This window comes from Rhodococcus sp. NCIMB 12038 (assembly GCF_002165735.1).
GTDB lineage: Bacteria > Actinomycetota > Actinomycetes > Mycobacteriales > Mycobacteriaceae > Rhodococcus_F.
The window spans coordinates 171,567-402,252 of sequence record NZ_NHML01000005.1; the positions used below are offsets into that span (position 1 = coordinate 171,567).

General features: G+C 68.3%; 217 protein-coding genes, 4 tRNA genes and 1 other RNA gene (2 of these 222 only partly in view). 71 read left to right on the forward strand and 151 right to left on the reverse strand.

Annotated elements, in window-relative coordinates:
• The 5 genes from CA951_RS09105 to CA951_RS09125 all read right to left on the reverse strand — a co-directional run.
• Window positions 1–83 carry the beginning of a ribonuclease HII gene (locus tag CA951_RS09105; RefSeq protein WP_087556536.1) on the reverse strand. The gene continues 598 nt to the left of window position 1, outside the view, so 83 of the gene's 681 nt are visible here — the first part of the coding sequence; the start codon lies at window positions 81–83; its stop codon lies off the left edge, out of view.
• Entirely contained in the window at window positions 80–862 is a 783-nt protein-coding gene (lepB, locus tag CA951_RS09110) for a signal peptidase I (protein WP_087556537.1), read from the reverse strand. The genes CA951_RS09105 and lepB overlap by 4 nt, the downstream gene beginning before the upstream one ends.
• Window positions 863–943: 81 nt before the next feature.
• Window positions 944–1,285 carry a 50S ribosomal protein L19 gene (gene rplS / locus CA951_RS09115; protein WP_005240490.1) on the reverse strand — a complete coding sequence of 114 codons (342 nt, stop codon included), beginning with the start codon at window positions 1,283–1,285 and terminating at the stop codon, window positions 944–946.
• A 94-nt stretch (window positions 1,286–1,379) separates the two neighbouring features.
• The gene (locus tag CA951_RS09120) at window positions 1,380–2,285 is read right to left on the reverse strand and encodes a hypothetical protein (RefSeq protein ID WP_087556760.1); all 906 of its coding nucleotides are present in this window, start codon (window positions 2,283–2,285) and stop codon (window positions 1,380–1,382) included.
• Window positions 2,286–2,358: 73 nt separating this feature from the next.
• Window positions 2,359–4,698: a Tex family protein gene (locus tag CA951_RS09125; RefSeq protein ID WP_179220156.1), complete on the reverse strand. Its 2,340-nt coding sequence runs from the start codon at window positions 4,696–4,698 to the stop codon at window positions 2,359–2,361.
• 107 nt (window positions 4,699–4,805) lie between these two features.
• Here CA951_RS09125 and CA951_RS09130 point away from each other — a divergent pair, with 107 nt between their 5' ends.
• The gene (locus CA951_RS09130; RefSeq protein ID WP_087556761.1) at window positions 4,806–5,822 is read left to right on the forward strand and encodes a serine hydrolase; all 1,017 of its coding nucleotides are present in this window, start codon (window positions 4,806–4,808) and stop codon (window positions 5,820–5,822) included.
• Window positions 5,823–5,844: 22 nt separating this feature from the next.
• Here the strand turns inward: CA951_RS09130 and trmD are convergent, their stop codons facing one another.
• The 14 genes from trmD to CA951_RS09200 form a co-directional block, all read right to left on the reverse strand.
• Window positions 5,845–6,537, reverse strand: coding sequence for a tRNA (guanosine(37)-N1)-methyltransferase TrmD (gene trmD, locus CA951_RS09135; RefSeq protein ID WP_087556539.1), 693 nt, complete (start codon window positions 6,535–6,537; stop codon window positions 5,845–5,847).
• 10 nt (window positions 6,538–6,547) lie between these two features.
• Window positions 6,548–7,099: a ribosome maturation factor RimM gene (gene rimM / locus CA951_RS09140; protein WP_087556540.1), complete on the reverse strand. Its 552-nt coding sequence runs from the start codon at window positions 7,097–7,099 to the stop codon at window positions 6,548–6,550.
• A 14-nt stretch (window positions 7,100–7,113) separates the two neighbouring features.
• Entirely contained in the window at window positions 7,114–7,356 is a 243-nt protein-coding gene (locus CA951_RS09145; protein ID WP_005240479.1) for an RNA-binding protein, read from the reverse strand.
• Complete coding sequence (rpsP, locus tag CA951_RS09150) at window positions 7,353–7,814, reverse strand: 30S ribosomal protein S16 (protein WP_005240477.1); 462 nt, start codon at window positions 7,812–7,814, stop codon at window positions 7,353–7,355. Before rpsP ends, CA951_RS09145 begins: the two co-directional genes overlap by 4 nt.
• Before the next feature lie 179 nt (window positions 7,815–7,993).
• A complete protein-coding gene (locus CA951_RS09155; protein WP_087556541.1) occupies window positions 7,994–9,079 on the reverse strand; it encodes an amidohydrolase family protein in 1,086 nt (361 codons plus the stop codon).
• A gap of 3 nt (window positions 9,080–9,082) precedes the next feature.
• Window positions 9,083–10,669, reverse strand: coding sequence for a signal recognition particle protein (gene ffh / locus CA951_RS09160; protein WP_087556542.1), 1,587 nt, complete (start codon window positions 10,667–10,669; stop codon window positions 9,083–9,085).
• 76 nt (window positions 10,670–10,745) lie between these two features.
• Window positions 10,746–13,298, reverse strand: a complete 2,553-nt coding sequence (locus tag CA951_RS09165) for a [protein-PII] uridylyltransferase (RefSeq protein WP_087556543.1) — start codon at window positions 13,296–13,298, stop codon at window positions 10,746–10,748.
• On the reverse strand, window positions 13,288–13,626 hold the full coding sequence (locus CA951_RS09170; protein ID WP_005240467.1) for a P-II family nitrogen regulator: 339 nt from the start codon (window positions 13,624–13,626) through the stop codon (window positions 13,288–13,290). The genes CA951_RS09165 and CA951_RS09170 overlap by 11 nt, the downstream gene beginning before the upstream one ends.
• A gap of 4 nt (window positions 13,627–13,630) precedes the next feature.
• On the reverse strand, window positions 13,631–14,998 hold the full coding sequence (locus CA951_RS09175) for an ammonium transporter (protein WP_087556544.1): 1,368 nt from the start codon (window positions 14,996–14,998) through the stop codon (window positions 13,631–13,633).
• A gap of 211 nt (window positions 14,999–15,209) precedes the next feature.
• Window positions 15,210–16,592, reverse strand: a complete 1,383-nt coding sequence (ftsY, locus tag CA951_RS09180; RefSeq protein ID WP_179220157.1) for a signal recognition particle-docking protein FtsY — start codon at window positions 16,590–16,592, stop codon at window positions 15,210–15,212.
• 66 nt (window positions 16,593–16,658) lie between these two features.
• Window positions 16,659–20,264, reverse strand: coding sequence for a chromosome segregation protein SMC (gene smc, locus CA951_RS09185; RefSeq protein WP_087556545.1), 3,606 nt, complete (start codon window positions 20,262–20,264; stop codon window positions 16,659–16,661).
• Window positions 20,265–20,286: 22 nt separating this feature from the next.
• Window positions 20,287–20,556, reverse strand: a complete 270-nt coding sequence (locus CA951_RS09190) for an acylphosphatase (RefSeq protein WP_255314957.1) — start codon at window positions 20,554–20,556, stop codon at window positions 20,287–20,289.
• Between the two features lie 5 nt (window positions 20,557–20,561).
• The gene (locus CA951_RS09195) at window positions 20,562–21,491 is read right to left on the reverse strand and encodes a hypothetical protein (RefSeq protein WP_087556546.1); all 930 of its coding nucleotides are present in this window, start codon (window positions 21,489–21,491) and stop codon (window positions 20,562–20,564) included.
• Entirely contained in the window at window positions 21,491–21,931 is a 441-nt protein-coding gene (locus CA951_RS09200; protein ID WP_087556547.1) for an OsmC family protein, read from the reverse strand. The genes CA951_RS09195 and CA951_RS09200 overlap by 1 nt, the downstream gene beginning before the upstream one ends.
• Window positions 21,932–22,078: 147 nt before the next feature.
• Between CA951_RS09200 and CA951_RS09205 the strand changes: the two genes are divergently transcribed.
• Window positions 22,079–22,783: a pyridoxamine 5'-phosphate oxidase family protein gene (locus CA951_RS09205; RefSeq protein WP_087556548.1), complete on the forward strand. Its 705-nt coding sequence runs from the start codon at window positions 22,079–22,081 to the stop codon at window positions 22,781–22,783.
• On the opposite strand, the gene mutM is transcribed toward CA951_RS09205, so the two are convergent.
• From mutM to CA951_RS09255, 10 genes are all read right to left on the reverse strand, one after another.
• A complete protein-coding gene (gene mutM / locus CA951_RS09210) occupies window positions 22,734–23,603 on the reverse strand; it encodes a bifunctional DNA-formamidopyrimidine glycosylase/DNA-(apurinic or apyrimidinic site) lyase (RefSeq protein WP_087556549.1) in 870 nt (289 codons plus the stop codon). The genes CA951_RS09205 and mutM overlap by 50 nt on opposite strands.
• Window positions 23,596–24,354, reverse strand: coding sequence for a ribonuclease III (gene rnc, locus CA951_RS09215; protein ID WP_072937778.1), 759 nt, complete (start codon window positions 24,352–24,354; stop codon window positions 23,596–23,598). Before rnc ends, mutM begins: the two co-directional genes overlap by 8 nt.
• A 19-nt stretch (window positions 24,355–24,373) precedes the next feature.
• Window positions 24,374–24,556, reverse strand: a complete 183-nt coding sequence (gene rpmF / locus CA951_RS09220) for a 50S ribosomal protein L32 (RefSeq protein WP_005240446.1) — start codon at window positions 24,554–24,556, stop codon at window positions 24,374–24,376.
• Window positions 24,557–24,558: 2 nt separating this feature from the next.
• The gene (locus CA951_RS09225; protein ID WP_087556550.1) at window positions 24,559–25,119 is read right to left on the reverse strand and encodes a DUF177 domain-containing protein; all 561 of its coding nucleotides are present in this window, start codon (window positions 25,117–25,119) and stop codon (window positions 24,559–24,561) included.
• A gap of 149 nt (window positions 25,120–25,268) precedes the next feature.
• Window positions 25,269–26,042 (reverse strand): DivIVA domain-containing protein, encoded by a 774-nt coding sequence (locus CA951_RS09230; RefSeq protein WP_087556551.1) that lies wholly within the window; start codon window positions 26,040–26,042, stop codon window positions 25,269–25,271.
• A 108-nt stretch (window positions 26,043–26,150) separates the two neighbouring features.
• Window positions 26,151–26,645 (reverse strand): pantetheine-phosphate adenylyltransferase, encoded by a 495-nt coding sequence (gene coaD / locus CA951_RS09235; protein WP_015890262.1) that lies wholly within the window; start codon window positions 26,643–26,645, stop codon window positions 26,151–26,153.
• Window positions 26,642–27,208 carry a 16S rRNA (guanine(966)-N(2))-methyltransferase RsmD gene (gene rsmD, locus CA951_RS09240; RefSeq protein ID WP_087556552.1) on the reverse strand — a complete coding sequence of 189 codons (567 nt, stop codon included), beginning with the start codon at window positions 27,206–27,208 and terminating at the stop codon, window positions 26,642–26,644. The genes coaD and rsmD overlap by 4 nt, the downstream gene beginning before the upstream one ends.
• A complete protein-coding gene (locus CA951_RS09245) occupies window positions 27,205–30,609 on the reverse strand; it encodes a pyruvate carboxylase (RefSeq protein ID WP_087556553.1) in 3,405 nt (1,134 codons plus the stop codon). Before CA951_RS09245 ends, rsmD begins: the two co-directional genes overlap by 4 nt.
• A 134-nt stretch (window positions 30,610–30,743) precedes the next feature.
• Entirely contained in the window at window positions 30,744–33,002 is a 2,259-nt protein-coding gene (gene recG, locus CA951_RS09250; protein WP_087556554.1) for an ATP-dependent DNA helicase RecG, read from the reverse strand.
• 8 nt (window positions 33,003–33,010) lie between these two features.
• A complete protein-coding gene (locus tag CA951_RS09255; protein ID WP_087556555.1) occupies window positions 33,011–34,696 on the reverse strand; it encodes a DAK2 domain-containing protein in 1,686 nt (561 codons plus the stop codon).
• 235 nt (window positions 34,697–34,931) lie between these two features.
• Here CA951_RS09255 and rpmB point away from each other — a divergent pair, with 235 nt between their 5' ends.
• Window positions 34,932–35,123: a 50S ribosomal protein L28 gene (gene rpmB / locus CA951_RS09260; RefSeq protein ID WP_005240429.1), complete on the forward strand. Its 192-nt coding sequence runs from the start codon at window positions 34,932–34,934 to the stop codon at window positions 35,121–35,123.
• A 149-nt stretch (window positions 35,124–35,272) separates the two neighbouring features.
• On the forward strand, window positions 35,273–36,061 hold the full coding sequence (locus CA951_RS09265) for an enoyl-CoA hydratase/isomerase family protein (protein ID WP_087556556.1): 789 nt from the start codon (window positions 35,273–35,275) through the stop codon (window positions 36,059–36,061).
• Between the two features lie 109 nt (window positions 36,062–36,170).
• Here the strand turns inward: CA951_RS09265 and CA951_RS09270 are convergent, their stop codons facing one another.
• The 3 genes from CA951_RS09270 to CA951_RS09280 are packed head-to-tail and all read right to left on the reverse strand — an operon-like array spanning window position 36,171 to window position 38,353.
• Window positions 36,171–36,848, reverse strand: coding sequence for a uracil-DNA glycosylase (locus CA951_RS09270; protein ID WP_179220163.1), 678 nt, complete (start codon window positions 36,846–36,848; stop codon window positions 36,171–36,173).
• Entirely contained in the window at window positions 36,845–37,366 is a 522-nt protein-coding gene (locus CA951_RS09275; RefSeq protein ID WP_087556558.1) for a gamma carbonic anhydrase family protein, read from the reverse strand. Before CA951_RS09275 ends, CA951_RS09270 begins: the two co-directional genes overlap by 4 nt.
• Window positions 37,367–37,375: 9 nt before the next feature.
• Window positions 37,376–38,353, reverse strand: a complete 978-nt coding sequence (locus CA951_RS09280) for a thiamine-phosphate kinase (RefSeq protein WP_087556559.1) — start codon at window positions 38,351–38,353, stop codon at window positions 37,376–37,378.
• A gap of 192 nt (window positions 38,354–38,545) precedes the next feature.
• Here CA951_RS09280 and CA951_RS09285 point away from each other — a divergent pair, with 192 nt between their 5' ends.
• Both CA951_RS09285 and CA951_RS09290 read left to right on the forward strand, forming a co-directional pair.
• Window positions 38,546–38,779, forward strand: a complete 234-nt coding sequence (locus CA951_RS09285; protein ID WP_087556560.1) for an Lrp/AsnC ligand binding domain-containing protein — start codon at window positions 38,546–38,548, stop codon at window positions 38,777–38,779.
• Window positions 38,780–38,781: 2 nt separating this feature from the next.
• Complete coding sequence (locus CA951_RS09290; RefSeq protein ID WP_087556561.1) at window positions 38,782–39,378, forward strand: DUF3515 domain-containing protein; 597 nt, start codon at window positions 38,782–38,784, stop codon at window positions 39,376–39,378.
• Between the two features lie 19 nt (window positions 39,379–39,397).
• On the opposite strand, the gene CA951_RS09295 is transcribed toward CA951_RS09290, so the two are convergent.
• The 3 genes from CA951_RS09295 to CA951_RS09305 form a co-directional block, all read right to left on the reverse strand.
• Window positions 39,398–40,507 (reverse strand): D-alanine--D-alanine ligase family protein, encoded by a 1,110-nt coding sequence (locus CA951_RS09295; RefSeq protein WP_087556763.1) that lies wholly within the window; start codon window positions 40,505–40,507, stop codon window positions 39,398–39,400.
• A 94-nt stretch (window positions 40,508–40,601) separates the two neighbouring features.
• The gene (locus CA951_RS09300; RefSeq protein ID WP_087556562.1) at window positions 40,602–41,726 is read right to left on the reverse strand and encodes a cystathionine gamma-lyase; all 1,125 of its coding nucleotides are present in this window, start codon (window positions 41,724–41,726) and stop codon (window positions 40,602–40,604) included.
• A 4-nt stretch (window positions 41,727–41,730) separates the two neighbouring features.
• Window positions 41,731–42,729 carry an NAD(P)H-dependent glycerol-3-phosphate dehydrogenase gene (locus CA951_RS09305; protein ID WP_072937764.1) on the reverse strand — a complete coding sequence of 333 codons (999 nt, stop codon included), beginning with the start codon at window positions 42,727–42,729 and terminating at the stop codon, window positions 41,731–41,733.
• Window positions 42,730–42,900: 171 nt separating this feature from the next.
• On the opposite strand from CA951_RS09305, the gene cofC reads away from it, so the two are divergent.
• From cofC to CA951_RS09320, 3 genes are all read left to right on the forward strand, one after another.
• Window positions 42,901–43,602 (forward strand): 2-phospho-L-lactate guanylyltransferase, encoded by a 702-nt coding sequence (gene cofC / locus CA951_RS09310; protein ID WP_373413655.1) that lies wholly within the window; start codon window positions 42,901–42,903, stop codon window positions 43,600–43,602.
• A gap of 68 nt (window positions 43,603–43,670) precedes the next feature.
• Entirely contained in the window at window positions 43,671–45,875 is a 2,205-nt protein-coding gene (locus CA951_RS09315; RefSeq protein ID WP_087556564.1) for an RNA degradosome polyphosphate kinase, read from the forward strand.
• 35 nt (window positions 45,876–45,910) lie between these two features.
• Complete coding sequence (locus tag CA951_RS09320; protein ID WP_087556565.1) at window positions 45,911–46,846, forward strand: NUDIX hydrolase; 936 nt, start codon at window positions 45,911–45,913, stop codon at window positions 46,844–46,846.
• A gap of 102 nt (window positions 46,847–46,948) precedes the next feature.
• Here the strand turns inward: CA951_RS09320 and CA951_RS09325 are convergent, their stop codons facing one another.
• The 3 genes from CA951_RS09325 to leuC all read right to left on the reverse strand — a co-directional run bounded on the left by CA951_RS09325 (window position 46,949) and on the right by leuC (window position 49,857).
• Window positions 46,949–47,641 carry an HU family DNA-binding protein gene (locus CA951_RS09325; RefSeq protein ID WP_087556566.1) on the reverse strand — a complete coding sequence of 231 codons (693 nt, stop codon included), beginning with the start codon at window positions 47,639–47,641 and terminating at the stop codon, window positions 46,949–46,951.
• Window positions 47,642–47,799: 158 nt separating this feature from the next.
• On the reverse strand, window positions 47,800–48,408 hold the full coding sequence (gene leuD / locus CA951_RS09330) for a 3-isopropylmalate dehydratase small subunit (protein ID WP_087556567.1): 609 nt from the start codon (window positions 48,406–48,408) through the stop codon (window positions 47,800–47,802).
• Window positions 48,409–48,435: 27 nt separating this feature from the next.
• Entirely contained in the window at window positions 48,436–49,857 is a 1,422-nt protein-coding gene (leuC, locus tag CA951_RS09335; protein ID WP_087556568.1) for a 3-isopropylmalate dehydratase large subunit, read from the reverse strand.
• A 136-nt stretch (window positions 49,858–49,993) separates the two neighbouring features.
• On the opposite strand from leuC, the gene CA951_RS09340 reads away from it, so the two are divergent.
• The 3 genes from CA951_RS09340 to CA951_RS43370 all read left to right on the forward strand — a co-directional run bounded on the left by CA951_RS09340 (window position 49,994) and on the right by CA951_RS43370 (window position 51,506).
• Window positions 49,994–50,695 carry an IclR family transcriptional regulator gene (locus tag CA951_RS09340; protein ID WP_087556569.1) on the forward strand — a complete coding sequence of 234 codons (702 nt, stop codon included), beginning with the start codon at window positions 49,994–49,996 and terminating at the stop codon, window positions 50,693–50,695.
• 38 nt (window positions 50,696–50,733) lie between these two features.
• Window positions 50,734–51,252 carry a pyridoxamine 5'-phosphate oxidase family protein gene (locus CA951_RS09345; RefSeq protein WP_087556570.1) on the forward strand — a complete coding sequence of 173 codons (519 nt, stop codon included), beginning with the start codon at window positions 50,734–50,736 and terminating at the stop codon, window positions 51,250–51,252.
• A gap of 86 nt (window positions 51,253–51,338) precedes the next feature.
• Window positions 51,339–51,506 (forward strand): DUF5302 domain-containing protein, encoded by a 168-nt coding sequence (locus CA951_RS43370; protein ID WP_150136595.1) that lies wholly within the window; start codon window positions 51,339–51,341, stop codon window positions 51,504–51,506.
• Between the two features lie 61 nt (window positions 51,507–51,567).
• On the opposite strand, the gene CA951_RS09350 is transcribed toward CA951_RS43370, so the two are convergent.
• The 4 genes from CA951_RS09350 to CA951_RS09365 form a co-directional block, all read right to left on the reverse strand.
• A tRNA-Glu gene (locus tag CA951_RS09350) sits at window positions 51,568–51,640 on the reverse strand.
• Window positions 51,641–51,716: 76 nt separating this feature from the next.
• A tRNA-Gln gene (locus CA951_RS09355) sits at window positions 51,717–51,788 on the reverse strand.
• Window positions 51,789–51,930: 142 nt separating this feature from the next.
• The gene (gene gltX / locus CA951_RS09360) at window positions 51,931–53,406 is read right to left on the reverse strand and encodes a glutamate--tRNA ligase (protein ID WP_087556571.1); all 1,476 of its coding nucleotides are present in this window, start codon (window positions 53,404–53,406) and stop codon (window positions 51,931–51,933) included.
• Between the two features lie 73 nt (window positions 53,407–53,479).
• Entirely contained in the window at window positions 53,480–54,253 is a 774-nt protein-coding gene (locus tag CA951_RS09365) for a fumarylacetoacetate hydrolase family protein (protein ID WP_087556572.1), read from the reverse strand.
• A 115-nt stretch (window positions 54,254–54,368) separates the two neighbouring features.
• Here CA951_RS09365 and CA951_RS09370 point away from each other — a divergent pair, with 115 nt between their 5' ends.
• The gene (locus CA951_RS09370; RefSeq protein ID WP_087556573.1) at window positions 54,369–55,613 is read left to right on the forward strand and encodes an MFS transporter; all 1,245 of its coding nucleotides are present in this window, start codon (window positions 54,369–54,371) and stop codon (window positions 55,611–55,613) included.
• Here CA951_RS09370 and CA951_RS09375 read toward each other — a convergent pair.
• The 5 genes from CA951_RS09375 to CA951_RS09395 form a co-directional block, all read right to left on the reverse strand.
• Window positions 55,610–56,620 carry a 3-isopropylmalate dehydrogenase gene (locus CA951_RS09375; protein WP_087556574.1) on the reverse strand — a complete coding sequence of 337 codons (1,011 nt, stop codon included), beginning with the start codon at window positions 56,618–56,620 and terminating at the stop codon, window positions 55,610–55,612. The two genes, CA951_RS09370 and CA951_RS09375, sit on opposite strands and share 4 nt — an antisense overlap.
• Window positions 56,621–56,687: 67 nt before the next feature.
• Entirely contained in the window at window positions 56,688–58,283 is a 1,596-nt protein-coding gene (serA, locus tag CA951_RS09380) for a phosphoglycerate dehydrogenase (protein ID WP_087556575.1), read from the reverse strand.
• A 224-nt stretch (window positions 58,284–58,507) separates the two neighbouring features.
• Entirely contained in the window at window positions 58,508–59,509 is a 1,002-nt protein-coding gene (gene ilvC / locus CA951_RS09385) for a ketol-acid reductoisomerase (RefSeq protein WP_179220164.1), read from the reverse strand.
• A 49-nt stretch (window positions 59,510–59,558) separates the two neighbouring features.
• Window positions 59,559–60,062, reverse strand: coding sequence for an acetolactate synthase small subunit (ilvN, locus tag CA951_RS09390; protein ID WP_087556577.1), 504 nt, complete (start codon window positions 60,060–60,062; stop codon window positions 59,559–59,561).
• Window positions 60,059–62,002 (reverse strand): acetolactate synthase large subunit, encoded by a 1,944-nt coding sequence (locus tag CA951_RS09395; protein ID WP_087556578.1) that lies wholly within the window; start codon window positions 62,000–62,002, stop codon window positions 60,059–60,061. Before CA951_RS09395 ends, ilvN begins: the two co-directional genes overlap by 4 nt.
• A gap of 267 nt (window positions 62,003–62,269) precedes the next feature.
• On the opposite strand from CA951_RS09395, the gene CA951_RS09400 reads away from it, so the two are divergent.
• The 3 genes from CA951_RS09400 (at window position 62,270) to CA951_RS09410 (ending at window position 66,528) form a co-directional block, all read left to right on the forward strand.
• Window positions 62,270–62,767 carry a PH domain-containing protein gene (locus tag CA951_RS09400; protein WP_087556579.1) on the forward strand — a complete coding sequence of 166 codons (498 nt, stop codon included), beginning with the start codon at window positions 62,270–62,272 and terminating at the stop codon, window positions 62,765–62,767.
• Window positions 62,768–62,819: 52 nt separating this feature from the next.
• Entirely contained in the window at window positions 62,820–64,664 is a 1,845-nt protein-coding gene (ilvD, locus tag CA951_RS09405) for a dihydroxy-acid dehydratase (protein WP_087556580.1), read from the forward strand.
• 322 nt (window positions 64,665–64,986) lie between these two features.
• Window positions 64,987–66,528 (forward strand): amino acid permease, encoded by a 1,542-nt coding sequence (locus CA951_RS09410; RefSeq protein WP_087556581.1) that lies wholly within the window; start codon window positions 64,987–64,989, stop codon window positions 66,526–66,528.
• Window positions 66,529–66,612: 84 nt separating this feature from the next.
• On the opposite strand, the gene CA951_RS09415 is transcribed toward CA951_RS09410, so the two are convergent.
• Window positions 66,613–67,479 (reverse strand): DoxX family protein, encoded by an 867-nt coding sequence (locus tag CA951_RS09415; RefSeq protein WP_087556582.1) that lies wholly within the window; start codon window positions 67,477–67,479, stop codon window positions 66,613–66,615.
• Window positions 67,480–67,577: 98 nt separating this feature from the next.
• On the opposite strand from CA951_RS09415, the gene CA951_RS09420 reads away from it, so the two are divergent.
• On the forward strand, window positions 67,578–68,726 hold the full coding sequence (locus CA951_RS09420; protein ID WP_087556583.1) for a sorbosone dehydrogenase family protein: 1,149 nt from the start codon (window positions 67,578–67,580) through the stop codon (window positions 68,724–68,726).
• Window positions 68,727–68,817: 91 nt separating this feature from the next.
• Here the strand turns inward: CA951_RS09420 and gatB are convergent, their stop codons facing one another.
• The 4 genes from gatB to CA951_RS09440 all read right to left on the reverse strand — a co-directional run bounded on the left by gatB (window position 68,818) and on the right by CA951_RS09440 (window position 73,371).
• A complete protein-coding gene (gene gatB / locus CA951_RS09425) occupies window positions 68,818–70,332 on the reverse strand; it encodes an Asp-tRNA(Asn)/Glu-tRNA(Gln) amidotransferase subunit GatB (RefSeq protein WP_087556584.1) in 1,515 nt (504 codons plus the stop codon).
• Window positions 70,333–70,374: 42 nt separating this feature from the next.
• On the reverse strand, window positions 70,375–71,406 hold the full coding sequence (locus CA951_RS09430; RefSeq protein WP_087556585.1) for an ATP-dependent 6-phosphofructokinase: 1,032 nt from the start codon (window positions 71,404–71,406) through the stop codon (window positions 70,375–70,377).
• Between the two features lie 96 nt (window positions 71,407–71,502).
• On the reverse strand, window positions 71,503–72,165 hold the full coding sequence (locus tag CA951_RS09435) for a response regulator transcription factor (RefSeq protein WP_015890224.1): 663 nt from the start codon (window positions 72,163–72,165) through the stop codon (window positions 71,503–71,505).
• Window positions 72,166–72,174: 9 nt separating this feature from the next.
• Window positions 72,175–73,371, reverse strand: coding sequence for a sensor histidine kinase (locus CA951_RS09440; protein WP_087556586.1), 1,197 nt, complete (start codon window positions 73,369–73,371; stop codon window positions 72,175–72,177).
• A 139-nt stretch (window positions 73,372–73,510) separates the two neighbouring features.
• Here CA951_RS09440 and CA951_RS09445 point away from each other — a divergent pair, with 139 nt between their 5' ends.
• On the forward strand, window positions 73,511–74,152 hold the full coding sequence (locus tag CA951_RS09445) for a hypothetical protein (protein ID WP_087556587.1): 642 nt from the start codon (window positions 73,511–73,513) through the stop codon (window positions 74,150–74,152).
• Window positions 74,149–75,600 (forward strand): alpha/beta-hydrolase family protein, encoded by a 1,452-nt coding sequence (locus CA951_RS09450; RefSeq protein ID WP_087556588.1) that lies wholly within the window; start codon window positions 74,149–74,151, stop codon window positions 75,598–75,600. Before CA951_RS09445 ends, CA951_RS09450 begins: the two co-directional genes overlap by 4 nt.
• Here CA951_RS09450 and gatA read toward each other — a convergent pair.
• From gatA to CA951_RS09465, 3 genes are all read right to left on the reverse strand, one after another.
• The gene (gatA, locus tag CA951_RS09455; RefSeq protein ID WP_087556589.1) at window positions 75,597–77,078 is read right to left on the reverse strand and encodes an Asp-tRNA(Asn)/Glu-tRNA(Gln) amidotransferase subunit GatA; all 1,482 of its coding nucleotides are present in this window, start codon (window positions 77,076–77,078) and stop codon (window positions 75,597–75,599) included. The two genes, CA951_RS09450 and gatA, sit on opposite strands and share 4 nt — an antisense overlap.
• On the reverse strand, window positions 77,075–77,374 hold the full coding sequence (gatC, locus tag CA951_RS09460; protein WP_005240352.1) for an Asp-tRNA(Asn)/Glu-tRNA(Gln) amidotransferase subunit GatC: 300 nt from the start codon (window positions 77,372–77,374) through the stop codon (window positions 77,075–77,077). The genes gatA and gatC overlap by 4 nt, the downstream gene beginning before the upstream one ends.
• Window positions 77,375–77,448: 74 nt before the next feature.
• A complete protein-coding gene (locus CA951_RS09465; RefSeq protein WP_087556590.1) occupies window positions 77,449–78,006 on the reverse strand; it encodes an antibiotic biosynthesis monooxygenase in 558 nt (185 codons plus the stop codon).
• Window positions 78,007–78,210: 204 nt separating this feature from the next.
• Here CA951_RS09465 and CA951_RS09470 point away from each other — a divergent pair, with 204 nt between their 5' ends.
• Window positions 78,211–78,861 carry an amino acid-binding protein gene (locus CA951_RS09470; protein WP_025432327.1) on the forward strand — a complete coding sequence of 217 codons (651 nt, stop codon included), beginning with the start codon at window positions 78,211–78,213 and terminating at the stop codon, window positions 78,859–78,861.
• 69 nt (window positions 78,862–78,930) lie between these two features.
• Here the strand turns inward: CA951_RS09470 and CA951_RS09475 are convergent, their stop codons facing one another.
• The 9 genes from CA951_RS09475 to CA951_RS09515 all read right to left on the reverse strand — a co-directional run bounded on the left by CA951_RS09475 (window position 78,931) and on the right by CA951_RS09515 (window position 88,652).
• Window positions 78,931–79,419, reverse strand: coding sequence for a GNAT family N-acetyltransferase (locus CA951_RS09475; protein WP_087556591.1), 489 nt, complete (start codon window positions 79,417–79,419; stop codon window positions 78,931–78,933).
• 57 nt (window positions 79,420–79,476) lie between these two features.
• Complete coding sequence (gene ligA, locus CA951_RS09480; RefSeq protein ID WP_072937800.1) at window positions 79,477–81,567, reverse strand: NAD-dependent DNA ligase LigA; 2,091 nt, start codon at window positions 81,565–81,567, stop codon at window positions 79,477–79,479.
• Between the two features lie 41 nt (window positions 81,568–81,608).
• Window positions 81,609–82,631, reverse strand: coding sequence for a methionine synthase (locus tag CA951_RS09485; RefSeq protein ID WP_087556592.1), 1,023 nt, complete (start codon window positions 82,629–82,631; stop codon window positions 81,609–81,611).
• A complete protein-coding gene (gene mnmA / locus CA951_RS09490; RefSeq protein WP_087556593.1) occupies window positions 82,628–83,722 on the reverse strand; it encodes a tRNA 2-thiouridine(34) synthase MnmA in 1,095 nt (364 codons plus the stop codon). The genes CA951_RS09485 and mnmA overlap by 4 nt, the downstream gene beginning before the upstream one ends.
• The gene (locus CA951_RS09495; protein ID WP_087556594.1) at window positions 83,722–84,942 is read right to left on the reverse strand and encodes a cysteine desulfurase family protein; all 1,221 of its coding nucleotides are present in this window, start codon (window positions 84,940–84,942) and stop codon (window positions 83,722–83,724) included. Before CA951_RS09495 ends, mnmA begins: the two co-directional genes overlap by 1 nt.
• Window positions 84,943–84,959: 17 nt before the next feature.
• The gene (locus CA951_RS09500; RefSeq protein WP_087556595.1) at window positions 84,960–85,883 is read right to left on the reverse strand and encodes a 1-acyl-sn-glycerol-3-phosphate acyltransferase; all 924 of its coding nucleotides are present in this window, start codon (window positions 85,881–85,883) and stop codon (window positions 84,960–84,962) included.
• Window positions 85,880–86,713 (reverse strand): GNAT family N-acetyltransferase, encoded by an 834-nt coding sequence (locus CA951_RS09505; protein ID WP_087556596.1) that lies wholly within the window; start codon window positions 86,711–86,713, stop codon window positions 85,880–85,882. Before CA951_RS09505 ends, CA951_RS09500 begins: the two co-directional genes overlap by 4 nt.
• Before the next feature lie 135 nt (window positions 86,714–86,848).
• Window positions 86,849–87,805, reverse strand: a complete 957-nt coding sequence (locus CA951_RS09510) for an electron transfer flavoprotein subunit alpha/FixB family protein (RefSeq protein WP_087556597.1) — start codon at window positions 87,803–87,805, stop codon at window positions 86,849–86,851.
• A 46-nt stretch (window positions 87,806–87,851) separates the two neighbouring features.
• Window positions 87,852–88,652 carry an electron transfer flavoprotein subunit beta/FixA family protein gene (locus CA951_RS09515; protein WP_073359191.1) on the reverse strand — a complete coding sequence of 267 codons (801 nt, stop codon included), beginning with the start codon at window positions 88,650–88,652 and terminating at the stop codon, window positions 87,852–87,854.
• 242 nt (window positions 88,653–88,894) lie between these two features.
• On the opposite strand from CA951_RS09515, the gene CA951_RS09520 reads away from it, so the two are divergent.
• Genes CA951_RS09520 through CA951_RS09530 form a run of 3 tightly spaced genes read left to right on the forward strand, consistent with a single transcriptional unit; the run spans window position 88,895 to window position 92,510 of the window.
• A complete protein-coding gene (locus CA951_RS09520) occupies window positions 88,895–89,674 on the forward strand; it encodes a bifunctional 2-polyprenyl-6-hydroxyphenol methylase/3-demethylubiquinol 3-O-methyltransferase UbiG (protein WP_087556598.1) in 780 nt (259 codons plus the stop codon).
• Window positions 89,671–91,269 (forward strand): glycoside hydrolase family 57 protein, encoded by a 1,599-nt coding sequence (locus CA951_RS09525; protein WP_179220158.1) that lies wholly within the window; start codon window positions 89,671–89,673, stop codon window positions 91,267–91,269. The genes CA951_RS09520 and CA951_RS09525 overlap by 4 nt, the downstream gene beginning before the upstream one ends.
• A complete protein-coding gene (locus CA951_RS09530) occupies window positions 91,266–92,510 on the forward strand; it encodes a glycosyltransferase family 4 protein (protein WP_087556599.1) in 1,245 nt (414 codons plus the stop codon). Before CA951_RS09525 ends, CA951_RS09530 begins: the two co-directional genes overlap by 4 nt.
• Window positions 92,511–92,598: 88 nt before the next feature.
• On the opposite strand, the gene CA951_RS09535 is transcribed toward CA951_RS09530, so the two are convergent.
• A complete protein-coding gene (locus CA951_RS09535) occupies window positions 92,599–92,856 on the reverse strand; it encodes a DUF3253 domain-containing protein (protein ID WP_087556600.1) in 258 nt (85 codons plus the stop codon).
• A 25-nt stretch (window positions 92,857–92,881) separates the two neighbouring features.
• Window positions 92,882–93,625 carry an acyltransferase gene (locus tag CA951_RS09540; RefSeq protein ID WP_087556601.1) on the reverse strand — a complete coding sequence of 248 codons (744 nt, stop codon included), beginning with the start codon at window positions 93,623–93,625 and terminating at the stop codon, window positions 92,882–92,884.
• Between the two features lie 163 nt (window positions 93,626–93,788).
• Between CA951_RS09540 and CA951_RS09545 the strand changes: the two genes are divergently transcribed.
• Entirely contained in the window at window positions 93,789–95,096 is a 1,308-nt protein-coding gene (locus CA951_RS09545; RefSeq protein WP_087556602.1) for a PQQ-binding-like beta-propeller repeat protein, read from the forward strand.
• Between the two features lie 39 nt (window positions 95,097–95,135).
• Here the strand turns inward: CA951_RS09545 and CA951_RS09550 are convergent, their stop codons facing one another.
• Genes CA951_RS09550 through CA951_RS09570 form a run of 5 tightly spaced genes read right to left on the reverse strand, consistent with a single transcriptional unit; the run spans window position 95,136 to window position 99,878 of the window.
• Window positions 95,136–96,293, reverse strand: a complete 1,158-nt coding sequence (locus CA951_RS09550) for an SAM-dependent methyltransferase (RefSeq protein ID WP_087556603.1) — start codon at window positions 96,291–96,293, stop codon at window positions 95,136–95,138.
• 1 nt (window position 96,294) lies between these two features.
• Window positions 96,295–97,266, reverse strand: coding sequence for a class I SAM-dependent methyltransferase (locus tag CA951_RS09555; protein WP_087556604.1), 972 nt, complete (start codon window positions 97,264–97,266; stop codon window positions 96,295–96,297).
• A gap of 55 nt (window positions 97,267–97,321) precedes the next feature.
• The gene (locus CA951_RS09560) at window positions 97,322–98,101 is read right to left on the reverse strand and encodes an enoyl-CoA hydratase/isomerase family protein (RefSeq protein WP_087556605.1); all 780 of its coding nucleotides are present in this window, start codon (window positions 98,099–98,101) and stop codon (window positions 97,322–97,324) included.
• 57 nt (window positions 98,102–98,158) lie between these two features.
• A complete protein-coding gene (locus CA951_RS09565) occupies window positions 98,159–99,001 on the reverse strand; it encodes an NUDIX domain-containing protein (RefSeq protein ID WP_087556606.1) in 843 nt (280 codons plus the stop codon).
• Between the two features lie 52 nt (window positions 99,002–99,053).
• Window positions 99,054–99,878 (reverse strand): ABC transporter ATP-binding protein, encoded by an 825-nt coding sequence (locus CA951_RS09570; RefSeq protein ID WP_087556607.1) that lies wholly within the window; start codon window positions 99,876–99,878, stop codon window positions 99,054–99,056.
• Window positions 99,879–99,928: 50 nt separating this feature from the next.
• Between CA951_RS09570 and glgX the strand changes: the two genes are divergently transcribed.
• Entirely contained in the window at window positions 99,929–102,076 is a 2,148-nt protein-coding gene (glgX, locus tag CA951_RS09575) for a glycogen debranching protein GlgX (protein WP_087556608.1), read from the forward strand.
• Window positions 102,077–102,727: 651 nt separating this feature from the next.
• On the opposite strand, the gene CA951_RS09585 is transcribed toward glgX, so the two are convergent.
• The 3 genes from CA951_RS09585 to ctaD all read right to left on the reverse strand — a co-directional run bounded on the left by CA951_RS09585 (window position 102,728) and on the right by ctaD (window position 106,619).
• Window positions 102,728–103,507, reverse strand: a complete 780-nt coding sequence (locus tag CA951_RS09585) for an aminoacyl-tRNA hydrolase (protein ID WP_087556609.1) — start codon at window positions 103,505–103,507, stop codon at window positions 102,728–102,730.
• Window positions 103,504–104,724 carry a phosphoserine phosphatase SerB gene (serB, locus tag CA951_RS09590; protein WP_015890195.1) on the reverse strand — a complete coding sequence of 407 codons (1,221 nt, stop codon included), beginning with the start codon at window positions 104,722–104,724 and terminating at the stop codon, window positions 103,504–103,506. Before serB ends, CA951_RS09585 begins: the two co-directional genes overlap by 4 nt.
• Window positions 104,725–104,828: 104 nt before the next feature.
• Window positions 104,829–106,619 carry a cytochrome c oxidase subunit I gene (gene ctaD, locus CA951_RS09595; protein ID WP_005240299.1) on the reverse strand — a complete coding sequence of 597 codons (1,791 nt, stop codon included), beginning with the start codon at window positions 106,617–106,619 and terminating at the stop codon, window positions 104,829–104,831.
• A gap of 312 nt (window positions 106,620–106,931) precedes the next feature.
• On the opposite strand from ctaD, the gene CA951_RS09600 reads away from it, so the two are divergent.
• Genes CA951_RS09600 through CA951_RS09610 form a run of 3 tightly spaced genes read left to right on the forward strand, consistent with a single transcriptional unit; the run spans window position 106,932 to window position 109,535 of the window.
• Window positions 106,932–107,939, forward strand: coding sequence for an ABC transporter substrate-binding protein (locus tag CA951_RS09600; protein WP_087556610.1), 1,008 nt, complete (start codon window positions 106,932–106,934; stop codon window positions 107,937–107,939).
• Window positions 107,940–107,974: 35 nt separating this feature from the next.
• Window positions 107,975–109,042, forward strand: coding sequence for an iron-siderophore ABC transporter substrate-binding protein (locus CA951_RS09605; RefSeq protein WP_087556611.1), 1,068 nt, complete (start codon window positions 107,975–107,977; stop codon window positions 109,040–109,042).
• Between the two features lie 19 nt (window positions 109,043–109,061).
• Entirely contained in the window at window positions 109,062–109,535 is a 474-nt protein-coding gene (locus tag CA951_RS09610) for an NUDIX domain-containing protein (RefSeq protein ID WP_087556612.1), read from the forward strand.
• A 97-nt stretch (window positions 109,536–109,632) separates the two neighbouring features.
• Here CA951_RS09610 and CA951_RS09615 read toward each other — a convergent pair whose 3' ends face one another.
• The 6 genes from CA951_RS09615 to CA951_RS09640 form a co-directional block, all read right to left on the reverse strand.
• Complete coding sequence (locus CA951_RS09615) at window positions 109,633–110,451, reverse strand: hypothetical protein (protein WP_087556613.1); 819 nt, start codon at window positions 110,449–110,451, stop codon at window positions 109,633–109,635.
• A 307-nt stretch (window positions 110,452–110,758) separates the two neighbouring features.
• A complete protein-coding gene (gene nrdF / locus CA951_RS09620) occupies window positions 110,759–111,733 on the reverse strand; it encodes a class 1b ribonucleoside-diphosphate reductase subunit beta (protein ID WP_087556614.1) in 975 nt (324 codons plus the stop codon).
• Window positions 111,734–111,750: 17 nt separating this feature from the next.
• A complete protein-coding gene (locus CA951_RS09625; protein ID WP_087556615.1) occupies window positions 111,751–112,515 on the reverse strand; it encodes an NUMOD3 domain-containing DNA-binding protein in 765 nt (254 codons plus the stop codon).
• Window positions 112,516–112,552: 37 nt separating this feature from the next.
• Entirely contained in the window at window positions 112,553–114,736 is a 2,184-nt protein-coding gene (nrdE, locus tag CA951_RS09630) for a class 1b ribonucleoside-diphosphate reductase subunit alpha (protein WP_373413628.1), read from the reverse strand.
• Entirely contained in the window at window positions 114,694–115,170 is a 477-nt protein-coding gene (gene nrdI / locus CA951_RS09635; RefSeq protein ID WP_087556616.1) for a class Ib ribonucleoside-diphosphate reductase assembly flavoprotein NrdI, read from the reverse strand. The genes nrdE and nrdI overlap by 43 nt, the downstream gene beginning before the upstream one ends.
• An 88-nt stretch (window positions 115,171–115,258) precedes the next feature.
• A complete protein-coding gene (locus tag CA951_RS09640) occupies window positions 115,259–115,492 on the reverse strand; it encodes a redoxin NrdH (protein WP_005240286.1) in 234 nt (77 codons plus the stop codon).
• Window positions 115,493–116,065: 573 nt separating this feature from the next.
• Between CA951_RS09640 and CA951_RS09645 the strand changes: the two genes are divergently transcribed.
• Window positions 116,066–116,899 (forward strand): siderophore-interacting protein, encoded by an 834-nt coding sequence (locus CA951_RS09645; protein WP_087556617.1) that lies wholly within the window; start codon window positions 116,066–116,068, stop codon window positions 116,897–116,899.
• Window positions 116,900–116,926: 27 nt separating this feature from the next.
• Here the strand turns inward: CA951_RS09645 and CA951_RS09650 are convergent, their stop codons facing one another.
• The gene (locus CA951_RS09650; RefSeq protein WP_072937710.1) at window positions 116,927–117,490 is read right to left on the reverse strand and encodes an NAD(P)H-dependent oxidoreductase; all 564 of its coding nucleotides are present in this window, start codon (window positions 117,488–117,490) and stop codon (window positions 116,927–116,929) included.
• A gap of 101 nt (window positions 117,491–117,591) precedes the next feature.
• Here CA951_RS09650 and CA951_RS09655 point away from each other — a divergent pair, with 101 nt between their 5' ends.
• Together CA951_RS09655 and CA951_RS09660 are read left to right on the forward strand one after the other, a co-directional pair.
• Complete coding sequence (locus CA951_RS09655) at window positions 117,592–118,191, forward strand: TetR/AcrR family transcriptional regulator (RefSeq protein WP_087556618.1); 600 nt, start codon at window positions 117,592–117,594, stop codon at window positions 118,189–118,191.
• Window positions 118,192–118,225: 34 nt separating this feature from the next.
• Window positions 118,226–118,996, forward strand: coding sequence for an META domain-containing protein (locus CA951_RS09660; RefSeq protein WP_087556619.1), 771 nt, complete (start codon window positions 118,226–118,228; stop codon window positions 118,994–118,996).
• On the opposite strand, the gene CA951_RS09665 is transcribed toward CA951_RS09660, so the two are convergent.
• Window positions 118,993–119,544 (reverse strand): nucleosidase, encoded by a 552-nt coding sequence (locus CA951_RS09665; RefSeq protein ID WP_087556620.1) that lies wholly within the window; start codon window positions 119,542–119,544, stop codon window positions 118,993–118,995. The two genes, CA951_RS09660 and CA951_RS09665, sit on opposite strands and share 4 nt — an antisense overlap.
• 50 nt (window positions 119,545–119,594) lie before the next feature.
• On the opposite strand from CA951_RS09665, the gene nadE reads away from it, so the two are divergent.
• Both nadE and CA951_RS09675 read left to right on the forward strand, forming a co-directional pair.
• Window positions 119,595–120,434, forward strand: a complete 840-nt coding sequence (gene nadE / locus CA951_RS09670) for an ammonia-dependent NAD(+) synthetase (RefSeq protein ID WP_087556621.1) — start codon at window positions 119,595–119,597, stop codon at window positions 120,432–120,434.
• 4 nt (window positions 120,435–120,438) lie between these two features.
• On the forward strand, window positions 120,439–121,215 hold the full coding sequence (locus tag CA951_RS09675; protein ID WP_087556622.1) for an SDR family oxidoreductase: 777 nt from the start codon (window positions 120,439–120,441) through the stop codon (window positions 121,213–121,215).
• Window positions 121,216–121,235: 20 nt separating this feature from the next.
• Here CA951_RS09675 and CA951_RS09680 read toward each other — a convergent pair whose 3' ends face one another.
• Both CA951_RS09680 and moaA read right to left on the reverse strand, forming a co-directional pair.
• On the reverse strand, window positions 121,236–121,493 hold the full coding sequence (locus CA951_RS09680; RefSeq protein WP_087556623.1) for a MoaD/ThiS family protein: 258 nt from the start codon (window positions 121,491–121,493) through the stop codon (window positions 121,236–121,238).
• Window positions 121,486–122,541, reverse strand: coding sequence for a GTP 3',8-cyclase MoaA (gene moaA, locus CA951_RS09685; protein ID WP_087556624.1), 1,056 nt, complete (start codon window positions 122,539–122,541; stop codon window positions 121,486–121,488). The genes CA951_RS09680 and moaA overlap by 8 nt, the downstream gene beginning before the upstream one ends.
• Window positions 122,542–122,660: 119 nt before the next feature.
• On the opposite strand from moaA, the gene glp reads away from it, so the two are divergent.
• From glp to CA951_RS09705, 4 genes are all read left to right on the forward strand, one after another.
• Entirely contained in the window at window positions 122,661–123,845 is a 1,185-nt protein-coding gene (gene glp, locus CA951_RS09690) for a gephyrin-like molybdotransferase Glp (RefSeq protein ID WP_087556625.1), read from the forward strand.
• Entirely contained in the window at window positions 123,842–124,816 is a 975-nt protein-coding gene (gene moaCB / locus CA951_RS09695) for a bifunctional molybdenum cofactor biosynthesis protein MoaC/MoaB (protein ID WP_087556626.1), read from the forward strand. The genes glp and moaCB overlap by 4 nt, the downstream gene beginning before the upstream one ends.
• Window positions 124,809–125,222, forward strand: a complete 414-nt coding sequence (locus tag CA951_RS09700) for a molybdenum cofactor biosynthesis protein MoaE (protein ID WP_087556627.1) — start codon at window positions 124,809–124,811, stop codon at window positions 125,220–125,222. Before moaCB ends, CA951_RS09700 begins: the two co-directional genes overlap by 8 nt.
• 252 nt (window positions 125,223–125,474) lie before the next feature.
• A complete protein-coding gene (locus tag CA951_RS09705; RefSeq protein ID WP_179220159.1) occupies window positions 125,475–126,908 on the forward strand; it encodes a DEAD/DEAH box helicase in 1,434 nt (477 codons plus the stop codon).
• On the opposite strand, the gene bluB is transcribed toward CA951_RS09705, so the two are convergent.
• From bluB to CA951_RS09720, 3 genes are all read right to left on the reverse strand, one after another.
• On the reverse strand, window positions 126,905–127,564 hold the full coding sequence (bluB, locus tag CA951_RS09710) for a 5,6-dimethylbenzimidazole synthase (RefSeq protein WP_087556628.1): 660 nt from the start codon (window positions 127,562–127,564) through the stop codon (window positions 126,905–126,907). The genes CA951_RS09705 and bluB overlap by 4 nt on opposite strands.
• Window positions 127,561–128,598, reverse strand: a complete 1,038-nt coding sequence (locus tag CA951_RS09715) for a GTP-binding protein (protein WP_087556629.1) — start codon at window positions 128,596–128,598, stop codon at window positions 127,561–127,563. Before CA951_RS09715 ends, bluB begins: the two co-directional genes overlap by 4 nt.
• A gap of 128 nt (window positions 128,599–128,726) precedes the next feature.
• Window positions 128,727–129,212 (reverse strand): DapH/DapD/GlmU-related protein, encoded by a 486-nt coding sequence (locus CA951_RS09720; protein ID WP_087556630.1) that lies wholly within the window; start codon window positions 129,210–129,212, stop codon window positions 128,727–128,729.
• 127 nt (window positions 129,213–129,339) lie between these two features.
• Between CA951_RS09720 and CA951_RS09725 the strand changes: the two genes are divergently transcribed.
• Entirely contained in the window at window positions 129,340–129,741 is a 402-nt protein-coding gene (locus CA951_RS09725) for a PAS domain S-box protein (RefSeq protein ID WP_225857933.1), read from the forward strand.
• Between the two features lie 268 nt (window positions 129,742–130,009).
• Here the strand turns inward: CA951_RS09725 and CA951_RS09730 are convergent, their stop codons facing one another.
• The 16 genes from CA951_RS09730 to prfB all read right to left on the reverse strand — a co-directional run bounded on the left by CA951_RS09730 (window position 130,010) and on the right by prfB (window position 141,689).
• Entirely contained in the window at window positions 130,010–130,219 is a 210-nt protein-coding gene (locus tag CA951_RS09730) for a hypothetical protein (protein WP_011598322.1), read from the reverse strand.
• An 87-nt stretch (window positions 130,220–130,306) separates the two neighbouring features.
• Window positions 130,307–130,379, reverse strand: a tRNA-Ala gene (locus CA951_RS09735).
• Between the two features lie 162 nt (window positions 130,380–130,541).
• Entirely contained in the window at window positions 130,542–131,273 is a 732-nt protein-coding gene (locus CA951_RS09740) for a DsbA family protein (protein ID WP_087556631.1), read from the reverse strand.
• A gap of 41 nt (window positions 131,274–131,314) precedes the next feature.
• A complete protein-coding gene (locus CA951_RS09745) occupies window positions 131,315–131,803 on the reverse strand; it encodes a MauE/DoxX family redox-associated membrane protein (RefSeq protein WP_087556632.1) in 489 nt (162 codons plus the stop codon).
• A gap of 26 nt (window positions 131,804–131,829) precedes the next feature.
• On the reverse strand, window positions 131,830–133,056 hold the full coding sequence (locus tag CA951_RS09750) for an MFS transporter (RefSeq protein WP_087556633.1): 1,227 nt from the start codon (window positions 133,054–133,056) through the stop codon (window positions 131,830–131,832).
• 58 nt (window positions 133,057–133,114) lie between these two features.
• Window positions 133,115–134,746: a phosphoglucomutase (alpha-D-glucose-1,6-bisphosphate-dependent) gene (pgm, locus tag CA951_RS09755; RefSeq protein WP_087556634.1), complete on the reverse strand. Its 1,632-nt coding sequence runs from the start codon at window positions 134,744–134,746 to the stop codon at window positions 133,115–133,117.
• A gap of 73 nt (window positions 134,747–134,819) precedes the next feature.
• On the reverse strand, window positions 134,820–135,164 hold the full coding sequence (gene crcB / locus CA951_RS09760; protein WP_087556635.1) for a fluoride efflux transporter CrcB: 345 nt from the start codon (window positions 135,162–135,164) through the stop codon (window positions 134,820–134,822).
• Complete coding sequence (locus CA951_RS09765) at window positions 135,161–135,535, reverse strand: CrcB family protein (protein ID WP_087556636.1); 375 nt, start codon at window positions 135,533–135,535, stop codon at window positions 135,161–135,163. Before CA951_RS09765 ends, crcB begins: the two co-directional genes overlap by 4 nt.
• An 89-nt stretch (window positions 135,536–135,624) precedes the next feature.
• Window positions 135,625–135,996, reverse strand: a transfer-messenger RNA (tmRNA) gene (ssrA, locus tag CA951_RS09770).
• A 95-nt stretch (window positions 135,997–136,091) separates the two neighbouring features.
• On the reverse strand, window positions 136,092–136,946 hold the full coding sequence (locus CA951_RS09775; RefSeq protein WP_087556637.1) for a DMT family transporter: 855 nt from the start codon (window positions 136,944–136,946) through the stop codon (window positions 136,092–136,094).
• A gap of 8 nt (window positions 136,947–136,954) precedes the next feature.
• Entirely contained in the window at window positions 136,955–137,428 is a 474-nt protein-coding gene (gene smpB, locus CA951_RS09780; protein ID WP_015890164.1) for an SsrA-binding protein SmpB, read from the reverse strand.
• Window positions 137,429–137,504: 76 nt separating this feature from the next.
• The gene (gene ftsX, locus CA951_RS09785; RefSeq protein WP_087556638.1) at window positions 137,505–138,410 is read right to left on the reverse strand and encodes a permease-like cell division protein FtsX; all 906 of its coding nucleotides are present in this window, start codon (window positions 138,408–138,410) and stop codon (window positions 137,505–137,507) included.
• Window positions 138,411–138,477: 67 nt separating this feature from the next.
• Window positions 138,478–139,167 carry a cell division ATP-binding protein FtsE gene (gene ftsE, locus CA951_RS09790; protein ID WP_005240222.1) on the reverse strand — a complete coding sequence of 230 codons (690 nt, stop codon included), beginning with the start codon at window positions 139,165–139,167 and terminating at the stop codon, window positions 138,478–138,480.
• A 55-nt stretch (window positions 139,168–139,222) separates the two neighbouring features.
• The gene (locus CA951_RS09795; RefSeq protein WP_087556639.1) at window positions 139,223–139,684 is read right to left on the reverse strand and encodes a hypothetical protein; all 462 of its coding nucleotides are present in this window, start codon (window positions 139,682–139,684) and stop codon (window positions 139,223–139,225) included.
• Entirely contained in the window at window positions 139,681–140,577 is an 897-nt protein-coding gene (locus CA951_RS09800) for a mechanosensitive ion channel family protein (protein WP_087556640.1), read from the reverse strand. Before CA951_RS09800 ends, CA951_RS09795 begins: the two co-directional genes overlap by 4 nt.
• 5 nt (window positions 140,578–140,582) lie before the next feature.
• Window positions 140,583–141,689 carry a peptide chain release factor 2 gene (gene prfB / locus CA951_RS09805; RefSeq protein WP_072937793.1) on the reverse strand — a complete coding sequence of 369 codons (1,107 nt, stop codon included), beginning with the start codon at window positions 141,687–141,689 and terminating at the stop codon, window positions 140,583–140,585.
• 166 nt (window positions 141,690–141,855) lie between these two features.
• Here prfB and CA951_RS09810 point away from each other — a divergent pair, with 166 nt between their 5' ends.
• From CA951_RS09810 to CA951_RS09825, 4 genes are all read left to right on the forward strand, one after another.
• Window positions 141,856–142,350: a carbonic anhydrase gene (locus tag CA951_RS09810; protein ID WP_087556641.1), complete on the forward strand. Its 495-nt coding sequence runs from the start codon at window positions 141,856–141,858 to the stop codon at window positions 142,348–142,350.
• Window positions 142,351–142,386: 36 nt separating this feature from the next.
• Window positions 142,387–143,169: a histidinol-phosphatase gene (hisN, locus tag CA951_RS09815; protein WP_087556642.1), complete on the forward strand. Its 783-nt coding sequence runs from the start codon at window positions 142,387–142,389 to the stop codon at window positions 143,167–143,169.
• A gap of 230 nt (window positions 143,170–143,399) precedes the next feature.
• Window positions 143,400–144,812, forward strand: a complete 1,413-nt coding sequence (locus tag CA951_RS09820; protein WP_087556643.1) for an acyl-CoA dehydrogenase family protein — start codon at window positions 143,400–143,402, stop codon at window positions 144,810–144,812.
• A gap of 29 nt (window positions 144,813–144,841) precedes the next feature.
• On the forward strand, window positions 144,842–146,047 hold the full coding sequence (locus CA951_RS09825; protein ID WP_087556644.1) for an acyl-CoA dehydrogenase family protein: 1,206 nt from the start codon (window positions 144,842–144,844) through the stop codon (window positions 146,045–146,047).
• Between the two features lie 36 nt (window positions 146,048–146,083).
• On the opposite strand, the gene CA951_RS09830 is transcribed toward CA951_RS09825, so the two are convergent.
• Window positions 146,084–148,075 carry a phage holin family protein gene (locus tag CA951_RS09830; protein WP_087556645.1) on the reverse strand — a complete coding sequence of 664 codons (1,992 nt, stop codon included), beginning with the start codon at window positions 148,073–148,075 and terminating at the stop codon, window positions 146,084–146,086.
• Window positions 148,076–148,172: 97 nt separating this feature from the next.
• Between CA951_RS09830 and CA951_RS09835 the strand changes: the two genes are divergently transcribed.
• Both CA951_RS09835 and CA951_RS09840 read left to right on the forward strand, forming a co-directional pair.
• Window positions 148,173–148,934: an MBL fold metallo-hydrolase gene (locus CA951_RS09835; RefSeq protein WP_087556646.1), complete on the forward strand. Its 762-nt coding sequence runs from the start codon at window positions 148,173–148,175 to the stop codon at window positions 148,932–148,934.
• An 80-nt stretch (window positions 148,935–149,014) separates the two neighbouring features.
• Complete coding sequence (locus CA951_RS09840) at window positions 149,015–150,649, forward strand: acyl-CoA synthetase (RefSeq protein WP_087556647.1); 1,635 nt, start codon at window positions 149,015–149,017, stop codon at window positions 150,647–150,649.
• Window positions 150,650–150,753: 104 nt separating this feature from the next.
• Here the strand turns inward: CA951_RS09840 and CA951_RS09845 are convergent.
• Window positions 150,754–150,830, reverse strand: a tRNA-Met gene (locus CA951_RS09845).
• 440 nt (window positions 150,831–151,270) lie between these two features.
• Between CA951_RS09845 and CA951_RS09850 the strand changes: the two genes are divergently transcribed.
• Together CA951_RS09850 and CA951_RS09855 are read left to right on the forward strand one after the other, a co-directional pair.
• The gene (locus CA951_RS09850) at window positions 151,271–151,603 is read left to right on the forward strand and encodes a transglycosylase family protein (protein ID WP_087556648.1); all 333 of its coding nucleotides are present in this window, start codon (window positions 151,271–151,273) and stop codon (window positions 151,601–151,603) included.
• Window positions 151,604–152,079: 476 nt separating this feature from the next.
• Window positions 152,080–152,640 carry a transglycosylase family protein gene (locus tag CA951_RS09855; protein WP_087556649.1) on the forward strand — a complete coding sequence of 187 codons (561 nt, stop codon included), beginning with the start codon at window positions 152,080–152,082 and terminating at the stop codon, window positions 152,638–152,640.
• 78 nt (window positions 152,641–152,718) lie between these two features.
• On the opposite strand, the gene CA951_RS09860 is transcribed toward CA951_RS09855, so the two are convergent.
• A complete protein-coding gene (locus CA951_RS09860; RefSeq protein ID WP_179220160.1) occupies window positions 152,719–155,700 on the reverse strand; it encodes a UPF0182 family protein in 2,982 nt (993 codons plus the stop codon).
• 154 nt (window positions 155,701–155,854) lie between these two features.
• On the opposite strand from CA951_RS09860, the gene CA951_RS09865 reads away from it, so the two are divergent.
• The gene (locus CA951_RS09865) at window positions 155,855–156,466 is read left to right on the forward strand and encodes a PPA1309 family protein (RefSeq protein ID WP_087556650.1); all 612 of its coding nucleotides are present in this window, start codon (window positions 155,855–155,857) and stop codon (window positions 156,464–156,466) included.
• 4 nt (window positions 156,467–156,470) lie between these two features.
• Here the strand turns inward: CA951_RS09865 and CA951_RS09870 are convergent, their stop codons facing one another.
• Window positions 156,471–157,493 carry a PDZ domain-containing protein gene (locus CA951_RS09870; protein ID WP_201453034.1) on the reverse strand — a complete coding sequence of 341 codons (1,023 nt, stop codon included), beginning with the start codon at window positions 157,491–157,493 and terminating at the stop codon, window positions 156,471–156,473.
• A 113-nt stretch (window positions 157,494–157,606) separates the two neighbouring features.
• Between CA951_RS09870 and CA951_RS09875 the strand changes: the two genes are divergently transcribed.
• The 3 genes from CA951_RS09875 (at window position 157,607) to CA951_RS09885 (ending at window position 161,378) form a co-directional block, all read left to right on the forward strand.
• A complete protein-coding gene (locus CA951_RS09875; protein ID WP_087556652.1) occupies window positions 157,607–159,031 on the forward strand; it encodes a zinc-dependent metalloprotease in 1,425 nt (474 codons plus the stop codon).
• A 119-nt stretch (window positions 159,032–159,150) separates the two neighbouring features.
• Window positions 159,151–160,041: a hypothetical protein gene (locus tag CA951_RS09880; protein WP_087556653.1), complete on the forward strand. Its 891-nt coding sequence runs from the start codon at window positions 159,151–159,153 to the stop codon at window positions 160,039–160,041.
• Window positions 160,041–161,378 carry an AarF/ABC1/UbiB kinase family protein gene (locus tag CA951_RS09885; RefSeq protein WP_087556654.1) on the forward strand — a complete coding sequence of 446 codons (1,338 nt, stop codon included), beginning with the start codon at window positions 160,041–160,043 and terminating at the stop codon, window positions 161,376–161,378. The genes CA951_RS09880 and CA951_RS09885 overlap by 1 nt, the downstream gene beginning before the upstream one ends.
• A gap of 41 nt (window positions 161,379–161,419) precedes the next feature.
• Here the strand turns inward: CA951_RS09885 and CA951_RS09890 are convergent, their stop codons facing one another.
• Both CA951_RS09890 and CA951_RS09900 read right to left on the reverse strand, forming a co-directional pair.
• Window positions 161,420–161,761 carry a WhiB family transcriptional regulator gene (locus tag CA951_RS09890; protein ID WP_072937673.1) on the reverse strand — a complete coding sequence of 114 codons (342 nt, stop codon included), beginning with the start codon at window positions 161,759–161,761 and terminating at the stop codon, window positions 161,420–161,422.
• 451 nt (window positions 161,762–162,212) lie between these two features.
• Window positions 162,213–164,351: an ATP-dependent DNA helicase UvrD2 gene (locus tag CA951_RS09900; RefSeq protein ID WP_087556656.1), complete on the reverse strand. Its 2,139-nt coding sequence runs from the start codon at window positions 164,349–164,351 to the stop codon at window positions 162,213–162,215.
• Between the two features lie 80 nt (window positions 164,352–164,431).
• Here CA951_RS09900 and CA951_RS09905 point away from each other — a divergent pair, with 80 nt between their 5' ends.
• A complete protein-coding gene (locus CA951_RS09905; protein WP_015890142.1) occupies window positions 164,432–164,686 on the forward strand; it encodes a mycoredoxin in 255 nt (84 codons plus the stop codon).
• Here the strand turns inward: CA951_RS09905 and nudC are convergent.
• Window positions 164,683–165,594 (reverse strand): NAD(+) diphosphatase, encoded by a 912-nt coding sequence (nudC, locus tag CA951_RS09910; RefSeq protein ID WP_087556657.1) that lies wholly within the window; start codon window positions 165,592–165,594, stop codon window positions 164,683–164,685. The genes CA951_RS09905 and nudC overlap by 4 nt on opposite strands.
• 20 nt (window positions 165,595–165,614) lie before the next feature.
• Entirely contained in the window at window positions 165,615–166,682 is a 1,068-nt protein-coding gene (locus CA951_RS09915) for a TrkA family potassium uptake protein (RefSeq protein ID WP_087556658.1), read from the reverse strand.
• Between the two features lie 121 nt (window positions 166,683–166,803).
• Here CA951_RS09915 and CA951_RS09920 point away from each other — a divergent pair, with 121 nt between their 5' ends.
• Window positions 166,804–167,202, forward strand: coding sequence for a MauE/DoxX family redox-associated membrane protein (locus CA951_RS09920; protein WP_087556659.1), 399 nt, complete (start codon window positions 166,804–166,806; stop codon window positions 167,200–167,202).
• Here CA951_RS09920 and CA951_RS09925 read toward each other — a convergent pair.
• Window positions 167,180–170,542, reverse strand: a complete 3,363-nt coding sequence (locus CA951_RS09925; protein ID WP_087556660.1) for an ATP-dependent DNA helicase — start codon at window positions 170,540–170,542, stop codon at window positions 167,180–167,182. The genes CA951_RS09920 and CA951_RS09925 overlap by 23 nt on opposite strands.
• Window positions 170,539–173,835 carry an ATP-dependent DNA helicase gene (locus tag CA951_RS09930; RefSeq protein WP_087556770.1) on the reverse strand — a complete coding sequence of 1,099 codons (3,297 nt, stop codon included), beginning with the start codon at window positions 173,833–173,835 and terminating at the stop codon, window positions 170,539–170,541. Before CA951_RS09930 ends, CA951_RS09925 begins: the two co-directional genes overlap by 4 nt.
• Window positions 173,836–173,891: 56 nt before the next feature.
• Between CA951_RS09930 and CA951_RS09935 the strand changes: the two genes are divergently transcribed.
• The gene (locus tag CA951_RS09935; RefSeq protein ID WP_087556661.1) at window positions 173,892–174,677 is read left to right on the forward strand and encodes an alpha/beta fold hydrolase; all 786 of its coding nucleotides are present in this window, start codon (window positions 173,892–173,894) and stop codon (window positions 174,675–174,677) included.
• Window positions 174,677–174,985: an MGMT family protein gene (locus tag CA951_RS09940; RefSeq protein ID WP_087556662.1), complete on the forward strand. Its 309-nt coding sequence runs from the start codon at window positions 174,677–174,679 to the stop codon at window positions 174,983–174,985. Before CA951_RS09935 ends, CA951_RS09940 begins: the two co-directional genes overlap by 1 nt.
• An 11-nt stretch (window positions 174,986–174,996) precedes the next feature.
• Here CA951_RS09940 and CA951_RS09945 read toward each other — a convergent pair whose 3' ends face one another.
• Window positions 174,997–176,262, reverse strand: a complete 1,266-nt coding sequence (locus tag CA951_RS09945) for a lipase family protein (RefSeq protein WP_087556663.1) — start codon at window positions 176,260–176,262, stop codon at window positions 174,997–174,999.
• Between the two features lie 140 nt (window positions 176,263–176,402).
• Complete coding sequence (locus tag CA951_RS09950; protein WP_087556664.1) at window positions 176,403–177,848, reverse strand: PLP-dependent aminotransferase family protein; 1,446 nt, start codon at window positions 177,846–177,848, stop codon at window positions 176,403–176,405.
• Between the two features lie 61 nt (window positions 177,849–177,909).
• Between CA951_RS09950 and CA951_RS44110 the strand changes: the two genes are divergently transcribed.
• A complete protein-coding gene (locus CA951_RS44110; RefSeq protein WP_256973450.1) occupies window positions 177,910–178,035 on the forward strand; it encodes a hypothetical protein in 126 nt (41 codons plus the stop codon).
• Window positions 178,036–178,057: 22 nt separating this feature from the next.
• Window positions 178,058–179,806, forward strand: coding sequence for an NTP transferase domain-containing protein (locus CA951_RS09955; protein ID WP_087556665.1), 1,749 nt, complete (start codon window positions 178,058–178,060; stop codon window positions 179,804–179,806).
• A 9-nt stretch (window positions 179,807–179,815) separates the two neighbouring features.
• Here the strand turns inward: CA951_RS09955 and CA951_RS09960 are convergent, their stop codons facing one another.
• The 6 genes from CA951_RS09960 to CA951_RS09985 form a co-directional block, all read right to left on the reverse strand.
• On the reverse strand, window positions 179,816–180,520 hold the full coding sequence (locus CA951_RS09960; protein ID WP_087556666.1) for a sirohydrochlorin chelatase: 705 nt from the start codon (window positions 180,518–180,520) through the stop codon (window positions 179,816–179,818).
• The gene (locus CA951_RS09965) at window positions 180,517–181,674 is read right to left on the reverse strand and encodes a uroporphyrinogen-III synthase (protein ID WP_087556667.1); all 1,158 of its coding nucleotides are present in this window, start codon (window positions 181,672–181,674) and stop codon (window positions 180,517–180,519) included. Before CA951_RS09965 ends, CA951_RS09960 begins: the two co-directional genes overlap by 4 nt.
• Window positions 181,671–182,072: a nitrite reductase small subunit NirD gene (gene nirD / locus CA951_RS09970; RefSeq protein WP_087556668.1), complete on the reverse strand. Its 402-nt coding sequence runs from the start codon at window positions 182,070–182,072 to the stop codon at window positions 181,671–181,673. Before nirD ends, CA951_RS09965 begins: the two co-directional genes overlap by 4 nt.
• An 81-nt stretch (window positions 182,073–182,153) precedes the next feature.
• Window positions 182,154–184,664 (reverse strand): nitrite reductase large subunit NirB, encoded by a 2,511-nt coding sequence (gene nirB, locus CA951_RS09975; RefSeq protein WP_087556669.1) that lies wholly within the window; start codon window positions 184,662–184,664, stop codon window positions 182,154–182,156.
• 52 nt (window positions 184,665–184,716) lie between these two features.
• Window positions 184,717–186,129: an MFS transporter gene (locus CA951_RS09980; protein WP_087556670.1), complete on the reverse strand. Its 1,413-nt coding sequence runs from the start codon at window positions 186,127–186,129 to the stop codon at window positions 184,717–184,719.
• Window positions 186,130–186,260: 131 nt separating this feature from the next.
• Window positions 186,261–187,511: an MFS transporter gene (locus CA951_RS09985; RefSeq protein ID WP_087556671.1), complete on the reverse strand. Its 1,251-nt coding sequence runs from the start codon at window positions 187,509–187,511 to the stop codon at window positions 186,261–186,263.
• Window positions 187,512–187,522: 11 nt separating this feature from the next.
• Here CA951_RS09985 and CA951_RS09990 point away from each other — a divergent pair, with 11 nt between their 5' ends.
• Window positions 187,523–188,191, forward strand: coding sequence for a FadR/GntR family transcriptional regulator (locus CA951_RS09990; RefSeq protein WP_087556672.1), 669 nt, complete (start codon window positions 187,523–187,525; stop codon window positions 188,189–188,191).
• On the opposite strand, the gene CA951_RS09995 is transcribed toward CA951_RS09990, so the two are convergent.
• From CA951_RS09995 to CA951_RS10005, 3 genes are all read right to left on the reverse strand, one after another.
• Window positions 188,188–189,042: a TIGR02569 family protein gene (locus CA951_RS09995; protein ID WP_072937656.1), complete on the reverse strand. Its 855-nt coding sequence runs from the start codon at window positions 189,040–189,042 to the stop codon at window positions 188,188–188,190. The genes CA951_RS09990 and CA951_RS09995 overlap by 4 nt on opposite strands.
• 97 nt (window positions 189,043–189,139) lie before the next feature.
• Complete coding sequence (moeZ, locus tag CA951_RS10000; RefSeq protein ID WP_015890122.1) at window positions 189,140–190,324, reverse strand: adenylyltransferase/sulfurtransferase MoeZ; 1,185 nt, start codon at window positions 190,322–190,324, stop codon at window positions 189,140–189,142.
• Between the two features lie 135 nt (window positions 190,325–190,459).
• A complete protein-coding gene (locus tag CA951_RS10005; protein WP_087556673.1) occupies window positions 190,460–191,596 on the reverse strand; it encodes a DUF3152 domain-containing protein in 1,137 nt (378 codons plus the stop codon).
• A gap of 224 nt (window positions 191,597–191,820) precedes the next feature.
• On the opposite strand from CA951_RS10005, the gene CA951_RS10010 reads away from it, so the two are divergent.
• Window positions 191,821–192,492: a TetR/AcrR family transcriptional regulator gene (locus CA951_RS10010; protein ID WP_087556674.1), complete on the forward strand. Its 672-nt coding sequence runs from the start codon at window positions 191,821–191,823 to the stop codon at window positions 192,490–192,492.
• A gap of 85 nt (window positions 192,493–192,577) precedes the next feature.
• Here the strand turns inward: CA951_RS10010 and CA951_RS10015 are convergent, their stop codons facing one another.
• A complete protein-coding gene (locus CA951_RS10015) occupies window positions 192,578–192,808 on the reverse strand; it encodes a DUF3107 domain-containing protein (protein WP_015890119.1) in 231 nt (76 codons plus the stop codon).
• A 145-nt stretch (window positions 192,809–192,953) separates the two neighbouring features.
• Entirely contained in the window at window positions 192,954–193,634 is a 681-nt protein-coding gene (locus tag CA951_RS10020) for a ferritin-like fold-containing protein (RefSeq protein ID WP_087556675.1), read from the reverse strand.
• A 322-nt stretch (window positions 193,635–193,956) separates the two neighbouring features.
• On the opposite strand from CA951_RS10020, the gene CA951_RS10025 reads away from it, so the two are divergent.
• Window positions 193,957–195,570, forward strand: a complete 1,614-nt coding sequence (locus CA951_RS10025; RefSeq protein ID WP_087556676.1) for a DEAD/DEAH box helicase — start codon at window positions 193,957–193,959, stop codon at window positions 195,568–195,570.
• 9 nt (window positions 195,571–195,579) lie between these two features.
• Entirely contained in the window at window positions 195,580–196,794 is a 1,215-nt protein-coding gene (locus tag CA951_RS10030; protein WP_087556677.1) for a hypothetical protein, read from the forward strand.
• Between the two features lie 9 nt (window positions 196,795–196,803).
• Here CA951_RS10030 and CA951_RS10035 read toward each other — a convergent pair whose 3' ends face one another.
• Together CA951_RS10035 and CA951_RS10040 are read right to left on the reverse strand one after the other, a co-directional pair.
• On the reverse strand, window positions 196,804–197,178 hold the full coding sequence (locus tag CA951_RS10035) for a VOC family protein (RefSeq protein ID WP_087556771.1): 375 nt from the start codon (window positions 197,176–197,178) through the stop codon (window positions 196,804–196,806).
• A 95-nt stretch (window positions 197,179–197,273) separates the two neighbouring features.
• Window positions 197,274–198,260 (reverse strand): GlxA family transcriptional regulator, encoded by a 987-nt coding sequence (locus tag CA951_RS10040; protein ID WP_087556678.1) that lies wholly within the window; start codon window positions 198,258–198,260, stop codon window positions 197,274–197,276.
• A 100-nt stretch (window positions 198,261–198,360) separates the two neighbouring features.
• On the opposite strand from CA951_RS10040, the gene CA951_RS10045 reads away from it, so the two are divergent.
• Both CA951_RS10045 and CA951_RS10050 read left to right on the forward strand, forming a co-directional pair.
• On the forward strand, window positions 198,361–199,182 hold the full coding sequence (locus tag CA951_RS10045; RefSeq protein WP_143543034.1) for an NAD(P)H-dependent oxidoreductase: 822 nt from the start codon (window positions 198,361–198,363) through the stop codon (window positions 199,180–199,182).
• Window positions 199,183–199,200: 18 nt separating this feature from the next.
• The gene (locus CA951_RS10050; protein ID WP_087556679.1) at window positions 199,201–200,031 is read left to right on the forward strand and encodes an SDR family oxidoreductase; all 831 of its coding nucleotides are present in this window, start codon (window positions 199,201–199,203) and stop codon (window positions 200,029–200,031) included.
• On the opposite strand, the gene CA951_RS10055 is transcribed toward CA951_RS10050, so the two are convergent.
• Window positions 200,003–200,800 (reverse strand): ParA family protein, encoded by a 798-nt coding sequence (locus tag CA951_RS10055; protein WP_087556680.1) that lies wholly within the window; start codon window positions 200,798–200,800, stop codon window positions 200,003–200,005. The genes CA951_RS10050 and CA951_RS10055 overlap by 29 nt on opposite strands.
• Window positions 200,801–200,869: 69 nt before the next feature.
• Here CA951_RS10055 and CA951_RS10060 point away from each other — a divergent pair, with 69 nt between their 5' ends.
• Both CA951_RS10060 and CA951_RS10065 read left to right on the forward strand, forming a co-directional pair.
• A complete protein-coding gene (locus CA951_RS10060) occupies window positions 200,870–201,481 on the forward strand; it encodes an acid phosphatase (RefSeq protein ID WP_087556681.1) in 612 nt (203 codons plus the stop codon).
• Window positions 201,478–201,957: a GNAT family N-acetyltransferase gene (locus CA951_RS10065; protein ID WP_087556682.1), complete on the forward strand. Its 480-nt coding sequence runs from the start codon at window positions 201,478–201,480 to the stop codon at window positions 201,955–201,957. The genes CA951_RS10060 and CA951_RS10065 overlap by 4 nt, the downstream gene beginning before the upstream one ends.
• A 20-nt stretch (window positions 201,958–201,977) precedes the next feature.
• Here CA951_RS10065 and CA951_RS10070 read toward each other — a convergent pair whose 3' ends face one another.
• On the reverse strand, window positions 201,978–202,415 hold the full coding sequence (locus CA951_RS10070) for a hypothetical protein (RefSeq protein ID WP_087556683.1): 438 nt from the start codon (window positions 202,413–202,415) through the stop codon (window positions 201,978–201,980).
• A 76-nt stretch (window positions 202,416–202,491) separates the two neighbouring features.
• On the opposite strand from CA951_RS10070, the gene CA951_RS10075 reads away from it, so the two are divergent.
• Both CA951_RS10075 and CA951_RS10080 read left to right on the forward strand, forming a co-directional pair.
• Window positions 202,492–203,448, forward strand: coding sequence for a diacylglycerol kinase family protein (locus CA951_RS10075; protein WP_087556684.1), 957 nt, complete (start codon window positions 202,492–202,494; stop codon window positions 203,446–203,448).
• A 239-nt stretch (window positions 203,449–203,687) separates the two neighbouring features.
• Entirely contained in the window at window positions 203,688–203,942 is a 255-nt protein-coding gene (locus CA951_RS10080; RefSeq protein WP_073359278.1) for a WhiB family transcriptional regulator, read from the forward strand.
• A 60-nt stretch (window positions 203,943–204,002) separates the two neighbouring features.
• Here CA951_RS10080 and CA951_RS10085 read toward each other — a convergent pair whose 3' ends face one another.
• The gene (locus CA951_RS10085) at window positions 204,003–205,505 is read right to left on the reverse strand and encodes a sensor histidine kinase (protein ID WP_072937643.1); all 1,503 of its coding nucleotides are present in this window, start codon (window positions 205,503–205,505) and stop codon (window positions 204,003–204,005) included.
• A gap of 20 nt (window positions 205,506–205,525) precedes the next feature.
• Window positions 205,526–205,741 carry a biotin/lipoyl-binding carrier protein gene (locus tag CA951_RS10090; protein ID WP_005240095.1) on the reverse strand — a complete coding sequence of 72 codons (216 nt, stop codon included), beginning with the start codon at window positions 205,739–205,741 and terminating at the stop codon, window positions 205,526–205,528.
• 94 nt (window positions 205,742–205,835) lie between these two features.
• Here CA951_RS10090 and CA951_RS45075 point away from each other — a divergent pair, with 94 nt between their 5' ends.
• A complete protein-coding gene (locus tag CA951_RS45075; RefSeq protein ID WP_022597109.1) occupies window positions 205,836–205,910 on the forward strand; it encodes a 50S ribosomal protein bL37 in 75 nt (24 codons plus the stop codon).
• A gap of 70 nt (window positions 205,911–205,980) precedes the next feature.
• On the opposite strand, the gene rsrA is transcribed toward CA951_RS45075, so the two are convergent.
• Together rsrA and CA951_RS10100 are read right to left on the reverse strand one after the other, a co-directional pair.
• Window positions 205,981–206,262: a mycothiol system anti-sigma-R factor gene (gene rsrA, locus CA951_RS10095; RefSeq protein ID WP_072937642.1), complete on the reverse strand. Its 282-nt coding sequence runs from the start codon at window positions 206,260–206,262 to the stop codon at window positions 205,981–205,983.
• A complete protein-coding gene (locus tag CA951_RS10100) occupies window positions 206,259–206,993 on the reverse strand; it encodes a sigma-70 family RNA polymerase sigma factor (protein ID WP_087556772.1) in 735 nt (244 codons plus the stop codon). Before CA951_RS10100 ends, rsrA begins: the two co-directional genes overlap by 4 nt.
• A 99-nt stretch (window positions 206,994–207,092) precedes the next feature.
• Between CA951_RS10100 and ybaK the strand changes: the two genes are divergently transcribed.
• Complete coding sequence (gene ybaK, locus CA951_RS10105) at window positions 207,093–207,587, forward strand: Cys-tRNA(Pro) deacylase (RefSeq protein ID WP_087556685.1); 495 nt, start codon at window positions 207,093–207,095, stop codon at window positions 207,585–207,587.
• Here the strand turns inward: ybaK and CA951_RS10110 are convergent.
• Window positions 207,574–208,332 carry an SOS response-associated peptidase gene (locus tag CA951_RS10110; RefSeq protein ID WP_087556773.1) on the reverse strand — a complete coding sequence of 253 codons (759 nt, stop codon included), beginning with the start codon at window positions 208,330–208,332 and terminating at the stop codon, window positions 207,574–207,576. The genes ybaK and CA951_RS10110 overlap by 14 nt on opposite strands.
• Before the next feature lie 78 nt (window positions 208,333–208,410).
• Here CA951_RS10110 and aroA point away from each other — a divergent pair, with 78 nt between their 5' ends.
• Together aroA and rsgA are read left to right on the forward strand one after the other, a co-directional pair.
• Complete coding sequence (gene aroA / locus CA951_RS10115) at window positions 208,411–209,727, forward strand: 3-phosphoshikimate 1-carboxyvinyltransferase (protein WP_087556686.1); 1,317 nt, start codon at window positions 208,411–208,413, stop codon at window positions 209,725–209,727.
• Window positions 209,673–210,713 carry a ribosome small subunit-dependent GTPase A gene (gene rsgA / locus CA951_RS10120; protein ID WP_087556687.1) on the forward strand — a complete coding sequence of 347 codons (1,041 nt, stop codon included), beginning with the start codon at window positions 209,673–209,675 and terminating at the stop codon, window positions 210,711–210,713. The genes aroA and rsgA overlap by 55 nt, the downstream gene beginning before the upstream one ends.
• Window positions 210,714–210,754: 41 nt before the next feature.
• On the opposite strand, the gene CA951_RS10125 is transcribed toward rsgA, so the two are convergent.
• The 6 genes from CA951_RS10125 to CA951_RS10150 form a co-directional block, all read right to left on the reverse strand.
• Complete coding sequence (locus tag CA951_RS10125; RefSeq protein WP_087556688.1) at window positions 210,755–211,993, reverse strand: fatty acid desaturase; 1,239 nt, start codon at window positions 211,991–211,993, stop codon at window positions 210,755–210,757.
• A 112-nt stretch (window positions 211,994–212,105) separates the two neighbouring features.
• Window positions 212,106–213,362, reverse strand: coding sequence for an acyl-CoA desaturase (locus tag CA951_RS10130; RefSeq protein WP_087556689.1), 1,257 nt, complete (start codon window positions 213,360–213,362; stop codon window positions 212,106–212,108).
• Window positions 213,363–213,425: 63 nt separating this feature from the next.
• Window positions 213,426–214,541 (reverse strand): ferredoxin reductase, encoded by a 1,116-nt coding sequence (locus CA951_RS10135; protein WP_087556690.1) that lies wholly within the window; start codon window positions 214,539–214,541, stop codon window positions 213,426–213,428.
• 91 nt (window positions 214,542–214,632) lie between these two features.
• Entirely contained in the window at window positions 214,633–215,145 is a 513-nt protein-coding gene (locus tag CA951_RS10140) for a hypothetical protein (protein ID WP_087556691.1), read from the reverse strand.
• Window positions 215,146–215,175: 30 nt separating this feature from the next.
• Window positions 215,176–216,600 (reverse strand): wax ester/triacylglycerol synthase family O-acyltransferase, encoded by a 1,425-nt coding sequence (locus CA951_RS10145; protein WP_087556692.1) that lies wholly within the window; start codon window positions 216,598–216,600, stop codon window positions 215,176–215,178.
• Window positions 216,594–217,031: an HAD-IA family hydrolase gene (locus CA951_RS10150; RefSeq protein WP_087556693.1), complete on the reverse strand. Its 438-nt coding sequence runs from the start codon at window positions 217,029–217,031 to the stop codon at window positions 216,594–216,596. Before CA951_RS10150 ends, CA951_RS10145 begins: the two co-directional genes overlap by 7 nt.
• A 131-nt stretch (window positions 217,032–217,162) precedes the next feature.
• Between CA951_RS10150 and CA951_RS10155 the strand changes: the two genes are divergently transcribed.
• Entirely contained in the window at window positions 217,163–217,684 is a 522-nt protein-coding gene (locus tag CA951_RS10155) for an Rv3235 family protein (RefSeq protein ID WP_087556694.1), read from the forward strand.
• 15 nt (window positions 217,685–217,699) lie between these two features.
• Here CA951_RS10155 and secA read toward each other — a convergent pair whose 3' ends face one another.
• The 10 genes from secA to CA951_RS10205 form a co-directional block, all read right to left on the reverse strand.
• A complete protein-coding gene (gene secA, locus CA951_RS10160; RefSeq protein WP_087556695.1) occupies window positions 217,700–220,567 on the reverse strand; it encodes a preprotein translocase subunit SecA in 2,868 nt (955 codons plus the stop codon).
• Window positions 220,568–220,718: 151 nt separating this feature from the next.
• Window positions 220,719–221,396, reverse strand: a complete 678-nt coding sequence (gene hpf, locus CA951_RS10165; protein WP_087556696.1) for a ribosome hibernation-promoting factor, HPF/YfiA family — start codon at window positions 221,394–221,396, stop codon at window positions 220,719–220,721.
• 171 nt (window positions 221,397–221,567) lie between these two features.
• Window positions 221,568–222,266 (reverse strand): ComF family protein, encoded by a 699-nt coding sequence (locus tag CA951_RS10170; RefSeq protein ID WP_087556697.1) that lies wholly within the window; start codon window positions 222,264–222,266, stop codon window positions 221,568–221,570.
• 31 nt (window positions 222,267–222,297) lie between these two features.
• On the reverse strand, window positions 222,298–224,091 hold the full coding sequence (gene lpqB, locus CA951_RS10175; protein WP_087556698.1) for an MtrAB system accessory lipoprotein LpqB: 1,794 nt from the start codon (window positions 224,089–224,091) through the stop codon (window positions 222,298–222,300).
• Window positions 224,088–225,860 carry an MtrAB system histidine kinase MtrB gene (mtrB, locus tag CA951_RS10180; protein WP_087556699.1) on the reverse strand — a complete coding sequence of 591 codons (1,773 nt, stop codon included), beginning with the start codon at window positions 225,858–225,860 and terminating at the stop codon, window positions 224,088–224,090. The genes lpqB and mtrB overlap by 4 nt, the downstream gene beginning before the upstream one ends.
• Window positions 225,857–226,534: an MtrAB system response regulator MtrA gene (mtrA, locus tag CA951_RS10185; protein ID WP_005240059.1), complete on the reverse strand. Its 678-nt coding sequence runs from the start codon at window positions 226,532–226,534 to the stop codon at window positions 225,857–225,859. Before mtrA ends, mtrB begins: the two co-directional genes overlap by 4 nt.
• Window positions 226,535–226,579: 45 nt before the next feature.
• Entirely contained in the window at window positions 226,580–227,263 is a 684-nt protein-coding gene (locus CA951_RS10190; RefSeq protein WP_087556700.1) for a dTMP kinase, read from the reverse strand.
• A 56-nt stretch (window positions 227,264–227,319) separates the two neighbouring features.
• Complete coding sequence (ahcY, locus tag CA951_RS10195; protein WP_087556701.1) at window positions 227,320–228,804, reverse strand: adenosylhomocysteinase; 1,485 nt, start codon at window positions 228,802–228,804, stop codon at window positions 227,320–227,322.
• Between the two features lie 90 nt (window positions 228,805–228,894).
• A complete protein-coding gene (locus CA951_RS10200) occupies window positions 228,895–229,515 on the reverse strand; it encodes a TetR/AcrR family transcriptional regulator (protein ID WP_087556702.1) in 621 nt (206 codons plus the stop codon).
• Between the two features lie 175 nt (window positions 229,516–229,690).
• Window positions 229,691–230,686, reverse strand: partial view of an amino acid permease gene (locus CA951_RS10205; RefSeq protein WP_087556703.1) — the 3' portion only. Its footprint extends 513 nt past the window's final position; the window shows 996 of its 1,509 coding nt (coding positions 514–1,509); its start codon lies beyond the right edge, outside the window; the stop codon is at window positions 229,691–229,693.

Consider the following 230,686-nt stretch of genomic DNA (forward strand, 5'->3'; position numbering starts at 1 on the left):
AGTCCGCTGCGGACCAGGGCCGACTCCATCGTCCGCAGACCGGACGACCTGCGAATGACGATGCGCGGAGGCCAGGAAGTCACTTGCCCTGGATATCGGGTGAACTGATCGTGCCCATCCGCGACGGCGGCAACGCGATGAAGACCGCTTTTCCGATCACGTTGTCGAGCGGGATGGTGCCTTGCATGTCGTCGCCGACGTGGTACCGCGAGTCCGCGGAGTTGCTGCGGTTGTCGCCCATCATCCACAGGTGGCCCTCGGGGACGGTGACGGGACCGAAGCAGCGTGCCGACTTCAGCGCGGTGTCGCAGGTCTGGGAGCCCGGGACGAACGGGAAGTCCATGACGACGTAGGGCTCGTCGAGTGGTTTACCGTCCACCAGGATGCGCCCCTGGTCGTCGCAGCATTCGACGGTCTGACCGCCGGTGGCGATCACACGCTTGACGAGGTCGTTCTCGTCCGGCGGGACGAGTCCGACGAGGGAACCGACTTCCTGCGCACCGCGGATCACCACGTTCGAGGAACGGGTGGAGACGAAATCCTGTGACCACGAATCGGGGCCGCGGAACACGATGACGTCACCCGGTTTCGGATCACCGAAGCGGTAACCGATCTTCTCGACCACGATGCGGTCGCCGGTGCAGCCCGTGCACCCGTGCAGTGTCGGTTCCATCGATTCCGACGGAATGAGATAGACCCGTGCGACGAACGTCTGCAGCAGGAAGCTCAGGACGAGCGCGACCAGAATCAGGATCGGCAACTCGCGGAAGAAGGAGCGGGGCTTCTTCTCGGGCTCCGCCGCACCGCCGTTCGCTGCGGAGGTGGCGGCCGAATCGCCGGTGGTCTCGGATTCCGACGACAATGCCCGCTCCTTCGAAGAATCTGTCACGAAATCAGATTAGCCCGGCACTGCGCGTACGCAGTGCCGGGCTCATCGGAAAGGTCAGCGCTTTTCCTTGATCTTGGCGGCCTTGCCACGCAGATCGCGGAGGTAGTACAGCTTGGCGCGACGGACGTCACCGCGGGTGACGACCTCGATCTGCGCCAGGTTGGGGCTGTGAACCGGGAAGGTGCGCTCGACGCCGACGCCGAAGGAGACCTTGCGGACGGTGAAGGTCTCGCGGACGCCGCCGCCCTGACGGCGGATCACGACGCCCTTGAAGACCTGCACGCGCTCCTTGGAGCCTTCGATGACCTTGACGTGCACGTTGAGGGTGTCGCCGGGACGGAACTCGGGAATGTCGTCGCGGAGGGACTTCTTGTCCAGGAAATCGAGAGTGTTCATCGGTGTTCCATCCTTGCGTTTTCGCAGGAGCAGAGGAACCGAGCGGCACGCGGACGTTCGAAGAACACCGATGCTCGTCTGGTTCGTGCCCAGATCAAGTACTGCTGCCTGGTCCAGGCAACCCGTCCATTGTGCCAGACGCCACCGGGTGAAGCGAAATCGGTGGTGGCGCCGCATGCACCACGTGGTCGAGTTCCACCTCGGCCGCCACCTTGGCATGTTCCGCGGCTTCCTTCACGTGCACCGCGCTGGGCGTGCCCGCGATGAAGTCCTGCACGAAGATCTTGGCCCGGATGACGGGCCGCCGCCACTTCCGCTCCCGTTCGAGCGCCCGCAGCATCCGCTTCGGCTTCGACGTATAGCGCCACCGCGCCCACGGCGCGCTCGGCCTGCTCAGCCGGAGCGCCCCGATCAGCAGGATCGGGAACACGAACAGCCCGAGCAGTCCGGTCCAGATCTTCCCCTTGAGCAGCACCACCGCCGCGATGAGCAGGTTGATCACCGAGGACAGCGCGATCGCCACCCGCACCCAGGGATCCGGGGAATCCCGGAAGTCGGTGACGTTGATCAGTTCGAGTGGACGCAGACCGAGGAGCAGCAGACCGGTGACGCCGATCGCGACGAACACGGCATCGACCGACGTCCGGCCCTCGTCCGCCCAGTACACGTCCTGCAGGTAGAAGATCAGCGCGAACTCGTCCAGCACCAGAGCGGCGCCGATCCCGAAGAACGTGGCGAGGACGGCACCGGTGGTCTGGGTGCCGTCCTCGTACACGGCGATGAGGGCGACACCGGACATGAGCATCGTCACGACGCCGAACACCACGTGGTGAACGTGGTGCCCGCCGGGTTTCACGTTGCCCGGCCACCACGAGATTTCGGCGCGGATCATCCGCACGCTCAACCGGATGAACAGGAATGCCGCGAGAAACCCGAGCAGGAAAAAGAGCAGAGGCAGGCGCCCGTGCCCGACGATTTCCCTATCCAGCCATTCGTACATCGGCATCCACTATCCCAGTAAAGAACTGGTCACTCCACGGGAAAGTGGAGGCTCGTGTCGGGATGGTGACCTCTTACTTGCCGAACCCCGCCTTTCGCAGCGCGTCGGCCATCGACCCGCCAGGCGCCGGGCGGTTGTCCCGCCCGCGGTCGCGTCCACCCTGCTGCTGCGGTTTGCCCCCGCCGCGCCGGTCCTGCGGCTGCCCGCCGCCCCGCCGATCCTGCCGCTGCCCGCCGCCGCGGGGCCCGTCGTTCTTGCGGCCGCCTGCCCCGACCTCGTCGTCGAGTCGCAGCGTCAACCCGATGCGCTGACGGGCCTCGTCGACCTCGAGGACCTTCACCGTCACCACGTCGCCCGACTTCACGACGTCGCGTGGGTCCTTGACGAAGTTGTGGGACATCGCCGACACGTGGACGAGGCCGTCCTGGTGGACACCGATGTCGACGAACGCGCCGAACGCCGCCACGTTGGTGACGACGCCCTCGAGGGTCATCCCGGGCTTCAGGTGCGACACCTTCTCGATGCCCGCCGCGAATGTGGCCGTCTTGAATTCCGGGCGGGGGTCACGGCCGGGCTTCTCGAGCTCACCGATGATGTCGGTGACAGTCGGGAGTCCGAACCGGTCGTCGACGAAGTCGGCCGGGTTCAGGCTGCGCAGCGCGGATGTGTTGCCGATGATCTCGCGCACGCCGGTGCCGCTGGTCTGGACGATCTTGCGCACCACCGGGTAGGCCTCGGGGTGGACGCTGGACGCGTCGAGCGGGTCGTCGCCGTTGGGGATGCGCAGGAAGCCGGCGCACTGCTCGAACGCCTTCGGCCCGAGCCGCGCGACGTCCTTGAGACCCTTGCGGCTGCGGAACGGGCCGTTCTGGTCGCGGTGCGCGACGATGCTCTCGGCGAGGGACCCGGCGATACCGGACACGCGGGACAGCAGCGGCACGGACGCGGTATTGACGTCGACGCCCACGGCGTTCACCGCGTCCTCGACGACGGCGCCGAGAGACCGCGCGAGGAGGGTCTCCGACACGTCGTGCTGGTACTGGCCGACGCCGATCGACTTCGGGTCGATCTTCACCAGTTCGGCGAGGGGATCCTGCAGGCGCCGGGCGATGGAGACGGCGCCGCGGATCGACACGTCGAGGTCGGGCAGTTCCGCCGAGGCGTACGCGGACGCCGAATACACGGACGCGCCGGCCTCGGACACGACGATCTTCGTGAGGTTGGTGGCGCCGGACTTGGCGATCAGCTCGCTCGCGAGCGCGTCCGTTTCACGGGAGGCGGTGCCGTTTCCGATGGCGATCAGCTCCACGCCGTGCTTGGCGACGAGACCGGCGAGTGTGGCGAGGGAGGCGTCCCACTTGTTCTGGGGCTGGTGCGGGTAGATCGTCTCGTGTGCGACGACCTTGCCGGTGGCGTCCACCACCGCGACCTTGGTGCCGGTCCGGAAGCCGGGGTCCAGGCCCATCGTGGCGCGGGTGCCTGCCGGCGCCGCCAGAAGCAGGTCTTTCAGGTTGGTGGCGAACACGTCGACGGCGTCCTTCTCCGCCGACTGCCGCAGCCGCATCCGCGTGTCGATGCCCAGGGTGACGATCATCTTGGTGCGCCACGCCCACCGCACGGTGTCGAGGAGCCACCGGTCGGCCGGCCTGCCGCGGTCGGCGATGCCGAACCGTCCGGCGATCCGGCCCTCGTAGACCGTGGGTTCGCCCGGGACGGCTTCTTCCGTGTCGGGTGCCAGGGTGAGCGAGAGAACCTCTTCCTTCTCGCCGCGCAGCACCGCCAGGATCCGGTGTGAGGGGAGCTTGCCGAACGGTTCGGAGAACTCGAAGTAGTCGGCGAACTTCGCACCCTCGGTTTCCTTGCCCTTGCGGACCGCGGACACCAGTTGCCCGCGGGTCCACATCAGCTCACGGAGCTCACCGACCAGGTCGGCGTCCTCGGCGAAGCGTTCGACGAGGATTGCGCGCGCACCCTCGAGTTGCTCGGCCGTGTACGACGCCGGATCGGTCGAGGGATCGGTGATCAGCGCGTCGGCCACGGGCTCGTGACCGGCTTCGCGCGCGATCTGCGCCTTGGTGCGACGCTTCGGCTTGAACGGCAGGTAGATGTCCTCGAGACGCGCCTTCGTCTCGGCGGTCATGATCTGCCCGCGCAGCTGATCGTCGAGCTTGCCCTGCGAGTCGATCGACTCGAGCACGGCGTCCCGGCGCTCGTCCAGTTCCCGCAGGTACCGCAGGCGTTCCTCGAGCTGGCGGAGCTGAGCGTCGTCGAGCGTTCCGGTGACTTCCTTGCGGTACCGGGCGATGAAGGGCACGGTGGCTCCGCCGTCGAGAAGGTCCACGGCGGCCGCGACCTGCCCCTCCCGGACGTCGAGCTCCTCGGCAATGCGCTGGTTCACGGTCTTGAGACTCACGGAAATGGACCCTACCGCTACTCTGAGACAATATCGTCGGCGGTGAGGCCGTCACGAAGATCTCTCGGGAGAATTTCATGTCCAGGCTGATCCGCTGCCTGACGGTCATGGTCTTCCTGCTGGGTGCGACGCAGGCCTGCACCATCCCGACCGAGACGAACTCCGTGGTCGACATCCCGGCGACCTCACCGGCGGTCGCGACCCCCGACCTTCTCCCTTCCGAGGAACCCGCCAAGGAACCTGCCGGTGACGGCGTGACCGTGAGCCCGGAGCCGTTCCCCTCCGAGCGGGTCCCCGTCTCCGCACCCCTCGCCGACCGCATCTCGACGGCGGTCGCGACGGCGGCGGCCGAGCGCGGCGCCGACATGTCGATCGCCGTCCTGGACCGGGCCACCGGCAGCTATCTGGAGGACGCCGCAACCGAACCGGTCGAAACGGCGTCGCTGGCCAAGCTCTTCATCGCCGCCCAGATGTACCACCTCGACGCGCTCGGTGAGCGGCCGCTGTCCGACTTCGACCGTCTCCTGCTGGAACGGATGCTCGAATCCTCCGACGACGACGCGGCCAACACGCTCTGGGACGATCTCGGCGGTTCGGACCTGGTCGTCGACGTCGCCCGGCGATACGGGCTCGCCGCCACCACACCGCCCTGGGACGGATTGTGGTGGAACACCGAGACGACCGCCGCCGATCTCGTGACGTTCTACACCGGGCTTCTCGACGACCGCGACGGCCTCGGCCCGGCGCGCATCGCCGAGTTCGTCGGCTACCTGCGCGCGACGACACCCGAGGGCATCGACGGCTACGACCAGCGGTTCGGCATCCCCGACGGGTTGCCGGGCGAGACCGTCGTCGGGGTGAAGCAGGGCTGGATGTGCTGTGTGGGTGATCGGTGGATCCACGTGTCGACCGGGGTGATCGGGGAGGACAACCGCTACATCGTGGCCGTCGCGTCTCGGGAGGACATCCGGTACGAGGACGACGAGGAGTCGTATCCGGACACCGCGATCACGGATGTCACCGAGGATTCGAGTGCGCAGCATGCACGGGACACGATGACCGGGTTCGTGAAGTCCGTGTTCCCCACCGGGGTCGTCGACGACTGGGCGCGGCCCCAGGGTTAGCACCCTGGCCTCGGAAATCGTTTCAGGGCAACAGGTCCGGGCGACGTTCGGCGGTGCGCTGCAGCGACTGCTCGCGTCGCCACGCCGCCACCTTCGCGTGGTCGCCCGACAGGAGGACGGGCGGGACGTCGAGTCCGCGCCATGTGGCGGGCCGGGTGTAGCTGGGACCTTCGAGGAGGCCGTCGGAGAACGAATCCTCTTGGTGCGATTGCTGATTGCCGAGAACGCCGGGAATCAGGCGCACGAACGCCTCCGTCATCACCAGCACCGCCGCTTCCCCGCCGATGAGGACGTAGTCGCCGATGCTCACCTCTTCGACGCGAACGCGTCGGGCGGCGTCGTCGAATACCCGCTGATCGATGCCTTCGTAACGCCCGCAGGCGAAGACGATGTGCTTCTCCCCCGCCCAGCGCTCGGCGGTGGCCTGCGTGAACGGAACGCCGGCGGGTGTGGGGACGACGAGCAGCGTGTCGGCGTCGTCGTCACCGGCGGCGAGGACGTCGTCCAGCGCGGGCCCCCACACGGTGGGCTTCATGACCATCCCCGGCCCGCCGCCGTACGGCGAATCGTCGACCGCCTTGTGGACGTCGTGCGTCCAATCCCGCAGATCGTGCACCTCGACGGAAATGAGGCCCTTGTCGATGGCCTTGCCGAGCAACGCTGCGCGAAGCGGTTCGAGGTATTCGGGAAAGATGGTGACCACGTCGAGGCGCATGCCTGCCGACTCACTTCCCGTCGGTGGATTCACCGAAGTCGGGATCGAGCAGCCCTTCCGGCGGATCGATCAGGACGACACCGTCGGCCACGGACACCGACGTGACGATCGCGGCCACGAACGGGACCAGCAGTTCGCCGGACTGTTCACCGGCCCGACGGACGGAGAGCAATTCGCCTGCCGCGGAATGCAATACCTCGATGACGGTACCCACCTCGGTGCCGTCCGCGAGGCGCACCGACAGTCCCTCGAGTTCGTGATCGTAGAACTCGTCGGGGTCGTCGGAGGGCACCAGTTCTGCGGTGTCGATGACGAACAGCGTGCCCCGCAGGGCATCCGCGGCAGTGCGATCCGGGACGCCCTCGAGGCGCAGCAGAAGCCGCCCGGAATGCTCCCGGGCGGCTTCCACCGTGTACGTACTCACAGTCTGCTCGCGCGGCTTGTGTCCCCGCAGCACGGCACCCACGGCGAATCGATCCCCGGGTTCGTCGGTGCGAACCTCGACCACGATCTCACCCTTGATGCCGTGCGACTTGGCGACACGGCCGACCACGAGCTCCACTGTTGTAAGGCCCTCTACTGATCGGTGTCGACGACGTCGACGCGGATCCCGCGGCCACCGATACCGGAGACCAGCGTGCGCAGAGCGGTCGCGGTGCGACCACCGCGACCGATGACCTTGCCGAGATCGTCAGGGTTGACGTGCACCTCGACAGTGCGCCCCCGACGCCCGGTGATCAGCTCGACACGAACGTCGTCGGGGTTGGCGACGATGCCACGAACGAGGTGCTCCACGGCATCGGCGACGACGGCACTCACTTGTCAGCAGCCTCGGACTCTGCAGCAGCCTCGGCGGGAGCGTCGGCAGCAGCCTCGGCGTCCTCGGCCTTCGCCTTCTTCTTCTTGGGCGTGATGGCCTCGCCGACGGGCTCGTTCTCGGCCTGCGCGAGCGCAGCCTGGAACAGCTCCAGCTTGGACGGCTTGGCTTCCTTGACCCGGAGGGTGCCCTCGGCGCCCGGCAGGCCCTTGAACTTCTGCCAGTCACCGGTGATCTTGAGGATGGCCTCGACGGGCTCGGTGGGCTGGGCGCCGACGCCGAGCCAGTACTGAGCGCGCTCGGAATCGACCTCGATCAGCGAGGGCTCTTCCTTGGGGTGGTACTTGCCGATGGTCTCGATCGCACGGCCGTTGCGGCGGGTGCGGGAGTCGGCGACGACGATGCGGTACTGCGGGTTCCGGATCTTGCCGAGCCGGGTGAGCTTGATCTTGACAGCCACTGCTGTACTTCTCCTTCAGTGCGCACACGAATGTGCCCACATGTCACGTGCAATTCGGCGACGCGCAGGAATAGCGCGCCCGGTTTTGCCTCTAATCTGTGACCGCCGCGCGGTGCGTAACCGGATGCGACGAACAGCGGTTCATTCTGCCAGACGAACCCCGGCAGGGGGAAACCAGGTCATCGGGTCTTGACGACGACGCCCCGCAACACCACGACGTCGGGTGCGGCGAGGGTGTCGCTGCTCGCGCGCGGGTCGTTCCGGAAGACCAGCAGATCGGCGGGCGCACCCGCTTCGACACCCGGATGTCCGAGCCACGCGCGCGCATCCCAGCACGCGGCGCCGAGCGCCTCGGACGGGGTGAGGCCGACCGCCTTCAGTTCCTCGACCTCGTCGGCGATGCGTCCGTGGACGATCGATCCGCCCGCGTCGGTGCCGGCGTAGATCGGGATCCCCGCGTCGTGGGCGGCACCGATCGTGTCCTTTACCCGCGAGTGCAGGTCGCGCATGTGTGCGGCGTAGACCGGGAACCGTGAGGCGGACTCGGCGATCTCCGGGAACGTCGCGATGTTGATCAGCGTCGGGACGAGCGCCGTCCCGTTCGACACCATCAGCTCGATCGTCTCGTCAGTGAGTCCGGTGCCGTGCTCGATGCAGTCGATTCCGGCGTTGATCAGGCCCGGAAGCGCATCCTCCGCGAAGACGTGCGCGGTGACACGCGCCCCTTCGCGGTGCGCCGCAGCGATCGCCTCGACCAGAATGTCGTCGCTCCACAGCGGCGCCAGGTCGCCCGTGGAGCGGTCGATCCAGTCGCCGACCAGCTTGACCCACCCGTCACCGGCCCGGGCCTGACGCACCACCTCGTCCGGCAACTGCGACTCGTCCTCGAGATCGACGGGCAGTCCGCGTATGTACCGCTTGGGGGCGGCGATGTGCTGTCCGGCGCGGACAATTTTCGGCAGGTCGGGGCGGTCGTCGACGAATCGGGTGTCGACCGGCGAACCGGCGTCGCGAATCAGCAGGACCCCACAGTCGCGCTCGGTCTCCGCCTGCGCGATCAACCCTTCGACGCTCTCGCCACCGCCACCGCCGAACTTGATGCCGACGTGGCAGTGGGCGTCGACGAGACCGGGAACGATCCACCCCGACTCGCAGACGGTCTCGGCGCCGGGAATCGGTTCCGTCGAGATCACACCGCCGTCGACCCAGAACTCGACCGGCTGTTCGTCGGGCAGACCGGTTCCCCGGAAGTGCAGTGCAGCCATCGGCTACTTCTTCGGCAGCTTCAGCTGGGACAGGTCGATGCCCTCGAGTCCGGGCGGCAATTCGTCGAGGCCCTTCGGCATGTTCGACAGGTCGGGCATCCCCGCGGGTAGACCTCCGGGCGGCATACCCGGGAACCCGCCGGGCAGGCCGCCGGGGAATCCTCCGCGCACCTTCGGCGGGGTCGGTCCCTTGCCACCCTTCTTGCCCTTCTTGCCCTTCTTGCTGCGCTGCGGCTTGCGGGCACCGGGCATGCCCATGCGCCCGGCCATCGCGGCCATCATCTTGCGGGCTTCGAAGAAGCGGTCCACGAGCTGGTTGACGTCGGAGACCTTCACGCCGGAACCGTTGGCGATCCGCAGCCTGCGGGAGGCGTTGATGATCTTCGGGTCGTCACGCTCGGCGGGGGTCATACCCCGGATGATCGCCTGCACCCGGTCGAGCTGCTTCTCGTCGACGTTCGCGAGAGCGTCCTTCATCTGCCCCGCACCCGGGAGCATGCCCAGGAGGTTGCCGATGGGGCCCATCTTGCGGACGGCCATCATCTGCTCGAGGAAGTCTTCGAGGGTCAGCTGGCCGGAGCCGATCTTCTGCGCGGTGGCCTCGGCCTGCTTCTGGTCGAAGACCTGCTCCGCCTGCTCGATGAGGCTGAGCACGTCACCCATGCCGAGGATGCGGCTGGCCATGCGGTCGGGGTGGAAGACGTCGAAGTCTTCGAGCTTCTCACCCGTGGACGCGAACAGGATCGGCTGCCCGGTGACCTCGCGGACGCTGAGCGCGGCGCCACCACGGGCGTCGCCGTCGAGCTTCGTGAGCACGACACCGGTGAATCCGACACCCTCGCGGAACGCCTCGGCGGTGCTGACCGCGTCCTGACCGATCATCGCGTCGAGGACGAAGATCGTCTCGTCGGGGTTCACGGCGTCGCGGATGCCCGCGGCCTGCGCCATCAGGTCGGCGTCGATACCCAGGCGACCCGCGGTGTCGACGATGACCACGTCGAACTGCTTGTTGCGGGCTTCCTCGACACCGGCCCTGGCCACCTCGACCGGGTCGGCCGCGGTGATGCCCAGTTCGTTGTCGCCGCCGCCGATGGACGTGCCGGGGTGCGGCGCGAACACCGTGGCTCCGGCGCGCTCACCGACGATCTGCAGCTGGGTGACGGCGCCGGGACGCTGCAGGTCGCAGGCGACGAGCAGCGGGGTGTGCCCCTGGTCGCGCAGCCACTTCGCGAGCTTGCCCGCGAGGGTGGTCTTACCGGAACCCTGCAGACCGGCGAGCATGATGACCGTCGGCGGCGTCTTGGCGAACACCAGCCGGCGGGTCTCGCCACCGAGGATCCCGACGAGTTCCTCGTTGACGATCTTGACGACCTGCTGCGCCGGGTTCAGCGCCGCCGAGACCTCGACGCCCTTGGCGCGTTCCTTGATCTTGGCGATGAACGAGCGGACGACGGGCAGCGCGACGTCTGCCTCGAGCAAGGCCAACCGGATCTCACGGCAGGTGGCATCGATGTCGGCTCCGGAAAGGCGACCCTTGCCACGCAGATCCTTGAGGGCTCCGGTCAACCTGTCGGAAAGGGATTCGAACACCGAGTGCGCTCCTGAAGTCATACGAGTGTGCGGTGGATATTCTCGGGCACCAGCCTAGCCGCTCACGTCCGGTCGTTCATTCTCCCCCGCTGCCCTCCTGCTTCTTCGGCTTCGTGAGCGGGACGACACCGAGGATCGCGCTCTCGACCTGTTCCCGGCTCGCCCTCGTGTCCCCGCCGCCCACATCGAGGCAGAACGAGTCGATCACCGACGAACCCAGCGTGGTCACCCGCGCCCACCGGACGTCCGCTCCGCACGTGTCGAACGCGTCGGCCAGCCTGCACAGCAGCCCCAGCCGGTCCTCGGCCCTGAGCTCGAGGATGACCTCTCCGGGCGACGCCGTGTCGAACCAGATGACCCGCGGCGGCGCCTGCGCGTACTGCACCGGAACCGCGGCCTCGCCGCGTTCCTCGACGGCAGCCACACGCTGGCTCTCGCGGGCCTCCTCCTCCTTGGCCGTGAGCATCTCCAGCAGGTTCAGCTCCCCCGCCAGCGCGCGGATCAGCTCCTGGCGCAGCAGTCCGGCCTGCGGCGGCGCCCCGAACCTCGGGGACACGACGAACGAGTTGACAGCCGAACCCTCGGCACCGCCCAGCGAGGCGGAGAAGACCCGCAGGGAGTGCAGCGCGAGCACGCCCGCCGCCTTCGACAGCAGACCCCGCTGGTCGGGGGCGATGACCGTCACCACATACGTGTGCGGACTGTCGGCGGGGACCAGTGCGACGTGCACGCCGCCCGTCGCCGCCAGCGCGACGTGCTCCGGATCGAGCGGATCCGGTGCGGGCAGCACCTCCCCCGCCATGACCAGACGGCAGCGGCGCACGAGTTCCCCGATGAGCGAGGACTTCCAGTCGCCCCACACCCCGGGACCGGTCGCCAGTGAATCCGCCTCCGCCAGCGCGTGCAGCAATTCCAGCAGGACGCCGTCACCGCCGAGCGCCTCGACCACCCTCTCGACCGTCGCGGGATCGTCGAGGTCCCGCCGCGTCGCGGTGTGCGGCAGCAGAAGATGGTGGCGCACGATCGCCGTCAGCAGCGCGACGTCGGACGGCCACAATCCGAGCCGCTTGCCGATCTGGGTGGCCAGTTCCGCGCCGACCACACTGTGGTCGCCGCCGCGGCCCTTGCCGATGTCGTGCAGCAGCGCGCCGAGCATCAGCAGATCCGGGCGGGCGACGCGGGTGGTGAACCCACTGGCGTAGGCGGCGGTCTCGACGAGGTGGCGATCCACCGTCCACGTGTGCACCGCATCCCGCGGCGGCAGGTCCCGGACGGCACCCCACTCGGGAAGCAGCCTGCCCCACAGTCCGGTGCGGTCGAGGGCCTCGATCGCGGCGACGGCCCGGCTACCGGTGCCGAGCATCACCAGCAGATCGTTCAGCGCCTCCTTGGGCCACGGCTCCCGCAACTCGGGGGCGTTGTCGGCCAGGCGATTCAGAGTGGACGCCGACATCGGCATCCCCGTCGTCGCCGACGCGGACGCGACCCGCAGCACGAGGCCGGGGTCCTTCGCGGGCCGGGCGTCGCGGGCCAGCACCACTTCACCGGCGTGCTCGACGACTCCCTCGTCGAGGGGCCGCCGCACCGGTGGACGGCGCAACCGCGCCAGACCACGCCGCGGCAGGGCGTGGCCTGCCGTCCGCACACCGACGTCGACGGAGTAGCTGATGGTGCGCGCGGCATCGCTGAGCATGCGCGCGAGGTCGAACCGATCACCGATCCGGAGTGCGGCGCCGATCTCGTCGGCGTCCTGCGCCCGCAACTGGTCGCGCGAGCGGCCCGCCACCCGGTGCAGTTCGGTGCGGACGTCGAGGAGCCGCCGGTGCGCGAGCGCCAATCCCCCGCCGGGCGACTCCGGGCCGAGTCCGGGCATGCCGTCGGTGAGCTGCGCAATGGACAGCGCGTTGAGCAACTGCACGTCCCGCAGTCCACCGCGACCGCTCTTGAGGTCGGGCTCGGCGCGGTGGGCGATCTGGCCGCTCCGTTCCCAGCGGGCCTGGGTCTGCTCGATGAGGCCGTCGAAGCGGTTGCGGATGTCGGTGCGCCACTGCCGGCGCACCCCGCTGATGAGCAGATTGGTGAGCTCGACGTCGCCGACGATGTGGCGTGCCTCGAGCATCCCCAGGGCCGCGGTGATGTCCGTGTCCGCCACCTGCAGTGCCTGAGGGATGGTGCGGACACTGTGGTCGAGCTTGATGTGCGCGTCCCACAACGGATACCAGAGCTGGTCCGCCACCTGCGCGACCACCGCCGGATCCATGTCGTCGTGGAGCAGGAGGAGGTCGAGATCCGAGTACGGCAGCATCTCCCGCCGACCGAGCCCCCCGACCGCGACGAGCGCGAAGCCGCTGTCCGGCTTGATGCCGAGTTCGGCACCCTTTGTGGTCAACCAGAACTCGTGCAGGTCGACGAGCGCGTGACGCAGCGCAGCCGCGTCGAGCCGCCGACCGTGACCTGCCGGATTCCTTGCGCCGGGGCCGGTCTCGGAGCCGCCGGTGAGCAGTTGCCTGCGTGCGCGGGCCAGGTCCGCCGCTTCGTCCGATCCGCCTGACGCAACCGGCCCTGGTTCCGTCGCCTTGGCGACGGGACCAGGGCCGGTCTTACCGGACCCGTTGGGGTCAGAGCGCATCCGCGCCGCGTTCCCCGGTGCGTACCCGGATGACCGACTCGACCGGGGAGACCCACACCTTGCCGTCACCGATCTTGCCGGTGCGTGCGGCCTCGACGATCACCTCGACGACCTTGTCCACAGCAGCGTCGTCCACGACGACCTCGACCCGGACCTTCGGTACGAAATCGACCGAGTACTCGGCGCCTCGGTAGACCTCGGTGTGGCCCTTCTGCCGGCCGTACCCCTGAACCTCACTGACGGTCATGCCCAGGACGCCCGCCTGCTCGAGTCCCGTCTTGACGTCCTCCAGAGTGAACGGCTTGACAATTGCTGTGATCAGCTTCATTTCCTCATCCCTCCTTGCCGGATACACGAGCGGCTGCCGAGTTTCCGCCGAGAGCGGCGAAATCGTAGGCGGTTTCTGCGTGTTCCGACTCGTCCACTCCAAGTGATTCACCCTCGTCGCTGAGCCGCAGCCCGATCGTGAACTTCACGATCAACGCGACGACGGCCGTACCGACGAGCGAGTAAAGCAGTACTGCTCCGGCGCCCACTGCCTGACGCCAGAGTTGGTCGAGGCCTCCACCATAGAACAGTCCGACCACACCCGCGGGCGCCTCAGACGTTGCGACCAGGCCGACCATCAGCGTTCCGACGATGCCACCGACCAGGTGAACACCGACGACGTCGAGCGAGTCGTCGAACCCGAAGCGGAACTTGAGACCGACGGCGAGCGCGCAGAGCGCTCCGGCCACGACGCCGATCGCAAGTGCGCCGACGACGTTCACCGAGGAGCAGGAAGGCGTGATGGCGACCAGGCCGGCCACGATTCCGGAAGCCGCGCCGAGCGTGGTGGCGTGACCGTCCCGAATGCGCTCGACCAGGAGCCAGGCGAGCATCGCCGCGCACGTTGCGATGACCGTCGTGATGAAGGTTGCGCCGGCGATTCCGTTGGACCCGACGGCCGAACCGGCGTTGAAGCCGAACCAGCCGAACCAGAGCAGGCCTGCACCGAGCATCACGAAGGGCAGATTGTGCGGACGGAACGGGGTTCCCGGCCATCCCTTGCGCTTGCCGAGGATGATCGCGAGTACGAGGCCGGCGGCGCCGGCATTGATGTGGACCGCGGTACCACCCGCGAAGTCGACCGCGGCGAGTTTGTTGGCGATCCAGCCGCCGGTCCCTGCGGTGACTCCGTCGAAGGCGAAGACCCAGTGCGCCACGGGGAAGTACACGACCGTCGCCCAGAGGCCGGCGAACAGCAGCCAGGGACCGAAGCGCAGGCGATCGGCGACGGCACCCGAGATGAGGGCGACCGTGATGATCGCGAACATGGCCTGGAACGCGACGAACACCGTCGCAGGGATGGTGCCGACGAGCGGGATCGCGGAATCGGCGATGACCGAACCGGCGTCGTCGGTCTCGGCGAGGTAGGAGCCGCCGAACAGTCCCTTGAGCCCGAAGTACTGGAACGGATCACCGACAAGGTTCCCCTTGTCCTCACCGAAAGCCATGGAGTAGCCGTAGAGAACCCACAGGATGCCGACGACACCCATCGCACTGATGCTCATCATGAGCATGTTCAGCACGCTCTTGGCCCGCACCATGCCGCCGTAGAAGAACGCAAGACCCGGAGTCATGAGCAACACGAGCGCGGCGCTGGTCAGCATCCACGCTGTATCCCCGGTGTCCGGTGCACCGATAGTGGGGAAATCCACCTTGAGCCTCCTCCTTCTCTGCCCAGCCGGTTGCGGCTGACGACCTGAGAAGAAGGGTGCTCAGTCGGTGTTTCGGCTGTGCCACTGCACTGTTTCGCGCACGTGAACGCATCGACCTATTGTGTTGCGTACACGTTTCGCCAGGCGATTTGCAGTCGGTTTCAGGTCCCCGGAGCCGTCCGGGACCCCGAGACGACCGCCGGATCCCCCTCTAACCGAGCAACGCGTCGACGAACGCGCCCGGCTCGAACGGCGCCAGATCGTCGGCACCCTCACCGAGTCCGACGAGCTTCACGGGGACCCCGAGTTCGTGCTGAACCTGGAACACGATGCCGCCCTTGGCGGTGCCGTCGAGCTTGGTGAGCACCACACCGGTGATGTCGACGACCTCGGCGAACACCCGCGCCTGCGCCAGGCCGTTCTGCCCGATGGTCGCGTCGAGGACCAGGAGGACGTCGTCGACCGACGCCTTCTTCTCGATGACCCGCTTGACCTTGCCGAGTTCGTCCATCAGGCCCGTCTTGGTGTGCAGCCTGCCCGCGGTGTCGATCAGCACGACGTCGACGCCGTTGTCGATCCCCTTGGCCACGGCGTCGAACGCGACGGCCGCCGGATCCGCGGCTTCCTTTCCGCGCACGACTTCGGCGCCGACCCGTTCGGCCCACGTCTGCAACTGGTCCGCGGCGGCCGCACGGAATGTGTCGGCGGCGCCCAGCAGGACGCGCCTGCCGTCGGCCACGAGAACACGCGCGAGCTTGCCCGTGGTGGTGGTCTTGCCGGTGCCGTTCACCCCGACGACGAGCAGGACCGCCGGGTGGTCGTCGTGCGGAAGGGCGCGGATGGAGCGGTCGAGTTCCGGACGGAGTTCGGCGACCAGGACCTCGCGCAGCAGTGCGCGGGCGTCGGCCTCGGTACGGACGCTGCGCGACGCCATCTGCTCGCGCAGCGACGTGACGATCTTCGTGGTGGTCGCCGAACCCAGGTCGGCGATGAGGAGCGTGTCCTCCACCTCTTCCCAGGAGTCCTCGTCGAGGTCGCCGCCGCCGAGCAGTCCCAGCAGGCTCTTGCCCACCGCCGACTGGGAGCGGGACAGACGCCCACGCAGACGGTCGAGCCGACCTTCGGTGGGGGCGATGACGTCGAGCGCGGGTGCCGCGGGAGCCGGTTCGGGCTCGGGAGTCGGCGCGACCTCGGGTTCCGGTTCGACCTCCGGGGCGACCACCGGTTCGTAGGTGACCGGCTCCGGCGGTGCCGCAGGCTTCTCCGGTGCCTTCTCCGGCGCGGGGGCCTTCTCCGGCTCCGGAGGCGCCACGACCTCCGGTTCGGGGGCGATCGTGGGTTCGGGCACCGGTGTGGGGAGTACGGGCTCCCGGGGCGGCGCCGTCGCCGTCGACCCCTGGCTGAAGTTGAAGCCGCCGTCGGCGCGATAACTGCCCGAACGGTCCTTCTCCGCCGTGGTGACCTGCGGGGTGTCCGGCGCCTTCAGGGAGATCCGGCGACGCCGATACAGCAGGGACCCGACGACGAGAACGACGAGAAGTACGGCCAGTGCGGCCGCGATGGCAATCCAAGCTCCGGTAGTCACGCCGCCCATTGTTTCAGGCTCCGGATTCCGTCGCGCACTGCCTCGCCGGGCGAACGGTCCCCGCCGGTGCCGGAATCAGGCGTCCGCGGCCGCCATGTCCTGGCCACGGAGCCGCTGGGAGATGACGGTGGTGATGCCGTCGCCGCGCATGCTGACGCCGTAGAGCGCGTCGGCCACCTCCATCGTCGGCTTCTGGTGGGTGATGACGATCAGCTGGGACTTCTCCCGCAGCTGCTCGAACAACCCGATGAGGCGACGCAGGTTGGTGTCGTCCAGCGCGGCCTCCACCTCGTCCATCACGTAGAAGGGGGACGGCCTGGCCCGGAAGATCGCCACGAGCATTGCCACGGCCGTGAGCGATTTCTCACCACCGGAGAGCAACGACAGCCGCTTGACCTTCTTGCCGGGGGGCCGGGCCTCCACCTCGATGCCGGTCGTCAGCATGTCGGACGGGTCGGTGAGCACCAGCCTGCCCTCGCCGCCGGGGAACAGTTTCGCGAAGACCTGCACGAATTCGCGTTCGACGTCCGCGTAGGCCTCGGTGAACACCTGCAGGATGCGGGCGTCGACGTCGGCGACGACACCGAGAAGGTCCTTGCGGGCGGTCTTCACGTCCTCGAGTTGTGTCGAGAGGAAGTTGTAACGCTCCTCGAGTGCGGCGAACTCCTCGAGCGCCAGCGGGTTGACCTTGCCGAGCGTCGCCAGGTCCTTCTCGGCACGTTTCGCGCGACGTTCCTGCGTGGTGCGGTCGTACGGAATCGGCGCGGGCATCGTGACCTGTTCGCCGCGCTCCTTCGCCTGCTCGTACTCCTCCATCTCGAGCGCGGACGGTGGGAGCGCCACGTCGGGACCGTATTCGGCGATCAGATCGTCCAGGCCGATCCCGTGCTGGTCGAGGATCGCCTCCTCGAGTTGTTCGATGCGCAGTGCGGCCTGCGCGCGGGCCACCTCGTCGCGATGCACGGCGTCGGTGAGCGACGCCAGCTGTCCGGTCAGCTGACGCACCCTCTCCTTCACCTGTTCGAGTTGGGTCGTCCGCTCGGTGCGGGCCCGGGCGAGATCGTCCCGGTGCGCCATCGCGGCGTCGACGACCTCACCGAGGTGCTCGGCGACCCGCTGTCCGGACTCGGCGACCGCCGCCGCGACGGCGGCCGCGTTCTGCCGGGCCTTCATCGCGCGTTCGGCCCGGGCACGCGCGTCGCGTTCCACCTGGGCGGCGCGGCGCAGCGAATCGGCCTTGCCGCGCACCGACTCGGCCCGTTCCTCGGCCGTCCGCACGGACAGCCGGGCCTCGACCTCCACGGCCCGCACTTCCGCCAGGGCCGCGGCCGCCATCTCCCGATCTATGCTCGTCGAATCGGAACCACCCGTGTCGGCGCCGGCGGGCGAGGCGTCCTGTTCCGCCATCCGCAGCCGTTCCTCGAGTTCTGCCAGCCCGGCCAGCGTGTCCTCGCGACCGCTCTCGGCCTTGTCTCGCTGCGCCATGAGCCGATCGGATTCGGCATGCGCGGCCCGGGCGGCCTGGCCGAGGCGGCCGAGGCGTTCGTAGATGGCCGACATCGCGGCGTCGGACTCGTTCAGCGCGGCCAGTGCCTGCTCGGCGTTCTCCTGGCGGTCGGCCTGTTCCGCGACGGCGCCGGACAGTGCCGCGGACAATTCCTCGGCGCGACGTTCGGCGCGAGCGAGGTCCTGCACCGAGTTGTCGATGGCGGCCTGGACCTCGAGGGTGCTCGGCTGGCGGTCGGAGCCGCCGCTCATCCAGCCCGCCCCGAGGAGATCTCCGTCGCGGGTGACGGCGCGCACGTCGGGTCTGCGCCGGACGTGTTCGACGGCGTCGTCGAGGCAGTCGACCACGACCACTCCGCCCAGGAGTGCCGCGAGCCCGGTCCGCAATTCGGCGGGGCAGTCGATGACGTCGACGGCCCACCGGGCGCCGGAATCCAGGTGCCCACCGTTCGGCACGGCTTGATCGGTGCCGATGACCAGGGACGCCCGGCCGCTGTCCGTCTCCTTCAGCGCACCGACCGCGCCGCGGGCGGCGTCGAGGGATTCGGCGACGACGGCGTCCGCGGCGGGACCCATCGCTGCCGCGACCGCACCTTCGTACCCCTTTTCGACGGTGATGAGGCCCCCGATCGGTCCCCGGATACCGTGCTCGCCCCGGTTCTCGACGAGCCAGCCTGCGCCGTCCTTGCGTTCGAGGCCCATCGACAGCGCGTCGATCCGGGCGCGCAGCGACGCCACTTCCTGCCCGGCGGCGCGTTCTTCGGCCTGGAGTTCGGTGACGCGTTCGGTGATCAGGCGCAGCGCCTCGACGGCACGCTCGTGGTGGGAGTCGAGCCCGAGTTCACCGGCGTCGAGGTCGCCGATCTCGTCCTGGACGACCTCGAACTCGGACTGCGCCGCGTCGCCGCGCCGTCGGGCCTCGTCGATCGCGACGGTCAGCCGCGACACTTCGGCGTCGACGGAGTCGGCGCGGGTGCGCAGGGTGTCGACCTGCCCGGACAGCCGGGCCAGGCCTTCACGGCGGTCGGCGATCGCGCGCACCGCCGCCATGTGGGCCCGTTCCGCGGCGGCGGCGGTCTCCTCCCCCAGCGCCAGTTGCTCCTTGGCCGCGTCCAGCGCCGCGCGGGCCATTTCGACGGCTTCGACGAGTTCCATTTCCTCCGCCGCGATCCGGTCGGCGCGGGCCTCCATCTCGTCCGGATCCTGACCGCGGTTCGCGGACGGCTCGGAGTCGAGGTGGCGCGCCCGCTCGCGGGCGATGCGGATGGTCGCGTTGACGCGCTCCGCGAGCGCCGACAGCTGGAACCACGTCTGCGCGGCCGCTTCCGCACCCGGTGTGAGCCTCGACAGTTCCTGCTCGTGCCGTCCCAGCTCGAGATTGGCCTCGTCGAGCGCCTCGGTGACCTGGTCGTGCTGTTCGCGGGCAACCTTCTCGTCCTGCGCCTGGTCGGCGAGCTCCTCACGCCGCGTCACCAAGTCGTCGGCGGCGAGCCGCAGCTTCGCGTCGCGGAGGTCGGCCTGCACGGTCTGCGCACGGCGGGCCACCTCGGCCTGCCGCCCGAGCGGTTTGAGCTGTCGGCGCAGTTCCGCCGTGAGGTCGTTCAGGCGCGCCAGGTTGGCCTGCATCGCGTCGAGTTTGCGGACCGCTTTTTCCTTGCGTTTGCGGTGCTTGAGCACCCCGGCGGCCTCTTCGATGAACGCGCGCCGGTCCTCCGGACGCGATTCGAGGATGGCGGCGAGGCGGCCCTGCCCGACGATCACGTGCATCTCCCGGCCGATACCGGAGTCGCTGAGCAGTTCCTGCACATCCATCAGCCGGCACGAGCTGCCGTTGATCTCGTATTCGCCGGCGCCGTCGCGGAACATGCGCCGGGTGATCGACACCTCGGAGTAGTCGATCGGCAAGGCGCCGTCGGAGTTGTCGATGGTCAGCGTCACCTCGGCACGCCCGAGGGGCGCCCGCCCGGCGGTGCCGGCGAAGATCACGTCTTCCATCTTGCCGCCGCGCAGCGCCTTCGCCCCCTGCTCACCCATCACCCAGGTGAGGGCGTCGACGACGTTGGACTTACCCGACCCGTTGGGCCCCACGACACAGGTGATTCCCGGCTCGAATCGCAGAGTCGTTGCGGACGCAAAGGATTTGAATCCCTTCAGCGTCAGACTCTTCAGATGCATGACGGAGAACTTTACCTTCGGTTCACCGTTCGACGAACCCGGTGAGGTCGCCGCGGGGGGAATCCCATTGCTCCACGACGAGATCCACCGCGCCCGGTGTGTCTCCCGACCGCAGCAGTGTCAGCAGGGTGTCCAGCTTGTCCCGGGGTCCCTCGGCGATGACGAGTACCCGGCCGTCCTTCTGGTTGGCCGCGTAACCGACGAGGCCGAGTTCGAGTGCGCGGGCGCGGGTCCACCACCGGAATCCGACACCCTGCACGTACCCGTGCACCCATGCGGTCATTCGCTCCATGTCCGTCACGACCGTTCGAGCTTGTAGATCTTCCCGGTGAAGCTGGTGGCGTAGAGCGCGTCCGGGTCCCAGCCCGGTCCGGCACCGAAGCGCACCGACGACACGAGGGGCAGCCCGGACGCCAGGGCGCAGCTCTCCCCCGTCGCCGGATCGACCCGGACCACCTTGCCGCCGCCGTTGTACGCGACGTACACGATGCCGTCCGGTCCGACGGTGAGGTCGTCGGCGGCGTTGAGCGGCCCGGAGCCGGGCAACTCCACGGACACGACAGGACCGCGGAGGTCGTCTTCGCGGAGGATGCGCAGCGTCGTGGTGGTGTCGAACGTCGTGACCGTGTAGACGTTGCCGTCGTGCACGGCGAGTCCGTCGACCGTTCCCAGATCGGTGCGCACGACCTCCGGTGTGTGGGGGTCCTCGGCCGGGACGCGGGTCAGTCCGGCCCCGGAGCCGAGATTCCGCGCGGTGAGGATGTCGCCGTTGCTCAGCCGGACGAGCCCGTTCGGCATCACCAGCCCCTCGGCCACGGTGCTCGTGTCACCGGTGTCGAGATTCACGACGTCGACGGTGCCGCTCGTCGAGCCCGTGACCCCGGAGGCGAAGGAGTTCCCCGTGGCGAAGTACGCGTCGGCGCCGTCCACGGCGATCCCGCCCGGCGACTCGACCTCCGGCACGATCGGGGTGACGGTGCCGTCGGGGCTGACCCCGTCCAGGGCTCCGCCGCCCACCAGACCCGTCCGCGACACCAGCATTGTGCCCGCGCCATCGAAGGCCAGGTTCTCGAGCACGCCCGCGCCGGACGTCACCTCCGACACGGACCACGGGGTGCAGGCGCCGCCGGGGGGCGAGAACGCGGGCCCGGCCGCAGCAGGCGCGACCACGAGCAGGCCCGCGCAGAGCACCGACCCGCCCGCGAGTGCGGCGAGCTCGCGACGCATCACTGTTCCTTCTCGACGGACAACGTCACTTTCGTCCCGGCCTTCAGCGTCCGCCCGACCGTGCACACCTTGTCGACCGACCGTTCCACGAGCGTGACCAGACGCGCCTGCGCGTCGGCGTCGAGTTCGCTGAGATCGAGCTCGAGCACCTCGTCGAGCTGCGGGTACACCTCGTTCTCCCGGTCGGCGGCGCCGGACACCCGGATGGTGGCCTCGTAGTTGTCGCCCAGGCGCCGCGACAGCGGGAAGTCCGAGCTCATTCCGCTGCACGCGGCGAGTGCGATCTTCAGAAGTTCCCCGGGGGTGAACACGCCCTCCACGCCCTCGGAGCCGATCAGGACCTCGGCGCCGCGGGAGCTGCGGCCGGTGTACAGCCGGGTGCCCGTTCGCTCGACCCACAGTGAAGTGGGCGCCGTCGTGTCGGAAGTCTGTTCTGCCATGCGCTCAATCCTGCCACCGATGGGCGCAACGCCAGGTAGGCGGGTGGGCGGCACCGGTTTCCACCGATTTGTGAACACCGATTCTCAGCAGCGGGAACCGGTGGGCCGTAGGGTGAACCGACCAACGACGCCGAGACGTAGCGGGGAATGCAGATGGGCCAGATCGGGAGTGCGGGAGAACGCCGACTTCAATCCGAGTTCGGCACCGGGGATCGTGCCGCCAAGTTCTACTCGGATCAGATGCTGGACCATCTCAATCCGACGATGATCGAGTTCGTCGGACGCCAGGAGATCGCGTTCATCGCCACCGCCGACGCGTCCGGCGAGTGCGACAACAGTCTGCGCGCCGGGACACCGGGATTCATGCACGTCATCGACTCGAAGACCCTCGCGTACCCGGAGTACCGCGGCAACGGTGTCATGGCGAGTCTCGGCAACATCCTGGAAAACCCGCACGTCGGAATCATTCTCGTGGACTTCGTGCAGGACCTCATCGGGCTGCACGTGAACGGTTCGGCCCGGATCGTCGACGACGAGGTCCTCCGCTCCGAGATCGCGGATCTGCCGGTGGACCACTCCGGCGGGCGGATCCCCGAACGCTGGGTGGTCGTGGACGTGGAGGAGGCATACATCCACTGCCGCAAACATATTCCGAGGATGGCACCGGTTCCCCGCCACCGTGAGTGGGGAACCGACGACGTGAAACGCAAGGGCGGCGACTACTTCGACGCCAAGGCGACGCCACGCCACGACGCCGACGGACAGGTCGCCGAAGAGCCCGTGCCCGCCGGGCTCACCCACGTCATCTCACCGGGCTTCTCCGTGGCGCCGGCTGGCACTTCGGGCAACTGAACGACGAGCGGTTCATGAACTTCTCCCGCCGGATCGCAGTGCCGCACCGCGGGCACGGCCGATCCTCCTGACCGTAGGCGGACAGAGAGCGGTCGAAGTAGCCCGACTCGCCGTTGACGTTCACGTACAGCGCGTCGAACGACGTGCCGCCCTGGGTGAGTGCCTCACGCATCACCTGTTGGGCGGCGGTGAGCACATCACGAATCCGGGGACCGGTCAGCCTGTCGGTGAGCCGATTTCCGTGGATCTGCGCGCGCCACAACGCCTCGTCCGCATAGATGTTGCCGATGCCGGAGACGACGGTCTGGTCCAGCAGCACACGTTTGATCTCGGTGTGCTTGCCGCGCACCACCTTCACGGTGGCCGCGAGATCGAAACGTGGATCCAGTGGGTCGCGGGCGATGTGCGCCACCGAGTCCGGCACGAGCGAACCGTCGACGTCGACGAGAGGCGCGAGTGCCCAGCCCCCGAACGTCCGCTGATCCACGAACCGGAGGTCGAGACCGGAATCGAGCCGGGCCCGGATACGCAGATGCTTCTCGGTCGGCAATTCCGGTGGCTGCACGAGCATTTGACCACTCATCCCGAGATGCACCACGAGAGCGACCGTGCTGGGTTCGAGGACCAGCCACAAATACTTTCCGCGGCGGTCGGCGCCCGCGATCCGTTCGCCGGTGAGCTGTCCGGCGAGGTCCGCGGCACCAGGCAGGTGACGCCGGATCGCCCGCGGGTGCAGGATGTCCACCGAATCGATGGACGCCCCCACGATGTGGCGTTCGAGTCCGCGCCGGACTACCTCGACTTCGGGTAGTTCAGGCACTGACGTCGTCGGTCGCTACGTCGGGTCCTGCGTCGGACAACGCATTCCACGCCGTGCTCGCAGCCTTCTGCTCGGCCTCTTTCTTGGAGCGGCCGATACCGACGCCGAGGGGCTTGCCGCCGACGATCACGGTGGCGGTGAACTCCTTGTCGTGATCCGGACCGGTCGCGGTGATCTCGTACGCCGGAACTCCGACGCCACGCTCCGCGGTCAGCTCCTGCAGGCTCGTCTTCCAGTCCAGGCCCGCGCCGAGGCGGGGAGCTCGCTGAAGGAGGTCGCTGAAGAGATCGAGCACGACGCGTCGCGCCGTCTCGATTCCGTGCTCGAGATGGATGGCGCCGAGAATCGACTCCATGCCGTCGGCCAGGATGCTCGGCTTGTCGCGGCCGCCGGTCATCTCCTCGCCCTTACCGAGCAGAAGATGGGCACCGAGACCGCCCTCACCGAGACTGCGCGCCACTTCCGCGAGCGCGTGCATGTTCACGATGCTCGCCCGAATCTTCGCGAGGTCGCCCTCGGATTTGTCGGGGTGCGCGAGGTAGAGCTTCTCCGTGACGGTGACTCCGAGTACGGAGTCACCGAGAAACTCGAGACGCTCGTTGGTGGGCAGGCCACCGTTCTCGTACGCATACGAGCGGTGCGTCAACGCCAGGGTGAGCAGTGAAGGCTCGATTTCTACGCCGAGGGCGGCGAGGAGGGAAGCATGATCCTCCTCGCCGCCGGCGGGTGTATTACTGATGTCGCTCGTCACAACGCCTCTCCGTGGAGAACTAGACGGCGGCAGTGACCTGGCGGCCCTTGTATGTGCCACACGACGGGCACGCGACGTGGGGCAGCGTCTTCTCGCCGCAGCCACGGTTGGGGCAGGTGACGAGGGTAGGCACAGTGGTCTTCCACTGGCTGCGACGCGACCTCGTGTTGGATCGCGACATTCTGCGCTTGGGGACAGCCACTTCTACTTCTCCTCGGCTTCGTTGTTCACAAGATTCTTGCTGGGTTCCGAATCCACGCCAAATTTGGCTGCAAGACCAGCCCAGCGAGGATCAAGTATGTCATGCCCGTGGCCAGATTCGGCAATCGCCAGGCGAACGCCACATTCTGGGCACAATCCTTGGCAGTCGTCACTGCAGAGCGGCTGCAACGGCAGTGCGAGGCCGACGGCGTCGATCACGACGGGTTCGAGGTCGATCTCGTCGTCGACGACGTGATAGACCTCCCCCTCCTCCGTGGTCTCTTCCGTGGCGCTGTCCGGGTACGCGAACAGTTCCGTGAGAGTCAGGTCCACCGCGTCGGAGAACGGCTCGAGACATCTCGAGCACTCCCCGACGGTGTCGGCTCGCAACGAACCGGTGACCAGGACCCCCTCGGATACGGCCTCCAACCGGAGATCCAGATCGATCTCCGATCCTTCCTCGATGGCGATCAGGTCGAGACCGATACGCCGTGGCGCCGTCACCACCCGTTCCACGGTGCGCATCGAACCGGGACGCCGGCCGAGTTTGACCGTGTCCAGCACGAAGTCCGCGTCCCGGCGGGAACGCGATGAGCTGTGGCGATGGGATGACAACAAACTTCACTTTCGAGAAAAGGGAAACGACAAAGGGCAACCACTCCACGATACGCAATGAGCGCGGCGGAGCCAAATTCGATCGGGAGTTCGGACGCTCAGCGGCGACGCTCGGCGCGGCGGTCGTCGACGTCGTAGTCGGAGGCGTAGTCGGGAACACCCGAACCCGTCCGCAACTGCTGACGACCCCGCCCCACGGACCGGACGGTGCCGTTGAGGAAGTCCTCGAACTCCGCGAGCTTCGTGTCGACGTACAGGTCGCAGTCCGAGCGGAGACGATCCGATTCGGCGTGCGCGGAGTCGATCACCCGCGCCGACTCGGCGTGCGCCGCCTGGACGACCTCCGTCTGCGAGACGAGCCGCGCCTGCTCGGCCGTGCCCTCCGCGACGGACCTCTCGTAGGACGCCTTGCCCGACTCGATCATGCGATCGGCCTCGGACCGCGCCCGACCAGTGAGTGCGTCGTACTCACGCCGGCCTTCGGCGACGGAGGACTCGGCCTCGGCGCGCGCGTCCGCGACCAACTGCTCGGCGTGCGCGCGGGCCTCGGCCACCATCCGGTCGGCCTGCGCCTTCGCGTCCGCCAGGATGCGGTCGGCGTCGTCGCGGGCGTTCTCGATGGTGGAGTTCGCTTCGGCGTTGGCGCTGGAGACGGTCTTCTCCGCATTGGCGCGGGCGTCCCCCACCAGCTTGTCCTTGTGGTCCAGGACGTCCTGGGCGTCGTCGAGTTCACCGGGAATCGCATCGCGCACGTCGTCCAGCAGTTCGAGGACGTCGCCGCGGGGAACCACGCAGCCGGCGGTCATCGGTACGCCGCGCGCCTCTTCGACAATCGCGACAAGTTCGTCGAGCGCCTCGAAAACCCGGTACACAAGCAACCCCAATCGTCCGTGACCCTCAGCAGGTCGGCGCAGCCTTCCTCGTGCAAGTCTGCACGACAGGACGCCGCGGGTGGGTCCTGGCAGCCGGTGTGTCGGGTATCAGCTGCTCTCGGCGGCGCGCTCGGCGATCCTCGTGAGAAGGCGGGCGTGCACCTTCTCGGGGAGCATGTCGGAGACGTCGCCACCGAAGGTGGCCACTTCCTTCACGAGCGAACTCGACAGGTAGCTGTAGGTGGGGTTGGTCGGGATGAAGAGGGTGTCGACACCACTGAGCTTCTGGTTCATCTGCGCCATCTGCAGCTCGTAGTCGAAGTCGTTGGCACCGCGAAGGCCCTTCACGATCGCCGTGATCCCTTGCTGCTTGGCGTAATCCACCAGCAGGCCGTGCCAGGAGGAGACCCGCACGTTGGGCAGATCAGCGGTCGAGTCTTCGAGCATCTCGATGCGTTCCTCGACGGTGAAGAGGCCACGCTTGTTCTTGTTGACCATGACCGTCACGATGACCTCGTCGAACTGCGCGGCAGCTCTGCCGATCACGTCAAGGTGGCCATTGGTCACAGGGTCGAAGGATCCGGGGCAGACAGCGCCAGTCATGAGTCCAGACCGTAGCAGGTTGCCAACTCGATTCTCGCCTCGCCGTACTTCTTCGCCTTGACGGGCGCGAAGCCGTCGGGCCAGGCCGTCTCGGGCGACCTCGACGACCGCTCGAGCACCACGATCGAGCCGTCACCGACCCAGCCGTTGACCCGCAGGTGACCGAGGACCGTCTGCACCGCCGCATCGTCGACGGCGTACGGCGGATCCGCCATCACCAGGTCATACGGCCGGTCGGCGGTGCCCGCGAGCACCGCAGCCACCGGGGCGCCGCGGACTTCCGCGCCGGGCAGACCGACCGTCGCCACGTTGTGCTTGATGACGCCCGCCGCCTTCGAGTCGGCTTCGACGAGGACGACGCGATCCGCACCCCGGGACAGCGCCTCGAGGCCGAGCGCCCCCGAGCCCGCGTAGAGATCGAGGACGGACGCGCCCTCGAGGTCCATCCTGCTGTGCAGCGCGCTGAACAATGCCTCGCGGACCCGGTCCGAGGTGGGCCGGGTCCCGCTCGGCGGGACCCGCAGGCGTCGACCGCCTGCGAGTCCCGCGATGATCCGAGTCACTCGCTCGCGGACTCCCCCGTCGCCACGACGGCGAGGAGGTCGCCGCCCTCCACCTGCTGGACCGATCCGATGGCCAGCCGGGTGACGGTGCCACCGCGGGGTGCGGTGATGGCCGCTTCCATCTTCATGGCCTCGATGGTGGCGATCGTGTCCCCTGCGGCGACGTGCTGGCCCTCGCTGACCGCGAGGGTCACCACACCGGCGAACGGCGCCGCCACGTGGCCGGGGTTGTTCTTGTCGGCCTTCTCCGCGGCGGGGATCTCACTCGAGATCGACCGGTCACGCACCGACACCGGACGCAACTGCCCGTTGAGGATGGCCATGACGGTGCGGTAGCCCCGCTCGTCGGGTTCGGAGATGGCCTCGAGCCCGATGAGCAGCTCGACACCCTGCGCGAGACGGACCCGGTGCTCGTCGCCGCGGCGCAAACCGTAGAAGAACTGGTTCGCCGACAGCTGCGAGGTGTCGCCGTACTTTTCCCGGTGCTCGAGGAATTCCTTCGTCGGGCCGGGGAACAGCAGCCGGTTCAGCGTCGCGCGGCGTTCCGCGGACGTGCCGGCGAGGGCCTTCTCGTCCTCCGCGGACAGCGGTACCTCGGGCTTGGCGTCACCGCGGCCCTCGAGCGCCCGGGTGCGGAACGGCTCCGGCCAGCCACCGGGCGGGGTGCCCAGTTCGCCGCGCAGGAACCCGACCACCGAGTCGGGGAGGTCGAACTTCGCGGGGTTCTCCTTGAACTCCTCGGTGGAGGCACCGGAGCCGACGAGGTGCAGGGCGAGGTCGCCGACCACCTTCGACGACGGCGTGACCTTCACAAGGCGGCCGAGCATCCGGTCGGCGGCCGCGTACTTGGCCTCGACCTCCTCGAACTTGTCGCCGAGCCCGAGGGCCACGGCCTGCGTGCGCAGGTTCGACAGCTGACCGCCCGGGATCTCGTGCGTGTAGACGCGCCCGGTGGGGGCGGGCAGCCCGGACTCGAACGGGGCGTAGACCTTGCGGAGCGCCTCCCAGTACGGCTCGAGGTCGCACACCGCCTGCAGATCCAGGCCGGTGTCGTGCTCCGAGTGCGCCGCCGCAGCCACGATCGCCGACAACGCCGGCTGGCTGGTGGTGCCGGCCAGGGCGGCCGAGGCGCCGTCGACGGCGTCCGCGCCGGCCTGCCATGCGGCCAGGTACGTCGCGAGCTGTCCGCCCGGGGTGTCGTGGGTGTGCACGTGCACGGGCAGGTCGAAGTTCTTGCGCAGCGCGGTCACCAGGGTGGTGGCGGCCGGGGCGCGGAGCAGTCCGGCCATGTCCTTGATCGCGATGATGTGCGCACCGGCCTCGACGATCTCCTCCGCCAGGCGCAGGTAGTAGTCGAGGGTGTACAGCTTCTCGTTCGGGTTCGACAAGTCGCCGGTGTATGACAGGGCCACCTCGGCGACCGAGGTGCCGGTCTCGCGGACCGCGTCGATGGCCGGCCGCATCTGGTCGACGTTGTTGAGGGCGTCGAAGATGCGGAAGATATCGATGCCGCTGTTGGTGGCCTCCTCGACGAACGCCCGCGTCACCTTCTCCGGGTACGGGGTGTACCCGACGGTGTTCCGGCCGCGCAGCAGCATCTGCAGGCAGATGTTGGGCACGGCCTCACGCAGCGCCGACAACCGGTACCAGGGGTCCTCGTGCAGGAACCGCAACGCCACGTCGTAGGTGGCACCGCCCCACGCCTCGATCGAGAGCAGTTCCGGCGTCATCCGGGCGACATGCCCGGCGACGTCGAGCAGACCGCTGGTGCGCACGCGGGTCGCGAGCAGCGACTGGTGGGCGTCGCGGAACGTGGTCTCGGTGACCGCGAGCGCCTTCTGCTCCCGCAGTGCCTTGGCGAATCCCTCCGGCCCGAGGGCGAGGAGCTTCTGGCGGCTGCCGTCCTGCGGCGGGGCGGACAGATCGATCTGGGGCAGCTTGTCGCGCGGGTACACCGACGACGGCCGCTCGCCGTGCGGCTTGTTGACCGTCACGTCGGCGAGGTAGGACAGGATCTTCGTGCCACGGTCGGCGGAGCTGCGCAGCGTGAGCAGCTCGGGGCGCTCCTCGATGAACGAGGTGGTGACCCGTCCCGCCTTGAAATCGGGGTCGTCGAGCACGGCCTGCAGGAACGGGATGTTCGTCGACACGCCGCGGATGCGGAACTCGGTGACCGCGCGGCGGGCCCGGGCCACGGCGGTTTCGAGGTCGCGGCCGCGGCAGGTGAGCTTGACGAGCATCGAATCGAAGTACGCGCCCACCTCGGCGCCGAGGGTGGCACCGCCGTCGAGACGGATGCCCGCACCGCCCGGTGTGCGGTACGCGGTGATCCGGCCGGTGTCCGGACGGAACCCGTTGGCCGGGTCCTCGGTGGTGATGCGGCACTGCAACGCCGCACCGCGGAGCTTGATCTTGTCCTGGCTCAGGCCCAGATCGGCGAGGGTCTCCCCCGACGCGATCCGCAGCTGCGACTGCACGAGGTCGACGTCGGTGACCTCTTCGGTGACGGTGTGCTCGACCTGGATGCGCGGGTTCATCTCGATGAACACGTGGTTGCCGCGGGTGTCGAGGAGGAACTCGACGGTGCCCGCACAGGAGTAGTTGATCTCCTTCGCGAACGCGACGGCGTCTGCGCAGATCTTCGCCCGCAGCTCTTCCGGAAGGTTCGGGGCCGGTGCTAGTTCGATGACCTTCTGGTGGCGACGCTGCAGCGAGCAGTCCCGCTCGAACAGGTGGATGACGTTGCCCTGACCGTCGGCCAGGATCTGGACCTCGATGTGCCGCGGGTCGACGACGGCCTGCTCGAGGAACACCGTCGGATCACCGAACGCCGATTCGGCCTCGCGGGCAGCGGCCTCGATGGACTCCTTCAGCTGCGCGCGCTCGGCGACCCGGCGCATGCCGCGGCCACCGCCGCCGGCGACGGCCTTCACGAACAGCGGGAACTGCATGGTCTCGGCCGCGGCCAGCAACTCGTCCACATCGGCGGACGGCTGCGACGACGCCAGCACCGGCAGACCGGCAGCCTTCGCCGCGGCGATCGCGCGTGCCTTGTTGCCGGTGAGCTCGAGCACCTCGGCGGAGGGACCGACGAACGTGATGCCCGCCTCGGCGCACGCGGCGGCGAGATCCGGGTTCTCGGAAAGGAAGCCGTAGCCGGGGTAGATGGCGTCGGCGCCTGCCTGCTTGGCCGCGGAGACGATCTCATCGACGGAGAGGTACGCCCGAACCGGGTGTCCCTCCTCGCCGATCTGATAACTCTCATCGGCCTTCAGACGGTGGATCGAGTTCCGATCCTCGTACGGGAACACCGCAACCGTTCCAGCACCTAGTTCGTAGGCGGCACGGAAAGCGCGGATCGCAATTTCGCCACGGTTGGCGACCAGGACTTTGGAGAACATTGGAGCAAACTACCCCGCCGAAGACGGCCGTGGAGAACAGGCATCCCACATTGCAAGATTCTCCACAAACTTCACAAAGACGCCCCTGACGTGTGCGAATTCTGCAACAGACCCGAAACAGACGTGCGAAGTTCTCACGTTTTCTCCAAATATTCGATGCGGTCGGCGTCGAGCGCCGACGTCACCATCGCCGACAGCCCCGGGTGATTTTCGAGCCGCGGATCGTCGGCGATCACCGACCGCGCGAACTCGGACGCCGCCGCGATGACGTCCTCGTGGCCGAGCAGCGACAACAGCCGCAGCGTGGACGTCGTGCCCGACTGCGCCGCACCGAGGATGTCGCCCTCGCGGCGGGTGGCGAGGTCGAGTTGCGCGAGTTCGAAGCCGTCGTTGGTCGACGCCACGTTCGACAGTCGCTCGTAGGCGGGGCCGCCCGGGTTCATTTCGGTGACGAGAATGCAGAGCCCCTGGTGTTTGCCGCGGCCGACGCGGCCGCGCAGCTGGTGCAGCTGACTGACACCGAACCGGTCCGCGTCGACGATCACCATGATCGTCGCGTTGGGGACGTCGACGCCGACCTCCACCACCGTGGTGCACACGAGGACGTCGATGTCTCCGGCCGTGAAGTCGCGCATCACCGCGTCCTTCTCGTCCGCGGGCAGCCTGCCGTGCAGCAGTCCCACCCGCAGGTCGGCCATGATGTCGCCGCTCAGTTCCTCGAACACGTCGACGGCGGACTTCGTCTCGGGCGCCTTCTCGTCGAACGTGTCCTCACCGTCGCCCTTCTCGCCGTCGCCGATCCGTGAGCACACCACGTACGCCTGCCGCCCGTCGGCCACGTCCTCGCGGATCCGTTCCCACGCCCGCGCGACCCACTGCGGCTTCTGGGACGCGGGTACCACACTGCTCTTGATCGGGGAACGCCCCTTCGGCAGCTGGCGCAGCGTCGACACCTCCAGATCGCCGAGCACCGTCATCGCGATGGTGCGGGGAATCGGCGTCGCCGTCATCACCAGCAGGTGCGGGCTCAGGCCCTCCCGCGCCCTCGACCGCAGCCGGTCACGCTGCTCGACACCGAACCGGTGCTGCTCGTCGACGACCACCATCCCGAGGTTGAAGAATTCGACGTTGTCCTGAATGAGGGCGTGCGTCCCGATGACGATTCCGGCGTCGCCGGTGATCGCCTCGTTCATGGCCGTCCGTTTGGCGGCAACGCCCATCGACCCCGTCAGCAGCGCCACCCGCGTCGCCTTCTCGTGCGCGCCGAGTTCACCGGCGGTCGCGAGGGAGCCGAGCATCGCCCGCAGCGACCGGGCGTGCTGCGTGGCGAGTATCTCGGTGGGTGCGAGCAGCGCGCACTGGTAGCCGGCGTCGACCACCTGCAGCATGGCGCGCAGGGCCACGATCGTCTTGCCCGAACCGACCTCACCCTGCAGCAGCCTGCTCATCGGGTGCGGTTGCGCCAGATCGGCGGAGATCTCGTCGGCGACCGAGTGCTGACCGTCGGTGAGCTGGAACGGGAGCATGCTCTCGAACACGTCCGCGATCCCACCGGGCACGGGCGGGCACGCCGGTGCGACCCGCTCGGCGTTGTCGTGGCGGCGACGGGCGAGCACCAGTTGCAGCGCGGTCGCCTCGTCGAACCGCAGTCGGTCGTGGGCGTTCTCGACGTCCTCGCGGGTGTCGGGCAGATGGACCGACCGCAGGGCTTCGTCGAGTCCGATCAGGTCCCGTTCGGCCCTGATGTTCTCCGGTAGCGGGTCGTCGACGCGGTCGAGCTGGTCCAGGATCTGGCGGACGCATTTCATGATCGTCCAGCTCTCCACATCCCGGGTGGCGGGGTAGAGCGGGATCAGCGCGCGGTCGAACACCGACATGTCGACCCCGGCTCCGGCTTCCTGTGACGCCCGGGCGATGCCCGCGAGGTCCCCGGCGCCGCGGATCCGGCCGACGTTCACGACGGGGTCCTCGCTGCCCGCGCGCGGTTCGGGAAGGACGAGGTAGCTGGGGTGGGTGAGGCTCCATTTGCTGCGGAAGTACTTCACCGTTCCCGAGAACATCGCGCGCACGCCGGGCTTGATCACGTGCTTGACCTTCTGCGGGCTGAAGAAGGTGACGTCCACGTTCTGGGTGTCGGTCGACAGGACCACCTTGAGCATGCTGCCCGGCCGGTTCTTCATCTTCACGACGGCCGCGGACGTGACCCGGGCGATGATCGTGATGTGCTCGCCCTCCGGCGGGTCCTTCTCGGCGAGTTCCCGGCCCTGGGAGGCGTACCGGTGCGGGTAGTGCCGCAGCAGGTCCTCGACCGTGCGGATGTCGAACGCCTCCTCGAGCGCATCGGCTGTCTTCTTCCCCAGCAGATGATCGAGCCGGTCGGACAATGTGGCCATCGAATTCCTCATTCCACCCCGAGTTGCAACAGATCTCCAGGTTGTCCTCCGTGGTAGATCATCACCTCGACGCCGGGGTGCCGCTGCGAGATGTGATCGGCCAGTTCGGTGTCGAGCCCCTCGGGCGCTTCCGAGCCCATCAGGAGTGTCACCAGTTCTCCACCCGCCCCGAGGACGAGGTCGACGAGCCGTCGCCCGGCGGCGACCGCGTCCGGTTCGATGACGATCACCTCGTGACCCATCAGTCCGATGCCGTCGCCCGGTTCGCAGGTGCCCACGTAGGTGAGGGCACGTTCGCGGGCGATCCGCAGCGACCCCCAGCGGGTGGCGGCGGCGGCCTCGGACATCGCGAAGGCGTCGTCCACCGCCTCGCGCCCGGGATCGTGCACCGCCAGGGAGGCGAGTCCCTGCACCATCGCGGACGTCGCGAGCAGCAGGACCTCGTGCCGGGCGTCGCGCGCCGCGGCGCTGACCGCGACGAGTTCCTGCGCCGTCAGCGCGCCGTTGGGGAGGACGAGCACCTCGGTGCGTCCCATCTGCCGGATGACGCCGAGGAGCTGGGCGCGGGTGACGGGGGCGTCGTCGCAGCGCAGGATAGTCGCGCCCTCGCTCGCGAACAGTTCGGCGGCGCCGTCCCCGGCCACGACGGCGACGATTCCCCGCTCGCCCTGATCGGGCCGGGTGCGGACCGGCGGAAAGAGCAGCCCCTGGTCCCGCGCGTCCACGAGGAAACTGCTGACCCGGATTCCGTGGATGCGACCCGCCGCGAGTCCGGCTTCCACGGCCGCGCCCGCGTCCGTGCAGTGCACGTGCACCGACCAGCCGCCACCGCCGTCGCCGACGATCACGATCGAGTCCCCGAGGTCGTTCAGCGCGCTGCGCAGCCCCGCCATCCGGGCCTCGTCGGACTCCGCGACCAGGTACATCACCTCGAAGTCCTGGTCCGCGCCCTCGTCGCAGTCGGGTCCGGGTCCCGGGTGCGCGTGCGCTGCCTGCGGCGCGGCGACGGACACGGGTTCGGCGCGCCGCGCAGACGGGGTGCGCCGCGGAACGTGGAGTGCAATCGGCGGACGATCCGGCGGCGCACCCGTCACGGCGGTGACGAGCGCGTCGAGGATCACCACGAGTCCGAGCCCGCCCGCATCGACGACGCCTGCAGTGCCCAGCACCTCGAGTTGCGACGGTGTCCTGGTGAGCGCGGCGGCCGCCGCGTCGGCTGCCGCCCGCGCGGTGTCCGCGATCGGCGCCTCGTCCGGGAACTCCGCCGCCGCGTCGGCGGCGCAGCGCAGCACGGTGACGATGGTCCCCTCCACCAGGTAGCTCACCGCGTCCGTCACCAGGTTGGTGGCCATCAGCAGTCCGGTCCGGACCGTCCGGGTGTCCACGGCCGAGGCGACAGCCGCTTCCGCGACCCCCCGCAGCACCTGGGACAGGATCACCCCGGAGTTCCCGCGCGCGCCGGCGACCGCACCCCGCGCCAGGGCGATCGCCACCTGCCGGACGTCCTTGGTGCCACCGTCGGCGCCCGCGTACTCGTCGATCGCACCCAGCGCCGCACGCATCGTGAACAGCAGGTTGGTGCCCGTGTCCGAGTCCGGGATCGGAAAGACGTTGAGGCTGTTGATCTCCTCGCACCGCCGTTCCAGTCCGGCGACGGCGGTCCGCGCCCACGACTCGAGGACTCGACCGTCCATCGGGAGCTCAGGGGCCACTGTCGTCCTCTCCGGCCGGGGAATGGGAAGGTGCCGCCAGACTAGTCGGGGGACGGTGATCGGGCCCGCGGTCCGAGCCGTTCGGGACCGGGTTTGGCCATTCCCCACTCGAGCGGCTACTCTTGCACGGTTGCCTCGTTACGGGCGCACTTGCTGTGCCCTGTTTCCACGAGGCCAGCAAATTTCACAGTTCACTATCTTGAAGGAGTTCGCGACTATGGCTGCCGTCTGCGACGTATGCGCCAAGGGGCCCGGCTTCGGTAAGTCGGTCTCGCACTCGCACCGGCGTACCAACCGTCGCTGGAACCCGAACATTCAGACTGTTCGTGCCGAGGTTGCCCCCGGAAACACCCGGAAGGTCAACGTCTGCACGTCCTGCCTGAAGGCTGGAAAGGTTGCTCGGGGCTGACCCGACGCTGCGTGCGATGTCACTGCGCCCCCGACACTTCGGTGTCGGGGGCGCAGTTCTTTTCTGTCGCGACTGACGGCCCGATTCGGCATCGTCGCAGCGCATCGGGGCACGTCGAGCACCGGCAGGGGCCCACGTAAGGTGCAACGGTGACTTCTCTCGATGGATTCAGCAAAGTACAGCTCGAAGACGGCGTCCTGCGCGTCACGATTGCGACGGCGGAGAACGGCACCTCGCTGGACGGCGAGGGTCTGGTGCAGGGTGCTCGCGCACTCGAAGCGGTCGGTGACCGGATCGGCAGCGTCCTCCTCGTCGGTGAGGGCCCGAACTTCTGCGCGGGCGGCAATGTCCGCGCCTTCGCGTCCGCACCGGTGCGCAGCGAGTGCGTCGCCGAGGTGGCGGGCGTCTTCCACGCCTTCGTCCGGGCGCTCGACGCCGTGACCGTTCCGGTGATCGCCGGTGTCCACGGCTGGGCGGCGGGCGCAGGCATGAGCCTCGTCTGCCTCACGGACGTCGCGATCGGCGGCCCCGGCACCAAGCTGCGCCCCGCCTACCCGTCGATCGGCTACACGCCGGACGGCGGCATGTCCTGGACGCTCCCACGCATCGTCGGCGACGCCCGTGCGCGGGAGATCCTGATCACCGACGCCGTTCTCAGTGGTGACGAGGCCGTCCGCCTCGGCATCCTCAGCCGCCTCGTCGGCGACGACGTCGTCCAGGACGAGGCGCTCCGGCTCGCCCGCACCCTCGCGGCAGGCCCGACGTCGTCGTACTCGGGGATCAAGACACTCGTGCGCGATTCGCGGTCTCGCACACTCGCCGAGCAACTCGACGCGGAGGCCGAGTCGATCGCCGCCGCGGCCGACAGCCCGGTGGGACGCGAGGGCGTCGACGCGTTCATCGAGAAGAGGCGTGCCGATTTCGCGTCGGTGAAGTGAAGAGACGTGCAGATGTCGCGTCGGTGAAGTGAAGAGACGTGCGGATGTCGCTTCGGTGAAGGAAGCGCAGGACTGACGAAGTCGTACGAGTCGTCCCGCGGGCGGCCGCTTACGGCAGTTGCCAGTTCACCGGTTCCGCGCCCAGGCCGTCGAGGAGTTCGTTCGCGCGGCTGAACGGCCGCGAACCGAAGAATCCGCGCGACGCCGACAACGGTGAGGGGTGCGCCGACTCGATGGTCGGCACGTCGCCGAGCATCGGTTTCAGGGTGGACGCGTCCCGGCCCCACAGAATCGCGACGAGGGGTTCGGGGCGCGCCACGAGGGCGCGAATGGCCTGTTCGGTGACCGCCTCCCAGCCCTTCTTGCGGTGCGAGGCCGGGAGTCCCGGCTGCACGGTGAGAACCCTGTTCAGCAGGAGCACGCCCTGACGGGACCACGGGGTGAGGTCGCCGGTGGTCGGCGTCTGGTAGCCGAGGTCCTTGCTGTACTCGGTGAAGATGTTGCCGAGGCTGCGCGGAACCGGCCTCACCTCCGAAGCCACCGAGAAGCTGAGTCCGACGGCGTGACCGGGTGTGGGGTACGGGTCCTGGCCGACGATCAGGACCTTCACCTCGGAGAACGGGTGGGTGAAGGCCCTCAGGACGTTCTCGCCGGCGGGGAGGTACTCACGACCGTCGGCGATTTCCGCGCGCAGGAAGTCGCCCATCTCCGTGATCCGTCCGGACACCGGCTCGAGTGCCTCGGCCCATCCGGCCTCGACGAGGTCCGACAGCGGCGCCGCCATCAGTCGAGCCTGCGCAGCGACTCGCGGTAGTAGGCCGCGTTGGCGGCATACATCTTCACGTTCCTGTCGAGGTGCCCCTCGGGGACCTCGTAGTTCTGCCGGATCTTCGCGGGGACGCCGAGCGCCATGCTCCTCGGCGGAACCTCGAACTTGAACGGGACGACGGCGCCTGCCCCGACGATCGACCCTTCGCCGATGACCGAACCGTTGAGCACGATCGAACCGGACGCGATCAGGCAGTGGTCGCCGATCGTCGATCCCTCGATGTGCGCCGCGTGGCCGACGACGCATCCCGAGCCGATGACGGTGGGATCGAACACCGTGCAGTGGATCACGGTGCCGTCCTGGATGTTGGTGTCGGCGCCGACGGTGATGATGCCGTAGTCGGCGCGGAGCACGGCCTGCGGCCACACCGAGGTTCCCGCCGCCAGGGTCACGTTTCCGATCACCACGGCGTCGGGGTGGACGTAGGCGTCCGGATGGATGTCGGGTTCGCGGTCCCCGAGCGCGTAGATAGCCATGCGTGCAACCTATACCGCGAAACTCTGCCAGCCGCCGGCCCCCGGCCAGGTCTCGCCGTCGACCGAGATGCCGGACCCGTCGTGGACGACGCCGATCCGGGTCCACCCCGCCGGGAGCGGGACGTCGGCGGGGAAGGTGGCGGTGAAGCCGTGGTCCTCTCCCCCGGTGAGCACCCATTCCCAGTGGTCGGCGCCGAGACTCCTCGCCGCGGACACCAGTTCGGGTGACACGGTCATGTCGGATCGGGTGAGCGACATCCCGACTCCGGACGCGTCGCAGATGTGGCCGAGATCGGCGAGGAGCCCGTCGGAGATGTCGGTCATCGCGTGAACACCGCCGTCTGCGGCGGCCCATGCCGCGGCATACGGCGGGGTGGGGACGCGGTGCGCGGCGAGAAGGTCGGGGAAGTCCGTGGATCCGCCGAGCAGCAGCGCGAGACCGGCGGCCGATCGGCCGAGTTCCCCGGCCACCGCGACCACGTCACCCGGCCGCGCGCCCGACCGCCGGATCGGACTCCTGCCACCGAGATCACCGAGGACGGTGACGGAAATCACGACCTGCCCGGCCTGCACCAGATCCCCGCCCACGACACCGGCTCCGAGTTCCTCGGCGCCCTCCCCGATCGCCGCGGAGATGCCGTCCGCCACGTCGATCGGCGTGTCCGGCGGCAGGCCGAGGGACACCAGGAAGGCAGTCGGTCGCGCACCCATCGCCGCGACGTCGGCGGCGTTCTGGGCCACCGCCTTGCGACCGATGTCTCGCGGCGAAGACCAGTCGAGTCGAAAATGCCTGTCCTGCACCAGCATGTCGGCGGACACCGCCACCCGGCCGTCGACCGCGCGGACGAGGGCGGCGTCGTCTCCGGGTCCGATCAGGGTGGTCCGGGGCTGCACCCGACCCTCCACCGCTCGTCCGATGACGGCGAATTCGCCGACGTCGGCGACGGTGCGGGGCGGAGTCTGGTCCGGGGAATCCGTCGGTGTGATGGTGTGCCTCCAGGCGCGCCGTAGTGTCGGGTGACCCGCGCGACGGCCGTGGGTCCGGTCGACGGAATGTGCGCCTGCGGTACCTTTTAGCTGTTGCCGGGACTACTCGGCACGTGACCGATCAGCGCGCCGAAGCACCCTCGACTCTACCGAGACACCTGCGGGGCGGAACAGGGAAGGGCCGGAGCGAGAGTGCAAGCGTTCATCCTGATCCAAACCGAGGTCGGCAAGGCTGCGGCGATCGCGACCGAGATCGCGAAGATCACCGGAGTGCGGACGGCCGAGGACGTGGTCGGACCGTACGATGTCATCGTGCGGGTATCCGCGGACGACGTCGCTCCCGTCGTCAAGGAGATCCGTGAGGTCGCCGGCATCACCCGCACCCTCACCTGCGACGTCCCCGAAAAGTCTGCGAACAAGAACTGAGCATGTCCGATCCTGAACCCGAACAGAACACGTCCGACGGCACTTCCGGCCCGGCTCCCGCGGAGCGACGGAATCCGGCGCTCATCGCGACGGCCGTGGCACTGCCCGTTGCCCTGATCATCGGCATCGTCGTCGCCGCGGTCTTCGCCGGACGGAACCCGGCCAAGGAACCCGTGTCGCTGGGGCCCGTGCCGGCGCCGGCGTCCGGTTCCGCGGAGTGCGCCGCCCTGATGGCGGGCCTCCCCGACGCGCTGGGCGACTACACCCGGGCGGAACTCACCGAACCCGCACCCGAGGCGACCGCCGCGTGGCAGCCTGCCGAGGGCGAACCCCTCGTGCTGCGGTGCGGCCTGGACCGTCCCGCGGAGTTCGATCAGGCGTCACCGCTGCAGGTGATCGACGGGGTGCAGTGGTTCGAGATCTCCGGTGCGAGCGCCGGAATCGACGCGAGCAGCTATTTCGCCGTCGACCGCGGCGTGTACGTCGGACTCACCGTTCCCACCGGGGTCGGCCCGACGCCGCTCCAGGACATCTCCGGCGCGGTGTCGCAGGCGCTGCCGCAGAAGCCGCTCGATCCGGCGCCGGTCGCGAATCCCTGAGCGCCGGACCGCCGTTTCGCTACCGCAGGCCGGTGCCGCGCGCGAGGGCGGTGTCGACGAGGGTCGAGACGAGGGTCCCGTAGTCGACGCCCACCGCGTCCCACATGCGCGGGTACATCGAGATCGACGTGAATCCCGGCATCGTGTTGATCTCGTTGATCACCGGGCCGTCTTCCGTGACGAAGAAGTCGACGCGTGCGAGTCCCTGGCAGTCGAGCGCGGAGAATGCGCGCACCGCGAGTTCGCGGATCTCGTCGCTGACCGAGTCCTCGAGTTTCGCGGGCACGTCGAACTCGCACACGTCGTCGAGGTATTTGCTGTCGAAGTCGTAGAACGCCTCGTCGTCTTCGTCGGTGCCTTCCGGCATCCGGATCTCGGCGATGACGCTGGCCCGCACTTCGCCGTCCGGGAACTCGAGGACTCCGCACTCGACCTCGCGGCCGTGGATCCCCGATTCGATGATCACCTTGGGGTCGTGCCTGCGGGCATGGGTGATGGCGTCGTCGAGTGCGGCCCAGTTGGCCACCCGGGTGATGCCGATGGACGACCCGCCGCGGGCAGGTTTCACGAACACCGGGAGGTGGAGGCGGGACTTCTGTTCGTCGGTCAGTGTGGCGGTGCCGGGACGCAGGACGACCTGGAACCCGATCGGCAGGCCTTCTGCGGCGAGCAGCTTCTTCGTGAATTCCTTGTCCATGCCTGCCGCGCTCGCGAGCACGCCGGGACCGACGTACGGGACACCGGCGAGTTCGAGCAGGCCCTGGATGGTGCCGTCCTCGCCGTAGGCGCCGTGCAGGACCGGGAAGACGACATCGACGGACGCCAGGATCTTGCCCGCTTCGCCGTCGTCGAGGGCGACGAGGTCGCCGGACCGCGTCGGATCGGCGGTGAGCGCCAGCGCGGACCCGTCGGCATCGACGCTGGGCAGCGCCCGGCCGCGGATGGACAGCGTCTCGGGGTCGGTGGAGCCGAGAACCCACGAACCCTCGGTGGTGATGCCGATCGGCACCACCTCGTACCGTTCCGGGTCGAGGTTCCTCAGGACGCTTCCGGCCGACACACAGGACACGGAATGCTCGTTGCTGCGGCCACCGAAAATGACGGCTACCCGGGTACGCGGTTTACTCACGACACAAACCGTACCGTCGCCGTGACCCACTCACCGCACCCACCTCTCCTCAATTTTCTTGGCCAACCTCAGGACACGACGGGCGGCACGCACGTCACAATGCGGACAATGCGCTCTCGAGATCGGCGACGAGGTCGTCGGTGTCCTCGATTCCACAGGAGAGCCGCACGAACCCGTCGGGCACGGGGTCACCCCATCGGGCCCGGCGGTCGGCGGTCGTGTGGATACCGCCGAAACTCGTCGCCGGTACGAGGAGGTCGCTGCCGGCCACGAGCCGGTGGAACTGTTCGGCGGAGTCCACCTCGAACGTCACCAGCCCGCCGAAGCGGCTCATCTGCCCGGCGGCGACGGCATGCGCGGGATCACCGGGCAGCCCCGGGTACCGGACGCGGTGGGCCGCCGGGTGCGTCTCCAGCACGGCCGCGAGCGCCAGGGCGTTGGCGCATTGCCGCTCGAATCGCAGCCCTGCCGTTCCGAGGCTCCGGTGGGCGAGCCACGTCTCGAACGGGCCCAGCACCGTGCCCGACAGCGCCCTCTCGCGTTCCATGCCGGCCAGGAAGTCGGCGTCCGACGCGGCGATGTACCCCATGAGCAGATCGCTGTGTCCGCTCAAAGTCTTTGTACCGCTGGCGACTACCACGTCTGCACCCAGCTCGAGCGGTTGCTGGCCGAGCGGGGTGGCGGTCGTGTTGTCCACCACGAGAACGGCGCCCGCGTTCGCGCACTGCTCGGACACGATCCGCAGATCCACCACGTCCAGGGACGGGTTGGCCGGCGTCTCGGCCACCACGACCGTCGTCCCCTCGGCGGAGGCCAGCAGTGCGTCGGCCGCCTCGCCGGCCATGTCGACGGTCCGCAGTTCGTGCACGGTGATGCCCATCGGCTCCAGACGCTCCCGCGCGTACGCGCGCACCTGGTAGTAGCCGTCGGACGGCGCGACGACGGTGTCGCCTGCGGTGAGCAGACTCCGCAGCACGACGGTGATCGCCGACATCCCGGAGCCGACGACGAGCGCGCCTGCGGCGCCCTCGAGCGTCGCCAGTGCCGATTCGAGGTCGCGCCAGCCCGGGTTGGAGGCGCGCGCATAGGTATCGGATTCACTCCCCTCGTCCGCGCTCAGCTGGTAGGGCGCCGCGAAGACCGGACCCCTCTGCATTGGCGAACCGGGAATCTTTTCTGCTGCAACAGCTTTGACGCATCGGGTCGAATCACCACTCACGGCTTCACTCCGGCTTCGTGCGGCGGCCGAGCAACTGACCGATCGCGTCCTGCACCACGAGACCCTCGTGGCACACCCGGTGCACCGCATCGGTCAGCGGCATCTCGACGTCGTAACTGGCGGCCAGGGCACGCACCGACGAGCACGATTTGACACCCTCGGCGACCTGACCGTGGGTGGCCGCCTGGGCGCTCTCGATCGATCCGCCCTGACCGAGACGCTCGCCGAACGACCGATTCCGGGACAGGGGCGACGTGCACGTGGCGACCAGATCGCCCACCCCGGCGAGACCCGCGAGAGTGGCGGGTTTCGCACCGAGCGCAACGCCGAGCCGGATGATCTCGGCGAGACCGCGAGTGATGATGCTCGCAATCGTGTTCTCGCCCAAACCGATCCCCGATGCCATACCGCAAGCGAGGGCGATGACGTTCTTGCAGGCGCCGCCGATCTCGCACCCGATGACATCCGAATTCGTGTACGGCCGGAAGTATCCGGTGGCCGAGGCCTTCTGCAGTTCCAGCGCCCGCGTCGAATCCGTGCACGCGACGACCGTGGCGGCCGGCTGACCGATCGCGATCTCCCGTGCCAGATTGGGCCCGGACAGCACGGCGACGCGCCCCGGATCTGCGCCGGTGACCTGAATGATCACCTGACTCATCCGCATGAGGGTGCCGGTCTCGATGCCCTTCGCGAGACTCAGCATCGTCGCGTTCGCGGGGATCATCGGACTCCAGACCTGCAAGTTGTCGCGCAGCGACTGCGACGGCACCGCGAGGACGACGATGTCGGCGCCGTCGAGCGCGGCCCGCGCGTCGTCCGTTGCGGTCAACGACGGAGGCAGGGCGATGCCCGGCAGGTAGTCCTCGTTCTCGTGCCGCGACACGATCGACTCGGCGACCTCGGCGCGTCGCGCCCACATGGTGACATCGGTCCCGGCGTCGGCCAGAACCTTCGCAAATGCAGTCCCCCATGAACCCGCTCCCAGTACCGCAGCCTTGCTCACACAGCCCCCTCGTCGTTCGTTACCCGATGCGTCGCCCACAGTATTGCCGATGCCGAGGTCGAGCGCCGCTCCGCTACCGAACTCGTCCGCTGCTCAGCCGCGATCCGGGCGTCCGGCGCACCACCCCGCGCGGGCTGGCAAGATATCCGCATGAGCACAGCGACCCGATCCGTGGCGCCGCGCGCGCACGTACTCGTCGCGGTGAAGGAACTCCACGCGGCCAAGACGCGGCTGTCGGGCGTCTTCGACACGAACGACCGCACCGGACTGGTGCTGTCGATGTTGCGCGACACCCTGTCCGTCGTCAGCGACGTCGCGACAGTCGTCGGTGTCACCGTGGTCACGCCGGATCCCGCGGTGGCCCGGCTCGCACGCAGCGTCGGCGCGAACGTCTACGCCGACCCCGCCCCCGTCGCCGCCGAAAGCCGGCCGGACGAGGGCGGCACCGAGCACGGTCTCAACGCGGCCCTGGCCGCGGCGGCCGAGCACGTCCGCCGCAACGAGAGCGGAGTCGACGTCGTCGCACTGCAGGCTGACCTTCCGTCACTGCGCGGCGGCGAATTCGGCGAAGCACTCGCCGCGGCGAGAACCGGCGGCAGGTCGGTGGTCGTCGATCATCACGGCACCGGAACGGCCGCGCTCTTCTCCTGCGACCCGGCGATTCCCCTCGATCCCCGGTTCGGACCGGGATCGGCGAAACGGCATCTCGACTCCGGGGCGCGTCCTCTCGACGGCCACTGGCCGGGGCTGCGGACCGACGTCGACACCGCCGACGATCTCGATGCCGCGCAGGCTCTCGGCGTCGGACCTGCGACGCGAGCAGCACTCGACGCGCTCGAACACACCGCGCCCTCGCGCTGCGGAAACGAGTAGCCCGCGCACGCCGTGTGAATTTGCCCCATCGATTGTCCGCGGCCGAATTCTCGAGGGATGATCGTGGGGTGAGCAACCGAGAAGCACTCGATCACCCGGCCGACGTCGACGGAAAGAACGGAACCGGCGACGGCATCGTCACTGCCAACCCCACGAACGTTCCGATGGCTCCTCCCGCTGCGACGAGTGCCCTCACGAGCGCGTTGACGGACGGGCTCCCCGAAGATCGTTACCTCAACCGTGAACTCAGTTGGCTCGATTTCAACGCCCGGGTGCTCGCCCTCGCCGAGGACACGTCGCTGCCGCTGCTCGAGCGCGCCAAGTTCCTCGCCATCTTCGCGTCCAATCTGGACGAGTTCTTCATGGTCCGGGTCGCGGGACTCAAGCGCCGCGACGAGACCGGCCTGTCCGTGCGATCCGCCGACGGCCTCTCCCCTCGCGAGCAACTCTCGCTGATCGCGACCCGCACCCAGGAGATCTCGGAGAAGGCCGCACGGGTGTTCCTCGACTCCGTTCGTCCTGCGCTTGCCGCCGAAGGGATCTCCATCATCGGATGGGACGAACTCACCGACGACGACCGCGAGCGACTGTCGGTGCATTTCCAGGACCAGATCTTCCCCGTGCTCACCCCGCTCGCCGTCGATCATGCCCACCCGTTCCCCTACATCAGCGGCCTGAGTCTCAACCTCGCCGTGACGGTGAAGGATGCGCTCACCGGTGGCGAACACTTTGCGAGGGTCAAGGTTCCGGACAACGTGGGAAGGTTCGTCCGCGTCCGCCGCGACGAGACACCGTCCTCCATCGACGCGTTCCTGCCCCTGGAAGATCTGATCTCCGCTCACCTCGACATGCTGTTCCCGGGCATGGAGATCGTCGAGCACCATGCCTTCCGCATCACGCGCAACGCCGATTTCGAGGTCGAGGAAGACCGCGACGAGGACCTCCTGCAGGCCCTCGAGCGTGAGTTGGCGCGCCGCCGCTTCGGTTCCCCCGTGCGACTCGAGGTCGCGGACGACATGACCGAGCACATGCTCGAACTTCTCCTGCGCGAACTCGACGTCGATCCCGGCGACGTCATCCAGGTGCCCGGACTGCTGGATCTGTCGTGCCTCTGGCAGGTATACGCGGTCGACCGGCCCGCCCTCAAGGACGCGCCGTTCGTGCCCGCAACGCATCCGGCGTTCGGCGAGCGGGAAACACCCAAGAGCGTCTTCTCGACTCTCCGCGACGGCGACGTCCTGGTCCACCACCCGTACGACTCGTTCTCCACGAGCGTGCAGCGCTTCATCGAGCAGGCAGCCGCCGACCCGCAGGTGCTCGCGATCAAGCAGACCCTCTACCGCACGTCCGGCGACTCCCCCATCGTCGACGCATTGATCACCGCCGCCGAGGCGGGCAAACAGGTTGTGGCACTGGTCGAGATCAAGGCGCGGTTCGACGAGCAGGCGAACATCAAGTGGGCCCGCAAGCTCGAACACGCGGGTGTGCACGTGGTGTACGGGCTGGTCGGGCTCAAGACCCACTGCAAGACGTGCCTCGTGGTCCGCCGCGAAGGGTCCACCATCAGGCGTTACTGCCACATCGGCACCGGCAACTACAACCCGAAGACGGCCCGGCTGTACGAAGACATCGGTCTGCTCACCGCGGCACCGGAGATCGGCGCCGACCTCACCGACCTGTTCAATTCGCTCACCGGCTACTCACGGAAGACGCAGTATCGCAACCTTCTCGTCGCGCCGTACGGTGTGCGCCGGGGAATCATCGAGCGGATCGACGGTGAGATTGCGCGCAAGCTTCGCGGCGAAGACGCCGGAATCCTCCTGAAGGCCAACGCCTTGGTCGACGAACAGGTGATCGACGCGCTCTATCGCGCGTCCAAGGCCGGTGTGCCCGTCGAGATCGTCGTGCGTGGCATCTGCGCCCTCAAGCCCGGAGTTCCCGGACTGAGCGAGAACATCCACGTCCGGTCGATCCTCGGCCGTTTCCTCGAGCATTCGCGAGTCTTTCATTTCCGCGGCGCCGACGAATACTGGATCGGCAGCGCAGACATGATGCACCGCAACCTCGACCGACGCGTCGAGGTCATGGCGCAGGTGAAGGATCCTCGCCTCACCGCTCAGATCGGCGAGATCGTCGATTCGGCGCTCGATCCCGTCACCCGGTGCTGGGTGCTCGGACCCGACGGCCGGTGGGTTCCGTCGCCGGCGCACGGCGAGGAGGTTCGCGACCACCAGGAGGCCATGATGCGTAAAAGAATGGGCACCGGATCCTGATCGCGGCGTACCCGCGGCAGTAGGGAAGGAACTCGGTGAGCAGCACACCCGGCAAACCGGTCAAAGCCAATATCTTCGCGGCGGGAGCAGTGCTGTGGCGAAAGTCTCCCGAAAACCCCGACGAAATCGAGATCGCGGTCATTCACCGGCCCAAATATGAGGACTGGTCTTTTCCCAAGGGAAAACTCGACCCCGGCGAAACCGCGGTGGTGGCAGCACTGCGCGAGGTGGAAGAAGAGACAGGTATTCGCGGGCGCCTCGGCAGGCATCTCGGCGCGTTGACCTATCCGATTCCCGGGCACCGCCGGTTGAAACGAGTCGAATACTGGGCGGCCGAGGCCCGCGCGGGCGAATTCGTCCCCAACAGCGAAGTGGACGTCATGCGGTGGCTTCCGGTACCGGAGGTGGCCGATCAGCTGTCGTATCCCATGGATCGCAAGATGCTCCGCCGGTTCACCGCTCAACCGCCCGACACCGCGACCGTCCTCCTGGTCCGGCATGCCAAGGCGGGAAGCCGGAAACGGTACAAGGGCGACGACGCGACCCGGCCCCTGGATGCGAACGGCGTACTGCAGGCCGACGCCCTCGTAGCCCAGCTCGAGGCGTTCGGGGCCACCGACATCACGTCGGCCGATCGGACGCGCTGCACCCAGACCGTCGAGCCGCTGGCTCGCGCGTTGGACACGACCGTCCGGTTGGATCCGCTGCTGTCCGAGGAGAGTTACACCGCCGACCGGGCGGCCACCCGTACCCGGGTCCGCAAGATCGCCGCGCTCGGCGGGGTTCAGGTGATCTGCAGTCAGGGTGGCGTCATTCCCGATCTGCTCGACTGGTGGGCGGACATCGACGGCGTCACACTCCCCCCGGCACGGAACAGAAAGGCGAGCACCTGGGTGCTCTCCCTGTCCGGGGGCAAACTCATCGCCGCCGACCACATCGACAGTCCGCTGCCTCCCACACGGAAGGACTGAGCGCACCGACCGGATCTCATCCGGGAACGACGACGACACAGACAGGCGCCAACCCCCAGGGTCGGCGCCTGTCTGTGTTCGGGAAGACCCGTGTGCGCTGTCTTACTTGGCGCGCTTCGCGGGAGCCTTCTTCGCTGCCGTCTTCTTTGCTGCCGTCTTGGCCGGAGCCTTCTTGGCTGCAGTCTTCTTCGCAGCCACCGTCTTGGCCGGTGCAGCCTTCTTCGCCACGGTCTTCTTTGCTGCCGTCTTGGCCGGAGCCTTCTTGGCTGCAGTCTTCTTCGCAGCCGCCGTCTTGGCCGGTGCAGCCTTCTTCGCGACCGTCTTCTTCGCTGCCGCCGTCTTGGCCGGAGCCTTCTTGGCTGCAGTCTTCTTCGCAGCCACCGTCTTGGCCGGTGCAGCCTTCTTGGCGGCGGTCTTCTTCGCTGCCGTCTTCTTGGCAGCAGCCTTCTTGGCGGCGGCCTTGGTGGCGGGCGCCGCTGCGCCGCGCTTGACTGCCGGACCGGTGGCCGGAAGCTTCTGGCCGCCAGCGATAACCGCCTTGAACTGAGCGCCCGGACGGAACGCCGGCACCGACGTCGGCTTGACCTTGACGGTCTCACCCGTGCGCGGGTTACGTGCGACACGTGCCGCGCGACGCCGCTGCTCGAAGACGCCGAAACCGGTGATGGTCACGCTGTCGCCGCGGTGCACTGCCCGGACGATCGTGTCCACGACATGCTCGACAGCTTCCGTTGCCGTGCGCCTGTCCGTGCCCAGTTTCTCGGTCAGAACATCGATGAGCTCTGCCTTATTCATTGAAATTCCTCCGCGAACTAATGGTCCATCATCGGACCGACTACGAACTACGGTAAACCTGAATACCGCAGGAGTCTATGTGCCACGCCAATTCTCAAACAACGCGGCACCATTCTCAGGAACTTATTATCTGGGAGACAGGGCTCCGATTCCAACTTTCAGTCGGCCGAAGTGGGCTCCGGAAGAGTCACAGGTTTCCAAGAAGGCCTTGCCTTTTCAAACTCGGAAATGGCTTCTACCTGCCGTAATGTCAATCCGATGTCGTCCAGACCCTCGAGCAGACGCCACCGTGTGTAGTCATCAATCGCAAAGGGCACCACGGTGGTTCCGGCGGTCACGGTCTTGTTCTCGAGGTCGACGATCAATTCGAGACCGGGCTGTTCGTCGAGCAACTTCCAGAGCAGTTCGACGTCCGACTGGGACACCTGGGCGGCCAGCAGACCGGCCTTGCCGGCGTTGCCCCGGAAGATGTCCGCGAACCGAGACGCGATCACGACCCGAAATCCGAAGTCGGATAGCGCCCACACGGCGTGCTCCCGGGAGGAGCCGGTGCCGAAGTCCGGTCCCGCGACCAGAACGCTGCCCTTGTCGTATGGGGCGACGTTGAGGACGAAGTCCGGATCGTTCCGCCACGCGGCGAACAGACCGTCCTCGAAACCGGTGCGGGTCACTCGTTTCAGGTAGACCGCCGGGATGATCTGGTCCGTGTCCACGTTCGATCTCCGCAGCGGGACGCCGATACCTTTGTGTGTGCTAAAGGATTCCATCGAAAAATCTCCTAAATTCCTTGGGTCCTAGGCCAGATCTGTCGGCGCGGACAGGGTTCCCCGGACTGCGGTCGCGGCGGCGACCAGCGGCGAAACCAGGTGAGTCCGCCCGCCCTTGCCTTGACGGCCTTCGAAATTGCGGTTGGACGTGGAGGCCGAACGCTCGCCGGGCGCGAGCTGATCCGGGTTCATGCCGAGGCACATGGAGCACCCCGCCTGACGCCATTCGGCGCCGGCGGCGGTGAAGATCTCGCCGAGACCCTCCTTTTCGGCCTGGGCGCGGACGCGCATAGAACCCGGCACGATCAGCATCCGGACCCCGTCGGCGACGTGCCGCCCGCGCAACACGTCGGCCACGGCCCGCAGATCCTCGATCCGGCCGTTGGTGCACGAACCCACGAAAACTGTGTCGATCGCCACGTCACGCAACGGAGTTCCGGCTTCGAGACCCATGTAGGTCAACGCCTTCTCCGCGGCGTGACGTTCGCTCTCGTCCACGATCTGCTCCGGATCCGGCACCGTCTCGCCGAGCGGCAGACCCTGGCCCGGGTTGGTGCCCCAAGTCACGAACGGCGTCAGCGTGCTCGCGTCGATGTGGACCTCGTTGTCGAAAACCGCACCCTCGTCGGTCTTCAACTGCTCCCATGCGGCCACCGCGGCGTCCCAGTCGGCGCCCTGCGGCGCGTGGGGGCGTCCCTTGATGAATTCGTAGGTGATCTCGTCGGGGGCGATCATGCCTGCCCGCGCACCGGCCTCGATGGACATGTTGCAGATGGTCATCCGCGCTTCCATCGACATCTTCCGGATCGCTTCGCCGCGGTATTCCAGGACGTAGCCCTGGCCTCCGCCGGTGCCGATCTTCGCGATGACGGCCAGAATGAGATCTTTACTCGTCACGCCTTCGGGCAATTCGCCGTCGACGGTGATCGCCATCGTCCGGAACGGACGCAGAGACAACGTCTGCGTCGCCATGACGTGTTCGACCTCACTGGTGCCGATACCCATCGCGATCGCGCCGAAGGCGCCGTGGGTGGACGTGTGGCTGTCGCCGCACACCACGGTCATACCGGGCTGGGTGAGACCGAGTTGCGGGCCGACGACGTGGACGATGCCCTGGTCGATGTTTCCCATCGGGTGCAGCCGGACGCCGAATTCCTCACAGTTGCGCCGGAGCGTGTCCACCTGAGTCTTGGAGACGGGGTCGGCGATCGGCTTGTCGATGTCGACGGTGGGGACGTTGTGGTCCTCGGTGGCGATCGTCAGGTCGGGCCTGCGGAGCGGACGCCCCGCCAGCCGAAGTCCGTCGAATGCCTGCGGACTCGTCACTTCGTGAACGAGATGCAGATCGATGTAGATGAGGTCGGGGTTGTCTCCCTCGCCCCGGACCACGACGTGGTCGTCCCACACCTTCTCTGCCAGGGTGCGTGCTTTGTCGGCCATCTTCTCCACCTCTGTGTGTCTCTCGCACCGCGGGCTTCGGGCTGGTCCGCCGTGCGCTTGTTGTCGTTACTGTCTTCCCGACACGCACTCGACGTGAGACGAAGGTGCGCTATGATCCCAATATGCGAGAAAGTGGTATCGACCTATGAGACAGCATAGCGGCATCGGGGTCCTTGACAAAGCGGTGGGCGTGCTTCATGCCGTGGCCGAGAAGCCCTGCAGCCTCACCGAACTGTGCTCGCGCACCGGACTCCCCCGCGCCACCGCCCACCGGCTGGCCGTCGGGCTCGAGGTTCACCGCCTCCTGACGCGTGATTCCGACGGGCTGTGGTGCCCCGGTCCCGGCCTCGCCGAACTCGCTGCAACGGCTAACGATCCGCTCGTCTCGGCGGCGGCTCTCGTCCTTCCCCGACTGCGCGAGATCACGGGCGAGAGCGTGCAGCTGTACCGCAGGGAAGGCACGCAACGCATCTGCATCGCGGCGATGGAGCCGCCCACCGGCCTCCGCGACACGGTTCTCGTCGGGGCACGCCTCCCGATGAGCGCCGGTTCGGGCGCCAAGGTCCTCCTCGCCTGGGCCGACCCGCAGACCCAGCGCACGGTTCTCCCCGACGCGGCGTTCGGCGAGCGCGTGCTGCTCGAGGTCCGCCGACGCGGCTGGGCACAGAGCGCCGCCGAGCGTGAACCCGGCGTCGCCAGTGTCGCCGCACCCGTGCGGGACTCCGCGGGCGCTGTCATCGCAGCGATTTCGGTGTCCGGCCCCATCGACAGGATGGGCAGGCGGCCCGGCGCCCGGTGGGCGGCCGACCTCCTCGCCGCCGCGGAGGCGCTGCACAAGAGACTCTGACCTCTCACGACCGAAACTCACCGCGACAGGAGAAGCCGATGGGGAAGAACCAACGATCGCAGATCACGATGACGGATTCGGAGATCGCCGAATTCGTGGACCGGAGCCGGATCGCCACCCTGGCAACGGTGGCACCGGACGGCAGGGCCCATCTGGTCGCCATGTGGTACGCGGTGATCGACGGCGAGATCTGGTTCGAGACGAAATCCAAATCGCAGAAGGGGGTCAACCTGCGCCGCGACGACCGGGTCACCGTCCTGATCGAGGACGGCCAGACCTACGACACCCTGCGTGGACTCTCGATCGAGGGCCGGGCGGAGATCGTGGAGGACCCGGACGCGATGTTCGCCGTCGGCGTCAGCGTGTGGGAGCGCTACACCGGGCCCTACACCGACGATCTGCGTCCCGCCATCGATCAGCTCTTGTACAAGCGGGTGGTCGTGCGGATCGTTCCCGAGCGCATCAGGAGCTGGGACCACGCCAAGCTCGGCCTTCCCGCGATGCCGGTGGGCGGAACCACGGCCGCGTACCTCGAGACGGCCGACCGCCGCGCCTGATATCGGGCACGGCGGAAAAACAGGAGCATTCTCGGTGCCCTCGGCGTAGCTTCACAGAGTGAACCGACTACCCGAGGGAGTTCACCGTGACTGACGCCGATAACGAGGACACGAAAAAGAAATTCCGCGAAGCACTGGAGCGGAAGAATCATCAGGCCGGGCTGTCCGCCGATCACAAGGACGCGGATTCCAAGGTGCACCATGCGCACGGGCCTGCCGACCACAAACGCGAATTCCGCCGCAAGACCGGATAAACGACACACCATCCGTATATAAAGAAACACCCTCCGATTACTCGGAGGGTGTTTCTTTTTGTAGCCCCGACGGGATTCGAACCCGCGCTACCGCCTTGAGAGGGCGGCGTCCTAGGCCGCTAGACGACGGGGCCAAGAACTTTGTCTTGCTTTGGAAGCTCAGCAAGCATAGCTTCCAGAAGTTCGGAGTCAAAATCGGCCGAACTTCCGCTGGGGTACCAGGACTCGAACCTAGAATGGCGGTACCAGAAACCGCTGTGTTGCCAATTACACCATACCCCAATGGCCGTTCTCGAACCGCTGAGCTTCTGGGCTCTGCGGCCCGCCTCGGGCCGAAGAAGAGATTACCAGCCTACTGCCGGGATTTACCAAATCGTATGGTCAAAGGCTGTTTTTGCACCCTTTTCGGCCCGAGGGCGGCGCTTTAACCGGCGATGCCGGCCCGCGCGGAACGCAGCCGGGACAGCGACACGTCGCGTCCGAGCAGTTCCATCGATTCGTAGAGCGGCGGGCTGATGTGCGAGCCCGTGACGGCCACCCGCACCGGCGCGAACGCCTTACGTGGCTTGAGGCCCAGTTCGTCCACGAGAGCGGTCTTGAGGGCCTCCTCCAGCGAGGCTGCGTCCCACGCACCGACTGCGTCCAGCGATGCGAGGGCGGCGTCGAGAACCGGCGCGGAGTCGGCCCCCAGGTTCTTCGCCGCGGCGGCCGGATCGATCGCGAAGTCGGCCTCCTCGACGAACAGGAACTTCAGCAGATCCCACGCGTCGGACAGGACCACGATGCGTGTCTGGACCAGATCGGCAGCGGTCGCGAAGACGGACTCGTCCACCGTCTCCCCGAGATGGCCGTGGAGCGTGAGGAACGCACGCAGGCGCGCGGCGAAATCGGCGGGCTCGAGCAACCGGATGTGCTCGGCGTTGATCGCGTCGGCCTTTTTCTGATCGAACCGGGCCGGATTGGAATTGACCTTGGAGATATCGAAGGCGGCAACCATCTCGTCCAGCGAGAACACGTCGTGGTCGTCGGAAATACCCCAGCCCAGCAGCGCCAGGTAATTCAGCAATCCCTCGGGGACGAAACCACGGTCGCGATGGATGAAGAGGTTCGACTCGGGATCGCGCTTGGACAGCTTCTTGTTGCCCTGCCCCATCACGAACGGCAGATGCCCGAATTGCGGCGTGAAATCGGCCACGCCGATCCGCTGCATCGCCTCGTAGAGGGCGAGCTGCCGCGGCGTCGACGACAACAGGTCTTCTCCGCGCAGCACGTGTGTGATCTTCATCAAAGCGTCGTCGACCGGGTTGACCAACGTGTACAGCGGGATCCCGTTGCCGCGGGTCAGCGCGAAGTCGGGCACGGTGCCGGCCTTGAATGTCGTCTCGCCGCGCACGAGGTCGTCCCACGTCAGGTCGTGGTCGGGCATCCGGAGCCGGACCACGGGCTTGCGGCCCTCGTCGAGGAACGCCTGCCGCTGCTCCGGCGTCAGGTCACGATCGAAGTTGTCGTAGCCGAGCTTGGGGTCGCGGCCTGCCGCCTTGTGCCGCTCCTCGACCTCCTCGGGCGTCGAGAACGACTCGTACGCCTCGCCCGCTGCGAGCAGTTTCGCGACGACGTCCAGATGCAGGTCGCGTCGCTGGGACTGGCGGTACGGCTCGTACGGTCCCCCGACCTCCGGGCCCTCGTCCCAGTTCAGTCCGAGCCAGCGCAGCGCGTCCAGGATCGCCTGGTACGACTCCTCACTGTCGCGGGCAGCATCGGTGTCCTCGATGCGGAACACGAACGACCCGCCGTTGTGTCGGGCGAACGCCCAGTTGAACAGGGCGGTTCGGACGAGCCCCACGTGCGGGGTTCCGGTGGGCGACGGGCAGAAACGGACGCGAACTTCGCTTGTGGTCATGGCTCACTTGGGTCGACGCTGGGAAAACGGACTCCTACAGGCTAGTCCGCTCCCGATTTCGACACGAGAGCCGTCAGCGCTTGGCGGTCACCGGGTTGGTGAGGGTGCCGATGCCGCCGATGGTCACGCTGACGCTCTGGCCGTCGACGATCGGACCGACGCCTTCCGGGGTGCCCGTGAGGATGACGTCGCCGGGGAGCAGCGTCATCACGGCCGACACCCATTCGATGATCTTCGGAATGTCATGCAGCAGAAGCGAAGTGTTGCTCCGCTGCTTCACCACACCGTCCACCTCGGTGGTGATGTCGACGTCGGACGCGTCGAGCTGGGTCTCGATCCACGGTCCCAGCGGGCAGAACGTGTCGTGGCCCTTCGCCCTCGCCCACTGGCCGTCGTGGCGCTGGTGGTCACGAGCCGACACGTCGTTGGCCGCCGTGTAGCCGAGCACCACGTCGAGAGCCTTGGCCGCGGGCACGTCCTTGCACGGGCGTCCGATGACGACCGCGAGCTCCCCCTCGTAATGAACTTCGTTGGAGGACTTCGGCAGGACGATCGCGGCGTCGGGGCCCACGATCGAGGTGTTCGGCTTGAGGAAGATCACGGGATCGGCCGGCGCCTCTCCGCCCATCTCGGCGGCGTGGGCGGCGTAGTTCTTTCCGATGGCGACGACCTTGCTGGCGAGGATCGGGGCCAGCAGTCGCACATCCGCGAGCGGCCAGCTCCGGCCGGTGAAAGTCGGGTTGCCGAACGGGTGCTCGGCGATCTCCTTCGCGATCCGGGACTCCCCGTCCCCTTCGATACTGACGAACGCAACACCATCGGGACTTGCCACTCGACCAAGACGCATGGCGCCGAGTCTATCGGCCCGGCTTCACCGGCGTGCCGGGACGCCGGGCGACGGGGGGTATAGAATCCGGAGCAGCGCCAATATATGAGAATCAAATCCTAGATATTGAGATGACATGACAGCATCGATCGACACCGCCTCCGCCGTCGGAACTGCTCGCAGATGGTGGATGCTCGCCCTCGGGATGTTCGCCCAGGCCGCACAGGCGGTCTTCGTCAACGGCGTCGCCTTCCTCATCCCCGAACTCCAGGCGAATCACGGCCTCAGCCTCGCCCGCACCGGACTCGTCGTCGCCGCACCCACCCTCGGGGTCATGGTGACGCTGATCGCGTGGGGCGCACTCGCCGACCGCTACGGAGAACGGAGGGTGCTGGCCGCAGGCATGGCGGCCACCGCGGCTGCGGGCGTGGGCGCGGCCCTCTCCGGATCGCTCACGGCCACCGCGGTCTTCCTGCTGATCGGCGGCATGGCGGCGGCCTCGGCAAATGCCGCGAGCGGCCGCGTCGTCGTCGGCTGGTTCCCTCCCGAGCGCCGCGGCCTGGCCATGGGCATCCGGCAGATGTCACTGCCGCTCGGCATCGCCTGCGCTGCGCTGACGCTCCCCTCGGTCGCACACGACCACGGCATCGGATGGGCGCTCGCGCTGCCCGCCGTCCTGTGCGCCGCCGCCGCGCTGGCCTGTGGACTCTGGGTGGTCGATCCGCCCCGGCCGAGTCGCAGCGACGCGGCGGATCTCGGCATGCTCACGAATCCGTACCGCACCAGCGGCACACTGTGGCGGATCCACGCCGTCTCCGTGCTGCTCGTCGTGCCCCAGTACACGGTGTGGACGTACGCGCTCGTGTGGCTGATCTCCGAAAGGCACTGGGAAGCAACGGCGGCCGGCCTGATCGTGACCCTCGCCCAGATCCTCGGCGCGTTCGGCCGGATGGGCGTCGGTTTCTGGTCCGACGTGGTGGGCAGCCGCATGCGTCCGCTTCGCTGGGTCGCGGCCGCCGGTGGACTGTCGATGGCGGCACTCGCCGTGACGGACGCGATGGACTCGCCGCTCGCGATCGTGGTGCTGCTCGCGGCGTCCGTCGCGACGGTGGCACCGAACGGGCTGGCCTTCACCGCCGTCGCCGAGATTGCGGGCCCGTTCTGGGGTGGGCGTGCCCTCGGCGTCCAGAACACCGGCCAGTTCGTCGCGGCCTCGATCGTTCCCCCGGTGTTCGGCGCACTGATCGGAATCGTCGGATTCCCGGTGACTTTCGCGATAGCCGCGGGATTCCCGGCGGCCTCGATACCACTGATCCCCGTGGCCCGGTCCGAAGACCGGTCCACGGGGATCGAGGGAGACAGGGTCGACGCTCGGTCCTAGAGGGCCGCGGCGATCCGGTCGCCGACCTCCGACGTGACGACCTTCGAATCGCCCCGCGACGCCAGATCGGCCTCGACCGCGGCTTCGATGCGCGCGGCGTCGCCGTCCCGGCCGAGGTGACGCAGCAGCAGTGCCGCGGACAGGATGGCCGCCGTGGGATCCGCGATCCCCTGGCCCGCGATGTCCGGGGCGCTGCCGTGCACCGGTTCGAACATCGACGGGTTCGTCCCCGAGGCGTCGATGTTCCCCGACGCCGCCAGGCCGATTCCGCCCGTGACCGCACCCGCGAGGTCGGTGATGATGTCGCCGAACAGGTTGTCGGTGACGATCACGTCGAAGCGCGACGGGTCGGTGACCATGTAGATGGTGGCCGCGTCGATGTGGCAGTACGCCGTCTCCACGTCCGGATATTCGGCCGACACCGTCTCCACCGCGCGCGTCCAGATCGCACCGGCGTTGGAGAGGACGTTCGTCTTGTGAATCAGGGTGACGTGCTTGCGCCGGGTCTGCGCGAGCGCGAACGCGTAGCGCACCACCCGCTCGGCACCGAACCACGTGTTGATCGACACCTCGGTCGCGATCTCGTGCGGCGTGCCGACCCGGATCGCGCCACCGTTACCGGTGTACGGGCCCTCGGTGCCCTCGCGCACCACCACGAAATCGATGTCCGGCTGCGCCGCGAGCGGTGACTTCGTCCCCGGATACAACTGCGACGGACGCAGATTCACGTGATGGTCCAACGCGAACCGCATGTTCAGCAGCAGTCCACGCTCGAGCACGCCCGGCGTGACCGACGGATCGCCGATGGCGCCCAGCAGGATCGCGTCGTGCTCGCGGATCGCCGCGAGATCGGCGTCCGGGAGCAACTCCCCCGTCGCGTTGTACCGACGGGCACCGAGGTCGTACTCGGTGGTCTCGAGATCGGGGACGAGTTTCCGCAGCACCTTCAGCGCCTCGGCCGTGACCTCGACACCGATGCCGTCACCCGGAATGACCGCAAGCTTCATGAACGCCTCACTTCAGATAGTGCTGTGCGCGTGCCACGACGGGGTCGTGGCACGCGCACAGTGGGGATTAGGCCAGGTTGACGAGCTCGATCTTGGTGGCGCCGACGGCGGTGGAGATCGCGTCCCGCACCTCGCTCGGCACCTCCTGGTCGACGCGGAGGAGGATGGTCGCACCCTCGCCCTCTGCGTCCTGGCTGAGCTGCGCGGCCTGGATGTCGATGCCGGCATTGCCGAGCTGCGTTCCGATCTTGCCCAGTGCGCCGGGCTGATCGGTGTAGTTGACCACCAGGTTGAGACCCTCGGCGCGCAGTTCGAAGTTGCGACCGTTGATGTTGACGATCTTCTCGACCTGCTGCGGGCCGGTCAGCGTGCCCGAGACGTTGATGACGCTGCCGTCGCCGAACACGCCCCGCAGGTCCACGACACTGCGGTGGTTGGGGCTTTCGGCGGCCTTGGTGACCTCCGCCGTGACGCCGCGCTCCTCCGCGAGGGCGGGGGCGTTGACGAACGTGACCGCGTCCTCGATGACAGCGGAGAACACGCCGCGCAGTGCCGAGAGCGCGAGCACCTCGACGTCCTCGGAGGCGAGCTCGCCGCGCACGTCGACGGACAGGTTGACGGGCAGTTCACCCGACAGGGCGCCGAGAAGCACACCCTGCTTGCGGACGATCTCGAGCCACGGGGCAACTTCCTCACCCACGGCGCCACCGGACACGTTGACGGCGTCCGGAACGAAATCACCTGCGAGAGCGAGCAGTACGGACTTCGCGACATCCGTGCCCGCGCGGTCCTGAGCCTCGCTCGTCGACGCGCCGAGGTGCGGCGTCACGACGACCTCGGGCAGGTCGAACAGCGGGCTGTCGGTGCACGGCTCGGTCTCGAACACGTCGAGGCCCGCGGCGCGCACGTGACCGGACTTGATGGCCTCGGCCAGCGCGGCCTCGTCGATCAGGCCGCCGCGGGCGGCGTTGACGATGACGACGCCCTTCTTCGTCTTCGCCAGGTTCTCCGTGCCGAGCAGCCCCTTGGTCTCGGGCGTCTTGGGGAGGTGCACGGAGATGAGGTCGGCGCGCTTCAGCAGTTCGTCGAGGGTGACGAGTTCGATGCCGAGCTGCGCGGCGCGGGCGGCCGACACGTAGGGGTCGTACGCGATGACGTGGGTCTCGAATGCGGCGAGGCGCTGCGCGAACAGCTGTCCGATGCGGCCGAGGCCGACGACGCCGACCGTCTTGCCGAAGATCTCGACGCCGTTGAACTTGCTGCGCTTCCACTCGCGGTCACGCAGGGTGGCGTCGGCGGCGGGAATCTGACGGGCGGTGGCGAGCATCAGCGCGACAGCGTGCTCGGCGGCCGTGTGGATGTTCGACGTCGGGGCGTTGACAACCATGACACCGCGCTCGGTGGCGGCGGGCACGTCGACGTTGTCGAGGCCGACGCCGGCGCGGGCGACGATCTTGAGCTTGGTACCGGCCGCCAGGACCTCGGCGTCCACGGTGGTGGCGGAGCGGACGAGGATCGCGTCGGCCTCGGGCACCGCCGCGAGCAGGGCCGGGCGATCAGGTCCGTCGACCCATCGCACCTCCACACCGTCGCCCAATGCCTCGACGGTGGACGGCGCGAGCTTGTCGGCGATCAGAACTACAGGACGGCCTGGCTGGCTCACGTGCAAACTCCCTGAATAGGTGGGTGTGGGGGTGTTTTAACCACACACAGCTTAGTCCGCCCTCACCGGGAAACCACATCCCGGTCTGCGATACCACATAGTGGACGCCTGCAACAACGGAACCGGGCACGAAACAACACCGGCCCGATGTCGCTGCGTTGACCTCCGACGAGGCCGACGCGACATCGGGCCGGTGCTGTGGTGGAACTGTAAAGCAGTGAAACCTAGGCGGTTTCGGTGATCGGCCGGTCGACCCAGCTCATCAGGTCGCGCAGCTTCTTGCCGGTGACCTCGATCGGGTGCTCGGCGTTGGCCTTGCGCAGGCCCTCGAGCTCGGTGTTGCCGTTCTCGACGTTGGCGACGAGGCGGCGGGTGAACTCACCCGACTGGATGTCGGCGAGGATCGCCTTCATGCGCTCCTTGGTGCCGGCGTCGATGACACGCGGACCGGACAGGTAGCCACCGAACTCCGCGGTGTCGGACACCGAGTAATTCATGCGGGCGATGCCACCCTCGTACATGAGGTCGACGATCAGCTTGAGCTCGTGCAGCACCTCGAAGTACGCCATCTCGGGCGCGTAGCCGGCCTCGACCATGACCTCGAAACCGGTCTTGACCAGTTCCTCGGTGCCACCGCACAGCACGGCCTGCTCGCCGAAGAGGTCCGTCTCGGTCTCTTCCTTGAACGTGGTCTTGATGACGCCGGCGCGGGCGCCGCCGATGGCCTTGGCGTAGGACAGCGCGAGGGCCTGGCCCTCACCCTTCGGGTCCTGGTCGATCGCGATGAGCGCGGGAACACCCTTGCCGTCGACGAACTGACGACGCACCAGGTGGCCGGGGCCCTTGGGGGCGACCATGCCGACGGTGACGAACTCCGGAGCCTTGATCAGCTTGAAGTGGATGTTGAGGCCGTGTCCGAAGAACAGCGCGTCGCCGTCCTTCAGGTTCGGCTCGATGTCATTGGTGAAGATCGACGCCTGCGCGGTGTCGGGTGCGAGCACCATGATCACGTCGGCCCACTCCGAGACCTCGGCCGGGGTACCGACGGTCAGGCCCTGCTCCTCGGCTTTCGCGCGGGACTTCGAGCCTTCCTTGAGGCCGATACGCACATCGACGCCCGAGTCGCGCAGGCTCAGCGAGTGCGCGTGGCCCTGGCTTCCGTAACCGATCACAGCGACCTTACGGCCCTGGATGATCGACAGATCGGCATCGTCGTCGTAGAACATCTCGACTGCCACAGTTCAACCTCTTTCTTGGATTTGCGTATCTAAAGTACTAGCGAGTGGCCGTGATGGACTTAGGCCCCCGTCCCACGGCCACGACCCCGGACTGCACGATCTCCCGGATGCCGAACGGATCGAGCATCCGCAGCAGCGCATCCAGCTTGGATCGCGTTCCAGTCGCCTCGATCGTGACCGACTCCGGGGAGACGTCGATCACCTTGGCGCGGAACAGATTCACCGTCTCGATCACCTGCGTGCGTACGCTGGCGTCGGCTCGCACCTTGATGAGCACCAGCTCGCGGGCGACGGAGGCCTCACCGTCCTGCTCGACGATCTTGATGACGTTGACGAGCTTGTTCAGCTGCTTGGTCACCTGCTCGAGCGGGAATTCGTCGACGGTCACGACGATGGTCATGCGTGAGATCTCGGGAAGCTCGGTGCCACCGACGGCGAGCGACTCGATGTTGAACCCACGACGGGAGAACAGCGCGGCCACCCTGGCCAGCACGCCCGGCTTGTCCTCGACGAGAACACTGAGGGTGTGGCTGGTGCTCACTGATCTTCCTCCCCGGCCGCTGCGGCCGTGCCCGAACGCTGCTCGCGCTCCATGGCCTCGTGAATGACGGCCGGCTCGGCGGCCGCCTCGTCGTCGTCGAACAGCGGACGGATGCCCCGCGCCGCCATGATCTCGTCGTTGCTCGTGCCCGCCGCGACCATCGGCCACACCTGGGCGTCGGCGCCGACGATGAAGTCGATCACCACCGGCTTGTCGTTGATGGCCTGGGCCTCACGGATCGCGGCCTCGACGTCCTCTTCGCGTTCGACGCGAATGCCGTGGCAGCCCAACGCCTCCGCGAGCTTCACGAAGTCGGGGATGCGGATGGCGCCGTGCGTGCCGAGGTTGGTGTTGGAGTAGCGCTGGTCGTAGAACAGCGTCTGCCACTGGCGCACCATGCCGAGGTTGCCGTTGTTGATGAGCGCAACCTTGATCGGGATGCCCTCGAGCGCGCAGGTGGCGAGTTCCTGATTGGTCATCTGGAAGCAGCCGTCACCGTCGATGGCCCACACCTCGGTGTCGGGCATGCCCATCTTGGCGCCCATCGCGGCGGGCACGGCGTAGCCCATCGTGCCGAGACCACCGGAGTTCAGCCAGGTGCGCGGCTTCTCGTAGTTGACGAACTGTGCGGCCCACATCTGGTGCTGGCCGACGCCGGCGCAGTAGATCGCGTCGGGACCGGCGAGCTTGCCGACCGCCTGGATCACGTATTCCGGGGACAGTGCGCCGTCCGAGGGCCGGTCGTAGCTGAGCGGGTACGTGCGCCGGATCCCGTCGAGATACGCCCACCACTCGGTGAGGTCCAGCGTGGTTCCGGTGGCCAGGTCGGCCTTGATCGCCTCGATCAACTCGACGATGACCTCTTTGCAGTCGCCCACGATCGGGACGTCCGCGTACCGGTTCTTGCCGATCTCCGCCGGATCGATGTCGGCGTGGATGACCTTGGCGTCGGGGGCGAACGAATCGAGCTGACCGGTGACGCGGTCGTCGAACCGCGCGCCGAGCGTGATCAGCAGGTCGCTGCGCTGCAGTGCCGCCACGGCCGCGACCGTGCCGTGCATGCCGGGCATGCCGCAGTTCAGCGTGTGGCTGTCCGGGAACGCGCCGCGCGCCATGAGGGTGGTGACCACCGGAATGCCGGTGAGCTCGGCCAGTTCGAGCAGTTCCGGGGACGATTCCGACTTGATGACGCCGCCACCGACGTACAGCACCGGGTGCTTCGCGTCGGCGATCAGGCGCGCGGCCTCGCGGACCTGCTTGCCGTGCGGCTTCGTGACGGGACGGTATCCGGGCAGCCGCATCTCCGGCGGCCACGAGAACGTGGTCTGCGCCTGGAGGACGTCCTTCGGGATGTCGACGAGCACCGCGCCGGGACGGCCGCTGGAGGCGAGGTAGAACGCCTCCGCGATGATCCGGGGGATGTCGACGCCGTCGGTGATGAGGAAGTTGTGCTTGGTGATGGGCATCGTGATGCCGGAGATGTCGGCTTCCTGGAACGCATCGGTGCCGATGAGCCCGCGGCCGACCTGGCCGGTGATGGCCACGACCGGGACGGAGTCCATCTGCGCGTCGGCGAGCGGAGTCACGAGGTTGGTCGCACCGGGACCGGACGTCGCCATGCAGACGCCGACCTTGCCGGTCGCCTGGGCGTACCCGGTGGCGGCGTGACCTGCACCCTGCTCGTGACGGACGAGCACGTGCCGGACCTTCTTCGAGTCGAAGAGCGGGTCGTAGACAGGCAGAACGGCACCACCCGGAATGCCGAATACCGTGTCGACCTCGAGCTCCTCGAGGGCTCGGACCACGGACTGGGCGCCGCTGACCCGCTCGGGGGCGAGTTGGCGGCGGCTACCGGTCTGCGTCGCGGCGGCCGCGGTCGTCGGGCTTGCTGCCCCCGACTTGCGCGGCGTGGGTTGAGGCCGTGCGGTTGGTGCGCTCACTGGGAAATCCTCTGATTCTGGCTCCGGGCAACAAAAAACCCCCGTCAGCTGATGCTGTACGAGGGTGGCGCGTCGTTATCTGGCGAGTTGAAGAAATCGACTCAGGCGACGACGCGCCGGCCGATTACGAGCAACTCATTCTGTTTCACGCGCTCGACGGTAGGCGCGCTAATGGTGAACAGTCAACTTGGTGAGTCGGCCGTCCCAGAATATGAGATACGTCGGCTGCGGTGCGAAGATGTAGAGGTGTCAACTCCGCAGCAGCCCGTGCCACCAGAATCATCATCCCACACGACGAACCCGCCCAAGCAGGTCATCCGGATTTCTCCCCTCGCCTATCTGGGATGCGCCTTCCTCCTGTTCGCCGTGTCGTTCCCCATCTTCGGCTGGCCCGCCGCCTTCGGCTGGCTCGTGATCGCCCCGATCCTCGCGGTGGCCTGGGTCGCGCGGGTGCGCACCACGGTCACACCCGACGGACTCGAGGTGCGCCGGCTGTTCGGCGGCCGTTCCCTCGCATGGTCCGAGATCACCGGATTCCGCTTCCCCAAGCGCGGCTGGGCCCGGGCCACACTGGCCGACGGCGGCGAAGTCGCCCTTCCCGTCGTCACGTTCGACCGGCTCCCCGAAATCGCCGAGGCGAGCGGTGGCCGCATCACCGACCCCTACGCGGCAGCAGCCGCGGCGGACGAAGCGGCCCGGCACGCCGACGCCGAATCGAACGGCGAGCAGCCGGCGAAGAACCGGCCGGACACAGACGGGGAATAGTGCGCGAGTAGCGTTTGTCAGTACTTCCGTACGCTGACTAAGGAATACGCTCATGCCCCCGCTGAGGTCCCGAACCACCACCGCAGGACGAAATGCCGCAGGCGCCCGCGCACTGTGGCGCGCCACCGGAATGACCGACTCCGATTTCGGGAAGCCGATCGTCGCGATCGCCAACTCGTACACGCAGTTCGTTCCCGGCCACGTCCACCTCAAGAACGTCGGCGACATCGTCGCCGACGCCGTCCGCGCCGCCGGTGGTGTACCTCGCGAATTCCATACGATCGCCGTCGACGACGGCATCGCGATGGGGCACGGCGGCATGCTGTATTCGCTTCCCAGCCGGGAGATCATCGCCGACTCCGTCGAGTACATGGTCAACGCGCACACCGCCGACGCACTCGTCTGCATCTCCAACTGCGACAAGATCACCCCCGGAATGCTCAATGCCGCAATGCGTTTGAACGTTCCCACCGTGTTCGTGTCGGGCGGTCCGATGGAGGCGGGCAAGGCGGTGGTGGTCAACGGCGTCGCCCAGGCACCGACCGACCTCATCACGGCGATCTCGGCGAGCGCCAACGACGAGGTCGACGAGGAGGGGCTGTCCGAGGTCGAGCGCAGCGCCTGCCCGACGTGCGGGTCGTGCTCGGGCATGTTCACCGCGAACTCCATGAACTGCCTCACCGAGGCGCTCGGTCTGGCGTTGCCGGGCAACGGTTCGACGCTGGCCACCCACGAAGCCCGGCGCGCGCTGTTCACCCGCGCGGGCACCACCGTCGTCGAGGCCGCCCTGCGGTACTACCGGGACGAGGACGACTCCGTCCTCCCCCGCAACATCGCGACGCCCGCCGCGTTCCGCAACGCGATGGCGCTGGACGTCGCGATGGGCGGTTCCACCAACACGGTGCTGCACACCCTCGCGGCCGCGCAGGAGGGTGAGGTCTACGACTTCGACCTCGACAAGATCGACGAGATCAGCCGCAAGGTGCCCTGCCTGTCGAAGGTCTCACCCAACTCGGACTACCACATGGAGGACGTGCACCGGGCAGGCGGAATCCCCGCGATCCTCGGCGAGCTCCGCCGGGCCGACCTGCTCGAGAGCGACGTCTCGACCGTCCACACGAAAAGCTTCGACGAGTGGCTCGACACGTGGGACATCCGGTCCGGCAAGGCATCCGACGAGGCCGTCGAACTGTTCCACGCCGCTCCCGGCGGCGTCCGCACCATCGAGCCGTTCTCGACGAACAACCGCTGGTCGTCGCTCGACACGGACGCCGCCAACGGCTGCATCCGCGATTTCGAGCACAAGCACACGGTCGAGGGCGGCCTGGCCGTGCTGCGCGGCAACATCGCCGTCGACGGCGCGGTCATCAAGACGGCAGGCATCGACGAAGACCTGTTCCACTTCCAGGGACCCGCGCGTGTCGTGGAGTCGCAGGAGGAGGCGGTGTCGGTGATCCTCGGCAAGAAGATCCAGCCCGGTGAGGTCCTCGTCGTGCGCTACGAGGGTCCCGCGGGCGGCCCGGGCATGCAGGAGATGCTGCACCCCACCGCATTCCTCAAGGGCTCCGGCCTCGGCAAGAAGTGCGCGCTGATCACCGACGGCCGCTTCTCCGGTGGTTCCTCGGGACTGTCCATCGGCCACATCTCCCCCGAAGCCGCCAGCGGCGGCGCCATCGGCCTGGTGGAGGACGGTGACCAGATCCTCATCGACATCGCGACGCGCACACTGAAGCTCCTCGTCGACGACGCGGTGCTCGCCGAGCGCCGGGCGAAGATGGAGTCGTCCGAGCGTCCGTGGCAGCCGCTGAACCGCGAACGCACCGTCACCACGGCCCTGCGCGCGTACGCCGCGCTGGCGACGTCCGCCGACAAGGGCGCGGTCCGCCAGGTTCCCTGACCGCACTCACCGACAGCACCGGGCACACACGAAGCCGGGTGCCGCAGCAGGTTCCCTGCCGCGGCACCCGGCTTCCGTCGTCGGTGCGACCGCGAATTCCGCCACGGATGTGACCGCTCTCACTGGTGATCAACTCGCTCAAACGGCAACACCCGTGAACAGGTTCTACTGATCGAATTGATCAGTTGAGCTCACGCTTCTTGCACACGGCGCTCAGTAGTGGTTCCCTCAGTTGGCCGTTGAGACCTACATCACAATCGGCAGCACCACCGGAACTTCTCCGGCCCACGAGGCCATCGGGAACACAACCAAGGAGCGACACATGCCAGGAGTCGGCATATGGCGAACGAAATCCGTTGAGCAATCGATAGCGGACACCGACGAACCCGACACCCGGCTGCGGAGGGAACTCACCGCGAAGGACCTCACCGTCTTCGGTGTCGCCGTCGTGATCGGTGCCGGTATCTTCACGCTCACCGCCCGGACTGCAGGCAACGTTGCCGGGCCGTCCATTTCGCTCGCCTTCGTCCTCGCCGCCATCGCGTGCGGCCTGGCCGCCCTCTGCTACGCCGAGTTCGCATCCACCGTCCCAGTCGCGGGCAGCGCGTACACGTTCTCCTACGCCACCTTCGGCGAGTTCGTCGCCTGGATCATCGGCTGGGACCTCATCCTCGAATTCGCCCTCGCGGCGGCCGTCGTCTCGAAGGGCTGGTCGCTGTACCTGGGCAACGTCCTCGGATTCAGCGGATCCACCACCGCCCATCTCGGGCCCATCGACTTCGATTGGGGCTCGCTGATCATCGTCGGCGGCATCACCATCGTCCTCGCCATCGGGACCAAGGTGTCCTCGCGCGTGTCCGCCGTCATCACGGCCATCAAGATCGCCGTCGTCCTCCTCGTCATCGCCGTCGGCGTCTTCTACATCAAGAAGGAGAACTACGCCCCGTACATCCCGCCGGCCGAGGGCAACGAAAGCGCCGCCCACGGTGTGCACCAGACCCTCTTCTCCTTCCTCTCGGGAGCGGACGGCAGCAGCTACGGCTGGTACGGCCTGCTCGCCGCCGCGAGCCTCGTGTTCTTCGCGTTCATCGGATTCGACGTCGTCGCCACCACCGCCGAGGAGACCAAGGATCCGCAGAAGGCGCTCCCCCGCGGCATTCTCGGCTCGCTCGCGATCGTCACCGTCCTCTACGTCGCGGTCACCCTCGTGCTCACCGGCATGGTGAAGTACACCGACCTCAAGACCGGTAGCCCGCTCGTCGGCGACAGCAGCGCCACGCTGGCGACCGCCTTCGAGGCACACGGCATCACCTGGGCGCAGACCGCCATCAACTTCGGCGGACTCGCAGGCCTCACCACCGTCGTGATGGTGATGATGCTCGGCCAGACCCGCGTCCTGTTCGCCATGTCCCGCGATGGACTCGTCCCCCGCGGTCTGGCGAAGACCGGCAAGAAGGGCACCCCGGTCCGCATCACGCTGTTCGTCGGCGCCGTGGTGGCACTCCTCGCCGCCTTCTTCCCGATGGGCACCCTGGAGGAGATGGTGAACATCGGCACCCTCTTCGCGTTCGTGCTCGTCTGCATCGGCGTCGTCATCCTCCGCCGCACCCGCCCCGACCTGCCGCGCGGATTCCGCGTTCCGCTGGTCCCGCTGGTGCCCATCCTCGCCGTCCTGGCCTGCGGTTGGCTGATGCTGAACCTGTCCGTCGAGACCTGGATCCGATTCCTGGTGTGGATGGCCCTCGGCGTCGTCGTCTACCTCGCCTACGGCCGCCGCAAGTCCGTCCTCGGACAGAGGCTCGCGGCACAGGCACAGGCCACCCCGCCCGAGGAGGAGAACATCCCGGAACTCGCCCAGCGCTGACCCTCGTCCGGCGTTGATCCGGCAGAAACGACTGCGCCGCACTCCCGATCGGGGGTGCGGCGCAGTCGTGGTTCAGGGAAACGATCAGATGAGCGGGTTGGCGCCGTTGAGGAAGATCCAGATGCACACACCGGCGGCGACGCCCAGGATCAGTGCCGCGAACGACCCGATGAACGGCCGCGTGGCCCAGCCGCGGCGGCCGTCGAGCGAGATCCGCCCGGGGCCGGTGAGAATGATCACGCCCGCGCACACGCCCAGAAGCGTCTCGTATTCGGTGCCGGAGGGCGCGAAGTACTCGAGCCCCGGTTCCGCGATCTGCCGGAACGCCCACGCATTGATCATCACGGCCAGCACCGAGGCGGCGGCCAGCGGGGTGACGAGACCGAGGATCAGCAGCGCACCGCCCGCGACCTCACCGATGGCACCGAGGATCGCGAGCAGTTTCGCCTGCTGGAAGCCCGAGTTCACGAGCACCTCCTCGAAACCGTCGAGGCCCGGACCGTTCCACATTCCGGTCAGCTTCTGCAGGCCGTGCACGAGCGCCGTGCCGCCGACCGCGAGTCGCAGTGCCAGCAGTCCGAGGTCCAGGGTGCCGCGGCCGATCTTCACGTCCCCCTCGCCGAGCCGGTCGGTCGACGGATCACCCGCAGTGGCCCCGAGGGACGCACCGGAGGTCGCGCCGATCACCTGCGTCGGCTGGTCCGGCACGTCGGACGCCGACTGCCGGTACGCGGGGATCTGCTCGGTGGGTAGACCGGCGCCGCGTGCATCGCCGTAATCGAGTTCGTCGTCGGTGTGCGGGAGACCCTGTCCCGTGGAACCGGACGTCGGCGTGGCCGACGGAAACCGCTCGGTGGGAAGGTCGTAAGGGCTCGAGACCCTGCCGTAGCCGGGTGAGGTGCCTTGCTGCGCGGCACCGTCGTCCGACGACTCGCTGGGGTCTTTCCGCATGTCAGTCACACCGTCAAGCCTAGGTCGATTCGCCGGACATCGCTGGTAGGCGGAACCGGCGTGGCGGCGACCTCGCACTCTTCCGTAACGTCTCCATCATGATGGTGGGTGGGCGGCGCCGCACGGCGTCCCGCAAGATGGCGATGTCCGCACTGTGCGTGACGGCGGTCCTCGCCGCCGGGTGCGCGAAATTCGACGACTCCGCGTCCTCCCCCTTCACACCCGAACCGACGGGTGCTTCGGGCGCGGAGGTCGAACCCGAGAACCCGCCGCCGTCCACCACGACCACACCGCCGCCGAGCGGGCCGCTGGGACCGTGCCAGGATCCGGATCCCAGTGTCATCGCCACGTGTCTCGACACCACCGGCGGACTCGTCGTCCTCCCCGACGGGGCCACCGCTCTGGTCGCGGAGCGCCGGACCGGGCGCATCCTGCAGGTCGCCCAGGGGCAGACCCCCAAGGAGATCGCGCACGTCGACGTCGACGGCAGCACCGACGGCGGCCTCCTCGACATCGCGCTGTCGCCGAGTTTCGTCGAGGACAACCTCATCTACGCCTACGTCACCACCCCGACCGACAACCGGGTGGTGCGGATCGCACCGGGAGACTCCGCCAAGGAGGTTCTCGGCGGGATCCCGCGCGGCGACACGGGCAATGCGGGGTCGCTCGAATTCTCCGGCGACGAACTGATGGTCCTGACCGGCAACGCGAACAACCCGGTGGCGGCCGCCGATCCGGCGTCGCTGGCCGGGAAACTGCTGAAGGTCACCGCGCTGTCGCCCGCACCGACGCCGGCACAACCCCGGCCGCAGGTGGTGCTGACGGGCATGGGGACCGCGGGCGGGGTGTGCGTCGACCCGGGGGTGGCCGTGTGGGTCACCGACCGCACCCCGTTGGAGGATCGGCTGGTGCGGGTCAGCGCGGACGGAGCGGTGTCGTCTCCGGTGTGGACGTGGCCGGAGCGGCCCGGCGTCGGCGGCTGCGTCGCAGCCGGTGATGTCGTGGCGGTGTCACTGAGCACCGCGAAGGCCATGTCGGCGCTCGCCGCCGACCCCGGCACGGGCGCCGTCACCACCGCACCGGGTGTCATCGTCCAGGACCGGTACGGCCAACTCGGCGGCGCCGCACTCGGTCCCGACGGGCTCATCTGGGTGAGCACGGTCAACAAGACCGCCGGTCAGCCCGGACCCAACGACGACCGCGTCATCAAGATGCCCCTGCCGTCCGGTGGCGGCGGATTCGACTGACGGGCCTCGCCCTCGCGCCGCGTCCCCCGCGCAACGAACGGGACGCTCGTTCGGTTGATCCGAACGAGCGTCCCGTTGGTGCAGAAAGAGATCAGCCGCCGCAGGCCTCGATGACCAGCTCCTTGACGCGGGCCGGATCGGCTTGACCGCGAGTGGCCTTCATCACGTCGCCGACGATCTTGCCCGCGGCCGCGACCTTGCCGCCGCGAATCTTCTCGGCGATGTCGGGGTTCGCCGCCAGGGCCTCGTCGACGGCGGCCTTCAGCTTCGTGTCGTCGCGTTCGACGACGAGCTCGGGATGATCCGCGACGACCTGCTCGGGGTCGCCCTCACCGGCGAGGACGTGGTCGACCACCTGACGGGCCACCTTGTTGTTCAGCTTCCCGCTGTCGATCAGCGCGACCACCTGCGCGACCTGAGCCGGCGTGATCGGCAGTTCGCCGAGTTCCACCCCGCGGGTGTTCGCCTGCTGCGCCAGGTACGACACCCACCAGGACCGTGCGGCCTCCGGCGAGGCGCCGGCCTCGACGGTCGCGATGACGAGGTCGACGGCGTTCGCGTTGACGAGGTCACGCATGACCTCGTCGGAGACGCCCCAGTCGGCCTGGATCCGGGCGCGGCGGACCCACGGCAGCTCGGGCAGGGTGCCCCGCAGTTCCTCGACCCACTCGGCGCTGGGCGCGACCGGCTCGAGGTCGGGCTCCGGGAAATAGCGGTAGTCCTCGGCGGTTTCCTTGCGGCGGCCCGGCGACGTGGTGCCGTCCGCTTCCTGGAAGTGCCGGGTCTCCTGGATCACCTCGCCGCCGGCCTCGAGCACGGCAGCCTGGCGGCGCATCTCGTACCGGACCGCGACCTCGACGCTCTTGAGGGAGTTGACGTTCTTCGTCTCGGTGCGGGTGCCGAGTTCGGTCGCCCCGATCGGCATCAGCGACGCGTTGGCGTCGCACCGCATCGAACCCTGGTCCATGCGGACGTCCGACACGTTCAGCGACTTCAGCAGATCGCGCAGCGCGGTGACGTACGCGCGGGCCACCTCGGGGGCGCGGGCACCGGCGCCGCTGATCGTCTTGGTGACGATCTCGACCAGCGGGACCCCGGCGCGGTTGTAGTCGAGCAGCGAGTGGCTGGCACCGTGGATGCGACCGGTCGCGCCGCCGACGTGCAGCGACTTTCCGGTGTCCTCCTCCATGTGCGCGCGCTCGATCTCGACGCGCCACGTGGTGCCGTCGTCGAGGATGACGTCGAGGTAGCCGTCGGTCGCGATCGGCTCGTCGTACTGGGAGATCTGGTAGTTCTTCGGCTGGTCCGGGTAGAAGTAGTTCTTCCGCGCGAACCGGCCCCACGGTGTGATGGAACAGTTCAGTGCGAGTCCGATCCGGATCGCGGACTCCACCGCCGCCTCGTTCACGACGGGCAGCGACCCGGGCAGACCGAGGCACACCGGGCAGACCTGCGTGTTCGGCTCGGCGCCGAACTCGGTGGGGCACGGGCAGAACATCTTCGTGTTGGTGCCGAGCTCTACGTGCACCTCCATGCCGAGAACAGGCTCGTACTTCGCGAGCACGTCGTCGTAGTCGAGGAGGTCCGGAGTGTCGACAGCAGTCATGCCACAGAGTTTATGCGTCCGGCGGTTCACCGGAAAACGCGGTCAGCCGAAAAATGCGGCCGCCTCGTCGTACCGCTCCCGCGGCACCGTCTTGAGGCGCCGGGTGGCCTCCTCGAGGGGCACGAGGTCGATCGACGTGCCGTGAAGCGCGACCATGTTGCCGAAGTCGCCGCGGTGGACGGCGTCGGTGGCATGCACCCCGAAGCGGGTGGCGAGCACCCGGTCGTACGGCGTCGGGGTGCCGCCGCGCTGCACGTGCCCGAGCACCGTCGTCCGCACCTCCTTGCCGAGGCGGCGTTCGATCTCGTCACCGAGTTGCTGGGCGACCCCGGTGAACCGTTTGTGGCCGAACTCGTCGATGCCGCCTTCGCGCAGACTCATCGACTCCGGGGTGGGGGTGGCGCCCTCCGCGACGACGCAGATGAAGTGCGAATCGCCGCGCTGGAACCGCTTCTTCACCATGGTGCACACCTCGCCGACGTCGAACGGGACCTCGGGAACGAGAGTGAGATGCGCGCCGGTCGCGAGCCCGGAGTGCAGGGCGATCCAGCCCGCGTGCCTGCCCATCACCTCGACGAGCATCACCCGCTGGTGGGATTCGGCGGTGGTGTGCAGGCGGTCGATCGCGTCCGTCGCGATGGACAGGGCGGTGTCGAAACCGAACGTCACATCGGTGCAGTCGATGTCGTTGTCGATGGTCTTCGGCACCCCGATCACGGGCACCCCGCTCTCGGCGAGCCAGCTCGCCGCCGTGAGCGTGCCCTCGCCGCCGATCGGGATGAGTGCGTCGATGCCGTTGTCGTCGAGCGTCTGCCGGATCTGGTCGAGGCCGGCCTTGAGCTTGTCGGGGTTGACCCGCGCGGTACCGAGGATGGTGCCGCCCCGGGTGAGGATCCGGTCGATCCGGTCGTCGTTGGACAGCGCGACCTTGCGGTCTTCGAGCAGGCCACGCCACCCGTCACGGAATCCCACCACCGAGCTGCGGTACCGCCCGTCGGCCGTCCGCACCACTGCCCTGATCACCGCATTGAGCCCGGGGCAGTCGCCGCCTCCGGTGAGGATTCCGATCCGCATCCAAGCACCCCTCGTCGTCTCGTGTGGTGATGGTGGTTCTCATTAGACATCTTGCCGCCCGAAACGGGTTCGAGCACCTCGGATCGGCCGGTTCGATCAGCCGGGTGTGACGAGACCGCTCTCGTAGGCCAGGACCACCGCCTGCGCCCGGTCGCGCAGGTCCAACTTGGACAGCACCTTGCCGACGTGCGTCTTGACGGTCTGCTCGGCGACGAACAGGCGTTCCGCGATCTCGGTGTTGGACATGCCGCGGGCGATCAGCTCGAGCACCTCGCGTTCGCGGGGCGTCAGCGCCGACAGTGCGGCCGGTTTGCGGCGTGCGGTGCTCCGGCGGCTGGTCACGTCGGCGATGAGACGCCGGGTGACGGTCGGCGCGAGAAGCGCCTCGCCGTCGGCGACCACCCGCACCGCGCGGATGAGTTCCTCCGCGGGCGCGTCCTTGAGCATGAAGCCGCTGGCCCCGATGCTCAGCGCCTCGTACACGTAGTCGTCCACGTCGAACGTGGTGAGCATGAGCACCCGCACCGGCGGATCGAACCCCGCCGACAGGATGACGCGGGCGGCGTCGAGTCCGTTCATTTCCGGCATGCGCACGTCCATCAGGACCACGTCGGGCCGCAGGCGCTTCACCTCGCTCACCGCCACCGCCCCGTCCGGGGCGTCACCGATGACACTGATGTCGGGCTGGGAGGCGAGCAGGGCTCCGAAACCCTGCCGGACCATAGCCTGGTCGTCGGCGATGAATACGGTAATGGCCACGCCGCCAGCCTAGGCGGAGGCGGCCGGGAACTCGGCGTGGACCTCGAATCCGCCGTTGTCGTGCAGGTGCGTGGTGAGTACGCCGCCGACCGCCTGCGCACGCTCGCGCATCCCGATGATGCCGTTGCCGCCGGTCGACTCGTGCCTGGTCAGGGCCGAGACGAGGCTCCGCCGCGGCGGGCCGTTGACGATCGACACGGACGCGATCGGCGTCTCGTACGCAATCTTCACCTCGACCGCGGCGCCCGCCGCGTGCCGGGCCGTGTTGGCGAGGGATTCCTGCAGGATGCGGTACATCACCAGCCCGACCGACTCCGACACGTGCCGCGGGTCGCCATCGGTGTGCCAGGAGACGGGGATGCCGGCCCTGCGGCTGCCCTCGAGCAGCTCGCTGATCTGCTGGACGCCGGGCTGCGGCGCGTGCTCGGCCACCTGGCCGTCGCTGCGCAGCACACCGAGGAGTCCGCGGACCTCGTTCAGCGCGGCGCGGCCCGCGGCTCCGATCGATTCGAACTCGGCCCGCGTCTCGTCCGACATGCCCGCGATGCGGTACGGCGCGCTCTGCGCCTGCACCACGACCATCGACATGTGGTGCGCGACGACGTCGTGCAGGTCCCGGGCTATTCGGGCCTTCTCCTCGAGGATCGTCCGGCGGGTGCGCTCGAGTTCGCTCAGCTCCTCCTGCTGTGCGAGTTGCCGCCGGGACAGCACCAGCCACCGGATCAGCAGACCGAACACGACGATGGCGGTCAGTCCCACCGCCCACCCACGACCGTTGGTGCCCGGGGTATCGGCGAGGAACAGCAGGACGGTGGAGATCCACGCCACACCCACGACCGGGATCGCGGCCCGCATGCTGACCGCGGCCAGCAGGGCGAGCATCACCAGGATGTGGACCACCTGCCAGGGGTAGTCGTATCCGTCCTGCAGCGCGAAGACACGCGGAATCACCAGCGCAGAGATCGCGGAGACGGCCCAGGCCAGCGCCGGGTTCGAGCGGATGAGCAGGAACGGGAACGTCGCGAGCGCCGCCACGAACGGTTGAATCGGAGGACTGACCTGGTGGGTCAGCTGCAGGGTCGGCCACGCCACGGCGAACAGGATCGCCGTGACCACGACGATTGCCACGTTCAGCCACTGGCCTTCGGCGGCTCTCCGGATGCGCGTCTTCGTCTTCACACCCTCGACACTAGAAACACAGGTCACGGTGTGTCCTCATACCCCGGACTCACGTCGGCCTAGTACCGGAGTATGAGATCGGAGCCCTCTCCCCCCACGAGGCCAGTGATCGAACCGGACCCGGGAGTGATGTGGCAGCGCAACACGAATTCATAACGTCGTCGTCATGCGAACGACGGGGACACGGAGAACGACTTGGGCCGCGGTGGCGTGTGCGGCCACCGCGATACTGACCACCACAGGATTCGCCGGCACCGGCGCGGCGAGCACGCCCCGCCACGAGAACGTCGCCGCGTCCGCCGCGGTGCGCACGCTCACCACACCGGAAGCGCTCACCGAGGACTCCATTCCCGAGGACTTCGCATCGGTGATGGGGTACACACCGGTGCGGATCGACGGCATGCTCGCCAATCCCGGCGGCGACTGCTCCTCCCCGGTGCCGCTGCCGCTCGAGTTCGACACCGCGTGCAAGGCGCACGACCTCGGCTACGACCTCCTGCGGTACGCATCGCGGTCCGGCGAGGATCTCGGCCCCTGGGCGCGACAGTCGCTCGACGCGCAACTGGATCAGCGGATGCACACCGCGTGCGACACCCGTCTCGACGAGCAGACGCGGGCGCAGTGCTTCGTGATGGCCAACATCGCGACCACCGCCGTCACCGGAAACAGTTGGCGTCAAGGCTATTCGACACCGGTCACCGAAGCCGGGCTCCCGTACGCGCTGGCCGGCGCCGCGGGCGCCGCACTACTCGCAGGCGTGGCGTGGTCGATCCGCCGCCGCCCGCGTCCGGTCGGAGCGATCGCATGACCACCGCGGCTCTGTCCGGTCCCGGACGGAGCCCGGCGCACACCCGGTCGCGTACCGCGCCGAATGCCCTGCGCCGCACACTGACCACGACGATTCCGATCTCCGCCCTCCCCCGCGCCTCCTCGACGATCGCCGTCACCACCGCGACACTCGCGTCGCTCGCCCCCTCACTGCTTCCCCGGAGTGCGCTGACACAAGCACTGTTCACCGGGTTCCTCGCCGCGGTCGGCTTCGGGATCGCCGTCCTCGTCCGTCTGCTCCGGCAACTCGTCACGCGCACGCATCCCCATCACAGTCCGCGGGACTCGGTGCGTCTGCTGGTCCTGATCGGCGCCATGATCGTGGTGACATGGGCGATCGTGCTCGCCGACCACTGGCAGGATTCGCTGCGCGCCGCCATGGGCATGCCGGGCATCGGGCCGGACCACTGGATGCAGGCGATCATCGGGGCGGCGCTGACGTTCCTGCTGTTCGCCGGCATCGGCAGCGTCGTCGCCGCGGTCGCCCGCCGCCTCGGCTGGATCGGCAGCGCCACCACCGCCGTCGTACTCGCGACCGGGCTGCAACTGGTCGCCGGACCCGCGTTGTGGGGGATGATGTCCCGTTCCTACAGCGACTCCAACGCGCTCGTCGATGTGTCCCTGCACCGGCCGGTGTCCGCCGAATCGTCCGGCGGCCCGGAGTCCGCGATCAGCTGGGAGTCGCTCGGGCGCCAGGGACGGCGGTTCGTGGCTGCGGGCGAGCAGTCGGCCGCCATCCGCACATACGTGGGAATGGATTCGGCTCCCGACGTCGAATCGCGTGCAGCGCTGGCGGTCTCGGAGCTGGAACGGGCGGGCGGCTTCGCCCGGTCCGCCATCGTCGTGACCGTGCCCACCGGCTCGGGCTGGATCGACGAGAACGCGGCCGAAGGATTCGAGGAACGCTTCGCCGACGACGTCGCGATCGTCGGCATGCAGTACTCGTATCTGCCGAGCTGGATCACCTTCGTGTTCGGACGTTCCGCCGCAGACGACTCGGCGGCGGCACTGTTCGACGCCGTCGCCGAGCGGATCGCCGACCTACCCGAGATCCTGCGCCCGGCGCTCTACGTCTACGGCCAGAGCCTCGGTTCCGTCGGCGGCAGCGCGATTTTCACCGACGCCGACCAACTCCGGGAACGCGTCTGCGGCGCATTGTGGTCGGGCCCGCCCGCCGGCTCCGTGCTGACGGACGGCGCAACGGTACTGGCGAACACGTCCGACCCGGTGGTGCGGTGGTCCCCCGACCTGATCCTGCACCGGCCCGACCTCTCGCTTGCGGTACGCGATGCGCCGGTCCCCCAATGGATTCCGGGCATCACGTTCCTGCAGACCAGTGTCGACCTGGTGTCCGCGCTGAACTTCGCGTCCGGTCACGGACACCGCTACGGCAGCGAGCAGGGCACCGCCCTGCCCGACTGCCCCTAGCTCGGCGAGCCGATCGGACCGCGTGCGGCCTCGTAGGCGGCACCGACCCGGTACAGCCGCTCGTCGGCCAGTGCGGGAGCCATGATCTGCAGTCCCACCGGCAGACCGTCGTCCGCGGACAGCCCGGACGGAACCGACATCGCGCAGTGCCCGGCCAGGTTGGTGGGCAGCGTGCACAGGTCCGACAGGTACATCGCGAGCGGGTCGCCGACCTTCTCGCCCAGCTTCCACGGCGTGAACGGACTGGTGGGCGACACCAGGACGTCCACCTTCTCGTAGGCCTTGTCGAAGTCCCGGGCGATGAGCGTCCGCACCTTGAGAGCCTGGCCGTAGTAGGCGTCGTAGTAGCCGGACGACAGGGCGTAGGTGCCGATCATGATGCGACGCTTGACCTCCGGGCCGAAGCCGGCGGCACGCGTCGCGGCCATCACCTGGTCGGCGCTCATGTCGCCCTGGTCGATGCGCAGCCCGTACCGCATGGCGTCGAACCGCGCGAGGTTCGACGACACCTCGCTCGGCAGAATGAGGTAGTACGACGCGAGCGCGTACTCGAAGTTGGGGCACGACACCTCGACGACCTCGGCACCGAGTTCGGTGAGTTGCGCGACGGCGGCATCGAACGAGGAGATGACCCCGGGCTGGTAGCTGTCGGAGTGCAGTTCCTTGACCACACCGACCTTCACGCCCTTCAGGTTGCCGCCCGCACCCTCGCGCGCGGCCGCCACCACGGGACGCACCGGCGCGTCGATCGACGTGGAGTCGCGCGGGTCGTGCCCGGCGATGACCTCGTGCAGCAGTGCGGTGTCGAGGACCGTGCGGCCGCACGGGCCACCCTGGTCGAGCGAGGACGCGCAGGCGACGAGACCGAAACGGGAGACCGTGCCGTACGTCGGCTTGGTGCCGACCGTCGCCGTGACGGCGGCGGGCTGGCGGATCGAGCCACCGGTGTCGGTGCCGATCGCGAGCGGGGCCTGCCGGGACGCGAGTGCCGCGGCACTGCCGCCGCCGGAGCCGCCCGGGATGCGGGTGGTGTCCCACGGGTTACGGGTGGGGCCGTACGCGGAATTCTCGGTGGACGATCCCATCGCGAACTCGTCGAGGTTGGTCTTACCCAGGATCGGGATGCCGGCCTCGCGCAGCTTCTTCGTCAGCGTCGCGTCGTACGGCGCGATCCAGCCTTCGAGGATCTTCGACGCGCACGTGGTGGGCATGTCGGTGGTGGTAAAGATGTCCTTGAGCGCCAACGGAACTCCCGCGAGCGGGGATGCGGGAGCATCGCCTGCGGCGAGGCTGCTGTCGACCTCCTTCGCCGACACGAGGGCCTGTTCGCCCGCCACGTGCAGGAAGGCGTTCAGTTCACCGTCGACCGCGGCGATGCGGTCGAGATGCGCCTGGGTGACCTCGACGGACGACACCTCACGGCTGTGGATCTTCGACGCGAGGTCTGCGGCGTCGAGAGTGGTCAGATCGGCGCTCATTCGCCCTCTCCAAGAATCTGCGGGACGGCGAAACGATCCTGCTCGACGGCCGGCGCGCCGGACAGCGCCTGCTCGGGCGTCAGGCCGGGAACGATCACGTCGGGACGGGTCACGTTGGTGACGGCGTTCGGGTTCGCCATCGGCGGAACATCCTCGGCGGGCACCTCGGTGACCACCTTCACGTGGCTGAGAATCGAGTCCAGCTGACCGGCGAACTCGTCGAGCTCGGCATCGGTCAGGGCGAGTCGAGACAGCCGCGCGAGGTGCGCGACCTCGTCACGGGAGATGGCAGGCACCGCGGGGCCCCTTTCGGTTCGGACGTACACATTCGGACGTACACAAGTGGGTCCCAGCCTAGAGCGTGGTCGGATCAGGCGTGCAGCCAGCGCCGCAACCTGGCCGTCAGGAACGGCAGAACCACGAAGACCATCACCGGAGTCGTGAGCACCGTCGCCACCACGGTGCGGGTCACCACGTCCAGGGGCGCCAGCCGCGGAGTGACGAACATCGCGACGAGCAACGAGATCGGGAAGAAGCCGAGCCAGATGGTGACCGCCTGCTTCCATCGCGGCGGTGGGGCAGAGACCCGCACGGCGTGGGTGAGCGTCGACTGCGGTTCGAACCAGCCCTCCACCCCGGTCAGCCGGTGCGTCACCGTGTCCTGCGCCAGACCCGTCCCCCGCCCCACCCACACCTTCCGCGCAGGCGAGGTGGTCCACGCGTCGAGCGTGTGCTCGTCCGCGAACCGGTACACCACGTGATACTGCTCGGGGTCGGACGCCGCGCGCAGCCAGCCCCCGCCGAGGAACCCCGGGAACGTGCCCGCCATCGCCATCCCGGCGTCCGTCCAGCGCAGGAACTCCTGCTCGCGGCCCGCCGCCACCCGCCTCGAGACGGACGTCGTCACTCCCGTTGCCGTGGTGTTCATGCACCCATGTTTGGGCCGTCGTGTTTCGTGCACGAGGCGAATCCGTATCGGCGATGTCACGAATCGAGCGCGACCTGCGAGTCCCCGTTCCGACCCGGGCGAAGCCGCAGGGGGGACCGCATACTCGGGAACGAAAGTGCAAGGATGGTGAGCGACGGGGGTCGCAGGTACTCCCGCGTCTATCTCGTGGTGAAAGGGACGCACGTGTCGTATCTGCTTCGCGTCCAGCTCCCCGACCGTCCCGGTAGCCTCGGCTCTCTCGCCGTCGCCCTGGGCTCGGTGGGTGCTGACATTCTGTCGCTCGACGTGGTGGAACGGGGTGCCGGATTCGCCATCGACGACCTCGTCGTCGATGTCGAGCCGGGATCGCTCCCCGACACCCTCATCACGGCCGCCGAGAACCTGCCCGGCGTCACCGTCGACTCCATCCGGCCGTACGCCGGAATACTCGACACCCACCGCGAGCTCGAGCTGATCGACCAGGTCGCCACCGCCGCGGACGATCGACTGCAGGTCCTCGTCGACGGCGCACCGCGGGTGCTCCGGGTCGGCTGGTCCGTGGTCGCCGATCTCGGCCCCCACGGCGCATACCGGGTGGTCGGCAGCTCCGGAGCGCCCGAGACGCATGCCACCGAGATCCCGTGGATGCCGCTGGAGAAGCCCACCGCGCTCGACGGCGAGGGCGACTGGGTGCCGCAGGTGTGGCGCGACATGAACACCACCCTCGCCGCGGCTCCCCTCGGGACCACCGGCCGCGTGCTGATGCTCGGCCGCCCCGGCGGCCCGGAGTTCCGTCCGTCCGAGATCGCCCGGCTGGGCTACCTCGCCGGCATCATCGCGACGGTGCTGAGCTGACATCCGCCCCGGGCCGGGAGGTCCGGGGCCGGGAGGTCGGGGGCCGGGAGGTCCGGGGCTGGGGTCGCCTCAGACGAGTTCGCGGACCAGGACGGTGAGCTCGACACCCGGGACGGGCGCCCAATTGCGGTCGGGCACAGGCACGAAGCCGTTGCGGTCGTAGATGCGGCGGGCGTCTTCCATGTCCGGCTGGGTCGACATCACGACCGCGCGGTCGCCGCGGTCGTAGGCCGTGTCGAGCACGTGCCGCACGAGCGCCGACCCGACGCCGGACCCGCGGGCGTCGGGGGACACGGCGAGCATCCGGAATTCGAGTTCCCCCGGCTGCGCGACGTCAGCGTACGGGGACGCGGGTTCCGCGATCGTGACGGAACCCACGACCCGGCCCTCCATCACCGCCACCCGAACCTCCGCCTTGTCCGCCCGTTCAGCGGTGTCGCGCAACCGGTTCGTGTACGGATCGTGTGCCTCGACGTGTCCGCCGCCCACGTAGGCGATCACCGTGAGGTCGCTGACGGCCTCGTACTCGTCCGGTGTCGCATTCCGAATCTCGATCATGTCCAGAACTATGACAGGACAGCTCACGCCGCCCAAAACTCGAGCGTGAGGTTCCCGTCACACTCCGGAATCCGCGACCGCGTCCGGTCCGCCCTCCAGCAGTCGGCGGAACCCGTCCTCGTCGAGTACCGGCACACCGAGTTCGACGGCCTTGTCGTGCTTCGACCCCGGCGATTCGCCGGCCACCACGAACGCCGTCTTCTTCGACACCGAACCCGCGGCCTTGCCGCCCCGGACGAGGATCGCCTCCTTCGCCTGGTCGCGGGAGAACGTCTCGAGCGAACCCGTGACGACGATCGACAGTCCCTCGAGGTTGCGCGGAATCGATTCGTCGCGTTCGTCTTCCATGCGCACACCGGCCGCCGACCACTTGTCGACGATCTGCCGGTGCCAGTCGACGCCGAACCATTCGACGACGGCCGCGGCGATGGTGCCACCGACCCCGTCGACGGCCGCGAGTTCCTCGACGGAGCTCTCCCGGATCCGGTCCAGCGACCCGAACTCGCCCGCGAGCGCACGCGCCGCCGTGGGACCGACGTGGCGGATCGACAGGGCGACCAGCACACGCCACAGCGGCTTGTCCTTGGCGGTATCGAGATTGTCGAGCAGCCTGCGGCCGTTGGCCGACAGCCCGCCGGCCTTGGTCCGGAACAGCGTCGTCTTCAGCAGGTCGTCCTCGGTGAGCGAGAACAGGTCGCCCTCGTCGCCGATCGCCTTCGCTTCGAGCAGGCTCGTCGCGGCCTCGTAGCCGAGCACCTCGATGTCGAACGCACCGCGGCCCGCGACGTGGAACACGCGTTCCCGAAGCTGCGCGGGGCAGTACTGCTGGTTGGGGCAGCGAATGTCCGCGTCACCCTCCTTGGCGGGGGCCAGCGGCGTGTCGCACTCCGGACAGTTCGCCGGCATCACGAACTCGTACTCGTCGCCGGTCCTGGCGTCCACCACGGGCCCGAGGACCTCGGGAATCACGTCTCCGGCCTTGCGCAGCACGACCGTGTCGCCGATCAGCACGCCCTTGCGTTTGACCTCGGAGCCGTTGTGCAGGGTGGCGAGGGAGACGGTGGACCCGGCGACCGTGACCGGTTCCATGTAGGCGAACGGGGTGACCCGGCCGGTGCGGCCGACGTTGACCCGGATGTCGAGGAGCTTGGTGGTGGCCTCCTCCGGCGGGTACTTGTACGCGATCGCCCAGCGCGGCGCCCGCGACGTGGACCCCAGCCGGCGTTGCAGCGACGTCTCGTCGACCTTGACCACCAGGCCGTCGATCTCGTGCTCCACGTCGTGCCGGTGCTCGCCCCAGTACTGCACCCGGTCCACGACGGCGTCCGCACCGGTGACGCGGACGGTGTGGGTGGACACGGGCAGGCCCCACGCCGCCAGCGCCGTGTACGCGTCGTACTGGGAGGCAGGCTCGAATCCTTCGCTCCGGCCGAGACCGTGGCAGATCATCCCGAGGCGCCTGCGGGCGGTGACGGCCGGATTCTTCTGCCGTAGCGACCCGGCCGCCGAGTTGCGGGGATTCGCGAACGGCGCCTTGCCCTCCTCGACGAGCGCCGCGTTGAGCGCCGCGAAGTCCTCGAGCCGGAAGAACACCTCACCGCGCACCTCGAGAAGCGCCGGAACCGGGTATTCGTCTGTGCCGGTGAGCTTTTCCGGGATGTCGTCGATGGTGCGGGCGTTGAGCGTCACTTCCTCACCGGTCCGGCCGTCGCCGCGGGTGGCGGCGCGGACGAGTCTGCCGTTCTCGTACACCAGGTTCAGCGCGACTCCGTCGATCTTCACCTCGCACAGGTAGTGCAGATCGGGGCCGGTCTCCTGCTCAACCCGGCTGATCCAGGTGCGCAGTTCGTCGGTCGCGAAGACGTTGTCGAGGCTCAGCATCCGCTCGAGGTGATCGGCGGAGGCGAAGTCGGTGGCGAATCCTCCGCCGACGAGCTGGGTCGGCGAATCCGGCGTCCGCAGGTCGGGGTACTGGTTCTCGAGGTCGTTCAACTCGCCCAGCAACACGTCGAACTCTCCGTCGGAGATGATGGGCGCGTCGCGGACGTAGTAGCGGAACTGGTGCTGCCGCACTTCCTCGGCCAGCTCGTTCCAGTGCTCCCGGACGTGTCCGGGGGCCGGTGTCGGGGCTTCGGTCGATTCACTCACCATCGAAGATTAACCGGTCCGGCCGACACCGAACCCCGGACTCAGAGCGATTCGGGGTCGTCGGTGAACGCGCTGCTCACCTCGGCGCACAACTTCAGCGCGTCGCGGCTCCAGGACGCGTCGGCGCCCGCGAGTCCGCAGGCCGGTGTCACGGCGATCTGGGTCCGCAGCGTCGTGCGCGGGAATCCGAGCCGGTCGATCAGCGTCACCGCAGGTCGGGCGAGGTCGCGCCAGGTGGCGGGCACGGCGGGGGCGGTGGTCGGGATCAGCCCCAGCACCAGCTCCTTGCCCGCGTCGAGCAACTCGCCGATGCCGTCCAGGTCCGAAGGCGCCAGCTGCGACACATCCAGACCGACCGCGCGCGCACTGCTGCGCCGCAGCAGGTCGGTGGGCAGGTCCGCGGAGCAGCAGTGCACCATGGTCACTCCGCCGGACCCGGCGAGGGCGGCCTCGAGCACCGCGAGCGCCTCTGGTTCCGGCATGGCCCGCACGGTCTCGAGCCTCGATCTACCGGACAGTGTGCCCGCCAGCACGGCGGGCAGTCGTGGCTCGTCGAACTGGATCAGCACCTGCGCACCCACACGCCGGGTGACCTCCGCGGCGTGCCGCGCGAGTCCTTCGCCCAGCGATTCGGCGAAGTCGCGCACCGCACCGGGGTCGGTGAGCACGCGCCTGCCGGTGCCGAGTTCCACCTCGGCCGCCAGCGTGAGAGGACCCACCGACTGCACCTTCACCACGTGATCGGCCCCGGCGAGGCCCGCACTCTCCCACGCTTCCTCGAGCGCGTCGAGGTCCTGGTTCAGGAAGTCGGTCGCCCGCTTGGCGACCGAGCCGCGACGCTGCACCACACGGTAGGCGGACGTGGACACGTCCAGTTGCAGATCCACGAGCAGGGCGCTGGCGCGGCCGATCATGTCGGCGCCGAGCCCGCGGGCGGGCAACTCCACCAGGTGCGGGAGCCTGCCGAGTTCGCCGAGGACGATGGTGGCAGCTTCGCGCGGATCCGTTCCGGGCCACGAGCCGACGCCGGTGACGGCACCGGCCAGTGAGATATCTTGCGTCACTGCGTGTTCGGACGCGCGTCGGTACCCGAGATGGTTCCGCTGCCCAGCACGATGTCGCCTGCGGGGTCGGTCCGGTACAGCACGACGGCCTGCCCCTTCGCGACGCCGGTGAGCGGTTCGCGCAGCGAGATGCGGATACCGCCGTCGACGGCTTCCGCGACAGCCTCGGCGAGTCCGCCGTGCGCGCGTACCTGCACGGTGCATTCGACCGGTCCGGACGGCGCGCTCCCGGACGTCCACACGGCGCGGTCCGCGCTGATCGCGTGCACTTCGAGGTCGCGTGCCGAACCGACACGGACGGTGCCGGTCTCGGGTTCGATCGACGTCACGTACCGCGGCTGCCCGTCGGCCGCGGGGCCCTGGACGCCGAGACCCTTCCGCTGTCCGATCGTGAACCCGTGCACGCCTTCGTGTTCCGCGAGCACCTCACCCGAATCGGCGTCGACCACGCTGCCCGGGCGGACACCGATGTGGGCGCCGAGGAACGCCCGGGTGTCACCGGACGGGATGAAGCAGATGTCGTGGCTGTCGGGCTTGTTCGCCACGGCGAGGCCGCGTTCGGCGGCCTCCTCCCGGATCAAGTCCTTCGGGGTGTCGCCGACGGGGAACATCGCCCGCGACAGTTGCTCGGCCGTCAGCACACCGAGCACGTACGACTGGTCCTTGTCCGCGTCGACGGCCCGGCGCAGCACACCGTCCTCGAGCTGCGCGTAGTGGCCGGTGGCCACCGCATCGAACCCGAGGGCGATCGCGCGGTCCGCGAGCGCCGCGAACTTGATCTTCTCGTTGCACCGCAGGCACGGGTTGGGGGTCTCCCCCGCCGCGTACGAGGCCACGAAGTCGTCGATCACGTCTTCCTTGAAGCGGTCGGCGAAATCCCATACGTAGAACGGGATTCCGAGCACGTCCGCGGCACGCCGGGCGTCACCGGCGTCCTCCTTGGAGCAGCAGCCCCGGGACCCGGTGCGCAGCGTGCCCGGCTCTGCGGACAGTGCGAGATGCACGCCCACCACGTCGTGTCCGGCAGCGACTGCCCGTGCCGCCGCCACGGCGGAATCCACACCGCCGCTCATGGCCGCCAGTACTCGCATCAACGATTCCCTCCACGCGCTCCGACACCGGCGAGCCCGGCGGCGCGGGCCCGCTCCACAATTTGCGGCAGTGCCGCGACGACTGCATCCACGTCCGCGACCGTCGAGGTGTGCCCGAACGAGAAGCGCAACGACCCGCGGGCGGTCGCGGCATCCACGCCCATCGCGGTCAGGACGTGGCTCGGGCGCGCGACACCGGCGGTACACGCCGAACCGGTCGAACACTCGATCCCGGCGGCGTCGAGCAGCATCAGCAGCGAATCACCCTCGCAGCCGGGGAACGTGAAGTGGGCGTTGCCCGGCAGTCGCGCGCTGCCCACCGGACCGTTCAGCACGGCGTCCGGGACGATCTCGCCGACGCGTTCGATGAGTCGGTCGCGCAGGACGGACAGTTCCGCGGCGCGGGAGTCGAGGTTCGCGGTCGCGTCGCGCAGCGCCGCCGCCATGCCGACGACACCGGCGGTGTCCGGGGTGCCCGAACGCAGGTCGCGTTCGTGTCCCCCGCCGTGCAGCAGCGGCGCACACGGCACCTGACGCCCCAGCAGGAGCGCACCGACGCCCTGCGGTCCGCCGACCTTGTGCGCGGCGATGCTCAGTGCGGACAGCCCGCTCGCAGCGAAGTCCACGGGGACGTGGGTGACGGCCTGGACGGCGTCGCTGTGCATGGGCACACCGAACTCGGCCGCCACCGCGGCGAGTTCGGTGATCGGCATGATCGTGCCGACCTCGTTGTTGGCCCACATGATCGTGACCAGCGCGGTCTCGTCCGCATGGACGGCGAGTTCGTCGCGCAGCGTCTGCGGCGACACCCGGCCCAGTTCGTCGACGGGCAGCCACGTGACCTGTGCGCCCTCGTGCTTCTCGAGCCACTCCACCGCGTCGAGCACCGCATGGTGCTCCACGGCAGCGGCGAGGATTCGCACCCGGCGGGGGTCGGCGTCGCGCCGCGCCCAGAAGATGCCCTTGACCGCGAGGTTGTCGCTCTCGGTGCCGCCGGAGGTGAAGATGACCTCGGACGGCCTGGCGCCGAGGTCGGCGGCGATCGACTCGCGGGCCTCCTCGATGCGGCGGCGGGCGGCGCGCCCGGAACCGTGCAGCGAGGACGCATTGCCCACGGTACTGAAGATGTCGGTCATCGCCCGGACGGCCGCCGGCACCATGGGAGTGGTGGCTGCGTGGTCCAGGTAGACGGGGTGATCGGCACTGCGGGCAGAGGTCATGACGTGACCAGGATAGCTCAGGCGACGAGACGCTCCGCCGCCTCGATGCCCGCAGCCGCCGTCCCGACCGCACCCTGCAGCGGATCGACGATGTCGTGCGCTGCGAGATCGATGCGTTCGTCGCCGCGTGCGGCGCGTTCACACCGGGCCGCCAGATCCCGGCGGCACTCCCCCGGATACTCGATCGGCGCCAGCCGGACCTCGGCGTTGACGCCCTTCTGGCGGATGATGCGCCGGATCGACAGGCCGATCGTCTCCTCGCCCACGAAGCACGGCCCGGTCGTCAGGTCCCCGCCCCGGCCGGTGTATCGCAGCGAGACCGGCTGGACCGGGCACTCCGCGTCGATCGCCGCCTGGAACAGCGCGGGCCGGAATCCGCCGTACGCCCGTCCGCACCACGTGGTGCCCTCGGGGAACGCGACGACTCGTTCGCCGTCGCGCAGCCTGCCCGCCGTCGTCGCCACCGTGCCCGGCAGCGCCCGCAGGCTCTGCCGTTCGATCGGGACGACCCGCATCCGCCGGGCGAGCGAACCCAGAACCGGCCAATCCAGCAGATCGCCGCGGGCGACGAAGTTCGCCGGTGCGAGCGCGCTGAGCACCAGCACGTCGGTCCAGGACACGTGGCCGGCCACCACCAGGAGGCCGCCGTCGTGCCTGCGCTTTCCGCGGTGATCGACCACGACGAGGCGAATTCCGACGCAGCGCAACAGCATCGCCGCGTACCGACGCTGCAGACCGGTCCGCCACGACCGCGGCAGCAACCATCCCGCGGTCAGGAGCGGCGCCGTCGCCAGCGCCGACACCACGAGGCACCACCGCAGGACCACGGTCGGGATCGACACGGCGTTCGCCTCCGCGGGCAGGCATCCTGCGCCGCACGGACTCGACGGCATCCACGAATGCACGGGCACTGCAGCCGTCTCCGGCACGGCGGCGGTCATGCCTGCGTCCCCGCCTCGAGAGTGGCCGATGCCGAACGCAGGCGGTCGAGGTAGCGCTCGTTCGCGCCGTGCAATCCCTGCAGGGCAACGAAGTCGGCGACTCCGAATTCCGGATCGTGCGCGGGCTCGCCACACACCTTGGCGCCGAGGCGGAGGTACCCCCGGAGCAGCGGCGGCAGGACCGGACGGGCAGGCGGGTCGATCTCGTCGAGTGACCGGCCGTCGACGCGCACCGGGTTCCGGGGGACGGCCCGGGAGGCCGGGTCGCTGCCGTACTTGCGGAGCAGCAGGTCACGCACGCCGCGGACGTTGGAACCGGCCATCGCGTCGGGGTGCTCCCGCATCGGCACGGAAACGCAGCCCATCACCCACTCGTATCCGGTCAACTGCAGGTAGTGCAGGATCCCGGCCCACATCAGGCTCAGGACCGAACCGGAACGGTGATCGGGGTCTACGCACGCCCGGCCCATCTCGACGATGCGGTTGCCGACGGGATCGAGTGCCGAGATGTCGAATTCGGTGGCGGTGTAGTAGCCGCCGGCCTGGGCGGCGGCGTCGGGCGGGAGCATGCGGTAGCACCCGACGAACTCGCCGGTCTCCTCGTACCGGACGAGGAGGTGGTCGCAGAAGTCGTCGAACCGGTCGGCGTCGAGGGCGTCCGCGTGCGCGGGGACGGAGAAACCGGGTTCGGACGCGAACACGCGGTACCGCAACCGCTGAGCGGCCACGCGGTGTTCGCGGTCGGACGAGACGACCAGGGAGTACCTGGGTGCGGTTACAACAGAATCGGCGGTCTCACTCGGTGCGCGGAGAACTGACGAAGTTGTCATGGCGCAGGTTTACCGAGCAGGGGCGGCGCGGGGGCGTCGCCCGGGTGTCGTGTCGATGCAGCCCGGATGAACGACGGAAGATACGACGGCGGCCCCGCTCCCGGGAAAGGGAACGGGGCCGCCGTCGGTGAAAAATCAGCCCTTGTGAGCCTTGACGGCCTCGGTGAGCTGCGGAGCGACGTTGAACAGGTCGCCGACGATGCCGAAGTCCGCGATCTCGAAGATCGGAGCTTCCTCGTCCTTGTTCACGGCGACGATGGTCTTCGACGTCTGCATACCGGCGCGGTGCTGGATGGCACCGGAGATGCCGAGCGCGATGTACAGCTGCGGGGAGACCGTCTTACCGGTCTGACCGACCTGGAACTGGCCCGGGTAGTAGCCCGAGTCGACCGCGGCACGCGAGGCGCCGACAGCGGCACCGAGCGAATCGGCGAGGTCCTCGACGACGGTGAACTTGTCGGCGCTGCCGACACCGCGGCCACCGGAGACGACGACGGTCGCCTCGGTGAGCTCGGGGCGGTCGCCACCGACGATCGGATCACGCGAGGTGATCTTGACGGCGCCTTCGTCCTGGGCCGGAACCTCGACGGAAACCTTCTCGCCTGCACCGGCTTCGGGCTTCGCCTCGATGGCACCCGGGCGGACCGAGATGACCGGGACGTCGCCGTTGGCCTTGGCGTCGACGGTGAACGCGCCACCGAAGATGGAGTGCACGGCACTGCCGTCGGACTTCACGTCGACGACGTCGACGAGCAGGCCGGAGCCGATGCGGGCAGCAAGACGTCCGGAGACCTCCTTGCCCTCGACGCTGGCGGCGGTGATGACCGCGGCCGGGGCGGCCGACTCGACGAGCGACGCGAGCACGTCGACCTTCGGCGTGACCAGGTAGCCCTCGATGTCGTCCGACTCGGCGACGTAGATCTTGGCCGCGCCTGCGGCGGCGAGGCCCTCGGCCAGCTTGTCTGCGGTACCGGCGGGACCGGTGACCACTGCGGCCGGCTCACCGAGCGCGCGAGCGGCGGTGATGAGTTCGGTGCTGACCTTCTTCAGTGCACCCTCTGCGTGCTCGACGAGCACCAGTACTTCTGCCATGTCTAACTCTCCCTGTATGTGTCTGCTGGTCTGTAGAGGGGCGCGATCAGATGATCTTCTGGCCCACGAGGTAGGCAGCGATCTTGCTGCCGCCGTCGCCCTCGTCGACGATGCGCTCACCAGCGGTACGCGGGGGCTTGGGGGTGGAGGCGGTGACGGTGGTGCCCGCGTTGGCGACACCGACGGTCTCCGGGTCGACGCCGAGGTCGGCCAGCGTGTAGACGAGAACTTCCTTCTTCTTCGCGGCCATGATGCCCTTGAAGGAGGGGAAACGGGGCTCGTTGATCTTCTCGGTGACGCTGACGATGGCCGGCAGGCTCGCCTCGAGGCCGAAGACGCCCTCGTCGGTCTCGCGCTCACCGGTGACGGTGCCGTCGGTGACGGTCAGCTTGCGCAGCTGCGTGAGCTGCGGGATGCCCAGGTACTCGGCGATGATGGCCGGAACGGCGCCGACGCGGCCGTCGGTGGCCTCGTTGCCGGCGATGATCAGGTCGGCGGGCTCTTCGTTCTCGAACGTGATCTGTCCGAGCGCCGCGGCCAGGGTCCACGCGGTCTGCACCGCGTCGGAGCCGTGCAGGGCCGGGTCGTTGATGTGCACTGCCTTGTCGGCACCCATGGAGAGGGCCTTGCGGATGGCGTCGGTGGCGCGGTCCGGACCTGCGGAGAGGACGGTCACCTCGCCGCCCTGGGCCTCCTTGATCAGGAGCGCTTCTTCGACGGCGCGCTCGTTGATCTCGTCGAGCACTGCATCGGCGGCCTCGCGGTCAAGCGTGTAGTCGCCGTCGGTCAGCTTGCGCTCGGACCACGTGTCGGGGACCTGCTTGATCAAAACAACGATATTCGTCATGGGTCTTCGTCGACCTCCTGTGTGTTCTTGCGTGGTTATCGTGAGTCGCTCCGCGCGGACCGAGCTCTCGTCTTTCGATATTTCGTCGCACGATTGCTCTGCGACAGATTACCTCACGCTAAGTTACCCGTTGGTAACTTGCGCGAAAGTCTCGTTCACCATAACGGCCGAAACCGCATTTCACCGCTGTGATGTAGACCACCTGGACGAGCGACCTTGCCGGGGGCACTAACCTCGCACCGGTGAGCGAATCATTTGTCGGCGACCGCGAGGACGCACCACTGCCCCTCACGGGCGAGCGGACCGTGCCCGGTATCCCCGAGGAGAACTACTGGTTCCGGCGGCACGAGGTCGTCTACCGCGAGCTCCTCCCCCGCTGCGCGGGACGCCGGGTACTCGAGGCCGGATCCGGAGAAGGCTACGGCGCCAACATGATTGCCGATGTGGCAGAGGGCGTCACCGGACTCGACTACGACATCTCCGCCGTCGAACACGTCCGCGCGCGGTACCCCCGGGTCGAGATGTTGCACGGCAACCTCGCGGAGCTTCCCCTCGGCGACGAATCCGTCGACACCGTCGTCAATTTCCAGGTGATCGAACACCTGTGGGACCAGTCCCAATTCCTGCGCGAATGCTTCCGGGTACTGACCCCCGGAGGGGAACTGCTCGTCAGCACGCCCAACCGAATCACGTTCTCGCCGGGCCGCGACACGCCGCTCAATCCGTTCCACACCCGCGAACTCGACGCGGCCGAGCTGACCGAACTGCTCGAGGAAGCCGGATTCACCGTCACCCTCATGACCGGCGTCCATCACGGCGCGCGACTGCAGGCTCTGGACGCGAAGCACGGCGGCTCGTTCATCGGTGCGCAGATCGACCGCGCACTCGCCGGTGAACCCTGGCCCGAGGAACTGACCCGCGACGTCGAGGGCATCACCGTCGACGATTTCGCACTGCACGAGGGCGACATCGACGACAGCCTCGACCTGGTGGCCATCGCGGTGAAGGATCCTGTTCGGTGACCGAATCCGACAACCGCACCGGAGCGGGCGACGCGACGGAGCCGGGCATGTTCTGCCTGGTCCTGCACTCCCACCTGCCCTGGCTCGCCAACCACGGCCGCTGGCCCGTCGGTGAGGAATGGCTGTACCAGTCGTGGGCGGCGTCGTATCTCCCGCTCACCGCGATGCTGCGGCGGCTGTCCGACGAGGGTCGCTCGCATCTGCTGACCCTCGGCATCACCCCCGTTCTGGCAGCTCAGCTCGACGATCCGCATTGCCTCGCCGGAATGCACCACTGGCTCGGGAACTGGCAGATCCGCGCGCACGAGGCGGCAGGCATGCCCGACGACGCGCATCGCGAACTCGGTGCGCGCGAACACCGTGCGTCCGCCGCCGCGCTCGCCGACTTCGAGCTGCGCTGGCGCCACGGCGGCTCCCCGGTGCTGCGCGACCTCCTCGACCGCGAGGCGTTCGAACTGCTCGGCGGTCCGCTCGCCCACCCGTTCCAGCCGCTGCTCGATCCGCGGTTGCGATCGTTCTCCCTTCGCGAGGGTCTCGCCGACGCCGCCGCCCGGTGGAACTGCACGCCGACAGGTATCTGGGGGCCCGAATGCGGGTACACCCCCGGCATGGAGACCGGATACGCCGACGCCGGCGTGACGCATTTCATGGTCGACGGCCCCGCCCTGCGCGGCGACACGTCGCTCGGCCGGCCGGTCCGGGAGTCGGACGTGGTCGCGTTCGGACGCGATCTGCAGGTCAGCTACCGGGTGTGGTCGCCGAAGTCGGGCTACCCCGGCCACGGCGCCTACCGCGACTTCCACACCTACGACCACGCCACGGGACTCAAACCGGCCCGGGTCACCGGCCGCACGGTCGACTCGGCCGACAAGGCGCCGTACGACCCCGCTCTCGCGTCGGCGGCCGTCGACCGGCACGTCGCCGACTTCGTCGCCACCGTCCGCAGACGGCTGCGCGACGAGTCCGAGCGCATCGGCCGGCCCGCGCTCGTCGTCGCCGCGTTCGACACGGAACTGTTCGGGCACTGGTGGCACGAGGGGCCCGAGTGGCTCGAGAAGGTGCTGCGGGCGCTGCCCGAGTCCGGAATCCGGGTCGGCACCCTCGACGACGCCCGCAGCCAGGGCTACGTCGGCGAACCCGTCCAGCTCGAGAACTCGTCGTGGGGATCCGGCAAGGACTGGCGGGTGTGGGCCGGCGATCAGGTCGCGGACCTGGTGCAACTCAACTCCGAGGTGGTCGGGACCGCCCTCGACACCGTCGACAAGTCCCACGACCACGACGCCGCCCCCGGACGTCCCGCGCTCCGGAATCGCGTGAACGACCAGATGCTGCGGGAAGCACTCATGACCGTGTCGAGCGACTGGGCGTTCATGGTCAGCAAGGATTCGGCCGCCGGGTACGCCCGCGACCGGGCCCACAAGCACGCGCACGCCACCCGCGAGATCGCCGCCGCCGTGTCGGCGGGCAAGGACGCGGCCGCGAGCAGGCTCGCAGAGGGATGGAACCGCGCCGACGGCCTGTTCCCCGGGCTCGACGCGCGGCGTCTGCCCGCCAGGGACCACCGGCTGACCGGTACCGAGGGAGGGACGTCGTGAAGATCCTGATCGTGTCGTGGGAGTACCCACCCGTCGTGGTCGGCGGTCTCGGCCGCCACGTGCACCACCTGGCCACCGAACTCGCCGCCGCCGGACACGAAGTGGTGGTGCTGTCGCGGCGGCCGTCGGGCACCGACGCGTCGACCCATCCCACCGTCACCCACATCGAGGACGGCGTCCTGGTGGTCGCCGTCGCCGAAGACCCCGCGCACTTCGTGTTCGGCGAGGACATGCTGGCGTGGACGCTCGCGATGGGACACGCGATGGTGCGGGCCGGCGTCGCACTGCACAAGCCGGGTGTCGGGGAGGGCTGGCATCCGGACGTGGTGCACGCGCACGACTGGCTGGTGGCGCATCCGGCCATCGCGTTGGCCGAATTCTACGACGTCCCTTTGGTTTCCACGCTCCACGCCACCGAAGCCGGACGGCACAGCGGCTGGGTGTCCGGCCGGATCAACCGGCAGGTGCATTCGGTGGAATGGTGGCTGGCCAACGAATCCGATGCGCTCATCACGTGTTCCGCGTCGATGCAGGACGAGGTGACCGCACTCTACGGTCCGCAGCTGCCGCCGATCACGGTGATCCGCAACGGAATCGACCTCACCACGTGGAGTTTCCGCGAGCGCGCGCCACGGTCGGGACCGCCGAAACTGCTGTTCGTCGGCCGCCTCGAATACGAGAAGGGCGTGCAGGACGCCATCGCCGCGCTCCCCCGCATCCGGCGCAGCCACCCCGGGACGACACTGTCGGTTGCCGGCGAGGGCACCCAGTTCACCTGGCTCTACCAGCAGGCCCGCATCCACCGCGTCGCCCGCGCCGTGAACTTCCTCGGCAACCTCGACCACATCGAACTGCTCGGGTGGCTGCACGGCGCCGACGCCATCGTCCTGCCCAGCCGGTACGAGCCGTTCGGCATCATCGCGCTCGAGGCCGCCGCCTCCGGAACCCCGCTCGTCGCGTCCACCGCGGGCGGTCTCGGGGAAGCGGTCGTCGACGGCGAAACGGGCATGTCGTTCCAGCCGGGCGACGTCACCGGGCTCACGTCCGCGGTCCGGGAGGTCCTCGACGACCCGGCCGGGGCGCAGCAGCGCGCGGTGGCCGCCCGCGACCGGCTCACCGCCGATTTCGACTGGCACAAGGTGGCCGAGGAGACCGTCCACGTGTATTCGGGCGCCAAACGTCGTGTGCGGCATCCACTGGCGCGGCCGGAGATCCCCGAGCGCCCCCTGCCCGGCCGCTGATCGGGCTCTGACCGGACTCAGGCCGGACTCCGGCCGGGCGAATGGATCGTTCGGCGCCTTCGGTGCGGCGAGCGGTACATTCGCCCGGTCACTTCGGGTGGGCCCGCCGAATCCGGATCGGACCCCGAGCCGAGTCCGGATCCACCACGTCACCCTTCTGCGTGATCTCGACCTCGCCGGCGGCGGCCAGGCGCCGTGCAGCCTCTCGCACCGGTTCCATGAGGGGTCGCCAGTCGTCGGGGGCGACGGCTCGCGCGACGTCCGACGGGCAGATGCTCGCACTGTCGGCCCGGGCGTCGAGGAGCGCCCGGATGCGGTCCTCGAGTTCACTGTCCGACGCAGCCATCCTTCCGACTATGCCACCGCGCCGCTCAGTTCTCCTGCGCCGCCTTCTTGCGGGCGATGTCTTCGAGGGCCGCGATGTACTTCGCGCGTTCGGCCGCGCCGGCCTCCCACTCCGCCTTGCGGTTCTTCACGGCCTTGGCCGGCGACCCGACGGCGATGCTGAAGTCCGGGATGTCGCCCTTCACGACGGCGTGCGCACCGAGAACGCAGCCTCGCCCGACGCGCGTGTTGCGCAGGACCGTCACCTTGGCCGCCACCCAAGTGTCGGGACCGATGCGGACGGGGCCCTTCACGATGCCCTGATCCTTGATCGGGACGTTCACATCGTCCATGCGGTGGTCGAAGTCGGTGATGTAACACCAGTCCGCCACGAGCGTCGACGCACCGATCTCGATGTCGAGGTACGTGTTGACGACGTTGTCCTTGCCGAACACCACCTTGTCGCCGATGCGCAGCGAACCCTCGTGGCAACGGATGGCGTTGCCGTCGCCGATGTGCACCCACCGGCCGATCTCGAGCCGGGACAGGTCGGGGGTCGAATGAATCTCCACCCGCTTGCCGAGGAACACCATGCCGCGCAGGATCACGTGCGGGTTGGCCAGCTTGAACTTCGCGAGCCGGTAGTACCGCACGAGGTACCACGGCGTGTACGCCTTGTTCGCCAGCACCCATCGCAGCGAGTCGCGTGTCAGGAAGCGGGCCTGCTCGCTGTCGCTCCGCCGGGATCCTCGCCACCTCGTACGCAACGGTGCGCCCCACATGCTCGTCATAGCCTGTCAGCCTACGTTCACTGCCCGCACCCCCGTTCGGGTGCGTCCGGACTCCGACACCCCCCTCGGGGCGTGACACTCGGCCCCGCCTCGGGGCGTGTGCTCGGCCCCGCCTCGGCGGGATAGTCTCTGGGCCGAGCGTTATCGAAGACGAGGAGATGTAATGCGGCGGGTCCTACGTTCGTCAGTACTGGCGCTGGCGACGATCTCGACTGTCGTCCTCAGCGGCTGCAGCAGCGGACCGCAGGTCGACGACATCTTCTCGGCGGGCGGGTGGCCCGGCATGCACGCCGACGCCCGTAACAGCGACACCAGCCCCGTCACCGGTTCCCGCGACCTCTCCTTCGCGTGGTCGCGCCCGCTCGGCGGTCCTGTCGCGAATTACGCGTCCGTGGCGGCGAGCGGCCAGGTCTTCGTCACCGCGCGCACCGAGAAGGGCTGCAATCTCTTCTCCTACCAGATGGACAGCGGCCGCAAACGCTGGTGCCGGCAACTCGCCCCCGGCGTCGTGGCGTCCACACCGGTCGTCGACGGCGCCGCCAACGTGTACGTCGGCGAGAACGGCGCCATCAACTCGTTCAACGAGTACGGCCAGCTGCGTTGGCGCACACCGGTGGTCGGGACGCCGCTGTCCGCACAGTTCACCGGCGACGGCAATCTTCTCTTCATCACCCAGCTCGGCCAGATCAACGTGGTGAACACGCAGAACGGCCAGAAGGTCGTGGCGCCGTACGATCTCGTCCCGCCGCCCTCCTTCGCCGACGGTGCGAACGCCGACATCATCCCGGACGACCAGGGCCTGAGCGGCTGCTTCTTCGGCGCGCCCGACTGCCCGGTGGCGAACATGCCTGCCATCGACCTCGAGTCCGGCAAGTTCTACTTCACGCTCTTCGCGCCCGGCGCGCCCCAGGCGGAACTCGTCGCGATGAAGTACTCCGGCGGCGAGAACCCGGCGATCACCCAGGAATGGTCCAGCGACACTCTGCCCGGCGGCAGTGCGTCCAGCCCCGATCTGTCGGCCGACGGCTCCGTCGTCTACGCCAACGACAACTGGGGAACGATGTGGGCGATCGACTCTGCGACCGGTGATCCGAAGTGGAGCTACGACATCGGATACGCGGCGGCCGGCAGCCCGTCGACGTCCGCGGACGGTCTGATCATCCCGGCGGGTGGTCCCGAGGGCCACCTGCTGGCGCTGCAGGACAGGGGCGATCACGCCGAACTCGTCTGGGAGCGGAAGGATCTGCTGCAGCTGGGTGTCCCGGCGCAGACCGCTGGGTCCACCGGGTACGCGGTGGTCCGTGAGGGTTCGGACGGACTGGCGATGCTCACGTTCGACACCGGAACCGGCGAAACCCTCGATCAGGACACGCTGCCCGGGGCGAAGGGGTTCACCGTCGGCACCTCCGTCGGCCCGAAGGGCGAGGTGCTCACGCCCACCCTGCTCGGGGAACTGTTCGTCCTCCGCTGACCCGTGAGTACTTGTCAACCGCCGGACGTTAACAAGTACTCACGGGCGCGCAGCGCAGATGAACGCGACGCCGGCCCGGCCGATCCGCGTGATCACCACACTGAGCGAACGACTTCCGCGCAGTTTCAGCTTGGGCCGCAGGACCGCGGGATCGACGTCGACGCCGCGCACCAGGATTTCCGCCACACCGCAATCGTGACGGGCCAGTTCCTGCCGCAGCGACTTCTCCGAATACTTCACCTGATCGAGAATGCGGAAGCCCCGCACACCGTCGGGAACCGAATCGCCGGTGAGATAGGCGATCCGGGGGTCGAGCTGCCACAGTCCGTGCCGGGCGGCGTAGTGCCGCACCAGGCCCGCGCGCACGACGGCCCCGTCCGGGTCGACGATCCATTCCCCCGGCGCGCGTTCGGGGATGTCCTCGTCCTCGGCGTCCGTGACCGTCCAGGCGGTTCCGTCGGATCCGAGCACGCTCGCCCGCCGCGTGACGCCGCCGCCGGACAGTCCCGGCGACCACAGGCAGGCCTCGCGCACACCGCCGTCGAGGGACACCACCTCCACCTCGCCGTCCCAGCCGAGTCGGTCGAAATCGAGTCCGGGAGCGCATTTCACGGCCAGATCGCGTCCGCGGTACGCGTCGATCAGATCGGGCAGCGGCGGCTCCAGCGCGGCGGGGTCGTGCGTGCGCCTGCCGCCGGACCGTCGCGCCGGATCCGCGAGGACGACGGTGCCGCGGGTGCACGGGACGAGCGCGTCGGCGCGCAGAACCGTCGCGCCGGGAACATTGTGCCGCGCCATCAGGAGCCGGACGGGGTCGAGGTCGCTGCCGATCACGGTCGCCGCCGTCCCGACCACCGCGTCGAGTTCGGCACCGATCGAGCAGGTGACGTCGTGGACGTTCCGGTCCGTCAGCCGCGTCGCCCGGTGCGTGGCGACCACATGTGGGGTCGCCTGTTGCAGTGCGTCGTCGGTGAAGAGCCAGTTTTCGGTGCCGGGTAGTTTGGCGGCCGCCTTCCGTCGCAGCAGGACGGTCTCCACCAGCAAGGCCACGTGGGAGCCGAAACGCGTACGCGCCCGGCCGATGTCGGCCAGGCGCGTCGACGCGGTCAGTGCGAGGACGTCCACTTCCGCGAGAGCGGCCGCCCCTTCCTCACTCTGCAGGAACTCCACGTCCCCGGGAGTGAACGCATAGCCCAATTCAGTTGCCGGGCTTCACGCCGGTGATCATGACGTTGTAGAAGAATCCGCGCGGCACGACGTGCCGGAGAAGCTTCTCGTCGACCCAGCTGAGCGTCTTCCATCCGGTGAACGCGAAACGTCCCCAGCCCCAGCCCAGCTTCTCCGGGGGCACCGCGGCCTCGAACGTGCGGACGGGCCACCCGAGCAGAGCGGCGGCGAATTCCTCGGTGGCCGCGTGAACCTGCTTAGCGCCTGCCGACTTCGCGATCTTCTCGAGGTCGCTCGGATCGAACGTGTGGAGGTCGACGACGGCCTCGAGCGCGGCCGCGCGTGAGGACTCGTCCAGTTCCGCCTGCGGGCGACGCCAGTCTGCGAGGAACGGCAACCGGGTGACCCGGGTGGTGGCCTCCCACGTCGCGCGGCCGAGCCAGCGGGCGTACAAGTTCCCGATCGTCGTGGGCTCGCCGGCGAACACGAAGCGACCGCCCGGCTTGAGGACGCGGAGGACCTCGCGCAGCGACTGTTCGACGTCCGGGATGTGGTGCAGGACCGCGTGTCCCACGACGAGGTCGAACGTGTCGTCCTCGTACGGGATGGTCTCGGCGTCGGCGACGCGGCCGTCGACGGACAGTCCGAGGCCCTCCGCGTTCCGGAGCGCGACCTTCACCATGCCGGGCGACAGGTCGGTGACCGAACCGGTCTTCGCGACTCCGCCCTGCATCAGGTTGAGGAGGAAGAATCCGGTGCCGCAGCCCAGTTCGAGCGCCCGCTCGTAGGGCAGGGGCTGATCGCCCGCGACGGCGTCGAATCGTCCGCGCGCGTAGTCGATGCACCGCTCGTCGTACGAGATCGACCACTTCTCGTCGTACGTCTCGGCTTCCCAGTCGTGGTAGAGCACCTGGGCCAGTTTGGTGTCCTTCAGCGCAGCCTCGACCTCTTCGGCGGTGGCGTGCGGATGAGGAGCTGGGTCGTCATGGGCGCTTGCAGTCATGCGGCAAATCCTACTCGCTGGTAAGAGTGAACAGGTTCTAGTTTCGGGCTTCAGACTACTCGCCCGTGAACTGAGCCTTACCCGGGCCGTTCTCGATGAACGACTCCATCCCGATCTTGCGGTCCCGGGTGGCGAACAGCGCGGTGAACAGCTGACGCTCCACCGCCAGGCCGGTGCCCAGGTCGACGTCCAGCCCCCGGTCGACGGCGGCCTTGGCCGCGGCCAGTGCGCGGCCCGCCCCCTTCGTGAACTGCGACGCCCAGGCGCGCGCCGCCTCGTACACGTCGTCCGGCGCCACGACCTCGTCGACCAGACCGATCGCCAGGGCCTCCTCGGCGTCGACGAACCGGCCGGTGAACAGCAGATCCTTGGCCTTGGACGGTCCGATCAGCCGGGCGAGACGCTGGGTGCCACCGCCTCCGGGAATGATGCCGAGCAGGATCTCCGGCACGCCGAGCTTGGCGTTGTCACCCACGATGCGCCGATCGGCCGACAGCGCGACCTCCAGGCCGCCGCCGAGCGCGTACCCCGTGATGGCGGCGACGGTGGGCTTCGGGATCTCGGAGACCGCCGCGAGATCCGACTGCAGGTCACCGATCACGTCGGACATCTGCCCGAACTCCATCTCGGACATTTCCTTCACGTCCGCGCCCGCGGCGAAGACCTTTTCGCCGCCGTAGACGATGACGGCCTTCACGTCGGAGTCGACGGTCGCCGCCCGCGCCGCGGCCCGCAACTCCTGCTGGACCTGACGGTTCAGAGCGTTCATCGGGGGGCGCGCGAGCCGGATCGTGCCGATGCCTTCGGATACCTCGAGGGTGACAAACTCAGCCATGAGGCAAAAGGCTACTTGCCTGCCTCCGACCCGGTTTCGCGGCCCGCCCCATCGCGATCAGCCGCGCGACGCCCACGGATGCGGACCGGCTTCGTAGTAACCGTCCTGTCCCGGGAACTCGACGCGGAGCTGCTCCTCGTCCGTGATCAGCGTCGGCAGGATCACCGGAATCTCCGGCTCCGCGGCCAGCACGTCCGCGACCGAGCCGAACGCGCTGAGCGCCGTCAGCTGACTCCACGTCGGCGGCAGCAGAATGCTTCCACCGCCCTGCCAGTGCGCGAGCGCCGCGGCCGGACTCTGCCACTGCACCTCCTCCGCCTCGGACGTCGCACCGTCCGCGATCTGGCCCTGCGGTGCGGCGGCCACGAAGAACCTCGTGTCGTAGCGGCGGCCCTCGCCGACCGGCGTGATCCAGTTGGCCCAGGGCCGCAGCAGATCGGCCCGCAGGACGAGGTTCTCGCGTTTCAGGAAGTCGCTGAACGACAGTTCGCGCGTCTCGAGTTGGGTACGCGCCTGCGCGTACCGCGACGTGTCCGCCACCACCGTGTCCGCGCTCGGTCCCGCGAGGAGCACACCGCATTCCTCGAACGTCTCGCGCACCGCCGCGCACACGAGCGCCTTCGCGCGCGCCGCGTCGGTGGAGAACCGCCCGGCCCACCAGTCGACGGACGGTCCCGCCCAGTCGACCTCGGCCTCGGCGTCCGACGGGTCGACGCCGCCGCCGGGGAACACGGTCATTCCGCCGGCGAACGCCATCCCCTTCACCCGGCGGAGGAGGAACACCTCGATGCCGGACGCCGCGGCACCTGCCGCGGCGTCACGGATGAGGATGACGGTGGACGCGTCCTTGGGCGCCACGTCGGTACTGTTGCGGGGCGTCTGCTCTTGCTTCGAGACCATGCCTCGGAACCTACGCCGCCGGGTGACGCGCGTCGCAGTCGGTCCCCGGTCCTCAGCCCCGCCGGTGCGCGCCGGGGACGCGGGTCCGCCGCGCAAAGAACCGGCCGTCCACCTTGTCCAGGCTGATGGACTGGCTGAACGCCTCGCTGAGGTTCTCGGCCGTGATGACCTGGTCCAGCAGCCCCTGCGAGACCACCTCGCCCTCCTTGAGGAGCATGGCGTGGGTGAATCCCGGCGGGATCTCCTCGACGTGGTGGGTGATGAGGACCGTCGCGGGGGCGTCGGGGTCGGCGGCGAGGTCGGTGAGACGCGCGACGAGTTCCTCGCGCCCACCGAGGTCCAGACCGGCGGCGGGCTCGTCGAGCAGCAGCAGTTCCGGGTCGGTCATCAGCGCACGGGCGATGAGGACGCGCTTGCGCTCACCCTCGGACAGGGTGCCGTAGGTGCGCTTGGCGAGGTGTTCGGCGCCGAGACTCTCGAGCATCTCGACGGCACGGTCGGTGTCCATCTCGTCGTAACGCTCACGCCACCGCCCGAGCACCGCGCAGCCGGCGGAGACGACGAGATCGCTCACGACCTCCTCGGACGGTACCCGGTTGGCGAGCGCCGAGGAGGACAGTCCGATCCGCGGCCGGAGTTCGTTGATGTCGACGCGGCCGAGCCGCTCGCCGAGAAGGTAGGCGCTTCCGCTCGTGGGATGCAGTTCGGCGGCCGCGATGCGGAGCAACGACGTCTTCCCTGCCCCGTTCGGTCCGAGGACGACCCACCGTTCGTCGAGTTCCACCTTCCAGGTGACCGGGCCCACCAGAGTGTTGCCCCCGCGGCGGAGGAGAACGTCGTCGAATTCGATGAGGAGATCAGGATCAGGTTCATGCACGGACCCATCTTCCCGCACATCTTCCGGGCATTCACGGCAGGATCAGTTGCGTGTCGCCTCACATCGATCCGTACCCCGGCGAGATGTCGTCCCTCCCGCCGAGTCTGCGGCTGCCCGGGTCGCCGTTTCCCCTGGGAGCGAAAGTGCGTGGCACCGGAACGCAGTTCGCGGTTCACGCCCCCGACGCCGAACTGGTACAGGTGTGCCTGATTTCCGAGGAGGGCGACGAGACCCGGATCGACCTGGTCCAGCGGACGTACGGCATCTGGCACGGCGTCGTCGAGGGTGTCGGCGCGGGGCAGCGCTATGGATACCGCGCGCACGGTCGCTGGGATCCCGCGCACGGCGTGCGCCTCAACCCCGCCAAACTGCTGCTGGATCCGTGGGCCAAACGCATCACCGGCGAACTCGGCGACCACGAGGCGCTGCTCTCCCACGACGGCGACCCGTTCGGCGGCCCGTCGCGCATCGACAGCCTGGGCCACACCCCGCTGTCGGTGGTGACGGCCGATCACGCCCGCACGAGCGGACCGCGGATCGAAAGGCCGTGGGAGGAAACCGTTGTCTACGAACTCCACGTGGGGTCGTTCACCGCGCGGCACCCCGACGTGCCGCCGCGGTACCGCGGAACGTATCTGGGCCTGGCCGAACCGGCCGTCGTCGGTCATCTCGTGCGCCTCGGGGTGACCGCGGTCGAACTGCTCCCGGTGCAGGCGTACGTCTCCGAGGCCACCGTGCGCGCCCGGGGCATGCGCAACCACTGGGGATACTCCACCGCCGCGTTCTTCGCCCCGCACCCCGGCTACGCGGTCGTGCCCGGCGAGGAGATCACCGAGTTCCACACCATGGTCGACGCGCTGCACGCCGCGGGGATCGAGGTCGTCCTCGACGTGGTCTACAACCACACCTGCGAGCAGAGCGTGGACAGCATCAGCCTCAGCTGGCGCGGCCTCGACGCCCCCGGCTACTACCTCCTCGACTCCGAGGGGCGCGACATCGATCTCACCGGGTGCGGGAACACCGTCGACGCGCAGTCGCCCGTCGTCGTCCGGATGATCGGCGACAGCCTGCGGTACTGGGCGCACGAGATGGGCGTCGACGGCTTCCGGTTCGACCTCGCGTCCGCGCTCGGCCGGCCCGGCGGCGGCCGATTCGATTCCCGCGCTTCGATCTTCTCCGCGATCACCGCGGATCCCGTCCTCACGCGCTGCAAACTGATCGCCGAACCGTGGGACGCCACCCCCGACGGATACCGGGTCGGGCACTTCGGCTCCCAGTGGTCCGAGTGGAACGACAAGTACCGCAACACTGTTCGGCGGTTCTGGAATAGCCGCACCGGGGTGCGCGAACTCGCTTCCCGGGTGGCGGGCTCGGAGGACGTCTTCGGCACCCGGCGCCCCTGGGCTTCCGTCAATTTCGTCACGGCCCACGACGGGTTCACCGCCGCGGACCTCGTGGCGTACACCCGCAAACGCAACGAGGCCAACGGCGAGGACAACCGGGACGGCGCCGATCACAACGACTCCGTCGACCACGGCGTCGAAGGCCCCACGGGCGACCCGGCGGTCACCGAGGCGCGGTCCCGGCACGTCCGCGCGCTGCTCGCCACCCTCGCACTGTCCACCGGCACACCGATGTTCACCGCCGGCGACGAATTCGGTCACACCCTGAGCGGCAACAACAACGCGTACTGCGTCCCCGAAGGCACCCCGCGTGAAGATTCCTGGCCCCTCGACTGGAACGCCGGGGACCCTGTGCTCGTCGCGTTCGTCACCCGCGCCCTCGACCTCCGGCGCGCCTCCCCCGCCCTGCGTCAGCCGGAATTCTTCGAGGGCAGGCGCACACCCACCGGCCATCCCGACCTCGTGTGGTTCGGCGCGGACGGCGCCGAGATGGACGATTCGGCGTGGTACGACGACTCCCGGCGCACCCTGCAGGCGTGGATCGACGGTTCGGACATCCGCTCGCACACCGAGGACGGGCACCAGCTCGCCGACGACAGCTGGCTACTCGTGTTCCACTCGGGCGGGCCAGCCGTGATCACCCTGGGGTGCCCCGAGTGGTTCTACGGGACGGTGCTCGCCGAGTTCGACTCGGCCTCACCGGACGGCGCGCCGGCACCGGGCGGTCCGATCTCCGGTGACTCCACGATCGCCGTGTCCGGGCCGGCACTGCTCGTCTTCCGCGCGGTCGGGTAGATGCCGCCGAAGCGCATCATCAGCTGGATGAGCGGGCCGATGCCCAGAGCGTAGACCACGGTGCCCACCCCGACGGTGCCGCCGAGCAGCCAGCCGGAGGCCAGCACGGTCACCTCGATCGACGTGCGGATCACCCGCACCGACAGCCCGGTCCGCGCGACCAGACCTGTCATGAGGCCGTCCCGCGGGCCCGGGCCCATTCCCGCACCGATGTACAGCACGGTGGCGAGTGCGTTGAGGACGACACCACCGAGCATCACCGCGATCCGCACCACGAGGGAGTCGGCGGGTTCGAGCAACGCCAGCGACGTGTCCACCGAGACGGCGATGACCACCACGTTCGCGACCGTGCCGAAACCCGGTTTCTGGCGGATCGGGATCCAGAGTGCGAGCACCAGAACGCCGGTCAACGCGGTCACGGCACCGAAGCTGAGGGGCGTGCGGCCGGCGACGCCCTGATGGAACACGTCCCACGGGTCGAGGCCGAGGCCGGCGGTGATCATCATGGCCATCGAGAAGCCGTACAGCCACAGTCCGGCGAACAAAGCGATCAGGCGTCGAGCGAGCATGACCACCAGTCTGTCGGGAACCCGGGCGGTACCCCATAGCCATGGCGGCGTTACTGGACTGTCGACGCGTCGGCCGCGGCTCTCAGGGGCAGGCGATCACGGTCATGGATCCGGGTGCCACCTCGGTGAAGCCGGCGTCGCGCACCGCGATCGCCCTGCCCCGCACCACCTCGATGGTCAGCGTCTCCCACAGCCCGACGTCGGCGTCACGCACGGCGCAGCGGTAGCCGGTGGCCGCCCAGGCGCGTGCCTGTTCGGTGGTCATCGCGCCGGCGAGCAGCATCGACGCGTGGCCGACCTGCGCCGCCGCCTTCCCGACCGTCATGTCCAGGGCGGAGTTGATCCACAGCACCGGAACGCCGTCCGGGATCTCCCCCGGATCGTCGTGGTCGAGGTCGGTGCCGCCGATCTGCAACTTCCTGATGCGCGGATCGAGCGCGCCCACGGCGACCGGCACCAGCGCGCGGGCCTGCGCACCGTCGACGTCGACGGTGATCCCGTCGACCTCCTGCGCCGCCCGCCAGCCTGCTCCCCGCGCCCGCCGCGACACCTTGCGGATCCGGGACCCCACCCACGCGAGGTAGTCCGCCTGCCACGGTCCGGGCGCACCCGTCTCGTCGGTGCCGACGCGCGGGTCGAGGCACAACGCCACCGTCGCGGTCGCGGCGGCCTCCAGCAGCGCACTGCGCGGCGGGGGGTCGGCCTTCGGGATGTGCAGCACGATCGGCATGGCGAGGACCTGAGCCGGGTCGTCCGGATCCGGCCGACCGCCGTATCCGGCCGCGAGGACGGCGTGACGCTCCGCCCACCCGGCATCGGCACCGGCGTCCCCGGTGACCGCGTCGCGGCACGATTCCGTCACGGCAGCGGGACTCGTCGCACCACGCCGTCCACCGCGTCGGCGGCCTCGACCTCGTCGCGGGTGACCCCGAGGATGAACAGCACGGCGTCGAGGAACGGGTGCGACAGGGCGGTGTCCGCGACCTCCCGCAGCGCGGGCTTGGCGTTGAACGCGATTCCCAGGCCGGCCGCGTTGAGCATGTCGATGTCGTTGGCGCCGTCGCCGACCGCCACCGTCTGTTCCATCGGGACGCCGACCTGACCGGCGAACTTGCGCAGCGCGGTTGCCTTCGCGGCCCGGTCGACGATGTCGCCGATCACGCGGCCGGTGAGTTTGCCGTCCACGATCTCGAGCGTGTTGGCCTGCACGAAGTCGAGTTCCAGTTCGTGGGCAAGGCCCTCGATGACCTGCCGGAAACCGCCGGACACCACACCGCAGTGGAAACCGAGCCTGCGGAGCGTCCGGATGGTGGTGCGGGCGCCCGGTGTCAGCTCGAGCCCGTCCGCGACGTCGTCGATCACGGACGCGTCGAGGCCGGCGAGGGTCGCGACGCGCTGGTGCAGGGATTCGGTGAAGTCGATCTCGCCGCGCATCGCCGACTCGGTGACGGCGCGCACCTCGTCCTCCACTCCGGCCCGGGCGGCGAGCATCTCGATGACCTCACCCTGGACGAGCGTCGAGTCGACATCGAACACGATGAGCCGCTTGGCGCGGCGGGCCAGTCCCCCGCGTTCGACCGCGATGTCGACGTTCTCCCGCACGGCGACCTCGGCCAGCACAGTGCGCAGGCTCTTGTCCGCCTCCGCCGTGCCGGGAGCGGACACGAGGAGTTCGAGTCCCGTCACCGGGTAGTCGGCGACCCCGCGGATCGAGTCGATGTTGACCCCGAGGGTCGCCATCTCCCGGGCCACCGAACGCAGCGCGCGAGCCGACACCGGGCTACCGAGGACCACCACGGCATGGGTGGACAGCGACTGCCTGCCGGGATCCGCACCGATCTCGACGTCCACCGACATCCCGACGGTGGCCATCGCCTCTTCGAGTTCCTCCTGCAGCGCTTCCCCGTTCTCGGGGCACGCCACGAGGACACCGAGGGTCAGTCGCCCACGAATCACCACCTGCTCCACGTCGAGAAGGCTCACGTCGTGGCGGGAGAGCGACCCGAAGAGCACCGAGGTGACGCCGGGTCGGTCGGGGCCCGTCACGGTCACCAGGACAGTGGTGTCAGCTGCACCCACCGATGTACTCCGATCATGTTGCTCGCGCGGCTTGTCCGGCACCATTGTGCCAAGTGAAAGGCCCCGCCCGTTGCTGGGGCGGGGCCTTTCCGAAACGTGCTGTGTCAGCGACCGGTGTCGGTTCCGGGGTCGCCTTCGTCGCCGACGGTCAGCGGCTCGTGGCGTTCCTTCTCGAGCACGGTGCTGGCGTGCTTGCCACCGTGACCCGGTCCGACGTGCGCCTCGGCCTTCATGCGCTCGACCATGTGCGGGTAGTGCAGCTCGAACGCGGGGCGCTCGGAGCGGATGCGCGGCAGCTCCGTGAAGTTGTGCCGCGGCGGCGGGCAACTGGTGGCCCACTCGAGCGAGTTGCCGTAACCCCACGGGTCGTCGACGGTGACGACCTCGCCGTACCGGTAGCTCTTGAAGACGTTCCAGATGAACGGCAGCGTCGAGGCACCGAGGACGAACGCGAAGATCGTCGAGAAGGAGTTCAGGAACGTGAACCCATCCGAGGGCAGGTAGTCGGCGTAACGACGCGGCATACCTTCGTTACCCAGCCAGTGCTGGACGAGGAACGTGCCGTGGAAGCCGATGAACGTGGTCCAGAAGTGCCACTTGCCGAGACGCTCGTCCATCATGCGACCGGTCATCTTCGGGAACCAGAAGTAGATACCCGCGTAGGTGGCGAACACGACGGTGCCGAAGACCACGTAGTGGAAGTGGGCGACCACGAAGTAGGTGTCCGTGACGTGGAAGTCCAGCGGCGGGCTCGCGAGGATGACGCCCGACAGACCACCGAAGAGGAACGTGATGAGGAAGCCGATCGAGAACAGCATCGGCGACTCGAACGTCAACTGGCCCTTCCACATGGTGCCGATCCAGTTGAAGATCTTCACACCCGTCGGGACGGCGATCAGGAACGTCATGAACGAGAAGTACGGGAGCAGCACGGCGCCGGTGGCGTACATGTGGTGCGCCCACACCGCGATGGAGAGCGCGGCGATCGCCAGCGTCGCGTAGACCAGGCCGCTGTAACCGAACACGGGCTTACGGCTGAAGACCGGGAAGATCTCCGAGACGATGCCGAAGAACGGCAGCGCGATGATGTACACCTCGGGGTGACCGAAGAACCAGAACAGGTGCTGCCACAGCAGCACACCGCCGGTGGCCGGGTCGAAGATGTGGCCACCGAGGTGACGGTCGACGAACAGACCCATGAACGCAGCGGTCAGCAGCGGGAACGCCAGCAGAATCAGAATGCTGGTGATGAAGATGTTCCACGTGAAGATCGGCATCCGGAACATGGTCATGCCGGGGGCACGCAGGCAGATGACGGTGGTGATCATGTTGACACCACCGAGGATGGTGCCGAGGCCGGCGACCGCGAGGCCCATGACCCAGAGGTCGGCGCCGACGCCCGGGGAGTGCAGTGCACTCGTCAGGGGCGTGTAGGCGGTCCAGCCGAAGTCGGCGGCACCACCGGGGGTGATGAAGCCCGCGGTCGTGATGATCGCGCCGAACACGTACAGCCAGTAGCTGAACGCGTTGAGTCGCGGGAACGCCACGTCGGGGGCGCCGATCTGCAGCGGCAGGATGTAGTTGGCGAACCCGAACACGATCGGCGTCGCGTACAGCAGCAGCATGATCGTGCCATGCATGGTGAACAGCTGGTTGAACTGCTCGTTCGACAAGAACTGCATACCGGGCACAGCGAGCTCGGCGCGCATCATCAGGGCCATGAGACCACCGATGAGGAAGAACGCTATCGAGGTCGTCAAGTACATGATTCCGAGCACCTTGGGGTCGGTGGTCGTAATCATTTTGAAGATGAACGAGCCCTTGGGTCCCTGCCGCGGCGGGTAAGGCCTGGCTGCAGCTATCGCGGGGACTGGCTGGGGCGCTACGGCAGTCACTGATCCTCCTGAATGCGCGTCCGACCCCGGGCTGCGAGGCGAACGGTCTCTGGCTTGCGCTCATCGAATCGTAGACCGTGCCCTCTGCGGCCTCCGACTGGGTCCTACCCACTGTCGTACTTACCCCGACTCAGAGCAAACCGGGGCGCGGGCGACCTGCGGTTTGTGCCACCGGGCAGCGCCGGGGAGTGCTCACTGTCACGCAGTCCGGCGTGTCGCGCGGGGCTGCGTGACACGGTCCCGCCGAGGCTCCGGCACGCCGAAACCGTGCTGCTAAGGTTTCGCTCACCTAACTTCCATCAGGAGCTCCATGTGAACGTTCTCTCCCGCCGCCGGATCGTCGCCGGCGCGGTCGCGCTGGCCGCGGCAGCCACCTTCTCCATCACGTCCTGCTCGAGCAGCGACGACTCGGCGGCCGCCTCCGGCACCACGTCGTCGACCGGGCAGTTCCCCCGCACCGTCGACCACTTCCGCGGCAGCACGGAGATCCCGGCCGCACCGCAGCGCATCGTGGCCCTCGACAACAGCTTCACCGACGCCGTCCTCCTCCTCGAGGCGCCCCTGGTCGGATACGTCGACTACCGCGAGCCCGGCCTTCCCGACTACCTCGGCACCACACGCGACGAGTTCGCGGCGGACGCGAAGTCGGTGGGCAAGGTCAGCAACGCGAGCCTCGAGCAGATCGCCGCACTGCAACCCGACCTGATCATCTCCGCCGAGGTGCGCGACGGAAAGAACTACGAGCAACTGTCGGCGATCGCGCCGACCATCTTCACCGAGACGACCGGGCCCACGTGGAAGGACAACATCCGGCTCGTCGGCAAGGCACTCGGCAAGGAGGACCTCGCGGAGCAGAAGATCGGCGCCTACGAGGAGCGGGCCGCCGCCGTCGGTGCGGAAATCAACGGGACGGCGTCGAATCCGGTGATCTCGGTCGTCCGGTTCGCGGGCGAGCCGACGGCACGCCTCTACCGCACCACCTCGTTCAGCGGGATCGTCCTCTCGGACGCCGGGCTGGCACGTCCGCAGAGCCAGGGCCCCGATCCGGCCGATCCGGACAACATCATGCAGGCCGTCAGCACCGAGCTGATCAGCGAGGCGGAGGCCGACGTCATCTTCGTCAGCACCTGGCAGGACCCGGCAGGCAAGAGCGCCGAAGCGGCGAAGCCGTTCCTGGAGAGCCCGCTGTGGCAGACGCTGAAGGGACGCAAGGTCGATGTCGACGACGCTCGCTGGATGTCGCCGGTCAGCGTCCAGGGCGCGCATCTGATCCTCGACGACCTGTCGGACACGTTCGGGGTGGACAAGCACAGCGGCTAACCTGAACGCGCCCGCACACACAGGAAGTCGCCGAATTGTCCCCTCGTAGGTTTTCCGCCCGCCGCGCGTCCACCGGTCTGGTCGCTGCCGTCGCTGCGCTCGCACTGGCCGGCTGCTCTCAACCGTCCGACGACGATCCCGCAACGTCCATCGTCCGGACCACCACGCAGATCGCCGGAGCCGGCGTGGTCGGCATCGAGCGGGACACCACGACGGCCTGCGCCGAGCCGGCCCCGGTCGACGCCGCACTCGCGGCCGGCTCGACGCACCGGGTGGTCCACACGAAGGGTGAGAGCGACGTCCCGTCCGACCCTCGGCGGATCGTGGTGCTCGACAGCGCCGCGCTGGACGCCGTGTGCGCCCTCGGCCTGTGGGAGAACGTGGTCGGCGCGGCAACCCTCGACGGCGATTCGCCGCAGCCCGGCTACCTCGGCACCGGCGTCTCCGAGATCCCGAGCGTCGGATCCGTCGACGCCCCGGACGTGAACAGAATCGCGCAGGCGGACCCGGACCTGATCCTCGGATCGAGTCCGGCGTCCGACCAGCTGTACGGCGCGCTCTCCCCGATCGCGCCCACCGTGTTCGTCGGCTCCGACCCCGTGTACTGGAAGGCGCAGTTTCTCCTCGCGGGCAACGCGCTGGGCCGGGCCGACGCGGCGACGGCGGTACTCGAGCAGTACCAGCAGGACGCGAAGCAACTCGGCATCGACATCGATGCCGCGCAGACGCAGGCGTCCGTCGTCCGTTTCGACGCCGACAGCATGGAGGTCGAGGGTCCGGCGACGTTCGCGGGCCAGGTCCTCACCGACGCCGGGGTGCGGCGGCCCGCCTATCAGAACCTCGACGGCGTCGTCACCGAACCGATCTCCGAAGCCGACATCGACCAGGCCGAGGGCGACCTCATCTACGCAGTCCTGGACGGCAAGGACGGCACCGCGCACGCGGAGGACGTCATGTCCGGGGAGGCCTGGGAAGACCTCGGCGCCGCCGGCGACAAACGGGTCTTCGCCGTCGAGGGTGACGTGTGGGGCGGAAACGGCGTCGTCGCCGCGCGCGCGATGCTCACCGACCTCAGGAACACGCTGAACGGCTACGTCGGCTAGACATGCCCTAGGAGGCTCGATGCCCGTCCCCGAGTTCGTCACCGCCCTGCGCGGCCACGTCGGCACCGCACCGCTGTGGCTGTCCGGGGTGAGCGTCGTGGTGCGTGACGACGACGGGCGGGTGCTGCTGACCCGGCGCGTCGACAACGGCAAGTGGGCGGTCGTGTCCGGCATCCTCGAACCCGGGGAGGAACCCGGACCGGCCGCGCTCCGGGAGATCCGTGAGGAAACCGGCGTGGACGCCGAACTGGTCCGGATCACGAGCGTCGACGTCACCGACCCGGTCACCTACCCCAACGGCGACGTCGCGCAGTATCTCGACGTGTGCTTCCTCGCCCGGTACGTCGGCGGGGAGGCCGCCGTGTCGGACGACGAGAACCACGACGTGGCGTGGTTCTCCCCCGATTCGCTGCCGGACGACCTCACGCCGTCGTCGCGGCTGCGCCTCGACAAGGCATTGCAGGACGTCCCCGAGGCGTGGTTCCGCCGCTGAACGCACTTCGCCCGATGTCGTGCCGATACGGGACGTATATGCCTGAAAACGCCGAGACGGGACGGCTGGGGCAACGAACCCGTCTCGGCGTGTACCTCTACGCGACGAGTTTGTCGCTGTCGCCCTCAGGTGGGGTCCACTTCATGTCAACGAAACTCTTGAACTTTGCAACTAGATCATCGTTCTTGGCGTGAGCCCGTCGAGTGACGTTGAGATTCGTGACCCGCCCACGCCCAAGACCTGGCTCAGTCATCAACTTGTCCTTCGGCGTCTTCAGCAGCTTCCCAGTGCTCGACACGATTGCTCGCTCAAGCTGTGCGTAACCGAGCACGCTTGTCTCGTAGTAACGAACAGCGGACATCAAGAGCGTTGGACGGGCCCAGCCGCTGGGAACAAGGAGAAGAGGCATCTCGCCAGCTTCGGGAAGCTGAAACGACTTGTTTTCAGCTGTGAAGTCAGCCAGCGGTTCAAAGATGATCCGTGTAGTGATGTCGGACGTGATGTCCCTGTCGATACCTTCGATGAAGAGCGGGAGATCTTCGACCTGCTGGAGTACACCAACCTGCAGAAGTGCATTCATGTCAGTGGTAAGCGCTCGCCAGATCCAAAGTCCGACGTCGTCAGCGCCACCGCGGCCGCGGAAATTGTTCTTCGCGAGGCCCAGGCGTGTTTCCCAGGGCTCGACGAAACGCTGTAACAGCTCCAGACCGCCTGGCTGATCGCCCGAAAACACTCGCTGCGTTACTTCTCGAAAAAACGTCTCAGTACATTCGTTCGCGCTCATGGCAAACCTGGACGAGCGACCGTGGAGACGGATAGCGTGCGGATCCACGAACATTCGATTGTCGACCGCGATGTCGACATCGAGGAATGGTACCTGACCTGGGATGCCGTAATAGGCGGTGATTTGGGGCACTTGGCCCTCCTTAACGGGTTTTCGGCCCGAGAAGGAGGGGAGGCTGATTGCCTCGGGGAACTCCGCTACGCTAGAGGCGACTGCCTAAGTCACCGCCGCGCTCTCGAGCCGGCACTGGCCTGGTTCCGTTGCCGCGGAACCAGGCCAGAAAACTAATTGCTGCCTGGAGTCTCTTGCTGCGCCCGTGTGAGCGACCAGCGCGTTAATCCAGTGCCGCGCTGCGATCTATATCGGATTCCTGCTAGACGACCCATGATTGAGTGAAGAACGCTCACCTCAATCAATACTCTGGAACTACATCAACGCGCTAGAAGTCCCAGTCTTCGTCTTCGGTGTTGACGGCCTTGCCGATGACGTAGGAGCTGCCCGAGCCGGAGAAGAAGTCGTGGTTCTCGTCGGCGTTGGGTGAGAGCGCCGACAGGATCGCCGGGTTGACGTCGGTCTCGTCCTTCGGGAACAGGCCCTCGTAGCCGAGGTTCATCAGCGCCTTGTTGGCGTTGTACCGCAGGAACTTCTTGACGTCCTCGGTGAGGCCCACCTCGTCGTAGAGGTCCTGGGTGTAGTCGACCTCGTTGTCGTAGAGCTCGAAGAGCAACTCGAACGTGTAGTTCTTGAGGTCGTCGCGCTCGGCCTCGGTGAGCTGCTCGAGACCCTTCTGGTACTTGTAGCCGATGTAGTACCCGTGCACGGCCTCGTCACGGATGATGAGGCGGATGAGGTCGGCGGTGTTGGTGAGCTTCGCCCGCGACGACCAGTACATCGGCAGGTAGAAACCGGAGTAGAACAGGAAGCTCTCGAGCAGGGTGGACGCCACCTTGCGCTTGAGCGGCTCGTCGCCCTGGTAGTAGTCCATGACGATCTCGGCCTTGCGCTGCAGGTTCGGGTTTTCCTCGGACCAGCGGAAGGCGTCGTCGATGTCGCGGGTGGAGCACAGCGTCGAGAAGATCGAGCTGTAGCTCTTCGCGTGCACCGACTCCATGAACGCGATGTTGGTGTACACCGCCTCTTCGTGCGGGGTGATGGCGTCGGGGATGAGGCTGACGGCGCCCACGGTGCCCTGAATGGTGTCGAGGAGCGTCAGCCCCGTGAACACCCGCATCGTGAGCTGCTTCTCCTGCGCCGTGAGCGTCCCCCACGACGGGATGTCGTTGGACACCGGCACCTTTTCGGGCAGCCAGAAGTTGCCGACGAGACGGTCCCACACCTCGGCGTCCTTCTCGTCCTGGACGCGGTTCCAGTTGATCGCGGATACCCGGTCAACCAGCTTGATCTTCTGGCTCATGACTGCTGTCGCTTTCTTCACTCTTCGTTGGTTGTGCCTGCATCCTCGATGCAGTACTGACACGTGACCATCGCGACACCCTTGTTGGTGTGATGTCGCGTGTGGGCGTTGCGCCTACTCGACGGCATCGGCCGCCCCATTCGAGCAGCCGACATCTTCGCACGTGTCTCGTCGCTCGCCTTCTTGCCGAAGTTCGGATTGCCCGCACCGCGCCGCTGCTCGGACATCCGTGCGCGTGACTCTTCCGGCATGGGGTGACCGAAGCGGGGGTGACCGGCTCCGCGTTTTCCGAAGTTCGGATTGCCGGCCCCGCTGTTGGACCCCTTCCGCTCAGCCGACCACTTCTCCCTCTGCGCGTCGGAGTGCTTGCGCCCGTGGAACGGATTCTCCTCCGCGAAGCGACTGACTCCGACCCTCCCAGTGGACCGACGGCGAGCGGCTTCCCGCATCTCGTCGGTCCAGACGACGCCGGTGGGTCCGAGGCCACCGTCCGAAAGATTCAGCAGTGGCTGACCGTCCCGGCGGAGGTAGGCGATCCAGGTGATCTCGGCCCGGCCGAGGTCGTCGAGACCCTCGACCCAGTCCAAGGTGTCGGCGATAACCTCAGTCCGGTCCTGCTTGCGCAGCCAATCGTAGAACGCCGTCTTCCGACCTCCTGCGGCAACTTTGAGATGTTGGCGCAGACGGACATCCGTGGACTTCGTCGTGAGACCGATGTACCGGTACTCGAACGACGACCGAAGTCGCACCCCGTAGATCACTCCACCTGTCGCCGTCGTCACGGTCTGCTCCCCAGTGTTCAGAGATAGTGGCTCGGATTCACAACATGCACGAGACGCAGTTTTCCACCTCGGTCCCCTGCAACGCCATCTGACGCAGCCGGATGTAGTACAGCGTCTTGATTCCCTTGCGCCACGCGTAGATCTGCGCCTTGTTGATGTCGCGGGTGGTGGCGGTGTCCTTGAAGAACAGCGTCAGCGACAGCCCCTGGTCGACGTGCTGCGTCGCGGCGGCATAGGTGTCGATGATCTTCTCGTACCCGATCTCGTAGGCATCCTGGTAGTACTCCAGGTTGTCGTTGGTCAGGTAGGGCGCCGGGTAGTAGACGCGGCCGATCTTGCCTTCCTTGCGGATCTCGATCTTCGACGCCACCGGGTGGATGGAGCTGGTGGAGTTGTTGATGTAGGAGATCGATCCGGTCGGCGGCACCGCCTGCAGGTTCTGGTTGTAGATGCCGTGCTGCTGCACGGACGCCTTCAGCTCACGCCAGTCGTCCTGGGTCGGGATGTGCAGGCCCGCATCGGCGAACAGCTGACGCACCCGCTCGGTCTCCGGCTCCCACACCCGGTCGGTGTACTTGTCGAAGAACTCTCCGGACGCGTACTTGGACTCCGGGAAGCCCGCAAAGTACGTGCCGCGTTCCTTGGCGATCTCGTTGGACGCCCGGATCGCGTGGAACAGCACGGTGTAGAAGTAGATGTTCGTGAAATCGATGCCCTCGTCGGAGCCGTAGTGGATCCGCTCGCGCGCCAGGTATCCGTGCAGGTTCATCTGCCCGAGACCGATGGCGTGACCCTCGTCGTTCGCCTTCCGGATCGACGGGACGGAGTCGATGGAGGTCTGATCGGCGACGGCGGTCAGCGCGCGGATCGACGTCTCGATGGTGCGCGCGAAGTCCGGCGAGTCCATGGTCTTCGCGATGTTCAGCGAACCGAGGTTGCAGGAGATGTCCTTGCCGATATGGCTGTAGGACAGGTCGTCGTTGAACGTCGACGGCGTGGAGACCTGCAGGATCTCCGAGCACAGGTTCGAGTGCGTGACCTTGCCCGCGATCGGGTTGGCGCGGTTCACCGTGTCCTCGTACATGATGTACGGGTAACCGGACTCGAACTGCAGCTCGGCGACGGTCTGGAAGAACTCGCGCGCCTTGATCTTCGACTTGCGGATGCGCTTGTCGTCGACCATCTCGTAGTACTTCTCGGTGACGTTGATGTCCGCGAACGGCTTGCCGTAGATGCGCTCCACGTCGTACGGCGAGAAGAGGTACATGTCCTCGTTCTTCTTCGCCAGCTCGAACGTGATGTCCGGGATGACAACGCCGAGAGACAGCGTCTTGATGCGGATCTTCTCGTCCGCGTTCTCGCGCTTGGTGTCGAGGAAGCGGTAGATGTCCGGGTGGTGCGCGTGCAAATACACCGCGCCGGCGCCCTGACGCGCGCCCAGCTGATTGGCGTACGAGAACGAGTCCTCGAGCAACTTCATGATCGGGATGACCCCGGAGCTCTGGTTCTCGATCTTCTTGATCGGGGCACCATGCTCGCGAACATTGCTGAGCAGCAACGCAACTCCGCCGCCGCGCTTGGACAGCTGCAGTGCCGAGTTGATCGAACGGCCGATCGACTCCATGTTGTCCTCGATGCGCAGCAGGAAGCAGGACACGGGCTCGCCGCGCTGCTTCTTGCCCGAGTTGAGGAAGGTCGGGGTGGCCGGCTGGAAGCGGCCGGCGATGATCTCGTCGACGAGCTTGGTCGCCAGGTCCTCGTCGCCCGCGGCCAGCGTCAGCGCGACCATGCAGACACGGTCCTCGAAACGCTCCAGGTACCGCTTGCCGTCGAACGTCTTGAGCGTGTACGAGGTGTAGTACTTGAACGCGCCCAAGAACGTCGGAAAACGGAACTTCTTCGAGTAGGCGTGGTCGATCAGCGTCTTGACGAAGTTGCGGGTGTACTGGTCGAGGACCTCACGCTCGTAGTAGTTCTCCTTGACCAGGTAGTCCAGCTTCTCGTCCTGGTTGTGGAAGAAGACGGTGTTCTGGTTGACGTGCTGGAGGAAGTACTGGTTCGCAGCCTCGCGGTCCTTGTCGAACTGGATCTCACCGTTGGGCCCGTACAGGTTGAGCATCGCGTTGAGCGCGTGGTAATCGAGACCGTTCGTCGAGTCTCCACCGCGCGCGTCGCGCTCTATGCTCCCCGCGTCGATGGTGTCTGTGATGGTCGGCGCCACTTCTCGTGCTCCTCGTCGTCTAAGTGATCCCAGAATTCACCCAGACCGGCCTTTACCCGCTCGACGTCCTCGGCTGTGCCCATGAGTTCGAAGCGGTAGAGGTAGGGAACGTGGCATTTCTGAGAAATGATATTTCCTGCAAAGCAATAGGATTCACCGAAATTGGTGTTTCCCGCCGCGATCACTGCTCGGATCAGCGACCTGTTGTGTGTGTTGTTGAGAAATCGGATGACCGGCTTCGGGACGTAGCTGGTGTCGCGGCCCATGGCCGTCGTCCCCCCGCCGTAGGTCGGGAGGATCAGCACATAGGGTTCGTGCACCTCGAAGGTGCCCTCGCGGTCATGAATGGGTATGCGCGTCGCAGGCAGCCCGAGCCGCTGGACGAATCGGTGCGTGTTCTCCGAGGCGCTGGAGAAGTACACCAGCGATGTCATCGGTTTCCACCATCTGGACTAGTACTACCGTTTACTTCCGTCCGGGAATCGGCTCGTCCTCCGCCTCGGGCGGTGCGATCGCCTCGCTTCAAGCAGCGTTTGCCGAGAGGGTCTTGATGCGGTCGGGGCGGAAGCCCGACCAGTGCTCGTCACCGGCCACGATCACGGGCGCCTGCAGGTATCCCAGTGCCATGACGTAGTCCCGGGCTTCGGGGTCTTCGGTGATGTCGACGACGGAGTATTCGATACCCGCCTTGTCGAGGGCCCGGTAGGTGGCATTGCACTGAACGCAAGCGGGCTTGGTGTAGACGGTGATGCTCATGAAGTCCCTCTTTCCACTGCCGAATGGAGCTGACGAAGTGTGTGTTCAGCGCACTGAGACTTCCCCTGATCGAGATGGCGGTGACCCCCGATGGAGATGCTCACCGAGTCGGTTCTCGTTGTGGTCTCTCAGTGCTCAAGACACTACACCTAGTGGCCGACAGAAACACTTAACCCGAGATGTTGTGAGTCACATTGATGAAATTCCCTGGTCGTCATCCCGCGGACCATAAATTTCATGCTCGCTCCGGCGTGTCGCACATCACATTTTCGGCGTGACGCGGGACACCCCCGAATTCGCGCTCGTGCACTGGAGGCTTCGGGAGCCTACGCCACCTCCGAAGACACGCCCGCATCGACGGCGCGGGCGCCGGGAGAGCCCCGTGCGGACCGGCCGGACACCGCTCCGGTGGGCGATGCCGGCCCCTTCCGGGACCCGTCCCCCGCAGCACCCGGCACCCCCACTCCACTGCCTGCCGCGCCCGGGCCATACCGGGCGCCGCACCCGGCCGGGCCCCACGCTTGCCGGCCGGTAACTGCAGGCCCCGACTCCCCCTCCCGGTACGTTGAGCGCATGTCCGACGACTCCCTGGGCGACCCCGGCTGGTCGGCGCCCGTAGCGCGCACGAGGCGAGTGACGCCGAACATGCAGAGGATCACCCTCGCGGGCGGGGATCTGAGTCGATTCGAGTCCAGCGGGACGCCCGACGAGCGCCTGCTCCTCGCGTTCCCGCCGGACGGCGCGGAGAAGCGCAGTTACACCGTGCGCCGCTGGGACCGGGACGCCCTGGAGATGGACATCGACTTCGCCGTCCACGCGGGCGGGACCGCGGCGCACTGGGCCGCGAGCGCGCGCCCGGGCGAGATGCTCGGATTCTCCACCGCCTCGGGGTGGTACGCGCCACCCGCGGACGCCGAATGGCAACTCCTCGTCGCCGATATGACGGCATTGCCCGCCGTCGGGCGAATCCTGGAGGAACTACCCGGATCGGCGCGGGTGCACGTGATCGCGGAGGTCACCACCCCGGCGGACCGGCAGCAGTTCGCGACCGACGCGGCGCTGACCGTGACGTGGCTGGACGGAAGCGGCAACGGCGCCGGGGAAAGCCTGCTGGCCGAGGCCGCCCGCGACCTGCCGCTCCCGGATTCACCGGGATATGTGTGGTTCGCGGGCGAGGCGAAGGTGTCTCGGGTGGTGCGGCGCTGGTTGCGTCACGACCTCGGCCGGCCCGCGGACCGCTACGACGTCATCGGCTACTGGCGCGACAACAAGGAGGAGTGGGTCGCGCGGTACGAGACGGTGCGCGAACAGATAGAAGCCGCCAGGGACTCTGCCCTGGCGGCCGGTGAAGACTTCGACGCGGTGCGGGACGCCGTCGACGCAGCCCTGGATCGGACCGGACTGTAGCGGCGACGGCGTTCCGCGCGCGGATCGTCAGGCGTCGACGAGCTCCTTCGTGGCGTCGACCAGGCTGGCGACGACGCCCGCGACCTGCTGCGCGACCTCGGCGTTCTCGCGCGGGTGCCGGTCTCCGAACTTGTCGATGGTGCCGCCGATGGCGAGGGTGACGTCCTCGAGGACCTTGCCGCCTGCGATGCGGACGGCCTTGCGGGTGTCCTCGTGCGCCCACTGCGCGCCGTTGCCGCTGGGCGAGGCGCTGATGACGGCGACGGGCTTGTCCTTGACGGCGCCGGTGCCGTACGGCCGGGAGATCCAGTCGATGGCGTTCTTGAGGACGGCGGGGATGGTGCCGTTGTACTCAGGGGTGAGCAGCAGGAGCGCGTCGGCGCGGCCTGCGGCGTCACGCAGGGCCTCGACGGCGGGGATGGAGCCGGCGACGTCGATGTCCTCGTTGTAGAAGGGGACCTCACCGAGTCCGTCGAACACGATCACCTCGGCACCCTCGGGTGCCACGGCGACCGCGGTCTCGGCGAGCTGACGGTTGACCGAGGCGGCGCGGAGGCTGCCGACGAGAACGAGGACGTTGGTCTGTGACATGTCAATATTCCTTCGATGGTGCGTAGGGCGACTCGTGAACATGTATAGCAACTAAACGGACCGCGGTCCACTTATGTTCCCGTCGCGGTAGGATGCGGAGTGTGACCAGCCCCCTCCTGCCCCAGATCGGGGTCGACACCCCGGAACGCGGAGACGCCGCACGTAACCGGCGCCTACTCCTCGATGCGGCCGCGCTGCTCGTCGCCGAACGCGGCGTCGACGCCGTCACGATGGACGCCGTCGCCTGCAGGGCCGGTGTGGGCAAGGGCACAGTGTTCCGCCGGTTCGGCAGCCGGTCGGGCCTCATGCACGCACTCCTCGACCACACCGAACGAGAACTCCAGCAGTCCTTCATGTTCGGTCCGCCGCCCCTCGGGCCGGGCGCCGACCCGATCGACCGGCTGATCGCCTTCGGGCATGCCCGTCTCGCGATCGTGGAAGTACAGGGCGAGGTCCTGCGCGCGGCCGAGAACTCTCTCGAGTTCCGCTTCGCCGCCCCCGCGCGGGCCGTGTCCGTGAGCCATGTCGTCTCCCTCCTCCGCGCGGCAGGCGTGCAGGGCGACCACGAACTGCTCGCCTGTTCGCTGCTCGCCCCCCTGGAGGCCACGCTCGTCCTGCACGAACTGCGCGACCTCGGGATGTCCGTCGAACGGCTCGGGGACGCCTGGGAGGACCTGATCCGGCGTGTCACCCGATGTTGATCCCGGATCCGGACATCTTGTCTAACCTCGGGGAATGCGCACCACCGCTGCCGTTCTCGGCCTCCTGACGTTCGCCTCGCTCACCGCCTGCGGCGGCGATGCGCAGACCGAGGCCCAGGACCCGACCGGCCGCACGTTCGTTTCCACCTCCGTCGAGGGCGATCCCATTCCCGGCGGCGGGCCACTCGTGCTCGGGTTCACCGACCCCGGGCGACTGTCCGTCGACGCCGGATGCAATCAGGGCAGCGCCGACGTCGACCTGTCCGACGGAAAGATCGTGACGGGACCGCTCGCCATGGCGCTGATGGCGTGCCCCGGCGAGGCGGCAGGCGCCGACGCCTGGGCGGCGGCCCTGCTGGACGCGCAACCGAACTGGACCCTCGGCGGCGACACGCTCACCCTCACCACCCCCACCGCTTCTGTGACGCTGACGGACGAGAAGGTCGTCCGGCCGGACCTGCCCGTCGTCGGAACCACGTGGACGGTGACCGCGCTGATCAGTCCGGACGCGGTCACCACGACAGCGGCGCTGGAGCGGACGGCACCGCAGTTGCTGATCGCAGGCGACGGTTCGGCGTCCGGTTTCACCGGATGCAACCGGATGACCGGGACCGCGGAGGTGCGGCCGAGTTCGATCACGTTCGGGTCGTGGGCCACCACCCGGATGGCTTGTCCCCCGGACGAGTCCGAGGTGGAAAGCGCGGTCCTCGCGGCACTGACCGGGGAGACGGGCTACGCCGTCCGCTCGGACACGCTGCGCCTGGTCAACGGTGCCGGGACCGGACTGGAACTGCGGGCGAGTTAGAGCGCCGCCAGCCAGCGCCCGAGTTCGCGGGCGCTCGCATCGATCCGGGCGGGCCAGTCCAGTGCCGAGTCGTCGGCGGTGTCGCTGACGTGCTTGACGAGCCGGCACCGGGCGCCGCCGCGGGCACTGGCGTAGGCGACGGCGAACCCCTCCATGTCGACGAGGTCGGCCCGGCGGGCGAGTTCGTCGCGCACGCCGATGTCGGACACGAACAGATCCCCGGTCGCGAGTACGGAACCGTCGCCGTCGGGCAGGGCGAGGAGATCGGCCACCTCGTGCCCGAGCGCCCGGATGGCGTCGCCGCTGATGTCGTGGTTCAGGACCGTCGACGGCGTGAACAGCCCGCTGTGATGTTCGTGCAGCGCGCCCGCGGTGCCGATGTTGACGACGAGCGGTTTGGCGTTTCTCGGGTAGTCGGCGAGCGCGGACGCCACGGCCACGGCGGCGCTCACCTTGCCGATCCCGGTGATCAGGACCTCGAACTCGGACGGGACGTGCACCGCCTCCGCCTTGGTCGCACTGACCACCAGAACGTCCGATCTACTCATGCGCGGAACCGTACCCTGCGCTCCTCAGGGGCACTCGCTAGAGTTCTGGCATGGCGAATCTACGTGCGCAGATCCTCGAGGAACTCGGTGCCCGGCCCACCATCGACGCGGGCGACGAGATCCGCAAACGTGTTCAGTTCCTGAAGGACTACCTGCTGTCGACCCCGGCCAAGGGTTTCGTCCTGGGTATCAGCGGCGGTCAGGACAGCACCCTCGCCGGACGCCTCGCCCAGCTCGCGGCGAGCGAGTTGCGCGAGGAGGGTCACGACGCCGAGTTCGTGGCCGTGCGGCTGCCCTACGGCGCCCAGGCCGACGAATCCGACGCGCAGATCTCCCTCGACTTCATCGGGCCCGACCGGTCGGTGGTCGTCAACGTGAAGCCCGGCGCGGACGCGACCGCGAAGGAGTCGTCCGAGGCGCTGCGCGACATCATCGGCGACGGCGGCGAACTCCGCGACTTCGTCCGCGGCAACATCAAGGCCCGCGAGCGCATGGTGATCCAGTATTCGATCGCCGGTCAGCTCGGGTATCTCGTCGTCGGCACCGACCATGCCGCCGAGGCGATCACCGGCTTCTTCACCAAGTTCGGCGACGGCGGCGTGGACGTCACTCCTCTGACGGGGTTGTCGAAGCGTCAGGGCGCCGCGCTGCTCCGCGAACTCGGCGCACCCGAGAGCACATGGAAGAAGGTTCCCACCGCCGACCTCGAGGACGACCGTCCCGCTCTTCCCGACGAGGAGGCGCTGGGCCTGACGTACGCGCAGATCGACGACTACCTCGAGGGCAAGGACGTTCCCGACGCCGTCGCCGAGAAGCTCGAGGCGATGTTTCTGAATACCCGTCACAAGCGCACGGTCCCGGTAACCCCGCTCGACACGTGGTGGCGGTGACCCGGTGGTCCAGGCGCTGGTCGCAGGCGGTACCGGAACTGCAGGCCGGCAGGTGGTCAAGGAGTTCCTCGTTCGCGGTCACTCCGTCCGGGTCCTGACCCGGCACGGCGGGGCGCCGGGCAGCGAGATCGCACATTTCCACGGTGATCTCGTCACCGGCGACGGCCTCGCAGAGGCACTCGACGGTGTCGACGTCGTGGTCGACACCACCGATGGCAAGACCAAGGGCACCCGGGCGGTGCTCGAGAAGGGCTCCGAGAACCTGCTCGCCACCGCGGACGGCGCGGGAGTCGGACGCGCCGTCCTCCTCTCCATCGTCAACGTCGACCTGGCCGAATTCGCCTACTACCAGGCGAAGCGGACCCAGGAGCGGGTCTACGAGAGCGCCGCGATCGAGACGACGATCGTGCGGGCCACCCAGTTCCACGACTTCATTCCCATGGTCGCGAAGCCGGCGAGCCGGGTGGGGCTGATCCCGGCCTTCTCGAAGACGAGCTTTCAGACCATCGACACGAGGGACGTGGCGACCGCCCTGGTCGACGCAGCCCTGGCCACCGAACCGTCGCCGGAGGGGCCGGTCACCATCGGTGGCCCGGAGGTGCGCACCGCCCGCGATCTGACGGCGGCGTGGAAGAAGGCCACCAAGACGCACGGCTTCGTCGTGAACGTTCCGCTTCCCGGCGCGCTGGGGCAGTTCCTGCGGAACGGATCGAACCTGGTGCCCGACAACCGCTTCGGAACGATCACCTTCGACCGGTGGCTGGCCGAGTCCGTCCACTGAACCGATCGGCGGGCGGCGGGCTAGCCGCCGGCGAACGGCGGCAGCACGTCCACCTGCGCCCCGGCGGTGCGGGTCAGATCGCGGGTCAACTCGGAGTCCACCAGGAACGCGGAGACCGACAGCACCTGTTGCATGCCGGGACCGTACTTGGCGAGGAGAAGGTCCTTCACCTGGCCGAGGTCCGCGGTGGCCGGGAGGTCGAGGGTCTCCTTGGTGCAGCCCGCTGCGTCGGCAGCGGCCGCGAAGTACCGGACGGAAATGCCTGTCACGTCAACCACCGATTGCTCCCATACTGCGTTGCGGCGGAGCGAAGCCGTCCGCGTTGATTCCGTGGCCTGCCCACTTGTTCCACATCGCGCCGCGCCACAATTGCGCCAGATCCTCGTCGCCCGCACCCGACCGCAGTGCTGCCCGCAGGTCGATCTCCTGGTCGCTGAACAGGCACGAACGTACCGTTCCCTCGGCGGTGAGGCGGGTGCGGTCGCAGTCGGAGCAGAACGACCGGGTGACGGACGCGATGATTCCGACCGTGGCCGGTCCGCCGTCGACGATCCACTCCTCGGCAGGCGCCGACGGGTCTTCCCTCCCGTGTTCGGTGAGCGTGAACCGCTCGCCGAGGACGGCCAGTAACCGGTCGGCGGTGACCATGTTGTCGCGTGCCCACTCGTGATCGGCGTCGAGCGGCATCTCCTCGATGAACCGCAGCGTGACGCCCTCGCTCAGGCACCATTCCAGGAGATCGGCCGCTCCGCTGAGCGTGTCGGGCATCAGCACCGCATTGATTTTCATCGGTGCCAGTCCGGCGCGGGCGGCGGCACGGATACCGGCCATCACCGACGGCAGACGGTCACGTCTGGTCAGTCTCGCGAAGTGCTGGCGATCGACCGAATCGAGGGAGACGTTGACCCGTGTCAGTCCGGCCCGGGCGAGCCCGGCCGCGCGGTGCTCGAGACCGACCGCGTTCGTGGTCATCGCGAGCGGAATCCCCGGCACCCGCTCGGCACATCCTGCGATCATCTGCTCGAGATCCACCCGCATCAGCGGTTCGCCCCCGGTGAACCGGACCTCGCGCACACCGAGCCGGTGGACGGCGATGTCGACGAGCCTCACGATCTCGCCCGCGGTGAGGAGATTCTGCGCAGGAATGGCGGGCAGGCCCTCCTCGGGCATGCAGTACGTGCAGCGCAGCGAACACTTCTCGGTGATCGAGACCCGCAGATCCCGCGCGACGCGACCGAACCGGTCGACCAGCTGGTCGACATCCGGTCTGCCGTCGAGCGAGACCGACGACCGAATGGTCGGGATCCCCATCTCCACCGTGGTCATCGAGTTGCCTTTCCCTGCATCTGTCCAGTATGCCGCGCGGGGGTGAGCGTTGTCCGACGCGGTGCGCGTCACTCCGCCGGGAGGTGCCTAGGATTGGTGACCATGGCCGGAGGAATATCGTGACCGCACGCTCTGTGGAGCAGCACGCCCAGCACGTCGCCGAACTCCTCGCGCCGCTGCACGGGCGCCCGGCCGTGGAGATCCCGCTCGGTGAGGCACTCGGGCGCGCCCTCGCCGCCGACGTCCGCTCCCCCGTCGACCTGCCGTTGTTCCGGAATTCGCAGATGGACGGATATGCGGTCGACGCCGCCTCCGTCGCGTCGATCCCGGCGGTGCTGCCGGTGCGGGGCGTGATCGCCGCGGGACCGGCGGGCACCACCGTCCACACTCCCGGGACCGCCTACCGGATCATGACCGGTGCGCCGATCCCCGACGGTGCCGACGCGATCGTCCCGGTCGAGGACACCGAGGCCGCGGACGGACAGGTCCGTATCGAACGCTCGCGCAGCGCCGGCGAGTTCGTGCGCGAGCGCGGCAGCGACGTCCGGGAGGGCATGCTCCTGCTGCCCGCGGGCAGTGTGCTCGCCGCCCGGCACATCGCCGTCCTCGCCGCCGTCGGCTTGCAGCGCGTCCCCGTGCGCCCGCGCCCGCGCATCGCCGTGATCACCACGGGAGCCGAACTGGTCGACGCCGGAACGACGCTGCACCCCGGAGAGATCTACGACTCCAACGGAATCGCCCTCGCGTCGAGCGCCAGGGCCAACGGCGCCGAGGTCGTGTCGATCGCGCGCAGCGGCGACGACCCGGCCGAGTTCCGGACCCTGCTCGCGGAGGCGACCACCACGGCCGATCTCGTCCTCACGTCCGGCGGGGTGTCGATGGGCGACTTCGAGGTGGTCAAGGAGACGCTGTCACCGCTGGGCGGACACTTCGGTCACGTCGCGATGCAACCGGGCGGCCCGCAGGGCACCGCCGTCGTGGACGGCACGCCCGTCCTCAACTTTCCGGGGAACCCGGTCAGCACCCTCATCTCGTTCGAGGTGTTCGCGCGTCCCGAGATCCGGCGCGCGGCCGGGCTCCCCCCGACCGAACCCGAGGAACTGCCGCTCGCCGCGGCCGTCACCTCCATTCCCGGCAAGCGGCAGTTCCTCCGGGCACGCCGCACCGAAGCCGGAGTCGAACTCGTGTCCGGCCCCGGCTCCCATCTCGTCGCCGCGATGGCGTGGGCGGACGTCCTCCTCGACGTTCCCGCCGACGTCACCGCGCTCGACGCCGGCCAACTCGTGAAGGTGATCCCCCTATGAGCGACCTGACGCACCTCGACAGCGAGGGCCGCGCGCGCATGGTCGACGTGAGCGCGAAAGCGGACACGACCCGGACCGCGGTGGCCGCCGGGCAATTGGTCACCACCCCCGCGGTGATCGAACTGGTCCGGGCCGACGACCTCCCCAAGGCCGACGTTCTCGCGACGGCCCGGATCGCCGGGATCTCGGGTGCGAAGAAGACGTCCGAGCTGATTCCGCTCTGCCATCAGCTCGCGCTGTCGTCGGTGAAGGTGGAGTTCGGGTTCACCGAGAATGCGATCACGATCGAGGCCACCGCGAAGACGAAGGGCCCGACCGGCGTCGAGATGGAGGCCCTCACCGCAGTGGCGGTGGCCGGATTGACGTTGCACGACATGGTGAAAGCCGTCGACCCCGCCGCGACACTCGACGGTGTCCGGCTGCTCACCAAGGACGGCGGCAAACGCGGACACTGGACGCGCGAACAGCAGAGCACCGAAACTCCCACGGTGGCAGCGCGATCCGCGGCCGTACTCGTCGCCTCTACCGGCGGGGCGAAGGGCACTCGGGAAGACACGACCGGCCCGGTGATCGCCGCGTGGCTCGAGGAACGTGGATTCACCACCCGGGGTCCGCTGGTCTACGCGGACGCGGACATCGCGGCCGGACTCGCCGACGCCCTGTCCGGGAACCCGGCACTGATCATCAGCACCGGCGGCACCGGGGTCTCCCCCACGGACGCGACCCCGGAAGCCACCCGCGCGGTGCTCGACCGCGAACTGCCCGGCGTGGCCGACGCCATCCGGAACCGCGGCACGGAGGTGACCCCGCACGCCTCGCTGAGCCGCGGACTCGCCGGTGTGGCGAACGGCACAGTCGTCGTGAATCTCCCCGGCTCGCCGGGCGGGGTCAAGGACGGATTGTCCGTCCTCGACCCCATCGTCGATCATCTTCTCGCTCAGGTCGCAGGTGGAGGTATGCACGATGCCTGACATTCTCGCCCAGATCTCGGATCAGCCGCTCGATCCCGCCGTCGTCGACGCGGCCGTGGCCGGGCCCGAACACGGCGCCGTCGTCGTGTTCACCGGCGTCGTCCGCAATCACGATGGCGGACAATCGGTCTCGGCACTCGAATACCAGTCGCACCCGGACGCCGAACGCTTCCTGCGCACCGTCTGCGAGGAGGTCGCGGCCTCGTCCGGACTCCCCGTGGCGGCCATCCACCGGGTCGGATCCCTCACCGTCGGCGACCTCGCGGTGGTCGCCGCGGTCGCCGCTCCCCACCGCGCCGAGGCGTTCACCACGTGCGCCGAACTGGTGGAGCGCATCAAGCACGAGGTACCCATCTGGAAGCGGCAGAAATTCGCCGACGGGGCCTCCGAATGGGTCGGTCTGTGACTCCTCGGTGGGACCGGCCGGCCGTCAACAGGTAGACTCGCCATCACTAGATGACCACGACGGTCATCCAGCGTCGTAGAACGCATTCAGTTCGGTCACCCGAATCCTGTTGGATGTGCACCACCGCATCCGCTCTTCTTACGGCGAAGAAGCTTGCCGACCGGCAACGCCGCCAACCTGTGCTCGAGCTCCGACGGAGACCTTCCGTATCGGCCCTCCGGGCACAACCCTGTGCTCGAAAGGCCTGACCACTTGTCTGACACGAACACCCCCGACACGACGTTCGCCGCGCTCGGTGTCCGCGAACCGCTGGTGAAAGCACTCGCCGACAAGGGGATCACCTCCCCGTTCCCCATCCAGGTCGACACCCTCCCCGACACGCTGTCGGGACGCGACGTGCTCGGCCGCGGCAAGACGGGCAGCGGCAAGACGCTGGCCTTCTCCATTCCGATGGTGTCCCGCCTCGCAGGCGAACTGTCCGGCGGAAAGCGCCGCCCGGGCCGGCCGGTGGGCCTGATCCTTGCCCCCACCCGTGAGCTCGCCACGCAGATCACTGCAACCCTCGAGCCCCTCGCCGCCGCGTACGACCTGCGGGTCACCACCATCTTCGGTGGCGTCTCCCAGAACCGTCAGGTGAGTGCCCTCAAGGCCGGCGTCGACATCGTCGTCGCGTGCCCCGGACGGCTCGAAGACCTGATGAAGCAGAAGTTCGTGAGCCTCGACGCCGTCGAGATCACCGTGCTCGACGAGGCTGATCACATGGCCGACCTCGGCTTCCTGCCCGTCGTCACCCGCATCCTCAACGCGACCCCCCAGCAGGGGCAGCGGCTGCTGTTCTCCGCCACCCTGGACAACGGCGTCGACAAGCTCGTGAAGCGGTTCCTGAAGAACGAGGTGCTGCACTCGGTCGACGAGGCGAACTCGCCCGTCGCGGCCATGACGCACCACGTGTTCGACGTGGACGGCGTCGAGGCCAAGCGCAAGCTGGTCGAGCGGCTCGCATCCGGCACCGGACGCCGGATCCTGTTCATGCGCACCAAGCACCAGGCCCGCAAGCTGGCCCGTCAGCTCACCGAAGCGGGAATCCCCTCGGTCGACCTGCACGGCAACCTGTCGCAGGCGGCCCGCGACCGCAACCTCGCCTCGTTCTCGGCCGGTGAGGCCCGCGTGCTGGTGGCCACCGACGTCGCGGCACGCGGCGTGCACGTCGACGACGTCCAGTTGGTCGTCCACGTCGATCCGCCCGCCGAGCACAAGGCCTACCTGCACCGCTCCGGCCGCACCGCACGCGCGGGCAGCGCAGGCGACGTCGTCACGGTCGTGCTGCCCGAGCAGCGCAAGGACCTCGCCGTCCTCATGCGCAAGGCCGCGATCAAGGTGACCCCGGTCCGCAGCACCGCGGACTCCGCACACGTGCTCGACCTGGTCGGCGACATCGCACCGCACGTCGCTCCCGCCCCGAAGGCGGCGCCGGCATCGAACGGCGGCGGCGGACGCAACCAGCGGCCGGGCGGCGCCCAGGGCGGACGCGGCGGTCAGGGCGGTCAGGGCGGCCGCGCACACGGTCAGGGCGGCGGCGCACGTCGCTCCCGCTCGGGTGGAGCCGGACGCCCCCGCGCAGCCTCCTCTACGGGCGGGGGAACCCGCACGGCGTCCGCCGGCAGTTCACGCCGCCGTCAGAGCTAGAACTTCTCGAGGTGGACGGCGTCGGCCAATGGCCGGCGCCCCCGCCACCCGAAGCGCTCGAGGTCCGGCACCTGCTGGAACTCGGCAACCCTCCCCACGCACAGCCATGCGATGGGACGCACCGGCTCGGGGATTCCCAGCAGTTCGGTGAGATAGGGCTCGTCGTAGAACGACACCCAGCCGACGCCCACGTTCTCGGCGGCCGCGGCGAGCCACAGATTCTGGATCGCGAGCACCGCGGAGAACAGGCCCGTGTCGTCGACCGTGTGCCTGCCGAGGATGTGTTCGCCACCGCGGCTCCGGTCGTACGTCACGACCACGCCCATGCCGCTCTCGCAGATCCCCTCGATCTTGATGGGATCGAACGTCTTCTTCCGGTCTTCGGGCAGCGACTCCGCGAAGCGCCTGCGAGCGCCGGCCACGTGGTCGGCGAACGTGGTCAGGGTCCCGGTGTCGCGTACGACGACGAAATCCCACGGCTGGGTGTTGCCCACACTGGGTGCGCAGTGCGCGGCGCCCAGGATGCGGTCGAGAACCTCTTCCGCGATCGGCTCCCCGGTGAACTCGGCCCGCACGTCGCGGCGGCGACGGATCGCGTCGTACACCGACAGCGCCGGCTCGGAATTCGTATCGGGACTACACGCAGACTCGGTCACGCCGTCACGGTATAGCGGTGCACACCCAGCATCGCGCCGGGGTCCGCATCTTCGCCTTCCGCAACGACACAGCCAGCGAGCCGGGCCCGCACGTGCTCGGCTTCGATATCGGCCCCGATGAGCACCAGCTGGGTCGCCCGCTCCTCGCCGGGCTCCCAGCGCGTCGACGTGAACCTGATGTGCGGGCCGACGGTCTGCACCTCGAACTTCCGTGACTGCCCGGGAACCGCGAAGTGCACGAATCCCTTGATCCGGTAGATCCCGACCGGCCGCTGCTCGAGGAACTCGACCAGCCGCCGCGGATCGATCGGCTCGTCCGAAGCGAAATCGACTGCCTCGTACGACGAATGCAGGTGGTCGTGGTCCTCGCAGTGGTCGTGCTGATCCAGCAGGAGCTGGTCGAGGGTGAGCTGCTCCCCCGCCGCCGGTTCACGCCCCGGTTCCCGGTCGAACAGCAGGGTGGGCTCGATCCGGCCGTGCGCGGTGGTGAGGACGGGCGCGCGGTCGTTGTAGCCGCGGACCATCGCCTGCACGGCGGCGCGCCGGTCGTCGTCGATGCGGTCCGTCTTGTTCAGGATCACGAGGTCGGCGAGTGTGACGTGCTTGCCGAGGTCCGGGTGCTGCGCCGACATGTCCTGGAACTGCTCACCGTCGACCATCACGACGAGTCCGCCGTACGCCACGTGCGGGTTGGTGCTGCCGAGGACGAGACGAATCATGTTGCGCGGCTCGGCAAGCCCGCTCGCCTCGACGATGATCACGTCGATCTGCGACGTGGGGTGCGCGAGGCGGTCCAGCATCTCGTCCATGTCGCTGACGTCCACGGCGCAGCACATGCAGCCGTTGCTCAGCGACACCATGGAATCGACCTGGCCGGCCACCATCATCGAATCGATGTTCACGGCGCCGAAGTCGTTGACGATGACTCCGACCCGGACGCCGCGGTTGTTGCGCAGCACGTGGTTGAGCAGGGTGGTCTTTCCCGAACCGAGGAATCCGGCGACGATGACGACGGGAATCCGCTTCTTCGCCAACGCTGCGACCTCCGTGGGACCTCGACGAGCTACCGGGCGCCCATCCTAACGCCCGGCACCCACCACCGACGCGGGGACGGTACCGCGCCGTCATCGCATCCTCCCTTACTCGGCCGGACGTGCTTCGCTCAGCGGACGGACGGCGCCGAGTCGAGGTCGCGGACCCGACGCGCGGGCGACCCCGCGTAGAGGCCGTTCGGCTCGCAGTCCCGGGTGACCACCGCGCCGGCCCCGACGACGCACCCTTCGCCCACCGTCACTCCGGGAAGGATGATCGCGCCCGCGCCGATCCAGCACCCGTCGCCGATCACGATCGGGCGGTCGAACACTCGCCCGGCCCGGCCGGAATCCGGACCGATCTCGTGGGTGCTCGTGACGAACTGGACGCGGTGCCCGACGGCGACCTGCCTGCCAAGTGCGATGGGCGCGGTGCCGTCGAACAGGACTCCGCGGTTGACGAACGTCCCCAGCCCCATCGTGACGTCCTTGCTGCCGAAGTAGCAGCCCGAGTAGATGCCGGCTCCCCACACTTTCGCTCCTGCGGCCATCAGCAGCAGGACCCGCAACCACACGGGGACGAACGCGGAGGCCTGGACGATGGTGACGAACCGCATCCCGTCACCCTATCCCCGCGGGGCCCGTTCGCGGCCGAGGTTGCTGTTCGTTAACTGAATCACCGCACGAAAATGCGAGGTGCGGCGTACTATGTGGGCGCCATCGAAGAAGCATGAGGGGGGAACAGTGAAACAACTGGATAGCGACGGATTCGCTGCGCTGATGGAGTCCATTCCCCACGCGATCAGCGTTCACGACCGCGAACGAAACGTCGTGTTCAGCAACCCCGCGTGCGCGGCCCTGATCGGCTACGACGCCGAAGAATTCGCGGATCTCGACCACGAGCAACTGTTCCACCCCGACGACGCCGCACTGTGGGGCACCATGCTCGCCCGGGTCCTGAGCCAGGAAAGCCCCAGCGCGACAGCACATCTGCGGATCCGGCACCGGGAGGGCCACTGGATCTGGGTACTCGTCGCGGCGTCCACGTTCACCGCAGGCACCGAGAGACTGGTCGCCCTCGTGCTCCAGGACGTGTCCGACACGATCTGGGGCAACCCGACGGCCGCGAGGCAGCCGATCCGATAACCGTCCGCTCACCGACCGCCACAGGAGGCCGTGCCGCTGCACGGCGGAGTCCGGACGGTGGCGCCGCATCGCCGGCAGAAATGGGTGCGGTGGCCACCGTTGTTCGACGTCGCACACCCGCACACCTCCCACCCCACCAGGCACGTATTGGCGGCCAGTGGGTGCCCGTTCGGGCAGCACCCCGGCGCGGTCTCGGTTCGGGCGGCCACACGTCGAATCTACCCGGCTGTCGAACACATGTGCGAATCGGACGCCGCGGCCCGGACCGTCACATGTAGTTGCCGGGCGAACCGTCCTCCTGGCCGTCCTCCCGCTCCACCAGGAACCAGCTCCCAGGGGCGTAGATCAGCTCCCGCGCGGCGCGGACGATGACGAGCGCCCCGGACTCGTGGATGCTGTAGCTGTCGTCGTCGCCGAAGTCGGTGACGGCGAACTCCGCCAATTGGTCGAATGAGCGATGCGTCACAGTGAATGTCATGACGCCAGTGTCCCACCGGGACAAGAGGGATGAATGAGGAAAGCCTCCCACCCGCATCGTCTGCGGATGAGAGGCTTCTCTCGAAAGTGGAGCTAAGGGGACTCGAACCCCTGACCCCCACACTGCCAGTGTGGTGCGCTACCAGCTGCGCCATAGCCCCGTATTCGGTTGTTCTCCGCACTCGGAATGACTTCCTCCGTGCTCGAAGAAAGTTACACCATTGCCGACCGGGCCAACAAATCGCCTGGTCAGAGGCGCTTCGCGCCCGTGCGCCTTTCTGGTTGTCCCAGCTACCACAAAGGCGCACGGGCGGCGGAGCCGCCTACAGCTGCGACACCCAGTTCTCGTTGGACAGCGCGTCGATCACGGTGCCGTCCTTCACCACGGCGGGCGTGCCGGTGGCACCGCTCGCGGCGAGGGCCTGACGGCCCGCCTCGGCGTGCGCACCCGCCTGCTCGACCTTCGCCCCGGTGGTGATGCACTCGGCGGCTGCGTCGGACGCTCCGGCGTCGCGGGCGATCTGCGCGAGTTCCTCGTTGGTGTGATCGGAGCTGCCGTTCTCCTTCGGCTGGTTCGCCGGCGAGAACAGCGCCGCATGGAAAGCCGAATATGCCACGGCGTCACCGGTTTCGGCGACGCACTCGGACGCCGCGACGGCACGGGTGGAGTAGTCGCCGCTGGCCGAGAGCCGGTTGAGGAAGTTCAGGACGTGGTAGCGGACGGCCACCTTGCCGTCGTCGATGGACTGGGCGAGTTCCTGACCGTTCTTGTTTTCGAGTTCGGCGCAGTACGGGCACATGGGATCTTCGAACAGGTCGACCGTGGTCGCCGCGTCCGGCTTGCCGAGGAGCACGACGCCGTCGTTCTGCAACGCCACCTGGACCTCGGAGTTCTGGACCCCGCCGTAGCCGTCGTTGCGCGGCTTGCTGCGGTTGCTCTGCCAGATCACACCGCCGATGACCAGTACGGCGATGACCAGTACGGCGAGCCCACCGAGGATGTAGGTGGACCGGCTGGATTCCGGCTGCGGGTTGTACTTGTTCTTCGAGCTCACGTGGATGCAGTCCTTCGACGTCGGATCGATTTACCGGATGCTTACTCTGCCACCGTCTGCTGAGGGGTCACTGAGAAAGTGGTGCGGGAACGAAGCCCCAGGGCGAACGGGGAACGGGGGAACACGATCAGCCACACGGCCAGTGCGAGGAAGCCCACATCCCGGAGGATTTCCTCGGCGTAGTCCCAGCCGTTCACGTCGGCCGCACCGCCGCCGCCGAAGCATCCGCAGTCGATGGACAGCCCGCGGGCCCACACCGAGACGATCACACCGATGAGGACGAGCAGGAGCACGGCGGACACCGACGCCGTAGCGCGGACGGCGAGTCCGATCACCAGGAGCAGACCGAGGGCGATCTCGAAGAACGGCAGCGTGTTGGCAACCGGCCGGACGAGGTCTTCGGGCAGTAGCTGGTACGCCCGGACCGCGATGATCGTTTGGGCGGGGTCGGCGACTTTCAGTGCGCCGGACACCAGCCAGACGGCGGCGAGAGACAGCCGGGCGAGCAGGGAGACGACCTTGATCCACACCCGGACGAGCGTACCGAAGACGCCGGTCAGACCGCCTCGACCGACACCTTGGGCGCCGCCTTGTTCGGGACCAGCAGCCAGCCGATCGCGGCGAGGAGCATGACCCCTCCGGTGACACCGAATGCGACCGCGTACGACAGGTGCTGGGCGAGCAGACCCGCCCCGACCGGGCCCAGGACCCCGCCGACGTCCGCGACCATCTGGAACGCGGCCAGCACCGGGCCGCCGCGGGACTTGGCGCCCACGACGTCGGCGACCGCGGCCTGCTGTGCGGGGCTCATCACTCCGGATCCGATCCCTGCGATGCCGGACAGCACGAGGAACACCAGCAGGTTCTCGCTGAGCCCCATTCCGACGGTGCTGGCGCCGCACACCAGCAGTCCGAGCAGGACGAACAGCTTCCGGCCGTAGACGTCCGACAGTCGCCCGGACACGATGAGGACGAGCGCGTTGCCGACGGCGAACACGGTGAGGGCGATACCGGCGAGCGCTGCGTCGCGGTGCAGCGCCTCGACGACGAACAGCGGCACCATCGCCACCCGCACGCCGAAGATCACACCACCGAACGCGAAATTGGAGCCGAGCGCGGCCCGGTACACGGGCTGCCCGAGTGCCTCCCGCAGCGTCATGGCGGCACCGGAGGCGGTGGCGTCGGGCGCCGTCAGGTGCGAACCCCGCAGGCTCACGAACACGACGGCCGCAGCGACGACGAGGGCGATCGCGTAGATGACGAACGGGACCCGGAGCCCGAATCCGACGAGCAACCCGCCGACGAGGGGTCCGGAGATCGATCCCATCAGGAAGCTCGTCGCGTAGAGCCCGGACACGCGACCGCGGCTGTCCACCGGTGCGATGCGGATCACCAGGCCCATCGACGACACCGTGAACATCGTCGAGCCGATCCCCCCGAGTGCGCGGAAGAGCAGCAATTGCCAATAGTCCCCCGCGACCGCGCAGGCGGCGGTCGAGGCCGCGACGATCAGGAGCCCGGTGATGTAGACGGGCCGCTCCCCCAGTTTCTGCACGAGCCGGCCGCTGACCGGGGCGAAGATCAAGCGCATGAACGCGAACGACGAGATCACGACGGTGGCCGCCGTCACGCTGACATCGAAGCTGCGGGCGAACTGCGGGAGGGCGGGTGCGACGATCCCGAATCCGAGTGCGATGACGAAGCTGGCCGAGACCAGCACCCAGATTTCCGAAGGGAGCCGCGGGCTGCGCCCGGCGGGCAGCCCGGCTGCGCGAGTGTTCATAGTTGAATCCGATGGTAGGTGCCCCCGCTTCCGCGGCAGCACCTACCCCGCCGAACACCTACTTCAGGACGTCGGCCACCAGTTCCTTGGCCGCCGCCTGCACCTGCGCGAGATGGTCCGGGCCCTGGAACGATTCGGCGTAGATCTTGTAGACGTCCTCGGTGCCCGACGGCCGCGCCGCGAACCACGCCGATTCGGTGGTGACCTTCAGCCCGCCGAGGGCCGCCCCGTTGCCCGGGGCGCTCGTCAGCGTCGCGGTGATCGGCTCCCCCGCCAGTTCGGTGGCCGACACCTGCTCGGGCGACAGTTTCGCCAGCACCGCCTTCTGCTCCCGCGTCGCGGGGGCGTCGATGCGGGCGTAGGCGGGACTGCCGAACTGCTCCGTCAGTTCCCGGTACCGGACCGACGGTGTCTTTCCCGTCACCGCCGTCATCTCCGAGGCCAGCAGGGCCAGGATGAGCCCGTCCTTGTCGGTGGTCCACACCTCACCGTCGTGACGCAGGAACGACGCACCCGCGCTCTCCTCGCCGCCGAAACCGAGCGAACCCTCGAGCAGGCCGGGGACGAACCACTTGAAACCCACCGGGACCTCGAGCAGTTCACGGCCGAGGCTTCCGACCACCCGGTCGATCATCGACGAACTGACCAGCGTCTTGCCCACCTTCACACTCGAGCCCCACCCTTTTCGGTGCGAGAACAGGTAGTCGATGGCGACCGCGAGGTAGTGGTTGGGATTCATCAGTCCCCCATCGGGAGTGACGATTCCGTGCCGGTCCGCGTCGGCGTCGTTGCCGGTGGAGATGTCGAACCGGTCCCGGGCTCCGATCAGCGAGGCCATGGCGTTCGGCGACGAGCAGTCCATGCGGATCTTGCCGTCGGTGTCGAGGGTCATGAACCGCCACGTGGCGTCGACGAGTGGGTTGACGACCTCGAGGTCGAGCCGGTGGATGTCGGCGATCGCACCCCAGTAGTCGACGCTCGCTCCGCCCAGCGGGTCGGCGCCGATCCGCACTCCGGCACTCCGGATGGCGTCGAAATCGAGAACGCTCGGCAGGTCGTCGATGTAGAAGCGGAGGAAGTCGTACCGCTCGGCCCGCGCGATCGCCCGGGCAGCCGGAACTCGCCGCACCCCCGAGAGGTCCCGCCGGAGTAGCTCGTTCGCCCGGTCGGCGATGATCGTCGTCGCCTCGGAGCCGGCGGGGCCGCCGTGCGGCGGGTTGTATTTGAAGCCGCCGTCGCGGGGCGGGTTGTGCGACGGCGTCACGACGATCCCGTCGGCCCGCGACTCCGGACCGCTGCGGTTGTAGCGGAGAATCGCGTGACTGACCGCGGGGGTCGGCGTGTACCGATCCCGCGAATCGATCAGCACCGTCACGTCGTTCGCGGCCAGCACCTCGAGCGCCGACGTCCACGCCGGCTCGGACAGGGCGTGGGTGTCGCGCCCGAGAAACAGGGGTCCGTCGACGCCCTGGGACGCCCGGTACTCGACGATGGCCTGGGTGGTGGCGAGGATGTGCGCCTCGTTGAACGCGGTGTCCAGGCTCGACCCGCGGTGGCCGGACGTCCCGAACAGCACCTGCTGCAATGGGTTCTCGGGGTCGGGCACGCCGCTGTAGTACGCGGTCACCAGGTGCGCGATGTCTACGAGATCCTCCGGCAGTGCCACCTGACCCGCCCTGTCGTGCGCCACGAGACCTCCTGGAAACGTTTCGGGATCGAACTCGGCTCCAACCCATCCTGCACCCTCGCGCCGGAGTCTGCCGTCAAGACGTCAATCGGAACCCCAGCCAGGCGACGGCCAGACCGGCCGCCACACTCGCGACCGTGTACACGATGGACGTGAGCGCCAGCCGGATCCGCAGCAGTCCCACCGATTCCACCGCGAACGTCGAGTACGTGGTCAGTCCGCCGCAGAAGCCCGTGCCCAGCAACGCGAACGTCTGCGCGGACATCGACGCCCCCGACAGCAGTCCGAGGATCAGGCACCCGGCGACGTTCACGAGGAAGGTGGCCACCGGGAAACTGCGGTACGAGTCGACGTACCGGCCGGCGAGGTACCGCGTCGTCGCACCGAGCGCGCCGCCGACCGCGACGAGGAGGACGGTCATGCCACCGCCTTCCGCGCCAGCCGGTGGCGGTGACCGACGAGCATCCCCAGCCGCGCCGCGAGTAGGGCGGGGACCAGGGTGGCCGCCACGTAGAGGGTCGCGGTCAGCGCGTCCTCCCGCACCGCGTCGACGGCGAAGGTCGAGAACGTGGTGAAACCGCCGAGGACGCCGACTCCCAGGAACAGCCGCGACAACCGGTCCGGTCCCACCGTCTCGGCGAGGTAGCCGAGCAGGAGCGTCCCGATCACGTTGATCACGAGGATGGTCCAGATCCCCGGCCACAGCTCGGACAGGAGGAATCTCGTACTCGCGCCGAGCGCACCGCCCAACGCGACCACGGCCACCGGTTTCGTCAGGGACACGGCACACATCGTGTCACGGCGGCCTACCGGGATGGTCGAACTCCGATGCACACAAAAAAAATCCGGGCCGGAACACCTGGTGGTGTCCGGCCCGGACTTGGTGGAGCTGCCGGGAATTGAACCCGGGTCCTCCGCAGCAAAGCTAGGGCTTCTCCGTGTGCAGTTTGCTATGTCTCTACTTGGATCTCCCGGTCTCGCAAACAAGCCAGGATGACGATCCCAGTCGCTGTTGGTTGTCCCGTTCGACTCCGCGACCGAGTCGAACGGTAAAGCCCTCTAGCTGATGCCAGTACCCGGACCGAGGGCGAACCCGGACTGACAGACACGCAGTCGCTACTTAGGCAGCGAGTGCGTAGTCGCGCTGATTGGAATCGGCGCTTATATGTTTGCAGCGACGCTTACGGTGGTCTCTTGCCTGCACCGACACGCTTCCCCTACCTCAACGTACGCAGTCGAAACCGTTCAGCCCCGTACGTGCCCCACGAGTCTCGCGGGGCCACCTAGTGTAACGCGAACCCCGCCCGGATTCATCCCGGTTTTCGCCGGGAGTGTCGACGGACGTATTTCAGCTGGCCACGGCGATCATTCCGACGGCAGCGAGGGCGAGGAGCATCCCCGCCTGCTGCATTCTGCTCACCCGTTCACCGAGCATCACCATCGCCAGCAGCACGGTGGCCGCGGGGTACAGCGACCCGATGACGCTGACGAGCGACAGCAGCCCGCCCTGGAACGCGTACATCATGGCCGCGTTGGCAAGAACGTCGAGGAAACTCACATACACGGCGAGTTTGAGGGGTTCGCCGTGCGGCGGCACGAAGTGGCCGGCGGCCAGGGCGACGAGCCAGACCACCGCGGTCGCCGCGGCGCGGGACACGGCGAGCGCCCACATCCCGCCCTCGTCGCCGATCTGGTGCAGCGAGACGAAGGACAGCGCGAACGCGATGCCGGATCCGACGGTGAGCAGTGCCACGGTGCGGGTGAAGCGCAGCACCCTGCCGCCTGCCACCTCACCCGCGGTCTCGTCGGGCGATTCCCGGCTGACGAGGACGACGGCGACGAGGGCCACCGCGATTCCGATGTACGCGACGGGCCCGGGCCGCTCGCCGAACGCGAGCCCGATCAACACCGGAATACCGGCGACCAGCACGGCCGTCAGCGGCGACACCACCGACATCGGTCCCGACGCCAACGCGAGATAGAACCACCAGACCGCCACCCCGCCTGCCACTCCCGCCACCGCACCCCACACGAGGGAGGACGAGGTGAGGGTGCCCCCGGCGAACGGGGCGATCATGAGGACGATCAGCAGCGACAGCGGATAAGACACGATGACGACGCGCAGCGCCGCCACTCTGCGGGACGCGACTCCCCCGACGAAATCGCTCACGCCGTATCCGATCGCGGCCACGAGCGCGAGCAGGATGGACGTCAGCGCATGCCCTTGACTCGGCGTCCGAGTTCGCGGGTCACCTCACGCTCGGCGGTCCGCCTGGCCAGGTCCTGGCGCTTGTCGTAGTCCTGCTTGCCCTTGGCGAGCGCGAGCTCCACCTTGACCTTGCCGTCGGAAAAGTACATCGACAGGGGAACCAGGGTCTGGTTGCCCTCGCGGGTCTTGCCGACGAGGTGCTCGATCTCCCGTTTGTGCAGCAGCAGCTTCCGGGTGCGGCGCGGCGAGTGGTTGGTCCACGTGCCCTGCGTGTACTCGGGGATGTGCAGGGAGCGCAGCCACACCTCCCCGTCGTCGACGGTGGCGAACGCGTCGACCAGCGACGCCTTACCCTCGCGCAGACTCTTCACCTCGGTACCGACGAGCGCGATCCCCGCCTCGTAGACGTCGAGAATGGTGTAGTTGTGACGCGCCTTGCGGTTGGTCGCAATGACCTTGCGGCCCTTTTCCTTCACGTTCCGGGCCTTTCAGTCCGCGATGTCCGAGGTGAACAGTTCGTACTCTCCAGCATAGGAGAAGGCGCAAACCGAATTATTCGCGGACGTACAAGCGCAGGGTCACGTACGCGGTGACGGCCGCCATGCCGACGCCCACCAGCACCAGCACCGGCGCCACGAACAGCACGTCGCTGTTGGAGATCCGGGCCACGATGTTGGCCTCGTAGACGTCCGCGAGCACGTCGTCGATGAACATGTTCTTCGCGGTGAACAGGCCGACGATGGCGAGGATTGCACCCACCAGCGCAGCGACCACCGCCTCGAGCAGGAACGGCAACTGCGTGTACCAGCGGGTCGCACCGACCAACCGCATGATGCCGACCTCGGTGCGACGGGTGAAGGCCGCGATCTGAACCATGTTCGCGATCAGGAGAATTGCCGCCACGGCCTGCACGATCGCGATCGCGAACGCGGCGTTGCGGACCCCGTTGAGGACGCTGAAGAGCCGCTCGACCAGTTCGCGCTGATTGAGGACGCTCTCGACGCCCGGCCGGGTACCGAAGTTCTCGTTGATCACGCCGAACCGCTCGGGGTCGCTGAGCTTGACCTTGAACGAAGCGGGAAAGCTGTCGGGGCTGACGAGCGCGGCGAGTTCGGGCTGATCCTTGAACACCCGCTCCGTCGCGTCCTTCACCGCGTCGTCCCGGTTGAGGTACTCCACCGACACCACCGACGGCGTGTCCTCCAGTTCCGTGCGCAGCGACTTGCAGATCTCCCCCTCGCAACCCGGGTCCGAGGTGGAGATGTCGTCGGTGAGGAAGATCTGCACCTCGACGCGGTCCAGGAAGATCTGCTGGGTCTTGCCGGCCATCTGCACCACCAGCAACCCGCTCCCGAACAGGCCGAGGGAGATCGCGGTGGTGAGGATCATCGCGATGGTCATGGTGACGTTGCGGCGGAGTCCGGTCAGGACCTCACTGAAAATGAAACTGGCACGCATCGGGGAATCAGAGTCCTTCGTAGGAGACTTGGGGACAGTACTGAAGCTTGGAGTGCAGGGAGGGCGGCTAACGCCCCACGCCGTACACACCCCGAGCCTCGTCGCGCACCACTCTGCCGAGGTCCAGTTCCACCACGCGACGACGCATCGAGTCGACGATGTGGTGGTCGTGGGTCGCCATCACCACCGTCGTTCCGGTGCGATTGATCCGTTCGAGCAGCAGCATGATGTCCTGGCTGGTCTCCGGGTCGAGGTTTCCGGTGGGCTCGTCGCACAGCAGCACCAGCGGCCGGTTCACGAACGCCCGGGCGATGGCGACGCGCTGCTGCTCACCACCGGACAGTTCGGTGGGGAGGCGATCCGCTTTCCCGGACAACCCGACCATTTCGAGTACCTCGGGGACGGTCCGGGAGATCATCGCGCGCGGCTTCCCGATCACCTCGAGCGCGAACGCGACGTTCTCGGACACCGTCTTCTTCTGCAGGAGCCGGAAGTCCTGGAAGACGACGCCCATGCTCTGCCGCAACTTCGGCACACGCCGGGCCGACAGCTTGTTGACATGGAAATCCGCGATGTGAATGTCGCCCGACGTCGGCGACTCCTCCTTGAGGAGCAGGCGCATGAACGTCGACTTTCCCGAGCCCGACGGGCCGATCAGGAAGACGAACTCGCCCTTGTCCACCTCGACGCTCACCTTGTCCAGGGCGGGCCTCGTGGAGGTCTTGTACGACTTCGACACATTCTCGACGCTGATCACGAGGAGCCAGTCTAGACGTTATCGAACAGTGACCAAATGAAGCGACGCGCGGGCGTCACCGCCCGGGCTGCGGTGTCGCCGACGTCGTCGGGACGGAAGACGTGGTCGGCGGCGTCGTCGTCGGCGGAGGCGGGAACGGATTGGGAATCCCGAACGGCAGCGTCGGCGTCGACGTCACCTGACTGGTTCCGGTGGGCGCCGTCTGCTCCGGCGTCGGCTCGGGTGTCGACTCGGTGGTCGTGGCCGTCTCCGTCGTCGACTCGATCGTCGTCTCGAACTCCGACGGCGGCGGCGTGGTCTCCTGGATCGGCGCCTCCCGGGTGGGGACGACAGCAGGAGCGACCGGCCCCTGGACCACCTCTTCGGCGGGGTTGAGGTACGTGTACAGCGTGTACAGCACCACCCACAGGATGCACAGCACCAGTGTCGACGTCCGCACCCGGCCGCCGAGGATCTTGGCGGGAATGAACGAGGAGTGCAGAACCCGGTCCAGTCCGCGCCGGGGTTCGTCGGTCATCCCTCGCCCTCCGCTGCCCGGACCGTCTGGAGGTCCGGTTCGACGGTGATGCCCTGCCGTCTCATCGCGGTGGCGATGCGCACGCGCAGCGCGCGACCGACCTGGAACTGCTTACCCGGCAGGGTCCGCGCCACGACGCGGACGCTGACCTCGTCGACCGTCAGACTCTCCACTCCCATCACCGTCGGCTCGTCGAGCAGTAGTTTCTTCAGTCCGCGATCCGCGAAGGCCTCGACACCGACCTGGTGGAGCACCTCGTTGACCCGGTTGATGTCCGACGTGGCCGGGACCGGAACGTCGATCACGGCACGCGCCCAGTCCTTGGACAGGTTGATGGCCTTGACGATCTGGCCGTTGGGCACGGTGATGACCTCACCGTCCGAGTTCCGCATCCGGGTGACCCGGAGCGTGACGTCCTCGATCACGCCCTCGGCGTCCTCCGACGACCCCGTCACCGCGAGTTGCACCGTGTCACCGAACCCGTACTGGCGTTCGGTGATGATGAAGAAGCCGGCGAGGATGTCCTGTACGACGCGCTGCGCGCCGAAACCGAGCGCCGCGCCGAGCACGGTGGCCGGGGCCACGAGGCTGCCGATCGGCAGGCTCAGCTGGTCGAGCACCTTCATCGTCGCGATCACGTAGATGATGGTGATGATCACCCAGGTGATCACCTGCGCCACCGAGTGCCGGTGCTTGGTCGCCTCGGACCGCACGAGGGCGTCGCCCTGCATGTAGTTGCTGTCGATCCGGTCGGTGACCTTGCTGCCGCCCCAGTTGACGAACCGCGCCATCAGGATCGCGCCGAGGACGGTGAGGGACACCGCGAGGCCCGTCGACGAGAGCCAGTCGAGGAGGTTCTGGGTGGGAGCGAACACTGCCGCTGCCGCTTCCATCGGTATCAGGACGCCTGACTCTCGCGCATCCGCCACCGGATGCCGGATTCGAGGAAACCGTCGATGTCACCGTCGAGCACCGCCGACGGGTTGTTGACCTCGTACTCGGTACGCAGATCCTTGACCATCTGGTACGGGTGCAGCACGTACGACCGCATCTGGTTGCCCCAGGAACTGCCGCCGTCGCCCTTGAGCGCGTCCATCTCGGCGCGCTCCTCCTTGCGCTTGACCTCGAGCAGCTTGGCCTGCAGGACGCGCATCGCCGACACCTTGTTCTGCAGCTGCGACTTCTCGTTCTGACACGTCACGACGATGCCGGTCGGGATGTGCGTCAACCGGACAGCGGAGTCGGTGGTGTTGACGGACTGCCCGCCGGGGCCCGACGAGCGGTACACGTCGACCCGGACGTCGTTCTCGTTGACGTCGATGTGGTCGGTGGTCTCGACCACGGGCAGGACCTCGACCTCGGCGAACGACGTCTGGCGGCGGCCCTGGTTGTCGAACGGGCTGATCCGGACCAGCCGGTGCGTGCCCATCTCGACGGACAGGGTTCCGTAGCTGTACGGCGCCTTGACCGCGAACGTCGCGCTCTTGATGCCGGCCTCTTCCGCGTAGGACGTGTCGTAGACCTCGACGCCGTAACCGTGCTTCTCGGCCCAGCGGATGTACATGCGCATCAGCATCTCGGCCCAGTCGGCGGCGTCGACGCCACCGGCGCCGGAGCGGATGTTGACCAGCGCGTCGCGCTCGTCGTATTCGCCGGAGAGCATCGTCTTGACTTCCATCGCCGCGATGTCTTCGCGCAGGCTGTGTCGCTCGGCGTCGGCGTCCGCGATGGCCTCCGCGCCCTCGTCCTCGGCGAGTTCGTAGAGCACCGGCATGTCGTCGAGCCGCGAGCGCAGTTCCTCGACGCGGCGCAGTTCGGCCTGGGAGTGCGACAGCTGACTGGTGACCTGCTGGGCGTGCTCCTGGTCGTTCCACAGCTCCGGATCGGCAGCCTGGTGTTCGAGCTCGTCGATACGGCGGCGCAACTCCTCCACGTCCAGCACCGATTCGACGGTGCGGAGGGTGGTGTCGAGCTCGCTCAGGTCTGCGGATACGTCGGGATGCACGGTTCCCAAGGTTACCGGGTGCGGACAGGTGCCCTGTCACCCCTTCGCCGCGACCGAAGTCACCCCTTCCGATCACGCTGTGTGAAAGCCTTGCGGACCCCCGAAGCGCCTTGTTGCATGCACGGGTACGCACTTGTTCGTACCGCCATCCCGGACGGAGTCGACGATGACCGTGACCGACCAGTACCTGAAGAACAACGAGGAGTACGCAGCCGGATTCACCGGGCCGCTCCCCCTGCCCCCGAGCAAGCACGTCGCGGTCCTCGCCTGCATGGACGCACGTCTGGACGTCTACCGGATCCTCGGCCTCCAGGAGGGTGAGGCGCACGTCATCCGCAACGCGGGCGGGGTGGTGACGGACGACGAGATCCGGTCGCTCGCGATCAGCCAGCGACTGCTCGGCACCACCGAGATCATCCTCATCCACCACACGGACTGCGGGATGCTCACGTTCACCGACGACGACTTCAAGAAGTCCATCCAGGACGAGGTCGGGATCAAACCCGCCTGGTCGGCCGAGGCGTTCCCCGACCTCGACGAGGACGTCCGGCAGTCGCTGCGCCGCATTCAGGCCAGTCCCTTCGTCACGGCCACCACGTCGCTCCGCGGGTTCGTCTTCGACGTCGCCACCGGCAAGCTCGCCGAGGTGAAGATCGATTGAGCTCGGGCCGGTGCGGTACGAGTAATCTGTGCGACCGTGACCGACCTCGACGCCGACCTGCAACTCGCCCTCCGAATCGCCGACGAGGCGGACGCGATCACGAGGGCCCGCTTCGGGGCACTCGACCTGTCGGTGGACGACAAACCCGACCTCACCCCGGTCACGGACGCGGACCTGGCGGTGGAACGGGCGGTCCGGGCGACGCTGGAATCCGAGCGGCCGACCGACGCCGTCCTCGGTGAGGAGTTCGGCGGCGACGCGCAGTTCTCGGGGCGGCAGTGGGTGGTCGACCCGATCGACGGCACCAAGAACTTCGTGCGGGGCGTCCCGATCTGGGCCACGCTGATCGCGCTGCTCGAGGACGGCGTTCCCACCGTCGGTGTCGTGAGCGCCCCGGCACTCGCGCGCCGCTGGTGGGCGGCATCGGGTGGTGGCGCCTGGTCGACGTTCGACGGCTCCGAGCCCACTCGCCTCGCCGTCTCGGCCGTCGACCGGCTCGGTTCGGCCAGCCTCACGTTCTCGAGCCTGTCCGGGTGGAAGGAACTCGGCATCCGCGAGCAGTTCCTCTCCCTCACCGACGACGTGTGGCGGGTCCGCGGATTCGGTGATTTCTTCTCCTACTGCCTGCTCGCCGAGGGCGCCGTCGACATCGCCGCCGAGCCCGAGGTGTCGTTGTGGGACCTCGCACCCCTCGACGTCCTGGTGCGCGAGGCCGGCGGCCGGTTCACCAACCTCGCCGGCGCCGACGGCCCGCACGGGGGTAGCGCGCTGGCGACCAACACCCTGCTGCACGACGAGGCGCTGTCCCGACTGCGCTGACGCAGTAATACAGACACACAGTCCCTTTCGAGGCCTCCGCGAAGGAGCCCGGCCCGCCCTCCTCGGCCCCCGAGGAGGGCGGTTCTCGCATGTCTGCTGCCCCCCGAAGATCGGGCTCGAACCCGGCGCGGTGGGAGCTCGCGCGCACCGGAACTTACTCGATAGTAGACACTAACCTTACTGCTGAGTAAGATAGATCGTGTCCACGCCCGAACACCGAGAAACAGCTGGTGATCATGAGCAAGCAAGACACTGTTGCCCCCAACGGCAGAGCGAAGCGGAACCCCCGCGACACGTCCGCCGTCGGACTGAATCCCGTCAAGCGCGACGCCATGGGTGCCGCGATGCGCGTGCTGACCAAGATCACCGGATCCGATCTGGCCGAGAAGTACAACCTGCGCCAGACGATCGACCGGGTGACCTACGAAGGCACGAAGACCGGTTTCAAGACCCTCGGCGCCGCCACCCGCGGATTCCAGAAGGTGTCCGGCGGCGGCGCACCGAAGCGCCTCCCCGACAACCCGACCGCCAAGGCCGGCTACTTCGACCTCACCCCGAGCGACGAGCAGCAGATGATCGTCGAGACCGTGCGCGAATTCGCCGCCGAGATCCTGCGGCCCGCCGGGCACGCCGCCGATGCCGCCGCCGCCGCACCTGCCGATCTCGTGAAACGCGCCGCCGAACTCGGCATCACCCTGATCAACGTTCCCGAGGAACTCGACGGGGCCGCCAGCGAGCGCGGGGCCGTCACCAACTCCCTCGTCGCCGAGGCCCTCGCCCACGGCGACATGGGGCTCGCGCTGCCGATCCTCGCGCCGAGCGGCGTCGCCGTCGCCCTCACCCAGTGGGGCACCGACTCCCAGCAGAAGACCTACCTGCCCTCGTTCACGGGCGAGCAGGTTCCGAACGCGGCCGTGGTCGTCAACGAGCCCCGCGCATTGTTCGATCCGTTCGCGTTGCAGACCAAGGCAGTCCGCTCCCCCAGCGGCTACAAGCTCAACGGCGTCAAGAGCCTCGTTCCCGCCGCCGCCTCGTCGGAGTTGTTCATCGTGGCGGCCGAACTCGACGGCAAACCCTCCTTCTTCATCGTCGAGGCCGACACCAAGGGACTCGTCGTGGAGGCGGACCCGAGCATGGGCCTGCGCGCCGCGGGCCTCGGCCGGCTCAACCTCACCGACGTCGCCGTGCCCGAGTCGGGTCTGCTCGGCGCCGCCGACGCCGACGCGCGGAAGGCCGAATACGCCGACGCGATCCGGCTGGCCCGCCTCGGCTGGGCGTCGCTCGCGGTCGGCACCGGTCAGGCCGTTCTCGACTACGTGATCCCGTACGTCAACGAGCGGGTCGCGTTCGGTGAGCCGATCAGCAACCGTCAGGCCGTCGCCTTCATGGTCGCGAACATCGGCATCGAACTCGACGGCCTGCGCCTGGTCACGTTGCGCGGCGCCTCCCGCGCCGAGCAGGGGCTGTCCTTCGCCCGCGAATCGGCCCTCGCCCGAAAGCTGGCGTCCGAGAAGGGCATGCAGATCGGTCTCGACGGCGTCCAGCTGCTCGGTGGCCACGGTTACACCAAGGAACATCCCGTGGAGCGCTGGTACCGCGATCTGCGCGCCATCGGCGTCGCCGAGGGCATCGTCCTGATCTGAGCTGCCGGATTCGAACTAAGGAAACAGTCATGATCAACCTCGAACTTCCCAAGAAGCTCAAAGCCTCCGCGAACCAGGCGCATCAGGTTGCGGCAGAAATCTTCCGGCCGATCTCCCGCAAGTACGATCTCGCGGAGCACGCCTACCCCAAAGAACTCGACACCATGGCCGCCATGGTGGAGGGTCTCAACGACTCCGGCAAGGGGGCGGCGGGCGCCGCCCTCGGACGCGGCGACGAACCGAAGGTCATCGGGAACGTCAACGGCGGCAACATGTCCTCGCTGATGAACGTCATCGAAACCTGCTGGGGCGACGTGGGTCTCACACTGGCGATCCCGTACCAGGGTCTCGGCAACTCGGCCATCGCGGCGGTCGCCACCGACGAACAGCTCGAGCGTTTCGGCAAGGTGTGGGCGTCGATGGCCATCACCGAACCCGGTTTCGGTTCCGACTCCGCCGCCGTCACCACCACCGCGGTGCTCGACGGCGACGAATACGTCCTCAACGGTGAGAAGATCTTCGTCACCGCCGGTGAGCGGTCCACCCACATCGTCGTGTGGGCCACCGTCGACAAGACCAAGGGCCGCGCCGCGATCAAGTCGTTCGTCGTCCCGCGCGACGCCCCGGGACTGAGCGTCGCCCGCCTCGAGCACAAGCTGGGCGTCAAGGCGTCGGACACCGCGGTGCTGCTGCTGCAGGACTGCCGGATCCCGAAGGACAACCTGCTCGGCACGCCGGAGGTCAACGTCGAGAAGGGCTTTGCCGGCGTCATGCAGACGTTCGACAACACCCGCCCGATCGTCGCCGGTATGGCGGTCGGCCTGGGCCGCGCCGCGCTCGAGGAACTGCGCCGCATCCTCTCCGACGCCGGTGTGGAGATCTCGTACGACACCCCCGCGTACAACCAGCACGCGGCCGCCGCCGAGTTCCTGCAGCTCGAGGCCGACTGGGAAGCCGCCTACCTGCTCGCTCTGCGGGCAACGTGGATGGCGGACAACAAGAAGCCGAACTCACTCGAGGCGTCGATGTCGAAGGCGAAGGCCGGCCGCACCGGAACCGCCATCTCCCTCAAGGCCGTCGAACTCGCAGGCACGTTGGGATACTCGGAGCGCCCGCTGCTCGAGAAGTGGGCACGCGACTCGAAGATCCTCGACATCTTCGAGGGCACGCAGCAGATCCAGCAGCTGATCGTGGCCCGCCGTCTGCTCGGGAAGTCGTCCGCCGAGCTGAAGTAGCAGCCGCGCACGGCTCATGCCGTGCGGGAACGGGATTCACGCGAGATCGCGCCACCGGACGAGCACCTCGTGCACCGCTTCGGCGCCCTGCAGAGGGTTCGGTGGCGCGGGCAGGTCGGCCGGATACAGCAGGAACGGCGTGTTCTGGGGTCCACCGAGCCCGCCGTGCGATCCGACCTGATCTTCGAACGCGGCGACCTCCCGGGTGTCCGGCCAGTACCGGCCGCCCACCATCAGGTCGGCGACGTTGTCGAAGGTGTCCGTCCGGCGGATCCGGTCGAGGGCGCCGGGCCCGAAGTCGGCGAGCGGATCGACGCCGTCCACCTCACCGGTGGCGACGTCGACGCTGCCGGCAGGTCCGAGCACGACCGAGCCGCCGTCGTCGCGGGCCACGAGCACGAACCCGATGCCGGGATGTGTGACGAGCGCCGGAATCAGGTCCGGGTACCGGGCGTCCGTCCATTCGCGGGTGGCCCGGCCCGCCACCCGGGGGAAGCTGACCAGCCCGAGATTGCCCGACGCGAGAACCACTGGATTCTCGCCCGAGGTGACGGCGACGTCGGGGGCAGCCTCCGACCGGAGGCTGGCCTCGGCATATCCGAGGCCTTCGGCGCCGCGGCCTCGGCTGCCGAGCGTGACGGAGTCGCCGTCTCGGCGTTCCGGGGCGTGGCAGGCGTCGAGCACGACGTCCTCGAGACTCTTGCCGTAGCGGTCGCGGAAGGTGGCCCCCTGGCTCTGCCCGTGATCCGACAGCACGACGATGCGGTAGGACCGGCCGGCCTGGGCGGCGACAGCGGAGATCATTCCGATCTCGTCGTCGAGAGCGCGCAGGACCTTGCGCGTCTCGGGGCGTTCGACACCGGAATGGTGAGCGACCTCGTCGTACCCGACCAGGTCCACGTACACGGGACTGCGGCCCGCGATGAGATCGCCGACGACCGCTGCGACGACGACATCCGTCTCGACGACCGTCGTGAACGCCCGGACCAGCGGATACAGTCCGCCCCGCCGGACGCGCGGCGTGATGTCGGCGCGGCGCTGCCGGTACGCCTGCACGTTCTCCCGCAGCACCTCGGCGACGAGCCGTACCGCGGTGCGCACCGCGCTCGCGGGGTCGACGAAGTAGTCGGCGTATCCGATTGCCCTGCCACCCATCCGGGCGCCTCGCATGCGGCTGACCACAAGGACGTTGTCGTCTGCGCCGCCGGTGACCAGGTTGCCGCGGCTCGCACCCCCGGTGAGGAGACCGGGCCGATGCGCGCGCTCGAGTTCGCGGGCGGCGTTGTCGGCGGGATTGCTGAAGACGGCGACGGTGCCACGGGTCTTGTCGTACCATCGGAACGCGGGCACGTTGTGGTTGTCACCGTGCAGGATCCCGAGCTGGCTCGCACCGGTCTGGCTGCTCCAGTCGGTGTGCCAGGGTGTCAGGACGTGGGAGCCGCGGTGCACGAGCCCGGCGAGATGCGGTGTGACGCCGTCGCGGATCGCGCGTTGCAGCACCGCGTGGCCGAGGCCGTCGATCTGGATGCAGAGCAGTCCGGGCGTTCCCGGCGACGCGTCCGGGGCTCCGCCGCGTCGCAGTCGAGACCGGTTGCGGCGCACCAGCATCAATCGGTACGTGTCGTCGCGCCGGGCCGCGATGGCTCCGGCGACACCGGAACCGACGACGGACATCACCAGCGCCAGCACCAGCACGTCGGCGACCCGCTCCGTGGTGGCGACCGGCACGACCCGCACCGCGAGGATCATGATCAGCCAGTTCCCGGCGAACACGCCCAGGAACAGCAGCGCCGGACCCACCCACAGCATTGCGCGCACGAGCAACGGCCACAGGGTGACCGACAACAGTCCGTACACGAGCGCGAGGAACAGTGCCGCCGGGAGGGTGTCGAAGGGTCCGCCCGCAGGCGTCGGATGCAGCCGGACCCCCGGCAGAATGAGGTCGGTCAGGACCAGTGCGACGGCGGAGACGAGCCACAGCACGAGAAATTCGGTCACTGTCCTGGCCGCCGAGCCCAGAGAGCGCATCGCAGACCTCCCTTCTGGGGGATCGTAAGGTCTGACAGGGAGTGGCGCGGCCGAACTCATCGCAGCGGCGTCACCGCGACGAGCGAACGGGGCCGCTATGACCGAGAACGCAGGGGTGCGCATCCGGTGGCGGGGGCATGCGACGGTCGAAATCACGGACAGTGGGACGACGATCCTCACGGACCCGGTGCTGACGGCACGGGTGGCTCACCTACGGCGTCGTCGCGGCCCGGACCCAATGAACGACCCGGTGCGGCCGGACGCCGTGTTGCTGTCCCATCTGCACGCCGACCACACGCATCTGCCCTCGCTCGCCCTGATCGCGAACGACGTTCCGATCGTCGTTCCCCGCGGCGCCGTGGACGCGTTTGCGGGACTGCGTGTGTTCGGCGACCGGTTGATCGAGGTGTCGGCCGGGCAGGACGTGCGACTCGGTTCGGTGACCGTGCGCGCGGTGCCCGCCGTGCACGATGGCCGGCGGTGGCGCCGTGGCCCGCAGCGGGCGCAGGCGCTGGGGTATGTCGTCGACGGCGCGGCGACCACGTACTTCGCCGGCGACACCGCACTCGATCCCGCGATGGCGGAGTGGGTTCCGCGCTGCGACGTCGCGCTGCTCCCGGTCGGCGGGTGGGGGCCGAATCTCGGACCGGGACACATGGATCCGGAATCGGCCGTCGCCGCGGCGAGGTCGGTGGCCGCCGACGTGTCGATCCCGATCCACTTCGGCACGCTGTGGCCGATCGGGATGGACCCGGTGCGGCCACGCCGGTTCCACGGCCCCGGCGGCGAGTTCGTCCGACGCGCGGAGGCGGCCGGCCTGAGGGCCGTCGAACTGGCCCCCGGCGACGTATTCCGGTGACTTTCGGTTACGACCGGCACGGGTGCCGCTGTCCTCTACCCTGACTGGTGACGCGGTCCCGCCTATCCGAAGGGTTCGACATGTCAGTGCAGCACGTTCTCACCAAGGTGACGGACACCGTGGGAGCTGTGCGGGTGATGAACCGCGCAGGCCTCGTTCCGTTTCCCCGCGTCGACCAGGGCGTCCGCTCCATTCTGGCGGTGCGGAAGTACGGCCCGTTCGCGGGGCCCGTCCACGCGAACGCCGAGGCCGGCCTGGATGCGGTGGCCATCGTCGACGAGCGCGGCGCGCTCACCTACTCCGACATCGAGGAACAGTCCAATGCCCTGGTGCGGGCGTGGCAGGCCGACGGCATCACCCCCGGTTCCGTCATGGGATGCATGTGCCGCAATCATCGTGGCCTGGTGCTGACGATGCTCGCCGCCGCCAAGAACGGCACCAAACTGGTGCTGATGAACACCGGTTTCGCCCGGCCGCAACTCGTCGACGTCGCCGCCCGCGAACAGGTGCAGGCCTTCGTGTACGACGACGAGTTCCACGCGGTCGCCGAAGCCCTCCCGGACGAGGTGATCGTCTATCGCTCGTGGGCGGAGGAAGATTCGACGTCCCGGGTCCGCACACTCGACGACGTGATGGAGGGCCGAGATCGAAGTTCGCTGCCCGCACCGTCCACGCTGGGCGGATTCGTCCTCCTCACCAGCGGCACCACCGGCACGCCGAAGGGCGCTCCCCGCGGACACACGTCTCCGCTCGCGTCGGCGCAGTTCCTCGACCGGGTTCCGCTGCGACGCGGCCAGACGATGATGATGGCGGCCCCCGCGTTCCACGGGACCGGAGTCTCCCAGTTCGCGCTCGCACTGGCACTGGGCCAGACCGTGGTGATGCATCGGAAGTTCGATCCGGAGAACACGATTCGCCTGGTCGAGAAGCACCGCTGCGACACGCTGGTGGTCGTTCCGACCATGCTGCAGCGCATCATCGATCTCGGACCGGAGACCTTGGCGAAGTACGACACGTCGAGCCTGACGATCATCTTCGCGGCCGGGTCCGCGCTGTCCCCCGACCTCTGCAAGCGCACCACCGCCGCGTTCGGCAAGGTGCTCCACAACCTGTACGGCTCCACCGAGGTCGCCGTCGCCACCGTCGCGACCCCCGCCGACCTCGAACTGGCGCCGGGTACTGCGGGGCGGGCTCCCGTCACGTGCCACGTGGAGTTGTACGACGAGTCGAGTCGACGGATCACCGAACCCGAGACCGTCGGACGCATTTTCGTCGCCAGCGGTCTCAGCTTCTCCGGTTACACGGACGGTCGCGACAAGGAGCGCATCAACGGTCTGCTGTCGACCGGCGACGTCGGGCACTTCGACCGCAACGGCCTGCTCTTCGTGGACGGCCGCGACGACGACATGATCGTCTCCGGCGGCGAGAACGTTTACCCGCTCGAGGTCGAGAACCTGCTCGCCGACCGCGAGGACGTACTCGAGGCTGCCGTGATCGGTGTCGAGGACTCCGAGTTCGGCCATCGCCTCAGGGCTTTCGTCGTGCCCGCACCCGGGTCCGCGAAGGACGCCGAGGAAATGAAGGCGCACGTCAAGTCGAACCTCGCGCGGTACAAGGTGCCCCGCGAGATCGTCTTCATCGAGGAACTCCCCCGCAACGCGACCGGTAAGTTGCTGCGCCGCGTCCTGATCGAGATGGACGTCACGGAGGGCTGATCCACCGGCCTGCATTCCACTCGGCGTTCCGGCGCCGGCCACGAAACCGAACACGGAGACAAAAAAGAACCGGTGTCCTGGATTTCAGGACACCGGTTCTTCGGTGGTAGCGGGGACAGGATTTGAACCTGCGACCTCTGGGTTATGAGCCCAGCGAGCTACCGAGCTGCTCCACCCCGCGCTGCATGAACAAAGTTACACGAGCGAACGAACGGATTGCAAATCGCCCGGAAAGAGGCCGAGTAGCAACCTTTCAGCACCACTCGAGTCACATCCGTTACCTAAAAGTTATGACCTGCATCACAGTTTCGAGAAAATCTGTAACGTTTTCGGAACACGCAAGTTGCGGGTCGACCTGCGAAAACACCGTGCGTTCATCCCAGTATTTGGACGCCCGTCACAGAAAATCGGCCCGTGACCATTCCGTGATCGCCGCGTACGTTCGTTGCCAGCCCGAAACCAACGGGCAACGCCGACCCGCCGCAGCTCGACCTGCCCCAGCGGGAGCCGGAATCCCGACACCTCGAGGGGCAGGACGAGGACAGATCGACCAGCGGATCGGCACACCAGCCGTCACCCACACGACCACCTCGTCGGCAGGCGCGGAGAGGAACCAACCACATGATCAATTCCAGCATCGTCAAGCGGACCATGGGCGCAGTCGCACTCACCGGAGCAGTCATCGGAGTGCCGCTCGGCCTGAGTACCGGCACCGCTTCGGCCGCTTCCGGAGACTGGGACGCCGTTGCGGCTTGCGAGAGCAGCGGCAACTGGGCCGCCGACACCGGAAACGGCTTCTCGGGCGGCCTGCAGTTCACCGACAGCACCTGGGCGGCGAACGGCGGCTCCGGCTCGCCGTCGAACGCCTCACGCGAGGAGCAGATCGCCGTCGCCGAGAACGTCCTGGCGACCCAGGGACCCGGCGCCTGGCCGGTCTGCGGACAGTACCTCTGATCCGCACCCCACACTTGCCCGAGCGCCCTGCGCGCAGCACGACTGCGCGCCGGGCGCTCTTGCATTGCAAGACATCCACCTACACCACCGAGATCCGTTTCCCCGCCATTTACGCGTGAGCCGCTGCACAAATTCGTAGTGATCCCCGCCACATAACAACGGTGTAACGAATCGACTCCGAAACGATATCAAGCGCTTCTGAACTGCGGAAACAGGGAAAATTCGCCCTCAACGCCGGACACCTGTCCACCAATCTGGCCAGGTGAACTGCGGGCGAAGCTCCCGTACGGTCGCTCTCGGCCCGAAACAACCGGGCGAAAGCCGGCCCGCCGCTGCTAGCTCTGCCCCGCGGGTTCGGAATCCCCGAAACCTTCGAGGGGCAGGGACGCGGCACAGAATCGCAGCCCGGGCGACGACGCGAACGTCGTCGCCCGCAGGCCGGCCACGCCAGCAAGCGCGGAGAGGATTGACCCCCCATGACCAATCACAGCATCAGCAAGCGTGCCCTCGGCTGGATCGCCGTCACCGGAGCCGTCGTCGCCGTCCCGCTCGGCCTGAGCACCGGCACCGCCTCCGCCGCCTCCCACAACTGGGACGGCGTCGCAGCGTGCGAGAGCGGCGGCAACTGGGGAATCAACACCGGGAACGGCTACTACGGCGGCCTGCAGTTCTCGCAGAGCACGTGGCAGGCCAACGGCGGCAGCGGCTCGGCGTCGAACGCCAGCAAGGCCGAGCAGGTCCGGGTCGCCGAGAATGTTCTCGCGACGCAGGGCCAGGGTGCCTGGCCGGTGTGCGGTCAGTACCTGACCACCGGTGGCGGCGACGTCGCCGAGGCCCCCGCGCCCGCTCCCGCTCCGGCGCCCACCCCGGCGCCGGCCCCCGCGGCACCGGCACAGGTCCCGGCGCCCGCCCCGGTCCAGCCCGCGGCGCAGCAGGCACTGGACTCCGCGCGCCAGGTCGCCGAGCAGAACGGCTTCGGACAGCAGTTCCAGCAGCTGGTGGACGCGAACCCGCAGCTGGTCGACGCACTGCGCTGATCTTCCGCTCGCATACGACGAGGCCCTGTCATCCGGTTCGGATGACAGGGCCTCGTTCGTTGTCTCGGTGAAACGCCTCTACTTCGGGATCGCCTCGTACGCGGCGACCGCCTTCTGCACCCGGGCAAGGGCCGCACCGTATGCCGCGAAGTCACCGCTGCGCTGCGCCACCGTCAACGCGTTGAGCGACGCATCCAGCTCCGCCACCGCCGCCGAGACGTCCGTGCCGGACGGTGGAGTCGCCGGTGCGGTGGGCGCCGGCTGTGCCGCACCCTGGTCGACGGGCGGCGTCGTGCCCGTCTCCGGAGGTGTCCCCTCCTCGGCGCTGGGCGCCGTGGCCACCGAGCCCGTGCCGGCACCGAACACCTGGTCGAGCGCCTGTGCCAGAGTCGGGGCGTACCCGACGCGCACACTGTTACTCGGCGGCGGCTCGCGGTAGCTCACCAGCACTCGGGACAGCTGCGGGAACGTCGACGTGTTCGGGCCCGTCGAACTTCGCTCCGTATACATCGGTTCGACGTACAGGATGCCGCCATTCGCGATCGGCAGTGTCAGCAGGTTGCCGTACTGGATCTTGTTCGATCTCTCGAGCAGCGTTCTCTCCGACGCCACCCGCGGATCGGAGATCATCGAGTTCTGTGTCTGCTGCGGACCCTGGGTCTGCGTGTCCGTCGGCAATTGCAGCACCGTGAACTTGCCGTAATTCTCCGGGTCCGATTTCACCGACAGATAGGCGGACAGGAACTCGCGACTGTAACCCACCATCGCACTCGTCAGGTTGAAGGACGGTTTCCCGGTCTCGGGATCACCGACCAGCACGTAGTACGGCGGCTGGTTCGCGCTCGTGTCGATTGTGGGATCGCTCGGCACCGACCAGAACGCGTTGTTGGTGAAGAACTCCTTCGGGTCGTCCACGTGGTACTTGGCGAGCATCTCGCGCTGCACCTTGAACAGGTCCTCGGGGTAACGGAAGTGCGCGCGCAGTTCGTCCGGAATCGAGTCCGCAGGCTGCACGGCGTCGGGGAACACACCCATCCACGCATCGAGCACGGGATCGTTCTGGTCCACCTGGTAGAGCTTCACCGTGCCGTCGTACGCGTCGACGGTGGCCTTCACCGAGTTTCGGATGTAGGACACCTCCTTGCGGGGCAGCAAGCGGCCGGTGTTCTGGTCGATGCTGTCCTCGACGAGTCCGTCGAGCGAACTGCGCTGCGCGTACGGGTAGTCCTGCAGCGTGGTGTAGGCGTCCACGATCCACACGACCTTGCCGTCGACGACGGCCGGGTAGGAGTCGCCGTCCGCGGTCAGCCACGGTGCGACGTGCGTGACGCGGTCCCGGGGGTCACGGTTGTAGATGATCTTCGAATCCGAACCGATGGCACCGGAGAACAGGATGTTGCGTTCGGTGTACTTGGCCGCGAACGCCAGCCGGTTGAACCAGTTGCCGATCGGCACACCACCCGATCCGGTGTACGTGTAGCGCGAGGTGTCGGTGTCGTACTCCCGGGGATCCGAACCTTGGGAACCGCCGACGATCGCGTAGTCGGCATCGGTGTCGGCGATGACCTCGCCGTAGTAGATGCGCGGCTGCTCGACCGGGATGACCTGATTACCCGCGGCCTGGGAGGCGATGTCGCTGACCATGTAGACGGGGTAACCGCTGTTGCTGTTCGCGGCTTCCTCCGCGGACTCGCCTGCGGCGGCGTTGACCCGGTTCGCGGGGGCCGCGACCAGTCCGTTGCCGTGCGTGTAGACGGTGTGCTTGTTGATCCAGTCCGTCTGGTTGCCGGTCAGGCTCTTCGACGACAACTCGCGGGCCGCGACGATGTAGTCACGCATCGCCCCGTCGATGTCGTACCGGTCGATGTCGAGCGTCGGCGGGAAACCGTAGAAGTTCTTCAGCTGCTGCTGCTGGGTGAACGTCCGCGACAGGATGTTCGGGTCGAGCAGTCGCGTGTTCGCGATCGTCGTGACGTCGGCGGGCACGTCGCGCGGCGGCGTCGTCCCGTACCCCTGGTAGTCCTGGTACTCGACCTTGTCGTCGGTGATGCCGTACGCCTGCCGGGTGGCGGCGATGTTCCGCTCGATGTACGCGCTCTCCTTGTCGGCGGCGTTGGGGCGCACCGAGAACTGCTCCACCACGAGCGGCCACACCGCGCCGACCAGGATCGACGAGAGCACGAGAAGGGCTGTGGCCATTGCGGGAATCCGCAGATCGCGCAGGAAGATCGCCGCGAAGAAAGCGCCCGCGCAGATCACCGCGATGGCCAGCAGGATCAGCTTCGCCTGCAGCACCGCGTTCATGTCCGTGTAGCTACCACCGGTGAAAGTCGGCTCCTTGCGGCTGCTGGACAGCAGGGAATACCGGTCGAACCAGTACGCGACCGCCTTGAGGAGAATGAACGTTCCCGCGAGCACTGCCAACTGGACTCGCGCCGCATTCGTCAGCGCCCCGCCCCGGCCCGCGAGCTTGAGCCCACCGAAGACGTAGTGCGTCACCAGGCTCGCGAAGAACGCCAGCAGCACCGCGACGAACAGCCAGTTGAGGACGAAACGGTAGAACGGCAGATCGAACGTGTAGAAGCCGACGTCGAGGCCGAATTCGGGATCGGCGACGCCGAACGCGCCGCCGTTGATGAACAGCTGCACCGTCACCCAGCTGGACTGGGCGATCAGGCCGGCGAGCAGTCCCACCGCGATCGGAATGGCAAGTCCGAACAGGCGCAGCCGGGTCATCACCGTGGTGCGGTACCGCGCCACCGGATCGTTGGGACCCGACACCGGGACGAACACCGGCCGTGAACGGTACGCGAGCAGCAGTGCCAGCCAGACGATTCCGCCGACCACCACCCCCACGACGAGGAAGAGCAGCAGACGGGTGACGAGGACCGTGGTGAAGACACCACGGAATCCGACCTCACCGAACCACAACCAGTCCGTGTACGTGCTGATCAGCCGAGGACCCACCAGCAGCAGGGCCGCGACGACAAGCGCCAGCACCAGCAGCACTCGACTGCGTTTGGACAACGACGGTAAACCTGCGGGGGGCCGCATGCCCACGTGCCACACTCCAAGAACTCGGCGACGCTCGCGCGCCGCGGTCAACTGCACCGTTCGGTCGTCCACACCCGAACAGCGAGGGCGTGACCGTTTCGTCCCACTCTACGTAACAACCGAGAGTTGCCGCCGTCGGTCCTGTTCCGGGGGTGCGAAGATGGGTCCTGTGAGTGAAGAGAATGTGAACCGAGAGCCGGACGCCCTCGCCCGCTGTGTGCGTGAGGTGGTCGAATTCGTCGATGCCGGAGGGTGGGATCAGCCGCCCCAGATGTTCGCACTCGTCCCGACCGAACTCCTCGCGGCCGCCGAACCGAGCCTGCTCGACCAACTCGCCGACGGTGCGGAATTGACCCCGGTGGAACAGGATCCGTTCCCGGGCGACATCGACGGCGGGTCACGCGCACTCGACGAATTCCTCGCCACCACCAGCTGGCCGGACGGCGTGGTCGGGTGCGCCCTCGTCCAGGAGATCGTCGTCCTGCCCCCCGAGGCGGAATCCGATCTGGACGACGCACTCGTCCCGCTGCTGTCCGACCGCGACGCCGCCGACGACGCCGCGCGGGCCGCGGCCGAGTCGCATCCCGACCGCCGGTCCGCCCGGCTGATCGCCGCGGTGCTGCGCGACGGACCGTCGCTGTGCCTGATGCAGTTGCGCCCCGACGAGGACGCCGACCCGTACGCCGGAATCGAATTGCTCACCTACGAGGATCTGGCGCCGAATCTCGTCAGCGCGCTGTACGCCACCCTCGACGCGACGGACGACGACTGACCGCTCAGCAGTGCGGTGCGTCGGCTCCGGCATTGACGGCCTCGAGCGCGTCGACGGCTCCGTCGAGGTTCTCGACCTTCACGAGCCGGAGCCCGTCGGGTGCGCCCTGGCGTGCCTCGTCGCAGTTCTTCGCGGGCACCAGGAACGTCTCGGCGCCCGCCTCGGATGCGGCGATCAACTTGTACTTGATGCCACCGATGGGGCCGACGTCGCCGTCGGAGTCGATCGTGCCGGTGCCGGCGACGAACTTGCCGCCGTTGAGTTCGCCCGGGCTGAGTTTGTCGATCACCGCGAGCGTGAACATGAGTCCCGCCGACGGGCCGCCCACGTCGGCGAGGTTGAAGTCGATCGTGAACGGGACGTCCGGGACCTCCTCCGGCGTGATCCCCAGGTAGCCCTTGGCCTCGTCGTCCGGGCGGGCACCGAGCACCACCCGCACCGTGGTCTCGGCGCCGTCACGCCGGATCACGATCGGCACCTCGGTGTTCGGGGGCACATCGGCCACCGCCTCCTGCACGCCGCCGACCGTCGACACCGGCTTTCCGTCGACACTGACCAGCACGTCGCCTTCGCGCAGCAGCCCCTGGGAGGGGCCGTCCTCACCGACCTTGGCGATCCGCAGGTCCACCGGCTTGTCCAGGAAGTGGAGCGCCGCGAGTTCGGCGCTGTCCTCCGACTGCTGGAAGTCGGCGTCGTTCTCCTGCTTGACCTCGTCCTTCGACTTGTCCGGCGGGTACACCTCCTCGCGGGGCACGATGCCCTGGCGTCCGCTGGCCCACAGTCCGAACGCTTCGAACACGTTGAGGTCGTCGCGCACGGCGACCGTCGTCATGTTGAGGTGGCCGGTGGTGTCGTCCACGTCCGTTCCCTCGATGGCGACGACCTGCTCACCACCCACTTCGCCGAGGGTGTTGAACGTGGGTCCCGGCCCGAGAGCCACGTACGGCACCTTGATCACGGTGCCGAGAATGCCGAGTACCACGATCGGGGCCAGCGCAGCCAGAAGCGTCACGATCCGTCGATTCACCTGGACCAGCGTAGAGCGCGATCCGGCGGGCACCGCTGTCGGCCGTCCGCGTGTTCGCCGTCAGCGTGACGCGGTCGGCAGCCACCGAACCATGCGCCTTGTACCGTTGAGTCATGAGCAATCCGCCCTTCGGCTTCTCCAAACCCGACGACGATCCCGATCGTGACAAGAACACGGGGGATCAGAACGGGCCCGACCGCGACAAGAACGCGGGCGGTTCCGGCGACTTCGGTTTCGGGGCGGGTGGTTTCCCCGCCGGGGGCTTCGACCCGGCTGCCCTCGGCCAGATGCTCACCCAGTTCGGCCAGATGCTGAGCGGGATGGGCACGTCGATGGGCTCCGGGGAGCAGACCGGCCCGGTCAACTACGAGATCGCGAAGAAGCTCGCCCGCCAGCAGATGGGGTCCGTCGCTCCGATCACGCAGGGCAACTCCGAGGCGATCGCCGATGCCTCGCGGCTCGCCGAGCTGTGGCTGGACGCCGCGACGACGCTGCCCGCGGGCGCGTCGAAGACCGTTGCGTGGACGCCCAACGACTGGCTCGACAACACCCTCGACACCTGGAAGCGGCTGTGCGACCCGGTCGCGGAGAAGGTGTCGGGCATGTGGGTGCAGGGGCTGCCCGAAGAGGCGCAGCAGATGGCGGGCCCCATGCTCGGCATGATGAGCCAGATGGGTGGCCTCGCGTTCGGCTCCCAGCTAGGCCAGGCGCTGGGTCAGCTGTCCAAGGAGGTGCTCACCTCCACCGACATCGGTCTCCCCCTCGGTCCGGCGGGCACGGGCGCACTGCTTCCCGCGGCGGTGGAGCGGTTCAGCAAGGGGCTCGAACAGCCCGACCGTGAGATCCTCGTCTTCCTCGCCGCCCGTGAGGCCGCCTACCAGCGCCTGTACAGCCACGTCCCGTGGCTGCGTCAGCGCCTCCTCGCCACCGTCGAGGAGTACGCCCGCGGCATCACCATGGATTTCTCCGCCATCGAGGACATGGCGAAGGGGCTCGATCCGTCCGCGCTGACCGATCCGTCGCAGCTCGAGAACATCCTGCAGCAGGGTGCGTTCGAACCGCAGACCACACCCGAGCAGAAGCAGGCCCTCGAGCGACTCGAGACGCTTCTCGCCCTCATCGAGGGCTGGGTCGAGGTCGTCGTCTCGTCGGCGCTGGGCGACCGCCTCCCCGGCGTCGCGGCCCTGAGCGAGACGCTCCGCCGCAGGCGCGCGACCGGCGGACCCGCCGAGCAGACCTTCGCGACACTCGTCGGACTCGAACTGCGTCCCCGCAAGGTCCGCGAGGCCGCGCAGCTGTGGACACGCCTCACGTCCGAGTCGATCGACGCCCGTGACGGTGTGTGGGCCCACCCCGACCTGCTGCCCGACTCGTCCGATCTCGACAGCCCGGACGCGTTCGTCCAGCGTGTGCTCGGCGGCGGCGACGGAGGCGACTTCGACAATCCGATGGCGCAGCTGGAGGCGACGGAGGCCCGCGAGCGGGCCGAGGAGGCCGAACGCGGCAAGTCCGGCAAGGACGACGAACCGGAGTCCTGACCGCCTGATCGCACCAATTTACAAGTAGCGGGAAGTCCGCAGGTCGGAGCATGTTTCGGCCTGTGGACAACTCGTCTTTTCCGGGCCGGCGACCGGTCGCGGCCTGAAATCCTCGGTGTGTGACCATTCCGCACCCGCAGCCAGTCGGCGTCACCCTCGATCCCCGGATCGCCGTACTCGTCCGCCCCGACGGCCGTATCCAGTTCGGCTGGGATCCCGAACGCGCACTCGTTCTCTCCCCGCCGCCCGGAGTCCGGACCGAACAACTCCTCGCCGTCGTCCGACTGCTCGACGGCAGGAACACGCGGCCGCACATCCTGTGGACGGCCGTCGGGTACGGCCTTGCGCCCACGGACGTGTCGAAGCTGCTCGGCGATCTGGACCGCGCCGGTCTGATCGACGTCGCAGGCACGTCCCCGATCGCGGACACGATCACCATCCGCGTGCACGGACGCGGACCGCTGTCGGATGCGGTGTCCGCCGGACTCACCGACGGCGGCATCCGGGTCTCCCGCTCGTTCCGCTACTCCGCCGACGGCGACGTCCGGCGGTGGAACGCCCTGTGTGTCGTGCTCGCGGACGATCTGGTGGCGGACCCCCGCCTCGCCGCGGACCTGGTGCAGAACGGGATACCGCACCTGCAGGTCCGGCTGCGGGACGGTCGCGGTGTGGTCGGTCCGCTCGTGCTGCCGGGCCACACGAGTTGCCTGCGGTGCGCCGACCTCCTCCGCGCCGCTTACGACGAGGACTGGCCGCACCTGTCCGCTCAGCTCCTCGGGACCGTCGGGCACGCGAGTCCCGCCGTGATCATGGCCACGACCGCAGTCGCGCTCGGCCAACTCGAGGCCGTACTGTCCGCCCCGCGCGGCGCGCCGCCCAGCAGTCTCGACGCGACACTCGAGATCGATCTGGGCGCGCACCGGCTGGTGACGCGCCGCTGGCCGAGGCAGGCGAGTTGCAGCTGCACGTATCTGGCACCCGCCGTGGGCGAATCGAACCGCCTCCGGTGATGATGCATGATGGTGGGGTGCCCGACATCCCCCGCAGGAGTTCTGCCCGCACCGCGAAACTCGCGAGCATCCCCTTGGGGATCGCGGGGCGTGCCGCTATGGGGTTCGGCCGCAAACTGACCGGCGGCGACAAAGACGAGATCGACGCCCAGCTGAGCGCGAGGGCCGCCGAGCAATTGTTCGCCGTCCTCGGCGAACTCAAGGGCGGCGCCATGAAACTGGGCCAGGCGCTCAGTGTCATGGAGGCGGCGATCCCCGAGGAGTTCGCGGAGCCCTACCGTGAATCGCTGAACAAGCTGCAGGCGCAGGCACCTCCGCTGCCCGCGAAGGCCGTCCACAGGATGCTCGACCAGCAACTGGGCACCAAGTGGCGGGAGCGGTTCCAGTCGTTCGACGACACCCCGACCGCGTCGGCCAGCATCGGCCAGGTGCATCGCGCCGTGTGGGCCGACGGCCGCGACGTGGCCGTCAAGGTTCAGTACCCCGGCGCCGACGAAGCGCTGCGCGCCGACCTGAAGACACTCGGCCGGTTTGCGGGACTGTTCGCCTCGGTCATGCCCGGCGTCGACGTGCGCCCGGTCATCGACGAATTCACCGCCCGCACCGAAGAAGAACTCGACTACCGGATCGAGGCGAACAATCAGCGCCGCTTCGCGAAGGTGTACGACGGGGACCCGAAGTTCGCGATTCCGCATGTCGTCGCGAGTGCCCCCAAGGTGGTGGTCACCGAATGGATGTCGGCGAAACCGCTGTCGGCCATCATCGCCGGCGGCACCCCCGAGGAACGCAACACCGCAGGCGCACTGCTCGCGGAGTTCCACTTCGCCTCCCCCACCCGCGTCGGCCTGCTCCACTGCGACCCGCATCCGGGTAACTTCATGCTGCACAGCGACGGCCGCCTGGGGGTCATCGATTTCGGTGCCGCGGCACCGTTTCCGCACGGTCTTCCCCCGGTGCTCGGGACGATGGTCCGGCTGGCAGTCCACGAGCAGTTCGACGAACTGACGGAGTTGCTGCACGCCAACGGATTCGTCCTGCCGGGCAGAACGGTCACCGACAAGGAGATCGCCGACTATCTGCGCCCCGTCACCGATCCGATCCGCACCGAATCGTTCCACTTCACCCGCGCGTGGCTGCAGAAGGCGGCGGGTTCCGCGACCGACTTCAACAGTGCGCAGTTCCGAACGGCCCGGGCACTGAATCTGCCCGCCGAGTATCTGATGATCTTCCGGGTCCTCGTCGGCTCGGTGGGGATCTGCGCCCAACTGGACGCGTACGCGCCGTACATGGCGATCCTCACGCAGTGGCTTCCCGGGTTCGTAGACCCCGACCTGTGAGTACTTGTCAACCGCGGGCGGTTAACAAGTACTCACAGGTGCTACGCACACACCAGCGCCGGCGTCTTGCGGGGACGTCCCCGGGGACGCTTGCGGGCGATCACGACACCCTGGTCGAAGATCTCCCCACCCCACACGCCCCACGGCTCACCACGATCGAGAGCCGCGTCGAGGCAGCGGGAGCGAATCGGGCAGGACGCGCACAGCGCCTTCGCCTGCTCCAGTTCGGTGGGAGAGTCCGCGAACCACAGGTCGGGATCGTCGACCCGGCACGGCAGGTCACCACGTGCGGTAGCTATCTGAACAAATCCGCTTGTGGCGGTTGAGGTTTCGGATACCCCTCGGCATGTCACGGTAGACACGTCGTTCTCCTCTGCTCTCATTGCGACGGTTGATCTCTTCGGTTCGATGAAAAAGGTGCGAACCAGAGCCGAGGCTGCGAGCGGAAAAGGTGCTCGAACTACGAAGGCCACGGTCCGCGATGCGGGTCCGTGGCCTTGAAAAGACGGTGGGAGTTGATCTATCGAGGAATTCCTCGACAACTCCGATACACGGACTCGACTGCTGCTGCGGGACGACGACGGGCTGCCGACCAGACAATCGCCGGTGCCGGTTCCGCCGCGTTCATGCCGAACAACGCGGAGGCAGCAGCGACTGCCGTCTCATGTGCTTGGAACTTTGTCATTTCACCGCCACCTCCATTTCTTCTCGATCCGATGTGAACCACACGGGTCTCCCCGCGCACTGAAACCACAGTAGGCAATTCTCCAGAACCGCACAACCTATTTTTGACCTGCAGTGATGCGTGCTACTACCCACCCGCGCGGGAGTCGTTCAGTGACTGCCGCTTCCCTTGATCACACCGAGGACGTCTTCGCCGAACTGTTCGAGCTTCTTCGCACCGATCCCGGGAATCGCGACGAGTCCGCGGTCGTCCTGCGGGCGCTGCTCGGCGAGAGCCGTCAACGTGTTGTCGCTGAACACCACGTACGCCGGGACCTTCAGCTCCCTCGACTTCTCGAGCCGCCACGACCGCAGCGATTCGAGCAGTTCCATGTCGATGTTCGACGGGCACCCCTCGCAGCGACCGAGCATGGTCGCGGTCGTCCCGATCAGCTGTTTTCCGCAGAGCCGGCACCGTGGACGCTTCTTGTTGCTCTTGACGGGCGCCGCGATCCGCGAGGCAGGCGAGTCTTCGGGGATGAGTCCGTGCAGGAACCGCGAACGGCGCCGCGACTTGCGGCCACCCTCGTTCCGGGACAGCGCCCACGACATCTGCAGGTGCTCGCGGGCGCGGGTGACGCCGACGTACAGCAACCGGCGTTCCTCCTCGACGGCAGCTTCGTCGGGCGCCGAATTGGAGTCGCCGAGCACGTGCTGGATGGGCAGCGTTCCGTCGGTGAGGCCGACGAGGAACACGGCGTCCCATTCGAGCCCCTTCGCGGCGTGCAGGGACGCGAGGGTCACACCCTGCACGACGGGTGGGTGCCGCGCCTCCGCCCGCAGACTCAGCTCGCGCAGCAGTGCGTCGAGGGTCGACTCCGGATCCTGGGTCAGCTGTTCCTCGGTGAGCGCGACGAGCGCCGACAGGGAGGCCCACCGCTCGCGGGCCTGCGCACCCGCCGGTTCGGCGTCCGTCAGCCCCAGCGGAACGAGGACGGCGCGGACGAGCGTGACGAGATCGGCGCCGACCGCGTCGGGCAGGTCGTCGCGGCCCGCGGCCTGACGCAGCGCCGCCACGGCCTGACGCACCTCGGTGCGGGTGAAGAAGCCCTCCCCGCCCCGCACCTGGTACGGGATGTCGAGTTTCGTCAGCGCCTGCTCGTGCACCTCGGACTGGGCGTTGATCCGGTACAGGACCGCGATCTCCGCCGCCGGAGTGCCGGACGCGATGAGCCGCTTGATCGTGCGCGCCACCCCGGCGGCCTCGGCCGGTTCGTCGTCGAACTCGACGAAACTCGGCTCCGGTCCGGAGTCGCGCTGCCCGATCAGTTGCAGACGGGTGCCCGCGATCCGGCCGCGGGCCGCTCCGATCACCCTGTTCGCCATCGACACGACCTCGGGGGTCGAGCGGTAGTCGCGCTCGAGGCGCACGACGGTGGCCTCGGGGAACCGGCGCGAGAAGTCGAGCAGGTAATTGGGTGTGGCGCCGGTGAACGAGTAGATGGTCTGGTTGGCGTCGCCGACGACGGTGAGGTCGTCCCGCTCCCCGAGCCAGGCGTCGAGGACACGCTGCTGCAGCGGGGTGACGTCCTGGTATTCGTCGACGACGAAGCAGCGGTAGCGGTCGCGGAACTCCTCGGCGACGGCCGAATGCTCTTCGAGTGCCGCCGCCGTGTGGAGCAGGAGGTCGTCGAAATCGAGGAGCATTCCGTCCTGGCCGCGGGCCTTGAGCTGTTCGTAGCCGTGATACACCTCGGCGACCTTCGCGGCGTCGACCGGCGCCTCCCGGCGCAACTTCGCCACCGCACGGGGGTAGTCCTCGGGCGCGATCAGCGAGGCCTTGGCCCACTCGATCTCACTGGCCAGGTCTCGGATGCTCTCCGTGCTGGTGGACAGGCCGACCCGTCCGGCGGCGGACGACACGACCGCGAACTTGCGGTCGAGCAGCCGCCATTCCGTGTCGCCGATCACCTGCGGCCAGAAGTACCGCAACTGCCGCAGCGCGGCGGCGTGGAACGTGCGCGCCTGGACCTGCGCTCCCCCGTCGCCGATGCCCAGGCTGCGCAGCCGCCCGCGCATCTCGCCTGCCGCGCGCGCCGTGAACGTGACCGCCAGCACCTGCCCCGCGGCGACGTGCCCGCTGGCCACGAGGTGCGCGATCCGCCGGGTGATGGTCCGGGTCTTGCCTGTTCCGGCCCCCGCCAGCACACACACCGGCCCCCGGGGAGCGAGGACCGCTGCGGACTGTTCGGGATCGAGACCGGTAGTCGTCACCTCTGCTGCGCCGGCTGCTGACATGGCGTCCATCATGACAGGGGCGACCGACACGACGCGAAGCGGACGAACACCGCAGTGGGAACACCCGGCGGACTCGTGGTGTTATATCCGCCGTGACTGCTACCGACACCCCCGCCCTGACCATCTACTCCACCACCTGGTGCGGCTACTGCCGGCGCCTGAAGACGCAGCTGGACGAATCCGGCATCGGCTACGTGGAGATCGACATCGAGGACGATCCGGCGTCTGCGGAGTTCGTCGGCAGCGTCAACGGCGGCAACCACGTCGTGCCCACCGTCAAGTTCGCCGACGGCAGCACCGCGACCAACCCGTCGTTGGCACAGGTCAAGCAGCTTCTCGGCGTCTAGGACTCCGTCGCTGCGGCAGCCCAGGACTCGATGATTCCGCGAGCGATGGAAATCGAGCCCGGGAGCAGCAGTGTGGCGTCGGTGTCCGACGCCCAGTCGCCGAGTTCGAGTGCCGTGCGCACCTCGTCCCGGGTGAACCACCGGGCCTCGGCGATCTCGCCGTCCGCGAACGTCAGCGGGGCGTCGGGATCGCCGACGGCCGCGAACCCGATCATCACCGAACGGGGAAACGGCCACGGCTGGCTGCCGAGGTAGCGCACGTCACGGACGTCGATGCCCACCTCTTCCTTGATCTCCCGGACTACGCACGTCTCGAGGGATTCACCGGCCTCGACGAATCCGGCCAGGATCGAGAACCGCCGCGGCGGCCACGTGGGCTGCCGGGCCAGGAGCACGCGATCTCCGTCGTCGTGCACGAGGCAGATGACCGCCGGATCGGTGCGGGGAAATTCCTCGTGACCGGTGCTCGTCGAAATCCGCGACCACCCCGACATCGTCGGCTCCGACGCCGCGCCGTCGAGCGCACTGAAGCCCGCGCTGTCGTGCCAGTTGAGCATCGCGAGGGCGCCGGTGAGCACACCGGCGTCGGCGTCGTCCAGCGTGCCGCCCAGAGTCCGGAGATCGGCCAGCTCGCCGGTGAGCGCCTGCACCCGCACCGCCCACACGTGCCGGTCTTTGCGGATGCCGAGGAACACCGCCCCCGGTTTCGGTTCGGGGCCGAGTTCGGTGGCCTCCGCGAACACCAGACCGTCGTCCCCCACCCGCACCTGTCCGCGGTGATTGACGCGCAGCAGCAGCGCATCTCGCCAGCCCGCTCGCAGCGCGTCCGTGTCCGAACGCAATTCCTCGGCCCGCCCGACGGCGGAGCGGGACAGGAGCGGGGTGTCGTTGAGCCGGAATGCAGTCACGCCGTCGACACTACTGCCGATCAGTTGGCGACCCGACGGATGTACAGCAGTCGGTCGTTCTCCTCGATCGAATCGACCTCCGGCGAACCGACCCGGATCAGCCGGCCGTCCCGCACCACACCGAGCACGATGTCCGCGAGGTGCCGCGGGGAGCCGCCGATCTCGTCCCGCTCCACGGGACGTTCCGCGATCGCGAAACCCGCCTCCGGGGTCAGGAGGTCCTCCATCATCTCGACGACGCTCGGCGTCTTCGTGGCGATGCCGAGGAGCCGGCCCGCGGTCTCGGAGGACACGACCACCGAGTCGGCGCCGGACTGCCGGAGCAGATGCGTGTTCTCGGATTCGCGGATCGCGGCGACGATCTTCGCCTTCGGTGCGATCTCGCGCGCCGTCAGCGTCACCAGCACCGCGGTGTCGTCGCGGTTGGCGGCGACGATGATGGCCGACGCGTTCTGCGCGCCCGCCAACCGGAGCACGTCCGATTTGGTGGCGGATCCGTGGACCGTGACGAGGCCCTTGCTGGCCGCCGAGTCGAGCACGGCGTGGTCGGTATCGACCACCACGATCTCCGACGGCGGAACGTCGTCGCCGAGCATCGCGTCGATCGCGGTGCGTCCCTTGGTTCCGTAGCCGATCACCACGGTGTGATTGCGCACGTGCTGCCTCCAACGCTGAATTTTGAACGCCTGCCGGGAGCTCGCCGTGAGCGCGGAGAGAGTCGTACCGACCAGGACGATGAGGAAGAAGATTCGAAGTGGCGTGATCAGGAGGACGTTGACGAGCCTCGCCGACGGTGTGAACGGCGTGATGTCGCCGTATCCCGTCGTCGACAACGACACCGTCGCGTAGTAAATGCAGTCGAGCAACGACAGTTCGTCGTCCTGCACGTCGCGGTAGCCCGCCCGGTCGATGTAGACGATGAGAACCGCCAACGCCAACGCCGCCAGGGCGATCCCCACCCGGCGGTAGATCGCCCGCGCCGGACTCGTCTGCAACTCCGGAATCCGGAGCACACCCACCAACGCGAAGTCCGGCCGGTCGGTGAGGGTGTCCGACCTGGTCAATCTCTCACGCAGCCTACCGGCCATATGTTCGTCTCCACGTTGCACTGAACTCCGACATCGGCTGGCAGCCTAACCCCGATTGTCCCACCGGACACACGTCGGAGCCTCGTTGTCGCGAACCGGGTGGTTCGGGCAAGCTGGCGTCATGCAACGAGAGAGCGTCACACCACGACCGAGCCAGAAGCACGCACTCCGTCTCGCCGCACTGCTGCTGGGCGCGGGCACGATGCACTTCGCCGCCCCGAAGTTCTTCGATTCCACGGTCCCCACGCAGTTGCCGGGCGACGCCCGCACCTACACCTACGTGTCCGGGGTCGCCGAACTCGCCATCGGCACCGCGCTGGCAGTGCCGCGCACACGCAGGCTCGGCGGCGGTCTCGCCGCACTGCTGTTCGTCGCCGTCTTCCCCGCCAACATCAACATGGCAGCGGACTGGCTGAAGAGCCCGAAGACGACGACCGTGCAGAAAACCGGTGCGCTGCTGCGTCTTCCGCTGCAGATCCCGTTGGTCACCGAGGCCCTCAAAGCCCGGCGTCACGCCTGAGCTCGTCGTCGGGACCACCGTCGGCGGGACCAACGTCGCCGGCGCCGGCGGTACGGAGGAGACGGGCGAGCGCGTCGGCGCCGGGCAGACGGTCCGGCGCGATCGTCCGTCCGGTCCGCACGTAGTGGAACGCGGCGCGCACCTGCTCGATCGGAACGTCCATCAGTTCGGCCCACGCCAGCCGGTACGCGGCGAGCTGCATCACGACGGCCTTCTCGTTGGCCGCGCTCGGTTCGGCGCCGGTCTTCCAGTCGATCACCGTCCACCCGCCGTCGGGGTCGGTGAACACCGCGTCGATCCGTCCCCTCAGCACGGTCCCGGCGACCGAGGTCTCGAACGGCACTTCGACCTCCGTCGGGTTGCGGTCGGCCCACGGCGAGCGCAGGAACGCGTCCTGCAACGTCGCGAGATCGGCGTCCGGGCCCGCACCCGTGTCGGCGGCACCGGGCAACTCGTCGAGGTCGAGCAGCCGGGTGGCCCCGAATCGGCGCTCCACCCAGGCGTGGAACGCGGTGCCGCGCCTCGCGAGCGGGTTCGGCGGGAACGGCAGCGGCCGCCGCAGCCGGGCGGCCAAGGCGTCCGGGTCGGCCTCGAGTTCGACGAGCTGGCTCACCGACAGCTGGCCGGGTAACACCACCTCGGTGCGGGCGTTCGCACGCGCTTCCCGCTCGGCGAGGAGGGCGTCGACGTCGGCCGCCCAGTTCTCGGGATCGTCGTCCTGGTCCGCCGGCGTCTGCTTGTCTGCGTTCTTCAGTGCCGCGAAGACGAGCGCCGCCCCACGCTCGACCGACTCCCGTCGCAGCCCGAGCGGATCCCGCGGCCACACAGCCGACTTGGGGGTGCTGGTCAGCGGGTTCTGTTCCTCGGGTTCGGGTGCGGGCGCCCAGAGGTCGACGATCCCGATCCCCTCGTGCTCCTCGTCCGTCACCGTGTCGCGCAGTTCGGTGAGGAACTCCGACGGCCCCTTCGGCTCGGTTCCGGATTCTGCCCAGTGGTGACCCGAAGCGAACAGCACCCGTTCGGTGCGGGTGAGGGCGACGTAGAAAAGCCGGCGGTCCTCGTCGAGTCGGCGGGCCGCCAGCGCCGACTTGTGCGCCTTCACGGCCTCTTCGAGGTCTTTCCGGTCGTAGAGGTTCTCGAGTTCGAGGACGGGCACGCCGTCGGCCGACTCCCCCGGCCGCGCCCGGTCGCCGCGCAGCGACGGCGGCAGTTCCCCGAGCGCGCCGAGCCAGGACCCGGACGCGGTCCGCGACGGAAAGACTCCGGCCGTGAGGTGCGGCACCGCCACCACTTCCCACTCCAGCCCCTTCGCGGAGTGCACAGTCAGCACCTGGACGCGGTGCGGGTCCACCTCGACTTCGCCGGGCGCCAGGCCTTTTTCGACCGATTCGGCGGCCGACAGGAAGGCGAGCAGTCCGGTGACGGTGGCCGACGTGCGGTTCGCGTAACCGGCGACGACGTCGGCGAAGGCGTCGAGATGCTCACGGCCCGCACTCCCCCGCGCCGAGTGCCGCGTCCGGGCCTGCGCTTCGATGCCGATCCCCAGCACCCGTTCGACCTCGGCCACCAGTTCGGTGAGCGGCTGCCCGATTCGCTCGCGCAGCGACGCCAGCTCCGCGGCCACCGCGGTGATCCGTGCGTAGCCGACCTGCGAATAGCGTTCGGCGGGGCCGGGATCCGCCAGCGCGTCCGCAAGCCCCGCCTGCTCGGCGTGCTCACCGGGCAGCGCCTCGCCGACGGCGTCGGCGAGAGCGGCCGAATCCGTGACGGCGCCGGTGGTGCCGTAGCCGGTTCCGATGGCCAGTTCGGATGCTCGCCGCGACAGCGCCGTCAGGTCGGCGGCACCGATCTGCCATCGCGCCCCGGTCAGCATCCGGACGGCGGCACTGCCCGCCATCGGGTCGGCGACGACCCGGAGCATCGCGATGACGTCGGCCACCTCGGGTGTGTGGAGCAGACCGCCGAGACCGACCACCTCGACCGGCAGACCCCGCGACCGCAGCACCTCCGCGATCGGTGCCGCGTCGGCGTTGCGGCGGATCAGCACCGCGGCGGTCGGCGGATCCTCGCCCCTGGTCGCGGCGTCCGCGTACTGTTCGGCGATGCGGTCGGCCACCCATTCCCGTTCCTGCACGACGTCGCCGGTGAGGGCCAGTCGCACGTCCCCGGGTTCGGCCTGCGGTCGCGCCCGAAGCATGCTGACCGCCACGCCCCGCTCGCGCAGGGACGAGGACGCCATGTTGGCCAGCGCCAGGGCCTCCGGCGGGTTGCGCCAGCTGGTGAGCAGTTCCAGCGTCGGCGCCGGATCCCCGTTTTTCAGTGGGAAATCCGTGGCGAAGCGCGGCAGGTTGGCCGCCGACGCACCACGCCAGCCGTAGATCGATTGCATGGGGTCGCCCACTGCGGTGAGCGCGAGTTCGCCGTCGAGGCCGCCGCCGAACAGCGACGACAACAACACCCGCTGCGCGTGTCCCGTGTCCTGGTACTCGTCGAGCAGCACCACCCGGAAACGGGTGCGCTCGGCGAGGCCGACCTCGGGGTGGTCCGCGGCCACGCGTGCCGCCAGCGACATCTGGCTGCCGAAGTCGAGCGCGCCTTCCCGCCGCAGGGTGTCGGCGAGCCGCTGCACCAGCGGCAGGAGTTCGACTCGGCGGTGCTGGGCGTCGAGGATGTCGAGCAGTTCCTTGCCGGGACCGCCTCGCTGCCGCGGTCCGGCGGGCAGGGTGTGGACGAGCTTGTCGAGTTCGGTGTGCGCCTCCCGCAGATCGTCCGGTTCCACGAGGTGCTCGGAGAGCTGCCCGGCCAGCGCGAGCACCGCCTCGGTGACGGACGCCGGATTCCTGTCGGTGTCGAGGTCGCCGTCCCACGAGCTGACCACCCGGTGCGCCAGCTGCCACAGTTCCGTCTCCGACAGCAGCGTCGCCGACGGTTCGATGGGCAGCAGGAGCCCGTGCTCGGACAGCAGTCGCCCGGCGTAGGAGTGGTACGTGCTGACCTCCGGTTCGCCGGCGAGGATGCGCGATCGCAGGTCGCCGCTCGGATCGACCCTGCGGAGCAGGTCCGAACCCGCGAGCCGGGCAAGGCGTCTCCTGATCCGGGCGGTCAGCTGCTGCGCCGCCTTGCGGGTGAATGTCAGGCCCAGCACCGCCTCGGGGTCGACGACCCCGTTGGCCACCAGCCACACGACGCGGGCGGCCATCGTCTCGGTCTTGCCCGCGCCTGCCCCCGCGACGACGAGGGTCGGGCCGAGGGGGGCCGCGATGACCGCGGCCTGTTCCGGGGTCGGCGGATGCTGCCCCAGTCCGATCGCGAGTTCCACCGGATCGATGCGGATGGTCATTCCGACGTCACCTGCCGTCCCTCGTCGTGCGCGGGACAACTCGTCCGTACCGGGCAGTGCCTGCATCCGTCGTTGACGCGGGCGAGGAACTCCGGACCCTTGGTGGCGGCGGCCGCCGCATGGATGACCGCGAGCCACGTCTCGAGGTCCTCCTCCGACAGCGGCGCCTGCACCCGCTGCGTCGCGCCTTCCTTCTTGTGTGGTTTGGCGACGAAGACCAGCCGCGCCCCACCGGGTTTCGACGCCGGTTCCCCGTCGATGGCACCGGTGGCCGCCGCCACCTGGTACGCCGCCAGCTGAGCGTGCTGCTGAGCGTCGTCCTTGGTGACGGGCGAGCGGGCGGTCTTCACGTCGACGATCACGGGCCTGCCCTCGGCGTCGCGCTCGAGCCGGTCGATCCGCCCCCGCAACCGAATCTTCGGGGAACCCTCCTCCCGCGGCTCGAGGACGCCGTCGACAGCCACCTCGACGCCGACCTCGGTGAGTTCGGACCGGGTGTTCCCGAGCCAGGCGGTGAACGTGGCGAGCATGTCCCGGGTGCGGTCGAGTTCGCGCCGCGAGTACCACTGGGAGCCGAGATCGATCGATTCCCAGGCGTTCTCGAGCGCACGTTCCACCTGATCGGGTGGGATGCGGCCTGCGAGCGCCTGCACCAGCGTGTGCACGAGCGTCCCGGCGATGGCATGGGTGTTGTCGCCGTCCCGGCCGCCGTGCCGTTCGAGCAGCCACCGCAACGGACAAGTGTTGAGCAGGTCGACGGTGGACGGCGACAGCGACACCGGTCCGTCCTCCGCGTTCCACAACGCCACGCCGGTGCTCCGTTCGGCGGTGCCGTACCACTGATCCGGGTGGGCGCCGCGCACCCCGGCTTCGGCGAGCCGGGCGAGTTGGCGGGCCGCGCGGTCCTGGCGGGCGGGGTCGGACTCCGCGACATCCGGATCGCAGACGACGCTGCGCAGTTCGGCGACGAGCGCGGGCAGCGCGAGGACCCGGGTCGCCGGGTCCTCCGCGGGCACGACCACCTCCTCGGCGTCCGGATCCTGGTCTCCGGCGAGCAGTTCGTCGACGAAACGGGAGTGGACGAGGTCGGCGTCGCCGCTGGCCGAGTCGACCGCGGTGACGAGCAGACTCCGCCTCGCCCGGCTGCACGCCACCAGGAACAGCCTGCGTTCCTCGGCCAGCAGCGGCGCGGTGCGCGACATCCGGTCGGCCGCGGTCTCGCTGCCGTCGGACACGCCGCCCGTGAGATCGATCAGCGCCTCGGTGCCGAGCAGGCTTCCGCGGGCCCGCAGGCTCGGCCACAGCCCTTCCTGCACCCCCGCGACGGCGACGACCTCCCATTCGCGGCCGGCGGCGGAGTGGGCGCTGAGCACCGACACGGCGTCGCCCGGAACGACGGAGACGGTGCGCGCGGTGGGAATCGCCTGCCCGGTCAGGTAGTCGACGAACCCGGCGAGCTGCGCGCGAGGGAGACGGTCGACGTAACTCGCCGCGGCGTCGAACAGGGCGACCACGGCATCGAGGTCGCGGTCGGCCTGCGCCCCGATCGGACCGCCGCGCGCGGAGGCCGCCGCCCAGCGACGCTCGAGTCCGGTGGCCTGCCACGCCGCCCACAGCACGTCCTCGATGCCGCGCCCGCGCTCGAGCGGCACCCTCGCCTTGCGCAGCACGGACAGCACCCGGTTCAGGGACGCCGCTTCGACGTCGGTCAGTTTCGCGGTGACCCTGCGGGTGCTGTCCGCGTCGCCGACCAGCAGGAGACGGAGCAGTTCCGCGGAGTCACGGTCGCCACCGGAAGCCAGCTCGGCGCGCCGCAGACCCCGGCGAAGACGCCGGAGCGCCACGGGTTCCGCGCCGCCGACCGGACCTGCAAGCAGGGCGAGCGCGTCCTCGCCCGTGAATTCCTGCCCCGACAGAGCCCGCAGCACCAGCATCAGCCCCGACACCCCGTGCTGACGGGCCAGCGGCAACTCGGACGCCGCGGTGGTGACGGGCACCCCCGCACCCAGCAACGCCCGCCGGAGCGGAGCCAGCGCCCGCGGAACCGAGCGCACGATGACCGCCATCTCCGACCACGGCACCCCGTCGAGGAGGTGGGCGCGGCGCAGGGTGTCGGCGATCAGTGCCGCCTCCTTCGCCGCGGTGCCCAGGACCCGGACCGACGTCCTGCCGCCGTCCTGCGACGGGGTCCAGATCCGGTGGGGCAGATGCCCCGGCAGTCGGGACGTGATCCGGGCCGCGGTGGTCGCGACCTCCGCCGAACTGCGAAAGTTGACCGGTAGCAGCACCTGCCGGGGATCGCCCTTGCCGGCCAGGTCGGCGAGGAACGTGGGGTCGGCGCCGCGGAACCCGTAGATCGACTGGTCCGGGTCGCCGGCCACGACTGTGGTGCGGGTACCGGTGCCGACGAGCCGGACAAGTTCCGCGGCCTGCGGATCGAGGTGCTGGGCGTCGTCGACGAGCAGGTGCCGCACCCGGGCCCGTTCCGCGCGCAGCAGGTCCGGGTCGGTGGCGAATGCGGTGAGGGCCGCACCGATGAGTTCGGCCGCGTCCAGCGCCGGCGCCGTGGCCTCGGGGGCCTCGACACCCACCGCTCCGCGCAGCAGCATGCCGTGCTCGTACCGGGCGGCGAACCTGCCCGCCGCCACCCACTCGGAGCGGTTGTGCCGCAGTCCCAGCTTGATCAGATCTTCCGGGCCGAGTCCCCGCTCGCTCGAGCGCAACATGAGGTCGCGCAGTTCGACGGCGAAGCCGCCCAGCGCCAGTGCGGGACGCAGACGGTCGGGCCACATCTCGCCGCCGTCTTCGATGTCGCCCTGCAGCATCTCGCGGAGGACGGCGTCCTGCTCGGCGCCGGTGATGAGGCGCGGCGGCGGGTTGCCGTGGGCGGCGGCCTGTAACCGCAGCACCGCGAACGCGTAGGAGTGGACGGTGCGGACGAGCGGTTCGCGCGTGGCCCGGGGCCCGTGGTGCTCGTCGTGGCCGATGAGGGCGGCGGTGACCTCTTCGCGCACCCGGCCCGCCGCTCGCTTCGACTGTGTCAGGACGAGCACCGACTCCGGGTCCTCGCCGCCGGCGATCCGGTCGACCGCGACGTCGACGAGCAGCGACGTCTTGCCGGTTCCCGGGCCGCCGAGCACCTGCCAGGGATTCCATCCCATGCCGAGGGGCGGTGCGGTGAGGACCCGCCGTGTGGAGTCGTCCCACACCCGGGCCGGGTGGTCGGGGCGCGGGCGGTGCACGAGCCGGGCCCGGGGAGCCGACGTCCTGGTGCGCACCGCCGATTCCGTCATGGGCAGCATTCCACCAGAACGGTCCGACATCTCCTGCGGCGGCCCGATCCGGCATCATGGATCACGTGTCAGCACTGAATACGTACCTGTTCGGCGCCGAGGACGGCACGGAGATCCTCGCCCTGCACGGACTGACCGGCCACGGCAGACGGTGGGAGGCGCTGGCCACCGACCAGCTGCCCGACGCCCGGTGGATCTCCCCCGACCTGCTCGGGCACGGCCGCTCGACGTGGTCGCCGCCGTGGAACCTCGAAGCCCACGTCGCGAGCCTCGTCGACACCCTCGACGCGCACGCCCGGGGACCGGTCCTGGTGGTGGGCCACTCGTTCGGGTGCGCCCTGGCGCTGCACCTGGCCCGCGCGGTCCCCGACCGGGTCCGCGGCCTCGTGCTGCTCGACCCGGCGATCGGGCTCGATCCCGCGCAGATGCAGTCGGTGGCCGATCTCACCATCTCCTCCCCCGACTACACCGACGTCGAGGAGGCCCGGTCCGACAAGCTGCACGGCTCGTGGGGCGAGGTGGCCCGCGACGTCCTCGAGGACGAGATCGCCGAGCACCTGGTGCCCCTCGAGAACGGCCGGGTCAACTGGCGACTGTCCACCCCGGCCGTCGTCACGGCGTGGGGCGAACTGGCCCGCGAGGCGGTCCTGCCGCCCGCGCATCTGCCGACCGTGCTCGTGCAGGCGTCGAAGGTGCAGCCGCCGTACGTCACACCCGAGTTCCGCGCGGCCCTCGTCGACCACCTGGGCGACAACCTCACCGCCGTCGACCTCGACTGCGATCACATGGTGCCGCAGGCCCGGCCCGACGAGGTGGCCGAGCTCATCCGCACACTGCTCTGATGGTCGCGACGACCGAGGAACAGGTCGAGGCGGTCCGCGCGCTGGTCGGCTCGATTCCGCCCGGCCGGGTGGCCACCTACGGCGACATCGCCGCGGCGGCCGGGCTGTCCAGTGCGCGGACGGTGGGCTGGATCATGCGCACCGACTCCGCCGACCTCCCCTGGCACCGCGTGCTGGGCGCCTCGGGGCGGCCGGCGCCGCACCTTGCGCACAAGCAGATCGCGAAGCTCGAACTCGAGGGCGTACCCATCCGGGACGGCCGCGTGGATCTCACGGCGGCGCGGTACCGGTTCGATCCGCCCGGCTGACGGTCCCCGCCTCAGCAGGTGCTCGGCGCGGGGTCGCCGCGGAACCGGGCGTCCATCCAGTCCAGTCCCTGGGGCAGTCCCAGCGCCGCCGCCGACAGATGGTCGGGTGTCGGCGTGAGCAGTGTCTGCACCGGGGTGCCCGCGTCGCAGTACCGCCGCAGGGTGGTGTCGATCGAGTCGACCGGGATCAGCGCGTCCGTCGGACTGTGCCATTCGAAGATCGGTGTGGTGGGCACGCCCGGATACAGCTCCAGGCTGTTCTCCTCCATCACCTTCCACGCTTCCGGGTCCTCCATGAAGTTTTGGTTGTCGGTCATTTCCGAAGCGCTGTGCCCGATTCCGAACAGCATGATCTCGTTGGTGCATCCATTGCCGATCATCTGCTTCATCCGGCGGCCCTCGTCGTTGAGTTGGCCGCTGACGTCGATGCGATCCGGGTATTCGCGTTCCAGACCCAGTGCGGCGGCCATCGCGAGACCGAACGCGGGGTGCGGATTGGTGCCCAGCGCCTCCGCCATCTTCACCAGGTTCATCGGGGTTCCGCCCTCGGCGGCGCCGACGATGTTCAGTTCGGGGGCGTAACTCGGCGCCAGCGCCGCCGCCCATGCCGTGGCCATGCCGCCACCGGAGTAGCCGCCCAGTCCGACCTTGCTGTTCTGCACCTGCAGTTCGGGGACCCGCTGCACGGCTCGGACGCCGTCCAGCGTGATCTGGCCACCGAGCTTGGCTGCGCCGTAGGCCATCCGCGGTCCCAGATGGTCGGGCAGCGCCACCGCCCAGCCGCGCGCGAGAGCGATGTTGAGGCCTGCGGCCTCGCGGATCTGATGCAGGGGGTCGGTGGTGTAGAGCTCGGTGACGATCTTGCACTTGTTACCCAGCGAATTGATGATGTGCTGGTACGACACCAGCGGGCCGTCCGGGACGTGGTTCGGGGGCAGCACGTACGTGGTGTTCGCCGCGATCGGCCTGCCCTCGGAGTCGGTGGTCCGGAACAGCAACTCCCACATCGCACTACCGGGGAAGTAGTACGACGGCGGCAGTTGGCGGATCTTCAGCACGTCGCCCGGAGCGTGGTCGGCGATGTCCGTGGGTTGGATGTAGAAGGGGTCCGGGTCGGCGACCGGGAAGATCGCGTCGGCGGCGGGCGGGGTCGGCAAGGGCGGCAACGGCACCAGTGGTTGCGCCGCGGAAGTTCCTGCGCCGCCGAGGGCCGCTGTCAGCGCGAGGACCGAGCCGATTACAGCGGAGCCGAAGGATCTGCGGAACAACGAGCCCATGACATACCCCACATTTCAGCGACCGGTCGACGGCATCACTATGCCAGAGCGTCGATAAGGATCCGCCCCTTTCCCGGTACCGAACAGGTCTCTGACCGATACTTCGATTCACAGATACTTTTCCGTCGCACGCCTGCACGTCACACGACCAGCGTCGGCGTCACGGACATCGCGACGTCGGCGGACACGACCAGGGTGGCAAGGACATTCACGGCGGCGGTCAATTCGGACACCGGCCGCGTGAACGGCATCCGCTGATGGTCGTCGAACAGATGGCCGGTGCCGAACCGGGGGCCCGGCGCCAGGAGCAGGCCCCTCGACCGCGCAGCGGCGACGAGGTCCGTCGAACTCGTACCGGCCGGCAACGTGCACCACAGGGACAGTCCCCCGGCGGGCAGCACGTAACTCCACCCGGGCAACCGCTCGTCGACCGCCGCCGCGAGTGCGTCCCGCTGCACCCGGAGATCGCGGCGGCGCTGCGCGACCAGTCGGTCGTGCCAGACGAACAGGCGCACGGCCGCAAGCTGATCCAGCACGGAGACCGACAGTTGCCTGCGGGCCATGATCTTGGCCATCTGCGCGGTGCGGGCAGCCTCCGCACGCACCCAGCCGATGCGGATACCTCCCCACACGGTCTTGCTGAGGCTGCCGATCGCCACGGTCGCCGATTCCGGGACCGGGACACCGAACGGCTCGACGTCGTCCGGACCGTCCAGCACGATCTCCGCCGCCACCTCGTCCACGACGGTCACCACTCTGTGGCGGGCGAGGGTCGCGGCCAGCCGCCGTCTGCCCTCGGGAGTCGCCCTGGCTCCCGACGGATTGGAGAAGTCCGGCATCACGTACGCCACAGTGGGGGCGCTCTGCCGGGCGGCCCGGTCCACTTCGGCGACGAACGCGTCCGGGTCGGTCGCGTCGATCGGCACCGGAACGGGTCTGCCGCCGGCCGCCTGCACGGATTCGACCGCGCCGGGATAGGTCGGGTGTTCGATCAGGACGCGGTCGCCCGCCTCGACGAGTGCCTCGAACACCACCTCGGTGGCGTCGCCCGCGCCCCCGGTGACGAGGATCTGGTCGGTCGTGGTCGGGCGGCCGCGGCGCGTGTAGTGGCCTGCTATCGCGGCCCGGAGTGTGGTCAGTCCCCCGGGGTGGTATCCGTGCTGGGGCATGAAGCGGGGCAACTCGTCGACGGCGTCGAGGTACGCCTCCCGGAGTTCGGGGGCGGCCGCCGGTGCGGCGTTGACGAGGTCGATCACGCCGTCGACCGGCGACCCGACCATGCTCCCCCAGGCAGGCGGACCGGACGGCATCGCCACGAATGTCCCCGATCCGTGCCGCGCCGACGCCCAACCCGCCTCTCTCAGTTCGCGATAGGCGGCGCTGACGGTCACCCGGCTGAGCCGGAGTTCCTCCGCGAGGGCCCGTTCGGCGGGTAGCCGGACTCCGACGGCCATGGATCCGTCGGCGACCCTCTCACGGAGGGCGTCGGCGAGCCCGCGGTACAGGGGCTGCCCGCCTGCGGGCGCCGCACCGAGCAGCACCGCCAACTCGGCCGCGGAGACGGTTCGGACCGGTTCACTACGCATACAGGCCACTTTTCCACAGAGGACTGGAAATCGCGGTCCACTTCGGGCCGACAATCGATACATGTTGGTAATTGGAATCCTCTCGGCCCTCAGCCTGGCGTCGGTGGCCTGGCTCTGCGTCAGCACAGCGCAGGGCGGACGGTCCGGGCTCGCCGGTCCTCCGCGCAGCCACCTGCACAGCGACTGAGGGTGTGCGGCAGCATGAGGGAATGAACTCTGCGGCGCCCGTTCACGCGATAGTCCTCGCCGGTGGACGAGCCACTCGGATGGGCGGCGTCGACAAACCGGCCGTGGTGGTCGGCGGACGCCGGATGCTCGACACCGCTCTCGACGCGGTCGACGACTGTGAGCGCATCGTCGTCGTGGGACCTCGCCGCGCCGACCTCGATTCGACGGTGCTCCAGACACAGGAGGACCCGCCGGGTGCGGGCCCGGTCGCGGGGGTGGCCGCCGGGCTGGCCGTGCTCGACGCCGACCCGGCCGACCGGGTGATCCTCCTCGCGTCGGACCTGCCGTTCGCGGAACCGGCGATGGCCGAGGCCCTCGCCGCCGCCGTGCAGAACGCAGACACCGTGTTCGCGGTCGACGAGTCGGGCCGCCTGCAGTTCCTGTTGTCCGCGTGGCGCGTCGGCGCGCTCACCGACCGGCTCCGCGCGCTCGGCTCCGCCGTGAACCAGCCTATGAAGGCCCTCGTTCCGGAATCGTTCGACACGGTGCTCTTCCGCGGCGTCACCGACTGCGACACACCGGAGGACGTCGAGCGGGCCCGGAGCACGGCCGCGGCGGTGCCGGTCACCATCGCCGAGGCCCGGACCGCGATCCTGGCCGCGGTCCCGCCACTGTCACCGCGCGCCGCGGCGCTCGGCACGTCGCTCGGCGCCACGCTGGCCGAGCCGCTGCTCGCCGCCGAAGCCCTGCCGCGCATCGCGGTGTCCGCCATGGACGGGTACGCCGTCGCGGGCGACGGTCCGTGGGTGCTGCGCGACGCCATCCGGTACGCCGGCAGCGACGAGGAACTCGAACTGGCGGAGGGCGAGGCGGCGCGGATCGCGACCGGGGCGCACCTGCCCAGCGGCGCCTCCACCGTCGTGCGGGACGAATTCGCCGAGACGACAGACACTTCCGACGGGCCGCGACTGTCCCGGCGAGCCGGCGCCCCCGTGCGCGACGACGCGCGGCGGCGCGGTGAGGACTGGCACGAGGGATACCGGCTCGCGGCGGAGGGTACCGCCGTCACGCCCGCACTCGTCTCCGCGGCCGCGAGCGCGGAGGTGACCACCGCCGGGGTCCGCGGACCGGTCCGCGCGCACGTCGTGGTGACGGGAGACGAGATCCGGCGCGACGGCCCGCTGCGGCACGGGCAGACGCGGGATGCCCTGGGACCCGTTCTTCCCCAGTTCCTCTCGTGGTGCGGCATCCACACGGTCGCCGACACGCACCTACGGGACACGTCCGACAGCTTCGACGAGCTGTTCCGGGAAGTCCGCCGGCCCGACCTGATCGTGATCGTGGGGGCCACCGGCGGCGGCGCGGCCGACCAGTTGCGTGCGGCGCTCGACCGCGCGGACGCCCGGATCGTGGTGGGGAGGGTGCGGTGCCGCCCGGGCGGTTCCCAGGTGACCGCCCTGCTGCCCGACGGCCGGGTGGTGCTCGGGCTGCCCGGCAACCCGTACGCCGCGGTCGTGACACTGCTGACCACGGTTCCGTCCATCGTGGCCGCGCTCACCGGTCGGACCCCGGCACCGATTCAGCTGGGGCGCATCGCGAATGCGTCCGAGGTCAGCGGCGACGCCACCCGCATCCTGCCCGCTGTCCCGCAGCCGGACGGCACGTGGCGCGTCGACCCCGGAATCCGGACCGCGCATCTCGCGGGCCTGATCGACCGCGAGGCGCTGGCGCTGGTCCCGGCGGGGGCCGTCGACGGTGATCTCGCCGAGCTGGTGCCGCTACCGCGCTGACCGGACGGTTCAGCGCTGGTACGACAAGGCGCGCACCGCGGCCGGGATTGCGCTGCGGTAGCGGTCCGCGACGAGATCGACGATCGCCGGATCGACGCCGAGCGGCTCCGCCACCCCGTCCGCACCGGCGTCGGCGAGGCGGGCGTGGAACAGTCCGTGGGCCAGGAGGTACGACGCGACGAACACCCGCTTCTCGCCGTCGGCCCGCAATCCGGCGACCACGTCGGGGACGCGCGGCTGCGCGGTCGCCACGTAGCCGATCCGGACCCGCGACGCCACCAGCTCCGACAGCATCGCCGCGGCGCGCCGGACGTCGCGCAGCGCCCGCGGGTCGGACGAGCCGGCCGCGGCTAGCACGACCGCGTCGCCGGGCCGCCAGCCCGCGTCGACGAGCCGCCGCAGCAGGACGTCCGCGAGAACGGGGTCCGGTCCCAGCGCCCGGGTCACGGCGACGGAGGGATGGCCGCTGTCGGCGACCTCCCGCGGAACGTCGGTGTGCACGTGGTAGCCCGACGCGAGGAATGCCGGCACCACGACGGCGGGCCCGGTGACGTCGCGGAGCACCTCGGCGGGTGACGGCCCGAGAACGTCCACGAAGGACACCCGGGTCGGTCCGACCTGCTCGGCGACGGCGTCGGCGAGCGCGGCGATCATTTCCACGCCCCGGGGACTTCGCGTGCCGTGTGCCACCAGTACCAGTGCTGTCTCGTTCATTGCTGTCCCTCCTCACGTGAATCGACGCAGTCGACGGGATCGAGCGCGAGGCGGTATCCCCGCTTGACCACCGTCTGGACTGCTTTCGGTGCGCCCAGGGACGCACGCAGTCTGGCCACCGCCGTCTCCACGGCGTGGGTGTCGCCGCCGCCGCCGGGCAGTGCGGCGAGCAGTTCGTCCCGGGGGACGACCCGGCCGGGCCGGGCGCCGAGCGTGCGCATCAGCGACATCGCGGCGGGCGGCAGCTGGCGCACCTCGCCGTCGACGACGACGCATCCGCCGCGGATGCTCAGCTCGTGTCCGGCGGTGTGGATCTTGTTCGCCCGCCGCGGCAGCTCGTCGGCGATGTGCCGGGCGAGCGCGCCCAGCCGCGAGCGGGCAGGCATGGTCGTCGGGACCTCGAGTTCGCGGAGCGGTCCGGCGGTGACCGGTCCGACGCAGGCCGCGAGGACCCGGTGCCGGAACGAGTGCAGCACCATCTCGATCATTCCGGTCTCCTTGGCGCGGGTCAGCAGCGAGGCCACCGCCGGTGCGCTGGTGAAGCTGACCGCGTCGAGACCGCCGGAGGCGATCAGTTCGATCATCCGGTCCATCGGGGCCTGGTCCTCGAGCGGCGTCCACCGGTAGACGGGGACGGCGATCACGTCGGCGCCCGCACAGCGGAGCACCTCGCAGAAGTCCGCGACTGGCTCCCACTCGGTGGTGGCGCCGTGCAACTGGACCGCGATGCGCTTGCCTTCGACGCCCTCGCCGAGCAGGTGATCGAGCACTTCGGCGGACGACTCCGACGCGGGCGACCACTCTTCCCGCAGGTCCGCCGCCCGGATCGCGCCCTTCGCCTTGGGTCCGCGGGCCAGCAGTCGGCTCGCGGCCAGGGCCCGGCCCAGCTCCTCCGCTTCACCCCAGCCGTCCGCGGCCTCCATCCAGCCGCGGAAACCGATCCCCGTGGTCGCGACGACGATCTCCGGCGGGTTGTCGATGATCTGGCGCGTGACGCGCTCGAGTTCCGTGTCGTCGGCCAACGGGATGATGCGGATGGCCGGAGCGTGCACCACGGTGGCACCCCGCCGGGTCAGCAGTGTGGCGAACTCTTCCGCACGCCGGGACGCCGTGATCCCGATCGTGAACCCGCACAGCGGCGCCGCGTCGTTCACGCGTGCGTGCTGTGGACCTGGACGACGCCGGCCCACACCCGCACGTCGTACACGGGCAGCCGCACCGACTCGTCGTCGAGGCAGCGACCGTCGACCAGCGAGAACACCTGCTTGAGCAGCGGCGACGCCACGGTGGGTTCCCCTGCACGGTCTCCCACGAGGCCGCGGGACATCACGGCCGCGCGCCCGAACGGGTCGATGTTGCCCACGGCGTGCAGGGATCCGTCCTCGAGGAGGAACAGTGCGACCTGCTCCCCGCCCCGCAGCAGCACCGCCACCCCGAGACCGGGGATCAGCCGGCTGAGCGGACACGCGGACGTCCATTCGAGACGGCCCGACTTGACGCTTTCGAACCTGGTTCCACTGGCACTGTGGACGTTCATGTCGACGACGGTCATCACAGTCCTCCTTCGGGCTGGTGTGTATCCGTGCTTGGATACATAGTTCGTGGTGGGTGTTTCCGCAGCGTTAAGCGGGGATTACTCCGGTGTAGAAGCTGCGAATTTCGGCATTCCCATCAACACCGGGACCTTCCGGACACCCGTGTCGTCGAACGCGACGGTCGGATCGGCCTCTTCGGGCGCGTTGACGAACGACACGAACCGCGACAGCTTCTCCGGATCCTCGAGCACACCCGCCCACTCGTCCTTGTAACCCAGAACGTGCTTGGCCATGGCCGCCTCGAGCTCGGCGGCGATGCCCAGGCTGTCCTCGCACACCACGGCCTTCAGGTGGTCGAGTCCGCCGTCCAGCGACTCGACCCACGGCGCGGTGCGCTGGAGCCGGTCCGCGGTGCGGATGTAGAACATCAGGTACCGGTCGATGTACCGGATCAGGGTCTCGTCGTCGAGCCCGCCCGCGAGCAGCTGGGCGTGCTTCGGGGACTGGCCGCCGTTGCCGCCGACGTACAGGTTCCAGCCGTTCTCGGTGGCGATGACGCCGACGTCCTTGCCGCGCGCCTCGGCGCATTCGCGGGCACAACCCGACACACCGAACTTGATCTTGTGCGGGGACCGCAGACCGCGGTACCGGTTCTCCAGGTCGACCGCCATACCCACGGAGTCCTGCACGCCGTACCGGCACCAGGTGGATCCGACGCAGCTCTTCACGGTGCGCAGCGACTTGCCGTACGCCTGGCCCGACTCCATGCCGGCGTCGACGAGACGCTTCCAGATCGCGGGCAGCTGCTCGACGCGGGCGCCGAACAGGTCGATCCGCTGACCGCCGGTGACCTTCGTGTACAGGCCGAAGTCGCGGGCCACCTCGCCGATGACGATGAGCTGCTCGGGCGTGCACTCGCCGCCGGGCATCCGCGGCACCACCGAGTACGTGCCGTTCTTCTGGATGTTGGCCAGGAAGTGGTCGTTCGTGTCCTGCAGTCCCGCCTGGTTGCGGTGCAGAATGTGGTCCGAGTCGGTGGACGCCAGGATCGACGCGACGACCGGCTTGCAGATGTCGCAGCCCGAGCCCGTTCCGTACTTCGAGATCAGCGCGGAGAACGTGCGTGTGTCGGTGGCCTGCACGATCTCGAACAGCTCGGCGCGGGACTGCTCGAAGTGCTCGCACAGCGCCTTCGACATCACCACTCCGGACGAGGCGAGCAGCTGCTTGATGGTCGGCAGGCAGCCGCCGCACGTCGTTCCGGCGTTGGTGCAGCTCTTGACCTGCGCGATGTCGCAGGCGCCGTCGGCGATGGCCCCGCAGATCGCACCCTTGGTGACGCCGTTGCAGGAGCACACCTCGGCGTCGTCGGGCAGGGATCCGGCGCCGGGCTTCTCCCCCGCGGGCGAGATGAGTGAGGCCGGATCGCCGGGCAGTTCGCGGCCGACGAGGGGACGCAGCGACGCGTACGCGGAGGCGTCGCCGACGAGGATGCCGCCGAGCAGCGTCTTCGCGTCGTCGGACACGACGAGCTTGGCGTAGGTGCCCTTGGCGGCGTCGCTGAGAACGACCTCCAGCGCGCCGGGGGTCTGAGCGTGGGCGTCGCCGAAGCTGGCGACGTCCACACCCATCAGCTTGAGCTTGGTGGACAGGTCGGCGCCCGGGAACTCCGCTGCCCCGCCGAGCAACCGGTCCGCGACGATCTCCGCGGTGGTGTAGCCGGGAGCGACGAGGCCGTAGCACCTGCCCTCCACCGCGGCGCACTCGCCGACCGCGTAGATGTTCTCGTCCGACGTGCGGCAACCGAGATCGGTGATGATCCCGCCCCGTTCGCCGACCTCGAGTCCCGCGTCGCGGGCCAGCTGGTCCTGCGGCCGCACACCCGCGGAGAACACCAGCAGCGCGGCCTCGATCACCGAGCCGTCGGACAGTTCGACGCTGATCCCGTCCGGGCCCTCGGTGATGCCCGCGGTGCCGACGCCCGTGTGGACGGTGAGCCCCAGATCGGTGACGAGGTTGGCGAGCAGCGCGCCGCCGCCCTCGTCGACCTGCAGCGGCATCAGCCGGGGAGCGAACTCGACCACGTGCGGGGTCATGCCCATCAACTTGAGGGCGTTCGCGGCCTCGAGTCCGAGCAGACCGCCGCCGACCACGACACCGACGGCGCCGGGACCGGCCGCGTCGGCCCGCTTGCGGATGCCGTCGAGGTCGGCGAGCGTGCGGTAGACGAAGCACTCCGGCCGGTCGTGGCCGGGGATCGGCGGCACGAACGGATACGAACCGGTGGCCATCACGAGGGCGTCGTACCCGACGACCTCACCCGAATCGGTGGTGACCTTGCGGGACTCCCGATCGATGGTCGCGGCCCTGCGGCCGATCCGGAGGTCGACGAGGGCGTCGTCCGGGTAGTCGTTACCCGCGAGCGCAAGCTCCTTGGGGTCCCACGCCCCCACGTAGGAGGACAGTCCCACCCGGTCGTACGCGGGGAGGGGCTCCTCGCAGAGCACCGTCACCGACCAGTCGTCCGACTCGTCGCGTGCCCGCAACGCCTCGACGAATCGATGTCCGACCATTCCGTGCCCGATGACCACTGCTGACTTGCGGCTCATGCCGTCGCTCCTTCTAGCTGAATTACTCGAGTTCGTGCGGTACTGCGGAAGGTCACGCCGAGACGGACACCTTTTCGTCGTCGCCGTCGGTGACGGGGAGACCACGGGTGACGGACGGGCGGCGCAGGAAGACGAACCAGGTGACGAGGATGCAGGCGAGGTAGAAGGCGAGGAACACCCAGAACGCCATGGTCGCCGACTTCGCGGTGCCGCCGTAGGACGCGCGGAGCACCAGGTTGATTCCGACGCCGCCGAGGCCGCCGATGGCGCCGGCGAAGCCGATGAGGGCTCCGGACATCGCCCGCGACCACGCCGCCTTGGCGTCGCGGCTCAGCCCTTCGAGCCCCTGCGCCTTGGCCTCGAAGATCGACGGGATCATCTTGTAGACCGAGCCGTTGCCGATGCCGGCCAGCAGGATCAGGGTGATGAAGCCGAAGACGAACGCGACCAGTACTCCGGCGGTGGCCGCGCCGGGCGTGCCGTCGTCGACGGTGCCTGCGGTCACCAGCACTGCGGCGGCGAGCGCCATGGCGACGAACGTGTACAGCGTGATCTTGCCGCCGCCGATGCGGTCGGCGAGCTTGCCGCCCATCGGGCGGGCGATGGAGCCGAGCAGCGGTCCGATGAAGGCGATCTGCGCGGCGTGCAGGGCGGCCGCGGCGGGCGTGGCGCCACCGGCGAGGAAGTTGATCTGCAGCACCTGGCCGAACGCGAAGCTGAATCCGATGAACGATCCGAACGTGCCGATGTAGAGGAAGGCGATGACCCACGAGTCGGAGAACTTCAGCGCCTTGGCCATCGCCCGGAGATCGGACTTCTGGTTGCCGAGGTTGTCCATGAACAGGGCCGCTCCGACCGCGGCGACGGCGATGAAGACCAGGTAGACGGCGCACACGATCCAGGGGTCCGTGTTGCCCACGGTGGCGATCACGAGCAGACCGACGACCTGGATCACTGGGACACCGATGTTGCCGCCGCCCGCGTTGAGACCGAGTGCCCAGCCCTTGAGCCGCTGCGGGTAGAACGCGTTGATGTTCGTCATCGACGAGGCGAAGTTGCCGCCGCCGACGCCGGCGAGTGCGGCGACGAGGATGAACGTCGTGTACGACGCCCCCGGGTTCATCATCAGGTAGAGGGTGAACAGCGTCGGGACGAACAGGACGAGGGCGCTGAAGACGGTCCAGTTGCGGCCACCGAAGCGGGCCGTCGCGACCGTGTACGGGATCCGCAGGATCGAGCCGACGAGAGTGGGGACGGCGACGAGGAAGAACTTGCCCGCCGCGTCGATCCCGAAGACGTCGGTCGGCATGAACAACACCATGACGGACCAGATCGACCAGACGGAGAAGCCGACATGCTCAGCGACTACCGACCAGATCAGGTTCCGCTTGGCGATGTCCTTGCCGCCCGCCTCCCAGGCGTCGACGTCTTCCGCGTCCCAGTGCTCGATGTAGTGCTTGTTCACCCGGGCCTCCTCGTTGTGTGGGAGACCCAAAGGTAGAAAACCGGTGTTGCGGCGGTGCTGCGGTCGGTGACCGCAACGTCAACTGATCCTCACTTTTCGACGGGGGCGATGTGAGGTTTCCTGCATGTTTCCTAGACGTGTCGAAGAGCGTCCACAGGCTCGTTTTCGACGTGCCAGCTGTCCTCGAGCATGCGCGGCTTGCACGCCTGGAACGCCGCTATGAGCAGGATCACCACGCCGAACGTCAGGAATCCGAACGACACGGTCCATCCGCCGGAGGCGTCGTGGAACACCCCGAACAGTAGCGGTCCGAGGCACGCGACGGCGTAGCCCACGCCCTGGGTGAAACCGGACAGTGTCGCCGAGCCGAGGTGGCTGCGCGTGCGGAAATTAATGAGCGTCAGCGCCATGGGGAACGTGCTCGGACCGAGCCCGAGCAGCACGATCCACAGGATCGGTGCGCTCATCGGGGCGAACAGCAGTCCGCTGAAGGCGACCAGGTAGCAGACCGCGCATCCGATCACGACCGGGAACGGGTTGCGCATGCGGGCGCACAGCGTGGGGGCGCCGAACGCGGCGACGAGACCCATGAACGAGAACAGTCCCACCATGGCGCCGCCGAACGCCTCGCTCGCGCCGGCGTCGGAGAGGATGTCGGGAATCCAGGTGAACATCGAGTACGTGATCATCGACGTCATCCCGAACATGCCGGCCATCCCCCAGCCGACGGGCGACCGCCAGGCCTTCCCGTGCGGGCTTTCGGTCTGCACATCGGACGGCGGTTCCGCCGCGACGACCACGGTGCGACGTCGTTCGCGGGTGAGCAGGAAGATCCACGGCAGCGCCGCGGCGAAGCCGAGGAGCGCCCAGATTCCGATCGAGAGGCGCCAGCCGAACGCCTCGGCGAGCGGGACGGCCACGAAGGCCGGTGCGATGGTGCCGATCTGCACCCCGACGATGTACACCGAACTCATCGCGGCCAACCGGTCGGAGAAGTACCGCTTGACGAGCGGCGGAATCACCACGTTGCCGATTCCCATGCCGGCCAGCGCGAGTGCCGAGAGCGCCAGCAACGACCAGGTGTCGCTCATCAGCGCTCTCGTGAGCATGCCGACTCCGGCCATCAGCATCGCCACGAGCGCGGTCCGTTCCAGGCCCCACCGCTTGGCGATGAGCGGCGTTCCCAGGCCGAACAGCGCGAACATCGCCGTCGGCACCATCCCGAACACTCCGACCACGGTGGGCGAGAATCCGATGTCCTCCCGGATCTGCGAGGCCAGCGGGGTGAACGAGGTCACCGCAAGCCTCAGGACGAGAGCCGACATGGCGATCGCGCAGAAGACGAGGAGGCGGCCGCGTAGAAGAGTCACGAGAGAAATCATAGGATGACAGGATGACCTTTGGAAAACCCGTGCGTCGCTCGAGTCTCATCTCACAGGTGACCGAGCAGTTGCGCGACGAGATCTGCAGCGGCCGGTGGGCGGTGGGCGCGAAGATTCCTACCGAGCCGGCGCTGTCCGAACTCACCGGAACGGGACGCAACACCGTCCGTGAGGCGGTGCAGGCCCTCGTCCACACGGGGCTGCTGGAACGGCGGCAGGGATCGGGCACGTACGTCGTCGCCACCTCCGACGTCGGCGGCACGCTCGGCAAGTACTTCGCAGGTGCGCACGAGCGCGACGTCACGGAACTGCGGCAGGCGCTCGACGTCACCGCTGCCGCCCTCGCCGCCCGGCGACGCACCCCGGACGACATCACCCGACTGCAGAGCCTGCTCGACGAGCGGTTCCGATGCTGGGCCGAGTCCGACACCGAGACCGCCGTCGAGGCCGACGTCACCCTGCACCGCGCGATCGTCGAGGCGAGCCACAACGCCGTGTACCTCGAGTTCTACGACTCGCTGCTGCCCTCGATCGCCCAGACCGTCGACCGGCACGTGCACGCGACGGGGGCGGGATTCCACGACGAGCACCGGCACCTGATCCAGGCGATCGTCGACGGCGACGAGTCCGCGGCGACCACCGCCGCCCGCGACCTGTTCGCCGAACTGCTCACCACCTAGAGCAGGAGGCGCACCACATCGGCGGTGCGGGCCAGTCCGGGGAACGCCTCCGCGGTCGACCGCGGGTGCAGCACGTGGACGGCGAGGCGGAACAGCACCGCCCGAAGCAGCATCTGCGGCCACTCGGGCAGATCTTCCCAGCGCCCGATGAGGGCCTCGTCGGCCCCGCCCCAGGAGATGGCGTCCACCACCGCCACCGCCGCCGCCCAGGACGCGGGGCGCCAGTACGGCGTGATGTCGGTGATCCCCGGCGCGAGCGCACCGGCGAACAGGACGGTGCCGAACAAGTCGCCGTGGACGAGCTGATCCGGGCACGTGACGGGCTTGCGCAACGTCGCCAGCCCGGTGATCAGCTCCAGACTCTTGCGGCCGTCCGGGGACGGGGTCTCGAGCTGTTCGGCGCCCTTCGCGCTGCGCAGTGGGATCTTCTCCCAGGCCGCCCGGTCCGCCGCCACGAACACGTCGACCTCCGCCCACGGCGCGACCGGGGGCTGCACCAGGAATCGGGGACGGTCGAGTTGCGAGGTGGCGGCGTGCAGCCGCCCCGACATCGACACCACCTCGTCGTGACGCGGTTCGGGTGTGCCCTCGATGAACGTGTCGGCGCGCCACCCGGACACCACGTACCTGCCGTCGGTGGACCGCACGGGACGGGCGAGCCGCACCCCTTCCACCTCGAGCGTCTCGCGGACCTTGGCGGACCACGCTGCGCGCGCGTGGTCGGCGACGGCTGACAGGACCACGTCTCCACAGAGCCACCCGCCGTCCCAGTCCGCACCGAGTGGGATGGGCTCGACTTCCCGGAGGCCGAACGTGGAGCACACGTGCTGAGGGGGTTGGCCGGTGCTCACGTACTCAACGCTACCGCCGGGTGGGCCGGTGACAGCGCAAGGCGCGCTGGCCTGGCGACGGCAATGCGCCGCGACCGGGCCGGCAGACGGGCAGGGATCAGTAGACGGGCAGGCTCGTGTCCACCTGCTTCGCCCACGCGATCACGCCACCCTGCAGATGGGTGGCGTCGGAGAACCCGGCCTTCTTCAGCGCGGCCAGTGCCTCCGCCGACCGGACGCCGGTCTTGCAGTGCAGCACGATCGGCTTGTTCTGCGGAAGCTCCGACAGCGCCTCCCCCGACAAAATGCGGTCCTTGGGGATCAGCACCGCACCGGGCAGGTGCACGATGTCCCATTCGACGGGCTCGCGCACGTCGATCAGTTCGATCTCCTTGCCGGAGTCGAGGAGGTCGCGCAGTTCGGTGGCCGTGATCGTCGAACCGGCCGCCGCGGCCTGCCCCTCGTCGGACACCACCCCGCAGAACGCGTCGTAGTCGATCAGCTCGGTCACCGGGGTGCGCGCCGGATCCCGGCGCAACGCGATGGTGCGGTACGTCATGTCGAGCGCGTCGTAGACCATCAGCCGTCCGAGCAGCGATTCGCCGATGCCCGTGATCAACTTGACCGCCTCGGTGGCCATGATCGAACCGATCGACGCGCAGAGCACGCCGAGCACGCCGCCCTCGGCGCACGACGGCACCATGCCCGGCGGGGGCGCCTCCGGGTAGAGGTCGCGATAGTTGAGTCCGCGCCCGTTCGGCGCGTCCTCCCAGAACACGGACGCCTGGCCTTCGAAGCGGTAGATCGAGCCCCACACGTACGGCTTGTGCGCCAGGACGGCGGCGTCGTTCACGAGGTACCGGGTCGCGAAGTTGTCGGTGCCGTCGAGGATCAGGTCGTACTGCTCGAACAGTTCGACGGCGTTGTCGGGCTCGAGGCGGAACTCGTGCAACCGGACGTCGACGTTGTCGTTGATCTCGCGGATCGAGTCGCGCGCGCTCTCGCCCTTGGGACGGCCCACGTCGGAGCGGCCGTGGATCACCTGGCGTTGCAGGTTCGACATGTCGACCTCGTCGAACTCGACGATGCCGAGCGTCCCGACCCCGGCGGCCGCCAGATACAGCAGCGCAGGTGAGCCGAGGCCGCCCGCGCCGATGACGAGGACCTTCGCGTTCTTCAGACGCTTCTGGCCGGCCATGCCGACGTCGGGAATGATCAGGTGCCTGCTGTACCGCGCCACCTCGTCGCGGGAAAGTTCGGCGTCCGGCTCCACCAGCGGCGGCAGCGCCTCGGTGGTCTTCACAGAACGGTCAAGCGACACGGCCCACTCCTGACGATTGCGCGACGGCTTCCGATATGTCGGACAGCATTGACTTCAACGCCCCGACACGGTCCATTCTTCCCCTCCCGCCCACAGTCGCGCGGGACCGGTCCAGACTCATGCCCGCGGGAAGGGCCAGGGATTGAAATGGCAGGTCAGCCCGTTCATCGGCACGACACCCTCGGGGTCGAGCTGGGCGATGTCATTGTTGGCGGTCCCGAACGTCTGCTGCATCATCACCGGCGCGAGACCGCCCTCGGTCTCGCACGGCTGATGGTCCTGGTAGCCGATGGCGTGCCCGACCTCGTGGTTGATCTGGTACTGCCGGTACGACCCGATGTCGCCCTGGAACGCGATGGCGCCGCGCACCCAGCGCGGCTCGTTGAGGACGACACGGTCGATGCCCGGGTTGTAACAGGACACCTCCAACTGGATGTCGTAGCCGCACGCCTCGCGAATGGTCATCTGCGACGTCAGCGACACCCGGAAGTCGGGATCCCCCTGATCGACGCGGCGGAACGCGAACCGCGGGTCCTTCGTCCAGCTCTTCGGATTCGACAGCGTCTGGTCGACCATCCGGCCGAACGACTCGTCGCCGCCGAATCCGGACGTGTCGACTCCGTCCTCGATCTCGACGCTGTACGTGAACTCGCGTTCGGTGCCCTGCCCGACCTTGGTCCCGTTGCCGGGAACCACGTGCCAGGTGCCGGCGCCCACCGCCGTGAACGGACCGCCCTCGGGCAACGCGCCCGAAGGTAGTTCGGCGGCGAAGTTTCCGTCGGCCTCCGGCGGGACCCCGATGACGCTGGAACCGTCGGTGTCGCGGGACAGGGTGCCGAATCCGGGGGAATCGTTTGCCGCCGTGGTCGCGCCGCCGCCGGTGTCCCTCACCGCGTCGAACACGACGAGCACGGTGACCACCAGCAGGATCGGGATCGCGTACGCCCGCCAGCCGTAGGTGGAGACGAACCGGCCGATCCGGCTCTGCTTCCGGGCCTGCCGTTCGGGGCGCGGAGTGCGGGGACGGCCGACGTCGCGGCTGGTCGGGTCCCATTGCGCGCGGAGCGGCTGATGCGACTGCGCCTGCGGTGCCGACTGCGAGGCGCGGGGACCGACGTCACGCTGGTCGATGCTGCGCGATCGTCGCTCCCCGTCCTCGGAACTCTGGGGAGCCCGGCCGCGAACACGCGGTCCTCCTCGGTCAGTCACGCAGCCCAGAATCTCACAGTCCGGCGCCGCCCCGTCCCAGTGCATCGTCCGCAGGTCATCCGGCGTGTCACGGGAATGCAGCCCGCAACGTCGCGGCTACCCGGATCACCAGCTGCCCCGAACCCCTGCGGTACCCCAGTTACCGGACAGGCAATATCCTTGACCGGGCGAGTCCTGCGAGTCCACCATGAACGGTTCACTACGCGCGGGTATCGTTCACACAGTTACACAGAATGTGACGCGGAATACTTGTGCAGATTGGAAGCGCTATGACTGAACTCGCGGATCGGACGAACTCCGATCGCGATGCCAACACCGGAAAGGGCACCGGGGCCCGTCGCAGCACGCGACTCCCCCGCGACGCCCGGCGACTGCAGCTACTCGCCGCAGCCAGCGAGGTCTTCGTCACACGCGGATACCACGCTGCCGGTATGGACGAGATCGCCGAGTGCGCCGGTGTGAGCAAGCCCGTCCTCTACCAGCACTTCCCCGGCAAGCTCGAGCTGTACGTGGCCGTGCTGCAGAGCTATGTCGACAGCCTGATCTCGGGTGTCCGGCAGGCGCTGCGCTCGACCACCGACAACAAGCAGCGTGTCCGCGCCGCGGTGCAGGCGTTCTTCGACTTCGTCGACAACGACTCGCAGGGCTTCCGGCTCGTGTTCGAGTCCGACCTCATGGGTGAACCGCAGGTACAGACCCGCGTCGAGCAGGCCACCGAGGCGTGCGTCGACGCCGTGTTCGACCTCGTCAGCCACGACTCCGGTCTCGACCCCTACCGGGCCCGCATCCTCGCCGTCGGCCTCGTCGGCGCCAGCCAGTTCACCGCGCGGTACTGGCTCGAGGCGGCGCGCCCGATCCCGAAGGAAGAAGCGGTCGACACGACGGTCACGCTCGCGTGGGGCGGTCTGTCCCGCGTGCCGCTGCATCCCGAACAGCGCTGATCACACGCGAGAAAGGGCCCGACAGTCGACTCGACTGCGGGCCCTTTCTCGTGTGTTCACGTGGTCGGAGCGAGTCCGACTGCGTTCACTTCGTCGGAGCGAATCCGACCTTGCGGATATCGGACGGGCCGATCTCCACGTAGGCGATCTTGCTGGACTGGATGAGGTACTTACGCCCCTTGTCGTCTTCCAGAGACAAGATCCCGTCGCCACCGGTGAGGGCGCCCGAGACCAATGTCTCGACCTCGTCCGGGGTCTGCTCGCTGCTGACGATGAGCTCACGCGGGCTGTCGATTACACCGATCTTGACCTCCACGGTCAACCTCCGAACTCTCCGAGAAACATCAGCTGTCCTGGCCAGGCTAATGCAGTGGCCGTCGCCGGTGCGCGTCTGTGGGCTGTGCCCTGAGCGAACACCGGCAAACCGGTGCCGTCTAGACCAAGCCCGACGGCGGTGCCGTCTAGACCAAGCCCAGCACGGCCATGCGTTCGGCGTGCATCTCCTGCATGCGGTCGAACAGTGCGACGACGCCGTTGAGGTCGCCGGATGCCGAGATGACGAGTTCGGTCAGCGCCTCCCGCTGCGCCAGGACGAACTGCGCCTGCGTGATGGCCTCGCCGAGCAGTCGCCTGCCCCACAGCATGAGGCGGTCCTTGTCGCGGTTGCTGGCCTTGATGGCCTGCTGCACCTCGTGGACGACGAACTCGGAGTGGCCGGTTTGCGAGAGCACCTCCTCGATGGTCCGCGAGACCGCGGCGGGCATCGAGTGGCCGATCTCGCGGTAGAAGTCCGCCGCGATCCCGTCACCGACGTACGCCTTCACCAGCGCCTCGAGCCACGTCGAGGGGGTGGTGGACGCGTGGTAGTTGTCGAGGGCGCGGACGAACGGATCCATGGCCTCGAAGATGTCGAAGCCGAGTGCGGTCAGCGCCTTCTCGAGCATCTCGAAGTGGCCCATCTCGGCGGCCGCCATGCTTGCGAGCGCCACTTTGCCCTGCAGGGTCCGCGCCATCTGCGCGTCTTCGGACAGCCGGTAGAACGCGGAGATCTCGCCGTATGCGAGGACCGCGAAGAGTTCACTGACACCGGGGTGATCAGCGGGAATCGTGGAATCAGTGGATGCAGGGGTGTTGGGCTCCATGGCGCCACAGCCTAGTGCGTCGGGCAGTGATGTTTGCCATGCGTAACCAGTTGTGGAGCGTTCTCCGGCTACAATGATCGTGGGCAACCGCTCGTCACCACGTTCGTCTCCGTAGAGAACGCGGTTCGAGTGATGATCTATCACGATCCGATCGGCGGTTCCCACCGATAATGTGCGCGCACCTGATCGACGGTCCCAGCCGCGCCTCGCCGAAATCTTCGATTTCTGCGCTGAGGCAGAGGCAGGATCGACTCGGAAGAGGACATCGACGAGCGTCGACTGGGAAATCGGGCCGACCAGCGGCCTGGCCCTTACCTCGTGCGTGCGTGCAGCTACGAGGAAGGCTAGACCCCTGAGCAAGATCACTGTCGACCATGAAGACGACGCCACCGAGACCACACTGTCGGCGCAACTCGACTCCACGCACGTCGCCCCCACTTTCGCCGAACTCGGAGTTCGTGACGAGATCGTCCGCGCTCTCGACGAGATCGGCATCGAGCGCACGTTCGCCATCCAGGAGCTCACGCTCCCTCTCGCCCTCGCCGGCGACGACCTGATCGGTCAGGCCCGCACGGGCATGGGCAAGACGTTCGGGTTCGGCGTCCCGCTGCTCCACCGCATCTCCACCGGCACCACCGGGACGGCCGCACTCGACGGCACTCCCCGCGCGCTGGTCATCGTCCCCACCCGCGAGCTGTGCATCCAGGTCACCAAGGACCTCGAGGGTGCCGCGAAGTACCTGAAGGGCGAGAAGAACAAGCCCCTCGAGGTCCTCGCCATCTACGGTGGCCGCCCGTACGAGACCCAGATCGCGACGCTCCAGAAGGGCGCCGACGTCGTCGTGGGCACCCCCGGCCGTCTGCTCGACCTCGCCAACCAGGGTCATCTGATCCTCGGCAAGGTGGAGGTGCTCGTTCTCGACGAGGCCGACGAGATGCTCGACCTCGGCTTCCTGCCCGACATCGAGCGCATTCTGAACATGGTGCCGGACAAGCGCCAGACGATGCTGTTCTCGGCGACCATGCCGGGACCGATCATCACGCTCGCCCGCACGTTCCTCACCCAGCCGACGCACATCCGCGCCGAGCAGGCCGACGATTCGGCGGTCCACGACCGCACGAGCCAGCACATCTACCGGGCGCACGCGCTCGACAAGGCGGAGATGGTGGCCCGCGTGCTGCAGGCCGACGGCCGCGGCGCGACGATGATCTTCACGCGCACCAAGCGGACCGCGCAGAAGGTGTCGGACGAACTCGCCGAGCGCGGTTTCGCCGTCGGTTCCGTGCACGGCGACCTCAACCAGGTGGCCCGCGAGAAGGCCCTCAAGGCGTTCCGCTCGGGCAAGATCGACGTGCTCGTCGCGACGGACGTCGCGGCCCGCGGTATCGACATCGACGACGTCACCCACGTCATCAACTACCAGTGCCCGGAGGACGAGAAGACGTACGTCCACCGGATCGGCCGCACCGGTCGCGCAGGCCGCACCGGCATCGCCGTGACGCTCGTGGACTGGGACGACATCCCCCGCTGGCAGCTCATCGACAAGGCTCTCGGCCTCGGTATCCCGGATCCGGTCGAGACGTACTCGAGCTCCCCGCACCTGTTCGAGGAACTGTCGATCCCGGCCGAGGCGACCGGCACGATCAAGCGCCCCCGGGCCGAGAAGGCTGCGCCCGCCCAGACCGAGAACATCGACACCGAGAATGGCGAGAAGGGTGAGAAGGCCGAGCGCACGGAGCGGCCGGCACGCACCCGCACCCGTCGCCGCACGCGTGGCGGCCGTCCCGCGGATTCCGTGGGCCCCAAGTCACCGGAGCCGACGGCACCCGAATCCGCGGCGCCGGGCACGGACGCCGACGGCGAGGGTTCCAAGCCCCGCCGGCGCCGGCGCCGCCGGACCACGAAGGTCGGCGCCGCCGCGACGAACGCGGAGTAACCAACCACCGTGCTCGCACCTGAGCGGCGCTCACGCGCCGATCTCGTCGTCGCTGCCGGAATCGCCGTCGCGGTCGTGGTCGCCCTCACCGTCGTGTGGTTCCGCAGCGATGCCCGCGGTACCACCTCGATCACCGCCGCAGAACCGCCGCCTGCGCTCGTCACGGCCCTGACGGTTCCCGAGACACTGAGCCCGATCTGGGACTCCGCCAGTTCCGCCACCACCGCGCCTCTCGTCGTCGGCGGTGCCGTCGTCACCGCCGAGGGCGGCGACGTCGTGGGCCGGGACCGGATGTCGGGCACCGAGCTGTGGCGGTACGAGCGTGATCTCGACCTGTGCGGTGTGACGGCGTCGTGGGAGAAGGTCGTGGCCGTCTACCGCGACGACCGCGGATGCTCCCAGGTCACCGAACTCGACGGCGGCACCGGTGAGCGTTTGGCGCAGCGGAACAGCGACGCCGATCCCGGGGTGACGCTGACGGCCGACGGAACCTATGTGGCGTCCCTCGGCAACCGCCGTCTGGAACTGTGGCGCTCCGACCTCGTGCGCACCGTCGAGTACGGGCGGGTGGACGCTCCGGTGAATCCCAAGAAGCAGCCCCGCAGCGGATGCACGCTGATCGACGCCGGTTCGAGCAGCAGCAAGCTGTCCGTGCTCGAGCGCTGCCCCGGCGAGGTGGCCGATCGGCTGACGGTCATGAACCCCTCGCCGAAGGACAATCAGGAACCCGAGGAGTACGGGTCCAGCGTCCTGGCGGGTGTCGATGCCGGCGTCGAGGGTGCGCGCATCCTCGGGGTGTCGGGTGAGACCACGGCCGTCTATCTGCCCGCGGGAAGGACGACCGGACCACGGATCGGCCTGTTCGACGGCACCGGCAACGCCGTGTCCGAATACGCGCTGGCCCTGAAGATCGGACCGGATTCCGTCACGTCGGCGAGCAGTTCGGTGGTCACCTGGTGGACCGGTTCGGATGTCGTCGCGCTCGGCGCGTCCGATCTCGTTCCCCGCTGGACCTTCCCGGGCGCTCTCGGCCCGGGCGCCGTGATGGCCGGGAACCTGCTGGTTCCGGTGGAATCCGGGATCGCCGTGCTCGATCTGTCGAACGGCGCGTTGCTGCGCACGATCCCGGTCGCGCGGGACACCACGACCGAGCCGATCACCACGACCGTGGCCGGCGACGTCGTGCTCGAACAGCGCGGCGACGGTGTCGTGGCGCTGCGCTGAGGTCGCCGCTCAGGCGGGTTCGGCGAACACCACGAGGTAGCCGTCGAGATCGCGGAGCCAGATCTCGCGATGTCCTGCATTGGGATTGACATGCACGTCCGTGACCACGTCGGCTCCCGCCTCCCGCACCCGCGCGACGGTCCCGTCGAAGTCGGTCGTCTCGAACCAGATCGCCACCCCGTTTCCCCGCGCGAGTGACGGATCGCCGATGGTGCCGTGGTGATGGCCCTCGTCGAGTCGGTGCAGTTGCAGGATCATGTGCCCGTCGACGAGGAGTTGCTCGTATTCCCGTCCACCGTGACCGCTGCGCGCGTTCAGGACCTTCCGGTACCACTCGCCTGCCCGTTCGACGTCGTCGACGGCGAGGAGCGGCTGAGCGCGCATCGTCAGAGCGTTGTTCCGAGGCGTGTCCGTCATGGGCCCGACGTTAGCGCCGGGCACTGCGGCGCACTTGGACGAATGGGCACAGCGCGTGCCCGTCAGCGGAAGGTGGCTCGGTACGCGGAAGGTGAGACGCCGACGGTGCGCGCGAGGTGTTGCCGCAAGGAGGTCGCGGTGCCGAATCCCGCGGCCCCGGCCACGTCGTCCACCGCCAGGTCGGTCTTCTCCAGCAGTTCACGGGCGCGGGTGATCCGCTGCTCGAGAATCCACTGCGTCGGCGACATCCCCGTCTCGGCGCGGAATCGCCGGGTGAACGTGCGCACGCTCATCGACTCCCCCGCGGCCAGTTCCCGCAGCGACTGCGGCTGATCGAGGCGGGCCAGCGCCCGGGCCCGCGCTCCCGATGTCGATGCACCGTCCGTTTCCGGGACGGGCGCGGTGACGAACTGCGCCTGACCGCCGCTGCGATGAGGCGGCACGACCGTTCCGCGCGCCACCTCGTTGGCCACCGATGCACCGTGGTCGACACGAATCATGTACAGGCACAGATCGATTCCGGAGGCGACGCCGGCGGCGGTGAGCACGGGGCCGTCGTGGGTGTAGAGCACGCCGGGGTCCAGGTGGACGTCCGGGTAGAGCCGCCGGAACGCGTCCGCCGACTTCCAGTGCGTCGTGGCGCGCCGGTTCTCCAGCAGACCGGCGGCCGCGAGAACGAACGAACCGGTGCAGATCGAGGCCACGCGGGTGCCCGGCCGGATGTGCGCGAAGGCGTCCGCGAGGTGGCGGGGCAGCCCGCCGTCCGCCGGCGGGTCGTAATCCTGATCGGACGCCGGGACCACGACCGTGTCGGCGGTGCCGAGCAGCGCCGGGCCGTGCTCGACCGACAGCGTCACGTCGGTGTCGGTGCGAACGGGACCGGGAGCGAGGGCGCAGGTGAGGACCTCGTACAGCGGTTCGCCGTCCCGCGATCGCGCTTCGCCGAACAGTCGGTGGACGATACCGAACTCGATCGGGAGCAGGCCGTCGCGCACGAACACGACCACGCGATGCCGTCGCCCGGCCCGGTCACCCCTCGATTCGGACATGGCCCGATTATTTCACATAGTGTCCGGCCGGCCACTGGTGCGGCGTCGTGCGCGGATCCATGATCGGAAGTGCCGAAGGCGACCGAGCGAAAGGTGGACCATGAAGATCCTGTGGGTGTCGGCACATCCCGAGCCGAAGTCCCTGAACGCGGCGCTGCGCAGCGATGCCCTCGCGGCACTGCGCGGCGCCGGTCACGAGATCCGGACCTCGGACCTGTACGCGATGCGATGGAATCCCGTGGTGACCGCGGACGACTTCGCACACGATCCGAGCGGCCGCCTCCTGGTGGGGGCACGGTCCGGGCAGGCACTGGCCGAGGGCACCCTGGCCCCCGACATCCTCGCCGAGCAACGCAAACTCGGGTGGGCCGACGCGGTGATCGTGCAGTTCCCGCTGTGGTGGTACGGCATGCCCGCGATCCTCAAGGGCTGGTTCGACCGCGTGTTCGTCGAGGGCTACGGGTACGGGATACGCCGCGAGGACGGTTCGACCCGGCGGTACGGCGAGGGGACCCTGGCCGGCAAGCGGGGAATGACCGTCGTCAGTTTCGGCGGCAGCGCCGACAGCGCGGGCCCGCGCGGAATCAACGGCCAGATGGACGAGGTCCTGTTCCCGATTCACCACGGAATCTTCTGGTACACGGGGATGTCCGTGCTGCCGCCGGCCCTGATCGACAGTGCGGACCGGTTGCCCGCCGAGCACTACCCCGGCGTCGCGGCCCGCCTGATCGATCGCGTGTCCGGCCTGTTCACCGACGCGCCGTTGCCCTTCCGCTCGCAGAACGGCGGCGACTACGACGATCGGTTCGTGCTCCGCGAGGACCGGGCACCCGGCGTCACGGGACTGCGCGCCCACTACACGGACGCGGAGTCCGGGACACGCGGATCGGACGCCGAAGTCCCCACCCACTGCGCGGTGTAACGTGTTCTAATTCACGGCATGGCAACCTACGTGATCACCGGCGCGGCCTCGGGCATCGGGGCGGCGAGCCGCCGCACCCTCGAGGCCGGCGGCCACACCGTCATCGGCGTCGACCTCGCACACACCGACGTGACAGCCGACCTGTCGACCCCCGGCGGCCGGGCCGCGGCGGCCGCCGCCGTGACCGAGACGAGCGGCGGTGTCGTGGACGGCCTCGTCTGCTGTGCCGGACTCGGGTCGCTGTCCCACGTCCCGGGCGGCAAGCTGATCGCCGTCAACTATTTCGGGGCCGTGGAACTCGTGACGGCCCTGAAGCCCGCCCTCGAACGCGCCGACGGCGCCTCGGTGGTGGTGATCTCGTCGAGCAGCACCACCACCCAGCCCGGAGTTCCCGAAAATCTGGTGAGCGCGTGCCTGCGCGGCGACGAGGCGGAGGCCGTGCGCATCGGCGACGAGGTGACCGCTATCCCCGCGTACCCGGCGTCCAAGCTCGCGCTGGCCTGGTGGATTCGACGGGAAGCGGTGCGGCCCGACTGGATCGGCAACGGAATCCGGCTCAACGCGATCGCACCGGGAATGATCGACACGCCGATGACCAGCGGGGACGACCTCGACCCCGAATTGGCGAAGGCCCTCGACTTCTATCCGGTGCCGCTCGGCAGGCGCGGCCGTCCGGACGAGATCGCCGCACTCGTCGAATTCCTGCTCGGCCCGGGGTCGACACTTTTCTGCGGAAGCGTCGTGTTCGCCGACGGCGGCACGGATGCCCAGTTACGCCAACAGGATTGGCCCGCCGCGTGGAATCCCACGCCGGAGGAACTTACTCGGCACTTCCAGGCGAAAACGTAGCGAGCTCGGATCCCGCCCAGTGCTTGGCGAGGTTCTCGGCCAGGTCCCGGTACGCCTGGGCGCCCTTGTTCTTGCGCCCCGCCAGAACCGTGGCACCCGACGCCGTCGCCTCCGCGAACCGTACGGTCCGCGGGATCGGCGGCGCGAGGACCGGCAGGTTGTAGCGGTCGGACACATCGGACAGCACGTCCCGGCTGTGGGTCGTGCGCGCGTCGTACAGCGTCGGCAGCGCGCCGAGCAGCACCAGGTCGGGGTTGGTGATCTGCTGCACCTCGGTGACCGTCCGCAGCAACTGCCCCACACCGCGGTGGGCGAGCGTCTCGCACTGCAGCGGAACCAGTACCGACTGCGCCGCCGTGAGCCCGTTGAGCGTGAGCACACCGAGCGACGGCGGACAGTCGATGATGACCGTGTCGTAGTCGTCCAGCAGCGGCGCCAGTGCGCGTTTGAGGGCGAACTCACGACCGGGACGCATGAGCAGCAACGCTTCCGCTCCCGCGAGGTCGATCGTCGCAGGCAGGAGCGCGACCCCGTCCTCGGTGTCGATCACCGCTTCGCGCGCCCCCAGGTCACCCGTCAGCACCTCGTGGACGGAGGCGTCCAGGCGGTCCGGGTTGTGTCCCAGGGAGAAGGTCAGGCACCCCTGCGGGTCGAGATCCACCACCAGAACCTTTTGACCCAGCGCGACGAGCGCTGCGCCGAGAGAGGCGACCGTGGTGGTCTTCGCGACCCCACCCTTCTGATTTGCCACTGCAAGAACCGTTGTCACGGCTCGATCCTTACCTACTTCGTCGCCGGAGGCGAGCCATACACGCAGATTGACTGACATGATGGATGGATGCCACCCAGTGATTCGCCGCGCGGCCGTCGGATCGTCCTCCTCCGGCACGGCGAAACGGAATGGGCCCGTTGGGGTAAACACACCGGCCGGACCGACGTCCACCTCACCGAACTGGGTGAATCCCAGGCGCGGCAGGTGGGCCCGGCAATGGACGCCCTCGCCCTGCGCGACCCCCTCGTCATCGTCAGCCCGCGGCAACGCGCCCAGGAGACCGCGGAGCTGGCGGGTCTGAAGATCCAGCGCACCTGGGACGCGCTCGCCGAATGGGACTACGGCATCTACGAGGGCATGACGACGCCCGAGATCCGGCAGCAGGTGCCGGACTGGACCGTGTGGACGCATCCGTGTCCGCGCGGCGAACAGGCCGAGCAGGTACACACCCGCTGCGACCTCGTCCTGTCCGTCGTGCATTCCCAACTCGTCGACCGCGACGTGATCCTGGTCGGACACGGCCACTTCTCCCGCGCGCTCATCGCCCGCTGGGCGGAGCTTCCCATCAGCGAGGGGCGCCGGTTCGCGATGTCGCCCGGCGCGTACTCCGTCCTCGGCTTCGAGCACGGGGCGCAACAGGTGGTCAGCCACAACGTGACGACGGAAGGTGCCCGATGATCAGACGCGCAGTACCCGAGGACGTCTCCGCGATCACCGCGATGATCTACGAACTGGCCGAACACCAGAAGGCCCGCGACAAGTGCACCGTCACCGACGACCAGATAGACGACGCCCTGTTCGGTCCGCAGCCGTCCACGTTCGCCCACGTCGCGACGAACGACGACGACCGGGTCGTCGGGATCGCGGTGTGGTTCCGGAACTTCTCCACCTGGGACGGAACGCACGGCATCTACCTCGAGGACCTGTTCGTCAGCCCGTCCGAACGCGGTTCCGGCCACGGCAAGGCCCTGCTCGCCACCCTCGCGAAGGAGTGCGTCGACAACGGCTACACGCGGCTGTCGTGGTCGGTGGTCAACTGGAACAAGCCGTCGATCGCGTTCTACGAGTCCCTCGACGCGCACCCGCAGGACGAGTGGACGACGTACCGGCTCACCGGGGATCCGCTCGGCCGCCTCGCGTCCGAGGTGGATTAGCGCTCCGCGCGCGAGGTGAGTCAGCGCTCCGACGGGTTGTCGACGTCGGCTTCCTCGCCGTACTCGGCCGCCATCCATTTCGACGTCGGGCTGCTGAACAGGCACCCGAGGGCTCCCACCACGACGACACCGAGCAGCACACCGAAGAACGGCTGGTGCGAATCGGTGAGCAGCGACCACGCCACCGGAAGCAGCAGCAGTTGGGCGACGATCGCGATCGCCCGCCCCCAGCGCCTGCCGAAGATCAGGGCGAGCCCGGCGGCGAGCACGGCGCCACCGAGAATGGCGAACCAGGCCGCGGTGCCGTATCCGCTGCTGACGCTCTGGTCGTGTCCGAGCAGCCCCCGGACCACCAGTACCACGGCGACACCGACCGCCACCGCGCCCTCGAGCGACACCAGGGCGCCCGCCGCGCGGACCGTGGTGGGCGTGGACTTGCTGAGAGACGGCTTCGGCACGTCGGCCAGCCTAGAACACCGCGCCGGCGGCGGCCTCGGACGGTGACACGTGCCGCCCCGGCTAGGCTTGGGCCCCGTGCGCGCGCTGCTGATCGTCAACCCCAATGCCACATCGACGACCCCGGCCGGGCGGGACCTGCTCGCGCACGCGCTGTCGAGCCGGGTCCGGTTGACGGTCGCGCACACGACGCATCGCGGCCACGCTGCCGAACTGGCACAGCAGGCCTGCGTCGACGGGATGGGCCTGATCATCGTCCACGGCGGCGACGGCACCGTGAACGAGGTGGTCAACGGGCTGCTCGGCACCCCCGACCCGAGGTCGATGAGCGCGGTGACGGTGGGGCCGATCCCCCCGATCGCCGTCGTCCCCGGCGGGTCGGCGAACGTGTTCGCCCGCTCGCTCGGCATCGCGCCCGACCCCGTGGACGCCACCAACCAGCTCATCGATCTCCTTTCCAACAGGCAGCGTCGCCGGATCGGGCTCGCCCACTGCGATCACCGCTGGTTCACGTTCAACGCGGGCGTCGGCTGGGACGCCCAGGTGTGTGAGGCGGTCGACCTGCACCGCAAGAACGGGCGCCCCGCCACACCGGCGCAATACGTCCGCGCGGCGGTGCGCGTGTTCTTCCGGTCGAAGTACGCGGAGCCGACGCTCACCGTCGAGGTTCCCGATCGCGATCCCGTCGAGGGTGTTCATTACGCCTTCGTGTCGAACGCGAGTCCCTGGACGTATCTGAACAAGCGGGAAGTCCACACCAATCCCGACACCACGTACGACACCGGCCTCGGTGTGTTCGCGATGCGGTCCACCGCGATCCTCACCACCCTGCGGGTGGCCCGCCAGCTGCTGTCCCCCGGCACCCGCCCGAAGGCGAAGAAACTCGTCCGGGTCGACGACGTGCCGTGTGTGCGGATCTCCGCGTCGGAGCCGATCGGACTGCAGATGGACGGCGACTACATCGGACTTCGCAATGTGGTGGAGTTCGTGTCGGTGCCCGACGCGCTGGATGTCGTCGCGCCGCCGCGACCCTGAGCAATTCTCGAGAATCCCTGTTTTCACCTAGCGGGAAGCACCGGCACAGGGTAAAAAGGACGGCGCGCCTCGAAGGGCAGCCTAACTACGTGAGCTCCCCCACGGTGCGGCGGTTTTCTATTGACATCCCGCCAGTTCGTGAAAGCATTCACAAGCAACAGTGCGGAAACATTCTCTACGCACACATGAACTCATGAAGACGAAACGGTGCACGACGCACCCAGTTAAGGAGCAGAAGGATGGACTGGCGCCACAAGGCAATCTGTCGCGACGAAGACCCCGAGTTGTTCTTCCCTGTGGGCAACAGCGGTCCGGCTCTCGCGCAGATTGCTGATGCCAAGGTTGTCTGCAACCGCTGCCCGGTGACCGCCGATTGCCTCTCGTGGGCACTCGAGTCGGGCCAGGACGCCGGTGTGTGGGGCGGCATGAGCGAAGACGAGCGTCGCGCACTCAAGCGCCGCAACGCTCGGACGCGTGCCCGCACCACCGTCTGATACTTCAGAAGGAGACGGGCCCGGCACCACATGGTGCCGGGCCTTTTGCTTGCCCGCCGGTCAGTACCGCGGTCCACGACGGCCCAGCGGTACGCGTAACACGGCATCCGTTCCCCCCTCCGCGCCCGGGTGCAGTCCCAGCGAACCGTTCAGTTCGGCGGCCACCAGGGTCCGGACGATCTGCAGGCCGAGCCGGTCGGACCGCTCGAGACTGAAACCGGGCGGCAATCCCCTGCCGTTGTCGTGGATCACGACGTCCAGCCAGCGCGCCGACCGCTCCGCCCTCATGGTGACCGTGCCCGCGGCGCCCGGTTCGAAGGCGTGCTCGATCGCGTTCTGCACGAGTTCGGTCAGCACCATCACCAGCGGGGTGGCCCGCTCCGCGGAGAACACCCCGAAGCTGCCTTCCCGGCGGACCTTGATCGGCGTGCTCACCGTCGCCACGTCGGACAGGATCGGCACGAGCCGGTCGACGACCTCGTCGAGGTTCACCTCTTCGTCCACCGACATCGACAGCGTGTCGTGCACCAGGGCGATCGACGTGACACGTCGCACCGATTCGCTGAGCGCCTGACGGGCCTCCTCGTTGTTGGTGCGGCGGGCCTGCAGCCGCAGCAGCGCCGCCACCGTTTGCAGATTGTTCTTCACCCGGTGGTGGATCTCGCGGATCGTTGCATCCTTGCTGAGCAGGGCGCGATCCCGCCTCTTCACCTCCGTGACGTCCCGCACGACGACGGCGGCGCCGACCCGCTTCCCGCCGGGTTTGAGTACCAGGGCCCGCAGCAGGACGGTCGCTCCCCTGGCCTCGATCTCCATCCGGCGGCCCGGCTTGTCGGCGATCGTGTCGCGGATGTACCCGGCGACCTCCTGCGACTCGAACGGATCCGTCACGAGAGATCGCGTGGTGGCGGCGAGGTTCTGGCCGATCAGGTCCGAGCTCAGGCCCATCCGGTGGTACGCCGACAGCGCGTTGGGACTCGCGTAGACGACGCTGCCGTCGGTGTCCAGGCGGATGAAGCCGTCGCCGGCGCGGGGGCTCGAGTTGGTGTCCGAGCGGGCCTCCCGGATCGGGAACGTGCCGTCGCTGATCATCTGGCACAGGTCCTCGGCGCAGTCCAGATACGCGACCTCGAGAGGACTCTGCGCCCGCTGGTGCGACAGGTTGGTGTCCCGGCTCAGGACGGCGATCACCTCGCCGTTCCACCGCACCGGGACCGCGTCGCCGCGCGGCGGCAGACCCGCGTGCCCGCCGCCGTCCTCGGGGCGCACGACGTTGCCCTCGAGCAGCGCCTGCAGTACCTGCGGGTGTTCCGACTCCGACACGACGGTCCCGACGACGTCCTCCGGGAACGCGGTCGACGCGGTGGTGGGCCTGCAGTGCGCGACGCAGATCACGGTGCCGGTCGGGTTGGTGGCCGCGGAGTCCGCTCCGACCCACAGCAGGACGTCCGCGAAGGAGAGGTCGGCGAGCAACTGCCATTCGCCGACGACGCGCTGGAGGTGGTCGACGGCCTCGCCGGGCAGGTCGGTGTGTTCGGCGAGCAGATCGCTCAGGGTCGACATCGTGGGGTGTGTCAGTCAGCTCAGGAGATGACCGCGATCAGGTCGCCCTGTTGGATCACGTCGCCGACCTTGACGTCCACGGAGGTGACCGTGCCGGGCTCTTCGGCGATGACGGGAATCTCCATCTTCATCGACTCGAGGATGACGAGGGTGTCGCCTTCCTTCACCTCGTCACCGGCGCTCACCACAACCTGATACACCGTCGAAACCATTTCGGCGCGCACGTCTTCTGCCATTGTGATCCTTCACTCCCGGGTGTCGAGAAAGCCCTGTTGCAAGGACACCCAACCACACGTGGAAGACTGTGGTGAAAAGAAGGGAGATCTACTCATGGGTAAGCGTGGTCGTAAGAAGCGCAGTCGCAAGGGCAACGCCGCAAACCACGGCAAGCGTCCCAACGCCTGACGCGCCGTAGAACGCACCAGGGGCCGGAAAGCATCGATGCTTTCCGGCCCCTGATTGCTGTTCTGACGGGTTACGACTCGGGTTCGGTATTCGTGATGAGGATCGTCCGCCGCAACTCGATGGAGAGCCTCTGACGCAGACTTTCCGGTGCGTGCTCACCGCCGCACTTGCGGTTCACGAGGCTCTTGACCTTCTCCTCGATCCCGTACGCCTCGAGGCACGACCCGCACTCGTCGAGATGCCGCTGCAGCCGCGCCCGCGAGGCCTCGTCGCATTCGCTGTCCAACATCAGCCAGACGTCCGCGATGACGGCGGAGCAGTCGAGCTGCTCGAATTCGTCCTGCTCGCTCACCGAGAAACCTCCTGCTCCGCGCTCACTACACTGTCGCCGGCCACCTCGTCGGTGCCGCGGTTGAATCCTCGTTCGCGTGCGACATCGGCGAGCAGACCCCGCAGCTGCTTGCGCCCGCGGTGCAGCCGCGACATCACGGTCCCGATCGGGGTGCCCATGATCTCGGCGATCTCCTTGTAGGGAAAGCCCTCGACATCGGCGTAGTAGACGGCCATCCGGAACTCCTCGGGCAGGGCCTGGAGGGCTTCCTTGATGTCGTCGTCGGGGAGCGCGTCCAGTGCCTCGACCTCGGCGGACCGCAGCCCGGTCGACGAATGCTCCGCCGTCGCCGCGAGCTGCCAGTCGGTGATCTCGTCGGTCGGGTACTGCGCGGGCTGCCGCTGCTTCTTGCGGTACGAGTTGATGTACGTGTTCGTGAGAATCCGGTACAGCCACGCCTTGAGGTTGGTGCCCTCGCGGAACGAACGGAACGCCGTGTAGGCCTTCACATACGTTTCCTGCACGAGGTCCTCGGCATCGGCCGGGTTCCGGGTCATCCTCAGAGCAGCACCGTACAGCTGATCCAGAAGTGGGAGCGCATCCCTTTCGAAACGCGCGATCAACTCGTCCTGTGGCTCGGCCTTCTCTGCCGTCGGACGGTCATGTTCCTGCACGCTGATCCCTTCGGTCGCCGTGGGCGTCAACGTTACCGCCAACTGCAGACGCGACGTGGGCTCGATTACCGAGGACATCACGATACGGACCACTCCCTTCGATGCACGGGTCTTCTGCAGGTACCAACACGGCTCCCGTCCGCGGTGTTCCCGCACCGCGTGGCAGAGTGTTCGTCCATGGCCGGAACTGCCACTCCCGCGACGAAGTTGCTCGTCACACAGCGTATAGACCACACCGTGCACAGCTACGCGCACGACGAGCGGGCGGAGTCGTACGGTTCGGAGGCGGTCGACGCGCTGGGCGAGACGGTCGGCGTCACCGCCCATCAGGTGTTCAAGACGCTCGTGATCAAACTCGACACGGGCAAGCTGGCGGTGGCGGTCCTGCCGGTCCCGGAGAAACTGTCACTGAAGGCGGCGGCCGCGGCGCTGGGCGCGGGCAAGGCCGTGATGGCGGACCGCACCGAGGCCGAGCGCTCCACCGGGTACGTGTTCGGCGGCATCTCCCCGCTCGGGCAGCGGAAGGCACTTCCGACCGTCGTCGACGCGTCGGCGCTCGACTGGGACAGGGTGCTGTGCAGCGCGGGAAGGCGCGGACTCGAGATCGAAATCGCGCCCGCCGATCTGGTGCGGCTCAGCGGAGCCGTCACCGCGGCGGTCACAGCAGGCTGATCTGCTCCCCCACCTGCGCATCGTCACGACCGGCCGCGTCGGGGTCGAGGAGTTCCGGTCCGTTGTTCTTCACACTGTTCACCAGCGTGGACACCCGCCGGACGGTGATGTCGGCGATGGTGTCGGGTGACACCTCGAGCAGGTCCGTCGATGCGGGGTGCTCGGGATCGAGCCACGCGGCCCAGCGGTCGCGGGGCATCACGAGCGGCATCCGGTCGTGCACGTTCTCGAGCTGGGCGGCGGAGTCGACCGTGATGATGCTGCAGCTCAGGACGGGCGGCGACTCCTCGACCGCGGGGTCGTGCCAGACTGACCACAGCCCGGCCATGTACAGGCGTGAGCCGTCCTCCGGGGACATGTAGTACGGAATCTTCTTCGCCTTGCCCGACTTTTTCCCGGCGGCCGACGGCTCGGTCTCGGTCTGCCACTCGTACCAGCCGTCCATCGGCACGAGGCAGCGCTTGTACTTGAAGGAGGTCCGGAACGCGGGTTTGTTGTCGACCGAATCCGCCCGGGCGTTGAACAGCACCGGGCCCTTGCCGAGTTCCTTCGTCCAGGACGGCACGAGACCCCACCGCATCCGCCGGATCCGACGGGCGTCGTGCCGGTCGACCACCGTGAGGACCTGCGTGGTGGGCGCCACGTTGAAGTCGGGCGGACTCTCCTCCTCGCCCGCCTCGTTGATCGCGTCGAGGTCGGCCGCGAGTGTCGCCGGATTCGCCGTGGTCGCATACCTGCCGCACATGTCCACCAGAGTGGCACGAACCACCGACACCTGCGACACGCCGCCCACCCCGCCCGGTCACCCGCCCGATAGGCGAAGATGGAGACCGTGAGCCTGAGCCTGTGGAACGCCCCCCGTGCCGAAGCGCCCGTCGTCGCGACGGTCGCCCTCCCCGGATCGAAGTCGATCACCAATCGCGCGCTGATCCTCGCCGCACTCGCGGACGGTCCGTCCACCCTCACCGGGGCACTGCGCAGCCGGGACACCGACCTCATGATCGACGCACTCCGGACGCTGGGAATCCGCATCGAGACGGCCGGCGACGACACGACGCTGCGGGTCACCCCCGGCCCCCTCCGGGGCGGTGCGGTCGACTGCGGCCTGGCAGGCACCGTCATGCGGTTCCTTCCGCCGGTCGCCGCGCTCGCCGACGGCACGGTCCAATTCGACGGCGACGAGCAGGCGCGCACCCGCCCCCTCGACACGATCCTGAACGCGCTGCGCGGTCTCGGCGCGGACATCGACGGCGACTCCCTGCCGTTCACGGTCCGCGGCGCGGGTTCGCTGCACGGGGGCCGGGTCACGATCGACGCGTCCGGTTCTTCGCAGTTCGTGTCCGGGCTGCTGCTGTCGGCGGCCGCCTTCGACGAGGGCGTCACGGTCCATCACGACGGCAAGACGGTCCCGTCGATGCCGCACATCGACATGACGGTGGAGATGCTGCGCGAGTCGGGTGTCGAGGTCTCCACCCCGGCGACGGGCGGGGAGGCCGACACGTGGCGGGTGAGCCCCGGTCCGGTGCGGGCCGTCGACCGGGTGATCGAGCCCGACCTGTCGAATGCCACCGCCTTCCTCGCCGCCGCCGCCGTCACCGGCGGTGAGGTGACCGTTCCGCTGTGGCCGGCCGAGACGACACAGCCCGGCGACGCGATCCGCGAGATCCTGCTCGCGATGGGCGCCGACGTCCGACGGGACGGGGCAAACCTCACCGTCCGCGGCCCTCAACAGCTGACCGGCATCGACATCGACCTGCACGACGTCGGCGAACTCACCCCGACCGTCGCGGCGCTCGCCGCGCTCGCGGACGGCCCGTCCCACCTGCGCGGCATCGCGCATCTGCGCGGACACGAGACCGACCGGCTGGCCGCGCTCGCACACGAGATCAATTCGCTGGGCGGAAACGTCACCGAGACCGAGGATGGCCTCACCATCGTGCCCGCCGACCTGCACGGCGGGACCTGGCGGTCCTACGCCGACCACCGGATGGCGACGGCGGGAGCCATCGTCGGCCTGCGGGTCGACGGCATCGAGATCGAGGACATCGGCACCACGGCGAAGACACTGCCCGGTTTCGAGAACCTGTGGGCCACAATGCTGTCCGCGGCCGCGGGCACCGGTCGGAAGGCGAGCTTCTGAGTCGCAGGCAGTACGACGAGTCCGACGTCCGGGTGCGCCCGGGCCGAGGAACGCGCCCGCGCACGAAAACCCGGCCGGAGCACCTCGCCGCGGAGTCCGCGATGGTCGTCGCCGTCGACCGGGGCCGGTGGGGTTGCGTTCTCGGCGGCGACCCCGAGCGTCCCCTCGTGACCATGCGCGCCCGCGAACTGGGCCGCACCCCCATCGTGGTGGGCGACGAGGTGAGCGTCGTCGGAGACCTGTCCGGCAAACCCGACACCCTCGCGCGGATCGTGCGGGTGGCCGAGCGCGCCACGGTGCTGCGGCGCACCGCCGACGACACCGACCCGTACGAGCGGATCGTGGTGGCCAACGCGCAGCAGTTGCTGATCGTCGTGGCGCTCGCCGATCCGCCGCCGCGGACGGGATTCGTCGAACGCGCGCTCGTCGCCGCATACGCGGGCGGGCTGAGCCCCGTCGTGTGCCTGACGAAGAGCGACCTCGAGCCGCCCGAGGAGTTCGCGAGCACGTTCGCCGACCTCGACGTCCCCGTGGTCGTGGCGGGCCGCGACGATCCGGTCGACGAGGTCCTGTCGATGCTGTCCGGCAGGCTCACCGCGCTGATCGGGCATTCGGGGGTCGGGAAGTCGACTCTCGTCAACCGCCTCGTCCCCGACGCCGACCGTGCCGTCGGCGTGGTCTCCGGCGTGGGCAAGGGCAGGCACACGTCCACGCAGTCGGTCGCGCTGCCGCTCCCGTCGGGCGGCTGGGTGATCGACACCCCGGGCATCCGGTCGTTCGGGCTGGCCCACATCTCCCCGGAGAACGTGGTGGCCGCGTTCTCCGATCTGGCCGCGGCCATCGAGGACTGCCCGCGAGGCTGTACCCATCTCGGCCCGCCCGCGGACCCGGAATGCGCGCTCGACCACCTCGAGGGCAAGGCCGCCAAACGCGTCGACGCGGTCCGTCACCTCCTCACGGCCATCGCGTCAAACGAGGCCTGGTGAGGGACGAACCGCGCCGTGGCGGAACTGTCTAGCGGAGTTGCCTAGCGGGAAAGCAGCGCGCGCAGACCGCGACGCTTGCGGGTGCGCTTGATCGCGGAACTCAGCCCCTGACGGCGACCGGTCACGGGATCGATTGTCGCCGTGGTGTTTCCACCGAACTTGCGCTCCGACGCCGTCTCCGGCGCGTCGTCCGCGGTCGCCTTGAGGTACTTGTTCGGCAACGACAGCTTGGCGATGGTGCGCCACGACTTCGCGTACTGCACCAGGAACGGCCCGGAGGTGTACGGCAGGTCGTACTTCTCGCACAACTCCCGCACCCGTACGGCGATCTCCGCGTAGCGGTTGCTCGGCAGGTCGGGGAACAGGTGGTGCTCGATCTGGTAGCTCAGGTTGCCGGACATGAAGTCCATCAGCTTGCCGCCGTCGATGTTCGCGCTACCGAGCATCTGCCGGAGGTACCACTGCGCGGGCGTTTCCTTGTCGATATCGGCCTTGGTGAACTTCTCGGCGCCGTCCGGAAAGTGCCCACAGAAGATGATCGCGTTGGTCCACACGTTGCGGATCATGTTCGCGGCGATGTTGGCGGTGAGCGTGCTCTTCCACGCAGGACCGGTGACCGCGGGGTGGATCACGTAGTCCTTGAGGATCTGCTTGCCGACCTTCTCGCCGACCTCGCGGAGCTTGCGCTGGGTCTCCTCGCTCGGCACGCGCCCCTTGGCGACCTTGCCGAGTTCGAGATGCTGCGCCGCGATGCCGTACTCGAAGAACAGCGCGAGCAGGGTGTTGTAGAGGAGATTGCCGGTATTGAACGGCTTCCACCGCTGGTCACGCGTGACGCGCAGCAGGCCGTATCCCACGTCGTCGTCCATACCGAGGACGTTGGTGTACTTGTGGTGGATGTAGTTGTGCGTCTGCTTCCAATGAGCGGACGGTCCCGTCACGTCCCACTCCCACGAGGTGGAGTGGATCTCGGGATCGTTCATCCAGTCCCACTGGCCGTGCATGACGTTGTGGCCGAGTTCCATGTTCTCGATGATCTTCGAGAGGGAGAGCAGGGCCGTGCCCGCCAGCCAGGCGGGACGCCGCTTGCTCGCGAACAGCATTGCGCGGCCACTGATCTCGAGTCCACGCTGCAGTCTGATGGTGTTCCGCACGTAGCGCGCGTCGCGCTCCCCGCGAGATTCTTCGATATCGCGGCGGATCGCATCCAACTCGCGCCCGAGCGCCTCGACATCGGCTTCGGTGAGATGTGCGTATTCCTTGACATCTGCAATCGCCATGGGGGACCTCCTCCTGGCTGGGTCGACAGTTCACACCGGATAGGCGCTGACATGACCTACCGTACCGTAAGTTACGGCACCGTAGGTTACTTGATTGTAGGTGTGAGTGAAATCACCGACGACGGCGCGGGATCTTGGCCTCCGCGTGGGCGCGCAGCGCCGACAGCAGACCCCGGCGCTGTCCCGTGACGGGATCGGTGCGCAGCGTCTCGACCATCGCGGCACCCGCGTCACGGGCATCGCGGAACTTCTGCTCCGAGGACGTCTCGGGGGCGTCGTCCGCCGTCGCAAGCAGGAAGCGGTCGGGAAGGGCGAGTTTGTGGATCGTGCGCAGTGCCAGCAGGTACTGCTTGGCGAGCGACCCCGTGGTGTACGGGAGGTCGTACTTCTCGCACAGCGCCCGCACCTTCACGGCGATCTCCGGGTACCGGTTGCTCGGCAGATCGGGGAACAGATGATGCTCGATCTGGTAGCTGAGATTTCCGCTCATGAAACCCATGATCTTGCCGGAGTCGAAGTTGGCGCTGCCGAGCATCTGCCGGAGGTACCACTCGTGCCGGGTCTCGTTCTCGTATTCGTCGACGGTGAACTTTTCGGCGCCGTCCGGGAAGTGCCCGCAGAAGATCACCACGTACGCCCACAGGTTCCGCACGAGGTTGGCGGTCGTGTTCGCCGTCAGCGTCGACTTCCACGCCGGCCCCGCGAGCACCGGGAACAGGAGGAAGTCCTTGCCGACCTGACGGAAGATCTTGCGGGCAAAATCCTTGTTGGCCTGCGAGTTGAGCTGCCCCTTCTCGGCGCCCTCCAACTCGGCCGCGAACGTGAGGTCGTGGAGCGCGATCCCCCACTCGAACGTGGCGGCCAGGACGATGTTGGCGAACGGCTGCAGCAGATTGATCGGCCGCCACTCCTCGTCGCGGGTCATCCGGAGGATGCCGAAACCGACGTCGGAATCCATTCCCACGATGTTGGTGAACGTGTGGTGGGAGTAGTTGTGGGCCCGCTTCCAATGCTCCGAGGGGCCCGTCTGATCCCACTCCCACGACATCGAGTGGATCTCCGGATCGTTCATCCAGTCCCACTGGCCGTGCATCACGTTGTGGCCGAGTTCCATGTTCTCGATGATTTTCGAGAGGGAAAGCATCGCGGTGCCCGCGAGCCAGGCCGGCCGGTATCGGCTGCCGAACAGCGCGAGCCGGCCACCGAGTTCCAGCAGTCGTTGCGCCCTGATGGCCCGGCGGATGTATCGGGCGTCGCGGACGCCGCGCGAATCCTCCACGTCGAGCCGGATCGCATCCAACTCACGTCCGAGCGATTCGATGTCCGCTTCGGTCAGATGCGCGAACTCTTTGATGTCGGTGATCGCCACCGTGCTCCTCCGTCTGGTGAGAGTCCGAGAATAGCGGAGTCAGGTGAACAACACGCTCAACGCTCACGCGTCGAGCGTGCAGTCCCCTGCCGCCGCCGAGATACAAGTCTGGACTCGGTCACCTTCGGCGTGCTGCTTGCCGGACCTCAGGTCGATGGCGTGCCCGGCGAGAATCGGAACGACACAGGTCTGGCAGATCCCCATCCGGCAGCCGAACGGCATCAGTGCACCGACCTTCTCACCGGCCTCGAGGAGAGTGGTGGCACCGTCGATCGTGACGGTCTTGTCGGCCTTGGCGAACGTCACCGTCCCACCCTCGCCGGACGTGTCCGCGCGGGAGACGGCGAAACGCTCGAGGTGCAGCTTGTCCTCGATGTTCTCGTCGCGCCACAGCGTCTCGATCTCGTCGAGCATCGGCAGCGGCCCACAGGCCCACGTCTGCCGTTCGCGCCAGTCCGGGCACACCTCGTCGAGCGAGGACAACGCGAACTTGCCCTGGCTGCGGGTGAGCTGGATCTTGCACCGGAAGTCGTCGTGCTCGTCGTGGAGCTGGGTGAGTTCGTCGGCGAACATCACGTCGGCGTCGGTCGGGGCGGAGTGGACGTGGAAGACGTCGGGAAGCTGGCCGCGCCGGTTCATCGTGCGGAGCATCGCCATGACCGGCGTGATGCCGCTGCCCGCGGTGAGGAACAGGATGCGCTGCGGCGGCGGGTCGGGCAGCGCGAAGTTGCCCGTGGGCGTCGCGAGCCGGACGATCGTTCCCGACGGCACACCGTTGACGAGGTGACTGGACAGGAATCCCTCGGGCATCGCCTTGACGGCGATGGAGATGAGCTTGTCGTCCCAGTTCGGGGGCGAGGTGAGGGAGTACGAACGCCAGTGCCAGCGTCCGTCGATGTGCAGGCCGATGCCGATGTACTGGCCGGGCTCGTAGTCGAAATCGAATCCCCAGCCCGGCTTGATGACGATCGTGGCGGAGTCCGCCGTCTCCGCGCGCACCTCCACGATCTGTCCGCGCAGTTCGCGGGCCGACCACAGCGGGTTGGCCAGGTGCAGGTAGTCGTCGGGGAGCAACGGCGTCGTCAGACGTGCCGCCGCACCGCGCAACCAATTGAGCTTGGACCGCTTGGCGGGCACGACCGCTGCTGCGGGCGCCTCGATCCAATCCTTCAGACCCATCCGACCTCCACCTTTTCCGTCACCACCTACGCTACCGTAGGTTTTTAAGTTACGGTACCGTAGGTTACCCCAAGGTAAGAGGACGTACCGGTCAGAGCAGTTCGAGCAGGAACGGAAGCTCCTGGGTGGCGTACCACGCCAGTACGTGATCCTCGGCGTCACCGAGAACGAACTCGGCGTCCGGATCCCCGAGATCCGCTTCGTCGATCGCGGACACGGCCCGCTCGATGTCGGGCTCCGCCTCCGCGAGGTCCACGTGCACCGACGCGACCCGGCCGATCGTCACCGGACCGGGCAACCGGACCACGGCGTCGTCGAGATCCGGACGGGGTGTCACGTCGTCGATGTCCGCGGCAACCACGGCACGGCGGAAGCGGACCCCGTCTGTCCCGCTCTCCCCCACCCGGCCCGCGATCAGACGCAGCGAAGCCCGGGCGGCCTCGGCCATCGCGACCTCGGCCAGTTCGTCGTCGTCGCCCGACGAGTACGCCTCGCGGAGCGTGGCGGTGACGGCGAAGGCGGTACGGCTCATCGGATCGAACTCCTGGTCGGCGACGAGCCGCTGGAGGATCTCGATCGTCGCGGGAACGTACACCCTCGTCATGCGTCACCCGTCATTCGCACCGCGGACTTCTCACCGGCTGGCATCCAACAACTCCTCGAGAGATTCGTACAGCAGCGCCGCCACCACGTCCACGTCGGCCATGGCGTCACGGTCTGCATTCAAACCGTAGTAGACGTTGCCGTCGTAGGACGTGAGGCCGATGCTCAAAGTCTGGTTTTTCAGCAGGGGCGACACCGGATACATCTCCAGCATCCGCGCTCCACCCACGTACAGCGGCATCTGCGGACCCGGCGCATTGGTGATCATCAGGTTGAACATGCGCTGCGAGAAGCTGCTCGCGACACGGGCACTCATCGCGTGCAGCGTGGCGGGCGCGAACCCCGACAACCGCACCAGGGTCTCCGCGGTGACCCGCTGACTCTGCTTCGCGTGTGCCTCCATGGCGTGCGCCACGTGCGACAGCCGCACCACCGCGTTCGGTTCCCCGACCGGCAGGTCGATGAGGAAGGACGACACCATGCTCCGCGGGTCCGCCCACTCGCCGCGGCGGGACGCCTCGTCGTCGGCCTCGGGGTCCGTCGCGTACACGGACATCGGGACCATGGCCCGGACCGTGGTCGACTCGGCCACCGGTTCGCCGCGGGACAGCAGCCAGTACCGCATCGCACCCGACACTACGGCGAGGATGACGTCGTTGACCTCGCACCCGTACTGTGCGCGGATCTTCCGGTAGTCGCCCAATTCGGTCTTGACCACCGCGAAGCGCCGGTTGCGGGAGATCGTCGCATTCAGTGGACTCGACGGCGCCACCTGTGTCGCGGTGCGGACCACGGCGGCGAGCTTGCCGACGGTCCGCACGGTCTCACCGAGCGCAGACGCCATGTCACCCAACGTCATCCGCAGCGCCGCCAGACCCTCCCCCGGCCTCGACACCATCTCCGCCAGCGCCCCCGCGATGAGAGTGGACTCACTGGGGGCGGGGCTCGGCATCCACAGTTCCTCCGCCATCGGCCGCCGGGTCTTCGCCGGGTCCAGGATCACCTGACCGATCTCGAGCGCCGTCTCGCCGTCGACCAGCGAGGAATGCGACTTCGTGAAGATGGCGAAGCGGTTGTTCGACAACCCCTCCACCAGGTACATCTCCCACAGGGGACGCGTGTTGTCGAGGGGCCGGGACGTGAGCCGTGCGACCAGGTCGTGCAACTGGGCGTCCGATCCGGGCTTCGGCAGCGCCGACCGCCGGACGTGGTACTCGATATCGAAGTCCTGATCGTCCACCCACACCGGACGCGACAGTCCCAGGGCCACCTCCCGCACCTTCTGCCGGTAGCGGGGCACCAGGCTCAACCGCTCCTCGACGAGGCTCAGTAATTCCTCGTAGGACAACCCGTTTCGCGGCTTCCGGAAGATCGCCAGCGATCCCACGTGCATCGGCGTACTGCTCGCCTCGAGAAAGTAGAACGATGCATCCTGCGTAGTCAGTCTCGTCACCATGTCGGCGCCTGTTCCCCTTGCATCCCGTCTCGATCCACCTCGAGAAGTATCGCTATCTCGTCCGCCGTGGCCGCGCCGTCGACGTGGTGGATACCCACCATCCCGACGGCCACCGCGCCCCGCACGTTGACCGGCAGGTCGTCGACGAAGATACAGTCGCCCGGATCCAGACCGAGCGATTCGGCCGTCAGCCGATAGATCCGCGGATCAGGTTTGGCGACACCGACATCCCCGGACAGCACGACCTGATCCACCAGCCGGCCGTCGCCGAGTTCCCGCAACCACTGCGCGCCGGGACCGCCGGGATCGTTGCTGAGGATCGCGGTCCGCACACCACGGGTCCGGGCACCGGCGAGGACGGACGACAGGCCGTCCATGTCCGAACCGGGACCCGCGAGAACGCCGCCGAAGTCCAATATCAATCCCCGCACGTCCCCACCCTATGGGCCGCTCCGCGGTTCGGCGACACGAGTCCGCTCCGCGGTTCAGCGACACGAGTCCGGGATCCGTGCGATCATGACCGCTACGACGGCCGTCTCATGCCGAAACCGGGGGGTAAGAAATGAGTGAGTCCTACACGTTCCTGTCACGGGTGCCACGCTTCGAGCCGGCGGTCGGCGACGACGCCGCGCCGATCCTGCCGGGGCATTCGGAGCCGCCGGGTGCGCTGCATACTCGCGGGCACGCCAGGCACCGGTCGTCGCCCCACTCGGGTGCGTCGCCGCGCGGCGCCGCGACGCACCCGGGAACTCTGCCGATTCCGTCGCCGGACGTTCAGCGGTTCACGGAGCAGGCGTTCCGGCTCGTCCTCGAAGTGCTGGATCGGCGACGCAACGTCCGGCAACTGCGGCCGATGGTGACGCCGTCACTCGTCGACGTGGTGCGCACGTTCGCGCTCGCGGAATCACCTGCCCGGCGACTCGGTGTCGCGACACTCGTCCGCGTGCATCTGCGCGCGGTGGAGCCCTGTGTGTTCGAGGCCTTCGGCACCTACGGCCGGGGACCACGGGTCTTCGTGATCGCAGCCCGTGTCGAACAACAGTCCGACACGGGCTGGACCGTCACCTCGCTGGTGATCGGCTGATCGGCTCGCCTGTGGTCAGCGCTTGCGCTTGGTGCGCGGGGCCTTCTTGCCCTTCGACTGCGACCGCGCGGCCTCCCGCCGCTGACGACGGGTTCCGGCGTCGGCGGCGTCGTCCGATTCGGCCGCTCCGCGGCGGCTGAGGTGGGCATTGCCGTCCTCGGCAGGCCCGGAGTACGTGAGCCCGCGGGGCTCCCCGTCGTCCAGTCCCTTCGCGCGGAGGGCGGACGGTGCCGCCGTGCCCTGCGCCTGCTGCGCGGCCTCCTGGGTGGGTAGCGGTCGAGGCGCCGCCGGAGCGGGTGCGGCCGACGCCGTCGCCGCAGCGGAAGCCGCAGTGACGCTGACACCCGGGGCCTGCGCCGCCTGCGGGGCGGCCGCCTCGACCTGAAGGTTGAACAGGAATCCGACCGACTCCTCCTTCAGGCCCTCGAGCATCCCGCCGAACATGTCGAAACCTTCGCGCTGGTACTCGACGAGCGGATCACGCTGAGCCATCGCCCGCAGGCCGATGCCCTCCTTGAGGTAGTCCATCTCGTAAAGATGCTCACGCCACTTCCGGTCGAGGACGCTCAGCAGGACCCGGCGCTCGAGTTCGCGCATCGATCCCTCACCGGCGACGCCGTCGATCTCGGCCTCACGCCGTGTGTAGGCGTCGTGCGCATCCTTCAGCAGGGTCTCGCGCAACTCGTCGGCGGTGATGTCCTTCGTCTCGTCGTCGCCGTCGCCGACCAGTTCCTTGTAGTCGACGCCGATCGGGTACAGCGTCTTGAGGGCCGTCCACAGTTGCTCGAGATCCCAGTCCTCGACGTAACCCTCCGCGGTGGCGCCGTCGACGTAGGCGGTGACCACGTCGGTGATCATCTTCTCGACCTGGCCCTCCATGTCCTTGCCTTCGAGGATCTGACGGCGCTCGTTGTAGATGACCGTGCGCTGCTGGTTCATCACCTCGTCGTACTTGAGGACGTTCTTGCGGATCTCGAAGTTCTGCTGCTCGACCTGCGTCTGAGCGCTCTTGATGGCCTTCGAGACCATCTTCGCCTCGATGGGAACGTCGTCGGGCAGGTTGAGCCGGGTCATGATCGACTCGAGCGCCGCACCGTTGAACCGTCGCATCAACTCGTCGCCGAGGGACAGGTAGAACCGCGATTCACCGGGATCGCCCTGACGGCCGGACCGGCCGCGCAACTGGTTGTCGATTCGCCGGGACTCGTGCCGCTCGGTGCCGAGGACGTACAGCCCGCCGGCCTCGCGCACCTTGTCGGCGTCGGCCTTCACCTCGGCCTTGACCTGGTCGAGGACGTCGTCCCAGGCCGCCTCGTAGTCGTCGGGGGTGTGGACGGGGTCGAGGCCCTGCTTGCGAAGCGCGATGTCCGCGATGATGTCGGGGTTGCCGCCGAGCACGACGTCGGTACCACGACCGGCCATGTTGGTTGCTACGGTGACCGCTCCCGACCGGCCGGCCTCGGCGATGATCTGGGCTTCCTGCTCGTGGAACTTCGCGTTCAGCACGTTGTGCGCCACGCCGCGCTTGGTGAACTGCTTCGACAGGTACTCGGACCGCTCGACGCTGGTCGTACCGATGAGGACCGGCTGGCCCTTCTCGTGCCGCTCCACCACGTCGTCGACGACGGCGTCGAACTTGGCTTCCTCGGTCTTGTAGATCAGGTCGCCGTTGTCGACGCGGACCATCGGCCGGTTGGTGGGGATCGGGATGACGCCGAGGTTGTAGATCTGGTGCAGCTCGGCGGCCTCGGTCTCGGCCGTACCCGTCATGCCCGACAGCTTGTCGTACAGGCGGAAGTAGTTCTGCAGCGTGATCGTGGCGAGGGTCTGGTTCTCGGCCTTGATCTCGACCTTCTCCTTGGCCTCGATCGCCTGGTGCATGCCCTCGTTGTACCGGCGGCCGACGAGGACGCGGCCGGTGAACTCGTCGACGATGATCACCTCGCCGTCACGGACGATGTAGTCCTTGTCCTTCGTGTACAGCTCTTTGGCCTTGATGGCGTTGTTCAGGTAGCTCACGAGCGGCGAGTTGGCGGCCTCGTACAGGTTGTCGATGCCGAGCTGGTCCTCGACGAGTTCGACGCCGGCCTCGTGGACCCCGATGGTGCGCTTGCGGATGTCGACCTCGTAGTGCACGTCACGCTTGAGCAGCGGCGCGATGCGGGCGAACTCCGCGTACCACTTGCTCGACGCGTCGGCCGGACCGGAGATGATGAGGGGGGTCCTGGCCTCGTCGATGAGGATGGAGTCGACCTCGTCGACGACGGCGAAGCTGTGACCGCGCTGGACGAGATCGTCCAGGGAGTGCGTCATGTTGTCGCGCAGGTAGTCGAACCCGAACTCGTTGTTGGTGCCGTATGTGATGTCCGCCGCATAGGCCGCGCGACGCTCGGCGGGCGACATGCCGGACAGGATCACGCTGGTGTCGAGTCCGAGAAAGCGGTGGACGCGGCCCATCCACTCGGAGTCGCGCTTGGCGAGGTAGTCGTTGACCGTGACGACGTGCACGCCGTCCCCGGCGATCGCGTTGAGGTACGCGGGCAGCACGCAGGTCAGGGTCTTGCCCTCACCGGTCTTCATCTCGGCGATGTTGCCGAAGTGGAGGGCGGCGCCGCCCATGATCTGCACGTGGAAGTGCCGCTGGTCGATGACCCGCCAGGACGCCTCGCGGGCGACGGCGAACGCCTCGGGCAGCAGTTCGTCGAGCGTCTCGCCGTCACGGTAGCGGGCGCGGAACTCCTCGGTCTTCGCGCGGAGTTGCTCGTCGGTCAGGTCTTCGACCTCGGGCGACAGCGAGGAAACGTGGTCGGCGATGTGCTTGAGCCGCTTGACCATGCGACCTTCACCAACACGGAGCAGCTTCGATAGCGACAGCGACGGCACAGTCTTGTTCGTCCTCAATCTTCGGCAGTGGATGGGTGACACACAAAATCCGGCCGGAGGTCCGAGAACCCCGGCCGGATTCCATGGTAGGCGCTTCCGCGATCGGACGAGTAGACCGACCGCTCGGATCGTCAGACGGAACGGGAGTACGTCACGCCAGACGGATCAATCCGTAGTCGAACGCGTGCCGCCGGTAGACGACGGACGCCTTGTCCGTCTCCTTGTCGTGGAACAGGAAGAAATCGTGTCCTACCAGCTCCATCTCGTACAAAGCGTCGTCGATGGTCATCGGCGTGGCCGTGTGTTCCTTGGTTCGCACGACGTGACCCGGTGTGTGCTCGTCCGACACCTGACCGTCCAGGGAGATGTCGGGACTGATGCCGAGACTGTCGTCCTCGGCGAGTGCGGCGGTGGCTTCCGCCACCGACACCGGGGTCTTTTCCCCGTAATGGACCTTCTTCCGGTCCTTGGTGCGACGGAGCCTGCTCTCGAGCTTGGCGGTCACCGACTCGAATGCTGCATAGAAACTGTCGGCGGATGCCTCGGCTCGGGCTACCGGCCCCTTGCCTCGGGCAGTGATCTCGACGCGCTGGCAGCTCTTTCTCTGGCGTCGATTGGGTTCGTGTTGAAGTTCGACATCGAACAGGAAAATGGAGGGATCGAAGCGCTCGAGGCGCGACAGCTTCTCGGAGACGTACACGCGGAAGTGGTCGGGTACCTCGACGTTGCGTCCCTTGACGACGATCTCGGCGGTGGGGGTATCCGTCTTCTCTTGTGCTTCCGTGGTGCGGTCGTCGACGAAAACCGAGGCTTGCGAAGGGGTCGTCACTCGTACCTCCCGATTACGGCCCCGCCCCTTGATGGGCGGCGGCGAGTTTGAGCAATGCCGGAAGGGGGTCCGCCCGGCACCAGGTTCGAAGTTCCACCTCCTACCTGTGTTTTCGGGTGTGTCCGCGACGCTAGTACGTAACGCGCGCGAGTGCCACTGTTCGGCAGAATTTCATCCAACACCCGCCACGACGACCACCGCGCTGATCCGGATACCCACTCGCGACAGCACCCGGACAGACTCGGTCGCGGTCGCGCCGGTGGTCGACACGTCGTCCAGTAGTACCACCGAAACCCGTTGCAGCGAGGATGATTCCGGCTCGAGATATCGCGCGAATGCAGCGCCGCTGCGCGTCAACCGGACGCCACCCTCTAGGTTTACTCGACGTTGATCTGCGTTCAGTCCGACCGAATCACGCACGGCGCGCCGCATCACGAGCGCAGGGCACACGCGCCGGTCCCCCACCGCGGCGACGGCGATCCGCGTGACGGGGTCACCGCCCCGTGCGCGGGCCGCCCGCGGACGCGTCGGAGCCGGCACGAGAACCACCGGAGCGACGTCCGGCGGGTCGAGTTCACCCCACTGTTGCAGACGGCTCAGCGCGCCCGCGACGGCGGATCCGAGCGGCGCGGCGAGATCGCGCCGCCCCCGCTCCTTCGCGGCGATGACAGCCCGGCGGCGGGCACCGGTGTACGGCCCGAGCGCCCACACCCCGACGCCGGGATCCACACGCGGCCGGAGCAGCACGGGATCGTCGGCCACCTCCGCGGCGCAGCGGGCGCACCACTGGGTGCCCGGCACCCCGCACCCGCCGCACTCGGCGGGCAGGATCAGATCGAGCAGGGTCCGGAGACCGGGCAGGGCGCGCATGCGGGCAGTATCCGGGCCCGCACCGACAGTCTCAGCCCGGCAGGACCGGGATCGCCTTCACACCCGTCAACCCGGGAACCTCCCGCCAGTACCGGTCGCCGGCCGGATCGTTGTTGTTCAACTGGAACACCGCCCGGGAGTCGGCGACGAACTCCGTGGTCGTCGACGCGTCCACGGCCACCACCGGCGCGGTCAGGTTGCGGCTCGGCAGCGCGTCCATCCGCGACCCGTCGACTGCCACCTGCACCACCGGGATGTCCGACGCCGCACGCGCGACGACGATCGTGTCGCTCGTGCTCCAGTCCAGGGACAGCGCCGGGCTGCCCAGTCCGATCGCGACCGCACGGGGATTCGTCAACGCGTACTGACCACCCGGCATCTGGGTGACGATGGCGAGATAGACCTTGCCGTCGACGATCAGTGCCGCCCGCACCCCGTCGCGGGACAGGCGCAACTCGGTGATCGTGGCGCCCAGTGCGGTGACGGCGCCTGCGTCGACGTTGACCACCGACGTCCGGCCGGTGCCGGGCTCGCGCAACACCCGAATGACCGTGTTGCCGTTGACCGCTGCCCAGATCGCCGAGTTGTCGGGCGCCCACGTGGGGCGAGTGATCGCGCCACCCTCGAGCACCGATGCGGCACCGTCCTCGTACGCCCCGACCATCAGCGAACTCGCGGGTTCCGGCGCGGGACGCCCGGTGTCGGCGACCGCGGCGACCAATTTTCCGTCCTGCGACAGCGCGAGCGACCGCATGTTGCGGGCCGATCCGAAGTACCCGGGCACCGGGGTGACCCCGGTCTCGGTGACGCTCACCATCGACCCTTCACGCAGCGCGTGCAGGCCCACGGTGGCGCTGGATGTCGCGAACGGGTTCATGGACGCGACGTCGGCGGTGGTCCACCCGTTCGGGAACCGTTCGTCGAACGGCTCGCCGTCGGCGAGCAGCACGTAGGGGCCCGAGATCTCCGCATTGGCCAGCGTCCAGATCACCTGCGCCGCGAACAGCTGCTTCTGCTGCGCATCCATCGGCGGCACGCCGGCGAAGTCGATCCGGATCCCACCGAGCCCCACCCCGACCTGCGCGGTGCGGCCGTCGGCCTTCGTGATCGGGCCGCGCACCGAGACCCCGTTACCGAGTTCGTTGCGCACGGCCGGGGCCAGTGCCGCCTTGGGCCCGTCGATCAGCAGACCGATCAGCTGCGACGCCATCTGGTCCTGGGCGCCCGACACCCAGCGCGGGTCCGGCACGACCGTCGTCCCGGACGGGTCGAGGAAGTACAGCGACTTGCGCTGGTAGGTGTTCAGGAACTGCGCCCGGTCGAGAATCACGCCCGCGGGGAGCTCGGAGATCCGCCATTCACCGCCCTGCAACTCGAGACTGATCTTCGTCTCGAAACTGCCCTCTTCCGCCACGTACAGCCCACCGGGTTCGAGCTGCCCCACCTTGTTGGCGCGGATCGTGTACGTCGCCTGGTCGGCCGACCGGGTCTCCGGGAGGACGTCGACCTTGTCGACGATGGTTGCGCTGGCCGCGTCGTCCCACCTGCCGGTCACACCGGGGGTGAGGAACTGGCGGGCCGCGAGATGCCGATCGGTCGGATCGGTGCTGGCCTTGAAGAAGTCGCGCAGCAGCAGGTCGGGTTCGCGTCCCGGTGCCGGGGCCGCGACACTCGACCCGGGCGAGTCACGGTTGATCGTGCCGATCGCCTGCGGGGTGGACGAATCCGGGAGACTCGCGCACCCGCTGACGGTCACGAGCACCGCGAGGACGATCGCACCGCACACCGACCGCGACAGCAGGGCATATCGCCGGCCGGGCGTCACAGGTCCGACTCCGGCACGTGCGCCCCGTCCCGGTCACCGACGTGCGCACGCTCACGCTTCTGGGGAACCGTGTGGGACTCGTCGACCGCCGCCTCCATGCTCTCGTTGCGCACCGGCAACGTGTCGTCGCCCGGAACCGGCTGTCCTTGAACGTATTTCGCCGTTCCCGGTTTCAGAGGCAGCGGGCTCGACACGACTTTGCGTCCCCGCACCCGGGGCAGCGTCAACCGGAAGCAGGCGCCCTGGCCGGGTTCACCCCACGCCTCGAGCCTGCCGTCGTGGAGATTCGCGTCCTCCACGCTGATCGCGAGTCCGAGTCCGGTACCGCCCGACCGTCGCACGCGCGACGGATCGGACCGCCAGAACCTGTTGAACACCAGCTTCTCCTCGCCCGGCCGCAGGCCCACGCCCTGGTCGCGCACGATGAACGCCGCAGCGCTGTCGTCGGCGCGCACGCGCAGCAGCACCGGTTTGCCTTCTCCGTGGTCGATCGCGTTCGCCAGCAGGTTCCGCAGGATTCGCTCCACACGACGCGGGTCCACCTCGGCCATCACCGCCTGATCGGGCAGGTCCACGATCAGTTCGGTCCCGCTCTCGCGCGCAAGATGACGGACGGTCGAGATCGCCGCGCGCGCACACATCCGGACGTCGAGTTGCTCGGCGGCCAGTTCCGCGACGCCGGCGTCGTGCCTGCTGATCTCGAGGAGGTCGGCCAGCAGCCCCTCGAACCGGTCGAGTTCCGCCACCAGCAACTCCGAGGACCGCCGCAGCACGGGGTCGAGGTCGTCGCTGCCGTCGTGGATGAGGTCGGCCGCCATACGCACCGTCGTCAACGGTGTCCTCAGTTCGTGGCTCACGTCGGAGGTGAATCGCTTCTGGAGGTTTCCGAACTCCTCGAGCTGGGTGATCTGCTTGGACAGACTCTCCGCCATCTCGTTGAACGACATCGCCAGCCGGGCCATGTCGTCCTCACCGCGCACGGGCATGCGTTCCTTCAGCCGGCCGTCCGCGAAACGCACCGCGATCCGTGACGCCGACCGGATCGGCAGGACCACCTGCCTCGCGACGAGCAGCGCGATGGCCGCGAGCAGCACGGCGAGCACGGCGCCACCCACCAGCAGTGTGCCGCGGACCAGCGACAGGCTGCGGTCCTCACTGGCCAGTGGGAACACCAGGTACAGCTCGAGTGTGGAGATCGCCGACGCGGTCGGGCTCCCGACGATCAGTGCCGGCCCCGAATAGCCTTCCGGATCGTTCACGGTGGCGAATTGATATGCCACCTGACCTGCCTGGACGAACGCCCGCAGCGATTCCGGGATCTGGTCCGCCGGACCACTCGACGTCGGCGCACGGGGGCCGTCACCGGGCACGATCAGCACCGGGTCGAACGTGCCCGCCGAGCCCGACGCCTGCCCGGCGTCGGGTTCGCGGTTCGTCAGGGCGGCCCTGGCGCCGTCGAGCTGTGTGGTGGGCGAACTACTGTCGTCCGCGCCTGCCAGCTGCCCCTCCACCGTGCTCCGGGCACGGTCCATCTCCTCGGTGGCCGCATTGATCTTGGTCTCGAGCAGACGGTCGGTGATCTGACTCGTCAGCACGACGCCGAGCACGACGATGACGATGAGCGACAACGTCAACGTCGAGACGACGACTCGCAGCTGCAGCGAACGACGCCACGTGTGCGCGAGGGTATTGCTCAGTGAGTGACCCCACCGAAGGATCGGCGAAACGCGTCGGTTGACACGACGCCGCCATCGGGAAACACCTGTCACGGCGGTCCGGCCTTGTAGCCGACCCCCCTGACCGTCAAAACCACTTCGGGATTCTCGGGATCAGTCTCGACCTTGGCACGCAGACGCTGCACGTGCACGTTGACCAGTCGGGTGTCGGCCGCATGTCGGTAACCCCACACCTGCTCGAGCAGCACCTCACGGGTGAACACCTGTCGCGGCTTGCGCGCCAGAGCCACCAGGAGGTCGAACTCGAGGGGGGTGAGGGAGATCAGTTCTTCGCCCCTACTCACCTTGTGGGCGGGAACGTCGATGACGATGTCGGCGATGCTGAGCAACTCGGCCGGCTCGTCCTCGGTCCGGCGAAGCCGAGCCCGGACCCGAGCCACCAGCTCCTTGGGCTTGAACGGCTTCATGATGTAGTCGTCCGCGCCGGATTCCAATCCGAGGACCACGTCGACGGTGTCCGTCTTCGCGGTCAGCATCACGATGGGAACACCGGAATCGGCCCGCAGAACACGACACACGTCGATGCCGTTCATGCCGGGCAGCATCAGGTCGAGCAGCACCAGGTCGGGGCGTGTCTCCCGGACCGCGGTGAGCGCCTGGGTCCCGTCCCCCACCACATACGGATCGAATCCTTCGCCGCGGAGCACGATCGTGAGCATCTCCGCGAGCGCAGTGTCGTCGTCGACAACCAGAATCCTTGGCTTCATGTCCCTATCGTTGCATCTTCGGAGGCCGTAACAGCCCGTTCGCCGTTACGGCGTGCCGTGTTCTTTCCCGTCACGCCGTGCCGTGTCGTCACTCAAGAGTGCCAGGTTTTCGGCGAGCGTGACCGGATCGGTGTCCGGGGTGAGCACCCACCACGGCGAAATCCAGTCCTTCACGGCCAGCTCGCGGTACACCTCGCCGGTGCGTTCCTGCAGGCCGCGGTCGCGTTCGTAGGCGTCGAGGGACCGGCCGGCATCCGCCGATTCGCGGCCACGGGCGCGTTCCGCGGCGAGCGCCACGGGAACGTCCAGATACAGCTGCAGGTCGGGTCGGGGCAGCCCCAGCCGCCCGAATTCGAGGTTCTCCACCCAGCCCACGAACTCCCCGTCCGCCGCCTGGTGCAACCGGGCCGCGCCGTACGCCGCGTTGGACGCCACGTAACGGTCGAGGATCACCAGGTCGTGGCCGGCGAGCAGTGCGGACAGCTCGCCGACGGCGCCGGACCGGTCCAGGGCGAACATCACGGCCATCGCGTGCACGGACTCGGCGAGGTCCCCGTGCGCGCCCTTGAGCGCCTCGGACGCCAGATCTGCGTGCACGGACCTGCCGTACCGCGGAAAGTCGAGGGTGCCGACCGTCAGACCCCGCTCGGCGAGGCGAGCCACGACGGATCCGACCAGTGTTCGCTTGCCCGCGCCGTCCAGGCCTTCCAGCGCAATCAGTGTTCCCACGGGGAGAAAGGCTATCCCCCGGCCCGCATGCGACGGACCGGGGGACGCCGCGGCCTCTAGTACCGGTAGTGCTCGGGCTTGAACGGGCCCTCGACGTCGACGCCGATGTACTCCGCCTGCTCCTTGGTGAGTTTGGTGAGCGTGCCACCGAGGGCCTCGACGTGGATCTTCGCGACCTTCTCGTCGAGGTGCTTCGGGAGGCGGTACACCTCGTTGTCGTACTCCTCCGGCTTCGTCCACAGCTCGATCTGGGCGATCACCTGGTTGGAGAAGCTGTTGCTCATCACGAACGAGGGGTGGCCGGTCGCGTTGCCGAGGTTCAGCAGGCGACCTTCGGACAGCACGATGATCGAGTGGCCGTCCTTGAACCGGAACTCGTCCACCTGCGGCTTGATGTTGATGCGGGTGATCTCACCGGACCGCTCGAGGCCGGCCATGTCGATCTCGTTGTCGAAGTGACCGATGTTGCCCAGGATGGCCTGGTGCTTCATCTGCTTCATGTGATCGAACGTGATGATGTCCTTGTTGCCCGTGGACGTGATGATGATGTCGGCCCAGCCGATGGCCTGCTCGACCGTCTTCACCTCGAAGCCGTCCATCAGTGCCTGGAGGGCGTTGATGGGGTCGACCTCGGTGACCGCGACGCGGGCGCCCTGTCCGCGCAGCGCCTCGGCGCAGCCCTTGCCGACGTCGCCGTAACCGCACACGAGTGCGGCCTTGCCGCCGATCAGCACGTCGGTGCCGCGGTTGATGCCGTCGAGCAGCGAGTGGCGGGTGCCGTACTTGTTGTCGAACTTGCTCTTGGTGACCGAGTCGTTGACGTTGATCGCCGGGAAGACGAGTTCACCGGCAGCAGCGACCTGGTAGAGACGCAGGACACCGGTCGTCGTCTCTTCGGTGACGCCCTGGACCGACTCCGCGACCTTCGTCCACTTGGTCTTGTCCGCTTCGAGGGACTGACGCAGCAGGGCGAGGAACACCTTGTACTCGTCGGAGTCCTGATCGTCGTCGGTGGGCGGCACGACGCCCGCCTTCTCGAACTGCGCGCCCTTGAGGACGAGCATCGTGGCGTCGCCGCCGTCGTCGAGGATCATGTTCGCCGGCTTGTCGGCGTCCGGCCAGGTGAGCATCTTCTCGGCGGCCCACCAGTACTCCTCGAGCGTCTCGCCCTTCCACGCGAACACCGGGGTGCCCTGCGGCTCCTCCGGCGTGCCGTGCGGGCCGACGACGATCGCGGCGGCGGCGTGATCCTGCGTCGAGAAGATGTTGCACGAGGCCCAGCGGACCTCGGCGCCCAGCGCGGTGAGCGTCTCGATGAGCACGGCCGTCTGGATGGTCATGTGGAGCGAACCGGAGATGCGAGCACCCTTGAGCGGCAGCACCTCTGCGTACTCGCGGCGGAGCGCCATCAGTCCCGGCATCTCGTGCTCGGCGAGCCGGATCTCCTTGCGGCCGAACTCGGCGAGCGAAAGGTCCGCCACCTTGAAATCGATCCCGTTGCGGCTCTCGGCCACGGGCGTGGTTGAAACTGAGGTCGTCATCTGCCTCTCCTGTTTGACTGCTGTTTCGGTCAAGGCTATCGGTACTGCGGCCCGGGGGTCACACTCACGTGACGCTGCGCGGCCGGGCGATCACTGCCGATCGGCTCCGCCGACCGCCTCGTCCACGAAAGGCCCCAGAAGAGCGCCCAGATCCTCGGCGACGTTGGCCTCGGATTCGGGTGGCATCGAGATGTAACTCATAGCGAGACGCACGATGGCGCGGCTGAGGATCCCCGCGTCCGACGGGTTCGCCCGCACCCAGCCCCGCTGGAACACCTCGGAGAGCCGCGTCGACGCCCGCTCGATGATCGGCGCGCTCTCGGTCGTGATCAGCCGCAGCAGGTCGGGCTTGGTCTCGCCGCGCAGAAGTGACTGCACCAGAGGGTCGGACAGGCTGGCCGCGAAGAACGCGGTGAAACCGGCGAGCAGCGCGGCGCGGCCCTGCCCGACATTCGTCACCAGCGCCTCGTCGACCGCGTCGACCAGTTCGTCGGCGAGCCGGAGGGCGTACGCCTCCGCCAGGCCCTGCCGGGACTTGAACTCGTTGTAGAGCGTCTGCCTGCTCACCCCGGCGCCGGCCGCGACATCCGACATCGTGATGTCGGACCAGTCCTTCTCGAAGAGGAGATCCCGCATCGCGTCCAGCACCGACTGACGCAGCAGCAGCCGCGCAGCCTCCTGATAGGGCACCCGGACACGCGACGAAGTCATGGCGACGACCTTAGTGCCCCGCTTTCGCCGCACCGTAATCCGGGCGGCTCCGGTCGTCCGGGACGTCGTCCCAACGAATTCCGGCGCCGCGCCACCGCGAGGCACCGAAACCCCCTGCGCCCCAGCCGGACACCCTCCGGCGTGTCAGACCTCGCCGCGGCTGCGCCGCACCGTGTCAGACCTCCCCGCGGCTGCGCCGCTCCATCATGGAGTGACGGCGACTGTAGGCGAAGTAGATGATCACACCGATCACCATCCACACGACGAACCGGATCCACGTCTCGACGGACAGGTTGACCATCAGCCACAGGCAGGCGAGAACCGCGAGGATGGGCACCACCGGCACGAACGGGACCCGGAACCCGCGGGGCAGGTCCGGGCGGGTACGGCGCAGCACGATCACGCCGATCGACACGAGAGAGAACGCGAACAGCGTTCCGATGTTCACCATTTCCTCGAGGGTGCCGATCGGGAAGACGCCCGCCAGCACGGCGACGACGACACCGACCAGCACGGTGATCCGGACGGGGGTGCCGTGCTTGCCGGTCGGCGCCAGCCGCCTCGGCATCAGCCCGTCCCGGGACATGGCGAACAGCACACGGGTCTGCCCGAGCATCAGCACCATCACCACGGTGGTCAGTCCGGCGAGTGCACCGAACGAGATCAGGTTCTTCGCCCACGTGATCCCGTGGATGCCGAAGGCGGTGGCCAGATTGGAACTGTCCCCGGCCAATTCGTGGTAGTCGACCATGCCGGTGAGCACGAGCGTCACCGCCACGTACAGGATCGTCACGATCAGCAGCGATCCCAGGATTCCGCGGGGCAGTGCCTTCTGCGGATCCTTCGTCTCCTCGGCGGTCGTGGCGACGATGTCGAACCCGATGAACGCGAAGAACACCAGGCTGGCCGCCGCGAGCAGTCCGTACCAGCCGAACGTGCTGCCGCCCGCGCCCGTGACGTAGGAGAACAGAGACTGGTGGATGCCCTCGCCCGTGCTGCCCGCCTCGGACGGCGGAATGTACGGCGAGTAGTTGTCGGGGTCGATGTAGAACGCGCCGACGACCACGACGACCAGCACCACGGCCACCTTGATCGAGGTGATCACGAGTGAGACGCGCGACGACAGCTTGGTGCCCGTCGCCAGCACGACGGTGATGATCGCGACGATGAG

Excerpts from the sequence above, each read along its gene's own strand:
- rplS (WP_005240490.1), bottom strand. The coding sequence starts at position 1,285 with ATGAACACTCTCGATTTCCTGGACAAGAAGTCCCTCCGCGACGACATT.
- CA951_RS09120 (WP_087556760.1), bottom strand. The coding sequence starts at position 2,285 with ATGTACGAATGGCTGGATAGGGAAATCGTCGGGCACGGGCGCCTGCCT.
- CA951_RS09130 (WP_087556761.1), top strand. The coding sequence starts at position 4,806 with ATGGTCTTCCTGCTGGGTGCGACGCAGGCCTGCACCATCCCGACCGAG.
- trmD (WP_087556539.1), bottom strand. The coding sequence starts at position 6,537 with ATGCGCCTCGACGTGGTCACCATCTTTCCCGAATACCTCGAACCGCTT.
- CA951_RS09155 (WP_087556541.1), bottom strand. The coding sequence starts at position 9,079 with ATGGCTGCACTGCACTTCCGGGGAACCGGTCTGCCCGACGAACAGCCG.
- CA951_RS09165 (WP_087556543.1), bottom strand. The coding sequence starts at position 13,298 with ATGCGCTCTGACCCCAACGGGTCCGGTAAGACCGGCCCTGGTCCCGTC.
- CA951_RS09170 (WP_005240467.1), bottom strand. The coding sequence starts at position 13,626 with ATGAAGCTGATCACAGCAATTGTCAAGCCGTTCACTCTGGAGGACGTC.
- ftsY (WP_179220157.1), bottom strand. The coding sequence starts at position 16,592 with ATGGGCGGCGTGACTACCGGAGCTTGGATTGCCATCGCGGCCGCACTG.
- smc (WP_087556545.1), bottom strand. The coding sequence starts at position 20,264 with ATGCATCTGAAGAGTCTGACGCTGAAGGGATTCAAATCCTTTGCGTCC.
- CA951_RS09190 (WP_255314957.1), bottom strand. The coding sequence starts at position 20,556 with ATGGAGCGAATGACCGCATGGGTGCACGGGTACGTGCAGGGTGTCGGA.
- CA951_RS09195 (WP_087556546.1), bottom strand. The coding sequence starts at position 21,491 with ATGCGTCGCGAGCTCGCCGCACTCGCGGGCGGGTCGGTGCTCTGCGCG.
- CA951_RS09200 (WP_087556547.1), bottom strand. The coding sequence starts at position 21,931 with ATGGCAGAACAGACTTCCGACACGACGGCGCCCACTTCACTGTGGGTC.
- CA951_RS09205 (WP_087556548.1), top strand. The coding sequence starts at position 22,079 with ATGCAGATGGGCCAGATCGGGAGTGCGGGAGAACGCCGACTTCAATCC.
- coaD (WP_015890262.1), bottom strand. The coding sequence starts at position 26,645 with ATGACTGGCGCTGTCTGCCCCGGATCCTTCGACCCTGTGACCAATGGC.
- CA951_RS09245 (WP_087556553.1), bottom strand. The coding sequence starts at position 30,609 with ATGTTCTCCAAAGTCCTGGTCGCCAACCGTGGCGAAATTGCGATCCGC.
- recG (WP_087556554.1), bottom strand. The coding sequence starts at position 33,002 with ATGGCCACATTGTCCGACCGGCTCGATCATCTGCTGGGGAAGAAGACA.
- CA951_RS09255 (WP_087556555.1), bottom strand. The coding sequence starts at position 34,696 with ATGGACGGTCGAGTCCTCGAGTCGTGGGCGCGGACCGCCGTCGCCGGA.
- rpmB (WP_005240429.1), top strand. The coding sequence starts at position 34,932 with ATGGCTGCCGTCTGCGACGTATGCGCCAAGGGGCCCGGCTTCGGTAAG.
- CA951_RS09275 (WP_087556558.1), bottom strand. The coding sequence starts at position 37,366 with ATGGCTATCTACGCGCTCGGGGACCGCGAACCCGACATCCATCCGGAC.
- CA951_RS09290 (WP_087556561.1), top strand. The coding sequence starts at position 38,782 with ATGTCCGATCCTGAACCCGAACAGAACACGTCCGACGGCACTTCCGGC.
- CA951_RS09325 (WP_087556566.1), bottom strand. The coding sequence starts at position 47,641 with ATGAATAAGGCAGAGCTCATCGATGTTCTGACCGAGAAACTGGGCACG.
- leuD (WP_087556567.1), bottom strand. The coding sequence starts at position 48,408 with ATGGAATCCTTTAGCACACACAAAGGTATCGGCGTCCCGCTGCGGAGA.
- CA951_RS09340 (WP_087556569.1), top strand. The coding sequence starts at position 49,994 with ATGAGACAGCATAGCGGCATCGGGGTCCTTGACAAAGCGGTGGGCGTG.
- CA951_RS09345 (WP_087556570.1), top strand. The coding sequence starts at position 50,734 with ATGGGGAAGAACCAACGATCGCAGATCACGATGACGGATTCGGAGATC.
- gltX (WP_087556571.1), bottom strand. The coding sequence starts at position 53,406 with ATGACCACAAGCGAAGTTCGCGTCCGTTTCTGCCCGTCGCCCACCGGA.
- CA951_RS09365 (WP_087556572.1), bottom strand. The coding sequence starts at position 54,253 with ATGCGTCTTGGTCGAGTGGCAAGTCCCGATGGTGTTGCGTTCGTCAGT.
- CA951_RS09370 (WP_087556573.1), top strand. The coding sequence starts at position 54,369 with ATGACAGCATCGATCGACACCGCCTCCGCCGTCGGAACTGCTCGCAGA.
- CA951_RS09375 (WP_087556574.1), bottom strand. The coding sequence starts at position 56,620 with ATGAAGCTTGCGGTCATTCCGGGTGACGGCATCGGTGTCGAGGTCACG.
- ilvC (WP_179220164.1), bottom strand. The coding sequence starts at position 59,509 with ATGTTCTACGACGACGATGCCGATCTGTCGATCATCCAGGGCCGTAAG.
- ilvD (WP_087556580.1), top strand. The coding sequence starts at position 62,820 with ATGCCCCCGCTGAGGTCCCGAACCACCACCGCAGGACGAAATGCCGCA.
- CA951_RS09410 (WP_087556581.1), top strand. The coding sequence starts at position 64,987 with ATGCCAGGAGTCGGCATATGGCGAACGAAATCCGTTGAGCAATCGATA.
- CA951_RS09415 (WP_087556582.1), bottom strand. The coding sequence starts at position 67,479 with ATGCGGAAAGACCCCAGCGAGTCGTCGGACGACGGTGCCGCGCAGCAA.
- CA951_RS09420 (WP_087556583.1), top strand. The coding sequence starts at position 67,578 with ATGATGGTGGGTGGGCGGCGCCGCACGGCGTCCCGCAAGATGGCGATG.
- gatB (WP_087556584.1), bottom strand. The coding sequence starts at position 70,332 with ATGACTGCTGTCGACACTCCGGACCTCCTCGACTACGACGACGTGCTC.
- CA951_RS09430 (WP_087556585.1), bottom strand. The coding sequence starts at position 71,406 with ATGCGGATCGGAATCCTCACCGGAGGCGGCGACTGCCCCGGGCTCAAT.
- CA951_RS09445 (WP_087556587.1), top strand. The coding sequence starts at position 73,511 with ATGCGAACGACGGGGACACGGAGAACGACTTGGGCCGCGGTGGCGTGT.
- CA951_RS09450 (WP_087556588.1), top strand. The coding sequence starts at position 74,149 with ATGACCACCGCGGCTCTGTCCGGTCCCGGACGGAGCCCGGCGCACACC.
- gatA (WP_087556589.1), bottom strand. The coding sequence starts at position 77,078 with ATGAGCGCCGATCTGACCACTCTCGACGCCGCAGACCTCGCGTCGAAG.
- CA951_RS09465 (WP_087556590.1), bottom strand. The coding sequence starts at position 78,006 with ATGAACACCACGGCAACGGGAGTGACGACGTCCGTCTCGAGGCGGGTG.
- CA951_RS09475 (WP_087556591.1), bottom strand. The coding sequence starts at position 79,419 with ATGATCGAGATTCGGAATGCGACACCGGACGAGTACGAGGCCGTCAGC.
- mnmA (WP_087556593.1), bottom strand. The coding sequence starts at position 83,722 with ATGCGAGTACTGGCGGCCATGAGCGGCGGTGTGGATTCCGCCGTGGCG.
- CA951_RS09495 (WP_087556594.1), bottom strand. The coding sequence starts at position 84,942 with ATGACCTCTGCCCGCAGTGCCGATCACCCCGTCTACCTGGACCACGCA.
- CA951_RS09500 (WP_087556595.1), bottom strand. The coding sequence starts at position 85,883 with ATGACCGCCGCCGTGCCGGAGACGGCTGCAGTGCCCGTGCATTCGTGG.
- CA951_RS09505 (WP_087556596.1), bottom strand. The coding sequence starts at position 86,713 with ATGACAACTTCGTCAGTTCTCCGCGCACCGAGTGAGACCGCCGATTCT.
- CA951_RS09510 (WP_087556597.1), bottom strand. The coding sequence starts at position 87,805 with ATGGCAGAAGTACTGGTGCTCGTCGAGCACGCAGAGGGTGCACTGAAG.
- CA951_RS09515 (WP_073359191.1), bottom strand. The coding sequence starts at position 88,652 with ATGACGAATATCGTTGTTTTGATCAAGCAGGTCCCCGACACGTGGTCC.
- CA951_RS09535 (WP_087556600.1), bottom strand. The coding sequence starts at position 92,856 with ATGGCTGCGTCGGACAGTGAACTCGAGGACCGCATCCGGGCGCTCCTC.
- CA951_RS09540 (WP_087556601.1), bottom strand. The coding sequence starts at position 93,625 with ATGACGAGCATGTGGGGCGCACCGTTGCGTACGAGGTGGCGAGGATCC.
- CA951_RS09545 (WP_087556602.1), top strand. The coding sequence starts at position 93,789 with ATGCGGCGGGTCCTACGTTCGTCAGTACTGGCGCTGGCGACGATCTCG.
- CA951_RS09555 (WP_087556604.1), bottom strand. The coding sequence starts at position 97,266 with ATGACTGCAAGCGCCCATGACGACCCAGCTCCTCATCCGCACGCCACC.
- CA951_RS09560 (WP_087556605.1), bottom strand. The coding sequence starts at position 98,101 with ATGGCTGAGTTTGTCACCCTCGAGGTATCCGAAGGCATCGGCACGATC.
- CA951_RS09565 (WP_087556606.1), bottom strand. The coding sequence starts at position 99,001 with ATGGTCTCGAAGCAAGAGCAGACGCCCCGCAACAGTACCGACGTGGCG.
- CA951_RS09610 (WP_087556612.1), top strand. The coding sequence starts at position 109,062 with ATGCCCGTCCCCGAGTTCGTCACCGCCCTGCGCGGCCACGTCGGCACC.
- nrdF (WP_087556614.1), bottom strand. The coding sequence starts at position 111,733 with ATGAGCCAGAAGATCAAGCTGGTTGACCGGGTATCCGCGATCAACTGG.
- nrdI (WP_087556616.1), bottom strand. The coding sequence starts at position 115,170 with ATGACATCGCTGGTGTACTTCTCCAGCGCCTCGGAGAACACGCACCGA.
- CA951_RS09640 (WP_005240286.1), bottom strand. The coding sequence starts at position 115,492 with ATGAGCATCACCGTCTACACCAAGCCCGCTTGCGTTCAGTGCAATGCC.
- CA951_RS09645 (WP_087556617.1), top strand. The coding sequence starts at position 116,066 with ATGTCCGACGACTCCCTGGGCGACCCCGGCTGGTCGGCGCCCGTAGCG.
- CA951_RS09650 (WP_072937710.1), bottom strand. The coding sequence starts at position 117,490 with ATGTCACAGACCAACGTCCTCGTTCTCGTCGGCAGCCTCCGCGCCGCC.
- CA951_RS09660 (WP_087556619.1), top strand. The coding sequence starts at position 118,226 with ATGCGCACCACCGCTGCCGTTCTCGGCCTCCTGACGTTCGCCTCGCTC.
- CA951_RS09665 (WP_087556620.1), bottom strand. The coding sequence starts at position 119,544 with ATGAGTAGATCGGACGTTCTGGTGGTCAGTGCGACCAAGGCGGAGGCG.
- nadE (WP_087556621.1), top strand. The coding sequence starts at position 119,595 with ATGGCGAATCTACGTGCGCAGATCCTCGAGGAACTCGGTGCCCGGCCC.
- moaA (WP_087556624.1), bottom strand. The coding sequence starts at position 122,541 with ATGACCACGGTGGAGATGGGGATCCCGACCATTCGGTCGTCGGTCTCG.
- moaCB (WP_087556626.1), top strand. The coding sequence starts at position 123,842 with ATGAGCGACCTGACGCACCTCGACAGCGAGGGCCGCGCGCGCATGGTC.
- CA951_RS09700 (WP_087556627.1), top strand. The coding sequence starts at position 124,809 with ATGCCTGACATTCTCGCCCAGATCTCGGATCAGCCGCTCGATCCCGCC.
- CA951_RS09720 (WP_087556630.1), bottom strand. The coding sequence starts at position 129,212 with ATGCGGTTCGTCACCATCGTCCAGGCCTCCGCGTTCGTCCCCGTGTGG.
- CA951_RS09730 (WP_011598322.1), bottom strand. The coding sequence starts at position 130,219 with ATGACATTCACTGTGACGCATCGCTCATTCGACCAATTGGCGGAGTTC.
- CA951_RS09750 (WP_087556633.1), bottom strand. The coding sequence starts at position 133,056 with ATGAACACTCGCGCAGCCGGGCTGCCCGCCGGGCGCAGCCCGCGGCTC.
- crcB (WP_087556635.1), bottom strand. The coding sequence starts at position 135,164 with ATGACCGTCCTCCTCGTCGCGGTCGGCGGCGCGCTCGGTGCGACGACG.
- CA951_RS09765 (WP_087556636.1), bottom strand. The coding sequence starts at position 135,535 with ATGTGTGCCGTGTCCCTGACGAAACCGGTGGCCGTGGTCGCGTTGGGC.
- ftsX (WP_087556638.1), bottom strand. The coding sequence starts at position 138,410 with ATGCGTGCCAGTTTCATTTTCAGTGAGGTCCTGACCGGACTCCGCCGC.
- CA951_RS09795 (WP_087556639.1), bottom strand. The coding sequence starts at position 139,684 with ATGACCGACGAACCCCGGCGCGGACTGGACCGGGTTCTGCACTCCTCG.
- CA951_RS09800 (WP_087556640.1), bottom strand. The coding sequence starts at position 140,577 with ATGGAAGCGGCAGCGGCAGTGTTCGCTCCCACCCAGAACCTCCTCGAC.
- CA951_RS09810 (WP_087556641.1), top strand. The coding sequence starts at position 141,856 with ATGACCGTGACCGACCAGTACCTGAAGAACAACGAGGAGTACGCAGCC.
- CA951_RS09825 (WP_087556644.1), top strand. The coding sequence starts at position 144,842 with ATGATCAACCTCGAACTTCCCAAGAAGCTCAAAGCCTCCGCGAACCAG.
- CA951_RS09830 (WP_087556645.1), bottom strand. The coding sequence starts at position 148,075 with ATGCGCTCTCTGGGCTCGGCGGCCAGGACAGTGACCGAATTTCTCGTG.
- CA951_RS09835 (WP_087556646.1), top strand. The coding sequence starts at position 148,173 with ATGACCGAGAACGCAGGGGTGCGCATCCGGTGGCGGGGGCATGCGACG.
- CA951_RS09840 (WP_087556647.1), top strand. The coding sequence starts at position 149,015 with ATGTCAGTGCAGCACGTTCTCACCAAGGTGACGGACACCGTGGGAGCT.
- CA951_RS09850 (WP_087556648.1), top strand. The coding sequence starts at position 151,271 with ATGATCAATTCCAGCATCGTCAAGCGGACCATGGGCGCAGTCGCACTC.
- CA951_RS09855 (WP_087556649.1), top strand. The coding sequence starts at position 152,080 with ATGACCAATCACAGCATCAGCAAGCGTGCCCTCGGCTGGATCGCCGTC.
- CA951_RS09865 (WP_087556650.1), top strand. The coding sequence starts at position 155,855 with ATGGGTCCTGTGAGTGAAGAGAATGTGAACCGAGAGCCGGACGCCCTC.
- CA951_RS09875 (WP_087556652.1), top strand. The coding sequence starts at position 157,607 with ATGAGCAATCCGCCCTTCGGCTTCTCCAAACCCGACGACGATCCCGAT.
- CA951_RS09885 (WP_087556654.1), top strand. The coding sequence starts at position 160,041 with ATGATGCATGATGGTGGGGTGCCCGACATCCCCCGCAGGAGTTCTGCC.
- CA951_RS09890 (WP_072937673.1), bottom strand. The coding sequence starts at position 161,761 with ATGAGAGCAGAGGAGAACGACGTGTCTACCGTGACATGCCGAGGGGTA.
- CA951_RS09900 (WP_087556656.1), bottom strand. The coding sequence starts at position 164,351 with ATGATGGACGCCATGTCAGCAGCCGGCGCAGCAGAGGTGACGACTACC.
- CA951_RS09915 (WP_087556658.1), bottom strand. The coding sequence starts at position 166,682 with ATGGCCGGTAGGCTGCGTGAGAGATTGACCAGGTCGGACACCCTCACC.
- CA951_RS09920 (WP_087556659.1), top strand. The coding sequence starts at position 166,804 with ATGCAACGAGAGAGCGTCACACCACGACCGAGCCAGAAGCACGCACTC.
- CA951_RS09925 (WP_087556660.1), bottom strand. The coding sequence starts at position 170,542 with ATGACCATCCGCATCGATCCGGTGGAACTCGCGATCGGACTGGGGCAG.
- CA951_RS09930 (WP_087556770.1), bottom strand. The coding sequence starts at position 173,835 with ATGACGGAATCGGCGGTGCGCACCAGGACGTCGGCTCCCCGGGCCCGG.
- CA951_RS09935 (WP_087556661.1), top strand. The coding sequence starts at position 173,892 with ATGGATCACGTGTCAGCACTGAATACGTACCTGTTCGGCGCCGAGGAC.
- CA951_RS09940 (WP_087556662.1), top strand. The coding sequence starts at position 174,677 with ATGGTCGCGACGACCGAGGAACAGGTCGAGGCGGTCCGCGCGCTGGTC.
- CA951_RS09945 (WP_087556663.1), bottom strand. The coding sequence starts at position 176,262 with ATGGGCTCGTTGTTCCGCAGATCCTTCGGCTCCGCTGTAATCGGCTCG.
- CA951_RS09950 (WP_087556664.1), bottom strand. The coding sequence starts at position 177,848 with ATGCGTAGTGAACCGGTCCGAACCGTCTCCGCGGCCGAGTTGGCGGTG.
- CA951_RS44110 (WP_256973450.1), top strand. The coding sequence starts at position 177,910 with ATGTTGGTAATTGGAATCCTCTCGGCCCTCAGCCTGGCGTCGGTGGCC.
- CA951_RS09955 (WP_087556665.1), top strand. The coding sequence starts at position 178,058 with ATGAACTCTGCGGCGCCCGTTCACGCGATAGTCCTCGCCGGTGGACGA.
- CA951_RS09960 (WP_087556666.1), bottom strand. The coding sequence starts at position 180,520 with ATGAACGAGACAGCACTGGTACTGGTGGCACACGGCACGCGAAGTCCC.
- nirD (WP_087556668.1), bottom strand. The coding sequence starts at position 182,072 with ATGACCGTCGTCGACATGAACGTCCACAGTGCCAGTGGAACCAGGTTC.
- nirB (WP_087556669.1), bottom strand. The coding sequence starts at position 184,664 with ATGAGCCGCAAGTCAGCAGTGGTCATCGGGCACGGAATGGTCGGACAT.
- CA951_RS09985 (WP_087556671.1), bottom strand. The coding sequence starts at position 187,511 with ATGATTTCTCTCGTGACTCTTCTACGCGGCCGCCTCCTCGTCTTCTGC.
- CA951_RS09990 (WP_087556672.1), top strand. The coding sequence starts at position 187,523 with ATGACCTTTGGAAAACCCGTGCGTCGCTCGAGTCTCATCTCACAGGTG.
- CA951_RS10005 (WP_087556673.1), bottom strand. The coding sequence starts at position 191,596 with ATGCACTGGGACGGGGCGGCGCCGGACTGTGAGATTCTGGGCTGCGTG.
- CA951_RS10010 (WP_087556674.1), top strand. The coding sequence starts at position 191,821 with ATGACTGAACTCGCGGATCGGACGAACTCCGATCGCGATGCCAACACC.
- CA951_RS10020 (WP_087556675.1), bottom strand. The coding sequence starts at position 193,634 with ATGGAGCCCAACACCCCTGCATCCACTGATTCCACGATTCCCGCTGAT.
- CA951_RS10035 (WP_087556771.1), bottom strand. The coding sequence starts at position 197,178 with ATGCGCGCTCAGCCGCTCCTCGCCGTCGACGACGTCGAACGGGCAGGC.
- CA951_RS10040 (WP_087556678.1), bottom strand. The coding sequence starts at position 198,260 with ATGTCCGAATCGAGGGGTGACCGGGCCGGGCGACGGCATCGCGTGGTC.
- CA951_RS10045 (WP_143543034.1), top strand. The coding sequence starts at position 198,361 with ATGAAGATCCTGTGGGTGTCGGCACATCCCGAGCCGAAGTCCCTGAAC.
- CA951_RS10050 (WP_087556679.1), top strand. The coding sequence starts at position 199,201 with ATGGCAACCTACGTGATCACCGGCGCGGCCTCGGGCATCGGGGCGGCG.
- CA951_RS10060 (WP_087556681.1), top strand. The coding sequence starts at position 200,870 with ATGCCACCCAGTGATTCGCCGCGCGGCCGTCGGATCGTCCTCCTCCGG.
- CA951_RS10065 (WP_087556682.1), top strand. The coding sequence starts at position 201,478 with ATGATCAGACGCGCAGTACCCGAGGACGTCTCCGCGATCACCGCGATG.
- CA951_RS10080 (WP_073359278.1), top strand. The coding sequence starts at position 203,688 with ATGGACTGGCGCCACAAGGCAATCTGTCGCGACGAAGACCCCGAGTTG.
- CA951_RS10085 (WP_072937643.1), bottom strand. The coding sequence starts at position 205,505 with ATGTCGACCCTGAGCGATCTGCTCGCCGAACACACCGACCTGCCCGGC.
- CA951_RS10090 (WP_005240095.1), bottom strand. The coding sequence starts at position 205,741 with ATGGCAGAAGACGTGCGCGCCGAAATGGTTTCGACGGTGTATCAGGTT.
- CA951_RS10100 (WP_087556772.1), bottom strand. The coding sequence starts at position 206,993 with ATGTCCTCGGTAATCGAGCCCACGTCGCGTCTGCAGTTGGCGGTAACG.
- ybaK (WP_087556685.1), top strand. The coding sequence starts at position 207,093 with ATGGCCGGAACTGCCACTCCCGCGACGAAGTTGCTCGTCACACAGCGT.
- CA951_RS10110 (WP_087556773.1), bottom strand. The coding sequence starts at position 208,332 with ATGTGCGGCAGGTATGCGACCACGGCGAATCCGGCGACACTCGCGGCC.
- aroA (WP_087556686.1), top strand. The coding sequence starts at position 208,411 with ATGGAGACCGTGAGCCTGAGCCTGTGGAACGCCCCCCGTGCCGAAGCG.
- CA951_RS10125 (WP_087556688.1), bottom strand. The coding sequence starts at position 211,993 with ATGGCGATTGCAGATGTCAAGGAATACGCACATCTCACCGAAGCCGAT.
- CA951_RS10135 (WP_087556690.1), bottom strand. The coding sequence starts at position 214,541 with ATGGGTCTGAAGGATTGGATCGAGGCGCCCGCAGCAGCGGTCGTGCCC.
- CA951_RS10140 (WP_087556691.1), bottom strand. The coding sequence starts at position 215,145 with ATGACGAGGGTGTACGTTCCCGCGACGATCGAGATCCTCCAGCGGCTC.
- CA951_RS10145 (WP_087556692.1), bottom strand. The coding sequence starts at position 216,600 with ATGGTGACGAGACTGACTACGCAGGATGCATCGTTCTACTTTCTCGAG.
- CA951_RS10155 (WP_087556694.1), top strand. The coding sequence starts at position 217,163 with ATGAGTGAGTCCTACACGTTCCTGTCACGGGTGCCACGCTTCGAGCCG.
- CA951_RS10170 (WP_087556697.1), bottom strand. The coding sequence starts at position 222,266 with ATGCGCGCCCTGCCCGGTCTCCGGACCCTGCTCGATCTGATCCTGCCC.
- mtrA (WP_005240059.1), bottom strand. The coding sequence starts at position 226,534 with ATGAAGCCAAGGATTCTGGTTGTCGACGACGACACTGCGCTCGCGGAG.
- ahcY (WP_087556701.1), bottom strand. The coding sequence starts at position 228,804 with ATGACGACCTCAGTTTCAACCACGCCCGTGGCCGAGAGCCGCAACGGG.
- CA951_RS10200 (WP_087556702.1), bottom strand. The coding sequence starts at position 229,515 with ATGACTTCGTCGCGTGTCCGGGTGCCCTATCAGGAGGCTGCGCGGCTG.